At 65.4% G+C, this 224156-nt stretch carries 215 protein-coding genes and 7 pseudogenes (1 of these 222 running past the window's edge); 118 read left to right on the top strand and 104 right to left on the bottom strand.

Translation table 11 applies throughout. From position 1 onward, the window contains the following. Positions 1 to 107 carry the final stretch of an MBL fold metallo-hydrolase gene (locus tag AC3FKH_RS10395; protein ID WP_488675238.1) on the top strand. It extends 1585 nt beyond the left edge of the window, so only the last 107 of its 1692 coding nucleotides appear in the window; the start codon falls outside the window, past its left edge; it ends in the stop codon at positions 105 to 107. Between the two features lie 36 nt (positions 108 to 143). Here the strand turns inward: AC3FKH_RS10395 and AC3FKH_RS10390 are convergent, their stop codons facing one another. Continuing rightward, entirely contained in the window at positions 144 to 941 is a 798-nt protein-coding gene (locus AC3FKH_RS10390) for an anti-sigma factor family protein (protein ID WP_488675237.1), read from the bottom strand. Continuing rightward, positions 928 to 1551 (bottom strand): RNA polymerase sigma factor, encoded by a 624-nt coding sequence (locus AC3FKH_RS10385; RefSeq protein WP_488675236.1) that lies wholly within the window; start codon positions 1549 to 1551, stop codon positions 928 to 930. The genes AC3FKH_RS10390 and AC3FKH_RS10385 overlap by 14 nt, the downstream gene beginning before the upstream one ends. Positions 1552 to 1740: 189 nt before the next feature. Between AC3FKH_RS10385 and AC3FKH_RS10380 the strand changes: the two genes are divergently transcribed. The 5 genes from AC3FKH_RS10380 to AC3FKH_RS10360 all read left to right on the top strand — a co-directional run bounded on the left by AC3FKH_RS10380 (position 1741) and on the right by AC3FKH_RS10360 (position 5502). After that, complete coding sequence (locus AC3FKH_RS10380) at positions 1741 to 2628, top strand: metallophosphoesterase family protein (RefSeq protein WP_488675234.1); 888 nt, start codon at positions 1741 to 1743, stop codon at positions 2626 to 2628. Positions 2629 to 2652: 24 nt separating this feature from the next. Continuing rightward, a complete protein-coding gene (locus tag AC3FKH_RS10375; protein WP_488675232.1) occupies positions 2653 to 3027 on the top strand; it encodes a cupredoxin domain-containing protein in 375 nt (124 codons plus the stop codon). 97 nt (positions 3028 to 3124) lie between these two features. Then, positions 3125 to 3940 carry a class I SAM-dependent methyltransferase gene (locus AC3FKH_RS10370; RefSeq protein WP_488675230.1) on the top strand — a complete coding sequence of 272 codons (816 nt, stop codon included), beginning with the start codon at positions 3125 to 3127 and terminating at the stop codon, positions 3938 to 3940. A gap of 128 nt (positions 3941 to 4068) precedes the next feature. Next, entirely contained in the window at positions 4069 to 4221 is a 153-nt protein-coding gene (locus AC3FKH_RS10365; RefSeq protein ID WP_483734308.1) for a hypothetical protein, read from the top strand. Between the two features lie 72 nt (positions 4222 to 4293). Further along, a complete protein-coding gene (locus AC3FKH_RS10360) occupies positions 4294 to 5502 on the top strand; it encodes a GGDEF domain-containing protein (protein WP_488675228.1) in 1209 nt (402 codons plus the stop codon). A gap of 22 nt (positions 5503 to 5524) precedes the next feature. Here the strand turns inward: AC3FKH_RS10360 and AC3FKH_RS10355 are convergent, their stop codons facing one another. Then, complete coding sequence (locus AC3FKH_RS10355) at positions 5525 to 6541, bottom strand: AraC family transcriptional regulator (RefSeq protein ID WP_488675629.1); 1017 nt, start codon at positions 6539 to 6541, stop codon at positions 5525 to 5527. Positions 6542 to 6708: 167 nt separating this feature from the next. Between AC3FKH_RS10355 and AC3FKH_RS10350 the strand changes: the two genes are divergently transcribed. From AC3FKH_RS10350 to AC3FKH_RS10330, 5 genes are all read left to right on the top strand, one after another. Continuing rightward, positions 6709 to 7842 (top strand): acyl-CoA dehydrogenase family protein, encoded by a 1134-nt coding sequence (locus AC3FKH_RS10350; protein ID WP_488675226.1) that lies wholly within the window; start codon positions 6709 to 6711, stop codon positions 7840 to 7842. A gap of 63 nt (positions 7843 to 7905) precedes the next feature. After that, positions 7906 to 9429: a CoA-acylating methylmalonate-semialdehyde dehydrogenase gene (locus tag AC3FKH_RS10345; RefSeq protein WP_488675224.1), complete on the top strand. Its 1524-nt coding sequence runs from the start codon at positions 7906 to 7908 to the stop codon at positions 9427 to 9429. A gap of 45 nt (positions 9430 to 9474) precedes the next feature. Then, the gene (gene mmsB / locus AC3FKH_RS10340; RefSeq protein WP_488675223.1) at positions 9475 to 10368 is read left to right on the top strand and encodes a 3-hydroxyisobutyrate dehydrogenase; all 894 of its coding nucleotides are present in this window, start codon (positions 9475 to 9477) and stop codon (positions 10366 to 10368) included. A gap of 12 nt (positions 10369 to 10380) precedes the next feature. Beyond that, entirely contained in the window at positions 10381 to 11151 is a 771-nt protein-coding gene (locus tag AC3FKH_RS10335) for an enoyl-CoA hydratase (RefSeq protein ID WP_488675221.1), read from the top strand. A 9-nt stretch (positions 11152 to 11160) separates the two neighbouring features. Beyond that, positions 11161 to 12291: an enoyl-CoA hydratase/isomerase family protein gene (locus AC3FKH_RS10330; RefSeq protein WP_488675219.1), complete on the top strand. Its 1131-nt coding sequence runs from the start codon at positions 11161 to 11163 to the stop codon at positions 12289 to 12291. 57 nt (positions 12292 to 12348) lie between these two features. Here AC3FKH_RS10330 and alaC read toward each other — a convergent pair whose 3' ends face one another. The 14 genes from alaC to AC3FKH_RS10260 all read right to left on the bottom strand — a co-directional run bounded on the left by alaC (position 12349) and on the right by AC3FKH_RS10260 (position 25516). Next, positions 12349 to 13599, bottom strand: coding sequence for an alanine transaminase (alaC, locus tag AC3FKH_RS10325; protein WP_488675217.1), 1251 nt, complete (start codon positions 13597 to 13599; stop codon positions 12349 to 12351). A gap of 131 nt (positions 13600 to 13730) precedes the next feature. Continuing rightward, on the bottom strand, positions 13731 to 14396 hold the full coding sequence (locus AC3FKH_RS10320) for a nucleotidyl transferase AbiEii/AbiGii toxin family protein (protein WP_488675215.1): 666 nt from the start codon (positions 14394 to 14396) through the stop codon (positions 13731 to 13733). Next, on the bottom strand, positions 14387 to 14890 hold the full coding sequence (locus AC3FKH_RS10315) for a helix-turn-helix transcriptional regulator (RefSeq protein WP_488675213.1): 504 nt from the start codon (positions 14888 to 14890) through the stop codon (positions 14387 to 14389). Before AC3FKH_RS10315 ends, AC3FKH_RS10320 begins: the two co-directional genes overlap by 10 nt. A 101-nt stretch (positions 14891 to 14991) precedes the next feature. After that, positions 14992 to 15387 carry a type II toxin-antitoxin system VapC family toxin gene (locus AC3FKH_RS10310; protein WP_488675211.1) on the bottom strand — a complete coding sequence of 132 codons (396 nt, stop codon included), beginning with the start codon at positions 15385 to 15387 and terminating at the stop codon, positions 14992 to 14994. Continuing rightward, the gene (locus tag AC3FKH_RS10305) at positions 15384 to 15617 is read right to left on the bottom strand and encodes a type II toxin-antitoxin system Phd/YefM family antitoxin (protein ID WP_488675209.1); all 234 of its coding nucleotides are present in this window, start codon (positions 15615 to 15617) and stop codon (positions 15384 to 15386) included. The genes AC3FKH_RS10310 and AC3FKH_RS10305 overlap by 4 nt, the downstream gene beginning before the upstream one ends. 154 nt (positions 15618 to 15771) lie before the next feature. Further along, the gene (locus AC3FKH_RS10300) at positions 15772 to 16176 is read right to left on the bottom strand and encodes a hypothetical protein (protein ID WP_488675207.1); all 405 of its coding nucleotides are present in this window, start codon (positions 16174 to 16176) and stop codon (positions 15772 to 15774) included. A gap of 53 nt (positions 16177 to 16229) precedes the next feature. Next, positions 16230 to 17063, bottom strand: coding sequence for a siderophore-interacting protein (locus AC3FKH_RS10295; protein WP_488675628.1), 834 nt, complete (start codon positions 17061 to 17063; stop codon positions 16230 to 16232). A gap of 63 nt (positions 17064 to 17126) precedes the next feature. Beyond that, on the bottom strand, positions 17127 to 17816 hold the full coding sequence (locus tag AC3FKH_RS10290; protein WP_488675205.1) for a PadR family transcriptional regulator: 690 nt from the start codon (positions 17814 to 17816) through the stop codon (positions 17127 to 17129). Positions 17817 to 17918: 102 nt separating this feature from the next. Next, positions 17919 to 18992, bottom strand: coding sequence for an MBL fold metallo-hydrolase (locus AC3FKH_RS10285; RefSeq protein WP_488675203.1), 1074 nt, complete (start codon positions 18990 to 18992; stop codon positions 17919 to 17921). Between the two features lie 129 nt (positions 18993 to 19121). Next, positions 19122 to 20525: an FAD-binding oxidoreductase gene (locus AC3FKH_RS10280; RefSeq protein WP_488675626.1), complete on the bottom strand. Its 1404-nt coding sequence runs from the start codon at positions 20523 to 20525 to the stop codon at positions 19122 to 19124. Between the two features lie 82 nt (positions 20526 to 20607). After that, the gene (gene hpaI, locus AC3FKH_RS10275; protein WP_488675201.1) at positions 20608 to 21414 is read right to left on the bottom strand and encodes a 4-hydroxy-2-oxoheptanedioate aldolase; all 807 of its coding nucleotides are present in this window, start codon (positions 21412 to 21414) and stop codon (positions 20608 to 20610) included. A gap of 36 nt (positions 21415 to 21450) precedes the next feature. Continuing rightward, on the bottom strand, positions 21451 to 22926 hold the full coding sequence (locus AC3FKH_RS10270; protein ID WP_488675199.1) for an NAD-dependent succinate-semialdehyde dehydrogenase: 1476 nt from the start codon (positions 22924 to 22926) through the stop codon (positions 21451 to 21453). 42 nt (positions 22927 to 22968) lie between these two features. Continuing rightward, positions 22969 to 24492: a UxaA family hydrolase gene (locus tag AC3FKH_RS10265; protein WP_488675197.1), complete on the bottom strand. Its 1524-nt coding sequence runs from the start codon at positions 24490 to 24492 to the stop codon at positions 22969 to 22971. A 7-nt stretch (positions 24493 to 24499) separates the two neighbouring features. Beyond that, positions 24500 to 25516 (bottom strand): tripartite tricarboxylate transporter substrate binding protein, encoded by a 1017-nt coding sequence (locus AC3FKH_RS10260; RefSeq protein WP_488675195.1) that lies wholly within the window; start codon positions 25514 to 25516, stop codon positions 24500 to 24502. Positions 25517 to 25647: 131 nt separating this feature from the next. Here AC3FKH_RS10260 and AC3FKH_RS10255 point away from each other — a divergent pair, with 131 nt between their 5' ends. From AC3FKH_RS10255 to AC3FKH_RS10220, 8 genes and pseudogenes are all read left to right on the top strand, one after another. Continuing rightward, a complete protein-coding gene (locus AC3FKH_RS10255) occupies positions 25648 to 26601 on the top strand; it encodes a LysR substrate-binding domain-containing protein (protein WP_488675193.1) in 954 nt (317 codons plus the stop codon). Positions 26602 to 26678: 77 nt separating this feature from the next. Continuing rightward, positions 26679 to 26912 (top strand): annotated as a pseudogene (locus tag AC3FKH_RS10250) (DUF2249 domain-containing protein); the annotation flags it as partial. Positions 26913 to 27084: 172 nt separating this feature from the next. Then, positions 27085 to 28224, top strand: a complete 1140-nt coding sequence (locus tag AC3FKH_RS10245) for a 3-deoxy-7-phosphoheptulonate synthase (protein WP_488675191.1) — start codon at positions 27085 to 27087, stop codon at positions 28222 to 28224. Between the two features lie 213 nt (positions 28225 to 28437). Continuing rightward, complete coding sequence (locus AC3FKH_RS10240) at positions 28438 to 29532, top strand: branched-chain amino acid aminotransferase (protein WP_488675189.1); 1095 nt, start codon at positions 28438 to 28440, stop codon at positions 29530 to 29532. 493 nt (positions 29533 to 30025) lie between these two features. After that, positions 30026 to 32312: pseudogene (locus AC3FKH_RS10235) on the top strand (type VI secretion system Vgr family protein); the annotation flags it as partial. 1343 nt (positions 32313 to 33655) lie between these two features. Then, on the top strand, positions 33656 to 35200 hold the full coding sequence (locus tag AC3FKH_RS10230) for a glycoside hydrolase family 19 protein (RefSeq protein WP_488675654.1): 1545 nt from the start codon (positions 33656 to 33658) through the stop codon (positions 35198 to 35200). Positions 35201 to 35232: 32 nt separating this feature from the next. Further along, complete coding sequence (locus AC3FKH_RS10225) at positions 35233 to 35742, top strand: hypothetical protein (protein WP_488675187.1); 510 nt, start codon at positions 35233 to 35235, stop codon at positions 35740 to 35742. A 50-nt stretch (positions 35743 to 35792) separates the two neighbouring features. Next, positions 35793 to 36083 carry a PAAR domain-containing protein gene (locus AC3FKH_RS10220; protein ID WP_488675185.1) on the top strand — a complete coding sequence of 97 codons (291 nt, stop codon included), beginning with the start codon at positions 35793 to 35795 and terminating at the stop codon, positions 36081 to 36083. Between the two features lie 52 nt (positions 36084 to 36135). On the opposite strand, the gene AC3FKH_RS10215 is transcribed toward AC3FKH_RS10220, so the two are convergent. Then, on the bottom strand, positions 36136 to 36888 hold the full coding sequence (locus AC3FKH_RS10215; RefSeq protein ID WP_488675183.1) for a sulfite exporter TauE/SafE family protein: 753 nt from the start codon (positions 36886 to 36888) through the stop codon (positions 36136 to 36138). Between the two features lie 350 nt (positions 36889 to 37238). Here AC3FKH_RS10215 and AC3FKH_RS10210 point away from each other — a divergent pair, with 350 nt between their 5' ends. The 9 genes from AC3FKH_RS10210 (at position 37239) to AC3FKH_RS10170 (ending at position 47338) form a co-directional block, all read left to right on the top strand. Further along, a complete protein-coding gene (locus AC3FKH_RS10210) occupies positions 37239 to 38678 on the top strand; it encodes a cytochrome ubiquinol oxidase subunit I (RefSeq protein WP_488675181.1) in 1440 nt (479 codons plus the stop codon). Positions 38679 to 38682: 4 nt separating this feature from the next. After that, the gene (gene cydB, locus AC3FKH_RS10205; RefSeq protein WP_488675179.1) at positions 38683 to 39690 is read left to right on the top strand and encodes a cytochrome d ubiquinol oxidase subunit II; all 1008 of its coding nucleotides are present in this window, start codon (positions 38683 to 38685) and stop codon (positions 39688 to 39690) included. Continuing rightward, entirely contained in the window at positions 39690 to 39833 is a 144-nt protein-coding gene (locus tag AC3FKH_RS10200; protein ID WP_488675178.1) for a DUF2474 family protein, read from the top strand. Before cydB ends, AC3FKH_RS10200 begins: the two co-directional genes overlap by 1 nt. A 185-nt stretch (positions 39834 to 40018) precedes the next feature. Beyond that, entirely contained in the window at positions 40019 to 42055 is a 2037-nt protein-coding gene (locus AC3FKH_RS10195; RefSeq protein ID WP_488675176.1) for an alkaline phosphatase family protein, read from the top strand. Between the two features lie 41 nt (positions 42056 to 42096). Next, a complete protein-coding gene (locus tag AC3FKH_RS10190) occupies positions 42097 to 42303 on the top strand; it encodes a hypothetical protein (RefSeq protein WP_488675175.1) in 207 nt (68 codons plus the stop codon). 50 nt (positions 42304 to 42353) lie between these two features. Continuing rightward, positions 42354 to 44501: a phosphocholine-specific phospholipase C gene (locus AC3FKH_RS10185; protein ID WP_488675173.1), complete on the top strand. Its 2148-nt coding sequence runs from the start codon at positions 42354 to 42356 to the stop codon at positions 44499 to 44501. 109 nt (positions 44502 to 44610) lie between these two features. Then, positions 44611 to 45498 carry a LysR substrate-binding domain-containing protein gene (locus tag AC3FKH_RS10180; RefSeq protein WP_488675171.1) on the top strand — a complete coding sequence of 296 codons (888 nt, stop codon included), beginning with the start codon at positions 44611 to 44613 and terminating at the stop codon, positions 45496 to 45498. A 68-nt stretch (positions 45499 to 45566) separates the two neighbouring features. Then, the gene (locus tag AC3FKH_RS10175; protein WP_488675625.1) at positions 45567 to 46589 is read left to right on the top strand and encodes a M14 family zinc carboxypeptidase; all 1023 of its coding nucleotides are present in this window, start codon (positions 45567 to 45569) and stop codon (positions 46587 to 46589) included. Then, positions 46586 to 47338: an alpha/beta fold hydrolase gene (locus AC3FKH_RS10170; protein ID WP_488675169.1), complete on the top strand. Its 753-nt coding sequence runs from the start codon at positions 46586 to 46588 to the stop codon at positions 47336 to 47338. Before AC3FKH_RS10175 ends, AC3FKH_RS10170 begins: the two co-directional genes overlap by 4 nt. Here AC3FKH_RS10170 and AC3FKH_RS10165 read toward each other — a convergent pair. From AC3FKH_RS10165 to AC3FKH_RS10150, 4 genes are all read right to left on the bottom strand, one after another. Continuing rightward, a complete protein-coding gene (locus AC3FKH_RS10165; RefSeq protein ID WP_483714203.1) occupies positions 47328 to 47891 on the bottom strand; it encodes a TetR/AcrR family transcriptional regulator in 564 nt (187 codons plus the stop codon). The genes AC3FKH_RS10170 and AC3FKH_RS10165 overlap by 11 nt on opposite strands. A 209-nt stretch (positions 47892 to 48100) precedes the next feature. Next, entirely contained in the window at positions 48101 to 48724 is a 624-nt protein-coding gene (locus AC3FKH_RS10160; protein WP_488675167.1) for a copper resistance protein CopQ, read from the bottom strand. Positions 48725 to 49135: 411 nt separating this feature from the next. After that, complete coding sequence (locus tag AC3FKH_RS10155; RefSeq protein ID WP_488675165.1) at positions 49136 to 49702, bottom strand: TetR/AcrR family transcriptional regulator; 567 nt, start codon at positions 49700 to 49702, stop codon at positions 49136 to 49138. A 365-nt stretch (positions 49703 to 50067) separates the two neighbouring features. Next, the gene (locus AC3FKH_RS10150) at positions 50068 to 50541 is read right to left on the bottom strand and encodes a copper resistance protein CopQ (protein ID WP_488675163.1); all 474 of its coding nucleotides are present in this window, start codon (positions 50539 to 50541) and stop codon (positions 50068 to 50070) included. Positions 50542 to 50907: 366 nt separating this feature from the next. On the opposite strand from AC3FKH_RS10150, the gene AC3FKH_RS10145 reads away from it, so the two are divergent. The 4 genes from AC3FKH_RS10145 to AC3FKH_RS10130 all read left to right on the top strand — a co-directional run bounded on the left by AC3FKH_RS10145 (position 50908) and on the right by AC3FKH_RS10130 (position 53484). Continuing rightward, a complete protein-coding gene (locus tag AC3FKH_RS10145; protein ID WP_488675162.1) occupies positions 50908 to 51783 on the top strand; it encodes an alpha/beta hydrolase in 876 nt (291 codons plus the stop codon). 147 nt (positions 51784 to 51930) lie between these two features. Beyond that, the gene (locus AC3FKH_RS10140; RefSeq protein WP_488675161.1) at positions 51931 to 52224 is read left to right on the top strand and encodes a hypothetical protein; all 294 of its coding nucleotides are present in this window, start codon (positions 51931 to 51933) and stop codon (positions 52222 to 52224) included. 166 nt (positions 52225 to 52390) lie between these two features. Next, positions 52391 to 53089 carry an alpha/beta hydrolase gene (locus AC3FKH_RS10135; protein WP_488675159.1) on the top strand — a complete coding sequence of 233 codons (699 nt, stop codon included), beginning with the start codon at positions 52391 to 52393 and terminating at the stop codon, positions 53087 to 53089. A 26-nt stretch (positions 53090 to 53115) separates the two neighbouring features. Further along, the gene (locus AC3FKH_RS10130; RefSeq protein ID WP_488675623.1) at positions 53116 to 53484 is read left to right on the top strand and encodes a hypothetical protein; all 369 of its coding nucleotides are present in this window, start codon (positions 53116 to 53118) and stop codon (positions 53482 to 53484) included. Positions 53485 to 53499: 15 nt separating this feature from the next. Here AC3FKH_RS10130 and AC3FKH_RS10125 read toward each other — a convergent pair whose 3' ends face one another. Beyond that, the gene (locus tag AC3FKH_RS10125; RefSeq protein ID WP_488675158.1) at positions 53500 to 54408 is read right to left on the bottom strand and encodes a LysR family transcriptional regulator; all 909 of its coding nucleotides are present in this window, start codon (positions 54406 to 54408) and stop codon (positions 53500 to 53502) included. A gap of 120 nt (positions 54409 to 54528) precedes the next feature. Between AC3FKH_RS10125 and AC3FKH_RS10120 the strand changes: the two genes are divergently transcribed. Further along, the gene (locus tag AC3FKH_RS10120) at positions 54529 to 55710 is read left to right on the top strand and encodes a M20 aminoacylase family protein (protein ID WP_488675157.1); all 1182 of its coding nucleotides are present in this window, start codon (positions 54529 to 54531) and stop codon (positions 55708 to 55710) included. A 42-nt stretch (positions 55711 to 55752) separates the two neighbouring features. Then, positions 55753 to 56763, top strand: a complete 1011-nt coding sequence (locus AC3FKH_RS10115; RefSeq protein ID WP_488675156.1) for a Bug family tripartite tricarboxylate transporter substrate binding protein — start codon at positions 55753 to 55755, stop codon at positions 56761 to 56763. Between the two features lie 11 nt (positions 56764 to 56774). On the opposite strand, the gene mdtD is transcribed toward AC3FKH_RS10115, so the two are convergent. Then, positions 56775 to 58175, bottom strand: a complete 1401-nt coding sequence (gene mdtD / locus AC3FKH_RS10110; RefSeq protein WP_488675155.1) for a multidrug transporter subunit MdtD — start codon at positions 58173 to 58175, stop codon at positions 56775 to 56777. 158 nt (positions 58176 to 58333) lie between these two features. Between mdtD and AC3FKH_RS10105 the strand changes: the two genes are divergently transcribed. Then, positions 58334 to 59200 (top strand): LysR family transcriptional regulator, encoded by an 867-nt coding sequence (locus AC3FKH_RS10105; protein ID WP_483734266.1) that lies wholly within the window; start codon positions 58334 to 58336, stop codon positions 59198 to 59200. Here AC3FKH_RS10105 and AC3FKH_RS10100 read toward each other — a convergent pair. After that, a complete protein-coding gene (locus AC3FKH_RS10100) occupies positions 59197 to 60303 on the bottom strand; it encodes an AGE family epimerase/isomerase (RefSeq protein WP_488675154.1) in 1107 nt (368 codons plus the stop codon). The two genes, AC3FKH_RS10105 and AC3FKH_RS10100, sit on opposite strands and share 4 nt — an antisense overlap. A 173-nt stretch (positions 60304 to 60476) precedes the next feature. On the opposite strand from AC3FKH_RS10100, the gene AC3FKH_RS10095 reads away from it, so the two are divergent. The 3 genes from AC3FKH_RS10095 (at position 60477) to AC3FKH_RS10085 (ending at position 61502) form a co-directional block, all read left to right on the top strand. Further along, positions 60477 to 60725, top strand: a complete 249-nt coding sequence (locus AC3FKH_RS10095; protein ID WP_211948492.1) for a hypothetical protein — start codon at positions 60477 to 60479, stop codon at positions 60723 to 60725. Positions 60726 to 60941: 216 nt separating this feature from the next. Continuing rightward, on the top strand, positions 60942 to 61217 hold the full coding sequence (locus AC3FKH_RS10090; protein WP_483734263.1) for a hypothetical protein: 276 nt from the start codon (positions 60942 to 60944) through the stop codon (positions 61215 to 61217). A gap of 12 nt (positions 61218 to 61229) precedes the next feature. Then, positions 61230 to 61502, top strand: a complete 273-nt coding sequence (locus tag AC3FKH_RS10085; protein WP_488675151.1) for a hypothetical protein — start codon at positions 61230 to 61232, stop codon at positions 61500 to 61502. Positions 61503 to 61510: 8 nt separating this feature from the next. Here the strand turns inward: AC3FKH_RS10085 and AC3FKH_RS10080 are convergent, their stop codons facing one another. Then, a complete protein-coding gene (locus tag AC3FKH_RS10080) occupies positions 61511 to 63145 on the bottom strand; it encodes an acyl-CoA synthetase (RefSeq protein WP_488675149.1) in 1635 nt (544 codons plus the stop codon). Between the two features lie 202 nt (positions 63146 to 63347). Here AC3FKH_RS10080 and AC3FKH_RS10075 point away from each other — a divergent pair, with 202 nt between their 5' ends. Together AC3FKH_RS10075 and AC3FKH_RS10070 are read left to right on the top strand one after the other, a co-directional pair. After that, on the top strand, positions 63348 to 64046 hold the full coding sequence (locus AC3FKH_RS10075) for a Crp/Fnr family transcriptional regulator (protein ID WP_488675147.1): 699 nt from the start codon (positions 63348 to 63350) through the stop codon (positions 64044 to 64046). Between the two features lie 86 nt (positions 64047 to 64132). Then, the gene (locus AC3FKH_RS10070; protein ID WP_488675145.1) at positions 64133 to 64804 is read left to right on the top strand and encodes an AraC family transcriptional regulator; all 672 of its coding nucleotides are present in this window, start codon (positions 64133 to 64135) and stop codon (positions 64802 to 64804) included. Between the two features lie 27 nt (positions 64805 to 64831). Here the strand turns inward: AC3FKH_RS10070 and AC3FKH_RS10065 are convergent, their stop codons facing one another. The 6 genes from AC3FKH_RS10065 to AC3FKH_RS10040 form a co-directional block, all read right to left on the bottom strand. Beyond that, the gene (locus AC3FKH_RS10065; RefSeq protein WP_488675143.1) at positions 64832 to 65269 is read right to left on the bottom strand and encodes an EamA family transporter; all 438 of its coding nucleotides are present in this window, start codon (positions 65267 to 65269) and stop codon (positions 64832 to 64834) included. A 122-nt stretch (positions 65270 to 65391) separates the two neighbouring features. Beyond that, positions 65392 to 66687, bottom strand: coding sequence for an MFS transporter (locus AC3FKH_RS10060; protein WP_488675141.1), 1296 nt, complete (start codon positions 66685 to 66687; stop codon positions 65392 to 65394). A gap of 824 nt (positions 66688 to 67511) precedes the next feature. Next, on the bottom strand, positions 67512 to 67991 hold the full coding sequence (locus AC3FKH_RS10055; RefSeq protein ID WP_488675140.1) for a DUF2501 domain-containing protein: 480 nt from the start codon (positions 67989 to 67991) through the stop codon (positions 67512 to 67514). A gap of 94 nt (positions 67992 to 68085) precedes the next feature. Beyond that, positions 68086 to 68508 carry a VOC family protein gene (locus tag AC3FKH_RS10050; RefSeq protein ID WP_488675138.1) on the bottom strand — a complete coding sequence of 141 codons (423 nt, stop codon included), beginning with the start codon at positions 68506 to 68508 and terminating at the stop codon, positions 68086 to 68088. Between the two features lie 40 nt (positions 68509 to 68548). Beyond that, on the bottom strand, positions 68549 to 69664 hold the full coding sequence (locus tag AC3FKH_RS10045) for an NADH:flavin oxidoreductase/NADH oxidase (protein ID WP_488675137.1): 1116 nt from the start codon (positions 69662 to 69664) through the stop codon (positions 68549 to 68551). 140 nt (positions 69665 to 69804) lie between these two features. Next, a complete protein-coding gene (locus tag AC3FKH_RS10040; RefSeq protein WP_488675135.1) occupies positions 69805 to 71145 on the bottom strand; it encodes an MFS transporter in 1341 nt (446 codons plus the stop codon). 272 nt (positions 71146 to 71417) lie between these two features. Here AC3FKH_RS10040 and AC3FKH_RS10035 point away from each other — a divergent pair, with 272 nt between their 5' ends. Together AC3FKH_RS10035 and AC3FKH_RS10030 are read left to right on the top strand one after the other, a co-directional pair. Further along, entirely contained in the window at positions 71418 to 72008 is a 591-nt protein-coding gene (locus AC3FKH_RS10035) for a TetR/AcrR family transcriptional regulator (protein WP_488675133.1), read from the top strand. Positions 72009 to 72120: 112 nt separating this feature from the next. Beyond that, on the top strand, positions 72121 to 73431 hold the full coding sequence (locus AC3FKH_RS10030; RefSeq protein ID WP_488675132.1) for an MFS transporter: 1311 nt from the start codon (positions 72121 to 72123) through the stop codon (positions 73429 to 73431). An 18-nt stretch (positions 73432 to 73449) separates the two neighbouring features. Here AC3FKH_RS10030 and AC3FKH_RS10025 read toward each other — a convergent pair whose 3' ends face one another. Together AC3FKH_RS10025 and AC3FKH_RS10020 are read right to left on the bottom strand one after the other, a co-directional pair. Further along, positions 73450 to 74082 carry a CDP-alcohol phosphatidyltransferase family protein gene (locus AC3FKH_RS10025; protein ID WP_488675130.1) on the bottom strand — a complete coding sequence of 211 codons (633 nt, stop codon included), beginning with the start codon at positions 74080 to 74082 and terminating at the stop codon, positions 73450 to 73452. An 11-nt stretch (positions 74083 to 74093) separates the two neighbouring features. Beyond that, complete coding sequence (locus AC3FKH_RS10020; RefSeq protein ID WP_483734249.1) at positions 74094 to 74384, bottom strand: antibiotic biosynthesis monooxygenase family protein; 291 nt, start codon at positions 74382 to 74384, stop codon at positions 74094 to 74096. 150 nt (positions 74385 to 74534) lie between these two features. Here AC3FKH_RS10020 and AC3FKH_RS10015 point away from each other — a divergent pair, with 150 nt between their 5' ends. Both AC3FKH_RS10015 and oxlT read left to right on the top strand, forming a co-directional pair. Further along, entirely contained in the window at positions 74535 to 76499 is a 1965-nt protein-coding gene (locus tag AC3FKH_RS10015; RefSeq protein ID WP_488675128.1) for an ExeM/NucH family extracellular endonuclease, read from the top strand. Positions 76500 to 77147: 648 nt separating this feature from the next. Further along, positions 77148 to 78467: an oxalate/formate MFS antiporter gene (gene oxlT, locus AC3FKH_RS10010; RefSeq protein WP_488675126.1), complete on the top strand. Its 1320-nt coding sequence runs from the start codon at positions 77148 to 77150 to the stop codon at positions 78465 to 78467. 93 nt (positions 78468 to 78560) lie between these two features. On the opposite strand, the gene AC3FKH_RS10005 is transcribed toward oxlT, so the two are convergent. The 7 genes from AC3FKH_RS10005 to AC3FKH_RS09975 form a co-directional block, all read right to left on the bottom strand. Next, the gene (locus AC3FKH_RS10005; RefSeq protein ID WP_488675124.1) at positions 78561 to 79022 is read right to left on the bottom strand and encodes a DUF2127 domain-containing protein; all 462 of its coding nucleotides are present in this window, start codon (positions 79020 to 79022) and stop codon (positions 78561 to 78563) included. Between the two features lie 89 nt (positions 79023 to 79111). After that, positions 79112 to 79543, bottom strand: a complete 432-nt coding sequence (locus AC3FKH_RS10000; RefSeq protein WP_488675122.1) for a hypothetical protein — start codon at positions 79541 to 79543, stop codon at positions 79112 to 79114. 174 nt (positions 79544 to 79717) lie between these two features. Then, positions 79718 to 80275 (bottom strand): SRPBCC family protein, encoded by a 558-nt coding sequence (locus AC3FKH_RS09995; RefSeq protein WP_488675121.1) that lies wholly within the window; start codon positions 80273 to 80275, stop codon positions 79718 to 79720. A 104-nt stretch (positions 80276 to 80379) separates the two neighbouring features. Further along, the gene (locus AC3FKH_RS09990) at positions 80380 to 81870 is read right to left on the bottom strand and encodes an efflux transporter outer membrane subunit (protein WP_488675119.1); all 1491 of its coding nucleotides are present in this window, start codon (positions 81868 to 81870) and stop codon (positions 80380 to 80382) included. Between the two features lie 11 nt (positions 81871 to 81881). After that, positions 81882 to 85076, bottom strand: coding sequence for an efflux RND transporter permease subunit (locus tag AC3FKH_RS09985; protein ID WP_488675117.1), 3195 nt, complete (start codon positions 85074 to 85076; stop codon positions 81882 to 81884). A gap of 120 nt (positions 85077 to 85196) precedes the next feature. Continuing rightward, entirely contained in the window at positions 85197 to 86429 is a 1233-nt protein-coding gene (locus AC3FKH_RS09980; RefSeq protein ID WP_488675115.1) for an efflux RND transporter periplasmic adaptor subunit, read from the bottom strand. 180 nt (positions 86430 to 86609) lie between these two features. Then, positions 86610 to 87533, bottom strand: coding sequence for an alpha/beta hydrolase (locus AC3FKH_RS09975; protein WP_488675622.1), 924 nt, complete (start codon positions 87531 to 87533; stop codon positions 86610 to 86612). Between the two features lie 357 nt (positions 87534 to 87890). Between AC3FKH_RS09975 and AC3FKH_RS09970 the strand changes: the two genes are divergently transcribed. The 3 genes from AC3FKH_RS09970 (at position 87891) to AC3FKH_RS09960 (ending at position 89903) form a co-directional block, all read left to right on the top strand. Continuing rightward, positions 87891 to 88832: a LysR family transcriptional regulator gene (locus AC3FKH_RS09970; RefSeq protein WP_488675113.1), complete on the top strand. Its 942-nt coding sequence runs from the start codon at positions 87891 to 87893 to the stop codon at positions 88830 to 88832. 91 nt (positions 88833 to 88923) lie between these two features. Continuing rightward, a complete protein-coding gene (locus tag AC3FKH_RS09965; RefSeq protein ID WP_488675111.1) occupies positions 88924 to 89466 on the top strand; it encodes a superoxide dismutase family protein in 543 nt (180 codons plus the stop codon). A gap of 101 nt (positions 89467 to 89567) precedes the next feature. Further along, complete coding sequence (locus AC3FKH_RS09960) at positions 89568 to 89903, top strand: hypothetical protein (protein ID WP_488675109.1); 336 nt, start codon at positions 89568 to 89570, stop codon at positions 89901 to 89903. Positions 89904 to 89910: 7 nt separating this feature from the next. On the opposite strand, the gene AC3FKH_RS09955 is transcribed toward AC3FKH_RS09960, so the two are convergent. Together AC3FKH_RS09955 and AC3FKH_RS09950 are read right to left on the bottom strand one after the other, a co-directional pair. Next, a complete protein-coding gene (locus AC3FKH_RS09955) occupies positions 89911 to 90996 on the bottom strand; it encodes a mechanosensitive ion channel family protein (protein ID WP_488675107.1) in 1086 nt (361 codons plus the stop codon). A 106-nt stretch (positions 90997 to 91102) separates the two neighbouring features. Beyond that, on the bottom strand, positions 91103 to 91708 hold the full coding sequence (locus AC3FKH_RS09950; RefSeq protein WP_488675105.1) for a J domain-containing protein: 606 nt from the start codon (positions 91706 to 91708) through the stop codon (positions 91103 to 91105). A 264-nt stretch (positions 91709 to 91972) separates the two neighbouring features. Between AC3FKH_RS09950 and AC3FKH_RS09945 the strand changes: the two genes are divergently transcribed. Further along, positions 91973 to 92941: a threo-3-hydroxy-L-aspartate ammonia-lyase gene (locus AC3FKH_RS09945; protein ID WP_488675103.1), complete on the top strand. Its 969-nt coding sequence runs from the start codon at positions 91973 to 91975 to the stop codon at positions 92939 to 92941. A 67-nt stretch (positions 92942 to 93008) separates the two neighbouring features. On the opposite strand, the gene phaP is transcribed toward AC3FKH_RS09945, so the two are convergent. Beyond that, complete coding sequence (phaP, locus tag AC3FKH_RS09940; protein WP_488675101.1) at positions 93009 to 93539, bottom strand: TIGR01841 family phasin; 531 nt, start codon at positions 93537 to 93539, stop codon at positions 93009 to 93011. 406 nt (positions 93540 to 93945) lie between these two features. Next, complete coding sequence (locus AC3FKH_RS09935; RefSeq protein WP_488675099.1) at positions 93946 to 94209, bottom strand: hypothetical protein; 264 nt, start codon at positions 94207 to 94209, stop codon at positions 93946 to 93948. A gap of 179 nt (positions 94210 to 94388) precedes the next feature. Here AC3FKH_RS09935 and AC3FKH_RS09930 point away from each other — a divergent pair, with 179 nt between their 5' ends. The 4 genes from AC3FKH_RS09930 to AC3FKH_RS09915 are packed head-to-tail and all read left to right on the top strand — an operon-like array spanning position 94389 to position 99195. Continuing rightward, positions 94389 to 94652 (top strand): YtcA family lipoprotein, encoded by a 264-nt coding sequence (locus tag AC3FKH_RS09930; protein ID WP_483714150.1) that lies wholly within the window; start codon positions 94389 to 94391, stop codon positions 94650 to 94652. After that, positions 94649 to 95698, top strand: a complete 1050-nt coding sequence (gene mdtN, locus AC3FKH_RS09925) for a multidrug transporter subunit MdtN (RefSeq protein ID WP_488675097.1) — start codon at positions 94649 to 94651, stop codon at positions 95696 to 95698. Before AC3FKH_RS09930 ends, mdtN begins: the two co-directional genes overlap by 4 nt. Next, complete coding sequence (locus AC3FKH_RS09920) at positions 95679 to 97655, top strand: FUSC family protein (RefSeq protein ID WP_488675095.1); 1977 nt, start codon at positions 95679 to 95681, stop codon at positions 97653 to 97655. Before mdtN ends, AC3FKH_RS09920 begins: the two co-directional genes overlap by 20 nt. Beyond that, a complete protein-coding gene (locus AC3FKH_RS09915; RefSeq protein WP_488675093.1) occupies positions 97642 to 99195 on the top strand; it encodes a TolC family protein in 1554 nt (517 codons plus the stop codon). The genes AC3FKH_RS09920 and AC3FKH_RS09915 overlap by 14 nt, the downstream gene beginning before the upstream one ends. Positions 99196 to 99227: 32 nt before the next feature. On the opposite strand, the gene AC3FKH_RS09910 is transcribed toward AC3FKH_RS09915, so the two are convergent. The 7 genes from AC3FKH_RS09910 to AC3FKH_RS09880 form a co-directional block, all read right to left on the bottom strand. Continuing rightward, positions 99228 to 100733, bottom strand: a complete 1506-nt coding sequence (locus AC3FKH_RS09910) for a DASS family sodium-coupled anion symporter (protein WP_488675091.1) — start codon at positions 100731 to 100733, stop codon at positions 99228 to 99230. Positions 100734 to 100967: 234 nt separating this feature from the next. Beyond that, the gene (locus tag AC3FKH_RS09905; protein ID WP_488675090.1) at positions 100968 to 101690 is read right to left on the bottom strand and encodes a GntR family transcriptional regulator; all 723 of its coding nucleotides are present in this window, start codon (positions 101688 to 101690) and stop codon (positions 100968 to 100970) included. A 375-nt stretch (positions 101691 to 102065) separates the two neighbouring features. Continuing rightward, the gene (locus AC3FKH_RS09900; protein ID WP_488675088.1) at positions 102066 to 102983 is read right to left on the bottom strand and encodes a LysR family transcriptional regulator; all 918 of its coding nucleotides are present in this window, start codon (positions 102981 to 102983) and stop codon (positions 102066 to 102068) included. Positions 102984 to 103066: 83 nt separating this feature from the next. Next, positions 103067 to 103849 (bottom strand): enoyl-CoA hydratase, encoded by a 783-nt coding sequence (locus tag AC3FKH_RS09895; RefSeq protein WP_488675087.1) that lies wholly within the window; start codon positions 103847 to 103849, stop codon positions 103067 to 103069. A gap of 1 nt (position 103850) precedes the next feature. Further along, positions 103851 to 105014, bottom strand: coding sequence for a CaiB/BaiF CoA transferase family protein (locus tag AC3FKH_RS09890; protein ID WP_488675085.1), 1164 nt, complete (start codon positions 105012 to 105014; stop codon positions 103851 to 103853). Next, positions 105011 to 105964, bottom strand: a complete 954-nt coding sequence (locus AC3FKH_RS09885; RefSeq protein WP_488675083.1) for a Bug family tripartite tricarboxylate transporter substrate binding protein — start codon at positions 105962 to 105964, stop codon at positions 105011 to 105013. The genes AC3FKH_RS09890 and AC3FKH_RS09885 overlap by 4 nt, the downstream gene beginning before the upstream one ends. A gap of 107 nt (positions 105965 to 106071) precedes the next feature. Further along, complete coding sequence (locus tag AC3FKH_RS09880) at positions 106072 to 107001, bottom strand: LysR family transcriptional regulator (RefSeq protein ID WP_488675081.1); 930 nt, start codon at positions 106999 to 107001, stop codon at positions 106072 to 106074. Between the two features lie 126 nt (positions 107002 to 107127). Here AC3FKH_RS09880 and AC3FKH_RS09875 point away from each other — a divergent pair, with 126 nt between their 5' ends. From AC3FKH_RS09875 to AC3FKH_RS09830, 10 genes are all read left to right on the top strand, one after another. Continuing rightward, positions 107128 to 108099: a Bug family tripartite tricarboxylate transporter substrate binding protein gene (locus tag AC3FKH_RS09875; protein ID WP_488675079.1), complete on the top strand. Its 972-nt coding sequence runs from the start codon at positions 107128 to 107130 to the stop codon at positions 108097 to 108099. A 62-nt stretch (positions 108100 to 108161) separates the two neighbouring features. Next, positions 108162 to 109121 (top strand): tripartite tricarboxylate transporter substrate binding protein, encoded by a 960-nt coding sequence (locus AC3FKH_RS09870; protein WP_488675077.1) that lies wholly within the window; start codon positions 108162 to 108164, stop codon positions 109119 to 109121. Then, positions 109114 to 109515: a Zn-ribbon domain-containing OB-fold protein gene (locus AC3FKH_RS09865; RefSeq protein ID WP_488675075.1), complete on the top strand. Its 402-nt coding sequence runs from the start codon at positions 109114 to 109116 to the stop codon at positions 109513 to 109515. The genes AC3FKH_RS09870 and AC3FKH_RS09865 overlap by 8 nt, the downstream gene beginning before the upstream one ends. Then, complete coding sequence (locus AC3FKH_RS09860) at positions 109512 to 110681, top strand: thiolase (RefSeq protein ID WP_488675073.1); 1170 nt, start codon at positions 109512 to 109514, stop codon at positions 110679 to 110681. The genes AC3FKH_RS09865 and AC3FKH_RS09860 overlap by 4 nt, the downstream gene beginning before the upstream one ends. Before the next feature lie 4 nt (positions 110682 to 110685). Beyond that, positions 110686 to 111591, top strand: coding sequence for an SDR family NAD(P)-dependent oxidoreductase (locus tag AC3FKH_RS09855; RefSeq protein WP_488675071.1), 906 nt, complete (start codon positions 110686 to 110688; stop codon positions 111589 to 111591). A 9-nt stretch (positions 111592 to 111600) separates the two neighbouring features. Beyond that, positions 111601 to 112503 (top strand): MaoC/PaaZ C-terminal domain-containing protein, encoded by a 903-nt coding sequence (locus tag AC3FKH_RS09850; protein WP_488675069.1) that lies wholly within the window; start codon positions 111601 to 111603, stop codon positions 112501 to 112503. Further along, the gene (locus tag AC3FKH_RS09845; RefSeq protein WP_488675068.1) at positions 112493 to 113170 is read left to right on the top strand and encodes a 3-oxoacid CoA-transferase subunit A; all 678 of its coding nucleotides are present in this window, start codon (positions 112493 to 112495) and stop codon (positions 113168 to 113170) included. Before AC3FKH_RS09850 ends, AC3FKH_RS09845 begins: the two co-directional genes overlap by 11 nt. Then, positions 113158 to 113832 carry a CoA-transferase gene (locus AC3FKH_RS09840; protein ID WP_488675066.1) on the top strand — a complete coding sequence of 225 codons (675 nt, stop codon included), beginning with the start codon at positions 113158 to 113160 and terminating at the stop codon, positions 113830 to 113832. Before AC3FKH_RS09845 ends, AC3FKH_RS09840 begins: the two co-directional genes overlap by 13 nt. 39 nt (positions 113833 to 113871) lie before the next feature. After that, positions 113872 to 115068 (top strand): acyl-CoA dehydrogenase family protein, encoded by a 1197-nt coding sequence (locus tag AC3FKH_RS09835; RefSeq protein ID WP_488675065.1) that lies wholly within the window; start codon positions 113872 to 113874, stop codon positions 115066 to 115068. Then, complete coding sequence (locus tag AC3FKH_RS09830; RefSeq protein WP_488675063.1) at positions 115058 to 116077, top strand: acyl-CoA dehydrogenase family protein; 1020 nt, start codon at positions 115058 to 115060, stop codon at positions 116075 to 116077. Before AC3FKH_RS09835 ends, AC3FKH_RS09830 begins: the two co-directional genes overlap by 11 nt. Here the strand turns inward: AC3FKH_RS09830 and AC3FKH_RS09825 are convergent. Continuing rightward, positions 116074 to 117045 (bottom strand): Bug family tripartite tricarboxylate transporter substrate binding protein, encoded by a 972-nt coding sequence (locus AC3FKH_RS09825; protein WP_488675061.1) that lies wholly within the window; start codon positions 117043 to 117045, stop codon positions 116074 to 116076. The two genes, AC3FKH_RS09830 and AC3FKH_RS09825, sit on opposite strands and share 4 nt — an antisense overlap. Positions 117046 to 117419: 374 nt before the next feature. On the opposite strand from AC3FKH_RS09825, the gene AC3FKH_RS09820 reads away from it, so the two are divergent. Both AC3FKH_RS09820 and AC3FKH_RS09815 read left to right on the top strand, forming a co-directional pair. After that, entirely contained in the window at positions 117420 to 117680 is a 261-nt protein-coding gene (locus AC3FKH_RS09820) for a hypothetical protein (RefSeq protein WP_488675060.1), read from the top strand. Between the two features lie 49 nt (positions 117681 to 117729). Further along, complete coding sequence (locus tag AC3FKH_RS09815) at positions 117730 to 117990, top strand: hypothetical protein (protein ID WP_488675058.1); 261 nt, start codon at positions 117730 to 117732, stop codon at positions 117988 to 117990. Positions 117991 to 118334: 344 nt separating this feature from the next. Here the strand turns inward: AC3FKH_RS09815 and AC3FKH_RS09810 are convergent, their stop codons facing one another. Further along, entirely contained in the window at positions 118335 to 118628 is a 294-nt protein-coding gene (locus AC3FKH_RS09810) for a hypothetical protein (protein ID WP_488675057.1), read from the bottom strand. A 366-nt stretch (positions 118629 to 118994) separates the two neighbouring features. On the opposite strand from AC3FKH_RS09810, the pseudogene AC3FKH_RS09805 reads away from it, so the two are divergent. The 6 genes and pseudogenes from AC3FKH_RS09805 to AC3FKH_RS09780 all read left to right on the top strand — a co-directional run. Beyond that, positions 118995 to 119179: pseudogene (locus AC3FKH_RS09805) on the top strand (methylated-DNA--[protein]-cysteine S-methyltransferase); the annotation flags it as partial. A gap of 26 nt (positions 119180 to 119205) precedes the next feature. After that, entirely contained in the window at positions 119206 to 119898 is a 693-nt protein-coding gene (locus AC3FKH_RS09800) for a 2OG-Fe(II) oxygenase (RefSeq protein ID WP_488675055.1), read from the top strand. Positions 119899 to 119900: 2 nt separating this feature from the next. Further along, positions 119901 to 120500, top strand: a pseudogene (locus AC3FKH_RS09795) (alpha-ketoglutarate-dependent dioxygenase AlkB); the annotation flags it as partial. A 244-nt stretch (positions 120501 to 120744) separates the two neighbouring features. Then, on the top strand, positions 120745 to 121809 hold the full coding sequence (gene ada, locus AC3FKH_RS09790) for a bifunctional DNA-binding transcriptional regulator/O6-methylguanine-DNA methyltransferase Ada (RefSeq protein WP_488675053.1): 1065 nt from the start codon (positions 120745 to 120747) through the stop codon (positions 121807 to 121809). Between the two features lie 14 nt (positions 121810 to 121823). Then, positions 121824 to 122528 (top strand): 2OG-Fe(II) oxygenase, encoded by a 705-nt coding sequence (locus AC3FKH_RS09785; RefSeq protein WP_488675051.1) that lies wholly within the window; start codon positions 121824 to 121826, stop codon positions 122526 to 122528. Positions 122529 to 122548: 20 nt separating this feature from the next. After that, complete coding sequence (locus AC3FKH_RS09780) at positions 122549 to 122857, top strand: Ada metal-binding domain-containing protein (RefSeq protein ID WP_488675049.1); 309 nt, start codon at positions 122549 to 122551, stop codon at positions 122855 to 122857. A gap of 232 nt (positions 122858 to 123089) precedes the next feature. Here the strand turns inward: AC3FKH_RS09780 and AC3FKH_RS09775 are convergent, their stop codons facing one another. Continuing rightward, positions 123090 to 124514 carry a short-chain fatty acid transporter gene (locus AC3FKH_RS09775; protein WP_488675047.1) on the bottom strand — a complete coding sequence of 475 codons (1425 nt, stop codon included), beginning with the start codon at positions 124512 to 124514 and terminating at the stop codon, positions 123090 to 123092. Between the two features lie 85 nt (positions 124515 to 124599). Next, a complete protein-coding gene (locus AC3FKH_RS09770) occupies positions 124600 to 126081 on the bottom strand; it encodes an amidase (protein ID WP_488675046.1) in 1482 nt (493 codons plus the stop codon). Positions 126082 to 126245: 164 nt separating this feature from the next. Here AC3FKH_RS09770 and AC3FKH_RS09765 point away from each other — a divergent pair, with 164 nt between their 5' ends. The 4 genes from AC3FKH_RS09765 to AC3FKH_RS09750 all read left to right on the top strand — a co-directional run bounded on the left by AC3FKH_RS09765 (position 126246) and on the right by AC3FKH_RS09750 (position 129622). Next, positions 126246 to 127118, top strand: coding sequence for a LysR family transcriptional regulator (locus tag AC3FKH_RS09765; RefSeq protein WP_488675044.1), 873 nt, complete (start codon positions 126246 to 126248; stop codon positions 127116 to 127118). Between the two features lie 421 nt (positions 127119 to 127539). After that, the gene (locus AC3FKH_RS09760) at positions 127540 to 128142 is read left to right on the top strand and encodes a DUF1326 domain-containing protein (RefSeq protein ID WP_488675042.1); all 603 of its coding nucleotides are present in this window, start codon (positions 127540 to 127542) and stop codon (positions 128140 to 128142) included. Beyond that, the gene (locus AC3FKH_RS09755; RefSeq protein WP_488675041.1) at positions 128139 to 128954 is read left to right on the top strand and encodes a DUF2182 domain-containing protein; all 816 of its coding nucleotides are present in this window, start codon (positions 128139 to 128141) and stop codon (positions 128952 to 128954) included. The genes AC3FKH_RS09760 and AC3FKH_RS09755 overlap by 4 nt, the downstream gene beginning before the upstream one ends. A 179-nt stretch (positions 128955 to 129133) precedes the next feature. Beyond that, on the top strand, positions 129134 to 129622 hold the full coding sequence (locus AC3FKH_RS09750) for an SRPBCC family protein (RefSeq protein ID WP_488675039.1): 489 nt from the start codon (positions 129134 to 129136) through the stop codon (positions 129620 to 129622). A 76-nt stretch (positions 129623 to 129698) separates the two neighbouring features. Here AC3FKH_RS09750 and AC3FKH_RS09745 read toward each other — a convergent pair whose 3' ends face one another. The 4 genes from AC3FKH_RS09745 to AC3FKH_RS09730 all read right to left on the bottom strand — a co-directional run bounded on the left by AC3FKH_RS09745 (position 129699) and on the right by AC3FKH_RS09730 (position 131934). After that, on the bottom strand, positions 129699 to 129923 hold the full coding sequence (locus AC3FKH_RS09745) for a hypothetical protein (protein ID WP_488675037.1): 225 nt from the start codon (positions 129921 to 129923) through the stop codon (positions 129699 to 129701). A gap of 159 nt (positions 129924 to 130082) precedes the next feature. Then, positions 130083 to 130733: an anti-sigma factor family protein gene (locus tag AC3FKH_RS09740; RefSeq protein ID WP_488675620.1), complete on the bottom strand. Its 651-nt coding sequence runs from the start codon at positions 130731 to 130733 to the stop codon at positions 130083 to 130085. A gap of 7 nt (positions 130734 to 130740) precedes the next feature. Beyond that, positions 130741 to 131355: an RNA polymerase sigma factor gene (locus AC3FKH_RS09735; RefSeq protein ID WP_488675035.1), complete on the bottom strand. Its 615-nt coding sequence runs from the start codon at positions 131353 to 131355 to the stop codon at positions 130741 to 130743. A 57-nt stretch (positions 131356 to 131412) separates the two neighbouring features. After that, on the bottom strand, positions 131413 to 131934 hold the full coding sequence (locus tag AC3FKH_RS09730; RefSeq protein ID WP_488675033.1) for a dethiobiotin synthetase: 522 nt from the start codon (positions 131932 to 131934) through the stop codon (positions 131413 to 131415). A 238-nt stretch (positions 131935 to 132172) separates the two neighbouring features. On the opposite strand from AC3FKH_RS09730, the gene AC3FKH_RS09725 reads away from it, so the two are divergent. From AC3FKH_RS09725 to AC3FKH_RS09705, 5 genes and pseudogenes are all read left to right on the top strand, one after another. Then, positions 132173 to 133117 (top strand): metallophosphoesterase family protein, encoded by a 945-nt coding sequence (locus tag AC3FKH_RS09725; RefSeq protein ID WP_488675618.1) that lies wholly within the window; start codon positions 132173 to 132175, stop codon positions 133115 to 133117. 32 nt (positions 133118 to 133149) lie between these two features. After that, positions 133150 to 133500 carry a cupredoxin domain-containing protein gene (locus tag AC3FKH_RS09720; protein ID WP_488675031.1) on the top strand — a complete coding sequence of 117 codons (351 nt, stop codon included), beginning with the start codon at positions 133150 to 133152 and terminating at the stop codon, positions 133498 to 133500. Positions 133501 to 133639: 139 nt separating this feature from the next. Beyond that, a complete protein-coding gene (locus tag AC3FKH_RS09715) occupies positions 133640 to 135343 on the top strand; it encodes an adenylate/guanylate cyclase domain-containing protein (protein WP_488675029.1) in 1704 nt (567 codons plus the stop codon). Positions 135344 to 135732: 389 nt separating this feature from the next. Continuing rightward, a pseudogene (locus AC3FKH_RS09710) lies at positions 135733 to 135870 on the top strand (NAD(P)/FAD-dependent oxidoreductase); the annotation flags it as partial. 322 nt (positions 135871 to 136192) lie between these two features. Further along, positions 136193 to 136351 (top strand): annotated as a pseudogene (locus AC3FKH_RS09705) (NAD(P)/FAD-dependent oxidoreductase); the annotation flags it as partial. Between the two features lie 351 nt (positions 136352 to 136702). On the opposite strand, the gene AC3FKH_RS09700 reads toward AC3FKH_RS09705, so the two are convergent. The 6 genes from AC3FKH_RS09700 to AC3FKH_RS09675 form a co-directional block, all read right to left on the bottom strand. Beyond that, positions 136703 to 137857: a lactonase family protein gene (locus AC3FKH_RS09700; RefSeq protein ID WP_488675027.1), complete on the bottom strand. Its 1155-nt coding sequence runs from the start codon at positions 137855 to 137857 to the stop codon at positions 136703 to 136705. 31 nt (positions 137858 to 137888) lie between these two features. Beyond that, positions 137889 to 139280 (bottom strand): aldehyde dehydrogenase family protein, encoded by a 1392-nt coding sequence (locus tag AC3FKH_RS09695; RefSeq protein WP_488675025.1) that lies wholly within the window; start codon positions 139278 to 139280, stop codon positions 137889 to 137891. Positions 139281 to 139304: 24 nt separating this feature from the next. Beyond that, positions 139305 to 139607 carry a putative quinol monooxygenase gene (locus AC3FKH_RS09690; RefSeq protein ID WP_488675023.1) on the bottom strand — a complete coding sequence of 101 codons (303 nt, stop codon included), beginning with the start codon at positions 139605 to 139607 and terminating at the stop codon, positions 139305 to 139307. Positions 139608 to 139619: 12 nt separating this feature from the next. After that, positions 139620 to 140672: an Ldh family oxidoreductase gene (locus AC3FKH_RS09685; RefSeq protein ID WP_488675022.1), complete on the bottom strand. Its 1053-nt coding sequence runs from the start codon at positions 140670 to 140672 to the stop codon at positions 139620 to 139622. A gap of 51 nt (positions 140673 to 140723) precedes the next feature. Next, positions 140724 to 142187 (bottom strand): CitMHS family transporter, encoded by a 1464-nt coding sequence (locus AC3FKH_RS09680; protein WP_488675020.1) that lies wholly within the window; start codon positions 142185 to 142187, stop codon positions 140724 to 140726. A 207-nt stretch (positions 142188 to 142394) separates the two neighbouring features. Then, positions 142395 to 142814 carry a cupin domain-containing protein gene (locus tag AC3FKH_RS09675; RefSeq protein WP_488675019.1) on the bottom strand — a complete coding sequence of 140 codons (420 nt, stop codon included), beginning with the start codon at positions 142812 to 142814 and terminating at the stop codon, positions 142395 to 142397. 63 nt (positions 142815 to 142877) lie between these two features. Here AC3FKH_RS09675 and AC3FKH_RS09670 point away from each other — a divergent pair, with 63 nt between their 5' ends. Further along, a complete protein-coding gene (locus AC3FKH_RS09670) occupies positions 142878 to 143195 on the top strand; it encodes a hypothetical protein (protein ID WP_488675018.1) in 318 nt (105 codons plus the stop codon). A 121-nt stretch (positions 143196 to 143316) separates the two neighbouring features. On the opposite strand, the gene AC3FKH_RS09665 is transcribed toward AC3FKH_RS09670, so the two are convergent. Next, positions 143317 to 144288 carry a GntR family transcriptional regulator gene (locus AC3FKH_RS09665; protein WP_488675017.1) on the bottom strand — a complete coding sequence of 324 codons (972 nt, stop codon included), beginning with the start codon at positions 144286 to 144288 and terminating at the stop codon, positions 143317 to 143319. 40 nt (positions 144289 to 144328) lie between these two features. Next, on the bottom strand, positions 144329 to 145330 hold the full coding sequence (locus AC3FKH_RS09660) for a Bug family tripartite tricarboxylate transporter substrate binding protein (RefSeq protein WP_488675016.1): 1002 nt from the start codon (positions 145328 to 145330) through the stop codon (positions 144329 to 144331). Between the two features lie 1424 nt (positions 145331 to 146754). Between AC3FKH_RS09660 and AC3FKH_RS09655 the strand changes: the two genes are divergently transcribed. From AC3FKH_RS09655 to AC3FKH_RS09615, 9 genes and pseudogenes are all read left to right on the top strand, one after another. Then, positions 146755 to 148218: a hypothetical protein gene (locus AC3FKH_RS09655; protein WP_488675015.1), complete on the top strand. Its 1464-nt coding sequence runs from the start codon at positions 146755 to 146757 to the stop codon at positions 148216 to 148218. 368 nt (positions 148219 to 148586) lie between these two features. Next, a pseudogene (locus tag AC3FKH_RS09650) lies at positions 148587 to 148921 on the top strand (IS5 family transposase); the annotation flags it as partial. Between the two features lie 317 nt (positions 148922 to 149238). After that, positions 149239 to 150000, top strand: coding sequence for a bestrophin-like domain (locus AC3FKH_RS09645; RefSeq protein WP_488675014.1), 762 nt, complete (start codon positions 149239 to 149241; stop codon positions 149998 to 150000). A 50-nt stretch (positions 150001 to 150050) separates the two neighbouring features. Further along, the gene (locus AC3FKH_RS09640; protein WP_488675616.1) at positions 150051 to 150728 is read left to right on the top strand and encodes a carbonic anhydrase; all 678 of its coding nucleotides are present in this window, start codon (positions 150051 to 150053) and stop codon (positions 150726 to 150728) included. A gap of 339 nt (positions 150729 to 151067) precedes the next feature. Further along, the gene (gene bcsZ, locus AC3FKH_RS09635) at positions 151068 to 152258 is read left to right on the top strand and encodes a cellulose synthase complex periplasmic endoglucanase BcsZ (protein WP_488675013.1); all 1191 of its coding nucleotides are present in this window, start codon (positions 151068 to 151070) and stop codon (positions 152256 to 152258) included. Between the two features lie 323 nt (positions 152259 to 152581). After that, positions 152582 to 154726 carry a glycosyltransferase gene (locus tag AC3FKH_RS09630; RefSeq protein ID WP_488675011.1) on the top strand — a complete coding sequence of 715 codons (2145 nt, stop codon included), beginning with the start codon at positions 152582 to 152584 and terminating at the stop codon, positions 154724 to 154726. Between the two features lie 14 nt (positions 154727 to 154740). After that, positions 154741 to 155457, top strand: a complete 717-nt coding sequence (gene bcsS, locus AC3FKH_RS09625) for a cellulose biosynthesis protein BcsS (RefSeq protein ID WP_488675010.1) — start codon at positions 154741 to 154743, stop codon at positions 155455 to 155457. A gap of 468 nt (positions 155458 to 155925) precedes the next feature. Beyond that, on the top strand, positions 155926 to 156186 hold the full coding sequence (locus AC3FKH_RS09620) for a hypothetical protein (RefSeq protein ID WP_488675008.1): 261 nt from the start codon (positions 155926 to 155928) through the stop codon (positions 156184 to 156186). A 38-nt stretch (positions 156187 to 156224) separates the two neighbouring features. After that, positions 156225 to 156485, top strand: coding sequence for a hypothetical protein (locus AC3FKH_RS09615; RefSeq protein WP_483734186.1), 261 nt, complete (start codon positions 156225 to 156227; stop codon positions 156483 to 156485). 189 nt (positions 156486 to 156674) lie between these two features. Here the strand turns inward: AC3FKH_RS09615 and AC3FKH_RS09610 are convergent, their stop codons facing one another. The 7 genes from AC3FKH_RS09610 to AC3FKH_RS09580 all read right to left on the bottom strand — a co-directional run bounded on the left by AC3FKH_RS09610 (position 156675) and on the right by AC3FKH_RS09580 (position 164035). Further along, the gene (locus AC3FKH_RS09610; protein ID WP_488675006.1) at positions 156675 to 156899 is read right to left on the bottom strand and encodes a hypothetical protein; all 225 of its coding nucleotides are present in this window, start codon (positions 156897 to 156899) and stop codon (positions 156675 to 156677) included. 157 nt (positions 156900 to 157056) lie between these two features. After that, positions 157057 to 157860: an IclR family transcriptional regulator gene (locus AC3FKH_RS09605; protein WP_488675005.1), complete on the bottom strand. Its 804-nt coding sequence runs from the start codon at positions 157858 to 157860 to the stop codon at positions 157057 to 157059. A 73-nt stretch (positions 157861 to 157933) separates the two neighbouring features. After that, a complete protein-coding gene (locus AC3FKH_RS09600; protein WP_488675003.1) occupies positions 157934 to 159268 on the bottom strand; it encodes an MmgE/PrpD family protein in 1335 nt (444 codons plus the stop codon). A 2-nt stretch (positions 159269 to 159270) separates the two neighbouring features. Then, positions 159271 to 160146 (bottom strand): alpha/beta fold hydrolase, encoded by an 876-nt coding sequence (locus AC3FKH_RS09595; RefSeq protein WP_488675001.1) that lies wholly within the window; start codon positions 160144 to 160146, stop codon positions 159271 to 159273. Continuing rightward, the gene (locus AC3FKH_RS09590; protein ID WP_488674999.1) at positions 160121 to 162211 is read right to left on the bottom strand and encodes an acetate--CoA ligase family protein; all 2091 of its coding nucleotides are present in this window, start codon (positions 162209 to 162211) and stop codon (positions 160121 to 160123) included. Before AC3FKH_RS09590 ends, AC3FKH_RS09595 begins: the two co-directional genes overlap by 26 nt. Positions 162212 to 162214: 3 nt before the next feature. Beyond that, positions 162215 to 163009, bottom strand: coding sequence for an enoyl-CoA hydratase/isomerase family protein (locus AC3FKH_RS09585; protein WP_488674997.1), 795 nt, complete (start codon positions 163007 to 163009; stop codon positions 162215 to 162217). A gap of 33 nt (positions 163010 to 163042) precedes the next feature. Then, on the bottom strand, positions 163043 to 164035 hold the full coding sequence (locus AC3FKH_RS09580) for a tripartite tricarboxylate transporter substrate binding protein (RefSeq protein ID WP_488674995.1): 993 nt from the start codon (positions 164033 to 164035) through the stop codon (positions 163043 to 163045). Between the two features lie 473 nt (positions 164036 to 164508). Here AC3FKH_RS09580 and AC3FKH_RS09575 point away from each other — a divergent pair, with 473 nt between their 5' ends. The 4 genes from AC3FKH_RS09575 (at position 164509) to AC3FKH_RS09560 (ending at position 167526) form a co-directional block, all read left to right on the top strand. Beyond that, positions 164509 to 165387 carry a c-type cytochrome gene (locus AC3FKH_RS09575; protein ID WP_488674994.1) on the top strand — a complete coding sequence of 293 codons (879 nt, stop codon included), beginning with the start codon at positions 164509 to 164511 and terminating at the stop codon, positions 165385 to 165387. 105 nt (positions 165388 to 165492) lie between these two features. Further along, positions 165493 to 165825 carry a DUF2322 family protein gene (locus AC3FKH_RS09570; protein ID WP_488674992.1) on the top strand — a complete coding sequence of 111 codons (333 nt, stop codon included), beginning with the start codon at positions 165493 to 165495 and terminating at the stop codon, positions 165823 to 165825. A gap of 73 nt (positions 165826 to 165898) precedes the next feature. Next, on the top strand, positions 165899 to 166444 hold the full coding sequence (locus tag AC3FKH_RS09565; RefSeq protein WP_488674991.1) for a hypothetical protein: 546 nt from the start codon (positions 165899 to 165901) through the stop codon (positions 166442 to 166444). A 101-nt stretch (positions 166445 to 166545) separates the two neighbouring features. Next, positions 166546 to 167526, top strand: coding sequence for a bifunctional helix-turn-helix transcriptional regulator/GNAT family N-acetyltransferase (locus tag AC3FKH_RS09560; protein ID WP_488674990.1), 981 nt, complete (start codon positions 166546 to 166548; stop codon positions 167524 to 167526). Positions 167527 to 167590: 64 nt separating this feature from the next. On the opposite strand, the gene AC3FKH_RS09555 is transcribed toward AC3FKH_RS09560, so the two are convergent. Both AC3FKH_RS09555 and AC3FKH_RS09550 read right to left on the bottom strand, forming a co-directional pair. After that, entirely contained in the window at positions 167591 to 168322 is a 732-nt protein-coding gene (locus tag AC3FKH_RS09555; protein ID WP_483734181.1) for a BON domain-containing protein, read from the bottom strand. Between the two features lie 173 nt (positions 168323 to 168495). Continuing rightward, complete coding sequence (locus tag AC3FKH_RS09550; protein ID WP_488674988.1) at positions 168496 to 170160, bottom strand: AMP-binding protein; 1665 nt, start codon at positions 170158 to 170160, stop codon at positions 168496 to 168498. A 725-nt stretch (positions 170161 to 170885) separates the two neighbouring features. Here AC3FKH_RS09550 and AC3FKH_RS09545 point away from each other — a divergent pair. The 10 genes from AC3FKH_RS09545 (at position 170886) to AC3FKH_RS09500 (ending at position 180512) form a co-directional block, all read left to right on the top strand. Continuing rightward, positions 170886 to 171050, top strand: a complete 165-nt coding sequence (locus AC3FKH_RS09545) for a hypothetical protein (RefSeq protein WP_488674986.1) — start codon at positions 170886 to 170888, stop codon at positions 171048 to 171050. A gap of 179 nt (positions 171051 to 171229) precedes the next feature. After that, on the top strand, positions 171230 to 172111 hold the full coding sequence (locus tag AC3FKH_RS09540; protein ID WP_488674984.1) for a pirin family protein: 882 nt from the start codon (positions 171230 to 171232) through the stop codon (positions 172109 to 172111). A 101-nt stretch (positions 172112 to 172212) separates the two neighbouring features. After that, positions 172213 to 172890 (top strand): hydrolase, encoded by a 678-nt coding sequence (locus AC3FKH_RS09535; RefSeq protein ID WP_488674982.1) that lies wholly within the window; start codon positions 172213 to 172215, stop codon positions 172888 to 172890. A 217-nt stretch (positions 172891 to 173107) separates the two neighbouring features. Further along, complete coding sequence (locus AC3FKH_RS09530; RefSeq protein WP_488674981.1) at positions 173108 to 174520, top strand: alginate export family protein; 1413 nt, start codon at positions 173108 to 173110, stop codon at positions 174518 to 174520. Between the two features lie 298 nt (positions 174521 to 174818). After that, positions 174819 to 175166, top strand: coding sequence for a YciI family protein (locus tag AC3FKH_RS09525; protein WP_488674980.1), 348 nt, complete (start codon positions 174819 to 174821; stop codon positions 175164 to 175166). 24 nt (positions 175167 to 175190) lie between these two features. Then, entirely contained in the window at positions 175191 to 175493 is a 303-nt protein-coding gene (locus AC3FKH_RS09520) for a YciI family protein (protein WP_488674978.1), read from the top strand. A 55-nt stretch (positions 175494 to 175548) separates the two neighbouring features. Then, complete coding sequence (locus tag AC3FKH_RS09515) at positions 175549 to 176454, top strand: NAD(P)-dependent oxidoreductase (protein WP_488674977.1); 906 nt, start codon at positions 175549 to 175551, stop codon at positions 176452 to 176454. Further along, the gene (locus AC3FKH_RS09510) at positions 176451 to 178142 is read left to right on the top strand and encodes a GMC family oxidoreductase (protein WP_488674975.1); all 1692 of its coding nucleotides are present in this window, start codon (positions 176451 to 176453) and stop codon (positions 178140 to 178142) included. Before AC3FKH_RS09515 ends, AC3FKH_RS09510 begins: the two co-directional genes overlap by 4 nt. Positions 178143 to 178234: 92 nt before the next feature. Then, entirely contained in the window at positions 178235 to 179608 is a 1374-nt protein-coding gene (locus AC3FKH_RS09505) for an amidohydrolase family protein (RefSeq protein WP_488674974.1), read from the top strand. Positions 179609 to 179621: 13 nt separating this feature from the next. Continuing rightward, positions 179622 to 180512 (top strand): intradiol ring-cleavage dioxygenase, encoded by an 891-nt coding sequence (locus AC3FKH_RS09500; RefSeq protein WP_488674972.1) that lies wholly within the window; start codon positions 179622 to 179624, stop codon positions 180510 to 180512. A gap of 58 nt (positions 180513 to 180570) precedes the next feature. Here the strand turns inward: AC3FKH_RS09500 and AC3FKH_RS09495 are convergent, their stop codons facing one another. The 11 genes from AC3FKH_RS09495 to AC3FKH_RS09445 form a co-directional block, all read right to left on the bottom strand. After that, entirely contained in the window at positions 180571 to 181011 is a 441-nt protein-coding gene (locus AC3FKH_RS09495) for a nuclear transport factor 2 family protein (protein ID WP_488674970.1), read from the bottom strand. An 861-nt stretch (positions 181012 to 181872) separates the two neighbouring features. Next, on the bottom strand, positions 181873 to 183132 hold the full coding sequence (locus tag AC3FKH_RS09490; RefSeq protein WP_488674968.1) for a DUF1329 domain-containing protein: 1260 nt from the start codon (positions 183130 to 183132) through the stop codon (positions 181873 to 181875). Positions 183133 to 183146: 14 nt separating this feature from the next. Then, entirely contained in the window at positions 183147 to 184730 is a 1584-nt protein-coding gene (locus AC3FKH_RS09485; RefSeq protein WP_488674966.1) for a DUF1302 family protein, read from the bottom strand. 77 nt (positions 184731 to 184807) lie between these two features. Continuing rightward, positions 184808 to 187189 carry an efflux RND transporter permease subunit gene (locus AC3FKH_RS09480; protein WP_488674964.1) on the bottom strand — a complete coding sequence of 794 codons (2382 nt, stop codon included), beginning with the start codon at positions 187187 to 187189 and terminating at the stop codon, positions 184808 to 184810. Positions 187190 to 187218: 29 nt separating this feature from the next. Further along, complete coding sequence (locus AC3FKH_RS09475) at positions 187219 to 188202, bottom strand: WD40/YVTN/BNR-like repeat-containing protein (RefSeq protein ID WP_488674962.1); 984 nt, start codon at positions 188200 to 188202, stop codon at positions 187219 to 187221. Positions 188203 to 188574: 372 nt separating this feature from the next. Then, positions 188575 to 188922 (bottom strand): YciI family protein, encoded by a 348-nt coding sequence (locus AC3FKH_RS09470; protein ID WP_488674960.1) that lies wholly within the window; start codon positions 188920 to 188922, stop codon positions 188575 to 188577. A gap of 10 nt (positions 188923 to 188932) precedes the next feature. Then, positions 188933 to 190009 (bottom strand): maleylacetate reductase, encoded by a 1077-nt coding sequence (locus tag AC3FKH_RS09465; RefSeq protein WP_488674958.1) that lies wholly within the window; start codon positions 190007 to 190009, stop codon positions 188933 to 188935. A gap of 16 nt (positions 190010 to 190025) precedes the next feature. Next, positions 190026 to 190685 (bottom strand): alpha/beta hydrolase, encoded by a 660-nt coding sequence (locus tag AC3FKH_RS09460; protein ID WP_488674956.1) that lies wholly within the window; start codon positions 190683 to 190685, stop codon positions 190026 to 190028. 86 nt (positions 190686 to 190771) lie between these two features. Next, positions 190772 to 191731, bottom strand: coding sequence for a VOC family protein (locus AC3FKH_RS09455; RefSeq protein ID WP_488674954.1), 960 nt, complete (start codon positions 191729 to 191731; stop codon positions 190772 to 190774). A 73-nt stretch (positions 191732 to 191804) separates the two neighbouring features. Then, positions 191805 to 192584: a citryl-CoA lyase gene (locus AC3FKH_RS09450; RefSeq protein ID WP_488675614.1), complete on the bottom strand. Its 780-nt coding sequence runs from the start codon at positions 192582 to 192584 to the stop codon at positions 191805 to 191807. Then, the gene (locus tag AC3FKH_RS09445; protein WP_488674952.1) at positions 192584 to 194080 is read right to left on the bottom strand and encodes a class I adenylate-forming enzyme family protein; all 1497 of its coding nucleotides are present in this window, start codon (positions 194078 to 194080) and stop codon (positions 192584 to 192586) included. The genes AC3FKH_RS09450 and AC3FKH_RS09445 overlap by 1 nt, the downstream gene beginning before the upstream one ends. Positions 194081 to 194263: 183 nt before the next feature. Between AC3FKH_RS09445 and AC3FKH_RS09440 the strand changes: the two genes are divergently transcribed. The 5 genes from AC3FKH_RS09440 (at position 194264) to AC3FKH_RS09420 (ending at position 197561) form a co-directional block, all read left to right on the top strand. After that, entirely contained in the window at positions 194264 to 195034 is a 771-nt protein-coding gene (locus AC3FKH_RS09440; RefSeq protein WP_488674950.1) for a GntR family transcriptional regulator, read from the top strand. 225 nt (positions 195035 to 195259) lie between these two features. Further along, entirely contained in the window at positions 195260 to 196291 is a 1032-nt protein-coding gene (locus tag AC3FKH_RS09435; protein WP_488675612.1) for a DNA topoisomerase IB, read from the top strand. 171 nt (positions 196292 to 196462) lie between these two features. Then, positions 196463 to 196666: a hypothetical protein gene (locus AC3FKH_RS09430; RefSeq protein ID WP_488674948.1), complete on the top strand. Its 204-nt coding sequence runs from the start codon at positions 196463 to 196465 to the stop codon at positions 196664 to 196666. 375 nt (positions 196667 to 197041) lie between these two features. Then, positions 197042 to 197287, top strand: coding sequence for a type II toxin-antitoxin system Phd/YefM family antitoxin (locus AC3FKH_RS09425; protein ID WP_488674947.1), 246 nt, complete (start codon positions 197042 to 197044; stop codon positions 197285 to 197287). Next, complete coding sequence (locus AC3FKH_RS09420) at positions 197277 to 197561, top strand: type II toxin-antitoxin system RelE family toxin (protein ID WP_488674946.1); 285 nt, start codon at positions 197277 to 197279, stop codon at positions 197559 to 197561. The genes AC3FKH_RS09425 and AC3FKH_RS09420 overlap by 11 nt, the downstream gene beginning before the upstream one ends. 68 nt (positions 197562 to 197629) lie before the next feature. Here the strand turns inward: AC3FKH_RS09420 and AC3FKH_RS09415 are convergent, their stop codons facing one another. Together AC3FKH_RS09415 and AC3FKH_RS09410 are read right to left on the bottom strand one after the other, a co-directional pair. After that, positions 197630 to 198259 carry a ParB-like protein gene (locus AC3FKH_RS09415; protein ID WP_488674945.1) on the bottom strand — a complete coding sequence of 210 codons (630 nt, stop codon included), beginning with the start codon at positions 198257 to 198259 and terminating at the stop codon, positions 197630 to 197632. Positions 198260 to 198310: 51 nt separating this feature from the next. Further along, entirely contained in the window at positions 198311 to 199345 is a 1035-nt protein-coding gene (locus tag AC3FKH_RS09410; RefSeq protein ID WP_488674943.1) for a BON domain-containing protein, read from the bottom strand. A gap of 277 nt (positions 199346 to 199622) precedes the next feature. Between AC3FKH_RS09410 and AC3FKH_RS09405 the strand changes: the two genes are divergently transcribed. The 4 genes from AC3FKH_RS09405 (at position 199623) to AC3FKH_RS09390 (ending at position 202012) form a co-directional block, all read left to right on the top strand. Next, positions 199623 to 200480 (top strand): SDR family oxidoreductase, encoded by an 858-nt coding sequence (locus tag AC3FKH_RS09405; RefSeq protein WP_488674941.1) that lies wholly within the window; start codon positions 199623 to 199625, stop codon positions 200478 to 200480. Between the two features lie 64 nt (positions 200481 to 200544). Next, entirely contained in the window at positions 200545 to 200958 is a 414-nt protein-coding gene (locus AC3FKH_RS09400) for a hypothetical protein (RefSeq protein WP_488674939.1), read from the top strand. Then, the gene (locus tag AC3FKH_RS09395; protein ID WP_488674937.1) at positions 200951 to 201577 is read left to right on the top strand and encodes a ParB-like protein; all 627 of its coding nucleotides are present in this window, start codon (positions 200951 to 200953) and stop codon (positions 201575 to 201577) included. The genes AC3FKH_RS09400 and AC3FKH_RS09395 overlap by 8 nt, the downstream gene beginning before the upstream one ends. Positions 201578 to 201766: 189 nt before the next feature. Further along, the gene (locus AC3FKH_RS09390; protein WP_488674935.1) at positions 201767 to 202012 is read left to right on the top strand and encodes a DUF2188 domain-containing protein; all 246 of its coding nucleotides are present in this window, start codon (positions 201767 to 201769) and stop codon (positions 202010 to 202012) included. Between the two features lie 23 nt (positions 202013 to 202035). On the opposite strand, the gene AC3FKH_RS09385 is transcribed toward AC3FKH_RS09390, so the two are convergent. The 10 genes from AC3FKH_RS09385 to AC3FKH_RS09340 all read right to left on the bottom strand — a co-directional run bounded on the left by AC3FKH_RS09385 (position 202036) and on the right by AC3FKH_RS09340 (position 212039). Next, complete coding sequence (locus tag AC3FKH_RS09385; protein WP_488675610.1) at positions 202036 to 203139, bottom strand: flavodoxin family protein; 1104 nt, start codon at positions 203137 to 203139, stop codon at positions 202036 to 202038. A 41-nt stretch (positions 203140 to 203180) separates the two neighbouring features. Continuing rightward, positions 203181 to 203933, bottom strand: a complete 753-nt coding sequence (locus AC3FKH_RS09380; protein ID WP_488674934.1) for a BON domain-containing protein — start codon at positions 203931 to 203933, stop codon at positions 203181 to 203183. A gap of 195 nt (positions 203934 to 204128) precedes the next feature. Next, on the bottom strand, positions 204129 to 205076 hold the full coding sequence (locus tag AC3FKH_RS09375; protein WP_483714101.1) for a glycosyltransferase family 4 protein: 948 nt from the start codon (positions 205074 to 205076) through the stop codon (positions 204129 to 204131). Beyond that, positions 205069 to 206220, bottom strand: coding sequence for a glycosyltransferase family 9 protein (locus AC3FKH_RS09370; protein WP_488674931.1), 1152 nt, complete (start codon positions 206218 to 206220; stop codon positions 205069 to 205071). The genes AC3FKH_RS09375 and AC3FKH_RS09370 overlap by 8 nt, the downstream gene beginning before the upstream one ends. Continuing rightward, entirely contained in the window at positions 206217 to 207203 is a 987-nt protein-coding gene (locus AC3FKH_RS09365) for a glycosyltransferase family 2 protein (RefSeq protein WP_488674929.1), read from the bottom strand. The genes AC3FKH_RS09370 and AC3FKH_RS09365 overlap by 4 nt, the downstream gene beginning before the upstream one ends. Continuing rightward, entirely contained in the window at positions 207190 to 208980 is a 1791-nt protein-coding gene (locus tag AC3FKH_RS09360) for a carbamoyltransferase family protein (RefSeq protein WP_488674927.1), read from the bottom strand. The genes AC3FKH_RS09365 and AC3FKH_RS09360 overlap by 14 nt, the downstream gene beginning before the upstream one ends. After that, positions 208961 to 210130 carry a lipopolysaccharide heptosyltransferase II gene (gene waaF, locus AC3FKH_RS09355; protein WP_488674925.1) on the bottom strand — a complete coding sequence of 390 codons (1170 nt, stop codon included), beginning with the start codon at positions 210128 to 210130 and terminating at the stop codon, positions 208961 to 208963. Before waaF ends, AC3FKH_RS09360 begins: the two co-directional genes overlap by 20 nt. Further along, positions 210127 to 210735, bottom strand: a complete 609-nt coding sequence (locus AC3FKH_RS09350; RefSeq protein WP_488674923.1) for a D-glycero-alpha-D-manno-heptose-1,7-bisphosphate 7-phosphatase — start codon at positions 210733 to 210735, stop codon at positions 210127 to 210129. Before AC3FKH_RS09350 ends, waaF begins: the two co-directional genes overlap by 4 nt. Next, a complete protein-coding gene (locus AC3FKH_RS09345; RefSeq protein WP_488674921.1) occupies positions 210726 to 211475 on the bottom strand; it encodes an SDR family oxidoreductase in 750 nt (249 codons plus the stop codon). The genes AC3FKH_RS09350 and AC3FKH_RS09345 overlap by 10 nt, the downstream gene beginning before the upstream one ends. Positions 211476 to 211571: 96 nt before the next feature. Beyond that, positions 211572 to 212039 (bottom strand): hypothetical protein, encoded by a 468-nt coding sequence (locus AC3FKH_RS09340; protein WP_488674919.1) that lies wholly within the window; start codon positions 212037 to 212039, stop codon positions 211572 to 211574. Between the two features lie 1115 nt (positions 212040 to 213154). On the opposite strand from AC3FKH_RS09340, the gene AC3FKH_RS09335 reads away from it, so the two are divergent. From AC3FKH_RS09335 to AC3FKH_RS09320, 4 genes are read left to right on the top strand one after another with little or no spacing between them, the layout of a single operon-like run. Beyond that, positions 213155 to 214414 carry a glycosyltransferase family 4 protein gene (locus tag AC3FKH_RS09335; RefSeq protein ID WP_488674918.1) on the top strand — a complete coding sequence of 420 codons (1260 nt, stop codon included), beginning with the start codon at positions 213155 to 213157 and terminating at the stop codon, positions 214412 to 214414. Between the two features lie 12 nt (positions 214415 to 214426). Then, positions 214427 to 215467 carry a UDP-glucuronic acid decarboxylase family protein gene (locus tag AC3FKH_RS09330; protein WP_488674916.1) on the top strand — a complete coding sequence of 347 codons (1041 nt, stop codon included), beginning with the start codon at positions 214427 to 214429 and terminating at the stop codon, positions 215465 to 215467. Positions 215468 to 215498: 31 nt separating this feature from the next. Further along, a complete protein-coding gene (locus AC3FKH_RS09325; RefSeq protein WP_488674914.1) occupies positions 215499 to 216206 on the top strand; it encodes a PIG-L deacetylase family protein in 708 nt (235 codons plus the stop codon). Continuing rightward, complete coding sequence (locus AC3FKH_RS09320; RefSeq protein ID WP_488674912.1) at positions 216203 to 217066, top strand: glycosyltransferase family 2 protein; 864 nt, start codon at positions 216203 to 216205, stop codon at positions 217064 to 217066. The genes AC3FKH_RS09325 and AC3FKH_RS09320 overlap by 4 nt, the downstream gene beginning before the upstream one ends. A gap of 16 nt (positions 217067 to 217082) precedes the next feature. Here the strand turns inward: AC3FKH_RS09320 and AC3FKH_RS09315 are convergent, their stop codons facing one another. The 3 genes from AC3FKH_RS09315 to AC3FKH_RS09305 form a co-directional block, all read right to left on the bottom strand. Next, positions 217083 to 219803: an ATP-binding cassette domain-containing protein gene (locus tag AC3FKH_RS09315; protein WP_488674911.1), complete on the bottom strand. Its 2721-nt coding sequence runs from the start codon at positions 219801 to 219803 to the stop codon at positions 217083 to 217085. A 31-nt stretch (positions 219804 to 219834) separates the two neighbouring features. Beyond that, positions 219835 to 220323, bottom strand: coding sequence for a CBS domain-containing protein (locus tag AC3FKH_RS09310; protein WP_488674909.1), 489 nt, complete (start codon positions 220321 to 220323; stop codon positions 219835 to 219837). A gap of 163 nt (positions 220324 to 220486) precedes the next feature. Then, positions 220487 to 221131 carry a UdgX family uracil-DNA binding protein gene (locus tag AC3FKH_RS09305; RefSeq protein ID WP_488674908.1) on the bottom strand — a complete coding sequence of 215 codons (645 nt, stop codon included), beginning with the start codon at positions 221129 to 221131 and terminating at the stop codon, positions 220487 to 220489. 100 nt (positions 221132 to 221231) lie between these two features. Here AC3FKH_RS09305 and AC3FKH_RS09300 point away from each other — a divergent pair, with 100 nt between their 5' ends. Beyond that, positions 221232 to 221747, top strand: coding sequence for an NUDIX hydrolase (locus AC3FKH_RS09300; RefSeq protein WP_488675609.1), 516 nt, complete (start codon positions 221232 to 221234; stop codon positions 221745 to 221747). A 1100-nt stretch (positions 221748 to 222847) separates the two neighbouring features. After that, on the top strand, positions 222848 to 223933 hold the full coding sequence (locus tag AC3FKH_RS09295) for a calcium:cation antiporter (protein ID WP_488674906.1): 1086 nt from the start codon (positions 222848 to 222850) through the stop codon (positions 223931 to 223933). An 8-nt stretch (positions 223934 to 223941) separates the two neighbouring features. Here AC3FKH_RS09295 and AC3FKH_RS09290 read toward each other — a convergent pair. Then, positions 223942 to 224156: enolase C-terminal domain-like protein (locus AC3FKH_RS09290; protein ID WP_488674905.1), on the bottom strand; the 215-nt coding region annotated here is incomplete at its 5' end.

Genomic DNA, 224156 nt, shown 5'->3' with positions numbered 1-224156 from the left:
CGGAGCGCATGCACCCGGTGGCCCAGCGTTCGCTGCTGGCGCACCTGCTCAAGCTGGCGGCGGACGGCAAGGCCATCGAAACTGCGGGCCACTGGCAAACCGCCTGATCCGCGCCTGCGCCCCCGGGCCGGACCACCGCGCCGCTATCGCAGCGGCGCGGCGGGCGCGCCCGCCTGCCAGGCCCGCCGCAGCGCACGCAGGTCCTCGGCGGAGGCATCGGTAATGGCCAGGAACCGCATGCCGTCGGCGTCCCAGCTCTCGAGCTGGTAGCCCTGCCGCGATCCCGATACCTTCGGCGGCAGGCTTGCCGCGCCCTCCGGGAAGACGAACACATCGACGGGATGCTGGTTGCGCCGGTAGACCACCACGGCCACCGGACGGCCATCCAGGTAATCGAGCCTTCCGCCGGCCAGCACGAACCCTTGCGCCGAGAGGTCCCGCACGACTGGCGCATAGTCCAGCCGGCCGTTGAACCACGGCTTGACCGTATGCTGGTCCAGCGACGCCACGTCGAGCGGCCGGCCCGAGAGCAGCGCCCTAACGTGGCTGGACACCATCTCGCGCGCGACCGCGTCCCCTTCGTACCGGTAGCGGGCCAGTTGCCCCGCGCCGAGCGCCACCGCCAGCACCATGGCCAGCGCCAGGCCGAGGCGTGCCGGATTGCCCCAGGGAATCCACTTGCCCAGCTTGCCCCAGGTCGTACCGGAACGTTCCCGCGGCGGCGCCGGCAGGCTTGCCATCAGCCGCGCCCGCAGTGCGCTGTCGGCGCGATGATAGGTGGCGCCTTCGCGCACAACGTCGCGCAGGGCACGGATACGGGCCATCTCGCCGGCGCAGGCGGGACACGACGCCAGATGCGGATCCAGCCGCGCCAGGTCGGCCGGGCTGAGTTCCCCGTCCGCGCCGGCATGCAGCAACCACCGAGCCTCATTGCAGTCCATTGCCCACCTCCCCGGCCGTTCCTGCCAGGCCATCCGGCCGTGCCGCTTCCGTCGGCGGCACGCCGGCCCGCTCCACGCGCAGTGCCGATATCGCGGCGGCCAGCGCATGCCGTGCCCGGGCCAGCCGCGACATGACCGTGCCAATCGGGATCGCGGCAACCTGCGCGATATCGCGGTAGCACAGGTCCTCCAGTTCGCGCAGGATGATCACCTCCCGCAGCGGCGCCGGCAGGCGCGCCAGCGCCTCGTGCACCAGGCGGATATCCTCGGCGCGCAGCAGGCAGCCCAGGGGCTCGCGCTCGCCGGCGTCCTGCCAGCCAGGCCACGCCTGGGCGACATCGATGCCGTCTTCATACGGCGCGGCATCGCGGGCGGCCCGGTCGCGGTTCCAGGCGGAGAACCAGGTATTGCGCACGATCGCCAGCAGCCACGGCCGCGGCCGGTCGCCGTGATAGCTGCCGAAATAGGTGTAGGCGCGCAGCAGCGCCTCCTGCACCACGTCTTCCGCCTCGGCCGCGCCACCGCTCAGCCATCGCGCAAGGTTGTAGGCCGCATCCAGGTGCGGCAGGACCAGCTCGGCAAACCGGCGGCGCTCGTCAGCGGCGTTCACGGCACTCCTTAGTCCAGGCCTGGCGGAGTCCGCGCGAATGGCCTCCGTCCGCCGTGTTTACCGGCGTCGGTAGCAGTTTATTCCGTTGCCCCGCTTTGTTGGCTCGCCGACGAGCCAGCGGGAATAGAAGCGGGCCCGGCGCGGTATGACAGGCATGCGGCCTTGTGCCGGACTCCCGAGGAGAACACCATGCCTGCCAACCCCGTTCCGAACCGGCGCGATTTCCTGCGCCTTGCCGCCGCCGCGGGCGGCGCCGTCCTGGCGTCCGCCTTGCCGGGCTGGGCGGCAGCGCCGGGCAAGGACTTCTACTTCGTGCAGCTTTCCGACCTGCACTGGGGCTTCCAGGGGCCGCCGAACCCCGACGCGCGCGGCACACTGCCCAAGGCCATCGCGGCCGTCAATGCACTGCCCGCCCCGCCCGATTTCATTGTCTTTACGGGCGACCTGACCCATACCACCGACGACCCCGACGAACGGCGCCGGCGCATGCGTGAAGTCAAGGCGCAGATCGACACGCTCCAGGTCAAGACCCGCTACCTGATGCCCGGCGAGCACGATGCCAGCCTGGACCGCGGCGAGGCCTTCCAGGAGTTCTTTGGCCCTACGCACTACACCTTCGACCACCAGGGCGTCCACTTCATCGTGCTCGACAATGTCTCCGATCCGGCCGGGCGCGTCGGCGCGGCCCAGCTCGACTGGCTGGCCTCGGACCTGTCCCGCCAGCAGCGCGACGCCCCGATCGTCGTATTCACGCACCGGCCGCTGTTCGACCTGTATCCGCAATGGGACTGGGCGACGCGCGACGGCGCCGACGTCCTGCAGCGCCTGGATCCGTACCGCAACGTCACGGTCTTCTACGGCCACATCCACCAGGAACACCACCACCAGACCGGCCACATTGCCCACCACGCCGCACGTTCGCTGATGTTCCCGCTGCCGCCGCCGGCCTCGCAGCCGATGCGCCAGCCCGTGCCGTGGGATGCCGAACACCCATACCGGGGATTGGGATGGCGCCAGGTCACCACGCAACAGCCACCGTGGCGCCTGGCGCTGGAAGAACGGCCCATCGCCACCTGACCGCGGCCCCAAAGGAGCATAACGATGATCGAGCAAACGCCCTTCCGCCCCGCGCGACGCCGCAGCCTGGCCTGGCTCGCGGCGCTGGCCGCATCGGTACCGTTCTGGACCGCGTCGGCCGCCGTGCCGCGGCGTATCCCCGTCACCGCGCGGCGCTTTGTATTTACACCGAACCAGATTGCCCTGCGCAACAATGAATCCGTGATCCTCGAGCTGACCGCGCTCGACGTCATCATGGGCTTCAGCGTGCCGGACCTTGGCATCCGCGTGGACCTGCCGCCCGGCAAGAAGGTGGAGGTTCCGATCCATGCCACGGCAGCCGGGTCCCACGTGTTCCTGTGCGACATCTTCTGCGGCTCGGGGCATGAATCGATGAACGGGCAAATCGAGATCAGTTGACCGTCGCGCCATGGCGGCGCCCGTTGTGGCTGTCAGCCGCCTAGCATGGAAGCAATCGGCCGGGCCAGCGCGGTCCGGCCCCAGCTGGGAGACAACCATGCCGCAGCGCGACAGCGACAAGTTCACGGGTGCCGTTCCCGAACTGTACGAGCGGTACCTCGTGCCGATGATTTTCGCCCCGTACGCCGCGGACCTCGCCCGCCGGGCGGCCGCCCTGCAACCGGCCAGGGTGCTGGAAATGGCGGCCGGCACGGGCGCACTGACGCGCGAGCTGGCCCGGCAGCTGTCGCCACAGGCGTCCATCGTGGCAACGGACCTCAACCCGCCCATGCTGGAACGCGCGCGGGCCGCCGGCACCAGCCGCCCGGTCGAGTGGCAGGTGGCCAATGCCATGCAGTTGCCGTTCGATGACGGGAGTTTCGATCTGGTTGCGTGCCAGTTCGGCGTCATGTTCTTTCCCGACAAGCCCGCCGCATTCGCCGAAGCGCGACGCGTGCTGGCCCCCGGCGGCACGCTCTTGTTCAACGTGTGGGACCGCATCGAGGACAACCACTTCACCGATATCGTCTGCCAGGCACTCGCCACGCTGTTTCCGGACGATCCCCCGCTATTCATGACGCGCACGCCCCACGGCTATCACCGGCTGGCCGAGATCGCCGGGCACCTGCGGCAAGGCGGCTTTCTCGCGGCGCCTGCCATGGAAACGCTGCCACAGACCAGCGTGGCCGAATCGGCGCGTATCGCGGCGGTGGCCCTGTGCCAGGGGACGCCGCTGCGCCCGGACCTGGAGTCGCGCGGGCCGGACGCATTGCAGCGCGCCACCGACCGTTGCGAGCAGGCGCTGGCGCAGGCCTTCGGTACGGGCGTCATCGAAGGCCGCATGCAGGCGCATGTGGTCGCCGTCGTCGCCTGAGGGCGAGGCCGGCACGCCTTGCCCCCACCTTGGCAGGGGATCCCCCAAACAGGTGATGTGGCCGTAGACACTGTTTCCCATAATCCCTGCACGACCGGCCATAGAGCCGGCGCCTAAAGGGGTCAGTCATGGAAACCATCACCTTGCTGGGCGGCTATATGGTCGCCGTCCTTGTCGCATTGCTGGTCGCTGCGCGCTGGAGGCTCAAGCATGACCCGGCGCTGCGCATGGATCCGCCGCCGGATTCCCCTGGCCAGCCCTCGTCTCCACCTGGCGACTGACACGGCGAGGGCCGCGCTCCGTATCATTGCGGTTTTGCCCCGCGGGACCATCCCGCCCCTGGATTTCGCCTGATGTCCGTTCCTACCGCGCTGCTGGTCATCACCGCGGCTCTCAGCGCCATGATGCTCGCGATCGTCTGGTCCCTGCGCCGTTGCGGCGTGCCGGGCGTCGCGGACTGGTGCCATGCCAACCTGATCGTCACCCTCGCCCTGGCGCTGTTCGCGCTGCGTGGCCAGATCAGCGACCTGCTGTCCATCGTGCTCGCCAATGCCGCGCTTTGCTGGGCACTGGCGATGTTCTATGCGGGCTGCGTGCGCTTTACCGGCGGCCAGCCGCGTTGGGGCCGGCTGGCCGCGGGCACGCTGGCCACCATGGCCGTGGTGGTGGCCTGGCGCTATGTCTTCGACGTATTCACCACGCGCGTGGTCGCGGTCTCGGCCTTTCATGCGGCGCTGTGCGCGCTGACCGGCATCACGCTGATCCGCAGGCGGCCGCGCGGCGGTGCCGGCAACTATCACCTGACCACCGCCGCCTTCGCGCTCTTCTTCGCAACCGGACATGCGGCGCGCGGCCTGCTGTCGGCGTTTTCGCTGATGGGCGACCCGTACAGCCTGCAATCGCCGGGACTGAACACGCTGTTCCTGACGCTCGGCGCGCTGGTGATGCCGGCACTGACCATGGGCGCGGTGCTGATGATCCACGACACCATGGTGCGCAAGCTCGAAGCCATCGCCAACACCGACGGGCTCACCGGCGTCATGTCGCGCAAGGCCTGGGAGGAAATGGCCGGCCGCGCGATCGCCAAAGCCGGCCACGGCAACGCCACGCTTGCCCTCGTCATTGTCGACATCGACCGCTTCAAGACCGTCAACGATACCTACGGCCATGCCGCCGGCGATGCCGTGCTGCGCGGATTCGCCGGGCTGGCCGCGGCACAGGTGCGCGCCGCCGACCGCGTGGGCCGGCTGGGCGGCGAGGAGTTCGCCGTGCTGCTGGCCGCCACGCGCCTCGCCGATGCACTGCCCATTGCGGAGCGCATCCGCACTGGCGCGGAACAGCATGCTGTACAGATCGGGGATCACGGCGCCATGGTGCGCTACACGATCAGCGGCGGTGTCGCCGCCCTGCGCCCTGGCGAGTCGCTGGCGCAGCTGTGCGCGCGCGCGGATGCGGCGCTGTATCGGGCCAAGCTGGAAGGCCGCAACCGCATCGTGGCGCATGACGATCGGCAGACAGGCTCAGGGATGGCTACCCCGGTGCGCGAAGCACTGCCAGCCTGAGCGGGATAGCAACGGACGGGACTCAGCCCTCGCCTGCCGTGCCGCGATACGCACCGGGCCGCGAGCCGGTCCAGCGCCGGAACGCGCGATGAAAGGCGCCGGGCTCGGCAAAACCCAGTTCCGCGGCAATATCGGCCACAGGCTTGCTGGTACGGCTGAGCGCGTCGATCGCCAGGTCGCGCCGGAGCTGGTCCTTGAGTTCCTGGTAGCTCGCGCCTTCGTCCATCAGGCGCCGGCGCAGCGATGACGCCGAGAGATTCAGGCTCAGTGCCAGCGCCTCGAAGGTCGGCCACTGCTCCGGGCGCTGGTTGCGCAACTGGCGCCGCACGCGCGCGGCCACGCTGCTGCGGTCCGAATATTTCACGACCACGTTATGCGGCGCGTCGCGCAGGAATGACTTCAGGCTGCGCTCGTCCTGACGCACAGGCTGGTCGAGCAGTCCTGCGTCGAATACCAATGCCGTCGCGGGCTGGTCGAATGCCGTCTGGCGCGAGTACATGACCCGGTATTCCGCGCCATACGGCGGCTCCGGATAGGAAAAGGACGCCAGCAGGATCGGCACGCGACGGTGCAGCAGCCAGCTCATCAGGCCCTGCAGCATGATCAGCATGGTTTCCTGCGCGAACACGCCGGGCAGCCGGCCCTGCGCCGCCGACGGCGCGGTGAGTACCAGCGCCGCGCGGTCTTCGTGCCGGTCCAGCCGCACGCCCAGGTCATCGAGCAGCAGGCCAAAATAGCGCGCCACGCGCTCCAGGGCCTGGGCAAAGGTGCGGCTGCCCGCCACCGCGTGGCACAGCATGGCAAAGCTGCCGCACTTCATGCTGCGCGAATCCTGGCCGAAGAATTCATCGTCGAGCGCGGCGGCCACGGCCATCCACAGGTCGCTGTAGCTCGCCGTGGAGACCCGCGCCTGCGGCACCGCCAGCAGCGCAGGGGCGATGCCGGCGCTGCGCAGCACCGGCTCGGGATCCAGCCCGCGGGCCTGCAGCCCCGAGATGGCGTGGTGGACAAAGCAAATCGCGACGCTGCCTTTTTCCATGGTGCGGCCACGCTCCGGATAGCCGCTGGGCACCGGGCGGATGGCTTTCGAGTTCACAAAGAATGGCGGATTTTGGCATAGGAGCGCCGGCTTGCGGTTTCTACACTGCGCCTGTTCGATACGAAGACCGCCAAAGACCCCTCAATCGCGCCAGCCGCGCCCCAGCCATGCACAGCGACTACACCGAAGAGCAAACCATGATCCGCGACAGCGCGCGCACCTTTGCCAGCGAGCGGCTCGCCGCGGGCGCCGCCGAGTGGGACCGCGCAGGAAAGCTGCCCGCAGACGTGGTCGCCGACATGGGCGCGCTCGGCCTGCTCGGCATGATCGTGCCGGAGGAATGGGGCGGCACCTATACCGACTACGTGGCCTATGCGCTGGCCATCGAGGAAATCGCCGCCGGCTGCGCCGCGTGCGCCACGCTGATGAGCGTGCACAACTCGGTCGGCTGCGGTCCGGTGCTGCACTACGGCACTGACGCGCAGAAACAGCGCTACCTGCCGCGCCTGGCCAGCGGCGAAATCATCGGCGCCTTCTGCCTGACCGAGCCGCAGGCGGGCTCCGAGGCCCACAACCTGCGCACGCGCGCCCAACCCACGGAGCGCGGCTGGGTGCTGAACGGCAGCAAGCAGTTCGTCACCAACGGCCAGCGCGCCGGCGTGGCGGTGGTGTTCGCCTCCACCGAGCCGGAACGCGGCAAGAAGGGCATCTCGGCCTTCCTGGTGCCGACGGACACGCCAGGCTTTATCGTCCACGCACCCGAGAAGAAGCTGGGCATCCGAGCCTCGGATACCTGCGCCATCACGCTGGAAGATTGCGAAGTGCCGCACGACGCGCTGCTCGGCGAGCCCGGCGAGGGCTTGCGCATCGCCCTGTCCAACCTCGAAGGCGGCCGCATCGGCATTGCCGCGCAGGCCATCGGCATCGCCCGTTCGGCGTTCGAGGCCGCGTGCCGCTATGCGTCGGAGCGCGTGCAGTTCGGACGGCCGCTGCGCGAACACCCGCCCATCGCCAACATGCTGGCCGACATGGCCACCGAACTCAACGCCGCGCGCCTGCTCGTGCATCGCGCCGCGCGCATGCGCACGCAAGGGCTGCCGTGCCTGTCGGAAGCGTCGCAGGCCAAGCTCTATGCCTCCGAACTGGCCGAACGCGTGTGCTCCAAGGCGCTGCAGATCCACGGCGGCTACGGCTACCTGGAGGACTACCCCGTCGAGCGCCACTACCGCGACGCGCGCATCACGCAGATCTACGAAGGCACCAGCGAGATCCAGCGCATGCTGATCGCGCGCAGCCTGTAGCACCGGCTTGACCTATCAAATCCGCCTGACTTGCATCCCCATCCAGAACCGACCGGAGACATCATGAGTGCACTGCCCCAGACCGCCAACGCCGTTCCGACCGTCCCGCTGCTGATCAACGGCGAGTGGGTGGAGTCATCCGCCACGGATTTCCGCAATGTGGTCAACCCCGCCACGCAGGAGGTCCTGGCCCGCGTGCCGCTGGCCACGGCCAGCGAAGTCGCCGCGGCGGTGGATTCGGCCCACCGCGCGTTTGCCACCTGGCGCCATACGCCGATCGGCGCGCGGCTGCGCATCATGCTGCGCTACCAGGCACTCATCCGCGAACACAGCAAGCGCATCGCCGCCATCCTCACGGCCGAACAGGGCAAGACACTGGCCGATGCGGAAGGCGACATCTTCCGCGGCCTGGAAGTGGTGGAGCACGCGTGTTCGATCGGCACGCTGCAGCAAGGCGGCTTTGCCGAGAACGTGGCGGCCACGGTCGATACCTATACGTTGCAGCAGCCAATCGGCGTGTGCGCCGGCATCACGCCGTTCAACTTCCCGGCCATGATCCCGCTGTGGATGTTCCCGATGGCCATCGTCTGCGGCAATACCTTCGTGCTCAAGCCGTCGGAGCAGGACCCGCTGTCGACCATGGAACTGGTCAAGCTGGCCGTGGAAGCCGGCGTACCGCCGGGTGTGCTGAACGTGGTGCAAGGTGCCAAGGAGGTCGTCGACGCGCTGTGCACGCACCCCGATATCAAGGCCGTTTCGTTCGTCGGCTCGACCGCGGTCGGCACCCATGTCTACAACCTGGCTGGTGCGCATGGCAAGCGCGTGCAATCGATGATGGGCGCCAAGAACCATGCCGTGGTGCTGCCTGACGCGCACAAGGAGCAAACCTTGAACGCCCTGGCGGGCGCGGGCTTTGGCGCTGCCGGCCAGCGCTGCATGGCGACCTCGGTCATCGTGCTGGTGGGCGCCGCGCGCGAATGGGTGCCCGAACTCGTGGCCAAGGCAAAGACGCTCAAGGTCGGCGCTGGCGCGGAAGCGGGTACCGATGTCGGTCCGGTGGTTTCGGTCGCGGCCAAGGAGCGCATCCTCGGCCTGATCGCCTCCGGCGAGAAGGAAGGCGCCACGCTGGCGCTGGACGGCCGCAACGTCGACGTGCCGGGCTACCCGCAAGGCAATTTCATCGGCCCGACGATCTTCACGGATGTCACGACCGACATGTCGGTCTACACCAATGAGATCTTCGGCCCGGTGCTGGTGGTCATTGGCGTGGAGACGCTGGACGAGGCCATTGCACTGGTCAACCGCAACCCGTTTGGCAATGGCACCGGCGTGTTCACGCAGAGCGGCGCGGCGGCGCGCAAGTTCCAGAGCGAGATCGATGTCGGCCAGGTTGGCATCAACATTCCCATTCCGGTGCCTGTCCCCTACTTCAGTTTCACCGGCTCGCGCGGCTCCAAGCTCGGCGATCTGGGCCCGTATGGCAAGCAGGTGGTGCAGTTCTACACCCAGACCAAGACCGTGACGGCGCGCTGGTTCGACGATGCCACGGTCAATGACGGCGTGAACACGACCATCAGCCTGAAATAAGCGCGCTACGCACCGACCCGCCCGACACTATCCAGGAGACCCGACATGCATATCGCCTTCATCGGCCTCGGCAACATGGGCGCCCCCATGGCGCGCAACCTGCTCAAGGCCGGCCACGCGCTGACCGTGTTCGACCTGAACGCAGCTACCGTGGCATCGCTGCGCGCCGATGGCGCGGCAGCGGCCGACTCCGCCCGCAAGGCGGTGGCGGAGGCCGACTTCGTCATCACCATGCTGCCCGCGGCCGCACATGTCCGCACGGCCTATCTTGGTGAGGAAGGCGTGCTGGCGGGCGTGCGCCGCGGCGTGCCGCTGGTCGATTCCAGCACCATCGACCCGGCCACTGTGCGCGAACTGGCCGCTGCAGCCGCCGCGCATGGCAATGCGCTGGCCGATGCGCCGGTGTCTGGCGGCACCGGTGGCGCGCAGGCCGGCACGCTGACCTTCATGGTCGGCGCGACGCCGGCGCTGTTCGAGCAGGTCAAGCCTGTGCTCGCCAATATGGGCCGCAACCTGGTTCATTGCGGCGACACCGGCACAGGACAGGTCGCGAAGATCTGCAACAACCTGATCCTCGGGATCTCGATGATCGGCGTGTCGGAGGCCATGGCGCTCGGCGTGCGGCTGGGCATCGACGCCAACGTGCTGGCGGGTATCGTCAATACCTCGACGGGCCGTTGCTGGTCGTCGGACACCTATAACCCGTATCCCGGCGTGATCGAGACCGCCCCGTCGTCGCGCGGCTACACGGGCGGCTTTGGCGCGGAGTTGATGCTCAAGGACCTGGGCCTGGCGGCCGATGCAGCGCGCAGCGTCAAGCAGCCACTGTTCCTCGGCACACTCGCGCAGCAGCTCTATCAGGCCATGAGCCAGGCCGGCGACGGCCAGCTCGATTTCTCCGGGGTGATCCGGCAATACCAGCCCAAAACCGGGACCTGACCGAGACAACTCATGATCGAATTCTCCCTGGACGGGCACATCGCCCGACTCACGCTCAGCCGCCCACCGGCCAATGCCTTCACTGCCGAGGGACTACTGCAGCTGCAGGATGTTGTCGCGAAGATTGACGCCGATCCGGAGGTCCGCGCCGTCGTCATCACCGGCAGCGGCGACCGCTTCTTCAGTGCCGGTGCGGACCTCAATGGCTTCGCCGAAGGCGACCGCGCTCATGCACGCGTGATGGCGCAGCGCTTCGGCGCGGCGTTCGAAGCACTGCAGAATGCGCGGCCGCTCGTGATCGGCGCGATCAATGGCTACGCCATGGGCGGCGGGCTCGAATGCGCGCTCGCCTGCGATGTGCGCATTGCCGAAGAGCAGGCGCAGATGGCCTTGCCCGAGGCAGCCGTGGGCCTGTTGCCCTGCGGCTGCGGCACGCAAACCCTGACCTGGCTGGTCGGCGAAGGCTGGGCCAAGCGCATGATCCTCACCAATGAGCGCGTGGATGCTCCAACGGCGCTGCGCATCGGGCTGGTGGAAGAAGTGGTGCCACGCGGCAAGTCGCTGGACGCCGCGCTGGCCATGGCCGAACGCGCATGCGCCGTGAGCCCGCGCGCGGCGGCCTACAGCAAGCAGCTCGTACATCTCGCGCGCCAGGGCGTGCCGCGCCAGGCCGCACTCGCGCTGGAACGCGAGCGCTTTGTCGACCTGTTCGACGGCGAAGACCAGCGTGAAGGCGTCAATGCCTTCCTGCAGAAACGCACGCCGCAATGGCGCAATGGCTAGGAGGCGATCATGCGATTGACACCAGAAAGCACCGCTGCCAACTCCGCCATCGACGCTGAGCCCGAAGTCCTGTTCGAGCTCATCAACCGCGTCGGCCTGGTCACGCTGAACCGGCCACGCCAGCTCAATGCGCTGTCCTATCCGATGGTCACGATGCTGGCCGCGCAGCTCGATGCGTGGGCCGCACAAGACGAGATCGAAGCCGTGGTACTGCGCGGCGCCGGGCCCAAGGCGTTTTGCGCGGGCGGCGATATCCGCGCGCTGTATGACAGCCATCGCGACGGCACGCCGCTGCAGCGCCAGTTCTTCATCGACGAGTACCAGCTCGACTACCGCCTGCACCGCTATCCCAAGCCGGTGGTGGCGCTGATGGATGGCATCGTCATGGGCGGCGGCATGGGCCTGTCGCAGGCGGCGCACCTGCGCATCGTCACCGAACGCTCGCGCGTGGCCATGCCGGAAACTGGCATCGGGCTCGTGCCGGATGTCGGCGCAAGCCATTTCCTGTCGAAGATGCCGGTCCAGCTGGCGCTCTATCTCGGGCTGACGGGTGTAACCATAGGCGCCGAAGATGCCTTGCTGTGCGGGCTCGCGGACGCCGCTATCAATAGCGTGACGCTGGCCGGCCTCGAAGAAACGCTGCGAACTGTTCGCTGGAGTGGCCAGCCACTGGACGACCTGCGCCGCACGCTGGTACGCGAGCCGATCTGCAGCGCGGCGGACGCGCCGCTGCTTGACGTGCTGCCGGCCCTGATGCGGCATTTCCCGGCTGATGCAGCGCTCCCCGAGATCATCGCCGGCCTGGCCTGCCAGGAAGATCCACGCTACGCCGAGTGGGCCGCGCGCACGGCGGACATCTTGCGCAAGCGCTCCCCCCTAGCCGCGTGCGCCACGCGAGAACTACTGCTGCGCGGCCGCCGGCTCGACCTGGCCGACTGCTTCCGCATGGAACTGGCGGTGGTGGTGCAGTCGTTCACCCGTGGAGATTTCATCGAGGGCGTGCGAGCGCTGATCGTAGACAAGGACAACGCGCCCAACTGGCGTGTGAGCAGCTACGACGCCGTCGACCGGAGTGCGGTGGAGGTGCTGTTCGCGCGCTGGTGGCAACCGGGTGATGATCCGCTGCACAAGCTGCGCTGAGGCCCGTGCCCGATCCGGAAGGCCTGCGCCGTTACCACGCAGGCCAGCTTCCTGCCCTCAGGCCTTGTGCTTGCCGTGCCCGTCCGCGGGCTCGGCGACTGGCACCTTGATCAGCCCATCCGCACGGAACATCGCCTTGATGCCGCGCACGGCCTGCCGGATGCGGGCTTCGTTCTCGATCAGCGCGAAGCGCACGTATTCATCGCCATAGTCGCCGAAGCCAATGCCCGGCGAGACCGAGACTTTCGCCTTGGCCAGCAGCTGCTTGGCGAACTCCAGCGAACCCAGCGAACGGTATGGCTCCGGGATGCGCGCCCAGATATACATCGACGCCTTCGGGATATCCACCGGCCAGCCCGATTCGATCAGCCCTTTCGCCAGCACGTCGCGACGCGACTGGTAGTGCGCGGCAATTTCCTTCACGCATTCCTGGTCGCCCTCCAGCGCGGCAATCGCCGCCACCTGCACCGGCGTGAAGGTGCCGTAGTCGTGATAACTCTTGATGCGCGTGAGCGCGGCCACCAGGTCAGGGTTGCCGACCATGAAGCCAATGCGCCAGCCCGCCATGTTGTAGCTCTTGGACAGCGTGAAGAACTCCACGGCAATATCCTTCGCGCCCGGCACCTGCATGATCGACGGCGCCTTCCAGCCGTCGAAGACAATGTCGGCATAGGCCAGGTCGTGGACAACGAAGATATCGTGCTTGCGCGCGAGTGCGATCACGCGCTCGAAGAAATCCAGCTCCACGCACTGCGCGGTCGGGTTCGAAGGGAAGCCAAGCACGATCATCTTCGGCTTCGGATAGCTGCCGCGGATGGTGCGCTCCAGCTCCGCGAAGAAATCGACGCCCGGCACCAGCGGCACGGAACGGATATCGGCGCCGGCAATCACCGCGCCATAGATATGGATCGGGTAGCTCGGGTCGGGCACCAGCACGGAGTCGCCGCGATCGAGGGTGGCCAGCATCAGGTGCGCCAGGCCTTCCTTGGAGCCGATGGTGACGATGGCTTCGGTATCCGGATCGATCTCCACGTCATAGCGTTCGCGGTACCAGTGCGAAATCGCGCGGCGCAGGCGCGGAATGCCCTTCGACGTGGAATAGCCATGCGTGTCCGGCCGTTGCGCGGCCTCTACCAGCTTGGCGACGATATGCGGCGGCGTGGCCCCGTCCGGGTTGCCCATGCTCATGTCGATGATGTCCTCGCCACGGCGGCGGGCGGCCATCTTCAACTCGGCGGTGATATTGAAAACGTACGGGGGAAGGCGATCGATGCGCGCAAAGCGGCGCTTGCCAGAGCTGGCAGTCATGAAGGTGTCCTTTACGTAAGCGCCCGGAACCGTCCGAGCGACGTCGGCAACCGCTGTCTCGGCTGCCGGGGGACCATGTTAGCGGGGATGCGGGGATTGCACAACGGGGGAACGGCGCCGATGCACGTCCGCTAGCACTTCGCGTTTAGACCATTGAGGAAATCGCTGGCCACCCGTACGCATTCATCAAAACTCCGGCTGAAGCCGGTCCTCTGGATGCTGGCGAACTGCTCTCTCATGATCGGCACACCCGCCGAGACTTGCGCGAGGAATGCCTCTGCATGGCGCAGCAGATACGGCGCGGCATGTGAAAGCGCCTGCAGATCACGCTCAACCACAACGGCCAGATCGAAGAGATCGCGCGCGGTGGCCCGGTCACCGCGATGGTAGAGCTTCTTGGCAACGATTTCCGCGGCGGTCTCCACCCTCACGGGCTGTCCCATGATTTCCCAGACTTCGAAAGGACTCGCGGTCAGATTCGGCGATGCCACGATATCAATCTCGCCGGCATCGAGCACGAGTTTGACGAAGTTGCCTTGCTCGACATAGTCCGCCGTGATCGTCTCCGCAGCCTCGCTCAAACGAGGGGTGACATAGCCCAAGTACTGCGGGTCAGGAACAAAGAGATCGATATCGCGCGAAAAGCGGTGGCCGTACCGAAGCATCAGCACGGTGCCGCCGCCAAACGTCCAGAACGGCTCGATGCCGCCATGCCGGCGCACTTCGTCCATCAAGGTGAACGCGTGCGGAAACAGCGTTTCCCAGACGTCGCCACGCAAGGCAACCTTTACGCCCACAAGCCACCCCGCGTTGCCGTCAGGCCTTGTGCCAGCGTCCGAAGATTCTTCCAGATCTCCGCCGGTTTGCGATGCTGCCGGGCAGCCACTTCCGCTACCACTTTGGTGACCAGCTGCAGCGGCGCTTCATCGAGTACCTGCGCAAGCTGGGGCCGATGCTCGGCTGGAATCTCGCCCGTTGCCAAGGCGCGCTCCAGTTCATCGGGGGTGAGTTCGCCCGCGTAACTGACATTGGCGCTCTTCGCCGCCATCCAGAGTGCGCGCGTCGGCGCGCCCCTGGCTTTGCGGAGTTGCTCGGGATCCGAAATGTCCAGCGACAGGCCCAGCACATCCAGAAGCCGACCTAGCGTGTCCAGCGTCGCATTGACCGTGCCGTGCTCGATGCCATTGAGCGACTGGCGCGACAGCTGCGCCATGTCGGCCAGCTGCTGCTGGGTCAAGCCGAGTTCCGAGCGCTTGCGCTGGATGGTGGTTCCAAATGTTGCAGGATTCATGGTTCGGGTCCGACAGTCTTGCCTGTCAAGTATAGACGACAAAAAGACCCATAACTCTCTCAAGCCGTCCCCGCAAGGCCGAATGATGCAGTTTTGCGCCGCTACCAAATAGTCCTGACATGTTTGTAGGCGCGGATCTTCTCATCTCGAGTGACAAGAGGGGCCGCCAACTTGCGCGCTGTAGCGACGATCATGCGGTCCGCCGGATCCTTGTGGAACGCTCCCGGCAACTGGACCGACTTGATCGAGATATCGACGTCCACCGGAAAGAAGCAGACCGCGTCAATATCCGCCACCGTGTCCAGCCAGATCTCCACGTCCATGGACAGCACGAGCTTCTCGCGTTCCACCAGCATCGCGATCTCCCATGCCGAAATCGCCGAAACGACGATTTGCCCTTCCCGACATTCGCGGTCGATCGCCGCCTTCGCCTTGGCACTCAGCTCTGCGCTTCCACTCGCCCACCAGACCAGGGCATGCGTGTCCAGCACGATCACTGGCCCGCCTCCCATTCCACGTCGATCGGGTCCGTCGGGTTGTCATAGCGGACGACCGTGCCGGACAGGATTTCCAGTGGGTCCCGGTCAAGGCCGCGAAAGGGACTTATTACCAGCGCAGGCTTGCCGTGGTCCGTCACGACCACGTGCTCACCAGACTGCTCGATTTGCCGAAAGTATTCCAGCGCCTTGGCCTTGAACTCCGTTTTGGAAACCTGGATGCCTTGCATGGTAAGCCCTCGAGTCTTCTTCGAACGCATCATCGCACCCTAAATGACTATATTGAATAGTCATTTTACGACATGAGGCTGAGATCAGTCTTGCAATCGGAAAGACCCCTGCAAATCGGCCCGTGTGTGAGATGCCGGGCGGCTTACCGCCTTGTTACAGCAACTTGCCACCCGGCGGACTGCTCGGCCGATCCGCCGGCAAGTGCTGGATGATGCAGTCCAGCGCCCGCGTGTCCGCCTTGCCAGCACCCAGCGTCCCGCCGACCGAAGTGCGGTACTGCGCCGGACTGATCCGCCTGTAGTACAGGCGCGAGGTCTGGTCCAGCCAGTAGACGTAGTCGTCGTCCCCTGTGCTGCCGCTGTTGCGCAGCCACTCGCTGATGTTGTTGGTGCCGATGACCATATTGGGACAGGCCGTCTTCAGCGAATCCAGGTAGGCATTGAAACCCTTGGCCTCGATGTTGCGGACAGAGTCCGGTGCGCAGGCGGCCAGCGTCAGGGCGACGCCTGCCGCCGCGGCAGCTTGAATCCTTTTCCAGCCCGAGGGGATGTTCGGCACAGCAGCCTCCTTGCAAGTTGCGTTGCCGTCATCTTAGGCCATCCGGGCGCAGGTCAGTCTTCGAGGGTCTCATGCACGGCCGCCGCGCCGCGCTTCCAGTAGCTCGAAGCGCGGATGCGCGTTTTCGCGATGCCACGCTCGGCCACAAGATGCTGGCGAACTGCCTTGATTGCGGCAGACTCCCCGGCCGCCCAGACATAACCTTCGCCATGCGGCAGCCCGATCTTGCGCAGCGCCGGTTCCAGCAAGCTGCCCTCGGGCCCGTTGCCCCGGTGCAGCCAGTGGACCTCCACCTTGGCGGCGCTCGGAAGGGGAATTTCGGCCGCTGCGTCGGGCACTTCCACGACCACCAGCGCGCGGGTATTCGCTCCCAGTTCCTCCAGCCGGCGCCCGATGGCTGGCAAAGCGGTTTCATCGCCAACCAGCAGGTGCCAGTCGAACTCCGTGGGGACCACGAAGGAGCCGCGCGGACCGCCTACGCCAAGGTACTGTCCCGGCTGCGCCTCGGCGGCCCAAGTCGAGGCGGGCCCATCGCCATGCAAAACGAATTCGATATCCAGTTCCTGCGCAGCCGGATCGTAGCGGCGCGGCGTGTAGTCGCGCGCGGGCGGCCGTGGCTTGCCTTCGGCAAAAACCGGACCATTGGGCCCGACCTCCGGCATTGCCGGCTTGTCGGCGCCGCCTTGGGGGAAGAAGACCTTCACATGATCGTCAAACGAGGCCGAGACAAAGTCGGCAAGATCGGGGCCGTGCAGGGTCACGCGCAGCAATTGCGGGGAAACAAGTCGCGTACGCACGACCTGGAGCATCCGCATCTTCAGCGGATGGCGCACCCGCTGCACGGTGAGGTCGCGGGTGGAATGAGTGGCTTCTGTCGGTGTCGTCATGGAATTCCTCGGGTGACGGGCGCTCGCAGCGCCCACGGCGGACGCGAAGGTCAACGCCACGGTTCAGCGCTTGGGGCCAGCTTCGATGTCCGCCGTGGCCTGCGCGAGGATGGCCGCGATGCGCCGTTGCTCGTCGGGCGAGGCATCGCTGCGCAGCGCCAGCGCGCGCTTGAGCGCTACACGAGCCTGGACAAACTCGGGAGCCCAGCCGCCCTGCTCCGGCTCCACTTGCGGCTCGCCGGCCATGGCGCGACGAATCCAGTCCATTTTGCGCGCGGCATGGCGCAGGCGGCCCAGCATCAGGTCGAGCCGGACCTTGTTGGCGGCAAGGTAAGTCCGGCCGGCATCGGAAAGGTGGTAGCGCTTCTTGTTGCCCTCGGTGTCCACCGTGGCGTAGCTGACTTCTTCCAGATAGGTCAGCGCCGGATAAACCATGCCGGGGCTTGGCTTGTAGAAGCCGCTGGTGCGCGTTTCCAGCGCCTTGATCAGCTCATAGCCGTGGCTGGGCTTTTCCTCCAGCAAGGAGAGCAGCAGCAACTGCAGGTCTTCGGCGCTGAATTTGCGGCCACGCCGCCAGCCCTCGCCGTCAAAGTCACCGGGACCTTCAAACCCGTCGCCGTTACCTTGCCCGCCCCAAGATCCGCCGCCATGTGAATGCCGGCCGATCGCATGGCGCAGGAAATGATGAGAAAGACGCATGCCGAGGCGATGACCCAAGCCGGGATGGTCGAATGAAGCAAATGAATGTCGCACGAACGCCTCCGATATATCTTAAAACATATCTTAAGATATATAGCGGAGACGACGAAGTCAACTTCCGCAGCCCGCCGGATGCGGCGGAGACTTGCGGTACAGCTACTTCATCCGGTACCAGTGGAACCCGTCTTGCCCGGTCTCCCGGATCGCCTCGCCCCGGTGCATCAGATAGTTCAGGTGCGCGATGCTCTCGCCCGTCGCCATGCTGAGCAGGCCCGGGCTGTCGATGGGGCGGGAGAACAGCTGACCGAATACGTCGATGGCACGCCGCGGCGTCGACAGTGCATCACGCAGACGGTCCAGCGCCTGATGCTGGCTGCGCGACAGGTAGTCCAGGCGGGCGTGCAGGCCACGGAACGGCTCGTTGTGCGCGGGCAGGACCAGCACGTCGTCCGGCACCTCGCGCCGGACCTTGTCGAGCGAGTCCAGCCAGTCACCCATCGGGTCGGCTTCGGGTTCGGTCGGAAACACCGAGACATTGGACGAAATGCGCGGCAGAACCTGGTCGCCGGAGATCAGCAACTTCAGCACCGGGCAGTACAGGCAGGCATGTTCGGGGGAATGCCCCTTGCCGACGACCACGCGCCATTCGTGCTCGCCGATGCGCAGCACGTCGCCATCCGTCAGGCGCTGGAAGCTCTCGGGCAGCGCGTGCACATACTTGCCGAAGCCGCCAAACCGGGCCCGGTAGACTTCGATGTCGTCCTCGGTCCACCCGGCCTGCCGGTAGAATTCGACGCCCTCCTGCGGCGCGGCGCGGCCGGTATCCGCGGCCAGTACGCGGCACATCAGGTATTCCATCGACGTCATCCAGAGCCGGCAGCCAAACTTGCGCGTGAGCCAGCCGGCCATGCCAATGTGGTCCGGATGCATGTGTGTGACGAACAGTCGCGACAGGCCGCCGCCGGCCAGCGCGCCGCCATCGGCGAACAGCGTCCGCCACGCTGCCGCGGTCTCGGGCGTCTGCAGGCCGGAATCCACGGCCGCCCAGCCCGCGCCGTCGCGGATGGCCCAGAGGTTGATGTGGTTCAGGCCCAGCGGCATCGGCATGCGCAGCCAGCGTACGCCGGGCGCGACTTCATGCGCGTGGCCCGGCGCGGGCGCGTCGCCGCAGGGATAGTCGAGGGTGGGTTTTTCGAGAGGAGACTGCGTGGTAGGGGCGTGCTGGCTCATGCTTTCTCGGCCTTGTCAGTGTCGGGCTGTGCGCCCGGGTGACAGCCGCTGCGGCCAGCCCCCGGGTCTCTTGTCCAGCAGACACCTTAGCCGAGTTGGACCATTCGTGTCACGCCCCGATTCAGGGGGTTACTGACGTTGCGCCGGCAGTACCTTGCCCGGATTGAGCAGGTTGCGCGGGTCCAGTGCCTGCTTCACCTGCCACATCAGTTCGATCTCCACGGTGGACTTGAACTGCGTGAGGTCATCGCGCTTGACCACGCCGATGCCGTGCTCGGCCGAGATCGAGCCGTTCTCGGCATGCGCCATGGCGTCGACCAGGCCGGAGATGCGCGCATACCACTGGGCCAGAAATTCCTTCGCCGGCTGATCCTTCGGACGCAGCGGATTGAAGTGGACGTTGCCGTCGCCCATATGCCCGTAGATCACCATGCGGGCCGACGGCTCCAGCGCCAGCACCTGCGCGGACGCCTCTTCGACAAAGGCCGCGATACGCGACAGCGGCACCGAGACATCGCACTTGATACTGCCGCCCGTACGGGTCTGCGCGTCCGAAATCTCTTCGCGGATGCGCCAGAAGTTCTGCGCATCGGACAGGCTGGCCGCGACGGCGGCGTCCAGCACCAGCCCTTGCTCGAAGCCCGACTCCAGGACCTCCATCAACGTAGCACTCAGGCTTTCCGCATCGGTGCCTGACGTCAGTTCGATCAGCACCATCCAGTCGTGCATCGCGGGCAGCGGCGAGGGGACGTTGCCCAGGTACTCGAGCACCAGTTCCAGCGCCGGGCGCGAGATCAGCTCGAACGCGGTCACGGCTTGCCCGGACAAGCGCTTGGCCTCGCCAAGCAATTGCACGGCCGCCGCTGGGCTCTGTACCGCAACAAATGCCACCGCCGCACTGCGCGGCTGCGGCATCAGCTTGAGCACCGCGCCGGTGATGATGCCGAGCGTACCTTCCGCACCGATGAACAGGTGCTTGAGGTCATAGCCGGTGTTGTCCTTGCGCAAGCCGCGCAGCTGCGAGTAGATGCGTCCGTCCGGCAGCACGGCCTCGATGCCGAGCACCAGGTCGCGCATGTTGCCGTAGCGCAGCACCGCGGTGCCGCCGGCATTGGTGGACAGGTTGCCGCCGATCTGGCACGAGCCTTCCGAACCGATTCGCAGCGGGAACAGGCGTTGCTCCGCTTGCGCCGCGCTGCGCGCCCCGCTCAACGTGACACCAGCCTGCACGGTCATTGTGTCGTTGATCGTGTCGATCGCCAGCACGCGGTTCATGCGCCGCAGGTTGATGACCACGGCCGCGCCCGTGCCGTCTGGGACCGCGCCGCCCATCAGCGACGTATTGCCGCCTTGCGGCACAACCGGCACGTGGTTGGCATAGCACCACTGCATGACCTGGCTGACTTCTTCCGTCGACGCAGGCAGCACCACCACCTGCGCCTTGCCATGGTAGATACCGCGGTAGTCGGTGACGAAGGGCTGCATGTCGGCGTCGCCGCTCAGGCAGGCGCTCTCGCCGACTATGGCCTGCATTGCGCGCAGGGTGGTTTCCGGATTCGCGGCTTGGGCTTGGGCTTCGACTGGCATGTTGCGATGGGAATTCGAGGGTCGTTTTTCAATACGCGGCGGAAGGTGCGGCAACCGTGCTGCCGGCCTGCTGCGGCTTGAATTCTGCCGCCAGGCGCCGCGCCGCGTTGGCGTACATGGTCACGTCGACGCCGGTTGCCACGAAGGTGCAGCCGAGCTCCAGGTAGCGGCGCGCCAGCGCCGGGTCGGAAGTCAGCGTGCCGGCGGCCTTGCCGCTGGCAATGATGGTCCGCATCGCGCCTTCGATCGCGGCCTGCACTTCGGGATGTCCCGGCTTGCCACGATAGCCCATCGACGCCGCCAGATCCGCCGGGCCGATGAACACACCGTCCACGCCGTCCACGGTGCAGATTTCCTCAAGGTTCTTCAGCGCCGTCACGGTTTCCGCCTGCACTAGCAGGCAGACCTCGTCATCGGCCACGTCCAGGTAGTCAGTGCGGCTGCTCCACCGCGATGCGCGCCCCACCGCACTGCCCACGCCGCGGATGCCTTGTGGCGGGTAGCGCGTTGCACTGACCATCATGCGCGCCTGCTCGGCCGTATCGACCATCGGCACCAGCAGGGTCTTCGCGCCGATATCGAGCAGCTGCTTGATCAGCGCGACCTCGCCCGCCACCGCGCGTACCACCGGCTGCGACGCATACGGTGCAACGACCTGGAGCGCCTGCAGGGTCGAGCGCAGGTCGTTCGGCGCGTGTTCGCCATCGATCAGCAGCCAGTCGAAACCGGCGGTGGCCGACACCTCGGCCAGGTAGGGCGTAGCCATCGAAAGCCAGAGGCCGATCTGCGCCTGGCGGGCCGCCAGCGCGGCCTTGAACGGGTTGTGTGCGGGCATGGTTGTTCTGTATCCGGGGTACTTGGGGGTTGCCGCTCAGCCGAGTTGGCCCTGGCAAAGGTACTTGGTATGCAGGTAGTCGTCCAGCCCGTGGCGGGAGCCTTCGCGCCCGTAGCCGGACTCTTTGACACCGCCAAACGGCGCGGCCTCTGCGGCGATTGCGCCTTCGTTGATGCCGACCATGCCGGTCTCCAGCGCCTGTGCAACGCGCCAGATGCGGCGCACATCGTTCGAGTAGAAGTACGCGGCCAGCCCGAACGGCGTGTCGTTCGCGTCACGGATCACCTCGGCTTCGTCGTGGAACCGGAAGACCGGCGCCACCGGGCCGAAGGTTTCTTCGCGGGACAGCTCCATCTCGGGCGTGGCGTCGACCAGCACGGTCGGCGCATAGTAGTGCGGGCCGTCAGCCGTGCGCACACGGCGTCCGCCCGTCACCACGCGCGCCCCCTTGGCCACCGCGTCTTCAACGTGCCGCGCGATCTTGTCGACCGCGCGCGCATTGATCATCGGCCCGATCTGCGCGTTCTCATCCGTGGCCGGCCCGACGTGCAACGCGCCCACGCGGCGTGCGAGCCGTTCGACAAAGTCGTCATGCACCGTGTCGTGCACGTAGACACGGTTCGGGCATACGCAGGTCTGCCCGCCATTGCGGAACTTGGAGGCCATCAGGCCATCGACCGCGGCGTCGAGGTCGGCATCCTCGAACACAATGAACGGCGCATTGCCGCCGAGTTCCAGCGACAGCTTCTTGAGGGTGCCGGCCGATTCGCGGGCGAGATGCTTGCCCACCGGCGTGGAGCCCGTGAACGTGATCTTGCGCACGCGGCTGTCGGCCAGCCACGCATCGACCACGGCCGGCGTGCTGTCGCGCGACGCCGTGACGATATTGAGCACGCCCGCCGGCAGGCCGGCCTGTTCCGCCAGCCAGACCAGCGCGAGCGCGGTCAGCGGCGTGTCCTCGGCGGGCTTGGCCACCACCGTGCAGCCGGCGGCCAGCGCCGGCGCGATCTTGCGGGCGATCATCGCCAGCGGGAAATTCCACGGCGTGATGGCCGCCACTACGCCCACCGGTTCCTTGAGCACCAGCAGCTTGCGGCCCGGCACGGCCTCCGCGACGATATCGCCGCAGATGCGCGTGGCCTCTTCGGCAAACCACTCGACGTAGGACGCGCCGTACAGCACCTCGCCAAGCGCTTCCTTCAACGGCTTGCCCTGCTCGGTCGAGATGATGCGCGCGAGGTCTTCCTGGTTCGCCAGGATCAGCGCGTGCCAGCGCTTGATCAGTTGCGCGCGCTCGCGCGCCGGGCGGCCGCTCCAGGCGGGGAACGCTTCGGCGGCAGCAGCCGCTGCACGGCCCGCGTCGTCATCGTCGCTGTCAGGCACATGGGCAAACACCTCGCCCGTGGCCGGATTGGTGACTGCAAAGCGGGCGCCCTGCCCGGCATCGCGCCATTGCTGGTTGATGAAGTTCTGGCTGCGCAGCAGCGCGGTATTGGCAAGCGTCAGGGACATGGAAGATGCGTAAAAGGTGCAAAACAACGGCGGATACAGCGGTCAGCTGACGATGCCCATGTGCCAGGGCACGAACTCGTTGTCGCCCAGCCCAAGCAGCTCGCTTTTGGTCGGCTGCCCGGACGCGGCCTGCAGGATATGTTCGAAAATGCGCTGCCCCATTTGCTCGATCGTCAGCACGCCGTCGACCACAAGCCCGCAGTTGATATCCATGTCCTCCTGCAGGCGGGTGTACATGGGCGAGTTCGACGCGAGCTTAATGGTTGGCGCCGGCTTGGAGCCGAACATCGAGCCTCGGCCCGTTGTGAAGCAGATCAGGTTGGCACCGCTCGCAATCTGGCCTGTCACGGCCACCGGATCGTAGCCGGGCGAGTCCATGAAAACGAAGCCAGCCTGGTCGATCGGCTCGGCATATTCATACACCGCCTGCAAAGGCGTGGTGCCGCCCTTCATGGCCGACCCGAGCGACTTCTCGAAGATGTTCGCCAGGCCGCCCTGCTGGTTGCCGTGGCCGACCACGCCGTTGAACTGCGCGTTGTGCCCGGCGGTGTAGCGCTCCCACCATGCAAGGCGGTCGAGCAGCTTCTGGCCGACTTCCGGCGTCACCGCGCGGCGCGTCAGCATGAATTCGACACCGTGGATCTCCGGCGTCTCCGACAGGATCGCGGTGCCGCCGTGGCGCACCAGGATATCCATGGCCGCGCCCAGCGCGGGATTCGCGCTGATGCCGGAAAAACCATCCGAGCCGCCGCATTCCAGCCCGATCTTCAGGTGGCTGGCAGGCACGCGCTGGCGCACCGCCTGGTTCGCGGCCGGCAGCATCGATTCCACGGCGCGGATGCCGGCCTGGATGGTCTCGCGCGTGCCGCCGGTGTCCTGCATGACCAGCGTCTGCATTGCGGCGCCCGGTTCCAGCCCTTGCGATTCCACCAGCCCGGCCACCTGGTTGCGCTCGCAGCCCAGCCCCACGATCAGCACGCCAGCCAGGTTCGGATGCCGCGCATAGCCGGCCAGCGTCCGGCGCAGCACGTCGAAATGCTCGCTTGGCGACGACATGCCGCAGCCGCTGGTCTGCGCAAAGGCCACCACACCATCGACGTTTGGATAGGCCGCCAGCCGCTCCGGCGTGAAATGCGCGGCGATCTGCCGGATCACCGTCGACGAGCAGTTCACCGACGACAGGATGCCGATGAAGTTGCGCGTGCCGACACGGCCATCCCGGCGCACGAAGCCCATGAACGTGGCCCGCTCCGCTTCGGGCACGTAGTCGATTGCACGGACGTCCTGGCAAAAGCCAGGATCGCGGTAGAAGTCCACCAGCTTCAGGTTGTGCGAATGCACGTGGTCGCCGGCCGCAATGTCGCGCGCCGCAACGCCGATCACGGTGTCGTACTTGCGCACCGGCGTGCCGGCGGCAATGGCGCGCGCAGCGATCTTGTGGCCAGCCGGGACTTGCGCGCGCACGCGCAGTGCCGGGTCGGACAACTGCTGCCCCAGCGCCAGTTCGCCTCGGGCAATCAGGACGTTGTCGTTCGCGTGCAGCCGGATGACGGGATTCGTTTTCACTTGGCAATCAACCTTGCTGCAGCAGTTCCTTGAGCCTCAGCTTCTGGATGAGCTGGGTTTCCTGGGCGTAGACGGTTGCCACGTACTTCTTGTAGTCGGGGCCATCGAGATACATCACGGGCGCGTCCAGGCGCGCCGCCACGTTGTGGAACTCGGTGCTCGCCACCGCGGCACGGAAGGCGTCGCGCAGCTTCTTCTCTACGGCAGGCGGCAGCCCCTTCGGTGCGCCGATACCGTTTGGTGCCTCCACCACCACGTCGTAGCCCAGCTCCTTCAGCGTCGGCGTGTCCTTGAAGCGCGTGGCGCGCTGTTCGCCCCAGGTGGACAGCAGGCGCAGCTTGCCGGCCTCGACATGCGGGGCCCACGAACTGGAATCGGCCAGCAGGTCGACCTGTCCGGCCAGCACATCCTGCAACGCTGCGGCACCGCCCTTGTAGGCAATGGCGTTGAACTTCACGCCCGCCGCCAGCGCGAACTGCTCCATGCCCACATGCGTGGCGCCGCCGATGCCTGCATGGGCATAGGTGATCCGGCCCGGATTGGCCTTGGCCGCCGCCACCACGTCCTGCATGGTCTTGAAGCGCGAGTTGACCGGCACGGCAACGCCGAAGGTCTGCCCGGAAGTCCGCGCCAGGTAGGTCAGCTCGGTGCGCGGATCGAGCTGCAGCATGCCGAGCTGCGAGAAGCGCGTGACCGAGATCGGGATCTGGCCGATGGTGTAGCCGTCAGGATTGGCCCGCGCCAGCGCCTTGGTGCCAATCATGCCGGACGCGCCCGCGCGGTTCTCGACCACGATCGACTGTTTCATGATGCCGGATGCCACCTGGCACAGGGCACGCATCGACTGGTCCGCGGTCCCGCCAACGGGCCACGGGCAGATGAACGTGATCGGACGCTCGGGATACTCCGCCGCGGCAGCCTGCGCTGCGCCGGGCAGCAGCATGCCGGCCGTACCCGCGGCAGCGGCCGCCGCACCGCCGATGAGCAGTTGACGACGCTTCGGATTGAGGAGTCCTGGGGTCATGTGGGGTGTCTCGGTTGTTATGCGGCGGAGGGTCCGACCGCGCTATGCCGTGCATTGTGTTCCCGCCCAACATAACAATCCAATCAAAAACTGGCATTGCTTCATAACATCATCGTTATGTAGACTCGGGCATGGCCAACATCGATCGCGCGCTGCGCTCCAACATCAAGTTACGCCACCTGCAACTGCTGGTGGCGCTCGACGAATTCCGGCACCTGGGCCGCACGGCGGAATTCCTGTCCGTCAGCCAGCCGGCCGTTTCGCGGGTGCTGACCGAGGTCGAGAAGATGCTAGGCATGGCACTGTTCACGCGCTCCACGCGGGGTACCGAACCAACCGCGGCCGGCGAATCGCTGGTGCGGTTTGCGCGCTCGGTGCTGGCGCAATACGAGCAGACGCGCGACGAAATCGCGGCCGTGGAAAGCGGTGCGTCGGGGCGCATCCGCATCGGCTCGATGGGGGCGGCGCTGCCGGCCTTGCTGGCGCGCGCGGTCAGCATGCTCAAGGAGCGCTCGCCGCGCGCCACCGTGCTGATCGAGGAAGGCGACCTGCCCCACCTGCTGCCCAAACTGCGCCTGAGCGAACTGGACCTGATCGTGGGCCGGCTGGAACCTGGCTACGCCGCCCCCGACCTGCTGGCCGAAGCCTTGTATGCCGATCCCATGGTGGCCGTGGTCAGGCGCGGGCACCGGCTCACCCGCAAGGCCAACCCGGGCTGGCGCGACCTGGCGGAGGTGCCATGCGTGCTGCCGCCGCCGTGGGCCTCGCTGCGGGTCAAGATCGAGCAGGCTTTCCACCAGCACGGTCTGCATCCGCCGCAGGACGTGATCGAATCGTCGTCCTACCTCGCGCTGGCCACCTTTGCCGTCGAACGCGATGCCGCGGGCTTCATGGCGCGTTCCGCCGCGCTGGCGATGGAGGCCGAGGGCCGCGTGCGGATCCTCGCCATGGAGGTGCCGGTCGAACTGCCGCCGGTTGGCGTCATGACCTTGCGCGAACGCCCGCTGACCAGCAGCGCGGTGCAGATGATCGACTACCTGCGGCGCGCAGCGGCGGCATTGAAGCCATCCGGCGGCGTGTCGTGAATCGTTGCGCTAGGTCAAATGCAGCTGGCAGCGCCCCGGTAAGCTGCTACGCCTTAGCCAATCAGCGAGGAATGACCATGAGCACGGCCCACACGCCCTTCCTGTTCGACGCCAGGGGCATTTCGAAGCGCTTCCGCCATGCCGCCATCTTCGGCGCGCTGGAATCCCTGGGCGACGGGGAAACGATGCGCTTCGTCAACGACCACGACCCGCAGCCACTGCTGGAACAACTGCGCCAGCGCTACCGCAACCAGATTCAGATCGAGTACGTCCAGCGCGACCAGGAGGCTGTGGTGATCGATTTTGTCGTCCACCCCTTCAAGGCCGAACAGGCAGCCGGCGGCTCCTGTGGCGGTGGCGGGGGCGGCTGTGGCTGCAGCGGCGGCTGACACCAGCCGATTGACGCTTGCATGGCCCATACCTTCCGGCAGACCGGCCACTAGGGCTACCATACCGCTTTGCCCCGATCATCGAGCACACGCCATGCAAGATCCGCAGACCTCTAATCACAGCACGGCCGAGGGCTGGCCAAGGCCCTCGGACCGCACCAGCGTATCGGACGACGCCCGCGTCGACGATATCATCCCGTTGCCGCCGCCTGAACACCTGATCCGGTTCTTTCCCATCAACGGTACGCCGGTTGAATCGCTGGTCACGACCACGCGGCAACGCATTTCCCGCATCCTGCACGGCGAAGATGACCGCCTGCTCGTCATCATGGGGCCTTGCTCCATCCACGACCCGCACGCCGCGCTCGACTACGCGCAGCGGTTGATGGCGCAGCGCGTTCGCCACGCCGCGACGCTGGAAATCGTCATGCGGGTGTACTTTGAAAAGCCCCGTACCACGGTCGGCTGGAAAGGCCTGATCAACGACCCGTATCTTGACGAAAGCTATCGCATCGACGAGGGACTCCGCATGGCACGCCATCTCCTGGTCGACATCAATCGACTCGGCCTGCCGGCTGCGGGTGAGTTCCTGGACGTGATCTCGCCTCAATACATCGGTGACCTGATCAGCTGGGGCGCCATCGGCGCGCGCACCACGGAAAGCCAGATCCACCGTGAACTGGCATCGGGCACCTCGGCGCCGATCGGCTTCAAGAATGGTACCGACGGCAATATCAAGATCGCGATCGACGCAATCCAGGCCGGCTCGCGTCCGCACCATTTCCTTGGGGTGCACAAGAACGGGCAGGTCGCGACGGTACACACGCGCGGCAATCCGGACTGCCACGTCATTCTGCGCGGCGGGAAAACCCCGAACTATGACGCCGACTCGGTGGAAGCGGCCTGCAGGGAACTCGAAGCGGCCGGCCTTGACCGGCGCCTGATGGTCGATTGCAGCCACGCCAACAGCAGCAAGCAGCACCAGCGCCAGGTCGACGTCGCGCGCGACGTGGCGCAACAGGTCAGCGGCGGCAGCCGCTCGGTCTTTGGCGTGATGGTCGAGAGCCACCTGGTCCCTGGGGCGCAAAAGTTCACGCCGGGTCAGCACAACCCGAGCGAACTGACCTACGGCCAGAGCATTACCGACGCCTGCATCGGATGGGAAGACTCCGTCGCAGTCCTCGACATGCTGGCCGATGCAGTCACGGCGCGGCAACAGAGGACAAAGTCCTGATCCTTGCCGCTCCGATGCGCGCAAGACCACGCGCATCAGGCCCAATCGACTCGATGCTGCACCGCAACATCGAGTTACACTTCTTCCTGTTCCCGGACGAGAGGTCGGTTATGCGTCGTTATCGCCGCTTTTTGGCCTGAACCCGGGACTCTATCTTGCACGCATTGCATCGGAAATCCGGATTCCCCTCCGAAGACGAAGAGACACAGAAACATGAGCGCTGACAACCAATTGCAGTTCACCGTGGAACGTCACCCCAATCCCACGCCGGCCGACAAGATCGCGGCCGCGCTGGTCGACCCCGCCTTCGGACGCGTATTCACCGACCACATGGTCACGATCCGCTGGACCGAAGGCCGTGGCTGGCATGACGCCAAGGTGGAAGCTCGCCGCCCGTTCCAGATCGACCCGGCCTGCGCCGTCCTGCACTACGCGCAGGAAATCTTCGAAGGCATGAAGGCTTACCGCGGCGCGGACGGCAAGATCTCGCTGTTCCGCCCGCAGGAAAACGCCAAGCGCTTTCGCGCCTCGGCCGCCCGCATGTCGATGGCCGACTTGCCGGAAGCTGATTTCCTGCGCGCCGTGGAGGCGCTCGTGGACATCGACCGCGACTGGATTCCCGGCGGCGACGGCAGCCTGTACCTGCGTCCGTTCATGTTCGCCAACGAGACCTTCCTGGGCGTGCGTGCCGCGGCCGAGTATGTGTTCTGCGTGATCGCGTGCCCGGTCGGCCCGTACTTCAAGGGCGGCAAGTCGGCCGTCACGGTGTGGGTATCGGACCAGTACACGCGTGCGGCGCCCGGCGGCACCGGCGCGGCGAAGTGCGGCGGCAACTATGCCGCCAGCCTGATCGCGCAGACCGAAGCCTCGCAGAAGGGCTGCGACCAGGTGGTCTTCCTAGACGCCGCGGAACACCGCTGGATCGAGGAACTCGGCGGCATGAACGTGTTCTTCGTCATGGACGACGGCTCGCTGCAGACCCCGCCGCTGTCCGGCACGATCCTGCCCGGCATCACGCGGGCGTCGATCATCGAACTGGCTCGCCGCGAAGGCCTCAAGGTTTCCGAAACCCCGTACGCGTTCGAAGCATGGCAGGCTGATGCCAAGAGCGGCCGCGTCAAGGAGACCTTCGCATGCGGCACCGCGGCCGTGGTCACCGCCATCGGCACCGTGCGCCATGCCGGTGGCGAATTTCCGATCGGCGACGGCGGCGAAGGCGAAGTTACGCGCCGCATCCGTTCGCTGCTGACCGGCATCCAGCGTGGCAAGGAAGCCGACACCTTCGGGTGGGTCCACCACATCGCCTGACCCCCTTGCTCTGCCCCGCGCCTTGACCCAGGCTGACTGGGTCACGGGCAGCGGGGACGCCAGCCGGAACATCGGCAGCATGTCGCGCGTGACAGCCCCTGCCGACATAGGTAGTACACCACAGCGCGGGAATGACGACGGAAAATCGGCTGATCCCGCCGCCCACCACACCGCCGGCAGCCCCGGCCACGCCATCCGCCCCCTCCCGCCATGTGCCATGGCACACAGCCGCTGCGTCCTGATATCACGGCCGTCGGGTGGGTGGCACTCGCCCCTCGTCCCGACTCCGACTATCACTGAAGCAATGCCGCAGATATAGGGCTTTACGTATTTGCGCGTAGACGTTGACGCAAGTCGAAAAGGCACACCGTCCCGTGCTGCAGTGCTCCCCGGCGTTACGGAAAGCGGCTAATTTGCAGCACATCAAACCATGGGTCCGACGATGCGTGGTGCCTGCAAGAAGTTCGACAACGTTGACGACGGAGCGCAAGCCATGGCGGACCAGGTTGAACGACTGAAGACGTATGGAGATGCCCAGCGCAAGGGACTGACTGGGCGGCAGACTTACTTTCTGGAAGTACCCGGCGCGGCAAGCGCTGCCGCGCTGTCAGTGGTGTCATTCAAAGCCGTGGAACGGCTGGGTGAGCCCTATACCGTCACCATCCGGCTGACGCATCCGCTGGCGCTGGAACGGGCGCACTATCTTGGCAAGGAAGCCGCCTTCCTGATCGAGCCCGCGGACGGCAGCGAGCCTCGCAAGTTTGCAGGCTGCATTACACACTTCAGCCAGACCAGCCAGACCCGGGACTTCTGTGGCTACGAGATCGTGGTGGAGCCGCTGCTCGCGCGACTGAGGCTCACGCGCGCCAGCCGCATTTACCAGCAGCAAACTGCCCCGCAGATCATCGAGGCGATCCTGCGTCGCCACGGCCTCCAGGGCCATCAGTTCGATTTCAAACTGCGCCGCAAGTATTTGCAGCACGCGTTCCGGATGCAGTACGAGTTGTCGGACCTGGCATACATCCGACTGCTATGCGAACAGGAGGGAATCTATTTCTATTTCACCCCCGGCAAATTCGGCGAGATGGCGGTCTTCGGCGACGACATCGACCACTACATCTACCAGCCGGAACTGCGGGTGCCCTATCGCGAGACGGCCGGACTGGAATCCGGCCTGGAAGCGGTGTTCTCGATCAAGACCCACGCGAAGACCATACCGGAATCGTTCCGGGTCGCGGACTACAATCCGGACAAGGCCTGGGAGCGACCCACCGGCGAGGCCAACGTCGCGCCCAAGGAAAAAACGACCTACGGCCAGTCTTACGTTTTCGGCACGCATCACCTGGACTTCGAAGACGCCAGGTGGCAAGCGCAATTGCGCCATGAGGCGGCGTTTTCCTGGCAGTTGCGCTATGCAGGCGAAAGCAATGTGCTGGCGCTGTGCCCGGCACGCATCCTGCGCATGGACCTGGCGCTGCCCGATGCGCCCAACGGCCAGGTCATCACGGAGGTCGTCCACAGCGGCGGGCGCGAGGCGGCCTACCGCAATACCTTCCAGGCTATCCCCTCGGACCGGCGCTTCCGCCTGCCGATGGACGAGGCGAACTGGCCGCGCATCGCCGGAACCCTGAGCGCGCGGGTCACGTCGCCCGACCGGTACAAGTACGCCTACCTTACGCAGGACGGCCGTTACATCGTCCGCTTCGATTTTGACTTCGAGACCTGGCCCAACGGCGGCGAGAGCGTGCCGCTAGCGCTCGCCAAGCCGTTCGCGGGGGCGTTGCAGACGGGATTCCACTTCCCGCTGACCGACGGCACGTACGTGGACGTGGCCTTCCGCGATGGCAACCCCAACAAGCCGTATATCGCGCATGTGCAGCACAACAGCCAGCACACGGACTTGATCACCAATCGGGACCGATGGCTCTCGCGCAACGTCATCCGAACACAGGGCGACACCAAGTTCGAGATTGAGGACTGGGAGGGCGAGGAACACGCCAAGCTGTCGACCGAGCATTCCGGTAAAAGCCAGCTCACCCTCGGCCATATCGTTGATGGCAAACACAAAAAGCGCGGCGAGGGATTCGAGTTGCGCACCGACAGGCAAGGCGCGGTACGCGCAGGGGGCGGGCTGCTGCTGTCAGCGGATATCCAGCAGCGGGCGAACGGCAATCAAAACGACACCAGCGCGGCTCTAAAGCAGTTGGAGATGGTGCAAGCGCAGGCCCAGGTGTTGGAGCGACGCAGCCAAGTCCGCCAAGGCCGAGATCGCTGACCTGAAGGCCGAGAATGCGTGGCTCAAGGCAAGCGTAAGCGAGTTGAAGGACGCCGTCCTGCTGCTGTCGGCCCCCAAGGGTGTTGCGGTCTCGACGCCGGATCGCGTCTGCATTGGCGCGGACAAGGACGTGAATGTGGCAACGGGCGCAGGCTTTGCTGTCAGCGCGCTGAAGAACATCGTGATGGCCGCAGGCGATGCGCTCTCCCTGTTCGCCCATGGCTTGGGCATCAAGCTGTTTGCTGCACGCGGCAAGGTCCAGATTCAGGCGCAAAGCGATGCGCTTTCCATGACTGCCTTGAAGGACCTCGCTATTTCCAGCACCGACGGCAAGCTGATCCTGACGGCGGACAAGGAAGTCTGGATCGGCGCGGGTGGCTCCTATATCCGTATTGACGCCTGCTGCATCGAACAGGTGACACCGGGCGACATGAAGGAGAAGGCATTGTCCTGGCTGCGGCAGGAACCAGGCTCGGCAGTACGGAAAGCCTCCTTGCCAACCAGCACGGACCTGCCCGATACGGGGGCACACGGTTCCCGCCACTCCGGCTCATGGCGGCAACCACGCCGCGCCGCTCCCCAAATCTCCCCTCTCGACACACCGCAAGACATGCCCGCTCGACCGCTTCCCGCATCCACGCCGTCACCGGCGCCCGCCTCTACGCCCACTGCGCCTGCAACGCCGACGTGGACGTACCCGTTTGCCGATGCAAAAAAGAAGGAAGTCACCGATCCACAAAGGTTCTATGACGCCTTGTCGTCGATGGACGATGTCTTCTTTCCGCTTGGCGTGAATGGCTTCCCGCATGGCGGAGCGCATTTCGGTGGCGGCACCGCGCCCAATATGGACCAGGCCGGCGGCGTGCGCTGCATCGCGGACGGCGAGATCATCGCGTACCGGATCAATGATCGCTACCCGCACCTGCAATTCGCCGATGGCAAATGGGCGGCGTACTCGACGGGTTTTGTACTGGTGCGCCACCGCATGACCATGCCGCCGGCGCCCAACAGCACCGGCGCACGGCCAGTTGACGAAACGCATGGCCTCTACAGCCTGTACCTGCATATGGCTGACTGGTCTACTTACTTGGCTGACGAAAAGCTACGCCGCCCTTTCTGGTGGGATGTCGACGCCTTCCGGATTCTCGGCAAGGACCACCAGCATCCCTCGCCCGGCGGCGATGCGCCTGCCGCGGCCGGCGCCTTCATCTGGACCGAGCCGAGGGCCGGCAGGAGGCGAGGCCAGTTCACAGCGGGCGAGCAAGTTGGCTTCCTGCCCGAAGGCAGCGAGGTCATCGTCCGTGAAAGGCGCGGTGAGTGGGGACATCTCCAGTCAATCACCAAGGGCGCGATGATCAGCCCGACTGCCGGCAGCACCTTTGGCTCGGAAGACCTGAATGTGCCGTGGGAAATGCCCGGCGGTGCGGAGGAGGCTCCCGTCACGCCCAAGGGCGACTGGGGCTGGGTCAACCTGCGCGGCCACCAGCCCACCAAGGAGCCCAGGCAACTGGATCAGGTCGTCATTCCAGGCAAGCCAATACCGGTGAAGGCGGGCACACCGCTGGGACAGCTTGGCGAATACCACGACTACGAGCGTGCGACACCCCTGCCGCCCATCGCCCGGCGTCAGATACTGCATCTGGAAGTCTTTACCGACGATGGCTTCAGTGCGTTCCTTGCCAAGAGCCGCGCAAGGGCTGCGCAATTGCCAGCGGACCAGCGCAGCCTGCTGGTTCTCAATAGCGGTGCAAAGCTGGTAGGGGCCATTCCAACGGCGGACCGCAAGCTGAGGCTTTACCATGCGGTGCAGAAGGTGGAGCCGACTGCGGACAGCCCGACCGGCGGCCCGTGGATCAAGGTTCAGCCCATGTATCTGGGAATAATGGGGATCGCCTACGAGTTCGACGGTCCGCCGGTCTGGATCGAGCGGACGAACCTGGCGAACGCCAGGACGACACGCCGGCCTGGAGCCGGTTCCCGCTGAGCCTGCAAGGCAGTGCAGACCCCGCCAATGGCTTTCTTCTCGTCTTCCCGCGCCGACAACTGGAAGCCTTGGAGACCCGGGACAAGGCCGCTGACGACCAGAAGGTCAAATGGTGGCAAGTGCGGTTCACCACCGCCGATGGCAAGAATGCCAGGGGGTGGTTATGCGAGAAGAACCATCCTGGCACGAAATGGGAAAGCCCGTGGGCGTGGCCCGGCTTCGAAACCGTAGATGCCACCGGCATCCAGATCGCCGATGCCTTCCGGCGCAATCTGGTCATCACCGGCGCCGCCAGTTGGAAAGAACAGAAGGAGTTCGAGCCGTCGCTGGCGGCGGTGAACAACAGCCCGTTGTTGCTCAAGCTGGAGCAGACGCTCGCGAAACTGGGCGCTGGCGACGGCAAGAACAAGGGCGGCCGAGTGACGGCCCGGGCCATCCAGTCGGCCATGCGCGTGCCGGCGTTCGCCCAGGCACTGTCTCGGGTAATCCTTCGCTATGAAAGCGAATGGGGCGGGGATATGAGCCGGTGGAATGCCATTACGCCCCTGATGCGCAATGCCAAGGCCAACTGGCTGTGCGAACTGGAGCGGATCAAGAAGCTGCAATGGTGGGATGAAGTAAAGGGCAAGGTGGCCGGATTTCCGGTCAGCGCGACCGTGCTGCATATTCACCCGGTTGCGCTGGTTGCGAATTTCTGCGCAAGACGCCCCTTAGTCACTTTGGCGATGCTACGAGTGATATGGCCATCGACATCCGTGCCCGATGCCAGATTGGCAGGAATTGCCGCGGAGATAAGCGCGAATATCGAGCAATATCATTTGGATTCCGAAATTCGCTTGAGCCATTTTTTCGCGCAGGTTCGGCAAGAAGCAGGCCCAAACTGCATCCTTGACGAGGATCTCAGATACTACACGCCTAGTCGTCTCGCAATTTTCAGTTATTTCAAGCGACACCCCGCTGAGGCGGAGCTGTATGGATACAAGCCACCTACACCAGGCAATGCCGAGGCGATCGCCAATAGGGCATATGAACATAAGAATGGAAATGGTGCAATTTCAAGTGGAGACGGATGGAAATACCGAGGGAGAGGTCTGAAGCAGACCACGGGAAGGGCAAATTATAGCGATTTTACGCGCGGATATTCACGATATTGGACATCAGACGCTCAAGACTTCGAAACCAATCCAGATTTGCTATCCACAACACAGTATGGAACGCGCTCCGGTGTATATTATTGGCTTGCACATCAGCTTTACAATATTGCGGACAAAACCAACAGCGACAATGCTAACGCAAAGGTGGACTCAATAACCGCATTGATCAACAAGAACACTGACAGCTACGGCGAGCGCAGGAATCATTTTCACAAGATTTTCGAGGCAGGAATATTCAAAGGCATTGGAAAATGATAACCATATCTCCATTCATACGAATAATCACCTTGCTTGTGCTGTTCCTGTCGCCTGCTCTCGCGCAGGAGGGATCGTCACCTTTTTCGACTCCGCAGACTGAACGGTACCGCATCAATCTCATCTCAAGCAGAGATTGGATCGAAGTAAACCAAGTTCACAACGAACTTGAGAGTTTATCGATAAGTTTCATTAACGAACGAGAAAATCATTTCCACATCGCGACATTTACCCAAAATGGGCCATCCCCACCAGAACTGATGAGCATCTTCAAAGTCAGGATGAATTCTCGCCAGCCAATAATCGCAATAGTCAAATGGCACTACTACCTGCCTGGTACCAACACAGAAGGGGATTACTACGAAGTACACGCGTATGACTTCAAGAAATTCGGCGATGCCCTCTTATTCTCAGAAAATAAGGATATTTCTGATTTATTCGGATCTGGATTCGACGGGAAGAAAGAGGGGAAAATTTCTCACTTTCTCTTCAAAAATGCAACTACCGTCCGACGGGCCATATCCAAACTTTCTCACCCATAGTCGGGGCCATCTATCGCTATATGTTACGACATGATTCCAAGGAATGGATCATGAACCAACGTCACGACATTCTCGACGGCGACACCACTACGACCAGCGGCAAAGTCATTGCGACTTCCCGGACCGAAATGCTGAACGGTCGCGCGTTGGCGTATGAAGGCGACCCCGTCTGGTGCCCAAAATGCAAGACAACGGGCAAGATAGCGTGCGTAGGCGAACGGCTGCCCAATCGGGGGCCGGATGGCCGTGAGCAGGCGTTGAGCTATGACTGGTGCCTGTGCAAGTGTGATCCGAAGCCGCGCCTGATTGCGTCGCAGAGCGACTCCGTCAGCATTGCATAGCCCTTCCCAGCCGTTCAACGGGGGCCCGCGTCCCGCCCCCGGACTGACCGGGTCACGGCCGTCCCAGCAGGCCGGGCAGCGAGGACACCAGCAGAACCACGCCTGACGCCGTCAATAGTGTCAGCACAATCTTGCGGAATGCGGCCTCGCTGATGCCCAGGTACACCCGGGCGCCGAGCAGCGACGGAATCAGCATCGCGGGCGCCACCACCAGGAACATCGGCAGCATGTCGCGCGTGACAATGCCCTTGCCGACGTAGGTGGCCATGGTCACCGCCAGCGTGGCCAGGTTGAAGTTCTGGATCACCGCGCGCTGCTCGTCCTTGTCGAACCCCCGCAGCGTGCACCACAGCGTGGGAATCACGCCGGTAAATCCGCCGATCCCGCCCATCACACCGCCGGCAGCCCCGGCCACGCTATCTGCCAGACGCCCGCCATGCGTAACCGCAGGCAAGCGCGGCGCCATCAGCATCACCGGACACCACAGCGTCAGGAAGGCACCGAACACTGCCTTGAACAGCTGGGCATTCAATGCCGGCAAGATCGCCACGCCGATAGGAATGCCGACCAGCCCACCCGCCACGAACGGCCACAAGCGGCGCAGCGACAGGCCGCGCCGTACCGAAAACGCTGACAGAAGCTGCCCGGTCAGCGCGCCGAATACCGTCATGGCCGACGCCATGTGTGGCTCGATGGTCCAGGCCCAGAAGGACATGGCGACCATGCCGAAGGCGAACCCTGAGAGGCCCTGCACGAAGCCGGCAACGGCTGCGCCGAGGATGACAATGATCAGGGTGAAGTCCATGCGGGGAGCAATCGGCCGAAAGCGAAAAGTTGACGAATATGCCCTTTTTGTCGCGCGTTGTCACGGCCTGCATCTGATACGGTCTTTTTCGCATCCATTGCTTCTGTTTTCCAGGCGCGCGAACGCTTAGCATCGAACCGTGCGACAAAGGCCCGAGCCGTCATGCGACGATATGTCGCCCGGCGTCCGGCGCCCTTGCCGGCACATGGCGGCGCATGCGGCGTACACTACGCTCACCGCACGCGCCAACGGCCCGCGCCCCTGGCGCGCTGTCGGCCAACCTCCACGCCTTACGGGCATGACGGTGTAGCCGACGACGTGCAAAGGGCCAGCGCCACGGAGAACAAGACATGTTTGGCTTCACCGCGCTCGAACTCGCCCGTATCCAGTTCGGCTTCACCATTTCCTTCCACATCATCTTTCCGGCCATCACCATCGGCCTGGCCGCGTATCTCGCGGTGCTCGAGGGCTGCTGGCTGCGCACGCAGCGACCGGTCTACCGCGACCTGTACCACTTCTGGTCGAAGATCTTTGCAGTCAATTTCGGCATGGGCGTGGTGTCGGGACTCGTCATGGCGTACCAGTTCGGCACCAACTGGAGCTTTTTCTCCGAGTTCGCGGGCAGCATCACCGGCCCGTTGCTGACCTATGAAGTGCTGACCGCGTTCTTCCTCGAGGCAGGCTTCCTTGGCGTCATGCTTTTCGGCTGGAACCGCGTCGGACCCGGGCTGCATTTCTTCGCGACCGTCATGGTCGCGCTGGGCACGCTGATCTCGGCGACCTGGATCCTGGCCTCCAACAGCTGGATGCAAACCCCGCAGGGCTACGAAATCATCAATGGCCGTGTCGTGCCGACCGACTGGTTCCAGGTCATCTTCAACCCGTCGTTCCCCTACCGCCTGGTGCATATGAGCGTGGCAGCCTTCCTCGCCACGGCACTGTTCGTCGGCGCATCAGGGGCGTGGCATCTGCTGCGTGGCCGCGACAACCCGGCCATCCGCAAGATGCTGTCGATGGCGATGTGGATGCTGCTGATCGTTGCGCCGATCCAGGCCGTGATCGGCGACATGCATGGCATCAACACGCTCAAGCACCAGCCGGCCAAGATTGCCGCGATGGAAGGCCATTGGGAAAGCCACGGCGAGCAAGGCGTCCCGCTGCTGCTGTTCGGCTGGCCCGACATGGAGCGTGAAGAAACCCGCTTTGCCGTGGGCATTCCGCGCCTGGGCAGCCTGATCCTCACGCACAGTCTCGACGGACAGATCAAGGGCCTGAAGGAATTCGCGCCGCAGGACCGGCCAAACTCCACCATCCTGTTCTGGTCATTCCGCGTGATGGTCGGGCTGGGCGTGCTGATGATCCTGCTGGGCCTGTGGAGCCTGTGGCTGAGACGCGGCAAGCGGCTGTTCCAGTCAAGGCCGTTCCTGCACGTGGCGCTGTGGATGGGGCCGGCGGGACTGGTCGCGATCCTGGCGGGCTGGTTCACCACCGAGATCGGGCGCCAGCCGTGGGTCGTCTACGGACTGCAGCGCACCGCCGATGCCGTCACGCCGCACAACGTGCCCGAACTCGCGCTGACGCTCGGCCTGTTCGTGGTGTCCTACTTCTTCGTGTTCGGCGTAGGCATTGCCTACATGCTGCGACTGGTGCGCAAGGGCCCGGTGATCGACGAGGGCTCGCAGGAACGCCACGGCGGCCCGGGCCGCGAACATACCCCCGCACGCCCGCTTTCGGCCATCGAGGACGACGATGTGATGGCGCCCAACCAACCCGCTCGCAGCAGGAGCTGACACCATGGGCATCGACCTTTCCCTTCTCTGGATCCTCATCATCTTCTTCGGCGTGATGATGTATGTCGTCATGGATGGCTTCGACCTGGGCATCGGCATGCTGTTTCCGTTCATGCCGGATCGCCATGACCGCGATGTCATGATGAACACCGTCGCCCCGGTCTGGGACGGCAACGAGACCTGGCTGGTCCTCGGTGGCGCGGGCCTGCTGGCGGCGTTCCCGCTGGCCTATGCCGTGGTGCTGAGCGCGCTCTACCTGCCGCTCATGCTGATGCTGCTGGGCCTGATCTTCCGCGGCGTGGCGTTCGAGTTCCGCTTCAAGGCCAATGACCGCGAGCGGCCGGTGTGGGACGCGGCCTTCATCGGCGGCTCGCTCACGGCATCGTTCTTCCAGGGCGTGGCGCTGGGCGCGTATATCGACGGCATCCGCATGGAAGGCCACCGCTTTGCCGGCGGGCCGCTGGACTGGCTCGCGCCCTTCCCGCTGTTCTGTGGCGTGGGCGTGGTCGTGGCCTACACGGTGCTGGGCAGCACCTGGCTGATCATGAAGACCGAAGGCGGCCTGCAGCAGCGCATGGTGCGGCTGGCCGGCACGCTGGGCTGGGTGCTGCTCGCCGTCATCGCGATCATCAGCGTGTGGACCCCGATTACGCACCCTAGCATTGCCGAGCGCTGGTTCCGCCTGCCGAACCTGGTATGGTTCTCGCCAGTGCCGCTGCTGGTGGTGCTGTGCGTGCTCGGGCTGATGCGTTCGCTGCGCCAGTCGCACCATATCGCACCGTTCCTGTACGCGCTGGGCCTGGTGTTCCTGGGCTATACGGGCCTTGCGATCAGTGTCTGGCCGAACATCATCCCGCCCGGCATCTCGATCTGGGACGCCGCCGGGCCGCCGCAAAGCCAGGGCTTTGCGCTGGTGGGCGCGCTGTTCATCATCCCGTTCATCCTGATGTACACGGTGTGGGCCTACTACGTGTTCCGCGGCAAGGTCCGCCACGGCGAGGGGTACCACTGATGGCCCCCCAATCCGTCCGGATGCCGCTCTGGCTCAGGCGCGTCGGCTGGCTGGTGCTGATCTGGGTCGCCAGCGTGGCCGCGCTCGGCGCCGCGGCCTGGCTGCTGCGGCTGCTTATGGCCGGGGCCGGGTTCCACCGCTGACCTTCGGCGCCAGTGCGGCCGGCGCCTTTGCGCCGGCCTTGTCTGCAATGCCTGCAAGAATCCGAATGCCGCCATCAGGATTCTTTGCCTGCCTGTCACTACGGTGACAACCCCAGCTTTTACTCTGCCTGCATCCCGCGGGGCATGCCCTGCGCACAACAAGCAATCAGACAGGGGAGTAGAGCATGGCATGGATTCTTGCTCGGCCGGGGCGTCGCAGGCACGCCCTCAGCCTGGCCATGGCAGGCGTGGCGGCCGCCACGCTGGCCGCATGCGGAGGAGATGGTGCGCAGGCGCCGGCCGGCGAACCCGCCGATTCGGGCAGCACGCCCAAGCCGGTGGCCCCGGCAGCCAGCAAGGTGCTGCTGATTGGCGTTGACGGCGCCACGTATGAACAGGTGCAAGGCGCTATCCTGCGCCGCGAGCTGCCCAATCTTGCGCAGCTGAATCTGGTGCCAGCCGCCACCGGCGGCATGCCGGGCACCATCACCGCACAGCCGACGCTGGATGCGCCCAGCTGGGCCACTGTACTCACCGGCGCCTGGGCCAACCGTCACGGCGTGACGGACGACACCGGCACGGTTGCTCCCCAGGCGCCGAGCGTTTTTCGCTACTTCCGCACCGGCGCCAAGGCCGGCACGCAGCTTGGCGGCGCGATCAGCTCGGCCGTGGTGTCGCCCTTGCTGACTGGCGAACGCGATGCCGGCGCCGTCGATACGCTGGTTGACTGCGCCGGCGCCGACAGCTGCGTGACGCAGAACAGCGTGAAGCTGGTGCAGTCCGGCTACGGGCTGGTGTTCGCACAGTACAGCGCACCGGCACTCGCGGCCGAGTCCGACGGCTTCGGCGCCGGCAGCTATACCACGGCGCTGGCCGGCTTCGACCAGGCACTGGGTGAGTTGCTCGCAGCCGTGGCAGATCGCCGCAAGACGCAGCCGAACGAGGACTGGCTCGTGATGGTCACCACCAGCCACGGGCTCGACGCCAACGGCGCCACCACGTCGGTTCCGACCGTCGAGAACCGCACCGCCTTCATCGCCATGAACAAGCCGCTGAACCCGGCCCTGGCCAGTTCCGGAAGCGCGGCACCCGTCACGCCCGCCGACCTGTCGGCACTGCCGACCGAGGCCGACATTGCCCCGACGTTGCTTGGGCACGCCGGCATTGCGATCGATGCCAGCGCCAACCGCTTCGACGGCATGCCGCTGAACGGCACCGGCGCAGGCGTACGCGGTATCCGCATGGCGGTGGGCCGCTACAACGATTCGATCGAGCTGACCTGGCAGAACGCCCCGGCCTCCGCCGGTGAAACGCTCGTGCTGCGCGACGGCGTGCAGGTCGCCCGCCTGCCGGCCGGCGCCACGCAGTACGTCGACAACGCCTTCGACCTGCCCACCGGCCTGTACCGCTTCAACTACACACTGGTGCGCAACGGCGTGCCGGTGTCCTACCTGGCCCAGATCAATTACGTGAAGCCGGTACCGCTGGCCACCACGCTGCGCAACAACCTGGCCACCTACTTCAGCCTGGACAGCAAGCCTGCCGTCGACGCCAAGGCCAGCGCCACGCTCGGTCCGTGGGTACCAGGCACGGACGGCGGCTCGCTTGTCGACGACAACTTCGGCGCCAAGGGATTGCGTGTCGATTCCAACGTCGATGCCTACCAGTTCGTGCAGAACGGTGCAGACATCGCGCTCAGCCCGCAGTTCACCATCGGCTTCTGGTTCCGCACCGATTGCACGCAGGGCAACGGCACCGGCGAGCCCATCCTCTCCAACAAGAACTACACCTCGGGCGCGAATGCCGGCATCGCCTTCGGCCTGTTCGGCAGTTGCGAGGTCCGCTTCAACATCGGCAGCGGCGGCAAGCGCGACGACATCAACGGCATGAAGGTGTCCGCCAACCAGTGGGCGTACCTCGCCCTGTCCGTCGATACAGTGGCCAAGACGTTCAGCGGCTACATCATCGACCCCGTGCTGGGCCTGCAGAAGGTCGAGAACAAGGCCATCGCGTCGACCGACGTGACCAAGCTCAACGGCCTGGCCACCAAGGCCTGGGGGCTCAATGACGATGCCACCCATAACTATGTGGCAAACAACGCCGGATCGCTCAAGGGCGTGATGGCCTTCAACGACCTCGCCATGTGGACGCGGGTGCTGACGCTGGACGAACTGAAGTCCATCACTGCATCGCGCCAGCCGCTGTCCAGCCTCAACCCATGACCCGCTCCATCCACGGCCCAAGCATTCAGGAGAACCTCACCATGAACCGAATCCTGCGCGCAGCCACGCGTCCGCACTGGATGGCCACCCTGCTGATGTGCGCGGCGCTGTCCGCCTGCGGCGGCAGCGATGACAACGCCGCAAACGGCACGCAAACACCGACCGGTGGCTCGCAGACTCCGAGCGGCGGCGACAACGCCGTCAACCAGCCGCCTGCCGTCAAGCCTGCCATCCGCTGCGCGCCTTGAGCGAACGCAAGCCCGCCGACCATCCTGAACCTATCCGGCTACAGAACGACATGACCGCCAACAGCAGAAGCAGAAGCAGACGCAGTTTCCTCAAGCTTGCCGGCACCAGCGCCGCGGCCACCGCCGCACTGGCTGCCTTCCCGCCGGCCATCCGCCGTGCGCTCGCCATCCCGGCCAACAATGCCACGGGCACCATCCGCGACGTCGAGCACGTCGTGATCCTGATGCAGGAAAACCGCTCGTTCGACAACTACTTCGGCACGCTGCGCGGCGTGCGCGGCTTCGGTGACCGCTTCCCGATCCCGCTCGCGGGCGGGCTCAATGTCTGGCAGCAGACCTATGTCGGCAGCACCACGCGCACGGTCCTGCCTTATCACCTGGACAGCACGGCCGGCAACGCCCAGCGCGTCAGCGGCACCCCGCATACCTACCCCGATGCGCAGAACGCGTGGGACCTGGGCCGCATGAACAAGTGGCCGACCTACAAGAACACGCAGTCAATGGGCTATTACACCGAAGCCGAACTGGACTTCCAGTTCGCGCTGGCCAATGCCTTCACTATCTGCGACGCCTACCACTGCGGCTTCCATGGCGGCACCAACCCCAACCGCCTGTTCCACTGGACCGGCACCAACGACCCGAGCGCCACGCACGGCGGGCCGGTCATCGACAACAGCGGCGACTCGTTCACAGGCTCCAATACACCCTACACCTGGACAACCTATCCGGAACGGCTGGAAGCTGCCGGCGTGAGCTGGAAGGTCTACCAGAACATGCCGGACAACTTCACCGACAACCCGCTGGCAGGCTTCAAGCAGTATCGCGATGCCAACCTCGCGCGCGGCAATGCGGCCAACGGCAGCCCCTACCCCGCCTACGCCAGCAGTGACGACGCCATCAACCCGCTGATCAAGGGCATCTCCAACACGATGCCCGACGGCGGCTTCCTGCAGGCCCTGCGCGACGATGTCGCGGCCGGCAAGCTGCCGCAGGTGACGTGGATCGTCGCGCCCGCCAACTACTCCGAACATCCGGGGCCTTCCAGCCCGGTGCAAGGGGCCTGGTACACGCAGGAAGTCCTGAACGCGCTGACGGCAAACCCCGAGATCTGGAGCAAGACGGTCCTGCTGATCAACTTCGACGAGAACGACGGCTTCTTCGACCATGTGCCGCCGCCATGCGCGCCGGCCTATGAGAACGGCGTGCTTGCCGGTGCCTCGACGGTTGCCACGGATGGCGAGTACCACGTCGACAAGAAGCCCTACGGCCCCGGGCCGCGCGTGCCGATGTACGTGGTCTCGCCGTGGAGCCGCGGCGGCTGGGTCAACTCGCAGGTGTTCGACCATACGTCGGTGCTGCACTTCCTGGAAGCCCGCTTTGGCGTCAGGGAGGCCAACGTCACAGCCTACCGGCGTGCCGTGGTCGGCGACCTGACCTCCGCGTTCAACTTCGTCAGCCCCAACTCTGCCGCACTGCCGTCCTTGCCGAGCCGCGACAAGGCCGGCGCCGACGCCATCCGCAACGCGCAGGGCGCCCTGGCGCAGGTGCCGCTGCCCTCGGCGGCAGCGCAGCAGATGGCCGCGCAGGCCAAAGGCACGCGCCCCTCGCGCGCCTTGCCGTACGAACTGCACGTCAGCGCCCGTGAGGATGCCGCCGGTCGGCTGGTGTGGCTGCTGTTCAGCAACACCGGCAAGCAGGCCGCGGTCTTTCATGTGTATGACCGCCTGCACCTGGACCGCGTGCCGCGCCGCTACCTGGTCGAGCCCGGCAAGGAGCTGGACGGCAGCTGGGATGCCTTTGCCACCGACAGCGGCAAGTACGACCTGTGGGTGCTCGGGCCTAACGGCTTCCATCGCGCCTTCAGCGGCGACGTGAGCACCGTCACGGCTCCGTATGCCAGCGCGCCCGAGATCCGCGTCTGCTACGACATCGCCAACGCGGCGGTCTACCTGACGCTGATCAACACCGGCAGCGGCCCCTGCACCTTCACCGTCCAGCCCAACGCCTACCGCATGGACGGCCCGTGGACTTACGAGATCCCGGCAGGCAAGCAGCTTGAGCAGCACTGGCCCGTGGGATTGCAGGGTAACTGGTACGACTTCACCGTGAGCACGGCCCAGGGCGGGTTCACGCGGCGCTTCGCCGGACGCCTGGAAACCGGTGCCGACAGCGTGTCCGACCCGGCCATGGGGACCTGAACCCAGCCCGTCACCAGGGAAAGCGTAGCGGTACTGTCACATTGCACCGCTAGACTGCGCGGTCGACTGGTGCCTGCGCGCCCGCTACCTTTCCCTGCCCCCTTATCCCATGCTCGGCGACCTTCTCACGACCTTCTTCGAAGTGGCACGCCAGGGCAGCATTACCACGGCTGCCAGGCAACTTGGCGTGAGCCAGCCCACGGTCACGGCGCGCATCCGCCAGCTGGAGGATGCCTATGGCGTGGAGCTGTTCTATCGCCGTGCGAGCCGGATCGACCTGAGCGACGTCGGTGTCGCGCTGATGCCGGTGGTGGAGCAGTTGATGCAACAGGAAAGCAATGCCGACTATCTGCTGCGCAACGCCGGGAACCTGCGTTTCGGCAACCTGCGCATCGGCGCGACCGGCCCCTACTACATCCTGCGCAGCGTGGCCGCGTTCCGGCAACGCTTCCCGGCGGTCGAGGTCAGCATCGAGATCGGCAATTCGCAGCAGATGATCGAGGCGCTGCTGGAGTACCGCATCGATGCCGCGGTCTCCTCGCACGCCGTGGAAGATGGCAGGCTGGCCCGTACCCGCCTGGCTTCCGATCCGATGGTGCTCGTGGTCCATGCGGACCACCCGTTCGCGCGGCTGCCGCATGTCGATATCGCCCGGCTCGCCGAATGCCACCTGCTCGTGCGCGAGCATGGTTCGATGACCCGCCAGGCCACCGAGGCGGCGCTGTCCGCCTGCGGCCAGGAGCTGCCGCGCCATATGGTCATCGGCAGCCGGGAGGCCATCTACGAGGCCATCCGGCAGAATCTCGGGGCGAGCGTCGTGCCCGCCGGCGAGGTGCCGCGCGACCCGACGCTGCGCATCGTGACGTTTGCGCAACGCCCGCCCGTCCTGCACGAATACCTGTACTGCCTGGAAAGCCGGCGCCATACGCGCCTGGTGGGCGCCTTCCTGGAATGCGTGAAAGCCCTGGCGCCTGACCCGCAGGCACAGGCCGCCTGAGCGATGCGGGGCGCGCCCTGCCCGGCGGCCACGTGGCCGCCATGCCGCCCAGCGCCTATATTGGTGCCATGAGCGAGCACGCCGCTTTTGCCGAATACGAACAGTTGCTGGGCCTGCTGGATGCGGGCAGCCGCGTGCTGGACGCGCGCGCGGTTTGCGAAACCTCGGTGCGCGGCCATCGTTTCTCGGTCTACGCGGCCACCGTCGGCGCCACGGCGCCCGATGCGCCGGCAATCGGCATCTTCGGCGGCATTCACGGGCTGGAGCGCATCGGCACGCAACTCGTGCTGGACTACCTGCGCTCGCTGCTCTGGCGCCTGGAGTGGGATGAACTGCTGCACGAGGAGCTGCAGTCGGTGCGGCTGGTCTTCATGCCCATCGTCAACCCGGGCGGCATGTGGGCCGCCACCCGCGCCAACCCCAACGGCGTCGACCTGATGCGCAATGCACCGCAGGATGCCGACGCGCGCGTGCCATTCCTGGCCGGCGGCCAGCGCATCGGCGCCTGGCTGCCATGGTTTCGCGGCCGCGCGGGTCGCCCGATGGAAATCGAAAGCCAGGCCTTGCTGAGGGTGGTGCAAAGCGAGCTGCTGTCGCGGCCGCTCAGCTTCGCGGTGGATTGCCACTCGGGCTACGGCTGGCGCGACAGCATCTGGTTCCCGTATGCGCGCACGCACCGCCCCATGCCGCATCTGCCGGAGATGTACCTGCTCAAGACCATGTTCGAGCAGGCCCATCCGCACCATGGCTATGCATTCGAGCCACAGAGCCACCAGTACCTGCTGCACGGCGACCTGTGGGACTACGCGTATGACCTGGCGCCGCCGGAGAACCTGTTCCTGCCGATGACGCTGGAGTTGGGCTCGTGGCTGTGGATCAAGAAGAATCCGCGGCAACTGTTCTCGCGCGATGGCATGTTCAACCCGATCAAGGCACACCGCACCGCGCGGGTACTGCGCCGCCATGTGAGCCTGTTCGATTTCCTTGGCCGCATCGCCTTTGCGCCACAGCGCTGGCTGCCGACCGGCGAGCGCCGCGCGCAGTTGCAGGAGCAGGCGCGTGCGCACTGGAACCAGCGCTCCGGGACATGACGGACTGGGTATTCCTACGCGGCCTTACGCGCGAAAGCCGGCACTGGGGCACGCTGCCCCAGCGATGGCAGGCTGTCGGACTGGGCACGCCGCTGGCGCTGGACCTGCCCGGCAATGGCACGCTCTGCCACGAAGTATCACCAGCAAGCGTGCCGGGACTCGTCGCGTCGGTCCGGGACAGCTTGAGACAGGCAGGACAGCTGCGACACTGCCGGGTGCTGGCGATGTCGCTGGGTGCGATGGTGGCGGCGGAATGGGCGCGCCGGTTTCCCGACGAGGTGGCCGCGCTGGTCCTGATCAACACCAGCATGCGGCCCTTCAGCACCATGGCGCAGCGGCTGCGTCCGGCCAACTGGCCTGACCTGCTGCGCATCGCTGCCGCCTGGGAGAACCGGGACTATTGCGAGCCCACCATCCACCGGCTGACCTGCGCACGCAGCGATGCAAAACAGGCCGACATCGAGGCGTGGAGGCAAATCGCGACCAGCGCGCCAGTCAGCCGGAGTTCGGCGCTACGGCAACTGCTGGCGGCTGCGCGTTACCGTGCGGATCGCCAGCCGCCCTGCCCGTCCACCCTGCTGATCGCTTCGGATGCCGATCGTCTGGTCGACCCGGTCTGCTCCGACCATCTGGCGCGCATGTGGAAGGTGCCGCTGCTACGCCACCCATGGGCAGGCCATGACCTGCCGCATGATGATCCCGACTGGCTGTGCGACACGGTAGCGCGCCAGCTCGCGCTTACGGCATGACCCCGGCCAGCACGGCCGCGGCAGCCTCGAGACGCTCATGCGTGCCGAACAGCCGTGCGGCCATGAGCCCGTTCTGCAGCGAGCCGTAGACCACTTGCGCCAACTGCGCGGGCGGCACCGGATACGGCTTGTCGCGCAGTGGCTGGGCGCGTTCGAACAAGCCGGTCAGCCACGTCTCATGCATGTGAACGTACTCGCGCATCGTCGCGCGCACCGGCTCGGAGAGCGACAGCACATCGGCCGACAGCATGCCCACCAGGCAGGCCTGATCGGTGCCGAAGGCCGTGCGGACCGGCTCCAGGTATTGCCGCGCCTGTTCCGCCGGAGGCAGCCTGGTGTCGATCGCGCGGATGCGCTCCTGGACGCGGGCGCTGTATTCACGCACCGCCTCGAGCACGAGATCGTCCTTGGATGGGAAATAGTAGTGGATGCTCGAGGTCTTGACGCCCACCAGTTCGGCGAGGTCGCGATAGCTGAAGCCGTTGAAACCCTTGCGACGGATCAGCACCAGCGTGTGCTCGATCAGTTGTTCGCGAACGGATAGTGTTTTCATGGCTTCAGACCCCTTGCAATGGACTGCCGGTCAGGCCGGCAGCGTTTGCGCGAGCAGCGTGATGAGTGAACCGCTGAAGAGGCAGAGCCCCACCCATCCAACCAGTATCAGCGCGCTGTCACGCAAATTCATGATGTTCCCCTTTGGGAGCGGGCGACGTACCGCCCGCTGTGAATGTCAGTTGGCCGGCCACAGGCCGGCCGCTCTGGTCAGGCGAGTGCGCCGTCGGTGTACGGGTCGGTCTTGCCAACCTTGGCGCCGTCCAGGTACGGATCAACGCTGCGTGCCGGCGTAGCCGAGACACTACGCGTATCCAGGCCGGCTACCGTACGGGCACCGTCCGTGTACGGGTCGGTCTTGCCAACCTTGGCACCGTCCAGGTACGGATCAACGCTGCGTGCCGGCGTAGCCGAGACACCACGCGTATCCAGGCCGGCTACCGTACGGGCGCCGTCCGTGTACGGGTCGGTCTTGCCAACCTTGGCACCGTCCAGGTACGGATCAACGCTGCGTGCCGGCGTAGCCGAGACACCACGCGTATCCAGGCCGGCTACCGTACGGGCGCCGTCCGTGTACGGATCAGGCTTGCCGACGCGTGCGCCATCGGTGTAGGGATCAGCCTTCCCAACGCGCGCGCCATCGGTGTACGGGTCGAACTTGCCAACCTTGGCGCCGTCGGTGAAGGCATCGACCTTGCCGACGCGGTAGTTGTAGCCATAGGTGTCCCCGGCTGAACCGCTGCCGCTCGGGGCAGCGGCCTGCGCGAGGCCAGTGGCGAGTGCGGCGGCAAGGGTGGCGGCGGTGATAACGGTCTTGGCGAACTTGGCATTCATGATGGGCTCCTGGGCTGGCGACCTCCCGGTAGGCGTCGCCTGGGTTCGGTTCAATCTTCGGGTCTCTTTTTGATCCCGCATCTACTAGTAGATAGATAACCGGATTCAAAAAAAGACCGTCTTCACGGTATTGCGATGGTCCCGTTGCAGAACCGGTTTCTTTTTCCTTGCCGGTGCAGCAGCGCTTCCATGAGTCAAATACTATCTACTACTAGGTAGATAGTCAAGGAAAAAGATTTCTATCGCACCGATAGACATCCCGCGATGGCTTTAACCCCTTGATAAATAACGATATGCACGCCCCAAAGCGCAGCTGGGCGGCCTTGCATCGAGCCCATTCCCGCAAACAAAAAAGCTGCCGTGCAGCATTCGCCACATGGCAGCTTTGCGCCGGGCTATCTGACGTAGGCGTTAGCCGGCTACGGCAGCCAGCAGGGTATCCGCGGCAGATTCCACCCGGTCAGACGTACCGAACAGGCGCGCCGAAATCAATCCGCTTTGCAGCGAGCCGAACACGACCTGTGCCAGGCGCGCGGGCGGCACCGGGAACGGCGTCGTCCGTTGCGGCTGGGCACGTTCCAGCAAGCCAGTCAGCCAGCGCTCGTTCATCAGGAAAAAGCTCTGCAGCAACTCGTGAACCGATTCGGGCAAGCACAAGGTCTCGGCCGACAGCATGCCGCACAGGCAGATCTGATCCGAACCGCAGCTGGCGCGGAACGGGGCCAGGTAGATGGCGGCCTGCTCGGTCACGGGCAGCGCGGTATCGATCGACCGCAGGCGTTCGGACATGGCCGCGCTATATGTCTTGACGGCCTCCAGGACGAGATCGTCCTTGGTCGGAAAGTAATAGTGGATGCTCGACGTCTTGACGCCGACCAGTTCGGCTAGGTCCCGGTAGCTGAAGCCATTGAAGCCCCGGCGCCGGATCAGGACGAGCGTGTGCTCGAGCAGTTGCTCTCGTACGGATTGCGTTTTCATGAGGCCAGTTTATCTACATGAAGATAGACGCTCAAGGAGAACGCCTGAAGGCACGGGTAATCCCTTAGGACTGATGCCGGACAGAGACCCGCGCACCTGAATTTGCCGGTGCCCCGACGGACACAGCCCCGGCTTAACCGGGGCGTGCCATGGTGAATCGGTTCAATCAGGCGGTTTAACCTGGCAGGACCTGCGCGGCGAAGGTGATCATCGAGCCACTCGTCACGCAGACCAGCAACCATCCGCCGAGCAGAAGGAAACTGTCACGCAAATTCATGATGGACTCCATTGCGGCCAGCCAGGCCCTGCATGGACCTGGCTGCCGTGGCGAAAGAAAACCGCCGGCCTGCCAGGCCGGCAGACGGTCAGGCGAGCGCGCCGTCGGTGTACGGGTCGAACTTGCCGACCTTGGCACCGTCCAGGTACGGGTCAGCGCTGCGTGCCGGCGTGGCCGAGACACCGCGCGTATCCAGGCCGGCGACCGTACGGGCACCATCGGTGTACGGGTCGAACTTGCCAACCTTGGCGCCGTCCAGGTACGGATCAACGCTGCGTGCCGGCGTGGCGGACACACCACGCGTATCCAGACCCGCTACAGTGCGGGCACCGTCCGTGTACGGGTCGGTCTTGCCGACCTTGGCACCATCGGTGTACGGGTCGAACTTGCCAACCTTGGCGCCGTCGGTGAACGGATCGGTCTTGCCGACGCGGAAGCTGTACCCGTACTTGTCCCCGGCAAAGTTGCTGTCGCGCGGGCCCGAAGCCTGGGCGACGCCGCTGGCGAGCGCGGCGGCAAGGGTTGCGGCAGTGATGACGGTCTTGGCGAACTTGGCATTCATGATGGGCTCCTTGGCTGGCGACCTTCCCTGGGGCGTCGCGGAATCGGTTCTCTGCTGGGGTCTCTCTTCGATCTCGCATCTACTAGTAGATAGATGACCTGACCTAAAAAAAGACCGCTTTCACGGTATTGCGATGGTCCCGTTGCAGAACCGGCCCTTCTTTTCTTTGCCGGTGGAGCAGCGCTTCCATGACCCAAATACTATCTACTACTAGGTAGATAGTCAAGGAAAAACTTTTCTATCGGCCTGATAGCTGATGTTCGGATGATGGACAGGGCTGGGCGGCGTCGCTCGCCTCACTCTTCTGGCTGTGCCAATTGCACGACACCTGTTAGCCTTGACGGGCGTCTCCGCACACTGGCAACCATGCAGCCACCTCGCGACTCTCCGCTTCCCCGCTGGCTGGCCAGTACGGCCGGCATTGCCGTCGTGGCCGGCCTTGCACGCCACCTGTTGTTCCGTGCGGTCGAACGCGAGGCTTTCGTCACGCCGACCAGTGCGCCCCCGGGGCCCGATCAGCCTGAAGCCTCGCTGCAGCACAGCACGTTCCACAGCGGCACTCGCCTGCTCCATGCTGCTTACGCGCCTGCGGGAAACGGGCAGGCACCGGCGCTGATGGTGTGCCACGGCGACGACGAATGCCTGTCCGACTGGGCGCCCGTGCAAGCCATGCTGTCGCGTTCCGGCATCGGCAGCTTCGTATTCGATTACAGCGGCTACGGCGCGAGCAGCGGACGCCCCAGCGTCAGGCACTTGCGTGAAGACGCACGCGCGGCCTATCGGATGTTCCGGGCGGCAACGCCCGACGCAACGCGGCACTACGTCCTCGGACACTCGCTAGGGTCGGGAGTGTTGCTGGATGTCGCGCGCGGGTTCACGCCAGCCCCTGACGGGATGATCATCGCCTCGGGTTTCAGTTCCGCGCGTGCCGCCGCCGTCCAGACCGGCCGCGTCCCCGCGCGGCTGGCGTGGCTGCTGCCGGATCCATGGAACAACGCGGCGCGCCTGCGCCGGATCGGATTGCCGCTGATGCTCGTGCACAGCCGCGCCGACCAGGTCCTTCCACTGGCCCATGCCGAACGTCTTGCGCAGGCGGCTGCGAATCTTCAGGAACTGGTCTTGTTTGATGGCATGCCGCATGACGCGGCCATCCTGGCCGACCACATGGATGCGTTCTGGGCGCCCGTGATCGCGTTCATGCTTGGCCGCGGGCACGGCCTCGATCGGGGCCCGACAATCTAACCGAGTCTGCGCGCCGCGACAATCATCCTTGTGGGCGAGGCGCGACGAATGGGCAGGCTGAGATTCTTTTCCCGATTTCTTGTCTATATTTGTTCTCATGGCAAAAGCATCGGTTAATCGCTGTTGAACAGCATTGGAGGGAATGCCATGCGCCGGCTTGCAAACTTGTTCAGTCCGCCGACCCCGGAAAAGATTGCCGAAAGGGAACTGCAAGACATGAGGCTGACGTTGTTCCAGGCCGAACGGCGCCTGCTCGAGGCGCAAATGCAAGTTGCCTACTATCGCGACATGGTCGCGTTCCTGGAAGACGTGGCGACCAAGGGCGTCGAGGACGTGGTGGACAAGCGCCGCGCCGCCGCGCCGGCTGCCATCGAGACCTTCTCGGCACCGCGTGTCGCGCCGGGACTGACCACCGTCCCGATCGTGCCCTCGGCCGCCTAGCGCGGCAGTATGCGGCGGCAAATTGCCTGACCCACGGCGGAGTCCCTCGTACTCCGCCGGTCATTGATAGCGCCGCACGGCTCGCGGGAACGCGTGCCGACCTGTGCGATACTCGCGCTGCCCGCCGCGCAAGCCGGCTGGCGGACCGTCACACAGGAGCCCCCCCATGAACGAACTGCTGCCCGCGATCGAGATCGAGACCGCGCCCAATCCCGCTTTCACCGTGATCTGGATGCACGGCCTGGGCGCGGATGGCAATGACTTCGTGCCGGTGGTTCCCGAGCTTGGCCTGGGAGACACGCCGGGCGTGCGCTTTATCTTTCCTCATGCACCGGCCATTCCCGTCACCTGCAACGGCGGTTATGTCATGCCGGCCTGGTATGACATCTACTCGTTCGACGAAGCCGGACGGCGTGCCGATGAAATGGGCATCCGGGTGTCGTGCGAGCGCATCCGGGCGCTGATCGCGCGCGAGAATGCCCGCGGTATCGCGACGGACCACATCGTGCTGGCCGGCTTTTCGCAGGGCGGCGCAATCGCCTATACCACTGCCATCACCCATCCGGACGCGCTCGCAGGCATCGTCGCCCTGTCCACGTATATCCCCGCTCCGGACACGCTGGCAGCGCAGGCGACTGCCGCCAACGCCGCCATCCCCGTCTTCGCCGCCCACGGCACGCAGGATGATGTCGTGCCGCTGCAGCTTGGCGAACAGGCCCGCGACTTCCTGCAGGCACGCCGGATTCCGGTGGCATGGCACACCTATGCCATGCCGCACTCCGTCTGCATGGAAGAAATCGCCGCCATCGGCGCGTGGCTCCAGGCCACGTTCGCCCGCATCACGCAGCAATCGGCGCAACGCTGAGCCGCGCCACCGTCATCCCCATGAACATGAAAGCAGCACCGCTTCTGAAGATCGATTTCAACACGCGCAAGGCACTCGTGTTTGCGTTGACGGCCGAGCGGCTGTCCGCCTACTACGAACACGGCAAGTGGCTCACCGATGCGCAGGGCGCCACGCTGGCGGGAGAATGGCTGTCACGCTCGAAGCTGCAACTCGCCCTGTCGGAGCGCCGCCTGCTCTCGGAACTGAGCGACCAGTTCGCGCGCCAGCTGGCGCAGACGCTGTCGCGCGAAGCGGGGCTCTATGCCTCGCACGAAATGATGGAAGCGCTCGACCCGAACTACCAGTCCGCGTTCGCGCACGACATGCTCGACGAATGCGAGCGCCTGTTGCGCGAGAACGGCGTCAACGCGTAGCAACGAACCATCGCCTCAAACCAGCGGAAAGGCCTTCACCACATGACGCAGCAAGCGGTCCGCCACCGGTGACAGCGGCCGGCCGGTCCGGGTGATCACATGGATGCGGCTGTTGTTCAGGATAGGGTTGGCAAGCGGACGCGACACCAGGTCCTCGAACTGCGCGCCCTTCAACGGCACCGAGCGCGGCGTCATGATGTAGCCCAGTCCCAGCGCGGCGAATTCCCACAGCACCTTGAACGAGTTGGTGGTGAGCATATGGTTCAGCGTGATGTGCTCTTCGACCTCGGCTGCCTGGATATGCTTGCGCACGCCGAACGATTCCGTCAGCGACGCGCCCTGGTGCGGCGCCAGGTCGGCCAGCGTCAGCGCGCCCCGCTTGCGTGCCAGCGGATGGTCCTTGCGCACATGCACGCGGATCGGCGCCAGCCGTGAATAGTGCGAGCGCAGCCGCACGTCGTCCGGCGGCTGGAACACCAGGCCGATATGCGCCAGGTCTTCCAGGATGCAACGCACGGTTTCTTCCGTCCCCGCCACGCGGATGTTGTACGTGACATCCGGGTACTTGTGCTGGAACCCCCGCAGCACCGGCTCCAGCACCAGATCGATAAAGCCCTCGCCAAAAACGACTTCCACATGGCCGCGCTGGGCGTTCTTGAGGTGATTGACCTCCGCCAGGAACGTGTCGCTCAGATCCTGCTGACGCCTGGCGAACAGCGCCAGCAGCCGCCCCGCATCCGTCGCCACCACGCCCCGGCCACGCCGTTCCAGCAGCGCCAGGCCGGTGTCCTGCTCCAGCTTCGCCACGGCGCGGCTTACCACCGACGGGTCCAGTTCCAGCACATCGGCCGCGCCGCGCACCGAGCCGGTTTCGATGATCTGCAGCAGGCACAGGGCCCGCTTGCGGTCCAGGACATCGTCCATCCTTCTCCCCTCCTCGTCTCGCAATCGTTGCAATATACACAACGTTTTACCGTAATCGTTGTCATGGATGCCGCGGGCCGGCGCAGCGAGAATACGAACACGATCCCATTCGCCGAACCCATGAACGCATCCAGCCTTGCAGACCTGCGGCAGTCCATCCAGACCCTTTCGCCGGAATTTGTCGATATCCGCCGCAAGATCCACGCACATCCCGAACTGGCCTTCGAGGAGCGCCGGACCAGCGACCTCGTCGCCGAATGCCTCACGGCATGGGGCTACGAGGTTCATCGCGGCCTGGGCACCACCGGCCTTGTCGGCAAGCTGAAGAAGGGATCCGGGACGAAGGCGCTCGGCATCCGCGCCGACATGGACGCGCTGCCGATCCAGGAGAAGACCGGCCTGGACTATGCGAGCACCCTCCCCGGCAAGATGCATGCATGCGGGCACGATGGCCATACGGCCATCCTGCTCTGCGCGGCCCGCTACCTGGCGGAGTCCGTCGATTTCAATGGCACGCTGAACCTGATCTTCCAGCCCGCGGAAGAAAACGAAGGCGGTGCGCTGCGCATGCTGGAGGACGGCCTGTTCGAGCGCTTTCCCTGCGACGAGATCTACGCGCTGCACAACGCCCCGGGATTGCCTGTGGGACAGATCGGCATCAGCACCGGGCCCGCCATGGCCTCGTTCGACCGCGCCACGGTGACGCTGCGCGGTCGTGGCGCGCATGGCGCCATGCCACATCACGGTATCGACCCCATGCAGTGCGCCGCCAGCATCGTGCTGGGGCTGCAATCCATCGTCAGCCGCGAAATCGATGCGCTCAAGTCCGCCGTGATCACAGTCGGCTCGATCCAGGCCGGCGCCACTTACAACGTCGTGCCGGAAAGCGCGCTGATCAAGATCGGCGTGCGCACGCTCGATCCGCGGGTACGCACGCTCGTCGAAACGCGTATCCAGCAATTCGTGAGCGCGCAGGCCGAGAGCTTCGGCCTGCAGTCGGAGGTCGTCTACGAACGCAAGTATCCGGTGCTGGTTAACCATGCCGCACAGACCGATCGCGCGCGCGAGGCCGCCATCCGGCTGGTTGGCGAAGCCAACGTCGTGGCGCGGCAGCCGGTCATGGGCAGCGAGGACTTCGCCTACATGCTCGAACACCGTCCCGGCGCTTACGTCCGGCTCGGCAACGGCCTGGGCGAGGATGGGGGCTGCATGGTCCACAACCCGCTCTATGACTTCAACGACAAGGCCTTGCCCATGGGCGCCGCATTCTGGGCGCACCTGGCGCAGAGCTACCTGGCCTGAACCAACCACCAGCCTGAAAACAAACCAAGAACGGGGACAACCATGCATTCACTCAACCGCCGCCGCTTTCTCCAATACGCAGGATTCGCCGCGGGCAGCACCGCGCTCGGCAGCCTGCCTGCGTTCGCGGCCGACGCTTTTCCGACCAAGCCGCTCTCGCTCGTGGTGCCCTACCCGGCCGGTGGCGCCAGCGACACGTCCGCACGCATCTTCGGGGAATCGATCAGCAAGAGCGTCAAGCAGCAGGTGCTGGTCGAGAACTACGGCGGCGGCACCGGACTGATCGGCGCCAACAAGGTACTGGCCGCGCCGGCCGATGGCTACACCTTCTTCCATGGCTCGATCAACGAGGTCTTCCTGGCGCCGCTGCTCAACCCGGCCGCACGCTACAAGCCGCAGGACTTCATGCTGGCCGCGCCGATCAGCGACGCCAACATCGTGCTGATGGTCCGCAACGGCATTCCCGCGGATACGCTCGACAAGTTCATCGACTACGCCAAGCAGAACAAGGGCAAGCCGCTGACCTACGCGACTGTCGGCATCGACTCCATCTATCACCTGATGGGCGACGCGCTGGGCGCACGCCTCGGCCTGAACTTCCTGCACGTGCCGTACAAGGGTGCCGCGCCGGCACTGCAAGGACTGGCAGGCGGCGAAGTGGACTTTGCGATCCTGCCTTACCAGTCGAGCTTCGACGCCATGCAGCAGCAAGGCCGGTTGAAGGTGCTGACCAGCTTCTCCAAGACGCTCCCCGCATCGCTGAAGCACATTGCGCTGATTTCCCAAAGCCGGACGGTGCCTGACTTCGAATACATGATCAGCGGCGGCTACTTCGTCAAGCAAGGCACGCCCGCGGATCGCGTGACGGTACTGCGCAAGGCCATCGACGAAGCCCTGCGCAAGCCCGAACTACGCGCCAAGCTGGAAGCGGAGGGACGCACCGTGGTCCAGCCCGTCGACAGCCAGCAGCAGGCGAACCAGTTCTTCGACCAGTACCAGGCGCGTGTCACGCAGCTGATCCGCAGCGTGGGACGCAAGACCAACGCTGCCTGATTGCGGCGCGTTCAGGGCGTGCGCGCCGCAGCGCGTGCTGCACGCCTTCCCTTGCCGCGTTCCGCGACATCCAGCCGCCGGAACACCAGCGCCGAGAGAAGCGTGATCGTTCCTACCACGGCAAAGGCCAACCGGAAGGCCGGACCGGCCTCACCGAACTGCGCGCTGAACAGCGTCACCAGTCCGCCGCCCACGGTCACGCCCAGGCCGATGGCCAGCATCTGCACCATCGAAAACAGGCTGTTGCCGCTCCCTGCATCCTCTACGCTCAGGCCCTTGAGCGTGACACTGTTCATCGCCGCGAACTGCATCGAGTTGGTCGCGCCGAACAGCGCGAGCTGCGCGATGGACAGCGCCAGCGGCCAGCCCGGCGACATCGCCCCGAACGATGCGATCGACGCCCCCACCAGCGCCGTGTTCACCAGCAAGAACTTCTCATAGCCGAAGCGCGTCACCAGCGGCACGATCCAGCGCTTGGACAGCGTCCCCGCCAGCGCGGCCGGCAGCAGCATCAGGCCAGCGTGGAACGGCGAGTAGCCAAGCTGCATTTGCATCAGCAGCGGCAGCAGGAACGGCACCGCGCCGGAACCGATGCGGCAGACGAGATTGCCAGCAAGTCCCACGCTGAAATTCGGCTCCCGGAACAGCGCCAGCCGGAACAGTGGCGCGCGGCTGCGCCGCGCATGGGGGATATACAGCAGCGCGGCGGCCACGCTGAGCGCGGCAAGCCCCGCGTTCCAGCCGGCGTGACTCGCCTGCGCATCCAGTGCGAGCGAGAACGCCACCATGCACAGGGACAGCAGTCCGCAGCCAATCCAGTCGAACCGCGGCGCGCCGGCCGTGTCGCCCGCGGGCAGGTAGCGGCGCACGGCCAGCAGGCCGGCCACGCCGACCGGCACATTGATCAGGAAGATCCAGTGCCAGGAGACGTGCTGTACCAGCCAGCCGCCCAGCACGGGCCCGAAGATCGGGCCCACCTGTCCGGCGATCGAGACGAAGGCCAGCGCGGCGATGTACTGCTCGCCCGATACATTGCGCAGCACGGCGAGCCGGCCGATCGGCAGCAGCATGGAGCCGCCAATGCCCTGCACCACGCGCGCGATCACCAGTTGCGGCAATGTCTGCGCGCCGGCGCAGAACAACGACCCCAGCACGAAGATCAGGATGGCGCTGAAGTAGACCCGTCGCGTGCCGAAGCGGTCCGCCAGCCAGCCGGACGCCGGCGTGAGCATGGCCATGGTAAGCGTGTAGGCCACCACCACCGGTTGCAGGTCCAGCGGCTTGCGTCCGAGGCTGTACGCCATCGACGGCAATGCGGTATTGACGATGGTGGTATCGAGCGTCTGCATGAAGAAACCCGCAGCGACGATCCACAACATGGCCTTGAGAGAGGGAGTGGAAGCTTGGCTCATGGGGGGCGAGGCATGTGCTTGGCACGGCGTGCAGGCTGGAGACAATCCGCAAAGCCTTGGCAGCCGTGTCATGGAATCGATCATAGCTGCCGTGAGCCAATCGGGAACCCTGCCGGATATACTGACTGCCATCGGATTTGCCGATGACAAGATTCCCCATGCTCAACCCTGTCTGGATCCAAACCTTCGCCACGGTGGCGGCCGCACGCAGTTTCTCCGAGGCCGGCCGGCAGCTGGACCTGTCGCAGTCGAGCGTCAGCGACCATATCCGGCGGCTGGAGCAAAGCGTCGGGCGTCGCCTGTTTATCCGCGATACGCACTCGCTGTCGATGACGCCCGACGGCGAAGCGCTGCTCGTGCATGCGCGGCTGATCCTGGAGGCGATTGCCCGCGCGGAGTCGCAGTTCACCGCACCCCGGTTGCGTGGCCGTGTCAGGCTCGGGACTTCGGAGGACCTGGCGCAGGGGCCGCTGTCGGGCGTGCTGTCGGCATTCCGCAATACGCATCCCGACGTGGAGATGGAAATCACCATCGCCATGACCAGCAAGCTGTACGAGCTGATGGATGCCGGCGCGCTCGACCTGATGCTCGGCAAGCGCCGCCAGGGCGACCGCCGCGGCGTACCGCTGTTTCGCGGCTCGCTGGAGTGGCTCGCGCGCCCCGGGACCCTGGTGGACCTGTCCCAGCCGTTGCCGCTGATCCTGGTGCACGAACCGAGCGTGACGCGCTCGGTCGTGCTCGATACCCTGGCCAAGGCGGGCTGCCAGTGGCAGGTGGTCTGCAGTAGCAGCAGCCATTCCGGTTGCCTTGCCGCTGCCCGCGGCGGCCTTGGGCTGACGGTACGCTCGCGCTATCTCTACGGCGAAGGCGTGGCGCCGCCGCTCAACTGGGAACGCCTGCCGACGCTGCCAGAGGTGGAGTTCATTTCGTTGTCGGCACGCCGGCTGAGCCAGCCGGCCGAGACCTTGCTGCGGCTGCTGCAGAAGAGCGATTTGCGCGCCGCAAGCAACCGCATCGCTGGCTAGCGCTGCGCCAGTTCGTCCAGCGCCTCGTATGCGGTAGCTAGGTGGTACGGCGACGTGGACGGCATTTCGGCCCGCACCACTTCGCCGGACGGGGCCAGGCATTCGTGCCAGCCGCCCGCGTGCAGGAAACGGCTACGGTATTGGCGCAACTGGGCCTCCAGCGTCGCCAGGGACTCTGGTGTCCCATCCACGGCCAGTGCGCGAGCGAACTCCGTCTGCGCCCAGATGCGTTCGGTGCCATCGAGCAGGCTGCCATCGGCATTCAGCGCGGCGCTGACGCCCAGTGTGCCGGGGACTACGCCATGCGCCTGCGCGAAAACAAAGGCGCGCTGCAGCGAAGCGCCAAGCGGCGCGCCCTCGAACAGCGCAGGGTTGCCCGCGACTAGTGAAAACCACTCGAACTGATGGCCGGGCTCGATGCGATTGCCCGCCGTCTCCTGCGGCAGCTCGGCGATGCAACCGCTGGCCGGATCGACGAACCGGCCCTGCACGGCTGCGGCGATCTCGCGCAGACGCACGGCATACCACTCGTCGCCGGTCGCCTCCAGCGCGGCGAGGTAGGCCTCGGTCAAATGCATGATGGGGTTCTGCTGCACGCCCGCGCCCTTGTCCTTGAAAAACTCCGATAGCGCCGCGTGGTACAGCCCGAAACCGTCGGCAAAGCGTTGTTCGACCAGCTCGCGCGTTTCCTGCAGGATGGTCAACGCGTCCTCGTTGCCGCCGCAGGCGTAGTAGTGCGCGCACGCGAAGATCACGAAGGCATGCGTATAAAGGTCGCGTGTCGAGTCCAGCGGCATGCCTGCCGCATCGACGCTGTAGATCCAGCTGCCGTCGCCGGTGCTGAAGTAGGCCTGCAGCGAGCCGAACAGCGTATCGGCGTGGTCGAGCTGGCCCGCGACCGAAAACACATAGATCTGGCGCGCGCAGGCCATGGCCCGGTAACGAACCGGCGGCAGGGCATCGCCGCTGGCGCCATCCAGCGCTTCATAGGGCAGCAGCAGGTCGGCGTTCCAGCCTTTGCCGGTCCAGTGCGGCAGGATGGCGGTGTCATAGTGTGCGCGCAGCGACGCAACCAGTTCGGCAAGTTGAGGCGAGATGGGCATGCGAATCCGGAGAAGCGGGCGCCACCCGGCGCCCCGGAGCAGACGATACTGGAAACCGCGCGGCGGCGGAAGATGCACGGCGCTGCACGGCGCCGCCAGCGACGGGGCTGCTGCGCTGGAATTGGGTGCGCGCAATTGCTAGCATCTAGGGGTCGCCGTCATCGGAGACCGTCATGTCGACCCAGCCTCTCACCCTCGCCGACAGCCACCGCACCCTCGTGCTTCATGTCCTCGAAGATCCGCCTGGCCTTTACACCTGGCGCATCGTGATGGAAGAGCACTGCGGCGCGGCTGATGCCGACTGCACCATCGAAGCCACTTCGGCTTACCGCTCCGAAGCCGAAGCGGAAGCCGCCTGCTGGGCAGCAGGCAATTACATGCTCGACGGGCCACGCGCCGCCGGAGAAGTGCGGCCATCGTGACCTGTGGCGTCCGGCAACTTTGCTCCGCCGGGCGCATCGCCTAATCTGAAATCGTTGGCAGTGGCAACGTGGAGGCATTTTTTCTCCACGTTCCTCCGGCCACCCCGATCCTACGGGGCTCATGCCATTGCCCGAAATATTCCTGGCCTTTACTACCGCGTATGCCGGCCCCGCGCACCTACGAAGCGCCCGACGGCAGCGCCGCAGGAGTCCGCTATGGAAAAGCCGGTCGTCAGTCCGCAGCGCTTTGTCGAGTTGATGAACGAGCGCCTGTCCAGGCACCCTCTGTTCCAGGAGGGCATGCACGTGTACGCCATCCCGCAGCACACCGACCATCCGCGCAGCCTGGTCTGCGTGGGGCCGCGCGGCACCGCGGGAGTATGCGCCACGATCGAAAATATCGTGCGCGGCGAATGCGAAGTGTTTCCCGATATCTCGCAGGAGTGGCACAGGCCTGGCGCCGTGCCGCAGCAGGCAGCGAGCTTGCGCTGAATTCCAGCAGCCATGCCGAGCGGATCACACGAGCATAGCGACAGCTATCGTGGCTACCGCATCCATATCGTAGCGTTGCGCTACGGCGGCCAGCACGACGGCTGGTGGACGCTGCGCGCGCGCATCTGGCAGCACGGCAACGCCCTGCCCTTCGTGGACCCGGACGCTGGCGTGCGCTTTGCCTGCGCCGCCGACGCCAGCCGCGCGGGGCTGGCGTGGGGCCGCGAGGTCGTCGACCGGCTGATTGCCGGCCGGCAGGCCGCTGAAGAGGCCGCCTTCTCCTGACCACCGCGTCAGACGTCGATCGCGGCATCCGACTTGACCTTGCGGCGCAATTCGAACTTCTGGATCTTGCCCGTCGAGGTCTTGGGCAGCGGACCGAAGTACACCGCCTTGGGCACCTTGAAGCCCGCCAGCAGCGTGCGGCAGTGCGCCATCAGTTCCTCGGCGGTCGCGCTGGCGCCCTCTTTCAGTTCCACGAACGCGCAAGGCGTCTCGCCCCACTTCGCATCGGGCTGCGCGACCACGGCGGCGGCCAGCACGGCCGGATGACGATAGAGCGCGTCCTCCACCTCGACGCTGGAAATGTTTTCTCCGCCCGAGATGATGATGTCCTTGCTGCGATCCTTGATCTTGATGTAGCCGTCCGGCATGCACACGCCAAGATCGCCGGTGTGGAACCAGCCGCCCGAGAAGGCCTCGCGCGTGCCCTTCTCGTTCTTGAGGTAGCCCTTCATGCAGATGTTGCCGCGGAACATGATCTCGCCGATGGTCTCGCCATCGGCCGGCACCGGCTGCATCGAATCCGGATCGAGCACCGTCACGCCCGACTGCAGGTGGTAGCGCACGCCCTGCCGGGCCTTCTTCACGGCACGCTCTTCCTGCGACAGGCTGCTCCAGTCGTCCTGCTCCGCGCATACCGCGGCCGGGCCGTACACCTCGGTCAGGCCATACACATGGGTCAGCGCGAAGCCCATCGCTTCCATCTGCGCCAGCACCGCGGCAGGCGGCGGTGCGCCGGCCACCATGCCGCGCACGGGACCGCGCAGGCCTTCGCGCCACGACGGCGGCGCATTGACCAGTGCGGTGTGCACGATCGGCGCCGCGCAGTAGTGCGTCACGCCTTCGTCGCGCATCAGGTCGAATACCAGGCGCGGCTCGAACTTGCGCAGGCAGACGTTGACGCCCGCGCGCGCGGCCACGGTCCACGGGAAGCACCAGCCGTTGCAGTGGAACATCGGCAGCGTCCACAGGTAGACCGGATGCTTGGGCAGGTCCCACTCGAGGATGTTCGAGATCGCGTTCATGGCCGCGCCGCGGTGGTGGTACACCACGCCCTTGGGGTCGCCGGTCGTGCCCGAGGTGTAGTTCAGCGCAATGGCGTCCCACTCGTCGGCAGGCATCTTCCACGCGTAGTCCGGATCGCCAGAGGCGAGGAAGGACTCGTAATCGGTATCGTCAAAGCGCTCGGCCCGTGGCCCCAGCGCGTCTTCCACGGCGATGACCTTCAAACCCGGGATTTCCAGCGACACCTGCCGGGCCAGGTCGGCGAACTCCGTATCGGCCAGCAGGACGCGCGCCTCGCCATGGCGCAGCATGAACACCAGGTTGGCGGCGTCGAGGCGGATATTCAGGGCGTTCAGCACGGCACCCGCCATCGGTACGCCAAAGTGCGCTTCGACCATGGCCGGCGTATTGGGCAGCAGCGCCGCAACGGTATCGCCCTTGCCGATACCGGCGCGCGCCAGCGCACTCGCCAGGCGCCGCGCGCGTGCATAGGTGTCGCGCCAGTTCTGGCGTACCGGGCCGTGCACGATGGCCAGCCTGTCGCCATACACCTCGGCCGCACGGACCAGGAAATCGATCGGGGTAATCGGCACGAAATTGGCCGCGTTGCGGCCCAGGCCGCTGTCGAAATCTGTGGGCATTGCTTGTGTCTCCGCTGAACTCTTCTGTACCGGGGCGCTGTTACTTTTTCGTGCACAAGGCTATCATCGCACACGCCCGGGCTCTGTCATCCGGATGACAAATCGCCCGGAAACCCGCGCCAGGCAAGGCTTACAGGATTCTTACACGGCCCGGGCCATGGTCACGCAAGGCCGCCTTTGCTGACCGCCCAACCCGCCTTCGATGACCGCGTCCGACTGTTCCCCGCCCACCTCGCCACTGGCAGGCCATGCCTGGTTCCATGCCCTTGCACCGGAGCATCAGGCGCTGGCCACGCGCACCACGATATTGCAGGAGTTCGCCGCCGGCGCCCTGATCGCCCGGCGCGGGGAACCGTCGCGCGACTGGATCGGCGTCGACAGCGGGTTGATCAAGCTCGCCGTCTACACCCCGGACGGCCGAGGCTGCACGTTTTCGGGCGTGCCGGCAGGGGGCTGGTGCGGCGAAGGCAGTGTGATCAAGCGCGAGCTGCGCCGCTATGACGTGATCGCCATCCGCGATTCGCGCGTGCTGCTGGTACCGGAGCCGGTGTTCAACACCTTGCTTGCCCAGAGCCTGCCATTCTCGAGTTTCGTGGTCACGCAGCTCAACGAGCGCATGGGGCAGTTCATTGCCACCGTGCAGAACGACCGCCTGCTCAGCGCCGATGCGCGCGTGGCCCAGGCCATCGCGCAGCTTTTCCATCCGTCGCTGTATCCGCGCACCAGTCCCGTGCTGGAACTGTCGCAGGAGGAAATCGGGCTGCTGACCGGGCTGTCGCGCCAGCGGGTCAACCAGGCGTTGCGGCGGCTGTCCAACGAGGGTCTCGTGCACCTGGCGTACCAGACCATTCGCGTGACCGACCTGCCACGGCTGCGTCACTTCGGGCTGTCCGAACTGTAAGCGGGCGATCCCGCGGCATGCGCCGACAGTTGCGCGGCCCGTCGAATGCTGCGACAGTAACCGGCTGCGCTCCAGCCACCGCCCGCATGCCCATTGTCAGCCGCAACCCCGTCCGCATCAGCCGCCTGCGCTTTCCGTTCGCCGTGCGCGTGGAAACCCAGCAGGGCGCGGCGCGGCTGCGCGACGCCAATGCACGGCGCGACGTGCGGCCCGGCGATCCCTTCGTGGTACCGGCGTTCGCATACTTCGACTGCGAGATGCAGTCCGCCCCGGGCCAGACGTGCGCCATGACGTTCGAGGCCGTGCCCGATGCGGTCTGCCCGCGCATGAATGCGATCCATCATGACAAGCACTGGTCCCGCGCGCTTGCGCGGCTGGTGTTCGAACAGCCGGCCGTCAACTGGAATGCCGCGCGGCTCGGCGAAGACTGGCAGGTCGCCCAGCGGCTGGTCCGTGCGCGCCTGTTCGCCGAAGGGGAAGCGCTGCATCCGCTGGTGCGCGAGCAACGCGCGGCGCGGGCACTCTACCTGCTGGCGCTGCCCGAGGCGGGTACTGACCCGACGCCCGCCCGGCTGGATTTGCTTGCCACCCAGTCGGGCCTGCGCTCCGCCGCGGCATTCGCGAGCGCGTGCGCCAATCTGTTTGGCGTGGAGCTTGCGCAATTACTGCCCGGCAAGTCCGACCACCGCCGTCCCGACGCCTCAGCCTGGCCCGGCTGGCCGGTTCCCGCTGTGGCCTGGCTTCGCACAAACGGTTGAAGGGCCTTCGCCGTTTCTCAGGCGCGGTTATCGCCGCAGGCTGAGCACGATCACGCCGGCGGCGACCAGGCCGATGCCCAGCCATTCACGCGGGGCAGGCCGTTCGCCCAGGAACAGCACCGCGAACAGTGCCACCAGCACCAGGCTGAACTTGTCGACGGGGGCCACCTTGGAGGCATCGCCAATCTTCAGCGCACGGAAGTAGCAGACCCAGGAGGCGCCGGTCGCCAGGCCCGACAGCGTGAGGAAGATCCAGTTCCGGGCCGAGAACGTCGACGGGTCCATCCACTTGCCGGTGGCCACCACGAACGCGGCCAGTACCCCGAAGATGATGACCACGCGCACCAGCGTGGCCATGTCGGAATCGATGCCGGACAAGCCGACCTTGGCAAAGATCGCGGTCAGGGCCGCGAACACCGCGGACAGCGCGGCCCAGGCGAACCAGCTCGATGCGGCAGGCATCATCGTGAATGCTCCGGAGATTGGCGGGCGCCACGGCCCGGCGGAGCCTGAAGTATATCGGCGCGGCGTCGGCGCCCGCGAGCCCTGGCATAGGGGCCGCCGTCCGCGCGGCGCCTCTTCCAACACTATGCGTGCGCCGGATGCGCGGCCGGTGCCGCGGTCGCATGCTGCTGCAAGCCGGCCATCCGCAGCTTCGAGCGCTCGGGGTTGATCATGGCCGCACCGGCAAAGCCGCCCACGATCATCAGTACGCCGCACACCGCGAAGCCCGTCTCGTAGCCATGCGCGCCGGTGGCGTTCTGCACCAGGTAGCCCGTCACCAGCGGCGCCAGGATGCCGGCAATCGATGAGATCGAAGCGTCGATCGACAGCAGCGCGCCGCGCTGTGCCGGCGGGCAGACCTCGGCCAGCATCGCCGGACCCAGCGAATAGATCGACGGCGCCAGCGCGCAGCTTGCCGCCAGCAGCGCCACGCGCTGCCAGGTGAGCAGGCCGGGCGACAACAGCGCGGCCAGGCAGAGCCCCGCGCCCACGAGCATCAGCGCGGCCAGGCGGCCTCGGGCGATGCGCGATGGTATGCCTCGGCGCAGCATGCGCTGCGACCACCATGCCACGCCGAGCGTCACCGGCATGTTCGCCGCGATGATCACCGCGAACAACCGGCCCGAGGTGGCATGATCGAAGCCAAGTCCGCGCTGCAGGTAAGCGGCGAACCACGTCAGCGACAGCGCCAGGCTCCAGTACGCGACAAAGCGCAGCAGGAAGCAACCCAGCACCGTGGCGTCGCCGAGCAAGGCGCGGTAAGGCACGCGCGGCTGGCCCGCGGTGTCGGCCGAAGGCTGGTCGACCTTGCCCTCGCCGCCGAACAACAGCCACAGCACGGTCCAGGCGGCGCCCAGCGCGGCCAGCACGTAGAAGTTGGCGCGCCAGCCCCAATGCGCCGTGATGTAGGGAATGGTGATGCCGGCCAGGATCAGGCCGGTGGCGCCGCCTTGCGTAAAGAAGGCGACGGGCAGCGTGCGGCGATCATCGGGAAACCACTTGTAGGCCGCGTGAATGGCAATGGCCGTGGACGGTCCCTCGGCAATGCCCAGCAGCACGCGCGCGGCGATCAGCACCGCCAGGCTCGACGACCACGCCAGCGGCAGCTGGAACACCGACCAGGCGATGGCCATCAGCAACAGCAGCAGCGTGCACGACACGCGGTTGGCCACAAAGCCGCCCGCCACGCCGGCCACGGCGAACAGCCAGAAGAAGCTGCTGCCGACCAGCCCGAACTGGGCCGGCGTCAGGCCCAGTTCGTCCATCATCGGGCCGGCAAGCAGGCCGACGCTGATCTTGTCCAGGAAATTGACCACGACGAACAGGAACAGCAGCACGGTAACCACCCATGCCCGGCCCCGTTGATAGGTTGCACTCATTCGCTCTTGTCTCCGATTTCTTGTCCATGGACCCGGCCAAAGCGCGGGTGTCGGAAAAATTCTGGACAGGGTCCGGTGAGGGTTACTCGTCGTATCCGACGATTTGCCGGGCGGATCGGGGAATGCCTGAGGGCGCGGAGAGCGAATTTGCTAGCGGGGGCGCGGTGGTTTTGGGTGAGGCAAGTGAATTGTTGCGAAGCGTGCATGGGCGCGGGATTACGCGCTAATGGCGATTGTTCTGTGGGGTTCCAGGGAAGCAGGCGATGAGACTGGCAGCGCCGCAGCTTATGAAGTCAGCAGACGGGCACGTCGCATGGCAGATGGCCATCGACGAGGCGCTTCCTGGTTCTGGCGGCTTTGGTTTCGCGAGGCCGGACTATGGCTCAGGCCTGCTCGCGTGCGGTGAGCCCGTGATCGTGCCTGACGCAGCGATTCATGCCGCGAGCCCACTGCGCGAACTTATCCCGCGGCGTGCATCGGCGATATGGAATATGCGAATACGAGCACAGCAACAATAGCCGGAGACCCCAGCCTTATCGCATTGCTTCGCGTGAGTACGCCAAGATAGACGTACAAGCACACCAGCACCATCGCAGTCAGGTACAAGAGGCCGTCATAGACTTGCATGGATGTCTCCCGTGGGGTCTTGCCCCGGATGTTTTTATTGGTCTACATCGTGCTGCCGCCGGGCTGCTTCTTTGGGGGGGACGCCCTGGCGCAATGCCTTTGCTGTCTGTTGCGATCCATGATTGCCACTTCAAAGCCGAGTGGCAATCATGGAAATCCCTGCGAAATAAGGTAAATCGTTGGTGCGATGCGCAAAATCACAGGAACGACTTGCCCTGCGAAAGTATCTTCTCGCATACCTGTTCGGTGGCCTTCGCCTTCAGGCCGCTGCCGCTGATGTCCAGTGTCTTGCCGTGGCCGTCCTGGAGAATGCCTCTCGTGCCGTTGCCATAGCCGCTATCGGTCGAGGCCTTGGACGGTCCGCCAAGCTTGTCCATCAGCTTGTCCTTGACCGAATCCGCCCCGCCCGCGCCCAGGTAGTTGTTCTTGATGCAGAAGTCGAGCAGCCCAGCCACATTGCCCAGGCTGCCCGAGGAAAGCGACTGCAGCGAAAGACCGCTACCCAGTCCGCCCAGCGCACTGCCCGCGCTTTCCGCCCCGCCACCACCCATGGGGTTCTTGAGCACGTCACCCAACTGCGCGTGCGAAGCCGGGGCCAGACCGGTCAACAGCGCCGCCGCCAGTGCCATCGCGGCAGTGCGCCGCGCCCGCCCGAGCGTTGTCTTGCCTGCCTTCATGGTGCCTTCCCTCCGTCTATAACGCCGCGTAGGATCCGCTACCACTATAGTGCGCGCACCAGCCTTGCGGCCTGCGCCGCACATTCGCCTGCGGTCAGTCGACTGGCAGCATCTGCGGGTTCCACGCGACTTCCCAGAGATGGCCGTCCGGGTCCGCGAAATAGCCGGCGTAGCCGCCCCAGAAGGTCGTCTGCGCGGGCTTGACGATGGTGGCGCCGGCAGCGGCCGCCTGTTGCATCACCGCGTCCGCCTCGCCCTGGCTGCCAACGTTGTGCGCCAGGGAAGCGCCCGCCGCCGCTCGGACGGACAGCGGCAGGCCGGTGTCGTGGGCGAGGCTCGCGCGTGGCCAGACGGCCAGCTTGAGGCCGGGCTGCAGGTCGAAGAAGGCCACCGCACCATGCTCGAACTGCGTGCCGATAATGCCCTGGGTCGGCAGGCCCAGCCCGTCGCGGTAGAAGCGCAGCGAGCGCTCCAGGTCATCGACGCCGAGCGTAATCAGAGTGACACGGGGTTTCATGCGGCCTCCTCTTCGTCTTTCGGCTTCGGCTGAAGATGGCTCAGCGCTGGCCGAAGCTAGCGTCCGAAAACAGGTCTTTCAGTTCGTGTGGCTGCGAGCGCCAGTATTGCTTCGGCGCTACCACGCTCGCGCCCAGCCTGGCGGCGGCATGCCACGGCCAGCGGGGGTCGTACAGCATCGCGCGGGCCAGCGACACCGCATCGGCCTCGTTGCCGGTGATGATCGCCTCGGCTTGCTCGGGTTCCGTGATCAGGCCCACGGCGATGGTGGGCAGGCCCACCTCGGCCTTCACGCGTTGGGCGTAAGGTACCTGGTAACCCGGCCCCAGCTTGATGGCCTGCGCTGGCGAAACGCCGCCGGTGGTGACATGGATGGCCGCACAGCCGCGCGCCTTGAGCGCCTTCGACAGCGCCACCGTGCCGTCGATATCCCAGCCGCCCGGCACCCAGTCCGTCGCGGAAATGCGCATCCACACCGGAACGTCCGCGGGCACGGCCGCACGCACGGCGTCAAAGACCTCGATCGGAAAACGCATGCGGTTTTCCAGGCTGCCGCCGTACGCGTCATCGCGATGATTGGCCAGCGGCGACAGGAACTGGTGCAGGAGATAGCCGTGCGCCCCGTGGATCTCGATGCCCTGGATGCCCAGCCGCACCGCGCGCACCGCCGCCGCGACGAAATCATCGCGCACCTTGTCCATGCCCGCGCGGTCCAGCGCGGTCGGCGGCACTTCGTCCTGCGCATGCGGCACGGACGACGGCGCCACGGTTTGCCACCCCTCGGGCGCGTCGGGCCGGACCTGCTTGCCGCCCTCCCACGGCCGCTGGCTCGACGCCTTGCGCCCGGCGTGCGCGAGCTGGATCGCCACGGCAATGGGCGAGTGCGCGCGCATGGCTCCCAGTACGCGGCCCAGTGCAGCCTCGTTGTCATCATCGTAGAGGCCCAGGTCCCCCGCGGTGATACGGCCTTCCGGCGATACCGCCGTGGCCTCGAGGATCAGCATCCCCGCGCCGGAAAGCGCCAGCGAGCCGAGGTGGATCATGTGCCAGTCGCCGGCATTGCCGTCCTGCGCCGAGTACTGGCACATCGGCGCAATGATGATGCGGTTGGACAGGCTCAGCTTGCCGATATCGAGAGGATCGAACAGATGGCTCATGGGGATACCTTGTCTTGCGGATCTGCGCACGACGCGCGGTCGCGCCGCGTGAAGAGGATGCCTGCAGTGGAATGGGTGATTCTAGGCCGACGGCGACTTTGCCGCTTGCCGCCGCCGTACAGGGCTTGCAGCTCAGCCAGTCAATGCTTGACCGCGGGCATCGCCAGCCGCAGGCCGCTGGCAATGGCCGCGACGCCTGCAAACCCGGCGCCCAGCGTTAGCGCCAGGCCCGGCCCATGGTCGCCCGCAAGGCCGAAGCTGAGCGCCACAAGCGCAGCGCCCGTGGACTGGCCCAGCAGCCGTGCGGTCGCGATCACGCCGCTGGCGCCGCCGCTGCGCTCACGCGGGGCGCTGGCCATCAGTGCCTTGAGGTTCGGCGACTGGAAGAAGCCGAAGCCCGCGCCGCAGATGCACATGCGGAGGCCGATCTCCAGCGAACTCGGGTTGGCCGGCATCAAGGCCAGCGACGCCATGCCCGCGCTCATCACGGCAAGCCCGACGGCGCCCAGCAGACCCGGCGGATAGCGATCGGAAAGCCGGCCGGCGATCGGAGCCATCAGCGCCACCACCACGGACCACGGCGTCAGCAAGAATCCGGTTTCCACCTGGCCGCGCCCGAGCACGTGCTGGAAATAGAACGGCAGCGAGACAAAGGCCAGCCCCTGCGCCGCAAACGAACAGATCGCGGTCAGCGTCGACAGCGCGAACATCGGCCTGCGGAACAGGTCGACCGGCAGCATCGGTGCGGGGTGGCCGCGCTCGCGCCACAGCAGCAGGCCGAACGCCACGACAAAGATCGCCGCCGCGGCCAGCGACTCCGCCAGCGGCGCGCGCTGGGCGCCCTCGCCCAGCGCGAAGATCAGCGCGGCGAATGCCACCACGTTCAGCAGCGCGGCCACGCGGTCGAACCCGTGCTGGCTGCGCGGCGTCTGCGGGAGCGCGCCACGCGCGATACCAAGCGCCAGCAGGCCGATCGGAAGGTTGACGGCAAACAGCCACGGCCACGTGCCGAAGGACAGGATCACCGAAGCCACGGTCGGCCCGAGCGCGAACGACACGCCCACCACGAGCGCATTCAGCCCAACCCCTCGGCCCAGCCGCTGGATCGGGAAGATCGCGCTGATCAGCGCGGTATTGACGCTCATGATCGCGCTGGCCCCGATGCCCTGCAGCACGCGCGCCGCCGCCAGCGATGGCAGCGACCACGCCAGTGCGCAGACCACGGAGGCCGCAATGAACAGCGTCACGCCGCCGATATAGACGCGCCGGTGCCCGAGAATGCCGCCCAGCGCCGCGAACGGCAGCAGCGTGGCCACCATCGCGAGCTGATAGGCGTTGATGACCCAGACCGACGCCGCGGGCGTCGCATTCAGGTCCGCGGCAATGGAAGGCAGCGCGGTATTGGCGATCGCCGTGTCCAGCGTGGCCAGCGCCACGGCAATCATGATGGCCGCCATGCCGCGGCGCTCGCGAGCAGTCATGGCAGGCGAGCCCATGGCGGCTGGCGCCGGGGTTGAGGCAGTTTGGAGCGGAGCGGGACTGGACACGGCGCGGGTCGGGTTGCGGCCGGAGTGCTGCCCGGCACGGATCAACCGAGACAATACGGGAAATCCCTTCACGGCGCTGAAGACGGCTTCATATGTATGCACATTTCAAGCCACTCTCATCGACTTAAATTACCACCAACATTTATTGAAAAAATTATGACCATCATCTAAACTGCGTCAAACATCCATTTTCGAGGGGCCTTCAGATGGCGCGCGCATCACGGGAACAGGTCGACAAGAATCGGGAAGCCATCGAACAGGCGTCGGCGCGGCTGTTCCGGGAACGTGGGCTCAATGGGGTCAGCGTGGCCGAACTGATGGCGGGCGCGGGCCTGACGCATGGTGGTTTCTATGGGCATTTCGCATCGAAAGACGCCCTCGCGGCGCAAGCCTGCAAACGTGCTTTCGAGGAATCGGCCGCGCGCTGGGAACGCCGGATCGAGCGTGCCGCCGGCGACCCGCAAGCCATCCTGGCCAGCCTGATCGAGCCATACCTGACGCAGGCCCATTGCGCCGATCCTGGCCACGGCTGCGCGGCCGTGGCACTCGCCAGCGACGTGGCAAGGGAGCCGGCGGACAAGCCGGTACGGCTGGCTTACCTGGAGGGGCTCCGGTCCCTGGTCAAGGACATGGAATCGACGGTGGCCAGCGACAACGCGGACTCGCGTCGGCAGGAAGCGCTGATCCGCATGGCCATGCTGGTCGGTGCGGTCACGCTGGCGCGCGCCGTGGAAGGCGACACCTTGTCGGACAACATCCTGGATGCCGTCCGTCAACGGCTGCTCGCCTCCAGCTAACCGCCAGCCCTTCCGGAACGACCCGAATCACCGTTCTCCGCGCCCCCGCCAGAACGCGGATGGCCGAGGCACCCCGGGGCGCCAGCAAGCGCCCCTGACAGAGAGAAACCCCATGTTCGCCCAGGCAATTTCCAGCCGGCTCGACCGGCGCGGCATCCACTATGCGTGGCTCATCGCCGCCGTCACCTTCCTTGTCATGCTCACCACATCGGCCGCGCTCGGCCTGCCCGGTGCCTTCCTCAAACCGCTGACGCGCGAAATGGGATGGAACACGGACCAGATTTCATCGATCCTGGCCTTCCGTTTCGCGCTGTTCGGATTGATGGCCCCGTTCTCGGCGATCCTGATGGAGCGCTTTGGCGTGCGTAACGTAGTCTGCGCAGCGCTGGCGCTGATTGCCGGCGGCATGGCGCTGGCCACCGTCGTCACGCAACTGTGGCAGTTGTTCCTGGCATGGGGCGTGATGCTCGGCATCGGCTCCGGCATGACCGCGCTGGTTCTGGCCGCCGTCGTGGCCAATCGCTGGTTCAGCGCGCGGCGCGGGCTGGTGATCGGCCTGCTCACGGCCAGCTCGGCAACCGGCCAGCTGGCGTTTCTGCCGGCCGCCGCCTGGCTGATCGAACACATGGGCTGGCGCGTGGCCGTGCTGCCGGTGCTGGTTGGCTGCGCCGTACTGGCCGTGCTGGTGTTCGCGCTCATGCGCAACCGCCCCGCCGACATCGGGCTGGCCGCATTCGGGGAGGTGCCCGCCGCGGCCGCCGTTGCCCCTGCCGCACCGCCCGCCCCGCTCACGCTGCGCGGCCCCTTCGTCGTGCTGCGCGATGCCATGCGCAACCAGACGTTCTGGGTGCTGGCCGGCACCTTCTTCATCTGCGGCCTGTCCACCAACGGGCTGATCCAGACCCACTTCATCGCGCTCTGCGGAGACTTCGGCATGGGCCCCGTGCCGGCCGCCTCGGCGCTGGCCATGATGGGCGCGTTCGACTTTGTCGGCACCATCCTGTCCGGCTGGCTGTCGGACCGCTATGACAGCCGCAAGCTGCTGTTCTGGTACTACGGGCTGCGCGGCCTGTCATTGCTGTGGCTGCCGCATTCGACCTTCACGCTGTACGGCCTGTCGATCTTCGCGATGTTCTACGGCCTGGACTGGATCGCCACCGTACCGCCCACGGTCAAGCTGGCCGCCACCGCTTTCGGCCGCGACCGTGCGCCGATGGTTTTCGGCTGGATCTTTGCCGCCCACCAGATCGGCGCGGCCACCGCAGCGTTCGGCGCGGGCCTGAGCCGTACCCTGCTGCTGACCTATACGCCGGCGCTGTATGCCGCGGGCGCGGCGTGCTTCGTCGCGGCGCTGCTGGCACTGTTCGCCAGGCGTGCCGCGACGTCAGGCAATGCGGCCGCGCCGCAAGCCGCTAACGGCTGAGCGCGGCGCGCCACAGCGTCAGAACTTGGGGATCCTCAGGGTCTTGCTGACCATCAGCGACCCCGACAGCGCGAACAGCAGCACCAGCGGGTGCAAGTCCGCCGGGCCGATGGTCCATGAACCGCCGGGCAGCGCCACGTCGAGGCGTTGCTGCGCGGCGCACCAGGCCAGCACGCCGGTCAGCAGCACACTGGTGGGAATCGGCGTGCCTTCGAAGTACTTCACCTTGTCGCTACCGGCCGACAGCGTTTCCGCTGTGACGTTGAAACGCGCGAGCCGGCTGACGCCGCAGCAGACGAAGAAGATCAGCACCGCCAGGTCCCAGCCGCCGCGCATGCCGGCGGCAAACGCCAGCGTGGCCGGGCCGACGCCGAAGGAGATGATGTCGGCCAGCGAATCCAGCTCGCGCCCGAGCGCCGAATGCTGGTGCCGCCAGCGCGCGATGCGCCCGTCCAGCACGTCGAAGATGAAGGCCAGCGGCGCCAGCGCGGCCGCCGTGAAGAAATGCGACGGCGTCGGCGTGGCCACGTAGAACATGGCGAAGAACACCGATGCCATCCCGCAGGCCGCATTGCCCAGCGTGAACACGTCCGCAAGCTGCAGCTCGCGCAGCATGGAGAAATGGCGGGGCCGCTCCTGAGGCGCGGGCATCGGGGGCCGGCTCAGAGAACCTTGGATACGTGGCCGACTTGCGGCGGCGCCGCGAAGCAGTCGCTGACGAGAGCGCGCCACTCCTGGAATTCAGGCGCTTCGCGGAAATGCACCATGTGGTTCTCGACCGTTTCCCATTCGACCACGAGCGTGTATTGCTGCGGCTGCTCGATCGAGCGGAACAACTGCACGCCATGGCAGCCGCGCGAACGCAGGAACAGCGGCTTGGCCTTGCCCACGCCTTCCTCGAACTGGCTTTCGCTGCCAGGCTTGACGGTGATTTGCGCGATTTCCTTGATCATGATGTCCCTGTGTGTGGTTGGGGGCTGCCGGCGCGTGCCGGCGGGATGACACTACCTTAGCACGATCAAGCGCGCGGGTCGTGGCCGCAATCCTTTCGTTACTCGCGCACCGTAGCATCGCGGCTTCCGTTGAATCCGTGAGGAACCGCCATGTCGATGAAACCGCTGAATGCCATGAAAGCCGGACTGTTTTTCGCCGGCCACGCCACCTTTGCCCTTGCTGCTGCCGCGCCATGCGGTGCGCCGTCCACCTTCATTGCCGACGTGCGGGCGGCATCGGCCACTTCCCCGCTGGCGGGCAATCTGGTGGAGATCGAGGCGGTGGTCACGGCCGACTACAGCGGTCCCGATGGGTTCATGGGCTTCTTTGTCCAGCAGGCCGACGCGCAGCGACAGCATCGGGCGGGCGTATCCGAAGGCCTGTTCGTCTACGCGCCGCGCTACGCCGCGCGCGCCGGCGACCTGTTGCGGCTGGCCGGCACCGTGGAGGAGCGCTACGGACAGACCCAGCTGGCCTTGTCGGGCATGCCATCGGTCTGCGCTTCCGGGCGCTCGGTCACGCCGGCCAGTCTCGCGCTGCCCTTCCCCAACGACATGTCACCGAGGGCACTCGAGGGGATGCTGGTCACCGTGCCGCAAACGCTGACCGTCAACGACACGCACGAACTCGGGCGCTACGGCAGCCTGCTGCTCGGACACGGGCGCCTGCACATTCCCACCGCAGTCGCCGCGCCGCGCGAAGGTGCCGCGCAGGCTGCGGCAGACAATGCCTTGAACCGGCTGGTGCTCGACGATGGGTCCAGCCAGCAGAACCCCGCGACCGTTCCGTACCCCGCGCCGGCACTGAGCGCCGCAAACCCGGTGCGTGCCGGCGACACCGTCACCGGCCTGCGCGGCGTGCTGGAAAAACGCTACGGCAACTGGCGCGTGCAGCCTGTGCCCGGTGCGGCGCCGATCCAGTTCACTCCCGCCAATCCACGCCAGCCCGCCCCCACACGCGCCGCCGGCACCGACGTGCGCGTGGCCGCCTTCAACGTGCTCAACTACTTCAACGGCAATGGCCAGGGCGGCGGCTTCGATGCGCCCGACAACCGTGGCGCACGCAACGCCGCCGACTTCGCGCGACAGGAAGCCAAGCTGCTTGCGGCACTGCGCGCGCTCGACGCAGACGTGATCGGCCTGATGGAGGTGGAGAACAACGGCTTTGGTCCGCGCAGCGCCGTGCAGCGCCTTGCGTCCCAACTAGGCCCGGACTGGCGCGCCGTCGAACCCGGCACGCCAAGGCTTGGCCTGGATGCCATCTCGGTCGCGCTGCTCTATGACCAGCGCACCGTGATGCCGCTTGGCACACCGGCGACCACAGTGCTGGAAGCACGCAGCCGGCAACCGCTCGCGCAGACATTCGCGCCAGTCGGCAATCGCTCGCAGTCGTTCACCGTCGCGGTCAACCACCTCAAGTCCAAGAGCTGCGCGGATGCCGAGGGACCCGAGCGCGACCAGGCCGACGGCCAGGGCTGCTGGAACGCGGCCCGCTCGCGTGCGGCCCGGACGCTGGCCGGCTGGCTCAAGACCGCGCCGACCGGCGTCGCTGCCGAGGGCACGCTGGTGATCGGCGACCTCAACAGCTATGCCCGGGAAGAGCCGATCCGACTGCTGGCAAAAGAGGGATACGAAGACATGGTGGCAAGCCTGGCCGGACGCGACGCCTACACCTATGTATTCGAGGGCCAGGCGGGCTACCTCGACTACGCGCTGGCCGACGCTGCCCTTGCCAGGCGCATCCGGAGCGTCAGCATCTGGCATGTCAATGCCGACGAACCCGCTGCCTTTGCCTATGCGCAGGCGTATCGCAGCGCTGCCCAGCAGCAGCGCTACTACGCGCCGGATGCCTGGCGCGCTTCGGATCACGACCCCGTGCTGGTAGACCTGTCCTGGCGCGAGTCCGCGCCCGACGCCGCACCCGCCCAGGGCGGAGGCGCCAATGCCGTGGCCGAACCCGAAGGCGGCGGCGGCAGCGTCGGCGCAGCCGCGCTGCTGGCCATCGTGCTCGCCGCCAGTACGGCGCTCGTCATACCGGCGCTGCGCCACCGGTCCATGCGAGAGCCGATCGCCTAAATACCAAGAGAAAACCCCAATACAACTTCACAAAAATATAATCCAATAATCAATCGAACCGCATCACAGTTTTTATATTTCCATCCGCGCAATACGTGTCGCCGATTCGTGGTGGAGTCGGACACGCGCCTCGGCCCGCACGCCCAGCCTGCGGGCTTTTTTTTCAGCGGTTCATTCCGAACACGCGTCAATCGCCCTTTCCACAACGTCTCAGCATAAATACATTCATATAAACACATGGATGTCTCTTTTCCCTTGACTTACATGATATATCACATACTGTGTATCCCAATGCCGGGCATCAGGCGCTCTGGCACAACGGAAACATGACAATTCTGTCATCTGGCGATAAGCACGCAATTTTTTGGAGGTACGACCAGACATTGATCCAGCCACTTGTCCGAAACCAGATCGGTCGATCTGAGAAATCCATTTTTATCCATTTTCGGCAGCCGGAACATATACCGGAGAGCCAGGGTATTTTCACGTCCTGAAAATGCAGAGATACCCGAACCAATAAGCCGATGGAACAGGAGACATGAAAATGACAGCGACCCACGCCAGACCCCGGAATTCTGCCTGCCAATGCAGCCCCGCGCCATTGAACCGTCTGAATCAACTTGAATCAACCGATGCAAGGAGCGCGCAATGAATAATCCCTCGGCAGCAGCCCTGCGCCCGCAGCAGGGTTCCGAACGCACGCGCTGGATGCAGCTGTTGGTCGGCGTCGTCTGCATGATCGCCACGGCGAACATCCAGTACGCATGGACGCTGTTTGTCCCGGAGATCCAGGAGACCTATGGCTGGTCCCGCGCCAGCATCCAGATCGCCTTTACGGTGTTCGTGCTGGTCCAGACCTGGCTCGCGCCGATCGAGGGCTACTTCATCGACAAGTTCGGCCCGCGCATGATGGTCGCGTTCGGCGCGATCTTCATCGGCACGGCGTGGGTCATCAATTCACAGGCCACCACGCTGATGGGGTTCTACGTCGGCGCGGCCGTCGGCGGCCTTGGCGTGGGTTCGATCTACGCGACCTGCATCAACAATGCGCTCAAGTGGTTCCCGGATCGTCGCGGCCTCGCCGTGGGCCTGACGGCAGGCGGCTATGGCGCGGGCTCCGCGGCCACGATTCTCCCGATCGCGGCGATGATCGAGTCGTCCGGCTTCCAGCCCACCTTCCTGTTCTTCGGCATCCTGCAAGGATCGCTCGCCTTTGTCGCGGCATGGTTCCTGCGCTCGCCCAAGGCCAATGAAGTCAGGGCGTCGCAGAAGCTGGTCCAGGCCACGCGCGACTACACGCTCAAGGAAGCCATGAGCACGAAGCTGTTCTGGCTGATGCTGGTGATGTTCGTGCTGGTTGTCACCGGCGGCATGATGGCCGTCGCGCAGCTCGGCGTCATCGCGAAGGACCTCGGCGTGAAGGAGTTCAAGGTCGACCTGCATTTCTTCGTGATGGCCGCACTGCCGCTCGCGCTGATGCTGGACCGCATCATGAACGGCATTTCGCGTCCGCTGTTCGGCTGGGTCTCCGACAATATCGGCCGCGAGAAGACCATGGTCATCGCGTTCACGCTGGAGGGCCTGGGCATCATCGCGCTCGGGTACTTCGGCAGCAATCCGTATGCGTTCCTGATCCTGTCCGGCGTGGTGTTCCTGGCCTGGGGCGAGGTGTATTCGCTGTTCTCGGCGCTGGCCGGCGATGCGTTCGGCACCAAGCACATCGGCAAGATCTACGGCGTGCTCTACACGGCCAAGGGCATCGGCGCGCTGTTCGTCCCGATCGGCAACCTGCTGATGGAGGCCACCGGCACGTGGTCAACCGTGCTTTACACGGTCGCCGCCATGGACCTCACCGCCGCGTTCCTAGCCATGATGGTCCTGCGCCCGGTACTGGCGGCGCACGTGGCCACCGCAAGGGGCCTCCATTCGAAGGAGACCGCCGCAACGGGTACGCAGGTTCCGGCCTGACACGCGCGGCATCTCGGCGTCGCAATGAAAGAGCGGGCTTCTTCGGAAGCCCGCTCTTTGGTCTGGACCGGCTTGTTCCCCGGCCTTCGGCTGTCAGGATCTGACTTCGTGGCGCGCCAGTCCCTTGACGAGGTACAGCACAACCAGCAGGTTCGCCACGGTCAGGCCTGCATGTATCCAGGTCGGATGCACGAGCGCTTCGTAGAGTTCCAGGGGCAGGTAGATGCCGCCGGAAAACACGCCCAGCCAGTTTCCCCAGGCCAGCCGGTGCCACAGTCCCCACGCTTCGGCAAAGCGCATCAGCGCGTACACCGCAGCCGAGCCGCCGATGGCCCACAGGCGCGCATCGCTCGGGTGCGACAGCAAGGCCAGGAAAATCGTCGGGTAGCGGCTGGCCGGGTTGACGTGCAGCCGCATGATGATCGATTCGGCCAGCGCCTGCGCATCACGGTGGAGAAACGCTACCAGCCCCAGGCCAGCCACGATCACCAGCGCGCCTTTGGCCGCTTCGAACAGCGCAATGGTCCTGAGGCCGAATATGTCCTGCTTCGCCATGACGTGGCTCCGGGGTGGGTTGTGATCCGAGGCCCATATTGTGCAATACGGGCCGCCCCGGACACCACCGCCGTGGCCATGCGCGCGCGTCAGCGTGCGTACTCGCGCTCCTGCATCGGGCCATCCGCTTCAATGCCGCCGTTCGCTTCCAGCGGGCCATCGACGGAGATGGGCCCGTCGACATTGAGGTCGCCCTTGATCACGAGGTTGCCATGCACGGTCAGCGGCCCGTTGAAGACCTTGAGATAGCCCGCCGCATAGGGCAGCCCCCGGGCCGTGGCGGGGCCGGAGAAAAAGGCGGCGGACAGCGGGCCGCGCGCATGCACCCGTCCCGCGACGATCAGCGTGCCGTGCACAGTCACCGGCCCGCGCACATGCGCCGATCCGCCCACGGTGATCGATCCGGTTTCCTGCGGCTGGGCCCGCAACGCCGTGGCTGCACACAAGGCCAGCGCCGCCGCAAGTGCCAGACTCACAGCGCGTACCTGTGCGGCATGCATCGGAAGATGGAGGGTTTTCATTTGGCCTTTTCGGGTCACCACGTCATCACGTCACGCCGCACCGCAGACCACCAGCCAGCCCCGCAACGGAGCCGGCAATGTGATCCCTGCGGACTGCGGCCAGCCGCGGCCGACAAGGAGGGTAATTTCAACTTAGTGCGGATCCTGGCGCGGCGCAAGGCGCGTGGCGCCCGGTCAACGCGAGGCTTCCAGCTTTGCCTTGAGCCGCCTCACGGCTTCCGCCGATTCCGCCTCGATGCGCGGGCGCAGCATCAGGCGGTTGAGCAGGACAAACAGCAAGGTGGGCGACTGGTAGCTGAATTCCCGCTCGAAGCGCGTGCTTTCCTCGCTCGGCGTGAGCGAAGGCGTCAGGGCCGGGGTCAGCGTATAGGCAACCGTGCCGGCCTTGCGTCCAGCGATCTCGCCTTCGATCCGCCAGACCCGGGGCGGATCGCTCTTCGTCACGGTCCACACCACCACGCCGCTGCGTCCCGCCACCACGAAGGTCTCGGTCACGCGCTCGCCGGGGCGCAGCGAGTGATCGGTGGCACCCGCCACGCCCAGCGAAGACGGGTGCCACGCCGGCCAGTTGCCGGGCGTGGACACGTAGTTGAACACCGCCGCAGGCGGCCGCGCAATCACGACCTCATTGCGAATGCGCGTGGTGTCGGCCCATGGCAGTGGCACGAACAATGCCGCAGCGCCCGTGGCGGCTGCAATCAGAATCCAGAACAGCGTCTTGTGTCGTCGCATGGAGGCGTGAGGCCCACGCACATTCGGTTGCGTGGCGCATTGCTTTCAGTGTAGTGAACCGATTGCATCGCGCCACCCCGCCGCCTCCGGGACGACCGCCGCTGTCAGCGCGCGGAAGCCACCGCTTCGGATGCCGGAACGGGCCCCCATCCTCCGCCAAGGCTGCGCACCAGCGCCACCGTGGCCGCGGCCCGCAATCCAGCCACGGCGTTGGCGTCGCGTTGCGATTGCAGCACCGTCCGGTCGGCGTCGATGACGGTCAGGTAGTCCACCGCACCCGCGTCATAACGGCTGCGCGAAATACGCTGGGCCCGCCTCGCGCCAGCCAGTGCGCCGTCGAGCGCGGTGGATTGCTGGCTGAGCCAGCGGACATCGGCCAGGCTGTCCTCGACTTCACGGAAGGCCACCAGCACGGTCTGCCGGTAGCGCGCGACGCTTTCCTCATGCCCGGCACGCGCGCCGGCCAGGTTCGCGCTGTTGCGGCCACCGTCAAACACCGTTTGCGCGATCGTCGAGCCCACGAGCGGTCCGAGTGCCCACGTGCGCGACGACCACTTGAACAGGTTCGACAGGTCCGCCGATTCGAAGCCGAACAGCGCCGTCAGCGAAATGCGCGGGAAGAACGCCGCCTTCGCGATGCCGATGCGGGCATTGGCCGCCGACATCTGCCGTTCCGCCGCCGCGATATCGGGACGGCGTTCGAGCAGTTCCGACGGCAGGCCCGCGGGCACCGCCACCGGTGCGGTGTCGAACGGCTTCGCGGCCAGGCCGAACTGCGACGGCGACACGCCGGTCAGCACGGCCAGCGCATGCTCCTGGTTGGCGCGGCGGCGCTCGATGCCGGCCAGATCGGCGCGCGCCGTGCCGAGTTCGGCTTCGGCGCGGGCCGGGTCCAGGTCCGTCGTCTCGCCCGCCTGGTAGCGTTTGCGCAGCAACGACAGCGCATCTTCACGCAACTGGATCGTAGCGTTGAGCAGTTCGCGTTCGCTGTCGAGCGTACGCAGCGCGAAATACGCCTGCGCCGTATCGGCCTGCAGCGCGAGCTGCACCGAGCGATACAGGTCCTCGGCGCCCTGCTCTTCGGCGCGCGCCGCGTTGACGCTGCTGGCCACGCGGCCAAACAGGTCCAGCTCGTAGCTGGCAAATGCACGGGCCTTGAGCACGGTCTGCGGTGCGACGCGGGTGCCGTCCGGCAGCCCCTGCGATGCCGCCGACGGCTGCGCGCGGGTCGGGTCCAGGCCGACGCTCAGTTGCGGATACAAGTCCGCTTCCGTGGCGCCGGTGAACGCGCGTGCCTGCTTGAGCCGCGCCGCCGCGGCGGCGAGATCCTGGTTATAGGTGTTGGCCGCTTCAATCAGCCGGTCCAGTTCGGCATCGCCGAAGATCTTCCACCAGTCGCCGCGATGCTGGCCTTCGGCCGGCGCCGCGGTCTTCCATTGCGCGCCTTCGGCGGCCGCGGCATCGGCCTCCTTGAAGGTCGCGGCGGTGGGCGTCTCCGGCACCTTGTAGGTCGGGGCCAGCGAGCAGCCCGCCAGCACCAGCGCTGCGGCCAGTGTTGCCAACCTTGGCAGGTATTGCGTCATCACGTTGTTCATATCGATCCCCATCACTCTGCGGACGGCACGGCGTGCGAGGCCGATCCATGGTTGGCCAGGGCTGCCTCGCGGCGCTGCTTGCGCGTCGCCAGCAGGCGCAGCGCCACATAGAACACCGGCGTCAGGAACAGACCGAAGAAGGTCACGCCGAGCATGCCGGCGAACACCGCCACGCCCATCGCATGGCGCATCTCCGCCCCGGCGCCGGTCGATACCACCAACGGCACCACACCCATGATGAACGCGAACGAGGTCATCAGGATCGGGCGCAGGCGCAGGCGGCTGGCTTCGATCGCGGCCTGCACCACGGTGCGGCCGTGGTGCTCCAGCTCGCGGGCGAACTCCACGATCAGGATCGCGTTTTTCGCCGACAACCCGACCAGCACGATGAAGCCGATCTGCGTGAAGATGTTGTTGTCCCCCCGCGTCAGCCACACGCCCGTCATGGCGGCCAGCAGGCTCATCGGCACAATCAGGATCACCGCCAGCGGCAGCGTCAGGCTTTCATACTGGGCGGCCAGCACCAGGAACACCAGCAGCACGCACAGCGGGAAGATCCACACGCCCGCGTTGCCGGCCAGGATGTCCTGGTAGGTCAGCTCGGTCCACTCGAAGCCGATGCCCTTCGGCAGCGTCTCGGCGGCAATCCGCTCCGCCGCGGCCTGCGCCTGGCCCGACGAGAAGCCCGGGGCCGGGCCACCGTTCATGTCGGCGGCGGTAAAGCCGTTGTAGCGGCTCACGCTGTCCGGGCCGAAGCCCTGCTTCACCTTGACCAGCGACGACAGCGGCACCATCTCGCCACTCGTGCTGCGCGCCTTGAGCTGCAGGATGTCCTCGGCATGCTGGCGGAACTGCGCGTCCGCCTGCACCTTGACCTGGTAGGTGCGGCCGAACTTGTTGAAGTCGTTCACGTAGGCCGAGCCGAGATAGGTCTGCAGCGTCTCGAACACGTCGGTGACCGGCACGCCAAGCTGCTTGGCCTTGGTGCGGTCGAGCTGGACGTCGAGCTGCGGCACATTGACCTGGTAGTTGCTGAAGATGCCGGCCAGCTCGGGCGTGGCGCGTGCCTTGCCCATGAAGGCATTGGTGGCCTCGAACAAGGCGTCATAGCCCAGTGCGGCACGGTCCTCGATCATCATCTTGAAGCCGCCGATCGTGCCCAGCCCCTGCACCGGCGGCGGCGGGAACACGGCGATAAACGCGTCCTGGATCGAGCCGTACTGCTTGTTCAGGTCGGCGGCAATCGCACCGCCGGACAGCTCCTTGCCCTTGCGCTTCTCGAACGGGTCCAGCGTGACAAAGACGATGCCGGCGCTGGGGCTGTTGGTGAAGCCATTGATCGACAGGCCCGGGAACGCCACCGCCGATTCCACGCCCGGATGCTTGAGCGCGATGTCCGACATGCGGCGGATCACATCCTCGGTCCGGTCCAGCGTGGCGCCATCCGGCAGCTTGGCGAAGCTGACCAGGTACTGCTTGTCCTGCGCCGGCACGAAGCCCTTCGGCACCATCTGGAACACCCCCCAGGTGGCCACCAGCATCACCGCATACACGCCGAAGACCGAGCCCCTGCGGCGGATCACGCCCTTCACGCCGCGGCCATAGCTGTCGGAGCTGCGGCCGAAGAAGCGGTTGAAGCGCGCGAAGAAGCCACCGAACACCTTGTCCATGCCGCGCGTGAGCCAGTCCTTGGGCGCATCGTGGCCCCGCAGCAGCAGCGCGGACAGTGCCGGCGACAGCGTCAGCGAGTTGAAGGCCGAGATGATCGTCGAGATCGAGATCGTCAGCGCGAACTGCTTGTAGAACTGGCCGGTCAGGCCGGTCATGAAGGCCAGCGGCACGAACACGGCGATCAGCGTCAGCGCGATGGCGATGATCGGGCCGCTGACTTCGCGCATGGCCTTGTACGTTGCCTCTTTCGGCGACAGTCCTTCCTCGATGTTCCGCTCGACGTTCTCCACGACCACGATCGCGTCGTCGACCACGATACCGATCGCCAGCACCAGCCCGAACAGGCTCAGCGCGTTGATCGAGAAGCCGAATGCATGCATCAGGCCGAACGTGCCGACGATCGACACCGGTACCGCCAGCAGCGGGATGATCGATGCGCGCCACGTTTGCAGGAACAGGATCACCACCAGCACCACGAGCAGGATGGCCTCGAACAGCGTATGGACCACTGCCTCGATACTGTGGCGCACGAACTGCGTCGGGTCATAGACGATGCTGTAGTCCACGCCTTCCGGCATGTTTTGCTTCAGCTCTTCCATGGTCTTGCGCACATCGTTCGAGATCTGGATCGCGTTCGAACCGGGGGCCTGGAAGATCGGGATCGCGACCGCGGACTTGTTGTCCAGCAGCGAACGCAGCGCGTACTCCGAGGCGCCGAGTTCGATGCGAGCGATGTCCTTCAGGTACGTCACCACGCCATCGGGCGAAGTCTTGACGATGATGTCGCCAAACTCCTCCACGGTCTGCAGGCGGCCCTGCGCGTTCACCGACAGTTGCAGGTCGGTGCCGGGCAGCGTCGGCGACTGACCGATCACGCCGGCCGCCACCTGCACGTTCTGTTCGCGAATGGCCTTGACCACGTCCGACGCCGACAGGTTGCGCTCGGCGATCTTCTCCGGGTTCAGCCAGACGCGCATCGAGTAGTCGCCCGAGCCGAACATCTGCACCTGGCCCACGCCCTGGATCCGCGCCAGGCGGTCCTTCACGTTGATCAGCGCGTAGTTGCGCAGGTAGGTCATGTCGTAGCGGTCGTTCGGCGAGACCAGGTGGACCACCATGGTCAGGTCCGGCGAACTCTTGACCGTGGTGATGCCCAGGCGGCGCACGTCTTCCGGCAGGCGCGGCTCGGCCTGCGACACGCGGTTCTGCACGAGCTGCTGCGCCTTGTCCGGGTCGGTGCCCAGCTTGAAGGTCACGGTCAGCGTGAGCGAGCCGTCGCTGTTGGCCTGCGAGTTCATATACAGCATGTCCTCGACGCCGTTGATCTGCTCTTCGAGCGGCGTGGCCACCGTTTCGGCGATCACCTTCGGGTTGGCGCCCGGGAACTGCGCGCGCACCACGACCGAGGGCGGCACCACTTCCGGGTACTCCGAAATCGGCAGCTTGAACATCGAGATGGCGCCGATCAGGAAGATCAGCACCGACAACACGCCCGCGAAGATGGGGCGGTCGATAAAGAATTTCGAGAGATTCATCTTGGTTCTCGGCCTGTTTTGGGCAAGAAGCCCCCCTGGCGGCCCGTCGTGGCGGGCGCCATGCACATCAGGGGAAGCGAATGCGAGGGACTGTTTGTAGCGGGGGACTTCCCGGCCTGCTTAGCTCACTGGCTTGCCTTCTGCCTCGGCGGACGCCTGCTTGCGATCAGGCGCGGAAGGACGTGGCTCCAGCTCGCTGCGGAAGGCCATCGACACCGGCTTCGGCGCCACCGTATCGCCCGGGCGCACACGCTGCAGGCCGTTCACGACGACGCTCTCGCCAGGCTTCAGGCCCTTGCGGATCACGCGCAGCCCTTCATAGGTCGGCCCGAGGTCCACCTCGCGATACGTCAGCTTGTTGGCCTGGTCGAGCACCAGCACGAACTTCTTGCCCTGGTCGGTGCCGATGGCGCGGTCGTTGATCAGCACGGCATCGTGCGGGGCGCCGCCACCCAGCTTGACCTTCGCATACAGTCCCGGCAGCAGGCGGCCATCCTCGTTGTCGAACACGGCACGTACGCGGATGGTGCCGCTGCGCGTATCGAGCCGGTTGTCGACCGAATGGATCTTGCCCTCATGCGGATTGCCGTCCTCGTTGGCCAGCCCCAGGAATACCGGCAGGCCATTCTTTCCGCCGCCGGCGCCGGGCGCGGTGTAGCGCAGGTAGCTTTGCTCGTCCACTTCGAAGCTGGCGTAGACCGGCGACACCGATACCACCGTGGTCAGCGGCGGCGACGCGGTGCCGGCCGCCACGAGGTTGCCGACCGTGATTTCCGCGCGCGAGACCTTGCCCGTGACCGGCGCCACGATGCGCGTATAGCTCAGGTTCAGCCTCGCCACTTCCAGCGCCGCCTGCGCGCCGCGCACGTCGGCCGAGGTTTCGCTGGCCGCGTTGATGCGCTCGTCGAACTCGCGCCGCGAGATCGCATTGTCGTCGAGCAGGCGCTGGGCGCGGGCCTTTTCCGTCTGCGCGTGCGACGCGCGCACCTGGGCCGCCGCGACCGCGGCTTCGGCCTTGGCCACTTCGGCGGCATAAGGACGCGGGTCGATGGTGAACAGCGGGTCGCCCTTCTTCACGATCGAGCCTTCGCGGAAATGCACGGTTTCGATCGTGCCCGAGACGCGCGGACGAATCTCCACGCGGTCAACCGCTTCGATGCGGCCGGAGAACTCGTCCCATTCGGTAATGGTCTTGCCGACCACGCTGGCCACTTCGATGGTCGGGGCCGGCGGCGGCGTATTGGCATGCGCCTCGCCGCCATGCCACGGCCGCAGCATGGAGGTGGCGACGCCGGCGCCGAGGACGATCACGATCGCCATCGCGATCCACGTGCGTCGATTCTGGATACTCATTTTTCTTCACTCCTGTTGCGGGTTTTCTTCAACTGGGAAAGCAAAAGCGCGAACGCCGCCCACCGGGCCGCAACATTGCGGTCCGGAGCTTGTCGGACAGATCAGCAAATCTGTTTGCCGGATGCCGCGCAGTTTGTGCTCGCGGCATCGGTACCGGCTGGCGGTGTTACCCGGAAGGCCTCAGCCGGGAGGCTCGTTCCGGGTCCGGCTTTCGCGCCGGGATGAGGTGTCGTCGGCCGCGGCCAGACATCGCCGCAGGAACCGCGCACCTTCGTCGACCCACGACTGACAATCCTCGTGGGACTCTTCTACCCCGTCGCCACAGGCGCCGGGCATGATCATGGCCTCGGCCGGTACGCCGGCCTTGGCAAGGCGCCCCGCGAAGGCTTCGCCTTCGGCGCGCAGCGCATCGACTTCGGCCACCTGCACCAGCGTGCGCGGCAGCCCTGCCAGGCGCGAGGCCAGCGCCGGCGCGGCATACGGATGCACGCTGGCGGCCGGCGTCGGCAGGTATTCGCGATAATTGCAGGCCAGCCGCTGCAGGGTTTCCAGCGGCACCTGCCCGCCAGCCGTGCACGACGCGTGCTGCAGGCACGGGTCCGTCACGGGGCGGATCAACCATTGGCCCCGCGGCTGCGCGGCGCAGCGGTCGCGCAGCATCTGCGACAGCGCGATCGCCAGGTTGCCGCCGGCTTCCTCGCCGACCAGCGCGAAGCGCGTCTTGTCCACCTTCAGCCGGCGCGCGTAGCGCAGTACCCATTCCACGGTGCTGAACGCGTCCTCGGGCGCGGCCGGAAACGGATGATCAGGCGCGAGCGAATACGCCGGCGTCACCACCACCGCGGGCACCGATGCCGCCAGCGACTGCACCAGCTGCCGGGTCTTCTCCAGGCCGCCGTCCACAAACCCGCCGGCGTGCAGGTACACCAGCCACGGCAGCAACGCGCTGCCTTCGGCGGCCAGCCCCGGATAGCCGGGGGGGTAGCAGACGCACACCGAGATCTCGCGCTCGCCACTGGCGATCCTGTGTTCCACGACGCGCGCCGACCCGTTGCCTTGAGCCGGCGGGGCGGCGGGTGAACGTTGGCTGGGCGACTGGGACATGGGCACCTTGGCGGGCGTGCCGAAATCCATTGGCACGCCTATCATGTGTTGCGATGGAACGGATTATGGTGATTGACGCCGATGGGATAAAGCGAGAGATTGCCAACGCACTGTTCCGTGTTTGGAATAATCGGCCCGCCGAGACCCCACGCATGACAAGGTCTTGGAAAATGTGATTCACTCCCGCTCTCGCGGTTGCGCCCCCCTGTCGAGCGCAGCCGGCCAGCGCCCCAGTCGCAGGCGCCGGGCAGCCAGTCACACCGCCTGACGCGCCTATCCCCGGCAGCCAGCCCGCATAGCGTCAGTCAGGTCGCCCCGTTCGGCGAGCCCTCAGGAAACATTGGTCGGAAGCACATCATGGATCGTCTCGTTTCAATGCAGGCCTTCACCCGGGTGGTCGACATGGGCAGCTTCGCGCGTGCCGCTGATTCGCTCGACCTGCCCAAGGCCACCCTCACCCGCCTGATCCAGAACCTGGAAACCCATCTGGGGGTCAAGCTGCTGCACCGGACCACGCGGCGCATCAGCGTGACCAGCGACGGCGCGGCGTACTATGAGCGCTGCGTGCGTATCCTGGCCGATGTGGAAGAGGCCGAGCAGTCGCTGACGCGCCATAACAAATCGCCCAAGGGCACGCTGTCGGTCGACACCACCGCCGCGCTGGCCCGGCTCGCGCTGATCCCGAACCTGCAGGAGTTCTTCACGAGCTATCCGGAACTGAAGCTGGACCTGACCATCAACGGCAAGCCGATCGACCTGCTGCAGGAAGGCGTCGACGTGGTGCTGCGCGTGGGAGCGGTGGACGAATCGATGGTGGCGCGCCGTGTCGGCCAGCTCAAGCTGGCGTTCTACGCATCGCCGATCTACCTGAACCGCTTCGGCACCCCGCACGAACTCGCCGACCTGGCCCAGCACAAGGCCGTGAACCACCTGTCCAACCGCACCGGGCGCGAATGGCCATGGCAGCTCACGCGCGGCGGCGAAAGCACCGAGATCCTGCTGCCCTCCGCGATCTCGACCAATGACGGCGAGATCTATGTCGAGTGCGCGGTGGCCGGCCACGGGCTGGCCTGCCTGTCGCGCGTCATGGCGGAACCCTACGTGGCCAGTGGCCGCCTGGTCGAGGTCATGACCGACTGGCAGACCGAGGAGCTGCCGATCTCCGCGATGTACCCCCAGAACCGCCACCTGTCGGCCAAGGTACGGGTCTTCGTCAACTGGGTCGCGGACATCTTCGCACGGCATCCGCATTTTGGCGCCGCGCCGCAGCAAAGCCCGGTCTCGCAGCTGGCCGCATAAGACCGTCCGATAGGCCGCTCAACGGGCGCCCGTGCGCAGGCGTCGCATCCTATACTGTTTCTTCCGCAATAACGTCAAAGGGAGGGTTCCGATGAAACGCGCACTTTTCGGCCTGGCGGCCACGGCAGCGGTAGCGATGACGCTGGCGGGCTGCGCCGGTACGGGGATGACGGGCAGTGGCGGCGGTGCCAAGGCCACCGCGGCGCTCACGCCGAAGAGCGGCACCAGCACCGGCGGCACGGTCACCTTCACCCAGCAGTCCGGCGGCGTGATGATGGTGGCGTCGGTCACCGGCCTGCCGCCCAACACCACGCATGGCTTCCACGTGCACGAAAAGGGCGACTGCTCGGCGCCCGACGCGATGAGCGCCGGTGGGCATTTCAATCCGGCTGGCAAGCAGCACGGGCAGATGACCATGCCGGACCACCATGCCGGCGACATGAACAACCTGACGGCCGACGCGAACGGCAATGCGCGCGCGAGTTTCCTGCTGCCTGACCTGACCGTGGGCGCTGGCCCGAACAGCGTCATCGGCCGCGCCGTGGTCGTGCACAAGGACCCGGATGACTACAAGACCCAGCCGACCGGAAATGCAGGTGGACGCATTGCTTGTGGGGTAGTGGCGGCGTCCTGAGCCTGGACGACCCACTGCATGGGCCGGCGCATCGCTGATTCCGCCATCGCGCCGGCCGCCCGTTTGGCCTTACCATAGCGGGCCGTTCCCGATTCCCTGTCATGCCCCGCCCGCTCCGCCACCTCCTGCTTTGCCTCGCTGCCTGCGGCCTTGCGCTTGCCGGCAACGCGTACGCCACGGACATCGACTGCGATCCGGCGGCTGCCGCGGCAAGCCAGATGCCGTCGCACCGCCTGATCTGCGAATCCGCGCTGTTTTCCATGGGTTATCAGCGCATCTATGCCGACCAGCAGCGCATGCTCAAGGCGGGGCAAGTGAGCGAAACGGATATCACCGCATTCCGTGCGAAGCGCGATGGCTGCAAGTCGGCCGCGTGCCTGGACACGGTGTTCCGGGAATGGAAGGCAAACGCCGCCAACGCGAGCCGCAAACCCTGACGTATGCTCAGGCCTCACTGAAGGCGCGAGCCGGCATGGCGGCCTGCGCCTCGGCATCGCGCTCGAAGCGCAGCCGCGGCAGGTGCTCGGGGAACTCGCGCTGCATGAAGTCGATCAGCGCTTCGCGGATGCGGCAGCGCAGGTCCCACGCCAGCCCCGACGACGCCGCGGTGCACAGCACGCGTAGCTGCATGGTGCGCTCGGTGGCGTCGGTAACGACCAGGTTGAAGAAGCGCTGGTCCCACTCCGGCGCGGCGTGCACGACGCGCTCCAGTTCCTGGCGCAGCGGTGCCAGCGGCATGCCGTAGTCGACGTGGAAAAAGACCGAGCCCATGATCTGCGCGCTGTTGCGCGTCCAGTTCTGGAATGGCTTCTCGATGAAGTACTGCAGCGGGACGATGAGCCGGCGCTCGTCCCACAGCCGCATGACGACGTATGTCCCCGTGATTTCCTCGACGCGGCCCCACTCGCCTTCGACGATCAGCACGTCATCGAGCCGGATCGGCTGCGTCAGCGCGAGTTGCAGCCCCGCGATCATATTGCTGAACACGGGCTTGGCCGCGAAGCCCGCGATCAGCCCGACCACACCGGCTGAAGCAAGCAGACTGGCCCCGACCTGCCTCGCCCCAGGGAAGGTCATCAGCAGCATGGCCGCACCCATGACGATGGCAAGCGTCATCGCAATGCGCGACAGCACGCGTGTCTGCGTGTGGATGCGCCGCGCGCCCATGTTGTCCACGACATCGACCGGGTGCCGGTCCATCACGCCCTGCGCGAAGCCGGCGATGATGCGGACCACCAGCCATGTCGTCGCCGCGATCATCAACAGGCCATTGAGATGGCGCACGGTGTCGATCCAGCGCAGCTCGTCCGGCGCCGCCTGCCACACGGTCTGCAAGGCCAGCAACGGCAGCACGACGATCGACGGCGCGCGCGCTTTCCTGACGATCGCGTGCAGCACGGGCGCCGGACGGGTCAGGCGCAACAGCAGCAGGCCGCCCAGGCGATGCACGATCAGCGCGACGAACACAGCGGCCACGGCGGCGGCCCATGTGCCAAACCAGGGGTGTGCGAGGAGGAATCCAATATCCATCGGTCATCCTTGAACAGGCTGGGAAATGCGCCGAGAAATGCGCGGAGAAATGCGTGAGAAGCGTCCCGAACGCTGTTCGGGAGGGCTGGCGGCCGCCAGCCCGGCGCTAGGAGCGAATACCGAACAAGCCCTGCCAGAACGACTCGAACGCGCCCGGTTGACGATCGCTTCGCCTGGCGTCTTCAGGCTGTGGCGCCTCGGCGGCCGGTTCCTCCGGAGCCATCTCCGGCTCGTCAGCGTCCGCGGCCTGCGCATGCGCGCGGCGCGACTCCTGCAAGGCCCATACGCTGTCCGCGATACGCGCGGCAAGCTCGGCCTCGCAATCCTGCCCAAGCAGCACGCCGAAGAGGACATCGCGGTTGTGGCCCGCGCCGGCAAAGCGCATGGCCATCGCGACCATCTTCTCGTAATGCTCCTGCGCGATACGCTGGGCTTCGCGCTGCGCCGCCTGCTCCTGCGCTTCCTGCTCCGCGTGCTCGGCCTGCCAGCGGCGCATCTCTTGCGCGAACACATCGTCGTAGACGCGCCGTTGCTCCGCGTCGGAAAGGATGGCGTAGGCGTCGCGGAGTTCCTGGAAGGCCGCATGCGCCTCGGCCTCGCGGCCAGGATTGCGGTCAGGGTGCCACTTCATGGCGCCACGGCGGTAGGCGCGCTTGATCTCGTCCAGGGTAGCGTCCGATTCGACGCCGAGGGTTGCGTACAGGGTGGTCATTGGCCGAGGGGGGCGGCGGCTGCGGAAGGGTTCATCCTAGCATGCGATATCGCGGATACCCGCGCCACAAGGGCGCATCCACACCGATGCAGCGAATAAACTGCCTCAGGCGCTACTTCGGGTCGTGGCAGCGCATCCCAAGTGACGCCAATCCCGCCATTCTTGACGGTTATTCCAATACTAGACATACTGTTTAACTCCAATCTGCGCAGCGCCACACTGCCCACTCGCTCCATCCCCGCTACCCGCTGAACGGACCCTCCCATGACCACACTGGATCTCCCCACCTACGCCGACGTCGAGGCCGCGGCCAAACGGCTGGAAGGCGTCGCGCATCGCACGCCGGTCAATACCTCGCGCACGCTCGATGAGAGGCTTGGCGCCCAGGTATTCATCAAGTGCGAGAACTTCCAGCGCATGGGCGCCTTCAAGTTCCGCGGCGCCTACAACGCCCTGTCGAAATTCGGCCCCGAACAGCGCCGCGCGGGCGTGGTCGCGTTTTCGTCGGGCAACCATGCGCAGGGCATCGCGCTGTCGGCCCGATTGCTGGGCATTCCCGCGACGATCGTGATGCCGCACGATGCGCCCGCGGCCAAGGTGGCGGCCACCAGGGGCTACGGCGCCAACGTCGTGAGCTACGACCGCTACACCGAAGACCGCGAGGCCATCGGGCGCCGCCTGGCCGACGCGCACGGCTTCACGCTGATTCCGCCGTACGACCATCCGGACGTCCTGGCCGGACAAGGCACCGCGGCACGCGAACTGTTCGAGGAAGTCGGCGCGCTGGACGCGCTGTTCTGCCCTCTGGGCGGCGGCGGCCTGCTCTCCGGCACGGCGCTGACGACGCGCGCGCTGGCGCCGCAATGCAAGCTCTATGGCGTGGAGCCCGAAGCGGGCAATGATGGCCAGCAATCGTTCCGCAGTGGTTCGATCGTGCATATCGACACGCCGAAGACGATTGCCGATGGCGCGCAGACCCAGCACCTGGGCGAGTACACCTTCGCCATCATCAAGCGCGATGTGGACGATATCCTGACCGCGACCGATGCCCAACTGGTCGAGGTGATGAAGTTCTATGCGTCGCGCATGAAGATGATCGTCGAGCCCACGGGCTGCCTGGGCCTGGCCGCGGCCTTGCAGCAGACGGATGCGCTCAGGGGCAAGCGGGTAGGCATCCTGATCAGCGGCGGCAATATCGACCTCGAGCGCTTCTGCGAACTGGTGTCCGCGTAAATGCTGCAGGCCGGTGCGATCCGGCCTGGCGTCATGGACTGGCGAGCGCCAGTCCGTTTGCCTGGAGTCAGGCCTTGCTGGAGGCGCCCCGGGTTGCCGCGGCCGCAAGATTGTTGCGTGCCACGTCGGTCATCTGCTTCGAGATGGCCTGGGCCGAACGATAGGTGTTGCCGGCGGCGTCAACCGTCGACTGCAGCAGCGCGGAGATCGCTTCCGATCCGGCCGGTGCGTTCTTCACGAAGGTGTCGACGAAGGCCTGCAGGTTGCGGTGATTCTGTTCGTATTGCTCTTCCACCGCGCGGGCCAGTTCGGCCTGCGCCTGCGTGGCGATCTCGCAAACCTGGCGCGCATAGGTGATAGCCTTCTCGGCCGCCGGCTGGGCCACGCCGCTCTGCACGGCAAGCACGTCCCTCAGGTCTTTGCCGGCCAGCACGGCCTTCAGGTTCTCCTGGCCTTCGGTCAGCGCCGTTCTGGCGGTCTGCAGGTTCAGTTCAGTGAGTTTCTGGAAGCCGTCGATGGTCGACTTGGACATCATGGCCAGATTGGCCAGGTTGGTCTTGTGGAGTGCCGCAAACTGATCGGGCGTGAAGGCGGACATGCGTGGTTCTCCTTGAGAGCGACCGGCCAGAAAGGCGCCATGTGCCGCCATGGCGTTCTGACCGAAGTTGGATTTCCTCGACCACGGCGCGTCGGTCAGAGGCGCGCCGCATCGAGGAGGGAGAGATTAGAGGAATCTCTCTAAGTTGATCCCTAGGTAGTTACCCAGTACCGGTCGATTTTGAAGACGTTTTGTGCCGCGTACGTCATGTATCAAACATTTTCTTACGAAAATTTGTGCGATGCGAGACGCCAGCGTCGCTCGGTCACCACAGGGAAAACCCTCTGATCCTGCATTGACCTGCTGCAACTGCGTAACGGCGGCTCAACACGGCCGCCCCGGCCGCGGAAGAGGACGCCGGTGGCTGGCAGAACGGCAGAGAGCCGTCGCGCTGCTGCGCCGGACTTCAGATCTGGTCGAGCAGGCTGCGCACGACATCGGCGAGCCGGCCGGCCCGCTGACGCCCGTTGGCGTCAAGGTCCATCGCGCAACCACCGGCCAGCGCCTTGAGTCCGAACAGCGCATCGCCGACGTCGCGCCAGCCCGGATAGTCGGCATGCACGCGCTCCAGCGCGGCGGCGCCGGCAGCGACCCTGGCCGGCACCGGTTGCCTCCCCGCGGCGAGTTCGTCGAGGGAGTCGGCGGCATCCTGCAAGCCCTTGCGGTTCATCTGCGTCCCCAGAAAATGGTGTGTCGTAGCCGCTGCGGTGGCGGCTGCCGCGGTCGTGGCCGCAGCAGCGACTGTAGCAGGCCACGCGTGGCCGCGAGCATCTGTACTGCGAGCCCTGCGACTTGGACAACCCGCAATCGGCGCTGCTATATTACGGCGACGATTTCGACCCTGATTCCATGGCACGCTCGCTTGCGCTTCTGGCGCTGGCCGCATCGCTTTATGGTTGCGCCGGTGCACCGTCATTCGGCTTGTTCGGCGCCTACTTCCCGCTCTGGCTGCTGAGCGCGCTGGCCGGCATCGCGGGCGCGGTCGTGTCCTACCGGATCTTCGTCGCGACAGGCTGGGCAGAGATCGTCCGCGCCCAGCTCCTGGTCAATACCGCGATCGGCCTCATCCTTGCGGAACTCGTCTGGTTACTGGGCACGGGACACTTGCTATGAAAATGGCCGGCGTACAGGGCAGTCCGAAGCGCGGCAAGCTGATTGCGCTGGCCATTGTCCTGGTGGCCGTCCTGCTCTCCGTCTACGCGTACCAGCGCACCAGCCGCTATCCGTCTTCCGACGATGCTTCGCTCGATGCCGACATGGTGCATGTGGCATCGCCGGTCGGAGGCCGAATCGCCAGGATCCACGTCACCGAGAACCAGCTCGTGGCCAAGGGCGACGTGCTGTTCGAAATCGATCCCGTGCCCTATCGACTGGTGGTGGCGCAGGCGCGCGCGGACCTTGAGCTCGCACAGGCCGCGCTGGGTACGCGCCGCCGCACGCTTTCCACCGAACGCGCCACGGCGTCGATCGCTTCGGAGCAGACGCGGCGTGCCGAGCAGAACTACGCGCTGACCGCACGCACTGTCGAACGGCTGCGGCCGCTGGTGGCTGACGGCTATGTGCCCGCGCAGCAGCTCGACCAGGCCCAGGTGGCGCAGCGCGACGCCAGCGTGTCGCTGCGGCAGGCCAATACGCAGCGCGCCGCCACGGCGCAGGCCATCGGCAATGAGGACGACGCCACGGCCACCGTGCATGCGCGCGAGGCCGCACTGGCGATCGCGCAGCGCGCGCTCGACGACACCATCGTCCGCGCCCCGCATGCCGGGCGCGTCAGCGGCCTGACCGTGCTGTCGGGCGAAGTCGTGCTGCCCAACCAGTCCCTGTTCCTGCTGGTGCATACGGGCGAATGGTTCGCGGTAGGCAATTTCCGCGAGACCTCGCTGGCCGGCATCCACGTCGGCGACTGCGCTACGGTCTACTCGATGATCGATCGCGGCCACGCCCTGCGCGGCACGGTGGAAGGCATCGGCATCGGCATTACCGACACCGACCGCCTGAACCTGCCGCGCTCGCTACCCTACGTCCAGCCGTCGGTGAACTGGGTGCGCGTGGCCAGGCGCTTCCCGGTCCGGATCCGCCTGGAAGACCCGCCCGAGACGCTGGCCCGGGTAGGCGCGAGCGCAACCGTCGAGATCCGGCATGGCGCAGCCTGCCGCTGACAAGCTGCGCCTGGGCCTTGCCGATATCGGCGCCCTGCTGGCGCCGTTCCCGGGCCGCACCGCGGCCACGACGCGCATCACCGTCGGTTGCACGCTGACCGTGCTCGTCACCAGCCTGTACGGCACGCCCGAAGCCGCCATCTCGGCCTACGTCATCTTCTTCATCAACCGGGCCGACCGCACCACGAGCATCCTCATGAGCGCGGCGGCGCTGGTCCTGGTCAGCCTGATCATCGCGCTGGTAATGGGGCTCGCCGATTTCAGCATCGACGATCCGATGCGCCGCGTGGCGTGCATGGCCGTGTTGTCCGCGGTCCTGCTGTTCCTGACATCGGCCAGCAAATTGCGGCCGGTCGGCGCCATCGTCGCCATGATCATCGGCTTCGCACTCGATGAACTGGGGCTCGTGCCCGGCGGGGAGATCGCCACGCGCGCGCTGCTCTATGCCTGGCTGATGGTAGCGATCCCGATTGGCGTGAACATCGTCGTCAATTTGCTGATGGGCCCGTCGCCGCGCCGGCTGGCTACCGAACGGCTCGGCCATTGCCTGCGCGTGGCGGCAAGCGCCCTGCGCGGCAACGCGGACGCCTTGCATGCGGCCCTCCATGACGGCGTCCAGCCCGTCGCCGGATGGCTCGGGCTGGCAAAGGCCGAGGGCACGGTGAACGCGCAGGACCTGCGCGCGCTGCAACAAGCCATGGCGTCGACCATGGCGATCCTGCTGGCCGTGGACGTGGCGCGTCGGCAGCCCGGCGCGCATTTGCCGGCGGCCACCGCCGCGCCTATCGCCGACACCCTCGATGAGATGGCCCGTATGCTCGACGCCGGCGGCTATCCCGTTGACATCGGCCTGCCGCCAACGCCGCTGGACAACCTGTCGCCGGTGCAGCAGGCCGTCGTGCAAGAGCTGGTCGCCGCGACCGAAGGCTATGCCGAAACCGGTGCGGCAGCGCCGCCGGCACCGGCCGCAGAAGCCGCGCACAGCGGCTTCCTGAGCGCCGACGCCTTCACCAACCCCGACCATGTCCGCTACGCGCTCAAGACCACCGGGGCCGCGATGTTCTGCTACCTGCTCTACCAGCAGCTCAACTGGCCCGGCATCCATACGTGCTTCATCACCTGCTACCTCGTATCGCTCGGAACCATGGCGGAGACCGTGGAAAGGCTCACGCTGCGGCTGGCCGGCTGCGTGATCGGCGCGGTGATCGGCACGGCGGCGATCGTGTATGTCGTTCCCGGCCTGTCATCGGTCGGCGGCCTGCTGCTGCTCGTGTTCGCCGGGACATGGATCTCCGCATGGGTGGCGCAAGGCTCGCCGCGCATCGCCTACGCGGGCTTCCAGATCGCCTTCGCGTTCTACCTGTGCGTGGTGCAGGGCGCCGCGCCCGGCTTCGACCTGACCATCGCGCGCGACCGCGTGATCGGCGTAGTGCTGGGCAATCTCGCAGTCTATCTTGTCTTCACGCACGTCTGGCCAGTCAGCATAGCCGGCCGCATCGAAGCCGCGCTGGCGGCACTGGTAGCGCAATGGCATGCGCTCATCCATGCGCCGCAGCCCACGGCAAGGCGGCAGCACGCCGCGGCCGCGCTGGCCTTGCATGATGCGATCACGCAAGACCTGATCCTCGCCCATTACGAACCGGCATCCATCGGGCAAGCCCCGGAGTGGGCAGAGATCCATCGTGACCGGCTGGCCACGCTCGACGCGATCGCGGGTCCCGTGTTCCTGCTTGCCGAACGATTCCCCGGCGACCCGGCGCTTGCGCAACGCCTGAACCGGCTGCAGCCAGGCGGCCCGCCTTTGGCAGCCGCTCAGCCCGGCGCAGCCCTGCCAGCCGATTCGCACGATGACTCCGCCCGCCAGGCGCTGCTCGCCATCATCGACCAGCAACTCGAAGCGTCCCATGGCGACGCGCCAGCCGCGGCTGCCCCGAAATCGATCCATGCGCAATTCTGATTCCCTGCCCGCGCTGACCCTGTGCACGCTGGCGCTGGCGGGATGCGCCACCGCCTCGCTCGACCTGGCGCCGCCGCAGCCGGATCGTCCCTGGCAGCCGCTCACCACGGCATCTGGCGAGATCGTGCCGGGCGCCGCCGGCCAGACGGCAGCCATGGCATCGGACTACACGCTGCCGGCAAACCCCGCGCTCTCTGCGGTTTCCCCACCCGCAGCGCTGGATCCGGCCCATGCCTACACGCTGCCCGAACTGATCGACCTGGCCGAGTCCACCAACCCGCTGACCCGCATCGCCTGGAACGACGCGCGCAACGCGGCACTGGCGGCCGGCATCGCCAAGGCCAGCTACCTGCCCTACATCTCGGCCGCTGCCATGGGCGGCTACCAGAACGGGCACAGCTCCACCTCGACGGCGCTGGGGCCGCTTGGCGCGAATGCGTCCAGTCACGGCGCCATCTCGGTGCTGTCGCTGCAATGGCTGCTGTTCGATTTCGGCGAGCGCTCCGGCATGGTCGATGCCGCGGAGCAGCTTTCGGTGGCGGCCAACATCGCGTTCACGGCCGTGCACCAGAAGATCATCCACGACGTCAGCGTGGCGTTCTATCGCTACCAGGCCGCGCGCACGCGTGCCGGCACGGTGCAGCAGGCCATGGACAATGCCGACGCGGTGCAGGCCGCGGCCAGGGCGCGATTCCAGCGTGGCATCGGCACCGTGGTCGAGGTCGCCCAGGCCACGCAGAACCGGGCGCAGACCAACCTGGCCATGGTGCAAGCAAAGGGCGCCGAAACCGACGCCTACCTGGCACTGGTCAATGCCGTCGGCATTTCCCCGTTGTCGCGACCGCGCATTGCCGGGATGCCGCTGCGCCCGCTGTCGCCGGCGCTGCGCAGTTCGGTCGGGCAGATCGTCGACACCGCGATCGCGCGGCGCCCCGACGTGCTGGGCGCCTATGCGGCGCAACGCGCGAGCCAGGCCAGGGTGCAGGCGGCGGAGGCCGGCTTCATGCCGAAGGTCTTTCTGTCGGCATTTACGTCTTATGCCTCGGGCGGCTCGGCGATTACGGCGATACCGCCGATCGGCCAGCAACCGCCCACGGTCAACCTGAACGGCTACCGCTATGGCGCGAGCGTGTTTCTTGGCGTCACGGTCCCGATCTACGACGGCGGACTGCGCTCCGCCGTCCTGGCGCAGGCACGCAACGATGCCGACAGCGCCTCGGCCAGGCTGAGCCGCGCGAAGGATGAATCCGTGCGGCAGGTAGTGGTCAGCCAGAGCGCGCTGGAATCGAGCCTGGCCGCCTATGACGCGGCCTCGGCACTGGCCGATGCGGCCCGGGTCACGTACGACGCGGCGTTCGCGGCTTACCGCAAGGGCGTGGGTTCGGTGACGGAGGCAAACCTGGCGCAGAACCAGCTGCTGCTTGCCCAGAACGCGTCGGCCGACGCCTACAGTGGTGCGCTCGCCGCCGCGGCGGCGCTGGCGCTGGCTACGGGCTCGATCGGCTCGATTCGCGATGGAGGCGCGTGGTCAGCGCGGTAGGCACGTTAAGCGCCGACCCACCGTCGTCCCGCTTACCAATACCCCAGGATCTTCCACCAGACGCCACCCACCACGGCAAAGATGATCAGTTCGAGCACGCACATCACCGCGCCGACCCGCCACCACTGCCCCAATGTCGCATAACCGCTGCCGAAGATGATCGGCGAGGTGCCAGTGGCGTAGTGGGTCAACGTCATCATGATCGCGGAGCCCGCGGCCATCATCAGCATGAACGGCGGGACATACGGCGGTGGGATCAGGTGCGCACCGACGGTAAGGAAGGCCAGCATCATTGCGCTGATGTGTGCGGTCGTACTCGCGAACAGGTAGTGCGAGAACACGAACGCCAGCACCAGCACCGCGGCAGTCGGCAGCCAGCCCACGCCACTGGCGACGATGGCGTCGCGCATATTGTTCGAGAACCAGGTAATGACGCCAAGCTTGTTGAGCTGCTCGGCGAGCATCACCAGGGCGCCAAACCAGATCAGGGTGTCCCAGGCGCTCTTTTCCGACAGCACGTCGTCCCAGTCGAGCGTGCCGGTGATGATCAACGCGAACAGGCCGAGAAACGCGACCACGGTCGGGTCGAGCGTGAAGGCCGGGCCAAAGATCATCGCCGGCACGTTGGCCCACAGCACCAGCATCACGGCGAAGACCCCCATCATGACCCGCTCTTTGCCGCTTAGCGGCCCCATGCGGGCGAGTTCGCCCCTGGCATAGGCAATTGCATTGGGCGTTGCCTTCAGCTCCGGCGGGCAGAGCAGGAAGATGACCAGCGGCATCAGGAGCAGGCAGAGCAGGCCGGGCACCAGCATGCACAGCGCCCAGGTGGTCCAGCTCAGGTGCAGCGACTGGCCGGTGGCCTTGGCCACGTAGTCGACGACGAGCGGGTTCGGCGCGGTGGCGGTCACGAACATGGCCGAAGTGATCGGGTTGGCGTGGTAGTTGACCAGTGCCAGATAGGTGCCGACCTTGCCCTGCGTCCCCTTGGCGGGATCGGAGTCGAACGCCCCGGCAATCGAGCGCATGATCGGGTGCACAATGCCGCCGCCGCGCGCCGTGTTGCTCGGCGTGAAGGGCGCCAGCACCAGCTCGCAGATCGCCAGGCCATAGCCGATGCCAATGGTGCGCTTGCCTAGCAGCTCGATGAACATCAGGCCGATGCGGTTGCCCAGGCCGGTTTTCTTCAGCCCGCGCGAGATCAATATCGCCACGACGATCAGCCAGATCAGCGGATTCGAGAAACTGCTGAGCGCATCGGCGATGGCCCCCTTGGACGAGCCCGAGGTCACCTGCGCCAGCGACACGATCACGATGGCCATCATCGCCATGACGCCGATCGGCATCACTTTGAGAATGATGGCGACAATGGTGGTCAGGAAGATGGCCACGAGATCCCAGGCGTTGGCCTTCAGGCCCGCGGGTGGCGGTATCAGCAGCAGCGTGATCAGCACGACCGTACTGATGATGGCCGGCGTCAGCCGGAATGGCACCACCGACATGAAGTAGCGGTACGTCGCCACGATCTTTGCGAGCATCTGAATTTCCTCGAACAGGGCGCGCGGAATCCATTCAGCCGAAGTCCCGCGCCAATCGACGCGCATCGCGCGCGCCCCCGCGGCATTGCATGGTGCCCAGGCAGGGGAATCGTGACCGATGGGATTTGTCAGCAGAAGTGAATCTTTTCGATCGGACGATGAAAAGTTTGCGAGCGGCATTCGCTGGTGACCGCCTGCGTCAGGCCGGTGCCCGAGCTTCAGTGCGAGTACGCCCTACCGCAGGCCAAGCGTGAATGGCAACAGCAGGGCATTCACCAGAAGCAGGCCATACGTGATCTTCATGACCGGGGGCATCCGCCCGCGCGTCGCTTCGCTGCCCGCCCGAGGCGCGCCCCGTCTGCGCTTCCATACCAGGCCGGCTCCCAGGCCAAGGACGGCAAGACCGGAGAGCAGGCTTTCCACCAGCAGGAGCGCCGGCCGTCGCGAGGTGCGCGGCTGGGGTGTCGCCAGGGAAATCGGCACTGCGGAGACATTGGCGTCGGGGAAGATCTCCAGTGTGGTGATCGAGGAGGCCTTGTGCGCTGTCGATACGGGATGGGTGCCAGGCGCCCTGCGTGCCACATGCGCATCGGGAGCGATGGAGGCCTCGGCAACGGAGGGCTCCACGACAGCCGCGGCCGCCGCAGCGGTCGCGCTGGCCGATGTATCGGGCGATGCCGCCTTCGCTCGCGCGGGGAGCGGCCGCGAAGCCGGCTCATGTCTTGCACTGCCCTGCGTTTCCGCAGCACCCTGCCGGGCCATGGCCGGCTTGCCCGCCGACTTCGGCATGGCATCGCGCTGGCGCCAGAACTGATGGAAGACTCCATCCAGGCATCGCACCGAATCGCACGCATCGCGCCGCGCGCGCCATGCCGCAAGGTCGGCGGCCTGGATCGTGCCCTTCTGCAGCATCCTCTGCTGTTCCGCATAGATGCGCTCGTAGCGCTGCGACAGCATGGTGTACTCGCAGATCAGGTGGCCCTTGCGAACGCGCTGGGCGGGATGCGTTTCGCATCCGACGCCCGCGCCGTAGGGTTCCTCGCAACGCGCCCCCGGACCGCCTACCGGGGCGTTGCACGGGATATCGGACGCACGCGCGCCTTGCACTGCCAACAAGCCCAGCAGCGCTGCGAGAATCTGAACCAGGCGCCCATTGCGTCTCACCATCGTCAGCCCTCAAAGCAGCGATGCGGACTTTTAACCGTAGTCGATGGTTGGCGGGCGCTCCAAGCTCACATTGCCGCTTGCGTGCGGTAGGCCACTTGTCGTGACATGCCTAAGACAGATGTGGATCATCTGCCTCGTGCAGCGACGTCCGGGGAGAAAAAACAGCTAGCGGACCGGCACACCCTGGCGCATGCGCGGCGCCAGCAAGGCCTTGACCCCATCGATCAGGGTCTCGGCCGGGTTGGACAGCCGGGCGTTCCAGCGCCGGATCAACGCGATCGGGTGTGCGCCAGGCGCCGTCGGCAGCGGCCGCCACGCGAGCCCGAGATCGGCGACGAAGTCACCGACATAGCCGGGCAGGATCCCCACGCCAATGCCCGACTTCACCAGCCCGATCACCGACAGCACCGTGCCGACCTCGATCGCGGAGCGGTACGCCAGGCCCTTTTCCGCATAGATGCGGTCCACCGTGCGGCGCGTGCTGAAGGACGGATGCATCGAGATATGCGGGAACGGCGCCACTTGCTCCCAGCTCAGCTTGCGCTTGCGCGCGAGCGCATGGCCGGCGGCGCAGACCACGTACATGGTTTCGTCGTAGAGGGGCTCGATCGCCAGCTTGGGGTGATCGGCCTCCATCGAGACCAGGCCGAAATCGGCCTTGCCGTTGACCACGTAGTCGATCGTGTCGTCGGTCGACAGTTCGTGCAGGCCGGTGCGGATGCCCGGATGGGCCTGCTGGAACTCCGCCACGGGCTGGCGCAGCAGGCCGTAGGTCATCATCGGCGAGGCCGCCACGCGCACCTCGCCCTGCTCCAGGTTGAGCAGGCTCAGCAGGCTGCGCTGCGCGGCATCCATGGTCCCGAGCACCTCGCAGACGTAGCCATAGAGCTGGTCCGCCAGCTGCGTCGGCACGACCTTGCGCGTGGAACGCTCGAACAGTCGCTGGCCGACCTTGGCCTCCATCTCCTGGCAAACCTTGCTGACGGCCGATTGCGTCATGTGCACCGCCAGCGATGCCGCGCTGAAACTGCGCAGTTCGTAGACGACGCGAAAGACGCGGAATTCTCTGAGGGTCAGGTTCATGGCAAGGCGGCGGGGAAACGTCGGGCAATGTTACCCGGCCTGCCGCGCTTCGGTGACCCGAAGGACCCTCGCCCTCTCCGCAGTCAGCCCTTCTTTTTCCGCTCCAGGAAGCGCGCCATGTACTGGTCCGGCTCCGTGCCCTCATAGACCTGGCCAAACAGGGCAATGCTGTGCTTGAGGCCGCGCTCGATCGACGGGTCTTCCCAGGCGCGTAGCAGCGCCTTCTGCGCCCTGACGGCATCGGGGCCGCATTCCAGGATCTCGCCGACGGTATGGGCCACGGTGTCGTCGAGCGCTGCATTGGGCACGACCTCATGCAGGAAGCCCCAGTCGTGCGCGCGCGTCGCGTTGATCGCCGCGCCGGTCAGCAGCATCCAGCGCGTATTGCCTTCGCCGATCAGGCGCGGCAGCAGGTTGGCGTGGATCACCGACGGAATGCCGATCCGCACTTCGGGCATGGCGAAGTTGGCCTCGGTATCCGCGATGCGGATATCGCACGCCGCCGCGAACTCCATGCCGCCGCCCATGCACCAGCCCGACAGGCGGGCGATGGTCGGCACCGGGAAATCGCGCACGGCTTCGCACAGGTCGTGCAGCCGCGTGATGAAGGCGACCGCAGTGTCCGGCGCCAGCTTCGCCAGCTCCTTGATATTGGCGCCACCGATGAACGCCTTGTCGCCGGTGCCGCGCAGGACCAGCACACGCACGTCGCGGTGGCGCGCCAGCGCGCGCAGCGCACCGGTGAATTCGACGATCGTGTCCGAGTCGAGGATGTTGAGCGAGGTGCCATTGGCGATCTGCATGGTTGCCACGCCCTGTTCGCTGAGTTCGAGCCTGATGTGCTGGAGTGGTTGGAGGTCTTGCATCTCAATTTCCATTCGGGAGTTTGTGTTGACCGAGCGCCGGCGCGGGCGCGGCGGCGCTTGCCGATGCTGCCGGGGCGCGGAAGCGCGGCGCGATCCTGCGCTGGCCCGCATCGCCACCATCGCGTTCATCGAAGAAGCCCACGGCGCGCAGCTGCGCGTCATCGAGCAAGTCCTCCACGCGGTTGACGCGCGCGCAAGGAATATCCGCGCGCTCCAGCAGCGCGATCCACGCAGCGGTGGTGCGCGTCGCCATGACTTCGGCGAGGTAACCGTAGATCGCGTCGTAGTTGTCGGCGCGCGCCGCCGCGGTCTGGAACCTTGCGTCGGCGTCGAACCTGGCCAGGTCGCCGACCGCGTCGAAAAACGCGCGCCAATGCTTGTCGTTGTAGACCACGGCTGCGATGAAGCCGTCCGCGGTGCGATACGGCTTGCGGTGCGGCGTGAGCAGTCGACTGTAGCCCATGGCCCCGGCCGCGGGCTCGAACGATGCGCCGCCCAGGTGGTCAGCCAGCACGAAGGCGGCCATGGTCTCGAACATCGACACGCGCAGCGTATCGCCGCGCCCGCTCTGCCGGCGCGCATAAAGTGCCGCGATGATGGCGTGCGCGGCCGTCAGGCCCGTGACGCGGTCGGCAATCAGCGTCGGCACGTACATGGGCGCGCCGCCGCTCTGGCGCGCGAACAGCTCAGCCAGCCCGGTCTGCGCCTGGATCACGTCGTCATAGGCCGCGCGTCCGTGCAGCGGGCCGCCTTCGGCATAGCCGGTCAGCTCGGCATAGACGATGCACGGGTTGAGCCCGTGCACCGATTCGTGGTCCAGCCCGAGGCGCCGCATGGCCTGCGGGCGGACATTGTGGACCAGCACGTCGATGTCCGGCAGCAGCGCGCGCAGCGCCGCCTGGTCCGCTTCACGCTTGAGGTCCAGCACCACCGATTGCTTGCCCTGGTTGGCGTGCAGGAACATCGCGCCCATGCCCGCCGCGCGCTTGCTGCCCGCGTGCCGCATCACGTCGCCATCCGGCGGCTCGACCTTGATCACCGTGGCGCCGTAGTCGGCCAGCACCTGGGTGCAGACCGGGCCCATGATGACCGAGGTCAGGTCCAGCACGCGCACGCCGGCCAGCGGACCGGCAGCCGTGCCCGCTTGTTCATGCGCGCCCGTCATTGCTGCTCCACCCCTGCTTTCGCCGCGCGCGAGGTCCAGGTCTCGCGCTGCGCGACGGCGAAGGCCGCGTGTTCGCGCACGCTAGATGCACTGGCCACCATGCCGAGGTGGGCCAGCTTCTCCACCACGGCCGGACGCGCCACCGCGGCACTGACGGCCTTGTTCCAGCGGTCGACCACGGCGGCCGGCGTGCCCGCCGGGGCGGCCAGGCCGACCCAGACCACGAGGTCGAAATTCTTGTAGCCGGCCTCGGCCATGGTTGGCATGCCGGGCAGTTCCGGCAGGCGCTTCGGGCCGGTGACGGCCAGCCCATTGAGCTTGCCGCCGCGCAGGAAGCTCATGACGACCGAGGTATCGGCCACCATGAAGTCGATCTGCCCGCCGAGCAGGTCCGTCACCGCGGGCGGCTGGCTCTTGTAGGGAATGGCGTCGGCCGGCGCGTCAGCCATCTGCGAGAACGTTGCCGCGGCGATCTGGGCCGAGCCACTGCCGTAGCCATAGCGCACGTGGTTCTTGCGAGCGTAAGCGGAGAGCTCCCGCGCCGTCTTGTACGGGGCATCCGGGCGCGCCACCAGCACCATCGGAATGGTGGCGATGCGCGAGATATGCAAGAAATCCTTGATCGGCTCATAGCCTGGACGCTTGTACAGCGCCTCGATGCCCGAATGCGTGGCACTGCTGGTCAGCAGCAGGGTGTAACCGTCGGCCGGAGACCTGGCCACATAGCTGGCCCCGATGATGCCATTCGCGCCCGGCCGGTTGTCGATGACGACGGTGCCGATCGCGCTGCGCACTTCCTCGGCAATGATGCGCGCGGCGGTGTCCGACGCGCTGCCGGCCGTAAAGGGCACGACCAGCTTGACGGGTCGATTGGGATAGCTGTCAGTCTGCGACCACGCAGGCTGGGCCAATGCTGCGGAGACGGCGATTGCCGCGATCAGGGCCTTCATGAAGGAGTTCCATTAGTGTGTTCCGTGCCGCCATGTTGGAACCGCACACTAATTCCCACAAGCGAATTGCTTTCATAGTTTCATCGCCATCTGGAATATATCGAGCTTTAGCGCCCTGCTCGCCCGACTGCATTGCCGCCCGCACCCTGGTCCAGCCGCGGCACCAGTTCCTGCAGGAACTGCCGCGCCGCCAGCGTCGGACGCGCCAGCCGCCGCTGGATCATCGAGATCTGATGGACATCGCGCGGCAGGTCGGCGATCGGCAGGGTGCGCATGCCCCATTCCTGCGCAATTGCCGCGACATAGCCGGGCGCAATCAGCAGGCCGGCGCCGCGGCGCACCAGGCCGAGCGCCGAGGTCAGAGTGCCAACTTCGATGCCGCTGGGCAGGCTGACGCCCTTGCCCGCGACCAGCTGGTCCAGCGTGCGGCGCACGCTGTAGAAGCGCCGCAGGCTGATGTGCTCGCTGTCGGCCAGTTCGGCCAGCGACACTGAAGCGCGCTGTGCCAGCGCGTTCTGGTCGTTCACCACGACACGCATGCTGTCCCGGTAGACCACCGTCGTGGCCACGCCGGGCAGCTCGGCGTCCACGGCGGCCAGGCCGAAATCCACCGTGCCGGCCCGCACGCAATCGACCGCTTCGTCGGTCGATAGCTCGTGCAGTTCGAAGCGCACGCCGGGAAAGCGCTCGCGGTAGTCGGCGATCGGGCCGGACAGCAAGCCGTAGATCATCAGCGGCGAGGCCGCAATGCTGACCTTGCCGCGCTTCATCGCGATCAGCTCCTCGACGCTGCGTGTGGCGGCCTGCATGGTCGCGACCACGTCGACCGCAAACGCATGGAACTCGCGCGCGGCGTCGTTCGGCTCCACGCGCCGCGTGGTGCGGTCGAACAGGTCGAAGCCGAGCTGCGCCTCCAGTTCCGCGATCACCTTGCTGGCCGCCGATTGCGTGATGTGCTGGCGGCCAGCGGCCGCCGTGATGCTGCGGGTCTCGAACACCTCAAGAAAGAGACGCAACTGGCGGTAGGTGATATTCATTCCAATATGGACTTCAATCATGAACAGAAGTCGATTGTGTCATAAATCGATCCATCTCTACCATTGGCCCGCGTTCAAAAAACATCACCAGAACAACAAGCGGACAACGCTGGAGGAGATCAAGAGATGAAACGCTTTTCGCTGTTCGGCCCGCGCTTGCTTTGCGCGGGCCTGGTGCTGCTGGCCAGCCTCGCGCAGGCCGCCGACTACCCGGCGCAGCCGGTTTCCCTGGTGGTCCCGTTCGCCGCCGGCGGCATGACGGACGTGCTGGCCCGCCAGCTCGCCAGGACCATGCAGAAGGCCCTGGGCCAGCCCGTGGTGGTGGAAAACCGCGTCGGCGCCGGCGGCATCATCGGCGCCGAGCGGGTGGCGCGGGCCCGGCCCGACGGCTACACGCTGATGGTCACCACCACGGCGCACGTGGTGAACCCATCGATCACCCGGCAACTGCCGTACGACACCGAGCGCGACTTCGCGCCTGTCGCGCTGCTGGCCAGCACGCCGAACGTGCTCGTGGTGAACCCGGCGGTGCCGGCGCATAACCTGCAGGAATTCCTGGCCTATGCCAGGCGCACCGGCAGTGTCAGCTACGGATCGGCCGGCACTGGCGGCACCACCCACCTTTCCGGCGTGTTGCTGGCCAGCCGTACCGACGCCCCGCTTCTGCATGTGCCGTACAAGGGCACCGCGGCGGCCGTCAATGACCTGCTCGGCGGCCAGATCCAGGCGTCCTTCGTCGATGCGCTGACCGCCATCAAATACATCCAGGCCGGCAAGCTCAATGCCATCGCCGTGAGCACGCGTGCGCGCAACGCCATGCTGCCGAACGTGCCGACCATCGCCGAACAAGGCGTGCCGGGCTACGAGACCGAGATCTGGATCGGCTTCTACGCGCCGGCCGGGACCCCGCCCGCGATCGTGGACCGCCTCAAACAGGTGGCCGTGACTTCGATGAACGAGCCGGCCTTCAGGAACACGCTGATGCAGCAAGGCACCACGCCCGGGCACATGGGCGTGCCCGAGTTCCGGACCTTCGTCGGCAGCGAAATCCGCAAGTGGAGCGGCATCGTCAGGGATGCCCGCATCGAGCCGCAGTAGGCGGTCGCCCTGCGGGGCTGCATGAAGACGCTTCAACCAACAGAGAAAGACAAGGAGACCCTATGAAACGCATGGCGATCGCCATTCCGCTTGCGCTGCTGGCCGCCGCTGCAGCACAGGCAGCGGACAACTACCCCTCCAAGCCGGTCACGCTCGTGGTCGCCTATGCCGCCGGCGGCATGACGGACATCCTCACGCGCAAGCTCGCGGCGGACCTGCAGGCCGAGACCGGGCAGACCTTCATCGTCGACAACAAACCCGGCGCGACGGGACAGATCGCCACCGAGTACGTCGCGCGACGGCCCGCCGATGGCTATACGATCCTGGTGGGCGCCACCAGCCACGTGATCAATCCCGCGCTCAAGCGGTCGCTGCCGTACGACGCGCGCAAGGCGTTCGACCCGGTCGCGCTGCTGGCGATCAGCCCGAATTTCGTGCTCGTCAACACCGGCCTGAACATCAAGACCTTCGCCGATCTCAAGCGGTACGGGCAGACCCATTCGAGCATCCCGTTCGGCACGGCCGGCATCGGCGGCGCGCCGCATATCGTGGGCGAACTGCTGCGCGCGCAGAGCGGGCTGCCGCTGGTGCACGTCGCCTACAAGGGCGCCGGCCCGGCCATGGCCGACCTGGTGTCCGGGCAGGTGCCGTTCGGCATCGCCGAGTCGGTCACGGCCACCGCGTACCTGAAGTCCGGCAAGATCGTGCCGCTGGCAATCGCGTCGGCGCAGCGCAGCAAGCTCTATCCGGCGGTTCCCACGCTCAACGAGCTTGGCTACAAGGGCTTCGACCTGACCACCTGGGTCGGCGTCTATGCGCCGGCCGGAACGCCGCCGCAAGTGCTGGACGTGCTCAACAAGGGCATCCGCAAGGCCATCGCCAAGCCGGCTACGGCCGACTACATCCGCTCCACGGGCTCGGAGCCCGGCGACATGGACCTGCCCACGTACCGCAGCTTCGTGGCGGCCGAGATGGACAAGTGGAAAGGCGTGGTGCAGCAGGCCGGAGTCAAAGATGAATGACGCCACGGCAAGCCACGCGGGGCAGCCGGAGTCGCCCGAGCACGCCTTCCTGCAGGGGCTGCGCCAGGGCACGCCCAAGGTGCAATGCTGCGGCGCTTGCGGCAAGCGCTTCTTCTTCCCGCGCACGCATTGCCCGGGCTGCCGCAGCGCCGACTACAGCTGGGTGCCGATGGGACTCGCCGGCACGGTCTATTCGTACTCGGAAATCCCCGCTCAAGGCGACCGGCCGGGACGCAACGTGGTGCTGGTCGACATGGAAGACGGCTTCCGCATGATGTCCACGTGTCCCGCCACGGGTCCGGGCGAACTGCGGATCGGGATGGCGGTGCGCGCCCGCGTGGACGACCGCGCCGAGCCGCCGCGAATCGTATTTTTCGAGGGGGCCAGCCAATGATCGAGTGGGACCAGGCCATGCGCGCCGGCATCGCCATCGCAGGCAGCGCCACCGCGGGTATCGGCGATGCCGGTGGTCAGACCGACCTTGAGATCTCTTCACGCGCTATTCATGCGGCCGTGGCGGACGCCGGGCTCGACATGGCGGATATCGACGGGCTGATGAGCGCGAGCCTGTCGTCGTCGATGTGGATCGTCAAGCTGGCCGAATACCTCGGCATCCGCCCGGCCTTTTCGGACAGCATGCAGATCGGCGGCGCCTCGTTCGTCGGGCACCTGCTGGTCGCGGCGGCCGCCGTCCGCGCCGGGCTCTGCCGCAATGTCGTGATCGCCTATGGAGCGACGCCGCGCGGCGGCAACAGCGTGTCGGCCACCTCGCCGGGGCGGGCGAAGCTGGACCCGCATCCGTATGAAGACCCGTTCGCGCCGTTCAATCCGCCCACCAGCTACGCGCTGGCAGCGATGCGCCATATGCACCAGTACGGCACCACGCGCGAACAGCTTGCGGAGGTCGCGGTATCGGCGCGCCAGTGGGCCCAGCGCAATCCCGAGGCATTCCGCCGCGAGCCGCTGTCGATCGATGACGTGGTCAACGCCAGGGTGGTGTCTTCGCCCTTCACCGTGCGCGACTGCTGCCTGGTCACCGACGGCGCGGGGGCCATCGTCGTCACCAGCGCGGAACGCGCGGCCGACCTGCGCCGGCCGCCGGTCTATGTGCTCGGCACCGCCGTGGCGCACCACCACCGGCAGATCTCGTGCATGGAGGACCTGACCGTGACCGCCGCACGCGAATCGGGCGCACTGGCCTTCCGCCGCGCCGGCACCGACGCGTCGCAGATGGACGTGGTCCAGCTCTACGACGCGTTCACGATCAATCCGATCTTGTTCCTCGAAGACCTTGGCTTCTGCCCCAAGGGCGAAGGCGGACGCTTCGTGCAGGACGGCCGCATTGCGCCCGGCGGTGCGCTGCCCGTCAACACCAACGGCGGCGGCCTGTCCTGCGTGCATCCGGGCATGTACAGCATGTTCGCGCTGGTAGAAGCGGTCAGGCAGCTGCGCGGCGAATGCGGCGAGCGCCAGGTGCCGCGCGCCACCACCGCGCTGGTCCATGGCAACGGCGGCGTGCTCAGCGCGCAGGCCACCACGATACTTTCAAGAGAGAGGTAGAGCGATGTTGAATGGAAAAGTAGTAGTCGTCACGGGCGCCGCCAACGGCATCGGGCGCGCGGCGGCAATCGAGCTGGCGCGCCAGGGCGCCAGCGTGGTGGTCAACGATCTCAGCGTATCGCTCGATGGCCGCGAAGCCGGCGGCGACGGCGCCGCGGCGGTGGTGGAAGAGATCCGCCGCGCCGGCGGGCAGGCCGTGGCGAGCGGCGATTCGGTGGCCGAGGCCAGCGGCGCCGGCCGCATCATCGAAGCCGCGCTGGACAACTTCGGCCGCATCGACGCGGTCATCAACAATGCCGGCATCGTGCGCGACAAGATGTTCTACAAGCTGACGCCGGAGGACTTCGACGCCGTTGTCCGCGTGCACCTGTACGGCACCTTCCATGTCAGCCGGGCGGCGGCCGAACACTTCCGCGCCCAGGGCAGCGGCAGCATGGTCCACATGACGTCCAACTCCGCCGTCATCGGCAACCGGGGCCAAGCCAACTACTGCGCGGCGAAGCTGGGGATCGTCGGCATGTCGAAGGCCATCGCGCTGGACATGGAGCGCTTCAACGTGCGCTCGAACTGCATCGCGCCGCTCGCATGGAGCCGCATGACCGAAACCATTCCGGCCAAGACTGCCGCACAGGCCGTGCATATCGAGAAGATCCGTCGCATGGGCCCGGAGACCATCGCCCCGTTGATCGCCTACCTGGTGTCGGATGCATCGGCCCAGGTGTCCGGGCAGGTGTTTGCCGTCCGCCTCAACGAGATCTTCCTGATGAGCCAGGCGCGGCCGGCCAAGTCGGTGCACCGCTCCGAAGGCTGGAGCGCGCAGACCATCGCCACGCACGGCATGCCGGCGCTGCGGCAATCGTTCATGCCGCTCGACACCTCGGCCGAAGTGTTCGCGTGGGACCCGGTGTAAGGAGCGCGCATGGCCCTGGATTATCACCAGCTCAAGGCGACGGCGTTCGCGCCCCTGCCGCACCGCTACGACGCAGATGACTGCATCCTCTACGCACTGGGCGTGGGCGCCGGACTGAGCGACGACGCGGCGTTGGGCGACGAGGTCGGCTATCTCTACGAAGAGACGCTCACCGCCCTGCCCTCGATGGTATCCGTCATCGCCTACCCCGGCTTCTGGATGCGCGATGCCGTCCACGGCATCGACTGGCGCAAGGTCGTGCACGGCGAGCAGCGCATCACGCTGCACCGTCCGCTCGCGACGTCCGCGGCGGTCTACAGCCGCAGCCGCGTCGCGCGGATCATCGACAAGGGCGCGCAAAGCGGTGCCGTGGTCGTGACCGAACGGACCCTCTTCGAACAGGCCACGGACCAGCCGCTTGCCCGGATCGAACAGGTCAATGTCTGCCGCGGCGACGGCGGATACTCCGGCGGCGACAGCACGCGTTCCGATGCGCCGTTGCCCGCGATTCCACGACCACCCGAACGTGGCCCCGACCATAGCGTGGTGGTGCCGACCAGCCGCAACCAGGCGGCGATCTACCGGCTGACCGGCGACCGCAACCCGCTCCATATCGATCCGCATAGCGCGCGGCTTGCCGGCCTGCCGGCGCCGATCCTGCATGGCGCCGCGCTGGCGGGGCTGGTGTCGCGCGTCCTGCTGATGCCGCCGCAGCCGCCCGATGCCTTTCTGTCGCGGCTGGACATTCGCTTTTCCGGCGTGGCCTACCCCGGCCGCGCGGTGATCGTCGAACGCTGGCATGACCACGACAACAACGATGTCGCGTTCCGCTGCCGCGAGGCGGACACCGCGCGTGAACTGGCTTACGGGCGCACGGCCTGGCAACCGTTGGAGCAAAACCATGCAGGATAAGCTCATGGACAGCGCCGCGCAGGCCGTGGCCGACGTGCGCTCGGGCGCCAGCATCCTGGTCGGCGGCTTCGGCGGTGCCGGCATTCCTTCGCACCTGCTTGCCGCGCTGCTCGCGCGCACCGCCGTGCGCGATCTCACACTCGTCAACAACAACGCCGGCGCTGGCGATGCCAGCTTCCTGGCGCTGGTGACGTCTGGACGCGTGCGCAGGATCGTCTGCTCGTACCCGCGCATGCCGGGCTCCGACGCCATCCGCGAGCAGGTCGTGGCCGGGCGCCTGGAGGTCGAGGTGATGCCGCAGGGAACACTGGTCGAGCGCATGCGCGCCGCGGGCGCGGGACTGGGACCGTTCTTTACGCCGACCGGCTATGGCACGCCGTTCGCGGAGGGCAAGGAGACGCGCGTCATCGACGGGCGCGGCTACGTGCTGGAGCCACCGCTGCATGCCGACTACGCCTTCATCCGCGCGGCGCGGGTCGACCGCATCGGCAACCTGGTCTACCGCTACGCGCAGCGCAACTTCGCCCCGGTCATGTGCACCGCCGCGGCCACCACCATCGTGGAAGCCGATGCCGTCGTCGACACGGGTTCGCTCGATCCGTGCCACGTCATGACCCCGAGCGTCTTTGTCGATCGCATTATCCGGAGGCCCGCATGCAACGCCTGAACCGACACCAGATTGCGCAACGGGTGGCGCAGGACTTGCCGCGCTTTGCCGTGGTCAACCTCGGCATCGGCATGCCGACGCTGGTTACCGAACACATTCCGGCGGAGCTTGGCCTCCACCTGCACAGCGAGAACGGCATCCTGGGCATGGGACGGCTCGGCCCGGACGCCGTCCCGGACCCTGACCTGATCAACGCCAGCAAGGAGTTCGTGCACCTGAATCCCGGCGCGTCGATCTGCGACCACGCCTTGTCGTTCGCGATGATGCGCGGCGGGCATCTCGACATCACCGTACTCGGGGCTTTCGAGGTGGCCGCCAACGGCGACCTGGCCAACTGGTCGCTCGGCGATGCCGATCCGCTACCGTCCGTCGGCGGCGCCATGGATCTCGCAGTGGGCACCCCCACGGTGTGGGTCATGATGGACACCCTGACCCGCGCCGGCACGTCGCGGCTGGTCGGCCAATGCCAACTCCCGCTCACCGCGCAGGGCGTGGTGCGTCGCGTCTACACGGATATCGGCATCTTCGACGTTGTCGACGGACGCTTCGTGCCGAGGGCGCTGGTAGCGGGACTTTCTCCGGAAAGCCTGGCGGAGTGGATCGCCGGCCCGCTGGCCTGGAGCGCGCCGCCGGCCGTCCTCACGCCACCGGCCGCCACCTGAACGCTGCGCCCGTCACCATCGCAGATTGCAAATACTGATATGAACGATCCCACCCCAACGACCGCCTTCCGGTCGGAAGCGAGCGCGTGGCTGATGCCCGCGCTGGCGGCCTTGCGCCAGGCCTACCCGGCGCATGCCAACCCGGGCCAGGCCTGCCGCATGCGCTGGAACACGCTGCTGTGCGATGCGAACCTGGTCTCGCTCACCTGGCCGCACGAGTACGGCGGCCGCGCCCTGCCGACCGCGGAACTGATCGCGTTTCACGAACTGTGCGCACGCCATGGCGCGCCGCAGCCGATCAACAGCATCGCGCACGCGATCCTGGCGCCCACGCTGCTGCAGTTCGGCACCGCCGCGCAGAAGGCGCGCTTCCTGCCCGGCATCCGGCTCGGCACCGAGATCTGGTGCCAGGGCTACTCCGAGCCCGGCTCCGGCTCGGACCTGGCCTCGGTGCGCACGCGCGGCACGCCTACCGACGATGGCTGGCTCGTCAATGGCCACAAGATCTGGACCACGCAAGGGCATCTGGCGCGATGGTGCTTTGCGCTGGTACGCACCGATCCCGGCAGCACCGGCCACCGCGGCCTCAGTTTCATGCTGATCGACATGCAGGCGCCCGGCGTGCGGGTCTCGCAGATCCGGCAGATGACCGGTGAGTCGGACTACAACGAAGTCTTCTTCGAGAACGTCGCCGTGCCCGTCGCGAACATCGTCGGCGAGGCGGGCGACGGCTGGCGCATTGCCATGGCCGCCGCCGAGTATGAGCGCGGCACCTACTTCCTGCCGCGCGTGGTGCAGCTCGAGCATGAGCTGCACCACGCCGAGGCGTTGTTTGCCCGCGCCAGCCTTGCCGCCGACGAGCGCGGCAGTTGCGCGCACCGCCTGCAGGACGCGCGCGACCGCTGCCAGGTCATCCGCTGGCGCGTGGAACAGGTGATCCGCCGTGTGGCCGCAGGCAGCACGCCCGGCATCGACGGCGCCATCCTCAAGCTGCTGTGGAGCGAGACGCGCCAGGCCGTGATCGAGCTTCAGCTCGAACTGTCGGGCGAAGGCGCCGTGGTCGGCCCCGAAGCCGGCGGCGCGTACGCCGAATACGCCGAAGATGCCGCGACGGTGCGCGAATTCCTCTGGTCGCGCGCCGAAACCATCGTGGCCGGCACCTCCGAGATCCAGAGAAACATCATTGCAGAGCGCCTGCTGGGCCTGCCTAAGGACAAGAGCACCCATGCAAACTGAATCCGACGATATGCTGGTTTCCATGTTCGCGCGCATGCTGTGCGAGCAGCACCCGATCAGCTATGCGCGCGCGCGCCACACGCTGGACGAGCCGGCGCATGCGGCCATGTGGACCGGGCTTGCCGAAGGCGGCTGGCTGGACGTCGGCAACGCGGGGGCCGACGAAGGCGACAGTGCCCAGGCGCTTGGCATCGGCGAGACGCTGGGCCGCACGCTGCTAACCCTGCCGCTGGGCTTCTGCGCCTATGTGCTGGGACCGCTCGGCGAAGCCGTGCCGGAGCTGATGGCGTCCGGCACCGTGCTGCCGCTGGACCAATTTCCCGCAAGCGGACGCATCGACACCGGGACGGATGATGGCCGCTTCGTCGACTACCACGGTCGGCGCGTCCAGTACTACCGCGTGGCGCCGTGCGATGCGGATCGCGCACGCTGGGTGATCCAGCGCTACGACGGCGCGGACGTGGCCGTTGTCGATGGCCTCGACGCCTGCGTCGCCCTCGGCCGCCTGCCGGATGCCGCGCCCGCTGCGCAGTGCGTGTTTTCCGTGCCGCCAGCGCGGATGAGCGCCGTGCTGCGCCGCGCGCTCGCGCTCGGCCTGGCGGAAATGGTTGGCGCGGCCTCGGCGTCGCTGGACATGGCCATTGCCTACGCGCAGGAACGCCGGCAGTTCGGCCGCCTGATCGGCCAGTACCAGGCCATCAAGCATCCGCTTGCCAACGCCTGGGTGGCGCTCGACAACGGCCGGTATGCGATTCGCCAGTTGCTGGCCGAGGCGGCGGCCGACGGCGCGATTGCCAGCGGTATCGAACAGACCGCGAACCGGCTGGTCACCTCGGCGGCGACGCAAGCCACCCGGCTGACCATCCAGGTCCACGGCGGCATCGGCTTCGCATGGGAGCACGACGCCCACCTGTTCCTGAAGCGCGTCTACCGCATCGCCATGCGCACACGCACGCTTGCGGCGATACTGGGCGGCGCGGGCGCCAGGTGTTACGAACCCGCCAGTTAAGAGCCCGCCTTGTAGTTCGTCTCCTTCACGATCTTCTTCCACCGCGCGGTATCGTCGGCAATGGTCCTGGCGAACTGTTCCGGCGTGCTGCCAACGGCTTCGTAGTCGATGGCAGCCAGCTTTTCCCGGATGTCGGGTTGCGCCACGATCCGGGTCACTTCCTTGCCCAGCCGCGCGACGATGTCCTTCGGCGTCCCTGCCGGGGCAAGCAGGCCGGCCCATGAACCGAATGCCATGCCGCTATAGCCGGCCTCCTGCATCGTCGGCACATCAGGCAGCGCGGGCGAACGCTTGTCCGACAGCACGGCCAGCGGGCGCAGCTTGCCGGCCTTGATCATGGCCATCGAATTGAACGGATCGATGGTCATGTCCACTTCTCCGGCGACCACGGCCTGCATCTGCGGGCCGGTGCCGCGATAAGACACGCTCACCACATCCGGCGTGCCGGCGCTCGCCTTGAAGCTCGCACCGATCAGCTCGATCATGCTGCTGCCCGCCGATAGGCTCAGCGGCCGGGTCTTGGACTTGGCCAGCGCGACGAATTCCTGCACGGACTTGGCCGGCACCGATGGATGCACCACCATCACGAAGCCGATATTGGAGATCAGCGAAATCGGCTCGAAGCTCTTCATCGGGTCATAGCTGGCCTTGTAGATCAGCGGGCTGAGCGTCTGCGCGCCAGCCGTGTTGAGCAGCAAGGTATAGCCGTCCGGCGCGGCGCGCGCGACGACGTCGGTGCCAATAATGCCGTTGGCCCCCGGCCGGTTCTCCACCACCACCGATTGCTTGAGCGCCTCGCCGAGCTTCTGTGAGATCAGGCGCGCCACCACGTCGGTGGCACCGCCCGGGGCGAACGGCACCACCAGCCGGATCGGCTTGCTCGGGTACGTATCGCTCCAGGCCAGTGCGGGCATTGCGCCCAGCACGGCAGCGCAAAGCATCAGGCGGCGACGGAAATTCGGCTTCATAAAGGTTGTCTCCAGTGCGGCGTTGACCTGGTCCGGCCACCTTGGCCAATACAGGCGATATTCATATTTATGAATTTATTTTTACGCAGATGAAGTTCACCGTCAATGTGGGTATCCACGGACGCCCGCCGACCGATATGTCGTCGCGGCGCAAACAGAGAGGGGAGATGTGTTGGGGATTGGCGTACGGACACTGGCGTGGACATCGGCATGGCTACGCGGCACTCAGCGCAATTTCTTTTTTAATTTCAAATGGTTAGCGACTGATTGAGCCGCTGGGACAGCAGCTGGCACACCCCATGCGTATATGACCTCGAGCGCAACACCAGATGCTCTCTAACCCAAGCCAGACCAGCCTACCCAAGGAGTTAATCATGTCCCTCACCATCCAGAACCTGCCCCTCGAACAAGACCTTGACCACGCCAAGATGGGCGCCGTGCGCGGCGGCAGCCTGTTCCTGAACAATGGCGTCAACGCGATCCTCGGCGGCGCCGGCGTGTCCTTCGCCAGCCCCAACATCATCGTGGCGCCGGTCACGCAGGTCGATGCCTCGACCCGCACCAACATCGACCTCACGAGCATCAGCAACCTGCTCAACAACGTTGGTGGCATCGTGCAGGCCGCGCAGCACTAAATCCAGTCCCTCTCATCTCGTTGATTCCAGCCTACCCCAGGAGACCATCATGTCCTTGACCATCCAGAACCTCTCGCTCGAACAAGACCTCGACCACGCCAAGATGGGCGCCGTGCGCGGCGGCAGCATCTTCGTGAATTCCGGCGTGAACGCCATTACCGGTGGCAGCGGCGTTTCGTTCGCCAGCCCGAACACGATCTTCGCACCTGTTACGCAGGTCGATGCATCGAACCGCACCAATGTCGACATGAAGAGTGTGACGAACACCATCAACAACCTGGGCGGCATGGTCGCGGCCCTGCAGCATTGAGCAGCGACAAGAGGCAGAGCGAGCGGGGTCGCCCCATCCGCTCTGCCGCCACTACCTGCGCTGTCCGCGTGGATTCAGTTGCTGCAAAGATCGCCCTTTGATGGGCGATTCATTTTGTCCATCACCGATTTCCGGAGAAAACCGATTAGCCGATGGCCGGGTTCGGGCTGGAACGGCCAGTCTCTGTCGCTCAAGACAGTCCATTCGAAGGGCTGAAATTGGCTCTACTTCAGCCTTCCATCCTTCGAGGCGTTCCGAGCCGGTGAATGGGCAAGAATTCGCTTGCAATGGCCACCATTGCCAGTTCGTGCAGGTTCGATTCCAACAGCGATCTCGCATAACGCTCAGTGCGCGATGGTGATTGCGGCAGCATAATCATCCAGTCGTGAACAGTGTTCGATGGCTTGAATCGTCGCCTGCCGAATTCGGTTACCAGTCGAAATCTTTGAAGCAACGGGCGCTGCTGCCGCCTCTGCCTCTCTGGAAGTGCTTGCCAATCGTGCCAGCAGCGCATCGGCGTCGACCCGGTAGCGCCTCCCGAACTGCGCATGCCTTTGCGCGAGGCGGGCCAACTGGTCACGCAGCCAAACGTCGCCGCAGTCTACGAATGCACCTGGCTGGATCAAACGAATAGACATAACGGCCTCCCCTTGCGCTTAACCAAGGCCGGCGACGCGCCGGACTCGTGGAAGCGAGAGGTGCTATGTCTCGCTTGGAATGAAGAGTAGTGACCCGTCTTCGATGGCGCTCTCTGTTTCTTGCGATCGAAGTATTCAATCCCTCCAGCGCATTTTCAACTTCAACAGGAACACCAACGTCAGATCAAGGGGCGGCAGTCGCCACGCACGCCGGACTATAAAGAACACCGCGAATCGCGCGGCGTGTGCCGTAAAAAACATCCGAACTTCGTTGCGCAAGAATCGGAGTTGCCAGACGAGACCTCATCGGCAAAGTGCCATCAAGCGTGGAGGGCAACCCAAGCGCATGACCACAAAATGCCAACTCTCGGTGTACCAGAAGCAGTTCGTGCCGTGGCGGCGCGTGTGCAGCCAATGTGCTGGCGATAGCGATTCCTTGTCATCGAGTGGTGCGCAGCGACGGTTCGATCTCCGGCTATCGCTGGGGTGTAGAGCGAAAGCATGCACTGCTGGCCGATGAAGCAACCGGAGCTGTGGAGTTGGCAATATGAGATCCGTGGCGAGTCGCGACATTGCCATGACGCCCGAGGTCTACGACTGGATGAGCATCGGGAGTTCGCTCGATGCTTGCGGAAACGCCGTGCTGCCCGGCCTTCTGACGGAGGGGCAATGCGATGCGCTCGCGGCGCTCTACCCCCATGAGAAAGGCTACCGCACACGGGTCGTCATGGCTCGTCATGGATTCGGGCGCGGCGAATACAAGTACTTCGATTATCCGTTGCCGCCGCTGCTCGAACAGCTACGTCACGCGCTGTACCGCCGGCTAGCGCCGATTGCCAATCGCTGGAATCTGCAGTTGGGAATCGACGTGCAATACCCGGATGATCTGGTCGCATTCCTGCAGCGGTGCCACCAAGCGGGCCAGACCCGACCGACACCGCTGATCCTTCAGTACGGTGAGGGCGACTACAACTGTCTTCACCAGGACCTATACGGCGAGCACGTCTTCCCGCTGCAGGTGGCCATCCTGCTGTCAGCGCCCGGCAAGGATTTCGCTGGCGGTGAGTTCGTCATGACAGAGCGTTCCACAAAAGGCCAGCGCGCGGATGTGGTTTCGCTGCGCAAGGGTGACGCGGTGGTATTCGCCGTTAATCAACGGCCTGCGATGGGACGGGGTGGCACTCGCAAAGTCTCCATGCGACATGGCGTCAGCCGCATTCTCAGCGGCAAACGCCACACTGTGGGCCTGATCTTTCACGATGCGAGGTGAGCATGGAAACGCTCGAACTCTTTGAGGAAACTGCGGAGCACCACCGCATCGGTCCTGCCGCAGTCGTGCTGCGCAGATTCGCGCTACCTTATGCGCCCGATCTGATTCCCGCCATTGCGGACATCGAGGCGACTTCACCCTTTCGGCATATGGTCACGCCGGGCGGCTTCACCATGTCGGTCGCGCTAACGAATTGCGGCGCGCTGGGCTGGACGACCGACCGGCGCGGCTATCGCTACACAACCGTCGACCCAGATACGGGGAAGCCTTGGCCGGCCATGCCGGCGATATTTGCCCGGCTGGCAAATGAGGCTGCCGCTGAGGCGGGCTTTGACGACTTCGAGCCCGATGCCTGCCTGGTCAATCGCTACCTGCCTGGCAGCAGGCTTTCGCTGCACCAGGATAAGAACGAGCAAGCCTATGAGGCACCGATCGTTTCGGTATCTCTGGGCATGCGGGCTACGTTCCTCTTTGGCGAATTCGGCGTGACGCCTGCACCGCAAGCGCTGGCTGCTGGAGCGCGAGAAGGCGATCGCGGTGAAGGAGAGGAAGCTCGCGTCGCAGACTGCCATGCTGGCGGGGTTCTGATCTTGAGCGGGATCCATGCAAAGGCTATTGCTGCCGACCTGTCACCGCGTGCCTACCGGCGGGCCGTCAGATTCCTGTCTGAACTGGATGAGGACTGGGGTCGCCACATTGCCGCCATCGGACCATGTCGCCATGAGGCCAAGCCGGCACGCGAGCCCTATGAGGCGCTCGTGAGATATCGGCCGCAAGAATCGGAGTGCTTGCGATAGAAAGCCCGCGTATTCTGGCTGTGTGATTGATGATAACGAGACTTCCGCCATGAAGACGACCATTGCCTACGAAACGGAAGACGATCGCTGGACGGCCGTACAGGCGCGCGATGCTGGCGCCGACGGCCATTTCGTCTACGCCGTGCGCACCACGGGCGTGTACTGCCAGCCGAGTTCGTCGGCACGGCTGCCCAAGCGCGAGAACGTGGAGTTCTTCGACTCGGCCGAAACCGCCGAGGCTGCGGGCTACCGCTGCAGCCGCCGAGCGCATGGTGACCAGACCAGTGCAGCAGCCGAGCGCGCTGCATTGGTGGCCCGTGCCTGCCGCATGATTGAAGCATCAGAGACGCCCCCTCAGCTCGATGACTTGGCGACTGAAATCGGCATGAGTCCGTTTCACTTTCATCGTCTCTTCAAGGCTGAAACGGGCTTGACACCCAAGGCATACAGCTCGGCCTATCGCGCCCGCAAGCTGCGCGAAGAACTGAGCAGCCCGGATGCGTCCATTACGAACGCTATCTACGACAGCGGATTCAACTCAAACAGCCGCTTCTACGAAGCCTCCGAGCAGTTGCTGGGCATGCGTGCACGGGAGTATCGCTCCGGTGGTGTCGGTGCCGTCATCCGCTTCGCCGTGGGCCAGTGCTCCCTGGGGGCCATTTTGGTTGCGCAGAGCCAGCGCGGCATCTGTGCCATCCTGCTAGGCGACGATCCCGACCGGCTGGTGCGCGACCTCCAAGACCAATTCCGCAAGGCCGAGATCGTCGGCTGCGACGGTGAATTCGAGCAATTGATTGCCCAGGTGGTGGGCTTTATCGAAGCGCCTGCGATGGGATTGCACCTGCCGTTGGACGTGCGGGGCACTGCTTTCCAGGAGCGCGTCTGGCGCGCGCTGCGCGAGATCCCGCCGGGTACGACCGTGAGCTATGCCGAGATCGCTGAGCGCATCGGTTCACCCAAGGCGGTACGCGCCGTGGCCCAAGCATGTGCCACGAATCACATCGCCGTGGCTATTCCTTGCCACCGCGTCGTGCGGCGTGATGGCGATCTGGCCGGCTACCGCTGGGGCGTGGATCGCAAGCGCGAGCTGCTGCGCCGCGAGGCCCAAGTTTGATGTAAAGGCATCCCGTGACTGCGTTCGACACAACCCTCGATCGTCTGAACTGGGTGGACATCGGCCTGCAGCTCGATGCCGAAGGCTATGCCGTGCTGCCCGGCCTCTTAGGTGCCAATGCGGCGTGTGATCTGGCGCGACAGACCTCTGCGTCCGGTGCCGTTAGAGTGGCTTTGGCATCCGGTGGCCTCGGGCGCGGTGAATTGCTGGTCTTCAGCACGGGCCTGCCGGTGCCGCTGGAGCAGTGGCGCGCAGCCCTCTATCGTCGTCTGGTCATCGTTGCCAACCGATGGAACGAAACCCTGGGCGTCGAGCATCGCTATCCGGCCGAACTGGAAGACTTCTTGCGGCGTAATCGGAAGGCAGGCCAGACGCGGGCGCAATCCCATCTAAGTCGGCTCAGCGTCGAAGATTACGTAGCGCTGCATCAGCGCAATGACGGCGAGCAGGTGTTTCCCATGCAGATTGTCGCCGTGCTGTCCGAGCCGGGTGTCGACTTCCAAGGGGGCGAGTTCGTGATGACTGAGCAGCGCCCGCGCATGCAGTCGCGTCCGGCGGTGTTGCCACTCAGGATCGGCGATGTGGCTGTCATCGCCACGGCGGAACGCCCCTTCAAGGGTACCAAGGGCTACTATCGGGTCAATCTCAAGCACGCCATCAGCCGCGTCCGCAAGGGCGAGCGCATCGGACTGGAACTGTCGTTCCACGATGCACCGTGATGCAGAAGGGGGCACCGCACATGCCGACACCGGACAAGACATTCATGCTGATGGGGCCAGATGGCAAGCCGTACTCCAGCGCCATGCCCGGCATCTTCGGAGGCCATCGGGGCGGCAAGTTATACGGCCGCATGGATTGCCGCGCCGCGCTACAGGCGATTGCCCGTGGCGGCTATGTGAAGCACCGCGTATTCTTTGCCGACGAGGCCACGGCCATCGCCGCCGGCTACAGACCATGCGCCGTTTGCATGTCCCAGGAACACGCGGCCTGGAGAAAGAACCAGCCTACCAAGCCCTCGGGCAGCACCCGAAAGGAAGCACGCTCATGAGCGCACTACTGCCCATCTCCGCAAGTACGTCGGAGCCGAATCGGAACATCAACGCGCTCCCAACGCTTCGATCATCGGTCAAACTCGGCTTCCATCATGATTGCGTCCGCAAATAGTGGTTGCGGACGCAAGCCTGAGCAAGCCTGACTCACGGATTGGCCCCGTGATTGCGGAAGCGATGCCTTGCCGGCCGGCCCCGTGCGCTTCGTGCTGCTGCGCACGGGCCTTTGCACTACGGCAGCACAGGCGGCGAATACTGCAGGGTGCCGGCCAGGGCCCACAGCAAGAGCGGTACCAGCGGCGTGTGAGTAAGAAATTGCGCGAACGTGAAGCCCACGAGGTCGCGAGCCTTCAGGCCGAGGATGCCGAGCAGCGGCAGCATCCAGAATGGATTGATGAGGTTGGGCAGCGCCTCCGCGGCGTTGTAGATCTGCACGGCCCAGCCAAGGTGGACATGGAGGTCATTGGCAGCCTGCATGACGTACGGCGCCTCGATGATCCATTTTCCCCCACCGGACGGCACGAAGAAGCCGAGCACGGACGAATAGATGCCCATCATCAACGGATAGGTCTCGGCTGACGAAATGCCGACAAACAGCGTCGAAAGATGGTGCGACAACGATGCGCCGTCCGGCCCCTGCGCCGTGGTCATCATGCTGGCGATTGCGCCGTAAAGCGGGAACTGGATGAGGACCCCGGCAGTAGCCGGTACCGCCCTCGCCACGGCATCAAGGAAACTGCGCGGTCGCCAGTGCAGCAGCATTCCGACCAGCAAGAAGATCAGGTTGTAGGTATTCAGACCCGAGATCGCCACCAGCAGCGGCTTGCCGGACAACTCATGCCACACCCATCCCGTCCCCAGTGCCACGAGCGCGATCGTCAGTATCGGGCTGTGTTCCAGCCACTCTCCTGGACGCCTGCTGACCAGCGCGGAACATTTGGCTGGCTCTATGACGACACCGAGCTCGGAGGCAGTCTTTGCGCGCGACGGCCCCGGCGCGGTCCAGTACGCGACTAGCGTCGATACCACGAGCAGTACCGCAGTCACGACCAGGCTTTGCCACAGGAAGATGGTCTTGCTGAACGGAATCACCCCGGTAATCTGTAGCAAGCTCGGCGGAATGCTTGCCGGGTTCGCCTGCAATTGAGCCGCCGATGAGCTGAGCCCCATCGCCCAGGTCGCGCCAATACCGAGATACGCCGCCGCTCCGGCCGCGCGATAGTCCATGCGCAGATCGGTGCGTCGCGCCAGTGCCCTTGCCAGCAACCCGGCGAAGATCAGGCTGATAGCCCAGTGGAGCAGCGACGCAACCACGCTGATGAACGCTACATAGGCGACGGCCGAGCGCCCGTTTCGCGGCACCTGCGCCGCTCGCTCGACAAGCCGCGCTACCGGCGGGGAGCTGGCGATGACATAGCCAGTAATGGCAACCATCGCCATCTGCATCGTGAAAGGGATCAGGCTCCAGAAGCCGTTCCCGAACGCGACCGACACCGCGCCCGGCGTGGCGCCGATAGCCATCGCACCCAACGCAACCGCCACCACGGTCAGTGCGACGAACACGTAGGCGTCCGGATACCACTTTTCGCACCAGCGGGTCACACGTAGCGCCAGCCGTTCGAGTGCCGGCGTATTGGGCGCGGCGCTGCCGATCATGCCGCCACCCGCCTGTGAATCCCGCGGCACAGGGTTGGCCGCGGCAATTTCCTCTTGTCGTGACATGGCTGCATCTCCTTCCGGTCTATGCATGCTGGCCCACCGCCATCCCGGCGCGCCGAGTCGGCAAGCCCATGCCGAGCGACTGCTCCAGCAGGTAGGCCGCACCGAGCAGATCGAAGTCGCCACGAGGACGGCCCATAAGCTGAAGCCCGACCGGTCGGCCGTCTGCTGTCAGGCCGACCGGGATCGAAATCACCGGACAGCCGGTCAGGGTTAGCACGAAGGTCAAGTACATCCAATCGATGTACGACTGCAGCGGCTCTCCATCGATCTCCGTCGGGAATCGCTGCGCCACCGGGAACGGCGCCACGGCGACCGTCGGGCACGCGAGGACGTCGTAATCTCGAAAAAACGCGGCCACGCGCTGGAACAGCTCACCGCGCAGACGTTCGGCGCGGGCGACGTCGGCACCGGCCTGATTCAGGCCCTTCTCGATGTTCCAGATGATCTCGTCGCAGATCTGCGGGCGGTATGCATCGAGCAGCGGCCCGCGCACCGCGGCCACGAGATTGGCACGCAAGGACTGGAAGGACTCAAATGCTCCAGTAAAGTCCGGATGCGCGGCATCCACGTCCGCGCCGAAGTCGGCGAACCGCATTGCCGCGTTCCGGCACAGCGAGGCAACCTCGGCCTCCACCTTTCCGACGCCCAGGTTCGTGGAAAACGCCACACGCGCCGGCGCGCGGGGCTCGGCAATCGCCCGTACAAATGGAGTCGTCGGCGCTGGCCACGACAGCGGATCACGCATGTCGAAATGGGCCTGGGCGTCGAGCATCAGTGCGACGTCCGCCACGCTGCGTGCCATCGGGCCCTCGACCCAGAGCGGATCGTACGGCATCACGGAAGATGGACGCGGCACCCGGCCGACGCTCGGCCGCATGCCCACGATCCCGCAAAAGCTGGCCGGAATTCTGAGGCTACCGCCGAGGTCATTGCCTGTGGCGAGCCAGACCATGCCCGCGGCAAGGGCCGCGGCGGAGCCCCCGGAGGAGCCACCCGCCGAGAGGTTCGGGTCCCAGGGATTGCGCGTGGCGCCGAAGACGGTGTTGAAGGTATTGGCGCCGGCGAATTCGGGCACATTGGACTTGGCGACGGGGATGGCGCCCCGGCCTTCGAGGTTGGATACCGTGAGGTCGGAGCGCGCGGCCAAGTTGTCGACGTAGATCGGCGAGCCGTAGGTGGTGGGCGCGCCCGCCAGGTCGTTGTAGTCCTTGACGGCGATTGGCAGGCCGGCAAGCCACCCTGGCGCCTCGGAGGTCGCTGCGTCCGGCTTCGGGAAGTCGCGTGCGGCCGCGCGCGCCGACTCGAAGCGTCGGATAGGCAAGGCATTGATAACAGGATCGACCGCCTCGATGCGAGCGATGGCGGCGTCAACCAGATCCAGCGGTGACAGCTCGCGCCGCCTGAGCAGCCGGACCGCGTCCGTGGCGCTGAGGTCGCAGAGGGAATCGCTTCGCTCGCGCGGGGTGTCCGCGATGTCGTTGATGCTGGGGGTGCTGGTCATGCATGTCTCCTGTCTGTTGTGATAGGCCCGGCTGCCGCGCGTCACTGAATTGTCGTTCCGGGTCGAATGCAGGATAATTGCCGCACCCTCCGGGCGGAAATCACATCTCCTGATGACTTCCATAAGCCGCGCTTCACTTGGGGGCTGGCGCGCCAAACAAGTTCATGGACATCCGGCAACTTCGCACCTTCATCACAGTCGCGCGATTCGGCAACGTCACCCGGGCGGCCGAGGCACTGCACGTCACGCAACCTGCCGTCAGTGGGCAACTGCGTCAGATGGAAGAGGAATTGGGCCTGCAACTGTTCGACCGGACGAAATCCTCCGTCGTGCTGACTCAATCCGGGCACGAGTTATTGGTGCGCGCCGAGAAGGCGCTGGAAGCGTTTGGCGACTTCCTGCATGCAGCGAAGGCGCTCCACGGGCAAATCGAAGGGAACCTGCGCATCGGCGTCGTGATGCTCGACCCAGCAATGCTTCGCATCGGGCCGCTGCTGGCGCTGCTGGTCCGGCAATGTCCGGCGCTGAGAATCGACTTGCAGGTCGGACGTACACCCTGGTTGCGGACGGCGCTGCAGGCATCGGAAATCGACGCAGCGATCATGGTCGCGCGCACGGCGCCAAAGGGCACCGGCATGCTCGTGCTGACGCCGCTGAAGTTCCGCGTCGTTGCGCCGGCGGCTTGGGAGGCGCGCACCGACTCGACGGCGGAGCTGACGCGATTGCCTTGGATTCGCATGACGCCGCACAGCGCGCATGAGGAACTACTGAACGAGATCCTCACACGTGCCGGCATCGCGCCGGTCGAGTCGGTGCTGGCCGACCACGAGCTGATGATCCGCGAGTTGGTCACCGCCGGCGTCGGCCTCGGGCTGTTGCGCGAAGACCTTGCGTTGGCCGCCCAGGGTGCCGGCGAACTCGTCTTCGTGGGGAACTACAGCGCCGATTCGAACCTCGCCCTGATCTATCCGGAAGAGCGTGAGAACGAGCCGGCAATCCGTACGGTGCGTGAGGCGCTGCGCACCCTTTGGCGGTAGGGGCTGGCCGGCGAAGCACCGATAGCAGGGGCCGGCTACCCCCGGCACCAGACGAAGCCCTTATTCCCTGAACGGTCCGACGCTCAGGGTCGTTCGATTCGCTGCGACGCAGCAATCGCCACATCGTGGCGACACCCCTCGCCTCTGCCGACGACCGGTGCGGCTACGTGTTTGCGATGAGCCGGAACTTCGATCCGAAGGCGCAGCCGAGCTCGCCGAGCGGGAGGCTGTGCCCGCCTTTCGTCACCACGCGAACGGAATTTCGCCGCCGCAACGGAGGACATATGCCGAATGTTCTCCTTCCTCAGTTCCCAACTAATTCCTGCCGCACAGAAGGCCTATATTGGTTCCAGAAGAATGATTCCCTCTTGTCGCCGCTTGCCGCGGCGACAAGCATCGTGTGCCTTCAATGGAGGTCGTCATGAGTTATCACCTGGAGGGTCGCCTTCTCGAGGTTTGCAACTGCAAGGTTCTGTGCCCGTGCTGGATTGGCGAGGATCCCGACAACGGCACCTGCGACACCATCGTCGCGTGGCACATGGACAAGGGGACGATCGATGGCGTCGACGTGAGCGGCAATACCATCGCGGCCGTCGCGCATGTGCCCGGGAATATCCTGGAAGGCAATTGGACTGCTGCGATCTACATCGACGACAAGGCCTCCAGGGAGCAGGAAGAGGCACTCCTGAAGGTCTACACTGGAAAGGCTGGTGGACCGATCGCCGATCTCGTCAAGCTGATCGGCCAGGTGGTCTCGGTGGAGCGGGCGCCGATCCGCTTCACCGTGGTTCAGGGCAAGGGCGAACTCGAGATCGGCAAGGACTACTACGCCGAACTCGACCCCTACATGGGCGCAACCGGTGGCCAGACCACGCTCTCCGACACCATCTTCTCGACAGTGCCTGGAGCCCCCGTGTTTGTCGGCAAGGCCCCGACCTATCGGTCGCGCAATGCCGCTCTCGGCATCGACCTCGACATCAAAGACCATAACGCGCTGCAGAGCACCTTCGTTTTCGACGCATGAGCCGGACGGCAGACCTGGCGTCGCGCGGCGCCCCGCGCCACTATCAGGTGTTCTTTCCCCTACTGGCTGCGCTGATTGCGTGCGCGTGGGTAGCGCTCTGGGCGTGGGCGCGCAGCCCCTACGGGCGCTATCTCGAGCACAGCGACTGGACCGCTTCGGGGCCAGCGGCGCTACTGTGCCGAGCCGTTCCCGCCGGCGACGTCGTCGTGCCGCTGGTACTCTACGCCGCCGCGTGGATACTCATGACGGCGGCCATGATGTTGCCGACCACATTGCCGCTGATCATCGCCTTCGACCGCTTGACGGCACAGCGCCCCGACCACGGGCGCCTGGTCACACTGCTTCTGCTCGGCTACATGACGGCGTGGGGAGCCTTCGGGTTGCTGGCCCACGCGCTTCACAGCGCGGTGCTGTCCCTGCTAGCCGGCGTTCCCGCTCTGGCGTGGCATGGCTGGCTGATCGGCGTGGGAATCATCGCATTGGCCGGCGCGTTCCAGTTCAGCAGGCTCAAGTATCAGTGCCTGGAAAAGTGCCGAACGCCGTTGAGTTTCATCATGGCGCGCTGGCGCGGCCAGGCGCACGGGTGGCACGCCTTCGTGCTTGGCACCCAGCACGGCCTGTTCTGCGTCGGGTGCTGCTGGGCGCTGATGCTGCTGATGTTCGGGCTTGGCACCGGCAGCCTCGGCTGGATGCTCTTGTTGGCGGCGGCGATGGCGATTGAAAAGAACGTTCGCTGGGGTCGGCACCTGGGCAGGCCGCTTGGCGTTGCGCTTCTCTCGTGGGCAGTCGTCCTGGTCGCGACCCATGCCTGAGCCGCGCGCCGGCTTGCTCGCGCTGCCGCAATGATCGCCTTCGCGGGCAATTCTCTGATGTGCCGGCTGGCCCTGTCGGCCAGGCTTGACTGGGTGAAGCTCTCGGCCGTCGGCTCTAGATGGCAAGGGCAATGAACATCTGACCAAACCTCTGGAAGGATACTAAGAATGGAGGCAGCTTGCGGACAGTCGAATACCGCTTTTCCACCATCTGGCGCATCGACGCGCCAGTGCAGGAAGTGTGGGCGGCAATCCAGGATTCGGCGCGCTGGCCCGAGTGGTGGAATAACGTCGAGCGCGTGGACCAGCTAGAGGCGGGTTCCAATCAGGGCATGGGCGCCGTACAACGCTATACCTGGAAAGGCTGGTTGCCCTATCGCCTCGTGTTCGATATGCGGGTGACGCGCGTCGATCCGTTGGTCGCGCTGGAGGGGGAAGCCAGCGGCGACGTCGAAGGCGCCGGTCGATGGAGTTTTTCGACCGACGGACGCAACCTTACCGTGGTCCGCTATGACTGGTGCGTGCGTACGAACCGCGCATGGATGAATGCATTGGCGCCGTTGTTGCGACCGATTTTCCAGTGGAACCACGATGCAGTGATGCGCGAAGGCGGCGCGGCGCTAGCGCGGCGGCTGGACGCGCGCCTGCTCGGCATCGAGCATGGATGAGTGCCGCACGGATCTTGTGCCGTACTGGTGAGGCGGGCCTCGGCCCGCCACTCTCTTGCTGTGCCGCGATAGCGGTTTAGCTGTGCCCGCCGTCGGTGAAAGGATCACGCCGATCCGTGGCGCTCCTCGCGCCATCCGAGTAGACGTCAAACTTGTCTGCCTTGGCCCCATCGGTGTATGGATCGCGCGGCCCGTTGATATGCGTCTTGGCGTCGGTGGACTCGACAGGCAGGATGCTTGCATGTGTCAGGGCCGCGAACGACGTCAAGGCGGCGAGAACAACAGTGGACAGGATTTTCACGACAGTCTCCTAATGAAACAGGGATGGCTTCCATTGCGTTGCCGTCAGGGCTTCGCACTGTATCTGCATGGCGGGCCCGCTTCCAGGAGGCTGGTGCCCCATGCCTTCGGGTTCGTCATACACTTGTCCAACTGCACGGGCACCCTGTTTATTCCCTGTTCAGTTGCCCAGTTCAGTCCGAATGGCCTGCGCGAACGCATTCACGTGAACCGGTTCCGCGTCGCTGATCGCCCAGAAGTCCATGCCCTTCTGGTGCCAATGGACGATCGAGTAGCCATCGGATGAATCGGCCACCAGGGTTGAAACGCCGCTCGCCGCCGGAAAGACATAGAGATCGATCGGGTGCTGCTGGTAGCGGTAGATCAGGACCGCGACCCTGCGATGGTCCACGTAGTCAACTCGACCGCCAGCCAGCGGAAAGTCCTCTGCCGGCAACCGGATGACCGGCGGCGCATAGTCGAGCCGCCCGTTGAACCAGGGCTTTACCGTGTGCTGATCGGTCGACAGGATGTCCATCGAGTGTTGCGACAGCAGCGCGCGAACGTGGCTCGTCGCGAGTTCCTGCCCCATCCTGCTGGTTTGCCGCGGGGGCACCAGCGAGATCATGGCAAACACCACGGCGGAAGCGGCGACCCCCGCTAGACCGCCGCCTGCCAACGCCCACACAGGATTCAAGGAGTGCATGCGCCATGCCAGCCACGAAAAACGGTGCGATTTGCGCGGCAGGCCGGCCTCCACGCGTGCGCGCAGGTGCGGCGGCGCACGGTAGTGAAGCGAGCCATCGCGCAGCAGATCGGTCAACGAAGTCATCGCCTTGTCATCGTCCATGATTGGCTCCCATCGAACGGCCCGCCACGGGCATTGGCGCAAGCGGGATGCGGCCGCCCTGGCCTTGCATCTGCGCGGCCCGAACTGCGGTACAGAGAAGCTGGCGGCCGCGCGCCAGCCGCGACATTACGGTGCCGATCGGAATGCCTGCGACACTGGCGATATCCCGGTAGCTCAAGTCTTCCAGTTCGCGTAGCACAAGTACCTCGCGGTACTCGACTGGGAGTTGCTCCAGCGCGCGGTGTACCAACCGCGCATCGTCGCGGCGTACCGCCAGTGTTTCGGGATCGCTGCCGATATCGTCCGTCCATCCGGGCAACCGCTCGTCGCCGTGGAAGACTTCGTCGAAGGGCGTGCCGTCGGCAGCGTCACACCGCCTGCGCCATTCGCTGAACCACGTGTTCCTGACGATGGCAAGCAGCCACGCACGCGCGTTGCCACCATGAAAGGTGTTGAAGAAGCGGAACGCGCGCAAGTAGGCTTCCTGCACGATATCGTCCGCGTCGTTTGCGCTGCCGCTCAGCCAACGTGCCAGGTTGTAGGCAGCGTCGAGATGCGGCAGCGTTACCTCCGCGAAACGGCTGGACTCGTCGGTAACGTTCACGGTGCCCTCCTCTGTCTTGCACCTGTCCTACCGTCGGCCGCGGCGATTTATTCCGGACTACGAATCGTTCAAGAAATCCGGAAAGACCTGCGTGAGGACCAGCAGGCCCTCGGGACTGAAGTAGAAGTGCATGGTCGAGTACTGCATGCCGTCCGCTGCGAAGCGATAGCTCCAGACCTTGCGCCGCATGAGCGGGAAATAGGCGCTTTCCGCGGGTTTTCCGAAATGGACCAGCACGTCCTCCATGGTCCACTCGCCGACCCTGGCCATACTGAACTCTTCGGCGGTCAGCACCTGCCTGACGCTGACAACGCGCCCATCCGGGTCGATCTGGGCTGCCCATCTGGCTTCGCCCGGCGCGGGATAGAGCCAGCGGCGGGAACCATCCGCAAGCCGATAGACCTCGCGCGGCGCGCCCAGCGTGGCCTGCACCTGCGCCTCGCTGGCGCCCGGCGGCACTGATTGCCACGCGGGACTGGCGCAGGCGACCGCCAGGGACGAGGTCGCCAGCGTCGGCAGCAGCCGCGCCTGCCGGACAAGGAGCGCCAGGGCGCGTCTGCTTGAGAGTGTTGGAATCATGGTTGAACTCCGACTGTCATGATCAGACAGGCGATCACCGGATCCATGGGAAGGCTTGGACAGAAGGTCGCACCGTCACCTGCATAACTGCCGCACGAGGAAAGTTATTCCATGAATGGGGACGTGCGGGCGATTGGGGAATAAAGCGTGCGCCTCGACGGTTTAGCGAATGCCCCCCAACGGAGGCCCGCCGGCTAATCCGACGGTCTACCCCATGAACCCGAGTCAAGAGGACACCATGTCATCAGATCTTCCTTCCGATCCGTCGCGGCGCGACGCATTAAAATGCCTCGCATTCGGCAGTGCTGGCACCTTGTTCGTTCTGGCTGGCGGCATCTTCACGCCAATGGAGTTGTCCCTCGCCACCAGTGCGAATGCTAAACCCCCGCAAACTGGCTTTCCCCTGTTCCTTCAGATCAGCGATACGCATATTGGATTCAACAAGGACGCCAATCCGGATGTGTCAGGCACGCTCAAGCAGACGATTGAGCTCGTCAACGCCATGCCAGTCAAGCCGGCCCTGACGATCCACACCGGCGACATTACCCACCTTTCGAGGCCCGCAGAGTTCGATCTCGCGAACCAATTGCTGTCGGGATTGCAGATTGCGGAGTTGCACACCGTGCCCGGCGAGCATGATGTGACAGACGGACCCGGTACCGAATACTTCAATCGCTTTGGCCGAGCCTCGGACAACCGGGGCTACTACAGCTTTGACCACAGTGGCGTGCATTTCATCGGGCTCGTCAATGTCATGCATTTCAAGGCGAATGGCCTCGGCAGCCTGGGCAACGATCAGCTTGCATGGCTGGAAAGCGACCTGAAGGGGCGCTCGGCCAGCACTCCGATTGTCATCTTTGCCCATATGCCGATGTGGACGATCTATGAACCCTGGGGTTGGGGCACCAGCGACGCTGCACAGGCGTTGAATTACCTGAAGCGTTTTGGCTCCGTCACGGTCCTGAACGGACATATCCATCAGATCGTTTCCAAGGTGGAGGGAACCATCACTTTCCATACGGCACGTTCAACAGCCTATCCGCAACCAACGGCCGGAAATGGTCCCGGCCCCTTGCCGCTAAAGGTGCCGAACGACCAGCTCCCCAGAATGCTTGGCGTAACCAACATCAGGTTCTCGCAATATCCGCTGAAGGCGACGCTCGCGGATGCAACGCTTGCCTGAATTCGGCCCAGTACTCACCAAGGACCCATATCATGCTATCCACCATCATTCAAAGAGCATTCGCCGCCTCCATTGGACGGGCGATGCTCATGGCGGCACTTGCCTCAGTGTTCGCGGTTGCGCAGGCGGCGCAGGACGCCAACGTAATCATGATCAAGAATTTCATGTTTTCGCCGATGTCCCTCAACGTCAGGGCCGGCTCGACGGTGACCTGGAAGAATCAGGACGACGAACCCCATACGGTCGTCAGCGAAGCCGGCCTGTTCCATTCCAGCGCACTCGATCAAGGCGATACGTATCAGTTCAGGTTCGAGAAACCCGGCGTCTACAATATATTTTGCGGTATACACCCACATATGAAAGCTACCATCACCGTGAAGTAGGCAAGATCCCGTGAGGAGCAGGGCCGCCTCCTGTTTGAGGGCGGTCCTGGATGGCGGACTTTTACCTGGAGCGTGTGGGCAAGTGGGGCCGTGTTACACCGCCCACAAGATCCGATTCGGGATACGTGGAGGGCCGTGCATGTCTGGTTACCTCTCTTTTCGGCGGTTATTGCCAACGAGCGTGCGATCCGTTCGCCTGGCAACCGGCCTGGTGCTGTTCAGCTACGTAGGCACGCACCTGCTCAACCACGCTCTCGGGAATATTTCGCTCGCATGGCTGGAGCACGATCTGCTGGTACAGAAATTCATCTGGCAGGGATGGGCCGGCACGATTCTCCTTTACGGCTCACTGGTCACGCATTTCTTCCTGGGGCTGTGGGCCCTGTACGAACGGCGCGCGTTGTACTGGACCCCGGGTGAAGTCGCGCAACTGTTGCTCGGCTTGTGCATACCTCCGCTGCTGGCCAACCATGTCGTAAATACGCGCATCGCCTTTGCCGAGTTCGGCCTGGACAAGGGTTATGCACAGGTCCTGTACGCGTTCCGGATCGATTCCCCGTTCTTTGCCCGGGTGCAGCTCGCGCTGCTGGTAGTCGCCTGGCTGCACGGGTGCTACGGCATCTGGTTCTGGCTGCGACTGAAGCCATGGTTCGGCGCATGGCGGAGTGCGCTGACGAGCGCCGCCGTCCTGCTCCCGGTGCTCGCATTGCTGGGCTTCCTGCAGGGCGGACGGGAGGTGGTCACCCTTGCGCAGGACCCGGCCTGGCGCGCCGCCGCGATCCGGCCGGCGACCACCGGCACACGACTTCAAAATCTGTGGCTCGCCGGGCTACGCAATGATTTCCTGCTCTTCGATGGCGGTGCGCTACTGCTGCTACTGGCCGCGCGACTGGCGCGCACGGTCCGTGAGCGCAGGGGTGGGCGCTTCGCCATCCTGTACCCCAACGGGCGCAAGGTACTCGCGCCGCGCGGATTCTCGGTGCTCGAGGCCAGCCGCCTGGCCGGGATTCCCCATGCCAGCACCTGTGGTGGTCGTGCCCGGTGCACGCTGTGCCGGGTGCGTGTGCTCAGCGACGTGCCGCTGCCCGCGCCTGCCGGGGCGGAGCGGCGTGTGCTGGAGCGGCTGGGCGCAGATCCGCAGATCTTGCGCCTTGCCTGCCAGTTGCGGCCGACCCACGATCTCTCGGTATGGCCACTCGTGCCACCGGCAGCATCGGCGGCCTTCCTGCAGCGTCGCCAGCAGGATGTCATGCCACAGGAGCGATTTGCTGCGTTTATGTTCGTGGACATGCGGGATTCGACAAGGCTCGCCGCGGCACAACTGCCGTTTGACAGCATTTTCGTGGTCAGTCGCTTTGTGGGAGCGGTCTGCTCCGCGGTAGTCCAGGCTGGCGGCCAGCCGAACCAGTTTCCGGGAGACGCGGTGCTCGCCATCTTTGGTTTGAGCAGCGACCCGTCAACCGCCTGTCGGCAGGCGCTACGCGCCGTACCGCTGGTGGCCGCCAGGATTGACGAACTCAACGCTGTGCTCCAGCCGCAACTGCAGACAGGGGTCCGGTTTGGCATTGGATTGCATTGCGGCCGTGCTGTCATGGGACAGATCGGGTTCAGCGAACACGTCACCTTCACCGCAATTGGCGATCCGCTGAATGTGGCCTCGAGACTTGAACAGTTGACTAAGGAGATGGCGTGCGAGGCAATCGTTTCGGATCAGGTATTCCACCACGCCGGCGTTTCGGCGTCGAACCTGCCCCACGTCGCTGCGCGCCTGCGGGGCCGTGACGAGCCAGTGCCCGTCCGCGTGCTGACCTTGGCGGCACAAATGCCATTGCCTCCGGCCTGACCATTGATCGGGCGGTCCTGGCCCCGCCCTCCTGCCTGCAGGACGACACCGCTGTAAGGGTTAGCTTGCGCGCCGTCGGAATACGGGTCGCGCTTATCCTTGATCTTCGAGCCCTCCGAATGGACATCAAATTCTCCTGCTCGGAGAGCGCGCCAAAACGGGGGCTGACTAAGCGGCAAGACCTTCTTCTCGGGAGATCGACGAATACCATCGCTCAACGTAAGACCGGAGCTGGTTAATGAGCATCGCGGTCCGGATTTACAGTAGGTTGTGCGCGTGCCGAGGTCGCCAAGAAGCCGCTTGCTGACCACTTGATTGACGGCTGACTCGCCGGGCCGCCGTGCCGATAATGGTCACCGTAGTTCATGATGAAGAGCCGGTTGTTGGGAGGCGTGATGGCCCGCTTCATGTACAGCTCCCTATATCGCATGCTCGTTCTCGCGCTGCATGGGTGGATCGGGATGGGCATGGACACCATCACACACTGGCTGCGAAACAAGACGCGTCCACGAGTGAAGCTTCACTAGTTGGTCACTGACGGACAAGGTATGGGCTCGCTTTGTGCAATTGGCAAGGCGGTCACCGCAAGGTAGCACCTCTATCTTCTGCATCGAGGTGACCCGGGCGGACCTGGCCAGATCTGTCGGTGGTTCCCGCTATCGCGGGGTCTCGAATTGAACCGGCTCGAGGCGGCCAGAGGAGTTATTGCGCTGTCGCGTGCGCAAATCAAGATCATGCGCGATCATATTGATCGCCGTCTGGGGAAAGTTTCGTAGTTCCTATGCCGTGCGACTAGCCCCAACTTTTTCCGAGCACGAAGGGCCGTTGGTGAAGCGGGACCGGTCCCTTTCATTCGGCGACTGCGCAAGTTGCCCATGGCCGGACAAACAAGCCACCGTTCCCCCTCGCGCGCAAGCAGCGCACCAGCAAGCCAGCTACCTGTACCGTGCTCTGTGCGCGCGGATTGCAGGCAAGCCGCTACCGCAGTTCCAGTTCAAGGTAGCCGGGTTGTTTCTTCGGACACGCGCTCCGACAACGCAGGCAGGATGCGAGGTCCGGCCTCCATCAGGTGGATGCGTACGTCCCGACGCGGGTCCAACTGGTGCAGGCCGTACGCGTTCAACACTTGGGCCGGACGCCATCCTGCGGTTGGTCAAAAGCGGTGCTGGATGCGGCCAGGCAGTACTGAGCAGGAGAAAGTCGGGAGGGCCGTCAGACTCCGCTGTCGGCACTCCCGATTAAAAGTCGCAGCCGCTTGGGCTGCGAAGGAGACCACTCTGTTGGCGACAATCCCCTGTTAGGGAAGCTGGGCTCGTATGCGTTTTGGCTTTGTTGACGAAAGATTGGTGTAGATAGAGTTCAGGCGCGCCTGAAAATAATGCAAACCGGGCTGCCGGTCTCAATCATCCAGGGCAGCGCGGTAAGTTTGCCGTCTTCTGGTGCGATATCGAAGGGAACGATCGTGTCCGAAAGCTCGTTTGCCGCATACAATCGTCGACCATTAGGATCGACCGCAAAGAAGCGAGGCCCTTTGCCTTGGCTTCCCACCCACGCCACGGGGGTGAGAAGCCCGGTATTTTCGTCGATGCCCATCGTCACGATAGAGTCATGGCCTCGGTTTGAAGCGAAGAGGAACTTCCCTGAACTCGCGATGGCGATTTCCGCCCCCGTATTCTCTCCACCATAGCTTGGCGGGATGGTGGAAACGGTTTGCAGGGGCGACAGCGTTCCTGTCCCCGAATCATATCGATAGGTCGTAATCGTCGAATTCAGTTCGTTGATGACATAGGCGAGCGGCCGTGCTGGATGAAATGTGACATGCCTCGGGCCCGCACCAGCCGGTGTCTCGACAAAGGGCGTTGGGGCGGGGGCCAGCTTTCCCGTCGTGGAATCGACGCTGAATGCAAACACGCGATCGACGCCCTTGTCCGGTACGATAAAGTGCCGGCCTGCAAGATCGAACGGCACATCGTGCGGGTGGGATCCGCCTTGTTGCTCGCGGTGTGGGCCGGGCTTACCCGGTAGCCTGGCAAGGTCGGCTACGCGCCCCAGACTGCCGTCCGTTTGGATAGGCAGTGACGCCAACGACCCGGTCGCGTAGTTGGCCACCACGATGAAGCGGTTCTTGGGCTCGACCGCCAGATGCACCGGATTTCTCCCCTCAGTGCTCTGACGATTGAGGAGCGTGAGCCGGCCGGTTGCCGGATCGATCGCGAACGCACTGATGTCGCTCAAGTCCCCGTGAACGGCATATAGATAGCGTCGGGTATGGTCCATGGCAAGAAATGAAGGGTTGTCGAGACCCTCCACCAATTGCACGTGTTCCCATCCATCGGCGTGTACGCGATAGACATTGATACCCTTACCGCGCGCATTCCGAACCTTGGTGGTCCTGCATCCAACGTACGCGTACATTGCTCTTTGCTCCGCTCCATGCGCTTGAATTGCCGGCATGCCGTAGAGGGCCGCGATCGCGCCAAGTCCGCGCAATGCCCTGCGTCTTCCTGCGTTCAACGATGTCTCCTGGCGGTTATCTGGTATGCGGTCAGGCTTCGGAAACGGCCCAGTATGTCCTGGCATTGGTGAATTCACGAATGCCGGCAGTCGCAAGTTCGCGGCCGTAGCCGGACTTTCGTGTTCCGCCAAACGGCACGCGGGCGTCCGATGCCGTGATGGCGTTGATGAACGCCGCGCCACTGGTGACGCCCTTAGCGACCTTGAGCGCTCGCTCAGTGGAGGCCGACCACACGCTCAAGGAGAGACCAAACGGGGTCGCATTCGCCAGACGCACTGCGTCCTTGTCATCCTCGGCGACGGCAATGGCCGCCAGTGGGCCGAACGTTTCTTCATCGAACGCAGCCATACCGGGACGCAGATTCGCCATTACGGTAGGTTCGTAGAAATTGCCGGGGCCTTCGACCGGCTTGCCGCCTGTCAGCAGCACTGCCCCGGCTTCTACCGACCGGCGTACCTGGCCGTCCAGTGCGTCACGCAGGTCCGGCCGCGCCAGGGGGCCCATATGCGTCGCGGGGTCGCTCGGATTCCCGACGACGAGTGCCTCGGTCCCTGCGACGAATCGGGCAGTGAACTCTTCGGCGATCGACTTCGAGACAATAAAGCGCTTGGCACAGACGCAGCTCTGCCCTGCATTGTGGAAGCGGGCCTTCACGGCTGCGGCGACCGCCTTATCGAGGTCGGCATCGTCGAGCACAACGAAGGCATCGGAGCCGCCCAACTCCAGAACCGACTTCTTCGATGCCCGTCCAGCGGCCCCGCCCACAGCCGCGCCGGCCCGATTTGAACCGGTCAGCGTCACGGCGGCAATGCGATCATCCTCAATCAGACCATCGATTACTGCCGGCACTTGTGGCTCCGCGACCACCAGCGTAGTGATCAAATGCTTGGGCAGGCCAGCACCGACGAAAAGCTGCTCAAGCGCCAGCGCGCAACCAGTCACATTGGGCGAGTGCTTCAGGAGTACGCCGTTGCCCGCAGTGACGGCCGGAATGGCAAACCGCATGACCTGCCACACCGGGAAGTTCCACGGCATCACCGCCAGCACCAATCCGATCGGCTCGTAGCTCACCCAAGCGTTCACACCGTCGATGTGGACCGCTTCGTCAGCCAGGATACGATCCGCGTTGTCGGCATAGTACAGCGCCGTCACGGCTGATTTTTCCATTTCGCCCGCAGCCTCGGCTTCAATCTTGCCCATCTCGGCCGTAACGAGCTTCGCAAACGACGCGCTCTGGCGGCGCAGTTCTCCTGCCAGCCGGCGAACCGCAGCGACACGCGCCGCCAACGGCTCCTTGCCCCAGGCCAGCGCGGCCTCATGGCCAGCCTGGACGGCCTGATCAATCTGTGCCGTCGTCCAGCTATCGTAGGTCTGCAGCGGCTTTCCGGTGCAGGGGCTATACGTGGTGATGAAGTCAGTCATGTTTCTGAGTCCTGTTCGCCCTGCTCAGGCGTGGTGAAAGAGCTGGGTGCAAAGCGTATTGACTTGGCTTCCCTTGACAACGCAGCGGTCAGCCGCCTGGCGCCAGTTCGCAAAATGCGGCGCAGCGCGATGCGCGTCGATAGCGGCTTCGTCGTCATACAGCTCGTAGAACATGAAGTGATGCGGATCCTTTGTGTCCTGCGTCACATCAAAGTACTTGCACCCGCCTTCATCGTTGAACGTGCGGGTGGCGTTTTCCTTGATCGCAGCAAGAAACTCTTCGAGGCGTTCCGGATAGACGTCGAGGGATACAATCAGGGCAATCATCGCAAGATCCTTTTAGGTGTTGGCGGTCGGCAACGTCGTACCAGTCTCGGTTGCAAGCTTGACCATGCTTTGCCAAGTGGTATCGGCAAGCGAGATGCCCGCCTCCTGAAGTTGAGCGGTATTGCGGTCTTCAAGCTCGCCCGGGAAGAAGATCTCTTCGATGCCGTGGGCCTTCGGTACCGCCTTGACTTCGCCGATCAGGGCTTCCATGCGCTGCTCGAAGACGGCGAGCGGCATCGTCGACTTGATATCGATGGTGATCAGGAGATGGCCGCAGCCACTCGGGCGATTGGCTTCATAGGGGCCCGCGACGTCGGTCCCGAAGTGGCTCCCGGTCAGGACGCCAGCAAGGACGTCCATCATGAAGGAAATGACGTAGCCCTTGTGCCCTGCCATCGGAAGAATCAGGCCGTGAATAGCTTCTTGGGCATTGGTTGTTGGCACACCGTTTTCATCCGCAGCCCAAGTGTCCGGGATTTCGACCCCACGCTCTGCTGCAAGGTAGATCTTGCCGCGAGCGACTGCAGTGTTGGCAATGTCCATGACCGCGACGCCTCGGCTCCCAGCCGGTGCGGCGATAGACCATGGGTTGGTACCGATGCTTTTTACCTTCCCCCCCCAAGGGGCCATGGCGGGGCTAGCGTTTGTGGCAAGAATCGCCACACATCCCTCTTTCGCCGCCATGCGCGTGAAGTAAGCCGCTGTACCGAAGTGGTTGGAATTGCGGACTCCGACCGCACTGATTCCGTGTTTGCGAGCGCGATCGATGCCTATCTCCACGGCCCTTGCCGAAAGCACCTGGCCAATCCCGTGGTGCCCATCCATGACGGTCACCGCACCACCATCCATGACTACCTCGGGCTTGGTTACTGCGGTCATCACTCCGCTACGCAGCCGCTCGACATACCAAGGCAGGCGAAGCATACCGTGCGAGGAGTGCCCCCACAGTTCCGCAACGACTAAGCTGTCCGCCAAAAGGTGCGCGTCTTCACGGGGAACGCCGAACGATTCGAGAACCGTTGTCCCGAAACGAGTAAGAGCTTCTGCGTGAACGGTGGTTGGCATGTCAATCTCCAGATAATGCGATGTTCGTTTGTTTGCTTGTGACCTAGCCGGTTATATCGGGTAGGCGCCCGTCAATCCGCCCACGATGAGCATGACGAGACCAACGGCAACGGCGCGCCAGATCGTCTTTCTGGCATGCTCGCCAAGTTCGACTTTGGCCAGACCTGCAAGCAGAAGAAAGGAAGGGACCAGTGGACTAGATTGGTGCAGCGGCTGACCAACGATCGCCGCTCGAGCCATCTCCACGGCCGAGATGCCATAGTGTGAAGCGGTCTCGGCTAGGATTGGCAGCACGCCAAAGTAAAACGCATCGTTACTCGTGAAGAACGTCATCGGAATACTGATGACCCCGGTGACGAGCGCAAGATGGGGACCCCAGGACGCCGGGATGATCGCCACGAGCCACTTGGCCATCGCTTCGACCATCCCACTTCCACTCAGGACACCGGTGAGGACTGTGGCGGCAAAGACCATTCCCACGACACCGACAATGCTGGAAGCGTGAGACTTGATCTGCTCTGACTGATCTGCAACGCGCGGAAAGTTGATCACCACCGCAATCGCAACGCCGAGCAGAAAGACCACCGGCGAAGGAATAACTTCGACAACAAGCAGTGTCATCACGGCCAGTGTCAGCAGCGCATTGATCCATACAAGTTGTGGACGCGCATGGGGACGCCGAATGAGGTGCCCGTCGCTCGAAAACGGCGCCGAGAAATCCTCCTGACCATCGCGTGACGACACGGCGGACGCCTCCTCGACACGCATCGACGCGATGGCTCCAGGATGAGGCAACGTCATTGCCGCGCCGGCGACACCCGCGAAACCTGTAGCGGCTGCAGCCGCGACGGATCGCTTACCGCCAGAGCCAAGCAAGCCGGAATCCGGCTGGATAGCCAGGCATCCGATCCGGGCACGTTCAGAACGACCCAGCAGGTATGCGAGAAAAAGCAGTGCGCAAACAGACACGAAGATTGCAGGTGCCATCGGCACAAAGATGTCAACCGGGTTCAGCTTGAGCGCGGCTGCTGCGCGCGCAGTGGATCCGCCCCATGGCACCGTGTTGAAAATCCCATTGGCCGTTGCCGCAATGCACGTCAATACCCACGGATTCATCCCCAAACGAAGGTAGATCGGAAGGAAGGCCGACGTTACGATGATGAACGTCGTAGAGCCGTCACCATCGAGCGACACGATTGCGGTAAGCAGTGCGGTACCAATTGCCAGGCGGACCGGATCGTTGTGGACGAATCGCAGGATGAGCTTGATGAGCGGATCGAACATGCCGACATCGATCATCATGCCGAAATAGATGATGGCAAAGAACAGCAGGCAAGCGGTGGGCGCTACGGTTTTGATGGACTTGATGATCGACTGCCCAAGGTCGAGGCCCCCGCCTGCGATCAGGCCAAAGACGACCGGTACTAAGATGAGCGCTGCCACCGGCGTCAGCCGCTTGGCCATGATCAGGGTCATGAATGTGGCAATCATGCCGAAACCGAGAAATACCAACATCGTTGTCTCGCGTCATGGTTCTGGACCAGCAGGCCGGTGATCACTTGTGCTGATTGGCCTGTGGGGACTGTCGAGACATATGCTCGGCGGCCGGTCACGTTTTTGAGGGCGCAGAAGAGCGTCGCCCCGGCGTCATCCGGGTCGATTCCTCGCGCTACAAGATCTGCGGCTTTGGCCGCAGGCCTGATGGAGCTACAGGTATTGCGCTTAGCGCTTGCCGTGTTCCGCTGCCACGGGGTTCGTTGCGCCCGTTTCAGTCAGGGTGCGCGTTGCGTCGACCGTCGCGTAGATCCACATGATCTTCATGGGCTCGGTCTTCGACAGGTTGCGGAAGCGATGGTTGACGTTCGGCGGAATGAAGGTGACGTCGTGCGGCTTGAGCAGATACTCGAGGCCATCGATGTCCAGGATTGCCTCGCCCTCCATGAGGACCACACTCTCCTGGCAGTTATGGCTATGGAAGGGAATCTCCACGCCCCCATCAAACGATGTGTAGCCCGTGATGAAGCTCGTCGTGCCAAGTTCGCGCGACACCAGCGGGGTCGTACGTGCGCCACCACCACGCTCATGCGTCGGCAGGGTTTCGGGCTTCAGAAGGACGGCGCCGGAAGGGGTCTTGCTGGTCATGCTTTGTCTCCGATCTGGATTTGCGGTCGGCTGCGGAAGAGCTGGCTGCGTGAGGGAATGGTGATGCAGAGCCTGCCGGACCGCATCGCGCTGTCGCAATCCGGACTGCGACGTTGCTTGGTTGATCGAAGTATAGCGTTTTGTGATTATAGAATGCAAAGAAGAAAACTTGGCGTTTACCCTAAATCATTGATATGCAAAGCATTCAACGAGATTGCAGCAGCCCCAGGATCGTCGTTCAATGCACTTCATTCTGCGGAAGTTGAGAAAGGGGCAGCAATCCCCACCGACGAGCGCGATCAAGGGCCGCCTCAAAGCGCGCAAAGCACGACGCAGGCGTCGTTGTTCTCCGAACCGACGGACGCCGTCAGGCTTTGTTGATTACTAGAAGGAAGCGCGTGGATGCCTGGCCCCGGAAGGCGCCGACAGGCGGGGGAAGGACGGACTGGCGCCCGCTTACTGCGCTATGAAGAAAGGAACAGCAATATGGAGGAGCCCGATCTCAGGCCGCACTCTTGAATACGGACTTGCTGCGTACCTTTCTCTGGCGAGCCCCCTCCAGGTGCTCGCGCATCAATCCCGCTGCCTTTAGCATGTCTTGCGCTGCGATTGCCTCAAGGATGGCAAGGTGCTCGACGGCCTGCTCCTGGCGCGGTTTGCGGTCCTTTGCTTGCCCGTATTCGACCAGCCGCCGCAGCGAGTCCATTCGCTTGATGGATTGCAAGAGAAAGCGATTGCCAGACCATTTGGCTATGGTCTCGTGAAACCGGCTGTTTGACTCAAATAGCTCGACTGGGGTCATGGTTTTGTACCCACCATCGACTATTGCGCGCTGTTGGCGGCGCAGCGAGCCCAACTCCACCGGATCGGCACGGAACCATGGGCTCAGCAGTCCAGTTGGTTCCAAGGCCGTGCGGTAGAGATAGCTTTCCTCGTAAGCCTGCGCGGAGTCGATCATGGGGAGGAACGTCCAGCCATGGCCAATGGACCGCTCGACCCATCCTTCCTCCTGGATCTTGGAAAGTGCCTTTCGTAAGGTGCTACGTGCGACGTTGTATTGCCGCATCATGTCGGCCTCGGTCACAAAGTCCGGCAGCGCACCGCTCAACCGATCCTCCGCGATTTTCAGATGCAGAGGATCGTCCGGCTCCTGTGATAGCTCCTGAGCAATCGCCGACAGATCCTGGGCGTCCTTGTCCAGAAAGAAGCCGCGATTGTGGTCATGAACGACCACCCCGACCTCTACGAGATACCGCAGCGCAACATTTACCGGCGACCGCGACACCCCAATCCGGTCGGCCAGCACGCTCTCCGCCAGGTGATCACCGGCGCGAAGCGCATCCAGGCGCGCCAAGGCTACGATTTCTCGCGCCACCCGAGTTTGCAGTTGAGAGAGATTCATGGTTCGACCGGCGGTGATGGGTAAGGCCACCGAGTCGTTCTGGGCGCCCGGCGTCATGGTTTCAAATGGCATTTTGCCATGACAGCCGTCAATCGCCCACGGTCTCGCCGGATCAATCTATGCGCATCCCCAACTGTTGGATGAGCTTGGACCATTTGTCGTTCTCCCTGCGAATCAGCGATGCGAATTCGGCCCCGCTTGCAGCCGTGGGCTCGTAAAGCTGGCTTCGCAGCTTTTTCGCGTTCTCGGGGTCCTTCAGCCCAACGAGGAGCGCCTGGCTCAACTTCTGACTCGCCGCCGCTGGCGTGCCCTTCGGTACAACAGCCCCCGCCCACGAGGTCGCCTCATAACCCGGCACGACTTCTGCCATTGCGGGCACATTAGGCAACGCGCTAGCGCGCCTTACCGAAGTGACGGCCAAAGCCCGTAGCTTACCGGCCTTGATGTGCGGCAGTGCCGCGAGAGGATCGGCGATACAGGCATCCACTTCCCCGCCCAAAACCGCTACGACCGCCGGTGCGCCCCCTTTGTACGGTACGTGGACAAGGTCAATCTTCGCCAACGACTTGAGCATTTCCCCACCGAGGTGATTGCCGCTGCCGTTGCCTGCGGAACTGTACGCGAGCTTGCCAGGCTTGGACTTTGCCAATGCAATGAATTCCTGGAGATTCTTTGCTGCCACGTTTGGGTTGACGACAAGGATGTTAGCCACCGATGCCATCCAGACCAGAGGATCAAAGTCGCTTACCGAGTACCCGGGGCGCGAGTAGAGATGGGGGTTGAGTGCCATCGTCGACAAGTTGACGAAGGTCATCGTGTAGCCGTCCGCCGCGGCCCGAGCGCCCGCCACTGTGCCAATGTTGCCCGCGGCGCCCGGGCGGTTGTCGATCACGATGGACTGGCCCAGTACTTCTTGCGCTTTCCCTTGGACGGTACGGCAGAGTAGATCCGCGCCGCCACCAGCGGCCTGCGGCACGATGAACGTGATGGGCTTTGATGGGAAAGCGCTATCAGCCATCGCAATACGAGGCGCCATCGATGCGACGCCCGCTAGAGGCGCTGCCAGGATGCCTTGCACGAGAGCCCGACGGCGTGAATTGGGCACGGATATCATGGTTTGTCTCCTATCAGATTCTGTTCTGTATAGCGTTTTGTGATCATATAATGCATCGTGGAAGGTTACAACTGATATCTAGCTGACACGAACGGAATTTGTGATTTGTAGTGCTCGGTACGGCAGAACCCCAAGGACTTAAGTACGAACGCGACAGTCAAAACTTTTCCTTACCGGGGAGATTCCTGCGTCGCCATCGGATGAACAATCAGAGTCACATTGCCGTTTCAAGTTTTTAAATGCATACCGCATACCATTGATGCGCAAACTAGACCAGGAGAAATCGCCTGCACTGGTTGCGGAACGAGGGCTCCGCGGAACGTCAGAGGGCACTTCCCTCCCCTCAAGAAAAAACGACCGCAAGCGGTTGCGGTCGTATAAATTCTTCACGAAGTGTCGCCGTCCACCCGGACGGCCGAGGGCTCCTAGAACCGATGCTGGATGCCCACCTTCACGCCAAGTCTGCGTGTTTGAAACGGGCGTACGATCTCCAGCACGCACTCGTGGGCGCCCGCCTGGCTTTCTTGCTTCTGCTCGGCCTTGACTTCATCGCACTGGGCTACCCCCCTTTGTCGATTTGGTAAAGGGGTACCTTCCGATCTGATGCCGGAGGATGCGCGGTTGGACACCCGTGCTCTTTCGCCGATCAACTTGATGGGGCGAACGGCGGCTGCACTTCGAAAGCGGTCGTCGCCGGGGCGTGAGGTCGAACGACAGCTCAGGGTCGGCAAGATACGATCGGGCAGCAGCCTGCAACACGCTCCCTTACTGATGGCGAGGACCCCGCAGGTTGCCCCCTAGTCGGCGAAGCGCGTAGCGAGCCTCGCAAGGGCGCGGTGCAGGCGGGTCAGTTCTGTTGTGGCGGTTTTTAGATGTCGTAGGGCTGGCCAAATAGAAATGTCAGTGCGAGCGTGCTTTTTGTGCGGTGTCATGTTCTTTCCGGCCGTCAACCTCGCCTTGCCTCACCGTTCCATACCTCCTAAGTGGGGTTCGAATGTCTTCGCATTAGGGCAAATTTTTCCGCTGCGCGGCAACGTGATTTATTTTGCACTCTGCTGAAGTTTCAATCCAGTAAAGTACTCATTAGATCGCATTAATCCGGTGCTAAGCGACACACACGCCGCCAAACGGTTAGTCAGAAGTGTGTCTGAATGTAGCAACATGTATCTGAATGTTTCACACGAAGGAGCATTGAGCCCTTAGGATCGCGCTTGCGGAAACTTTGAGCTGGCGAACAAACCGTCTGTAAGCGTTCCGATAAAACAAGGGGGAATCTGATGAAATTTAAGCTTTTCATGTCTGTCCTCGCGGCGGCGGCGCTTGGCGCCTGTGGCGGCAGCGAATCCAGCGATCAGGCGGCAGCGCCATCCACGCCTTCCACGCCATCGACCAAGATTGCGGGCACGGCCGCAGTCGGTGCCGCGTTGGCCAATGCCACCGTTCAGGCCAAGTGTGCCTCGGGTAGCGGTACTGCCACCACGGCCGCTGATGGCACGTTCACCATTGACATCCCCAACGCGACACGCCCGTGCGTGCTCAGCGTCACGACGCCGGACGGCACTACGCTCCATTCGGTGGTCGAGGCGGGCACCGGCACGAGCGCCGTGGCTAACATCACGCCGCTGACCGAGCTGATCACGGCATCGCTGGCCGGCGGCAGCACCAAGGATTTCTTCAACAGTTTCGATGCCACGGCACAATCGAAGCTGAACGCCGATGGCCTTAACGGCGCGATTGAATCGGTCAAGCTGATTCTGAGCGGCACGGTCGATCTGGCAGGCGTGGACCCGCTTAAGGATCCCCTCGTCGCGGCGCACGGCGATAAGCCGGGCAATGCGCTTGACCAGCGGCTCGATACCCTGGGCACCGCGCTGGCCTCCTCGAAGACCTCGATCTCGGACTTGTCCGAAGCCGTAGCCAGCAACAAGGGTTCGACGGACGGCGTCAAGACCATCCTGAATCCCGCATCGGCCACCTGTGCCGCTTACCGCAGCGGCAAGTACCAGAAGGTTGACCTGACGGCGAACACGATCCAGCGGTTTACCGTGGACGCAGTTGCGCTCACACGCACCAATGACGCCACAAACGCATCGGAGCAGTACACGGCGAATTCCAGCGAAGCCTGCCGCTTTGGCAATACCGACGCCAGGCTGCTGGTTTCGAAATCCGGGATTGGATTTGAGCGGCGCGCCGGCGCGGCGAGCCTCCTGATTCCGGAACAGACCATTCCGCTGTCCGAACTGGCGGGAGACTGGGTTGCGATGAGCTTTGAGCGCGAGACCAATCCAGGCAATTACGGCTCTGGCCTGATCAAGTTCAGTGTGGATGGTTCTGGCAAGTTCACTACGGCCACGGATTGCGGCAAGAGCGGCTGTGGTCAACCCTGGCCTGCCGGCGACCTGCCGACGTTCGCGGTCAATTCCAATGGTGGCTTTGATCTCACCGACACTAGCGGTTCTGCCCGCTCCTTCGGTTTCAAAGGCGTTGATGGGCAACTCGCCATCGTCATCGTCCATGCGAACGGCTTCATGATCGCAAGGCATCCCGTGGCACGCGTTCTGCCCCAGGTGGGCTCCACCAACACCTACTGGGATACAAGCTTGAACGCTATGGGTGTCACCGACATCACCACGTTCTCGAACACGGTGACTGCCGTCGACACGAATGCCCACAGCTACACACGTCAGCGCAACGATGGCCGCATCGACACCTGGTTTGACAACCAGCCGTTCGCGGGGCTTCGTTACCGGCCTGCCGTCGCTCCGGTCAATGGCATTCCGGGCGCCGCAGAGGCCATCAGCATGAATCTGTCCAACACGGGCCTGACCATTTCGATCAACGCAACCTCGAGCAACACGTTCTACTCAATCTCGATCGACCGGCCGTAAGCCTGTCTGGTTGACGTGATCCGGGCCCTGCGGGTTTAGTCCCGCAGGGCCCTTTCTTTTACGTAGCCGTCAGACTCATCTCAAAGCCCAGACCGGGCGAGCCAGTGCCTTGTCGGAGTAGGTCGGGCAAGATTTGGAAATAAAACTGTCGGGCAAGCACGCGCTGCGCGGATAGGTTCTGCGCAGCGAGGCCGAGTCCTCACTCATTTGAGTTGGGTGAAAAACCTTGTCCCTTCTGCGGCCCACCAGAGGAAAAATTTGTCCCCCCGCGACTTTTGTCGCGAGTCGACGCCTGTGGTAGCCAGCAGGCTGGTAACCGTCATACTTGTTTCATGATTCCAGCCGGCTCTGCGCGGGGTTCAGCGCTTCGGATCGACTCAACCATCGTGAGAGCACACCAGCATTCGGCTGGCGCGTTAAAAGAAGTGGCCCGCAAGCACTCGGGCGATCGCGCGGCGGACCGAGTACCAAATTGCATTTGGCAGTGGACGCGCAAGGTCGACCATTGCGGCTGATCATCACTGAAGGACAGGTTGCCGACATCACGTGCGCCAAGGAGCTGATCGAGGATCTGCCGGCAAAGGCCGTCATCGCGGACAAGGGCTACGACTCCGATGCCTTTGTGCTGGCGATTCGCGCCGCTGGCGCCAAAGTCGTTATTCCCCCGCGCTCGAACCGGATCAAGGGGCGCCGCTACAGCCGCGCCTGAGCGCGCAAAGCGCCAGGAAAGGTGCGAAACGAGAGAAAAACGGCTTGAATCGGCCCAACTCTCCCGCGTTGCAAAAACCGACGACCTTGGCTTGTGCAACATAAAGCGCAAACCTGATTGATCAGCGATTCCCTAGATACGCGCGCCATACTCATTAACGCCATGCACCCGGCCGGAGACCGACAATATCGTCCACCGTATAGGCGCGACCGAACGGAAAGTGAGATCTCGATAATGGAAATTCGGCTAGGATCGCAAGTGCAGACTCATCGAGATGGCTGGACCAGTGCCAGATGAAACAGGGGAACTTGATGCAAGTGATCGATCGTCCTGCTGTCCTGTTCGTACTGTTTTTAATTGTATTCACTGGGGTGGCATACTTTGGCGCGCTCGTGCTCCGACGCTTTCAACCAATGGCCGATGAGTCGCGCGATGACTTTAGCGTTGTGCAGACCGCGACCTTGACTCTTTTCGCATTGTTGATTGGTTTTACTTTGTCGATGGCAGTGGGCAGGTACGATCAGCGCAAGAACCTGGAAGAAGAGGAAGCGAATGCCATTGGTACCGAATATCTTCGCGCCGATCTCCTGGATGACGCCCGAGCCGTCGAGCTCAAGGCATTGGTTCGTGAATATCTCGCGCTAAGAATTCGCGCCTATCAATCGAGAGACGCGGCAATGCTGGCGCAAATAGACGTCCGCACCGGCGAACTCGAAAGTCGAATGTGGAATAGCGTCAGGGGGGCCGCGCGCGTGACGCCAGATCCCGTTACCGCCCTCACAGTGGCGGGCATGAACGACGTTATTAATTCACGCGGGTACACGACTGCTGCTTGGCGAAACAGGGTGCCAAGCGGCGCCTGGTCATTGATGATTGCAATTGCCATCTTCAGCAACCTGCTCCAGGGCTACGGCGTGCGCGGCAAGGGCGCCAAAGTCGGGCTCCTGATTGTCCTTCCCCTGACGGCGTCGGTCTCGCTGTCCCTCATTGCAGACGTAGACAGTCCGCGCTGGGGGGTTATCCGTGTTTCGCCGCAGAACTTGCTGGACCTGCAGCAATCGATCGCTCGATAGGCGTAAGCGGATCGATGGACATCAGGATCAACTTTGCCGGAGGCTATGCCATGCGCAAGCTCATAATGGGCATTGTCGAATTTCGCGAGAAGATGCTACCGCAATATGCGGAACAGTTCAGTAGGCTCGCTCTCGCCCAGACACCCGATGCACTCTTTATCACGTGCTCGGATAGTCGCGTTGTACCGGACCTGCTTGCTTCTACGCATCCCGGCGATCTCTTTACGATGCGAAATGTCGGCAATTTGATTCCGCCGGCGACCGCCGAAGGAACCTCGACCGGCGACCTCTCCGAGGCAAGCGCGATTGAGTACGCGGTGTTGGTGCTGAAAGTCGCGAATATCGTCGTGTGCGGGCACTCCGAATGTGGCGCCATGAAAGCTGTCTATGCACGCAACCCGAAGCTGAGAGCTCCGAATCTCGACAAATGGCTTTACCACGCCAACAACGCGGCGTTTCGCCTCGAACACGAAGGCCCGCTCGACGGCACGCTAAAGCCGCATGACCAATTGTCGCAACTCAATGTCCTGGTGCAGCTCGAGCATTTGATGACCTACCCGATCGTTCGCCAGCAAGTCTCTGCCGGGGCGCTGGTGTTGAGCGGCTGGTGGTTCGACATAGCGACCGGTGACATGTATGCCTATGAGCGGTCGAGCCGCTCGTTCGAAGTCATTGACCGCGCACTGGCTGAGAGGCTCGCTTCGCGGCTAGCTTCGCGCGCGCGTTGAACAGGTCTTCACTTGATTCAACTTCGGTCATTGGGTGGATGGGGCATGAGTGGCCGAGAGGGGGCGTCTGCGGCCCCTTGTGGAGAGGTCCGGGGCGAGCATCTGATGGTGTCAGTGTCGGGCCGCATGCGGCCAGGAACGGACCCTCACCCGATATGCCTTCGAGACATTCTCATGTCAGCTCCACTCTGCAAGCCGCCGCTTGCTGAGCCGCGCCAGCAGGTTGGCTCGTAATACAATCAAAACGTGGCGTGCTTATCTGCTCCACTTAGCTGAGCCACAGAAGATATAGAGCAAAGACCCAATACTGCTGCACTACCAGTTCGCGCGCCCTTCGCAATGACAAATCAGACACGTCGTCGCGTCCTGGCTCGTGCCGGCGCGTTAGGCACCCTCGCCATAGTTGGTTCCAAGCCTTCAGCAAGCTGGGGAGGTTCGCCAACTTCGACACCGCGCGCATCGCCTTGGCCACTCTATCAGCAGTTCCTGGAGCGCTTCGTGCAAGCGGATGGCCGTGTCATCGATTTTTCTACGCCTGCCCACCAAAGCACGTCGGAGGGACAGTCGTACGGCATGGTGTTTGCCTTGATCGCCGGCGACCGCAATACGTTTGACCGACTGTGGCAATGGAGCGTGACCAACCTTGGAGATGGCAGGTTGGACGACAAGCTTCCCGCGTGGCAGTGGGGAAACCGCGACGACGGCACGTGGGGAGTAATGGATCGCAATCCGGCTGCGGATGCCGACTTGTGGTTCGCGTTTGCGCTTGTTGAAGCGGCGCGTGTATGGAATGTTCCTGCCTATGCCTGCGCAGCGCGCGCTTTGCTGCGCCTGGTGGCAGCGCAGGAAATCGTCTCCCTGCCCGGCTTCGGACCCATGCTGCTCCCTGGCCCACAAGGATTTATCACGAACGGCCCAGGTCTATGCCGTCAATGGCGGGTCAATCCGAGCTATCTGCCCGTGCCGCTTCTGCGGCGACTGGCCATATTCGACCCGGAAGGCCCGTGGGGTGCGTTGGCGGGACAGGCGGCTAAGCTGGTCCGCGCGTTGTCCCGCGCAGGCATCGTTCCGGATTGGGCCGCCTACCGCGCCGGGGACTGTGGACACGGATTCCTACGCGATCCAGTAAAGGGGGACATCAGCAGCTACGACGCTGTGCGAGTTTATTTGTGGGCTGGGATGACACCAGAGAAGGACGACACGCGTCGCACGCTGCTCCAGGCATTGCTGCCCAATGCTGCGCGCATGAAAGGCCGTCCCGCGCCGCCCGAGAGAATGCACACGGAGACCGGGAAGGTTGAAGGTGTTGGACCCCCAGGCTTCTCCGCAGCGCTGCTGCCATTCCTGAAGGCCGTGGAGTCGGCAGCTCTGACGACTCAATGGGTACGTGCGCAGCAAATCGTGGGAGCGCCGTCAGGGGCTAGCGGCCCTTCCTACTACGACACGGTATTGGGCCTGTTCGGCCTGGGCTTTGTCGAGCGGCGTTACCGGTTCTCTATCTCGGGCCAACTCGACTTGCTCCAGCACTGAGAGGCGCTCGATTTCCGTCACCTCGGCACTCGGCAAGTCGCTTACGCCACATGCAAAATCGCACGGCAATCAGGTGATTAAGCTGAAGGAAGTCTAGGGTTAGGCACTCATTTGCGGGAAACCGACACTCGGGTTTCCTGCATGCGCATCGCGCGGCACAATGGAGCAGATGGCGACGCCATCCTGGCGGTTTGCGGATATCATGCGGACCGCTTCCAAAGGCGTAACAGAATGTATCAGTGGAAGACTCACGTGGGCAAGGGCTCTCTCGCGTCCTCGTCCGTTTCTCCCCCGACAATGCAAGCCGAAGAACGAGCGTGAGTATGAAAACGGAACAGCCGAACCGCGCCATCAAGCTCCTTGTCGCCGTTTATGTTTTGGTGGGACTGGTGTACATGGGGTGGCGCCTGGGCACAGTCAATCTGTCAGCCCCCCTCTTCTCGATCCCGCTTTACGCGGCCGAGGTCTACGGCTACGTCAGCGGCCTGCTCTTCATCCTCATGACGTACCGGCTCACTGTCCGGGAAGCGCCACAGCCGGAGCCAGGGCTGACTGTCGATGTCTACGTACCCACCTATAACGAGTCGGTCGAACTGATACGGCGGACGCTGCTGGCTGTCATGCGTATGGACTATCCGCATGTCACATGGCTGCTTGACGACGGTCGCCGGGAATCGATGCGCGCGTTGGCCGAGGAACTCGGCTGCCGTTATCTGGCGCGCGACGACAATGCGCATGCCAAAGCCGGGAACCTCAATAATGCGCTAAAGCACAGCACTGGCGACTTCATCGCGATCTTCGATGCCGACCACGCACCGCGCAAGGATTTCCTGATGAAGACTCTGGGGTACTTCCGCGATGAGCGCGTTGCATTCGTTCAGACGCCGCAAGACTTCTTCAACATCGATTCCTTCAACCATCGCCAGGGCAAGAAGCGCGTCTGGGATGAACAAGCACTGTTTTTCAAGGTGATCCAGCGCGGCAAGGACGCGCTCAACGCGGCGTTCTTCTGTGGCAGTTGCGCCGCGATCCGCCGGTCGGCCGTCGTGCGAATCGGCGGCTTTGCCACTGAAACCGTCACCGAAGACGTGCACACCGCTATTCGGATGCACAAGCTTGGCTATCAGTCGGTCTACCATGCGGAGTCATTGGCGTTCGGACTGGCACCGCACAGCATCGATACGTACCTGAAGCAACGGATGCGTTGGGGAATGGGAGCCATGCAGGTCTTCCGCCGCGAGAAAATCCTGTTTGGACGAGGACTGACGCTGGGCCAGCGCCTGAACTACCTCGCGTCGGCACTGTTCTTCTTCGAAGGCTGGCAGAAGCTGGTCTTCTTTCTGATGCCTCCTGCCGTGTTCCTGACTGGTTCACTGCCGATCATCGCCCCGTTGAACACGTTCCTCCTTCTGTTCTGCCTTTACTACCTGCTTTCAATACTGGTCCACCTGGAACTTGGACGAGGATACAACTCTCTGTTCCTGAGCGAGCAGTACGCCATGGCACGGTTCTTTGCGTTCATGTCCACCAGCGTCGGATTGTTTCGCAAGAACATCCCTTTCGCTGTCACTGACAAACAGATGTCGCAAACAGGAAAGATGTGGCTATGGCTTTCGCCACTTCTCGTCATCTGCGGCGTGGCGGCTGCCAGTGTTCCTGTCGGCATCTACCGAATCTACAACGGTACGATTCCGCTCGGCGCAGGCTTGGTAACGATGTTCTGGACGCTGATGACGCTGGGCTCGGCTGTGGCGGTTGCCATGTACGCGCGCAAGCATTCGCTCAATCGCCGGACAGAGTATCGATTTCCGTTGCATGTTCCGATTACGGTGACGCACAACAACAAGACCTATCTTGGCCTTACCTCGGACCTGTCTCCGAATGGCGCTTTGTATGTCGGTGAAACGTTGCCCAATCTTTCGCTAGGCGACGATGTGGCCGTCGCAGTGCACCTGCCCAATCTCATGGTTCGTGATACGGCAACCGCAAGCTTCGTCAAAACGACGCAGACTGGATCGGTCAGCGAAATATCGATCGGATTGCGCTTCAAATGGTCGACACATGGCAATACCGGCGCGCTTGAAACGTTTCTGTTCGGCAGCCGGCTCCAACTCGAGATGGGCGGCCTGCGTGAAACAGAGACGCCTCCGCTAACCCGTCTGGCCGAAATCATCAGGCGGGGCGAGAGTCAGTCTTCCGTCCCGGCCAATTGGGCTGCGGGGTTGATAATGCAGCCGCTGCGCACAGGTATGCTGCCGGTGGCAATCGCCACCATTGAAGGCGGAGCACCGTTGCTATTCAGCAGCATCGAGTTGGACCACAGTGCGAGCGCAACGTTGCGCCAGCGCTATACCGGGCAGAAGGGACACCAGCGCGACCAGGCCATCCGTCTCACCCCCACGGGTCGTGTAACATCCCCCACCGGTGACTTCCATCTCTATAACATTGCCGTGCGCAGCGCGGCCTAACACAGAGTGACTTTATGACGCAGTTCACGCGCCATGGCGCCGCACGCCGGCTGCTCGCCGCAACGCTTCTCGGCGGAGCCTCGCTGCTGGCTTCGATGCCGGCTGCAGCTGGTCCATTCGTGTTCGGAGGCGCAAGCTTTGCAGGTGGCGGCGAGCGCGGCGAGTACGTAGGTGTTAGCGACAATCTCCTGCCGGTTTCATTCCTGACCCAGAAGTTCGTGGTCAGCGATTACCACTACAAGTACGATTCCAACGGGACCACCGTCTCCGTGAACGGACAGTCCGCGGAAGCGGCGATCGGCGTGAAGAACGGCTGGCAAACCGGGTGGGCAGAGGCAACGGTCGGGGCGCGGTATCGCTACAACCGGGTATCTCCCGAGGGCGCCGACAATCGTAATGACGGCGGCGAATGGGGACTGGCGCTGACCGTGTTGGGTCAGCAGGAGTTCGCGCAAAACTGGGCCGTCAACGGCATTGGGAGCTACAACTTCGGACCGAAGGCTTACTGGGCGCGAGGGCGCCTGCTCTATAAGGTTTTCGGCAAGGCCTGGGCCGGCGTGGAGTTGATCAAGCACGGCGATCCTTTTTACCATGCCACGCAGGGCGGACTTGTGCTGACGGGCATCTCCGTCGGCAAGGATCTGAATCTCGGTTTTTTTGGCGGCGCGAAGAAAACAGCAGGAATCCCGCGTGCCTTTTATGGTGGGCTTGAGCTGTCCAAGGCGTTTTAATACGAAAAGGCGGACAACCCGGAAGCATGGTCGCGGCCCTGCAGCATTGAGCGGCGACGGGAGGCAGAGCGAGCGGGGTCGCCCCACCGCTCTGCCAGCACTACCCGCGCTCTCCGCGTGGCTTCAGTTGCTGCAAAGATCGCCCTTGATGGGCGATTTTTTTTGTCCATCACCGATTACCGAAGGGCAAATCGTTCCGCGAATCGGCTCGCGATTCGGCGGACGCCACGCAGGTGTCGGCCTGCCGCGAACACGCTCGCATGCAGTGTCGGCGCCGGGCAAACAGAGGGACCGGCCATGCCGTCGCCTTCGCGCACGCAAATTCACGGCTTTTCCTTTTATTTCAATGGCTTGAAGGCGCGATGCCGCTCCGCGACACGGCCTGGCACACCCCATGCGTATATCCCTCCGAGCGCAACATCTGATGCTCACCACCGAAAGCCAAACCAGTACATCAAGGAGCTAATCATGTCCCTCACCATCCAGAACCTGCCCCTCGAACAAGATCTTGACCACGCCAAGATGGGCGCCGTACGCGGCGGCAGCGTCTTCGTCAATTCCGCCATCAATGCCATCACCGGCGGCTCGGGTGTCTCGTTCGCCAGCCCGAACACGATCGTGGCGCCGGTCACGCAAGTCGATGCGTCGACCCGCACCAGCGTCGACATGAAGACCGTCAGCAACATGCTCAATAACGTCGGCGGCATCGTCCAGGCGCTGCAGCACTGATCCCGCACCCATTCACACCACCTTCCCAGGAGACCATCATGTCCTTGACCATCCAGAACCTGCCGCTCGAACAAGACCTTGACCACGCCAAGATGGGCGCCGTACGCGGCGGCAGCGTCTTCGTGAACTCCGGCATCAACGCCATCACCAACGGCGCGGGCGTCTCGTTCGCCAGCCCGAACACGATCTTCGCGCCGGTCACGCAGGCTGACGCCTCGACCCGCACCAGCGTCGACATGAAGACCGTGACCAACACGATCAACAACGTGGGGGGCGTGGTCGCGGCCTTGCAGCACTGAGCCGCGCCGCAGGGACGGAGCCGCCGGCGCCAGTCCGCGCGCTCCGTTTCAGGCTGGCCGGGCGCCTGGCGCCGGGCCCGTCTTGAAGGACCGTCCTGTCATGGACGGTCTTTGTCTGGGTTCTTCGCAGGATTCCCGGGAATTCCAGCCACCACCGCCCCTGCCCCGATATCCCGGCCCTCAGGCCGATCACTCCAGCGATACGCCCAGCTTGCGGATCAGCTCGCCCCAGCGCTTGCTGCCCGCAGCCAGCCACTGCGCGGCCTGGGCGCCGTCCGAACCGTAGAACGGCAGCGACATGTCGAACTCCGCATCGCGCCGGGCCGGCGGCCACTCCTGGTCGAAGCGGCCTGCCTCCGGCCGGCGCGCCTCGCCTTCGGTGCACGGATCCTGTGGCCGCACGGTGGAAGACATGTTGCCCGCGCTGCGAGAGGGGCGTCTGGATTTCGTGATAGGGCGCACCGGTGGTGGATTCGGGGCTTAGCAGTCCTCTCCAGCGACCGCGCGACGGCCCGCATAGGTCACAAGCGAGCAAGGAAAGCAGGAGACCATTTGACGCCCCTCCTACACATCAATCGATACGACTGACCTCGTCTTGAATCGCCGCAGCGAGCGCAAGTAGCGGCTTGGCAAGAGCGGCTGCGACCTCTGCAATCTCCTGCTGTGTCGATACGCTGGCGTTGAGGATATACGTACCGTAGCCCTCAAGTTGCATTGGTGTCGCAACCGCAACCACCTGAGGCTGCCAGGACGCTATGCAGTAGCCCTTCTCCCGCACCGACTGGATCGCCAGTTTGATTTCCTTGCGAATGGCCAACCATGCACGTCCAGGATGCCGGCTAGCCATCTCACTCATCGTACGGTCAAGGCATTCTGCTGGCAGTGTTGCCAGGTAGGCTCGCCCCAACGACGTCAGCGCCATCGGAATACGGAGACCGCGAACGATGGTCCGCAAAGATTGTCGACGGCTGTAGCGAAAAGACTCCAGGTACACCATGTCGCCCTCGTCCGCCACGGCCAGGCCGACGTTGATCTTGTAGCGCATAGCGACTTCCGCCATCAGCGGAGTCGCGATCTTCAGAACGCTGGACCCTTCACTCATGGCATGCGCCATGCTCAAGACAGGAACGCCCAGCCGATAGGCTCGAAACCGAGGTACGTACTCCAGCATCCCCGCATGAACTAGCGTCTGCGTCAGTCGGCTCACGGTCGACCGCGAAAGTCCGGTTCGGTCCGCGATTTCACTATTACCCAGCATGGACGATCCCGCGCGGAAGGCGCGCAGGACCGCAATGCCCCGCTCCAACGACCGGTTAGGCGTAGCCATGCCCTTCCCTGGCTTCAGACGATCCGGATTCTTGATGGTACTGAGCATGGTGGTTCGAGGCTCATCGAGACTTTTCAAACTGGACCCGTCCCTTGTCTCCCCTTATGTGCAACTTTATCGTTTAGCTGGAGAAATCAACAGTCAGATCATGGTCGACACGCCAAAGTCTCGCCGCAAGCCTTTCGGCTGCTGGCCGCCCCAGCACAGGAGAGGCGAGCTCAAGCAACTTCGCATCGAGGTCCTTGTCGGTGAGGGGGTCCTCGGGATCGCCTTTTCGATTCGGCTGAAAGTGCTCGACAACCTGTCCGTCGACAGTCTCAATTCGAATGATTGCAGCGCGTTTCCCCGGGAAGGCTGCGTCGATCTCTGGATCGACCTCGACGGTCATGCAGGCCATCAGTCTGCGGGTTTCCTCATCAGTCAACCGGTCTGGCTTGTAAGCCGCGAGCCTCACACTGCCAAAGGCCAGTGCCGTGGCAACAATGTACTTCAGGCTGAATTTCGCTTCGTTCTCTGTTTTTGGATCGAGATTGCAAGCAATATCGAGCGCCGGCCGGTATGTCGCGACGTGGATGCGCTTGATCTTGTCGGTCTCAATCCCGGCGCCGGCCTTCAACGCCAGTGCACCGTCTATGGCTGCGAACGTGTGGCCACAACCAATATGGTTCTTGAAAGTCAACCGGCAGATATGGAAATCACTACCGAGCGTTGAGGCTACTGCGCTCCAGTCCGCGTTGTCGGACATCGCGCGTCCCAGCCCAGCCGCACCATCTAGAACGTCCAACGACCCTGTTGCTCCTGCGACAGCTGACTTCGCGGCAAGCAGCCCACCCTCCGCCGCGCGACCTACATGCAGCGGCTTCGACATCGAATCCATCCTGAAGGCTTGCTGAAGACCTGCGGAGAACGTTGCGGCCGTCGCAAGGGCATGTGCCAGCTGGGCAGCCGTCGCACCGTAAATAAAGGCGGACGCGGCAGCAGCGCCAAACACGCCAACGGTCGCTGTGTTGTGCCAATATTTGTAGTGACCGCGCCCAAGTGCCACACCTATACGCGTAGAAATCTCGTAGCCAACGACGATACCCTTGAGTAACGTCTCGCCGCTTGCGCCGACGTCCTGGGCTGCCGCAATGGCCGCGGCAATCGTTGGTGCGCCAGGGTGATACATCGCGTCCTTGAAGCTATCGTCGATTTCGGCGGCATGTGCGGCAGCGCCATTGATGAGCGCCGCGGCCCTGGCCGTCGCAGGTCTCCCTGATGCCAGCCTGGCCCTTCCCGACGTCAGTTCCTCTTCAAGCACGCGCTCCAGGATTGCAACGGCTTCATGGTGAATTCCCGGATACACCGAAGCATGCCAATCCACAAGGGCTCGCTTTGCATGGTGGATAGGTTCTGGGGGAAGCGGAGCGGACTGGACCGTGAAATAGAACTGGCCGAAGGCCTCTGTTGCGTACACGTTTAGACTCCTTGCCTGGCAACGGCCGGGCGACGTTCTGTGTCCTGCCAGAACTGCAGCAAGAGTTCGTTCACGATTTGGTGGGCCTCATACTGGACCCAATGCCCTGCGTCGGGGACAACACAGACTCGGGGGTGACTGTAGGAGCCCCGGGTATCGGCGCTGGTTCGAGAGGCGCTGACAATCTCCGGGATCTCCGCCGGAGTAACAGTCACATCGGCCTCTCCCCAAGCCATGAGAAGCGGCCCGTCAAAGCTTGATATGACCGTCTGAAGGCCCCCCGCACGGGAGATGGCCTTGCTCCGGAATCGGGTGGATTGGCACGCCGTTGTGTGGATGTCGAGCGCGTCGTCGTCAATCTTGTCTTGGTCAGCGATCATGAATGCAGCAAGGTTGTGCCGCATTGCATCAGCGAGTGCTTCGGGCCCTTCGGCACGCCTCCAGTCAATCAGTTCGCTCGCCAGCCGGCGAGCACCACCGTGTCCAGCGGGGCCCAGTAACGCCAGGCTTCTGACTTCCAGGGCTGGGATTTCGCTGCTTGCTAGATAGGCCGCTGCAAGGCCTCCAAAGGAAAAGCCCACCAAGTCGACGCCATCGTCGCCAGTGGGAAGTTGGCGGATCGATTTCGCCAGCAGGCCAACGAATCCGACCATGTCCTTGAAAGATGACGTATCGGATTCACCGAAACCCGGCATATCGGGAACCAGTAGCCGACGCACCTTAGACAATGACTCAACGTTGCGAGCCCAGTGCCGCCACGATCCATGTCCGCCGTGCAGAAGGATCGCGGGCGGGCCTTCACCGAAGGTCCGCCATACGACCTTGCAACCGTCCACCGAGGTAGCGAAGACCTCAGGAACCAAGGACTGCGACCGCATCGCCTGCCACCACGCCGCGACCTTCGGGCAGTACGAAGACCGGATTGATCTCAGCTTCAAGCAAGTTATCCCCAAGCAAGGCCACCATACCCGAGAACGCTACGATTGCGGCCGCCAGTGCGTCGACATCCGCCTTCGGACGGCCACGATATCCCTCCAGCAAGGGCGCCGTCTTCAAGGAGCGAATCATCTCAAACGCGGCCGCCTTCGACAAACCGCGACCCGGCGGCAGCAGACGCAGTGTCGTGTCCTCGAACAGTTCGGCCGTCACCCCGCCCATACCAAGGAGAATCCCCGTACCAAGGGGATCCCGATGCATGCCTAGAATGACTTCGACACCCCCGCTCATCATTTCCTGGACGAGAAAGCGAGTGGGCCGCTTGCCGACTGCCCTCTCTACCTGGTCGCCCATTTGAGTCAAACGCTCCCCTATCCGGGAGGGCTCCACATTCACCGCAACGCCCCCCACATCGCTCTTGTGGGTGATCTCGCTAGAAAGGATCTTGAGAACCACCCCGCCTTCGAACTGCTTTGCGGCCACCACAGCTTCCTTCGGTGTCATCACGACAGTTTCCCGTGTCACGGGCACTCCGAACGTGCTGAACAGGGTCTTGGCGGCGGCTTCGTCGAGCGATCCAGAGCCGAAGTCTTTCAGATTCGGAACGGACGCGGCGGCCACATCCGAATCCTCTGCAACTTGAAACGATCCTGCGCGCAGCATCGCCCGGAAAGCCACCGTGCATGCCTCCGGGGCGAAAAACGCCGGCACTGCGCAACGATTCAGCAGCGACGCCACCTCGGGCGCGTGCGGGCTGACATAGGCGATCACTGGCTTGGCGCTGGTCGGGAGGCAATCGCGAATGGCGCTGGCCATCAGATCGGGCATGGCCAGACTCGACGAGCCAACGATCACAGTTACTGCGTCATAGCTGGGGCTGTCCAGCAGAATGCGAATCGCTGCGCGAAGGAGGTCGGGCTGCAGGCCGGCCAGCGTCACGTCAATCGGATTACGGTCCAACGCCGCATGGTCACCCTTTTGCAGCGCGCGCAGCTTTGCCGCGGTTTCCTCATCCGGAGCCGGCGTTTCGAATCCCGCCACGCCCAGGCTGTCTGAGACCAGCGTACCGGCCCCGCCCGTAGAGGTGAGAATTGCGATCCGCTTACCCGCCAGTTTCCGGCCGGAGGAAAGCGCCGCCGGAATATCCAGCAGATCGGCAAAGGTCTGGGCGCGAATCACGCCGACCTGGTCAAACAGGGCATCGTACATTCGATCTGCGCCCGCAAGCGCGCCGGTGTGCGACACAGCCGCGCGCGCCCCGCTCTCCGACCGTCCGATTTTGAACGCCACCACAGGCTTTCCCGCGCGAGCGGCCTTTAGCGCAGCGCGCCTGAATGCGTCCGGATTTCGGATGCTCTCGACGTAAAGCGCGATGACCTTGGTGGCTTCGTCATCCGCGAGGTAATCGATGAAATCTGCCAGCTCGAGGTCCACCTCATTGCTCGTGGAAACAAGCTTGGACATACCAATACCGCGGGCTGCAGCGCGCGACAGCAGAGCGCCCAGGATGCCGCCGCTCTGGGACACGACGCCGATTTTTCCGGCCGGGAACTTGTCCATCTCCAAGGCACCACTCGCCGAAAGCGGAATGCCGTCGGTCAGGTTGACCAGGCCGATTGTGTTCGGGCCCAGCAAACGCATATCGCCCGCCGCTTCGATCAACTCCGCTTGACGTCGCGCCCCCTCTGGGCCCGTTTCGGTATACCCGCTTGCCAGCACGATGGCTGCACGCGCCCCCTTGGCAGCAAGGTCACGAACCGCGAGGTGTGCCCGCTCGGCACCGAGCAGCACGATACCGACGTCCGGCACATCCGGCAGCGACGCCACATCGGGGTAACAGCGCAAACCGTCAATCTCGGCGACCTTTGGGTTGACCGGATAGATGGCGCCAGCGAAGCCATGCTTGCGCAGGTACTGCACGGGACGGCCAGCGGTTTTTCCGGGGTCAGCGGAAGCACCGATTACCGCTACGCTACGCGGCGTCACAAGGCGTTGAATTGCATCCATGGCTCAGCCCTTGTCAGCGAGTTTGTTCAGGAAAGCGAGCACGGACTCGCGGTGTTCGGCGCTGGTGTAGCAGATGCCTTGAGCCTGGCTGCCCTGCGCGAAGATTTGGTCCGCCGGCAACTCGTATGACTGATTCATGATGGTCTTGCCCAGGGCAATCGCAGTCGGGGAACCTTCGCTCAGTTCCTTCGCCCAGGCGACCGCGTCCGCGACCAGACGGTCGGCCTGGCTTACACGATCCACAATTCCAATTTCCCTGGCCTCTTCAAGCGCGACCTTTCGACCTGTGAACACCAGTTCCTTTGCTTTCGCCAAGCCAACTCGACGCGGGAGAAAGTACATACCGCCGCCGTCCGGAATCAGGCCGCGATTGATGTACGACCAGGAGAATGACGCATGCTCCGATGCAATGACGAAGTCGCAGCAAAGAGCGGTGTCAGCGCCAAGCCCGGCAGCAGCCCCATTGACGGCAGCGATAGTCGGCTTCGGCATGGTGTGCAACAGCTTCTGGGTGTAATGCACACGCTGCTGACGGCTCCAGCCGTTGAAGGCAACCTCACCTTGCGGCGCTTCCATACGGCGCTTCATGCCGGATACGTCGCCGCCGGCACAGAATCCCTTTCCGTTTCCGGTTATCACCAGTGCGCGGATGGTTTTGTCTGCCGTGATGCGTTCGAGCGCATCAATGAATTCGGTGCGCATGTCATCGCTCATCGCATTGCGCTTCTCGGGACGGTTCAAGGCAATCACCGCGACGCCAGACTCGCACTTCAGTTCGATAAGGGAATAGTTTTCCATGATTCAATCCTGTCCTCGTTACAGCGCCGCAGCTTAGTCAGCGGTGATGTTTGCTTCCTTGAAGATCTTGATCCAACGCTGACTTTCGCCTGCAACGTATCGACCGAGTTCTTCGGGGGTGCCTGCACTGACGGTCAGCCCCTCCTGCTCTGCGCGCTTGCGAAAGGCTTCGGTACGCACGGCCTTCCTGGCGGCAGCGTTCAGACGAGCGATAACATCCTTTGGGGTGCCAGCGGGCACGAAGAGCCCATACCAGCTGTCGGCCGAGTACCCGGGGACACCGCTTTCCGCGATGGTCGGAATCTTGCCGAGGCCGCCCGCTTGCGAGCGCTGCGCCGTGGTCACGGCAATCGCCCGAAGCTTACCGCTCTCAAGGTGCGGCGCCACGGCTGCTGCGGTTGCGAACATGACGTCCACCTGGCCGCCAAGGAGATCGGTAATTGCCGGACCTGCGCCGCGGTACGGGATATGGTTCATATCGACCTTGGCCAGCGACTTGAAGAGTTCACCAGCCAGGTGTGCTGACGTGCCTGCGCCTTGCGATGCGTAGTTGATCTTCCCGGGCTTTGCCTTGGCCGCCGCGATGAGATCCTGTACGGACTTGATAGCGCTATCGGGGCGAACCACCAGCACGTTGGGCGAGCGACCGACAAGCATCACTGGAGCAAATGCCTTTTCCGTGTCAAAAGGCAGCTTCTTGTGAAGGCTTGGATTGACAGCATGCGCCATCGTGGCTATCACCATGGTGTAACCGTCCGGCGCGCTTTTCGCGACGGCATCGGTACCGATGATCGTGCTGCCGCCCGGCTTGTTATCAACGATCACCGGTTGACCAAGTTCCTCCCCCATGGTGATGCCCATGGCTCGGGCAACCAGATCGGTACCTCCGCCCGGAGCAAAGGGAACGACCAGGCGAATCGGCTTGTCGGGGTATGCGGCCGACGCGGCCGATGGCGCAGCTGCGACGGCGAGCGGAATCAATGCAAGTGCTATGCGTCGTACGAAAGCCGCACGGATCCGGTTCATTCTTGTCTCCTGTTGACGAATGCTTGAGCGCGTCGGACCTGGTACTTCTCTCATCCAATCGCGTTCGCTGGTTAGAAACAGGTTAGCGACAAGCGGGACATCGGACACCCCCGTAATTCCATAGCATGGAATTGTGCAGAGCAGCATTGAAGCTGAATCGACCAGCGGGCGCCGCAAGGGCAAAGAACAGCCGGTGGGAGTTCTCGGCGGACGCCACGCAGGTGTCGGCGTGCCGCGAGCACGCTCGCACTGCAGTGTCGGTGCCAGGCAGACAGCGGCCATGGACGGTCTTTGTTTTCTGCCATGCCCTGCCGCGTCGGATTCCGGCGCCCCTCGACCAATTGAGCCTGCGCGCGCGGCGGGTTACAGTCTGATCCGCCCCAGGGTCCACCGACCCCGGGAGATTTAGTCCGGGCAGGACCGCACCAGGCCAGGGGGCCGGCGGCATGATCCCGGGAGCGGGAGAACAAGGCATGAACGCGTGGATAGCAAGGACGTTGGGCAAGATTGGCTTCGCGGCCGCCATGGCAGTCGGCATGACAACGCTGGCGGTCGCGGCCGGCGCCGGTACGCTGACCATTACGTCAGGCACACAGCAACGAAGCTGGACGGTCGAGCAACTGTTGAATGATCGCCGCCTCGCCGACATCAGCGTCGACGACGAGAACCTGAAGCAGCGCGTGACCCTCAAGGCGATCCCGTTCGCCGCCCTGCTCGCCGGCCTGCCGGTAACGGCCGATGGCAGCGCCACCACGGCAGCCTCTGACGGCTACGTGTCGCACCTGCCGATGGCCATGCTGCTGGCCGAGGGCAAGGCGCAGCCGCGTGCGTGGCTGGCGGTCGAGAATCCCGCTGCGCCGTGGCCAAAGCTCAAGGGCCAGGGCATCGGACCGTTCCGGCTGGTCTGGACCGGTCCGGCCGGACGCGCCGGAAAGGTCACCGAGAGCTACTGGACCTACAACATCGAGCGCATCGACATTGCCGCTTCACCCGCCGCGCGCTATCCGGCCATCCGTCCGGCCGCGGGGCTGCCCGCCGATGGCCCGGTCATGCGCGGCTTTGCGGCGTTCCAGCGCGTCTGCCTGTCCTGCCATTCGCTGAACCGCGAGGGAGATTCCCACCTCGGCCCGGACCTGAACCTGCCATACAGCCCGGTCGAATATCTCGGCGACGACAAGCTCGCGGGGCTGATCCGCAATCCGCAGTCGCTGCGCTGGTGGCCCGAGGCCCGCATGCCGTCGATCGACCCGCAGACGCTGCCCGATGCCGAACTCCAGGACCTGCTCGCTTATTTCCATCACATGGCGACCCACCGCAAACCCGAAGCCACCGCTGCCGGGCCCCGGCAGTAATGCTCCTGGCCCCCCCTTGCGCGGTCCGCGGGCCGCGCAAGGGACCGGGGCTCGCCCGGGATCGGATAAGATACGCCCCGTTTTACCAACCAACGGAGTGCTTCAGTGATCCAGCCCACCCCTGTATTCAAGGACAACCTCGCCCAGATGCCCGCGATCGACGCCGTCGCGCGCATCGACCTGATCGACGGCAGCGGCGCGGTGGTGGCCAGCATCGAAAACCAGCCGGGCAAGCAGGGCTCGCTGGCCGTGTATCACTACCTGCAACAGGCCTTCGGCACGCTCGATGCCAAGGCTGCGGAATATGGCCTGGGGCTGTTCGCCGAACATACCCTCGACGCCCGCAATCGCCCCGGCGCCCATCCGAACGTCGACCGCCTGCTGGCGATCGTCGCAGGCGCGCAGGCGCTGCGCATCGACGTGGTAGCCAAGGCCTGAAGCCGTCCGGCTATCAAGTGACCGCATCAAAGCGCCGTAAGACTCTCCAGATTCCGCCCGGAGGATTGCCCGAATGAAGAAGGTTTTCCTGTTCGCCGCCGCGTTTTCGGCGTCCATCGCCTGTGCCGAAACGCCGGGCAACCTGGCCGCACCGCTCGGCCTGGAACTCGGCAAGACGCACTGCGCCCGGCTGACACCCGGCCCGAACCGCGTGACGACCGGCAAGGCGCCATGGGCCGGCGGAGACGCCATCGAACTCCGCAATCTCGACCGGTTCAACCTGCCGGGCCTGAGCCGCGCGATCGTCAACTGCGATGCCCAGGACACCGTGGCCCTGATCAGCCTGACCTTCGAGCGCTCGGCGCTGCAAGAGGTGACCGGCAAGCTCGACGCGCGCTACGATTCCAAACGCAAGACCGAAGCCAATGCCGAGAACGCCTATGCCGAATGGGCGGCGGCCAACGGCAGCCTTGAGCTGCTGTCCGCGCGCGACGGCAAGCATTTCACCGTCGCGTACTGGGCCAAGGGCGCCAAGGCAAAGTACTTCGCGTACAGCGGGACCAGTGAGAAGAAGCCGGCCGCGCCGGCAGCCCCCGCGACGACGCCTGCACCGTTGTAACGGCACCCTGCCCGCTCCGATCATCTCGGTAAGGCCGGACTTGATTGAGTTGCGATCCGCAACTATATTGATTGCGGATCGCAACTCATTGGAACCAGTCCATGGATCTCATCGACATGCCGGCCAAATCCCGTGAAGCGACAATTCTGGAGCTTCGCGAATTCTCCCGAAGGCTCGTTCGCGAACTGGGTTTCATGCGGACCACCCTCGCCGACAGTGACCTTGCGCCGTCCGCGGTTCACGCGGTCATAGAAATCGGGGCGACCCCGGGCATCAGCGCAAAGGCGCTGGGCAATATCCTGCGCCTGGATAAATCAAACACGAGCCGACAGGTCGCGAGGCTGGAGAGTAGCGGGCTGGTCAGGCGCAAGACCGCAAGCGATGATGCCCGGTCGTCCGAGCTCTATCTGACCGGCGCAGGACAGACGCTCCGCAAGAAAATCGACCGCTTCGCAACCGACCAGGTTTCCAGCGCGCTGCGACGGATGGTTCCCGCAGACCAGCAGGCCCTGGTTCGTTCTCTCGCGCTGTACGCCGACGCCCTCACGCAAGACAATGCGGTCAAGACTGCCGGCGGAGACGCCGACATCGCACCAGTTCTGGAGGGCTACCGCCCCGGCTGCATTGGCGATATCGCAAGCTTGCACGCACGGTTTTATTCGGCGCATTGGGGCTTCGGCGCGTTCTTCGAGCAGAAGGTGGCGACAGAGCTTGCGGAGTTTGCCGGCACGCTGCCCGCGGCTGGCAAGGCTTTGTGGCTGTACGCCGAACATGGCCGCTCTCTCGCCTCGGTTGCCATCGACGGGGACAACGAAACGGGCATCGCCCATTTGCGCTGGTTCATCGTCGACGATTCATTGCGTGGCACGGGTATCGGACGGCGGTTGATGTCGCACGCGATGAAGTTTGCCGACGAGCGCTTCCGCGAGACATACCTCTGGACGTTCAAAGGGCTGGATGCGGCCCGCCATCTTTACGAGTCATTCGGCTTTCAATTGACGGACGAATTCGAGGGATCGCAATGGGGGACCCAGGTCATCGAGCAACGGTTCAGGCGCTGGCAGCCTCAACCTCTCGCATAAAAACAGAACGGACCGCGGGGCAATGCCGGTCCTGGCGCTGCCCCACGAACACCGCGATGGCCGCTCAGTTCCGCAGCGCGATATGGTTCACGACGTTCTCCACGCCGTGCACGTACCAGGCGTCGCGCTCGATCTGCTTGCGCGCATAGTCGGTCGCCGCATAGCCTTCGAGCGTCACGACATGGTTCTCGGTGCGAGCGGTGATGCGGCCCGCATCGACGAACGGATCGGTCTCCAGCACGAGCATCAGCGCTTCGGTGATCTCGTCATCGCGGTCGGTCTCGGCCGGTGCCACCACCAGTTCATTGACGACGCAGCGGCAACCGCGCGACCACCACGCCAGCACGCCGGCCAGGCGCATATGCGACAGGCTGATGACTTGCCCGCTGAGCGTGACCACGCCGTTGCTGGCGGCCACCTCGATCCAGCCGCTGCGCTCGCCCACGGCCTCGCGCATGGGCTCGAGCTGTCCCTTCACCTTCGCGCAGATCTTGCAATTGCGGAAATCGATGGCGTTCAGCAGGCGCTCGCAGACCGCATCGCGCAGCTCGCCGTCCCCTACCGGTGTGGTGCCGTCGGCCACGCGCAGGTGGTCGATTACGCTGGTCACCCCATCCACGCGCCGCACCAGGGCGGCCGCACGCGTCTTGTCGACAATGTCCGCCACCTCGCCTTCCAGGATCAGCGCGCCGTCGGACAGCCGCAAATGGATCTCGGGATGGAGGTGGTGACCCTGATAAGGCACATGTGCCAATGCTGCGCGCGCCTGCGTCAGCACCGCTTCGCTACTCTGCATGATGTCTGCCTCGCCTGATGGTCTGGAGCTGGGAAGGAGCGCGCCCCTGCCTGCCGGCACGCCTGGCGCGGCGCCGGCCTGCTGCCGATGACCCGTAGCAGGCCGGCGCCGCTTCCCCATTATAGGAAGCAGTATGGCGGCCTTCCTGACGCGTTGGCGGGCCGTTGGCGGCGTCAGGCCGCCGGGGCGCCGCCCTGCGCGTCGCGCGCCCTGGCCACCTCCTGGTTGCGCAGGATAAAGCGCTGCACCTTGCCGCTCGGCGTCTTGGGCAGTTCGGCCAGGAACTCGATCTCGCGCGGGTAGGCGTGGGCCGCCAGGCGATTGCGCACATGCAGGCGCAATTCCTCGGCCAGTTCCGGCGTCGGCCGGTATTGCGGATCGAGCACGACGAAGGCCTTGATCAGTTCCGTGCGCTCCGGATCAGGCTTGCCGATCACGGCGGTTTCGACCACGGCCGGATGCTCGATCAGCGCGCTCTCCACGTCGAACGGCCCGACCCGGTAACCCGAGGTGGTGATGACGTCGTCGGCACGGCCGATGAAGCTGATGCTGCCATCGTCGTTGAGTTCGGCCGAATCGCCGGTCAGGTAGTAGTTGCCGACAAAGGCGCGCGTGGCCGTGCCGTGGTAGCCGGGGAACCAGCACATCGGCGACTGCGTGAGATCCAGCGCCAGCGTGCCGGGCTGGCCCGCGGGGAGTTCGTGGTACTCGTCGTCCAGCACCACCACGCGGTGGCCCGGGCTGGCAAAGCCGGCCGCGCCCATGCGTACCGTGTGCGCCAGCGCGTGGTGATTGCACAGCACCATGCCGGTTTCGGTCTGGCCATAGTGGTCATGGATGGTCACGCCCAGCTCGTTGGCGAACCAGCGGATGACTTCCGGGTTGAGCGGCTCGCCGGCGCTGCTGACCGCGCGCAACTGGCCGCGCAGCGGTCCCGACACCGCCTTGCCTGCCGCGATCAACAAACGATAGGCGGTCGGCGACCCGGCCAGGTTGGTGATGCCGTATTTCCGGATCACGCGGCATGTGCTTTCGATCGTGAACGGGCCGTCGTAGAACGTGGTCGGATGGCCCAGCGCGAGCGGCCCGGTCACCGCGTAATACAGCCCATAGGCCCAGCCGGGATCGGCCAGGTTCCAGAAGGCGTCCTGCTCGCGCAGGTCGACCGCGTCGCGCATATAACCCGCGAACGCCACGATAGCCTTCAGCGGCACCTGCAGCGGCTTCGCCGGGCCGGTGGTGCCCGAGGTGAACATCATCAGGAACGGATCGTCGCCGCGCCGCATGACGGGCTCGAACTGCGCGGGCTGCCGCTCCACTTCGGCCCAGAAACTGAAATCGCCGCGCACGAGGCCGCGGCCCTTCTCGCCGGCCACGGTGACGATGGGCGGACAGTCGGCGACATCGTCGAGCTTGCCGCGGTTGGCGCCGTCGGTCACCACCAGCTTCGCGCCCGACGTGTTCAGCCGGTGCTCGATGGCCTTGGGCCCGAACGCGGTGAACAGTGGCTGGTAGACCGCACCGGCTCGCCACACGCCGAGGATGGTGGCGAGCAGTTCCGGCGTGCGCGGCAGCAGGCCGGCCACGCGATCGCCAGGTTGCACGCCCTGCGCCTTGAGGAACCCAGCCACCTGCGCGGAGAGCGCCTGCAGTTGCGTGAACGTCCAGGTCTCGGAGGTCCCGTCGCGCCCCTCCCAGAACAGGGCGATGCGGCCCGGCAGCGCATGCCGGTCGCAACACTCCACGCAGGCATTGATGGCGTCGAGGTTGCCGTGCAGCTGGCGGCTGACGGTGTCCGGGTATGAGAATCCGGCAAAGGCTTCGGTGTAGTTGCGCATGGTGTCTCCAACCTTGTCATAGCTGTTCTGCGGCGCGGTGCAGCGAGGCACACGCCTGTGCCGCACGAGTGTGTGCCAGCGGCCTGCACGCGGCAATAGCCGATTGCACCAGCACCGCTGACGGTTTTTGCCATGTGCGCGGCGTCCGGCACTTTCACCGGGCCGCGAAGGTTGACGCTTCCTGCCTGCAGGGCTAGACTGCGCGCTGTTTAAAGCCTTGGGGTTCCAATTGGACTCAGCCAGTTGTCCTGACGGACATCACCGGTAACCCTCGCCAGACCCGCATCCCTCCGCACTGCTGACGCTTGCGCCAGCACGGCATCACAGGGCCACCGTCTGGCAGGAATTGCCTGACGGTGCGCATCGATCGCGGCATTTGCCGTGGACGTTTTCCCGCATCACTCGAATTTGCATGGCATGTCCGGCACGCTCGCGTCGCGAGCCGCCGCGCATGTCCGCTTGGCCCGACCTGGCCTGTCGCCGGCACGCGTACGCATGCCGTCCCTGGCCACAGCCGTGCGCCTTGCGCGAGCCCTGCCGGCACGCGCGTCGCCCATGCCGATCCACCCGAACCGGAGCCTTCCATGCCCGACGACCCTTGTAGTCCCTTACCGAAGCCGGCGCGCACCGGGGCCTGCCCGCGCGCCGTTCCCGCAAGCTCCCGCTTCCGGCCGCCGCAATACTGAGCGTTGGCGCCGGATCGGGAATCCCATCGGAGACCTGCCATGAAGTTCTCGATCCTGCTGCCTGACTTCCGCCACCCCGACGTCGCCGCGCACGACGCCGACCGCCTGCGCGCCATGCGCGACCTGTCCCGCCCGGGACGCCTGCGCCGCGCGCTGAAGCGTCTCGGCGCGATGCTGCGCGGCTGGCGCCTGCTGCCGCGCTGACACCCCAGAGTGCCGGCGTCGCCACGGCGGATCGCCTCGAAGGCGCTGGCACCCCTCTTCATCGTTCCGCTGGCAGAACTCTGATAACGGTTTCAGGGGTCTACAACTCGCTTCGTCCCAGTTCTATGCTGTCTCCATCGACCCGGCACCGCCGGTCAGCGAAACAGAAGGAGATGGCAATGAAGAGAATCCTCGGCGTCTACAGCGCTCCGCGTCCCCACTGGGTAGGCGATGGCTTCCCGGTCCGTTCGATGTTTTCCTACCAGAGCCACGGCAAGCAGCTCAGCCCGTTCCTGCTGCTGGACTACGCCGGCCCGGCCGACTTCACGCCGACCAGCCAGCCGCGTGGCGTGGGCGTGCATCCGCACCGCGGCTTCGAGACCGTGACCATCGTCTACAAGGGCGAAGTGGCGCACCGCGACTCGACCGGCCAGGGCGGCGTGATCGGCCCGGGCGACGTGCAGTGGATGACGGCTGGCGCGGGCATCCTGCATGAAGAGTTCCATTCGAAGGCGTTCTCCGAATCCGGCGGCCCGCTCGAGATGGTGCAGTTGTGGGTCAACCTGCCGGCGCGCGACAAGATGGCGACGCCGGGTTACCAGGCCATCACCAGCGACGACATTCCCGCCGTGGCGCTGCCGGCCGGAGCGGGCACCGTGCGCGTGATCGCCGGTGGCTTCGACGGCCACGCCGGACCCGCGCACACCTTCACGCCGCTGCAGGTGTGGGACATGCGCCTGAACCAGGGCGGCATCAGCGAGCTGCCGGTGCCCGATGGCTGGAACGCCGCGCTGATCGTGCTGCGCGGCACCGTGCGCGTCAATGGCGACACCGTTGCCGGCGAAGCGCAGATGGTCCTGCTGGACCGTGCCGGTGAGGGCACCTGTGTCGAAGCCAGCACCGACGCCACGGTGATCCTGCTGGCGGGCGAGCCGATCGATGAACCGATCGTCGGCTATGGCCCGTTCGTGATGAACACCGAGCAGGAAATCCAGCAGGCGCTGGGCGACCTCAACAGCGGCCGCTTCGCCAGCATGGCGCGCCAGCCCGCCAACACCTAGTGTCCGGTGGGCCTCGCCCACGTCCTATCGCCCGCCGCCGACCGGTGGCGGGCTTCAACGACAGCCTGTGCCCAGGCACCCGACGTTCAAGGAGATTCACCATGAGCAGCCCTGCCAACTTCAACGGCAAGCGCCCCGTCATTGACCCGGCCGATACCGCCATGCTGCTGATCGACCACCAGAGCGGCCTGTTCCAGACCGTGGGCGACATGCCGATGCCCGAACTGCGCCAGCGCGCCGCCGCGCTGGCCAAGATGGCGACGCTGAGCAAACTGCCGGTTATCACTACCGCCTCGGTGCCGCAAGGCCCGAACGGTCCGCTGATTCCCGAGATCCACGAAAACGCCCCGCACGCGAAATACGTCGCACGCAAGGGCGAGATCAACGCCTGGGACAACCCCGAATTCGTCGCCGCCGTCGAAGCCACCGGCAAGAAGACGCTGATCATCGCCGGCACCATCACCAGCGTATGCATGGCATTCCCGGCCATCAGCGCGGTGGCCGACGGCTACAGGGTCTTTGCGGTGGTCGACGCCTCGGGCACGTACTCGAAGATGGCGCAGGAAATCACGCTGGCGCGCGTGGTGCAGGCCGGCGTCGTACCGATGGACACGGCAGCCGTCGCCTCGGAACTGCAGCACACCTGGCATCGTGATGACGCGCAGCAATGGGCCGAGGTCTACACGAAGATCTTCCCGGCCTACCAGTTGCTGATCGAAAGCTATATGAAGGCGCAAGCCGTGCAGAAGGACGGCGAAGTCCTCGACTCGGCACGCTGAGTCCGGGCCGCGGCACGGCCTGCACCACCGTGCCGCGGCCGCCTGGCGCCGCCGACGGTATTGGCACCCGTCCTTTCTGGCCTCCGATCGGCGGAGCTTCTATATTTCCCCAACTGCCTGATTGCGAGTTCGAGACGAGACCCGGGAAACACTCTCTGTGCGCTCGGCACAATCGTCTCCAACATGGTGTGTCAAATCACGTTGAACCCTGCGACACATGACAAGCGCTTTCGTGGTCAGGCCACTTGCCCTTACCCTCGCCCTGGCCATGCTGCCGTTGAACGCGGTCGCGCAGGAATCCCCACCGGCGCTTGCCCCGCCCTACAAATTCCTGCGCTATGAGGAAGACTACCGGTACCTGCGTGACACGCAGGCGCGTAGTGACTGGTGGGATCCGGTCAAGTACATTCCGCTCGGCTCGGATGGCGCCTACCTGAGCCTTGGCGGCGAAATCCGCGAGCGGTTCGAGCGCTACACGGCACCGAACTTCGGCGTGCCGGGCCCCAGGGCAGACAGCTACCTGCTGCACCGCATCCTGGTCCACGCCGACCTGCATGCAGGCGACTACCTGCGCGGATTCGTGCAGTTGGGCAATCATCTCGCGCCCGGCAAGGACATCGCCACGCCGCCCTATGAAGACCGGCTGGACCTGCAGCAGGCCTTTGTCGATGTGCACGTGCCCGTGACCGGCAACGCGGCGTCCGATCCCGTCCTGCGAGCGGGACGCCAGGAGATGGCGTTCGGATCCCAGCGGCTGATTTCAGTGCGCGACGCACCCAACGTGCGGCGCGCGTTTGACGGTGTGCGCCTTGGCGGAGCCTTCGACAACGTGCGGGTGGACGCCTTTGCCACGCGCCCCGTCCTGCTGAAAGCAGGCAATTTCGATGACCAGCCCAACCACGCGCAAGGCTTCTGGGGACTCTACGCGACCATTCCCAGGTCCTTCGTTCCCGCCTCCGGCGTGGACCTGTACTACCTCGGATTCGAGAATAGCCACGCGCTATACGGCATCGGCACCGGTGTCGAACGGCGGCATTCGGCAGGCGGCCGCATTTTCGGCAGTCATGCGCAGTGGGACTGGGACTGGGAGGCGCTCGCGCAGTTCGGCAGCTTCGGCCAGCAGGATGTGCGCGCGTGGGGCTTCTCCACCGATACCGGCTATACCTTCGTCCCGGCCAGCTGGCCGTTGCGCGCCGGCATCAAGGCCACCGCCGGCAGCGGCGATCGCAATCCGCACGACGGCAAGCTTGGCACTTATAACGGCCTCTTTCCCAAGCTCGCGTACTTCAACCAGGCGGGACTGCTGGGCGCCTCGAACGTGCTCGACCTGCAACCCTCGCTCACGCTGAAGCCCACACCGCGGCTGCGGCTTACGGTTTCGTGGGACTTCATCTGGAGGCAGACGACCAACGACGCCGTCTACACGGCAGCAGCCATTCCGATTGCCGGCACGGCCGGGCAATCGGGGCGCTATACCGGCAGCCAGCTTGCTTTTGACCTGTTCTGGCAGGCCAACCGCCATGTCGCCGTGAATGCCGGCGTGGTTCACGTGGATATCGCCAACGTGCTGAGCGCGGTCGGTGGCCACAATACCAACTTTGTCTACGTGTCCGCGGGCTACTCATTCTGATCGCGGCCGCCGAGACGCCGAAGTCTCGCACCGCAGCCTCGTCCTCGCCCGCTCAAGCCCACGCCCTGGGCATCCGAGGCCATTCACCTGTCTACCGCCCGGCGCACGCTGCAGCGGCCCCCTGTAGCGCCGACCCCGGGCCGCGGACGCGTCATTCGAATGTTGACATCGTCCATGACGCCGCTATACTCGTCGTAATGTTCGAACGTTCGCACGTTCGTACGATAAATAAAACGACAGAGACAAGCAGGAACTCCATGTATCCCTTCAACTTGCCAGACCGGCATGAGGACGCGGCATGAGCGGCGCCAGCCTGCCGGCACCGCTGTACTTCATGGTGATCGGCACCGACAAGCCCGGCGCCCTGCCTCTGCGCGTGGCAACACGCGCGCGCCACCGCGACTGGCTGCGTGGCCGGCACGAGCGCGTGACGGTGGTGCTCAGCGGCGCCTCGCTTGAACGCGACAGCACCACCATGAACGGCTCGCTGCTGGTGGTGGCCGCCGCATGCTACGAGGACGTGCTTGCCTTCAGCCAGGCCGACCCGTATGCACACGCCGGTCTCTTCGCCAGCGTGGAAATCCGGCGCTGGGACTGGACCTTCGGCAACCCGAACGGCCCCACCGCTTCCGTCAATCCCATCTGAACCTACTGGAAAGGCCAGACCGCCATGCACTGGATCATCTACGCCGTCGACAAGCCCGGCATGCTAGCCACGCGCACTGCGAACGTGGACAAGCACCGGCAATACCTGAGCAGCCATCCGATCCGCACGCTGGTCTCGGGACCGCTGGTCGACGATTCCGGCACCGACATGATCGGCAGCTTCTTCCTGGTCGAAGCCGATACCCGCGCCGAAGTGGAGGCCTTCAACCGCAACGACCCGTTCTGGGCGCTCGGCATCTGGGAAGCCGTGCATATCCACGCGTTCTACAAGCGCGTGGACGACCGCGCCGCTGGAGCCGCGCAATGAACGGCGCAGTAGCCGCCGGACGCATCCCCAACCACCTCGACCACCGGAGCGAAGCATGAAACTAGGCTGGATCGGAGCGGGCAAAATGGGCCTGCCCATGCTGGCGAGCGTGCTGGCCGCCGGGCACGCCGTCAGCGTGGTCGAACCGCAGGCCGAGGCGCGCGAACGCGCCCGGGAACTGGGGGCTACGCCGGTGCCGAACCCTGCGGACGCGGCAGCGGGCGCACAGGCGGTGGTGACGTCCTTGCCGGACGATGCCGCGTTGCTGGCCGTCGCCGCCCAGGTCATCGAGAGCGCGCCCGCGGGAATGATCTATGTCGATACCAGTACGGTCTCGCCCCAGGCATCGGCCACCGTGGCACGGGCCGCGCGGTCGGCGGGCGTGCAGTACTTGCGCGCACCGGTATCCGGCACGCCGGTGCAGGCGCAGGCGCGCGCACTGACCACCATCGTCTCGGGCCCGGCCGATGCCTTCGAAGCGGCACGCCCGCTGCTGGCGCAATGGGGCGAGCGCATCCACTACGTCGGCACGGCCGAGCAGGCGCGCAGCATGAAGCTCGTGCTGAACCTGATGGTCGCCGCCACCGCGGCCATGATGGGCGAGGCGCTGGCGCTCGGCAGCAAGGGCGGCATTGCGTGGGAAGACATGCTCGACGTCATGGAGAGCAGCGCGCTTGCCTCTGCGCTGCTCAAGGTCAAGGCCGCGTCGCTGCGCGAACGCGACTTCCGGCCGCTGTTCTCGTGCGAGCAGATGGCAAAGGACCTGCGCCTGATCCTGGCAGCCGGCAGCGACGCCAGCGTGCCGTTGCCGCTGGCCGCGCTGGCCAGCCAGCTCAACACGGCGACCATCGCGCAGGGCCGCGGCGCGCTCGACTACATTGCCGGCGTGCTGACTGCCGAAGCCATGGCAGGCACCGGCCCCGTGCCGCGCGGGGCGCCTTCCGGAGAGTCGGCGCCATGACGGAATGGGACTACCTGATCGTTGGCGCCGGCGCCGCCGGCTCCGTGCTGGCCAACCGCCTGTCGGCGCATCCCGCCAACCGCGTGTTGCTGCTGGAAGCCGGCAACGACATCCGGCCCGGCGAAGAGCCGGAGGACATCCGCAGCATCTTCCCGTTGTCGACCTTCAACCCGGCCTATACGTGGCCTGACACGCGCGTGCATTGGGGCAGCGCGTCGGCGGGCGCCCCGTCGTTCTTCCCGCAGGGCCGCGTGCTCGGCGGCACGTCGCAGATCATGGGCATGTTCGCGCTGCGCGGCCGGCCCGATGACTACGACGACTGGGCGCGCCAGGGCGCCACCGGTTGGGGCTGGGACGACGTCCTGCCCTACTTCCGCAAGCTGGAAGCCGACCAGGACTTCCAGGGCCCGCTGCATGGCCATGATGGCCCGGTGCCGATCCGGCGCGAGCCGCCGCAGCACTGGTCGCCGCTGGCCACGCGGCTGCAGGCCGTGGTCCAGGCACGGAACCTTGGCCATGTCGCCGACATGAACGCCGATTTCGGCGATGGCCACGGCACGCTGCCCATCAGCCGCTTCGACGACAAGCGCGGCTCGGCAGGCATCTGCTACCTGGATGCGGCGGCGCGCGCGCGCGACAATCTGTCGGTGCAGGCCGGCACCACCGTCACGCGGCTGCTGACCGCGCGGCACGACGGCATGCTGCGCTGCGTTGGCGTCGTCGCCACCGATGCGCAGGGCACCACGCGCGAGATCCGCGCGCGCCGCGTCCTGCTGGCCGCGGGCGCGCTGCGCAGCCCGGCACTGCTGCTGCGCTCCGGCATCGGACCCGCACAGGACCTGGCGCAGGCCGGGATCGCGCCCGTGCTGGACCGCCCAGGCGTGGGCCGCAACCTGCAGAACCACGCCATCCTCTATGTGGTGTCGTTCCTGCGGCCGGGTGGACGCGAACGGCCCGGCGTGCGCCCCGCCTGCGCCACCACGCTGCGATGGAGCTCCGGCACGGATGGCGGTACACCCGGCGACATGGGCATGTTTGTCCGCAGCTGGCTGTCGTGGCATGCGCTGGGCCACCGCATGGCCTCGCTCGCGCCGGTCCTGAACAAGCCGTGGTCACGCGGCACGGTGACGCTGTGCCCGAAAAGCCCGCAGGCCGCGAGCGTGGTCGCCTTCAACCTGCTCTCCGATGCGCGCGACCTGGCGCGCATGACGGACGCGTTCCGCTTTACCGCATCGCTGTTTCCGGAACTCGGCACGGTGTGCGGCACGCCCTATGTGCTCGGCGATGCCGGCAACCTGAGCCGGCTCATGCGCTTCAATGAACCCACCCGCGCCAACGCCATGCGCGCGGCGGTGGCGGCCGGGCTCATCGACGCGCTGCCGCGGCTCGGACAACGCACCATCACACGCCTGTCGAAGATGACGCCGGCCGCCGACATGCTGCGCAGCGAGGACCGGCTGGCCGACTATGCGCGCAGCAGCATCAGCGGCACCGGGCACGTCAGCGGCACCTGCCGCATGGGCGCCGCGCGCGATCCGTTCGCCGTGGTCGATCCACACGGGCAACTGCACGGCATGCACGGGCTCTATGTGGCGGACGCGTCCGTCATGCCGTCCGTGCCGAGCGCCAACACCCACCTGCCGACCATCATGGTGGCCGAGAAAATCGCCCACCACCTGCTCGCCTGATTCGATGCGCGGCACCCGGGCTTAACCTTCATTTGCAAACACCGATCGCCTGAACATTCGCCAAACCCCATAAAAAAACAAGGGAGACACCCATGCTGAAACGCACCCTCATCCGCAATGCCACGGTCATTACCGTCGACCCGAAGCTCGGCGACCTCGACCACGGCGACATCCTGATCGAAGGCAGCAAGATTGCCGCCATCGGCACCGGCCTGGAGGCGGGCGGCGCCGAGATCATCGACGGCACCGGCACCATCGTCATGCCCGGCATGGTCGATACCCACCGCCATGTCTGGCAGACCACGCTGCGCAATATCGCCGCCGACTGGACGCTGGACCAGTATTTCGCCGGCGTGCGCGGCCAGCTCGGCGAGCATTTCTGCGCCGAAGACATGTACACGTCCAACCTGGCGGGCGCGTGCGAAGCGCTCAATGCCGGCATTACCACCGTGCTGGACTGGTCGCACAACATGAACACGCCGGCCCACACCGACGGCGCCGTCAATGGCCTGCGCGATTCGGGCGGCCGCTTCGTCATGTGCTATGGCAATGCCAATGCCGAATGGCTGCCGGTCAGCAACCTGCCGACCTCGCGCGACGCGTACCGCGTCAAGCAGGAATACTTTTCCGATGCCGACGGCTTGGTGCAGATGGGCATGGCGCTGCGCGGGCCGCAGTACGCCACGGAATCCGTGACGATCGACGACTGGGCGCTGGCGCGCGACATCGACGCGCTGATCTCCGTGCACGTCGGCGACGGCGCGTGGGGCAAGAACCGTCCGGTGGCGTGGCTCGCGCAGCAGGGCCTGCTCGAAGGCGTGGTCTGCGTGCACTGCAACTCGCTCGCGGACGACGAGTTCCGCATCATGGCGGACCACGGCGCGTGGGCGTCGATGACGCCCGATATCGAACTGCAGATGGGTCACGGCTGGCCCGCCACCGGCCGCCTGATCAAGGCAGGCCTGGCCCCCACGCTCGGCGTCGATATCGTGACTTCCAACAGCGGCCACCTGTTCCAGGTCATGCGCACGGTGCTGCTGCTCGAACGTGCCTGGGCCCACCACCATGCCGACCAGGCCGGCACCACGGTGCAGCGCCTGCCCATCGATACCAGCGACGTACTGGCCTTTGCCACCATCAACGGCGCGCGGGCGCTCGGCATGGAAGACCGCATCGGCTCGCTCACGCCCGGCAAGCAAGCCGACCTTTGCATGCTGCGCGCTGACAACCTCGAAATGGCGCCGCTGAACAACCCGGTCGGCGCAGTGGTGCTGGCCGGCCACCCGGGCCTGGTCGATTCCGTCTGGGTCGCCGGCAAGGCGGTCAAGCGCCACGGCAAGCTGGTCAACGTGGACGTGGCCCGACTGATCGCCGAGCTGGAGCGTTCGCGCGACCGCGTGCTGGCGCTGGCTGGCGTTGCGCCCGGCGGGCGCTTTATCCCCGCGCCCTACCAGGCCGCTCACTGAACAGGAGAACACCATGCGAAACATGACAGAAGCCGAGCTGACCGAAGTTGTCGTGCAGCGCTACCAGAACACGCCCGACCCGCGCCTGCGCGAAATCCTGCAGTCGCTGGTGCGGCACCTGCACGCCTTTGTACGCGACGTGAGGCTGACCGAGGAAGAATGGATGGGCGGCATCCAGTTCCTGACAGCGGTCGGGCAGATCTGCGACGACAAGCGCCAGGAGATGATCCTGCTGTCCGATAACCTGGGCGTGTCCATGCTGGTCAATATGGTCAGCGCCGGCGTCGCGCCGGCCGCCACCGAGTCGACCGTGGTCGGCCCGTTCTACGTGCCCGGCACGCCGGCGCGCGAATGGGGCCAGTCGATCCAGCAACTGCCGTCCGACGAGATGCCGCTGTTCGTGCGCGGCCGTGTGCTGGACCTGTCGGGCGCGCCGGTGCCCGGCGCGCAGATCGAAGTCTGGCAGACCAACTCGAACGGCATGTACGACATCCAGGACCCGGAGCAGCCCGTCAATAACCTGCGCGGCTGGTATCGCACCAACGATGCCGGCGAGTTCCTGGTGCGTACGGTGCGTCCGGTGCGCTACCCGATTCCGACCGACGGGCCGATCGGCGAGCTGCTGCGCGCGACTGACCGGCACCCGTGGCGCCCGGCCCACCTGCACGCGAGGGTTACCGCACCAGGCTGCAAGCCGCTGGTCACCCATATCTTCGATGCCGAGGATCCGTACCTGGACTCTGACGTGGTGTTCGCGGTAAAGCAGTCGCTGGTCTGCAGGTTCGAGTCTGTGCCCGCCGGCGCGCGCGAGCGCGAGTATGGCTATGCCGGTCCTTGCCTGGAGCTTGGCTACGACTTCGTGCTGGAGCGCGGTACGGACACGGGCGTCATGTCGGCCTCCTGAGGCTCGCGGCCGCCGGGCATCGCCCGGCGGCGCTGCGGCAGCGGTTTTATGGTTTTATCTATGCCGACGCACGCGGCAGCCACGGATAGCGCCCGGTGTCGTTGTCACCATAGTCCGGATCGAGATACACATAGCACCGCTGGATACGGAAATCGCGGATCTCGAAAACATCGCACCAGTGGCCCGCATGGGTGACACCCGCACGCCACGCCTGCCCAGATTTCATGGTGCCGCTGGAGGTACCCTCCACCACAACCATGTCGCCCTGCTGGATGACATTGGCATGCGCGATATCGTGGCTCACCGATTCCAGGATACCCATCAGGTCCCGGAACAGCGATTCGATCTGCGCGCGTCCGCGCGCGATGCCCCATTTCGGGAAATAGAACGCAGCATGCTCGTCGAATAGATCCACTACGCTGTCGCCACGATCCATACGGCGGAAGTACTCCAGGGCAATGGACTTGCGCTGGTCGTCGGTCATTGGTCTGGTTTCCATGGTGTCTTGTCTTTCCTTGTCTCTTTTTAAAAGTTCTTCGCCGAATTGCGGGGGGGCGTGCTTGGCAGGCGCGGCTGTTTCGCCGGCGTAGCCGGCGACCTACTTTCTTGTCCAAGCGACAAGAAAGTAGGCAAAGAAACGCGTTTACTTGTCCTAACGGACGAATATTGATCGTAGTGTGCGACGAATTTCGTACGGGTATTCGCTTCAGAGTCTGTCCCGCTGCCTGCCGCATGGTGCGCGTCCACCCGAAGGCTCTCACACATTGATTGAACGAGCCCCGAACCTGTCCGTGGCCCGGGCTCTCCAGCTATATCGCATCATCGCCTTCGGCTGCGCTACGCGCGGCTCAGCAGTCTGACCGCGCAGGCCGGAGCTGAGACCAAGACAATGGTCCGTGTCCGTGTCCGTGTCCGTGTCCGTGTCCGTGTCCGTGTCCGTGTGCGGCAGCGATGGTGATGCGCCAGCTAACAGACTAGTGAGCCGCGTAGCAGCCGTAGGCGATGATGCGACAGCGTTCGCGGTGTCGGGCCACGGACAGGTTCGGGGCTCGTTCAATCATTGCCTGAGAGCCTGCATACGGGTGCGCACCACGCGGCAGGCAGCCGGGCAGCCTCTGAAGTTCATACCCGTACAACACCCTTGGCACACTACGATCAATATTCGTCCGTTAGGACAAGTAAACGCGTTTTTTGGTTACTTTTTGTCGCTCGGACAAAAAGTGACTCGCCGGCTCCGCCGGCGAAACAGCGGCGCCTGCCAAGCACGCCGCCCCAGCTCGTCCCCGAGCCCCAGCGTCGCTCGAAGAACAAAAAAAGCACGCCAGCGATGTTGCCGACGCGCCCCAAGTGCCCCAGTGCCTTACTTAGCAATAGTCTCCAACGCGCTATAACTCATATCAGTCTCCTTAATCTTCGCCTCATTAAGCTTGTAGCTGCGGAAGAGATAAATCGAAGCATGTCGGGCCTTGAAATCGATGATATCCCCCTGCACGGACGACGAGTACTTCGTACCATCCTCCCCCACCGACGGCGCCATATGGAAGTTGATGAACTTCCAGAACTCCCCCTTCTTGTCATAGGCTTCGCCCATGTAAATGCGCGGATAGTTCACGTCCATGTAGACGATCTTCTTGCCGTAAGGATGCTCCGAAGGCGGCGTGCCCTCGATCACCCAAACCTCGCGCGGCTGCCACGTCTGCACTGGATTCCAGTGCGGCGCGTTGCCCAGGTCTACCGTCTTCCATTCCTCCGGCGTCCCCTTCTTCGACGCGTTGTAGCCAAGCTTCGCGTCCGAAATCGCCAGGATCCAGCGGCGGCCCACCAGCTTGACCTTCGGATACCACGATGGGCGTGCATTCCACACATAGATGTCATCGTTCAGCACATCCAGGCCGCCCACCGGATCCATCCATGCGCCACCAGACAGACGGCGAGTCCGGCGGGCCGACTTGATGTACGCCCAGCTGTCCTCAAGCTTCGGGCTGTCGTAGCGTACGGTGAAGGTACCGACCCCCTTGATGTCCTCCGGCGCCGTCGCCACAAACAGTGTCTTGCTCAAGACGCCGCCATCGCCCACCACCGGCTTGTCGCCGCTGATCCGGCCCTTCATGTAGTAACGGATGAACAGCCAGTCCTGGGTCGACTCAAGGCCTTTGTCGCCGTTGACCATCAGGAACGTCGCCTTGTTGTCGATGACGTCGCCCTCCGGCGAGGCGTAATAGAAGTTCCAGATCAGCTTGTCGCCGGCAAAGGGATCGTTCTGGCTGACTTCAGGGAAGGGGATGCCGGCCACCCAGCCGGTCACTTCGCGGGTCTTCTCGTCGAACTGGGCCTTGCCCGCATTCTTCTTCGTCGCCTCTATGTACTTCGGGTCGAGCTGCACGGGCTTGGCATGGCCAAGGGGAATCTTCAGGCCTGTATTGCGGATCTGCCATTCGAGCTTGTCGGTCAGAAGGCTCGCGATCGTGTGGCCGTCGAACGTGTCGTTCTTGACCTTGTCGATATTGCCCTTGTCGATCACGGTGCCGGCCGGCAATTCCGCCGCGCCGGCCATGGCCGCGGCGGCGCTCAGCGCGGCGATGGCGCACAGCGCAAAGGCTTTCTTCCTGATGGATTGCATGGTTTGTCTCCTGCTTAGAACTGTCGCGTCAGGCGAGCGACGAATTGGTCATTGTTGGCAAACGATCCGAACAGGCCGGTCGAGTTTTCGATCTGGCCTGGCTGGCGCTTGTGCTTCGAGAAAAAGAGATCGGCCTCCAGCACCAGTCTCCAATGGTCCCCATAGGCGAACTCCACGCTCGGGATCAGGAAGCCGCCGCCGCCCTGCAGCGATGCGCCGGCTGCCAGCTGGGGATTGATCTTGTCGTTCTTGTAGTTCAGGCCAAGGATGACGGTGGCGATGGTCGAGTGCTGGCTCGCCGCCCTGCCATAGCCAACCATGTTGACGATGTCATCCGAGCGCTTGTAGTTCTGGATCCACTTGTCGAACACCTGGACCGAGAAGAACGACGGCCGGCTGGTGCCGAGGAACTTCATGAGGTTCAGGTTCTTGTCCATGCGCACCATGGTCGTGACCAGGTCCTTCTTGATGATCCCGCCGAACCCGGGCAGTGCGCCGCCGAAGAAATTGGTGCCGATGTTGTAGGGCGCATTGCGCGTATAGACCAGTTCCGTGCTCAGCACGGAATCGATCGCCGGCACATAGCCGCTGGCCGTGGCGCCGATCAGGTCGATCTTGGGAAAGATGAAATCGCCAAGCGCGCCGGTCGGGGTGGATCCCGAGGGCGCGAACGCCGAATTGACGACGGGATCGTTGTTGAAGGTCTTCAGATAGGCCAGCGAGTAGTTCACGGGGCCGGCCATCCCCTCCCATCGGACCCCGCCGGTCATGTCGGAGACCTTGGCACCAGGCGCGCGATAGTTGTAGTTCAGCGCGCCAGGCGCCAGGAAGTCCACGCCCTTGTAGGGTTGCCCCGCCCAGCGGCCGCCATAGAGGTCGTAGTTGTTGCCAACGTCGCGCAGGCGGTCGATGCCGGGCCGGAACAGCAACTGCAGGCTGCCGTCGGCCTCATGCACATCGACCTTGGCCTTGATCAGGAAGAGCGGCTTGCGCAACTCATCGCCTTCGCGCTCCAGGAACGAGCGCCAGCGATAGTCGAAGCCATTGACCAGGTCGAGCGCGCGAAAGAAGTCCGTCTCGCCCCACACGACCTGCTGCTTGCCGATGCGCAGGCTCACACGGTCTACCGGCGAGAAGTCCGCGTAGTATTCGCGCAGTTCGGCCTGGTTGTACTGGTCCATGAGCTGACTGCCAGGCCCGCCCGGCGAGTTCTGCCGGTTGAGGGTCTCCAGGTCGCGCAGATAGGTGGTCTTGTACTCCTGGTCCGCGCGCCCGACCACCTTCCAGGCAATCGGTCCGGTTTTCGCGTCCGCATCGAGCAGCAGCGAGCCGCGCACCATGGATGGCGAGAACCTGTCGTTGCGGCTGGTCTCCGGGTGGTCCTGCAGATTGAAAGACGTCCAGGCGCGGGCGTACCCGCCCAGGTGGAAGCTGTAGTTCTCCGCGTCCGCTTCGCCGTTGCCGCGCGTTTCGGCGCCCGCGACAGCAGGCTCGTCCGTCAGTGCCGCCCGGACACTGCCTGATCCAGCAAGGCAGGCAAATAACAGGCCCGCCGCGCCGGATTTCCGGCCTATCTCGTACCATTGATTCAGTTTCATCGTCTCCTCCAGCCAATATCGGTTTTCTTCTGTGTATCGATCCCGGGACTACTCTTGCGGTGACTACGCTTGCGGTATCACGCGGATATGGCGACCTCCCCGACACCGCCTGCCTCGTGCTTGCGCTCCGTCCTGACGATGAACGCCGGCCGGAACACCAGCACCATCGCCGGCATGATGAACAGCGCGCTGATCGCCGACACGAACAGCCAGATGGCCATCAGCACGCCCATGTCTGCCTGGAACCTCAGCGAAGACGCGCACCACAGCACGACGCTGGTGGTCAGCGTCAGGGCCGTCACCATCACGCCGCGTCCGGCACCATGCAGCGAGGCAATCGTCGCCGCCGTCAGGTCCTTGCCTTCGGCCAGCTTTTCCTTGATGCCATCGACGATGTAGAAGGCGTAGTCAACGCCCAGGCCGATACCCAGCGCGGCCACCGGCAGCGTGCTGAGGTTCATGCCAATGCCTTTCCACGCCATGTAGCTGAAGGTGATGGTGTTCGAGAGAATCACCGGCACCATGAAGAACATGCCCGCGGTCATCGAGCGGTAGGCCACTGCACAGCAAACCACCAGCACCAGCAGGGCGAGCGCGATGCTTTCGATCTGCCCGGCCAGGATCACTTCGTTGACCGCCGCCAGCACGCCGACCAGGCCGCCTGCCAGGCGGTAGGTGCCTTCGGCCAGCGGATGGGCTTCGACGTAGGCCTTGAGCCGCGACATGGCCGTGCGGATGCTGTCGCCGCGGTGATCGCGGAAGAAGAACGTCACCGACGCATCCTTCGCTTGAATGTCCGTGAAGCGAGCCATGTCGCCCGGATCGGAGCCGGACACGAACATGTACATCAGCTCCCCGTTCTCTTCCGCAGTACGGCCGGGCTCGAGGTAGCGCGGGTTGTTCTCGTTCAGCACGCGCCGCACCATCGGAATGACGTCGCCAATCGACATGCTTCCGCCGATTTCGGGCTGCGCCGCCATGTAGCGCTGCAGTCCGGCCATGCTCTCGAGTACGTGCGGCGCCTTCACCGCGTTCGGCTTGTTCCCGGAAAACACCGCGTAGAGCCGGTCGGCGCCCTGGAACTGGCGGTTGATCGCGGCCGCGTCGCGGTTATAGGAGGAGTCCGGCCACAGGATCGGTGAACCCGGCTGGGCATCGCCGACCTGAATGCGCGCGGCATACCAGGCGGATACGCCGAACACGGCGACCGTCGCGCTCAGCACGGCGTAGCGCCACCGCGTCGTGGCCGTGCGCACGCACAGGTCCAGCACGCGGTCCAGGTAAGGCCCCAGATCCAGCCGGTGGGCGTAGCCGCGCGGGTAGCGCACCCATGACAGCAGGACCGGCGTCATGACGCAGGCGCTGATCGCGATGGTCATGACCCATACCGTGCCGATGATCGACACCTTGTGCATCAGCGGGATCGGCGTCAGCACCACCACGATCATGCAGCCGGCGTCGGCAATCACCCCCAGCATGCCCGGCTTGAACAGCTGCAGCATGCTGGCCTTCGCGGCCGCCCGGGTCGTCGGCGCGCCCGCGGCGAGTTCCTCGTCGAAGCGCGACACCAGCTGCACCGCGTGAGAGATCGCGCGTGCGGTGATCAGGAATGCGATGACGATCACCAGGGGGTCCAGGTTGAAGCCGAGCAGGCGCGCCGTGCCCAACGCCCACGCAGCACTGCTGACGCCTGCCAGCAATGGCAGCAGCGTGCCGCGCCAGGTGCGGGCAATGATGAACAGCAGCAGCACCAGGCAGCCAATGGTGAACAGGAAGATCTGCAGCGTCTCCGGCAGGAAGTGCTTGACCCAGCCGTAGAGGATCGGCTCGCCGGTCACGCGCACGCGCACGCCGTCGCCACGCACCGAATCGGCGATCGACATCACTTGCGGGAAGATTTTGTTGTAGTCGGCCGCGTTCTCGTAGAAATCGACCGTCACCAGTGCCGACTTGAGGTCGCGCGAAACATAGGCGCCATAGACCAGCGGATTGTTCAGGACGGCCTGTTTCAGCTTGTCGATCCCCGCCTGGTCTTGCGGCACATCCGGCCACATCAGCGGATTGGAGTCGATCGCATCGGTGGAGCCGCGGATCTCCTTGAGCTTGCGCGAGGCCAGCGAGACGATCTGGAACTGGTTGGCGCCATCGACCTGCTGCAAGGCAGTCGTCACCTGCTTGACCTTGTTCAGGAACGGCGTGCTGAAGATGTCCCCGCTCTCGGCTTCCAGCACGACGCTGACCACGTTCGAACCGCCGAACGCGTGCTTGTACTGTTCGTGCACCTGGATGTAGGGGTGGCTGCGCGGCAGCAGGTCTTCAAAAACGGTCCTGACCTCGACCTTCGTCGCAATCCCCAGCATCGCGGCGGTCGCCAGGAAGAAGATCCCCGCGACCCACGCACGTCGGTTGATGCAGAACTCGACAAAGCGTTCGAGCCTGCTTTCCAGCATTCTTTTCATGTCTTCCTCCAGATACTCTGTTTGGCGCCTTACAGGGCGTTTTCCTCTTTGGCGCCCAGCCGCGATCCGGCCACGTAGTACTTGCCGTTCTGCACCCGCACCCGGGTGTACCAGCCGCGATCGTCCGGGGCGAGGCGCGTCAGCCGCCATTTGCCCGCGTCGCTTCCCGCCTGGCCTCCCGCTTCGCCGATCAGCACCGCACCCTTGTCGCCGACGGCGATCCAGCGCTTGCCGTCCCAGGCCACATCGAAGAGGTCCTCGTCCGTGGCCTTGCCGGCCGGCTTCCATGTCGAACCGCCGTCGTCGCTGACCAGCACGATTCCACTGAGCCCGACCGCCACGGCCTGGCCTGCATCGTTGAAGCGCACGGACATCAGGCTTTGCTTGACGGGACTCGCGACGCTGGTCCAGCTTTCACCGCCGTCCGCGGTAACGCTGATGCGTCCGAATTCGCCCACGACGCAGCCGCGCCGGCCCTGGAGCGCGATGCCGTTCCACGCGGCATCCTCGCCCTGCACCGGCGCGTCCCAGTGTTTGCCGTAGTCGCGCGAGCGCATCAGCACGCCCCCGCTGCCGACCGCCCAGGCGCTGCCGTCCTGGTTCGTCTGCACCCGCATCAGCTTGTTGCCCGCGGCCGCTTTCGGCGTTTGCGCCGCGGTCCAGCTTTGCCCCGCGTCATCGGTCGTGAGGACGACGCCTTCGTTGCCGACCGCGACCGCGCGGCGGCTGTCCCACGCGGCGATGTCCTGGAGGGTTTCCTGGCCAGGGGCGGCTTGCCGGCGCCAGCTGGTGCCGGCATCCGTGCTGTAGAGAATCTTGCCGTTGGAGCCGGCGGCCCACAGGGCGCCGTCGGGCAACGTGGCAATGCCGTAGAAGGCGTCGCCCCGCTCGACGAGCGGCTGTTCCACCGCGTTACCCACCGGCTTCGGCTTGACGAACAGACCGGCATACAGCAGCCCGCCGATGATGACCACCGGCATGCCGGACAACATGATGCGTTTGATGCGTTTCATGATTCACTGCTTCATCGTGAAAACTTCGACGGAAAAAGTCCGTTGCGAACGGCATGCGAACCGATCTCGGGGCGAACGACGCCCTGCCGGCCAGCAGCACATTGGCTTCGGGCGCAGGTCACCCTGCAGGGTGGTTCTGCGTCGTTTCAGCTTGATTGGGCGATGGCCTGCATGCATTGCCGCGCGCGGGCACGGCATGCCCACGTGGGCGAGCGCCAGGCGGGGTCAGGCACCGGTACGGCTACCGGCCGTTGGATGGCATGGTCATGATGTCTCCTGCGGATGCGCGATGCGGGCAAGGCACCGGTATCTCGATTTTTTTAATGGATGGGTGGCCCTTGCCGGACCTGCCGTGCCGGTGTGGCGCGCGCCTCAGCCAGTCGCCGCGCGGCTCGCCGCTGCCAGGGCCTTCTCCAGCTCCTCATGCAGGACGCGCGGGTTCGGATGCGGGGCAAACTGGAGCACGCGTTCGACCTCCACGTGTTCCAGCAGGTCGGCGCGGTAATAGGGTTCGTTGAAGATGAATGCTTCCGCCTGCGCACGTTCCTCGCAGTCGAGCACCAGGAACAGGCCACGGGGCAGCCGGTCTTCACCGCACAAGGCGCCCGCGCAGACAATGCCCGGCAACGCCGAGATGACATAGCGGATATGGTGCGGCCTGACCTTCAGCCGCGCTTCTCCTGCGCCTGCGCGGAAATTACCGCGAACGATGTATGACATGGTGGCTCCTTCAAGCTGTTCGCGGCGAACAAACCGGCATCAGGCCGTCGTACGCACGTTGCAGCAGTGCGCGGATCGGCGCCCGTTCGAACGGGCGTGGATTGGGATAGGGGGCGGCCATCACCAGGTCCGCCGCCCGGTCCAGGCCGTCGGCCGGCATGCCGATCTCGCGCAGCGAGCGCGGCACCCCCAGTGCGGAACCCAGCTCCCACATTCCCGCCGGCGCGGCATCGCGCCCGAGCGCGCGCGCGATGCGCGCCATGGCTTGCGGCGCCCACTCCGCGTTGTAGGCCAGCGCATAAGGCAGGATGACGGTGTGGACTTCCGCATGAGGCAAATTGAAACTGCCGCCCAGCGTATGGCACAGCTTGTGGTGCAAGCCCATCTGCAGATTGCCCAGCACGGTGCCGCACAGCCATGCGCCATACAGCGCATCGCCGCGGGCGTCGAGGTCCTGCGCCGCTCCGCGCAGGCGCGGCAGTGCCGTGGCCAGGGCGCGGATGCCCTCTTCCGCCATCAGGCTGTAGACCGGGTTGCCGTCCGGCGCGTACAACGCCTCAGCGGCATGCGCCATGGCGTTCATGCCGCTGGTCATGCTGAGCGCGGCCGGCAGGGTGAGTGTCAGCTCGGGGTCGTAGACCACTGCCCGCGGCGCGACGCGCCAGTCCCGCCCGGCCTTCTTGATCCCCGATTCCGTGATGCCATACAACGGCGTCATCTCGGAACCGGCATAGGTCGTCGGCACGGCGATGATCGGCAGGTCGGACGCCAGCGCAATGGCCTTCGCCAGGCCGATGGTGGAGCCGCCACCCACCGCGAGACAGCCGTCCGCGCCGAGCTCGGCAGCGGCGGCTACCGCTGCCCGCGCGACCTCGGCGGGCACATGCATCACGGCCTTGCTGTACACGCCGACGGAGCGGTCGCCCAGCAACCCGGCGATCTGGCCGCCGAGCGCGGCCTGTTCGGGGGTGGTCAGGACCAGCACGCGCCGGATCCCCAGATGTTCGAGTTCACGCGGCAATGACCGACGTGTTCCGGGACCAAAGACTACGCGGGACGTGCGCGTTTCGTGGACAAACGGCTCCATGCTGACAACTCCGGTTTCAATCTGCTTGCGGCGCGCAACGCGCCAATGCAATGTTTGCGAACGTAAGCTCGGTGTCGCGGATCGCGTGCTCGCATCCCGGCTCGACCACCAGCCTGACGTCGGCGCCCGCGCTACGGAACAGCCCGGCCGATTCCTGCACGCTGTCCAGCGGCACATGCGGATCCTGCGCGCAGGTAGAAAGCAGCACCGGCATCTCTCGCAGATGCGTCGGCACGACCTGCCTGGGCATCTGCGGCGGCCCGATCAGCCCGCCCGTGAAGGCGATCAGGGCGCCATAGCGGCGGTCCTGGCGCCAGACGAATTCGCTGCAAAGGCAGGCGCCCTGCGAGAAGCCGATCAGGACTTGTGACGCGTACGGAAAACCGAGCGCCACCAGCTCGCGGGACAGGAGATCCAGGCGCTCCAGCGCTTGCGAAAGCCGCGGTTCGTTGCGCGACACCGGTTCGATGAAGCGCTCCGGATACCAGGTGCTGTCCGCCGCCGCCGGGGCGAACCAGGCGATGTCGGACCGCCCGCTGCGATCCACCACCATCTCCTTCATCAGCGCCGGCGACTGGCCGCGGCCATGCACCAGGATTGCTGCCATGGCGGCATCCCGAGGCGGCGCGCCAAAGGCACTCACCGGCATGCGCAGGTGTGGGTTGAGTTCTGACATACGATTCGAGCCGTGTCGGGATGCGCGCGGGCGGCGGTGCAGTGCGGCCGCTGCCCGCTCGCGCTGTTAGGGTTAAGGGTTGCGGGTCAGTACTTCAGCGATTCCAGCGACCGCAGGATGCTCTCGCGCTGGCTTTCGAACTGCGGCGCGATCTGCACCACGGCGCCGAGGGTCTCGTACGGTTCGTCGACCAGGAAAGCCTGCGGCTTCGACACCGTGGCCTCGAACAGGGCCCCGCTCGGGGTGCGCACGTAGATCGATTCGAAATACCCGCGATCCTTGCGTTCCGACGTGTCGGTGAAGCCAAGGCCTTCGAGCCTGCGCTTGAAGTGGTCCTGCGCAGCGTGGTCCTCGACCTGGAACGCGCAGTGGTGGACCGTACCCGAGCCATAGGTCCAGCTGGCCTGCGGCATGGCCGTTTCGAGCGCATAGTCGACGAACTTGCCGGAGCCGCCTTCGCCGAATGCATAGCGCGCGTACTTGCCGTCGCGCGCCACTTCGCGGCCAGACCAGCCGGCATCCATGAATTCCTGCGTCGGCTCCATCTCGCGCACATTCACCGCAATGGTGTGCAACCCGCGGATCGCCAGCTCGGCCGGTACTTCGCCGTTGGAATACGGCTTGCGCGCATCGTCGGCAATGCCGATCAGCTCGTACTCGATGCCGCACGGATGCGCAAATGCCAGCACGTGCTCGCCAAAGCGCTCGGAGCGGCGGACCTCGAAGCCGTGGTCGCGCAGGCGCTTCTCCCAGAACGGGATGGCGGACACCGGCACCGACAGCGCCAGGCTGCCGATCTGGCCCGTGCCGCGCGTGCCCTTGCGGCCGAAATGCGCCACGGGGAAGCAGGTGATCAGCGTGCTTTCCTCGCCGATATCGTTGCCGTAGTACAGGTGGTAGAAAGGCGTGCCGCCGTCGTAGATCAGCGTCTTCTTGACGCTCTTGAGCGAAAGCACCTTGGTATGGAAGTCATAGTCTTCCTGGGCGGTGCCGACGTTCAGCGTGATGTGGTGGTGGCGCTGGATGGATGGGGTGGCTTGGGTCATGGCTGTGTCTCCAAAGTTTGTTGTGCGGCGGTGGTGCCCGGGCCCGTCGCGGGCCAGGCACGGTCGTTCCCGCTCAGGCCGTCGAACGCGCGCCGGCCATGGCGTCGTCAACCAGGTTCCAGATAAATCGGCCGGATGGGTCGCGCTGTTCTTCGGCGATATGCGCAATCAGTCCCGCCGCCCGGCTCAGTACGGCAAAGCCGCGCATCAGCGCCGCGGGAATGCCGATATCGCCGAGGATCGCGGCAATCGCGCCGGTGGCGTTGATGGTGATGTGGCGTCCCGCGGCCGCGTCCACTTCGGTGGCCAGCAATGCCAGCGCGGCGCACCGTTGGCCGTACGTCCCGAGTTCGCGCGCCAGGTCCAGCAGCCTGATCGCGCGCGGATCGTCCGGCCGGTGCAGGTGATGGCCGAAGCCCGGCATCGCGCGGCGGCTGGCGCGGTATTCGCCCGCAATGCGCCTGGCTTGCGCCGCGCCGTCGTCGCCCGCGGCCACGATCTGGTCGAGCACTTCGGCGGCGGGCTCCATGGTGCCCACGAACTGGCTGGCCACCGCGAGCAAGCCCGCCGCCACGCCCGCCTGCAGGTTCTCCGGCGAGCTGGCGTAGATCATCCGTGAAGCGATCGCGCTGGGCGTCATGCCGTGTTCCATCAGCGTCACCAGCACGGCTTCGACAATCTGCCGCTCGGCCGGCGATGGTGTCCGGCCAAAGGTTTGCTTCATGAAGACATCGACAAAGCTGGCGCGGCCGAGCAGGTCTGCCACCAGGTTGTCTTCGCCGTAGTAGACCGCCTGCTCCGTGTAGTGGCACAGCTTCGTGGCGGGCGCGGGTGTCGCGTCGGTATGGGCCATCATTTGCTCCCGTTATTCACGATGATTTCCCGGACGGCCGGCTTCAGCACCTTGCCGACCGCACTGCGCGGCAGCGCCTCGAACAGGTGGACCTGCTTGGGGGTCTTGACCGAACCGAGTTCGCGCTTGACCAGCGCGATCAGGTCATCGGTATCGACGTTCATCCCGGGACGCAACTGCACCGCCGCATGGACGGCCTCGCCCCATTTGGCATCGGGCACACCGACCACCGAACAATCGGCCACTGCCGGATGGGCTGACAGCACCACCTCGACATCGCTCGGATAGACGTTGAACCCGCCGGTAATGATCACGTCGCGGATGCGGTCCCGCAGGAAGAGATAACCGCGCTCGTCCAGCACGCCTGCATCGCCCGTGCGCAGCCAGCCATTGACGAGGGTCTTGCGGGTCTCCGCTTCCGCGTTCAGGTAGCCGCTCATCACCAGGTCGCCGCGCACGGCGATTTCACCCTCCTCTCCGGCTGGCAGCGGTCGGCCTTCCTTGTCGACGATGGCGACGCAGGTCAGCAGTGACGGACGCCCCACCGAGGCCAGGTTTTCTCCGGTCATTTCGTGCGGAGGAAGGAAGGTGATGATCTGTGGCGCTTCGGTCTGTCCAAACGAGGTGCACACCACCGGCCCGAATGCCGACTGGGCATCGCGGATCTGCTCGGGGCGCATGGGCGCACCGCCATAGACCAGGTATCGCAAGGCGCGCAGCGCACGGGGCGAGCGGCGCTGCTCTTCCACCAGCGCCATGACCAGCGTGGGCGGCGCAAAGAACAGCGTGGCGTCGTGCGCGTTCGCGGCATCGAGCAATGCCGGCGCCTTGACGTACTCGGGGAAGATCAGCGCGCCGCCTGCACCGAGCAACGGCAGCATATAGGTCGAGGTGCCATGGGTAAGCGGCGCGGCGACGAGGTAGCGGTCGTCCGGCGTCAGTCCCAGCTCGTGGATCTGGGTGGCAATGTTCGTGTTCCAGGCTCGCAGCGGCTGGATCACGCCCTTCGGGAACCCCGTGGTGCCCCCGGTGAACTTGATCGCCTGGGCTTCGGCCAGGTCGATGCCGGCGTGCGAGCGCGGCCCCATCATGACCGCGGCAATGTCGCCCGACCGGCCGGCAAGATCCTCCAGCGCACGCAGGCTGGCCGGGATGCCCGCCAGGCGCTGTGCCATCTCGCCGTCGGCCAGGACCAGCGACGGCTCGACGAACTCGACGATGCGGCGCAACTCGGGATCGCCGTTGCGCGGATTGAGCGGTACCCATACTTTCCCGGCGGCCAGGATGGCCAGGATGGCCACCAGGTGATCGACGGAATTTGCCGCCCCCACGCAAACCCTGCTGCGCGGTTGCGGATCCATGGCCGTGAGTGCCGCGGCCCGTTCCAGTACGAGGCCGGCCAGGTCGCGGAAGGACAGATCGCCTGTGGGGCTGATGACGGCCACCCGGTTGGGGTGTCGGGCGGCGGCGCGCCACAGAAAGTCGATGGGATACATGCTCGGGAAATCTCCGTAAGGCCAGGACTAGGTGCCTTGAATCTCCAACTCAATCGCCACAGGCACCGCATCGATGGCCGAACTATAGGACTTTGTTCGAACAATCGAATATTAGGAGAAACCCTGCCGACTGCGATATCATGTGGCTCTCCCGGCAACGAAGCCGCCGCAACAGCGATCGCCATGGAAATCGAAAACGACACCTATCCCGCCGCTTTGGCGGCCACGTCGCCGCGTCACCTGGACCTGGCGCGGACCCTGATGCAAGCCATTGCGAAGGGCCAGCCTCCCGTCGGCGAACTGCTGCCGACCGAGGTCGAACTGTGCGAGAAGTGGAACCTGAGCCGCTACGCCGTGCGGCAGGCGATACAGAAGCTAAGCAGCCTTGGCATGGTGACCAAGCAGGCCGGCATCGGCACCCGGGTCGTCTCGGACCGGCCGCGGGAACGCTACCTGCAGGTCATGGACACGCCCGCCGACCTGGTTGGCTACGCACAGGGCACAACGCTGCGAACCTCTGTATGCGAACGGATCAAGGCCGACGCCACGCAGGCCGCACTGCTCAGGTGCGAGCCGGGCGCATCGTGGCTGCACATCGCCGGTATCCGATCTGGCGGCGATGCCGCGCAAGAGCCCATTGCGCTGGTCGACATCTATGTCGACCACGCCTATAGCAAGCTGCCGGAACTGGGCGAGGTGCTGAGCGCCCCCGTGTACACGATGATCGAAAAGGCGTACGGGATCAAAGTGACGCGTGTCGAGCAGGAACTGCAGGGCTACCTTGTGACTGGCACGCAGGCCGAGTGCCTGCGGGTGGAAGACCGCTCCGCCGGACTGCGCATCATCCGCACGTATTTCCTGCGCGACAAGGTGATCGCCGTGACCACGGGCATCCATCCGGCAAGCCGGTTCAGCTATTCGATGAGCTACCAGCTGACCCAGGAACTCAGGTAAGCGTCGAAGCAGCGGAAGGCCGCCCCCCCTGTCACGCCGCGCGCCGCTTCGATCCGTCCCCGCGTTGTCCGCGCCCCTGTAGGACAGCACCCACTGAACATTCGCCACCCGCTCCATACAATGAAATGGTCCGGCGCACCGCCCGGTGCGCCGCTGGCCTGCACAAGGAGCGGAGCAATGCGAGCATCGGAAGGCTGCTGCGCCGAGGCCACCCTGGTGGGTGGCATGGACGAAGACGCCCAGGCCGCATTGCGCGAAGCAGGCCTGCACTACGTGGACGACAGCATGCCGGGCATTACCCGGCGCCGCCGCGGCAGCGGCTTTACCTATGTCGACGCGCATGGCAATCGCGTGCGCGACGCCGCCACGCTCGCCCGCATTGCCGCACTGGCCATTCCACCCGCCTATGAATCCGTCTGGATCTGCGCCGACGCCAACGGGCACCTGCAGGCCACGGGCCGCGATGCGCGCGGCCGCAAGCAGTACGTCTACCACGTCGACTGGGGCGCGCTGCGCGACACCGACAAATATGCGCGCCTGCCCGAGTTTGGCAGGACCCTGCCGCGGCTGCGCGGGCGGGTCGAGCGCGACCTCGGCCGCAACGGCATGCCACGCGAGAAGGTCATTGCCGCTGTCGTGCGCCTGCTCGACGCCACGCTGGTGCGCGTCGGCTCGCCGCGCTACGCGCAGCAGAACCGCACCTACGGCCTGACCACGCTGCGGCGGCGACATGTCAGCGTGCATGGCAGCAAGCTGCGGCTGCAGTTCACCGGCAAGAGCGGCATCACGCACGACGTGTCGGTCAACGATCCGCGCGTGGCCCGTGTCGTGCGCAGCTGCGCCGAGTTGCCGGGCCAGTGCCTGTTCAAGTATGTCGACAGCGAAGGCGACGTGCGCGAGATCGGGTCCGCCGACGTCAATGCCTACCTCCGCGACGTCAGCGGCGGCGACTTCACGGCCAAGGATTTTCGTACCTGGGCCGGCAGCGTCCATGCCCTGGCGCTCCTGCGCGAGGCCGCACGCGCACCCGCCGCAACCGAGGCCCAGCGCCGAAAGGCCGTGGCCGACGCCATCAAGACGGTGGCGCAGCGCCTGCGCAATACCGTCGCGGTCTGCCGCAAGTGCTATGTCCATCCCGCGGTCATCGATGCCTTTCTCGCCGACGCTACGGAAGGTGCCGCGGTTCCCGCCCGGACACACCTGCGCGCGGACGAGGCACGGCTGCTCAGGCTGCTGGAGAAGACGGGCACCGCGTGAGTTCCCCTTCCAGGCGGCGACTGCCGTCGCGCCTGACCGACCCCAATAAAAGTGCCGCGCTCGACCGTCATCGCGCCCACTGTACGAAAAGCGCGGAATACGGACAGTTTTCGGACACCCGCTCCGGCGTTTAATTCGCCAATATGACCGGAACATGAAGGGGAGCCCAATATGTCCGACTTCCGAGACGCAGTCGTGCTCAATCGCTACATTGGCGAAACCAGGGCAAAGGTGAAGGCGCAGGAGAGTCGGTTGAAAAAGCTGAAGGAAGCGGGTCAGGACGACCAGGAGGCCGACAGGTTGCTACAGGTGCTGCGAGGCGCCCTTGCCGCCCTGGAAACGCGTGCCGCACAAGCCCTGCAGACGATGAAGTGACCACCCCGGCAGTTCCCGCCGCTGGCTTGCCTCAGTAAACGCCAATGGCGGGGACCGGGAACGGGACGGGCTGACGCTGTGCGCGCGCTTCCCAGCCCAGACAGGGTCGAAGAACAGCTCCTCGAAGGTGACGCGGGCATCGCGCCCGTTCCGGTTCCGCAACGTGGGAGACGATCAGCTTCGTGCCTGGCGGTCATGGTCGCTCCCCATCAGCCGCGCGACAGCCACCACACCGCAAAGCCGGCTGCAGATCCGACTGCAGATATCAATTGCCGGTTAAGTGCCATTAAAAGCACTCCTATCAATCGCGCGTTGACAAGACCGCTTAACAGATCTATTTTCAGGTCATTTAACCAGTCTATTCGGAGAGTCGATATGGAAACGATCCTTGCGAATCAATCTGTCGGGATCTCGGAACTCAAGTCGAACCCGAACTTGGTCATCGCGCACGCCGAAGAAGGCGTCGTGGCTGTGCTTAACCGCAACAAGCCAGTCGCATACTTGCTGACCGCCAGGCAATACGAAGTGCTGACGGAGCGTCTGGAAGACTACGAGCTCGCCGAGTTGGCGCGAGAGCGCATGAACGAGCCTAGTGTCGAGGTGGATCCGGATGCGCTATAAGCTGGAGTTCAAACTCTCAGCGAAGAGGGAATGGGACAAACTTGATGGCGACATACGCACGCAACTTGGAAAGAAGCTGAAGGAGCGCCTGGAACATCCCCGTGTTCCAGCTGCTGCACTTCACGGCTTGCCCGACTGCTACAAAATCAAACTGCGTGCGCGTGGATATCGGCTTGTCTACCAAGTAAGGGACGATGTAGTCGTGGTGGTAGTGCTCGCGGTAGGCAGGCGCGACGATATCTACGACGACATCCAGAGGCATCTTCCACAATAGCCCCGTGTGAAAGCTGCACCGGCTCCATCCCCCGGTTGCAAGGCCGGGGCAATGCTGCAGGACCGCAGTCAGCACAGCCGGCCGATATAGCCCGGCAGTGACCGGGCCTCTTCACTTTGGGCCAGGCGAAACGCGCGCACCAGCGCCGCTGCGAAGGACTGCTGCGAGTCCAGCGGGCCGTCGATGTGGCGCCGGAAGAAGTCCGCCCACCGGAAATCGGGATACGCCTCGCGGACCTTGCGGTAACCGCCCGCCAGCTGCACGAACGCTTCAAGGCTGCGATACGGGTCGTCGCGCATGTCGTGGATGGACGCCGGCAGCTCGGTCAGCGGCCGGCGTTGCCCGTGCTCGTCATAGGGATGCACCATGTGCTCCGCCACCATCCATTGCCAGAACGCGTGCGCGTCGAGCCGGCTCAGGTCCCGGCGGACGATCGCCGGTGCGTGCGTCAGGCCGAGGTCGTGCCACGCGCGCACCCAGTGGTGATGATCGACCACGTAGGGCACCTGCTCCGGGCCGATGATCACATGCACGCGATGCCGGTCCAGGAACGCCGGCCTGCGCGCGGGCGCTATGCGGCGCGTTACGTGAACCTTCTGGGCAACGTGGTAGGCCCCTATCGTGATCTGCGTGGGATGCAAGGCGTCGAGCGGCATCATGAGCTTGCTGTCGTCGCGAAGGACACGGGGTTGGCGCATGCTCGCACGGCGTTGAAATGGCGCGGCGGGCAAGCCGCCGTGCCGTGTGGCTCAACTCTTGTTAAGCGTGCGGTTGGGCGGCGTGTCCGCGCCTTCCAGGTGGCCCGCTACGGGACCCGCGCGTTCCGTCCCCTGGTTGCGCTGCACGCGCAGCCGGTTCTCGACCTCGTTCACGCCGAACACCGCCTCCGCGATTTCCTCGATCACGTATTTTTCGCGCCGGGCCTGTACCGTGCCTTCGAGCATGACGACGCCATCGGAGACTTCCACCGAGACGTCGGAGACGTCGACGTTCGGGTTCATCGCCAGCCGTTCGCACACATCCTCGTGCACGCGTTCATCGGGACGCCGGTAGCCCTTGGGCCCGACCGGCCGCCGCGCGGAACTCGAGGCGCCGCCGCTGCGGCCGCGGTCGCCCGCATCGTCGCGGTACAGGCGCTGGCCGCCGCTGTACGACTGGCCGCCACTGCGCGAATCACCGAAATACCCGCCGCCATAGGCAGGCTGCCCGCCGCGCTGTGCGCGGTCGCGCTCCATGCCTTCGTCCCAGTGCATCGCGCGGCCACCGCGGCCGCCTTGCATGCGGCGTGCATCGTCGCGCTCGCGGCCGCTACTGCCGCCCGCGCCGGAATCGAAGCTGCCCTCATAGTTGCCCGAGTCGAAGCCGCCTTGTCCCCACTGCTCGCGCTGCGAGCCTTGCGAGCGCTGCGAGCCTTGTGAGCCCTGGGAGCCCGGGGAGCGCCGCTCGTGCTGCTGGTACCCGCTGTCTCGCGCAGACGGCTGGTAGCCGCCGTAGGTGTCGCTGTAGGGATTGCCCCGGCCGCCCATGTCGGCGGCGCCGTAGCCCTGTTCACCCCAGCTGCCGCGCGGCTGGCCTGCCGGCGTGTCCTGCTGGTGCCAGGCGCTGCCGCGCGAAGATTCGCCGCGCCAGTCCTCGCCCCACTCCTGGCCCCAGTCTTCGGAGCCGCTGCCCTGGCCTTCATCGCGCCCGGCACCGTGTCTTTGCTCACCCCGTCTTTGCTGCTCCTGCCGCCCGTAGTCGCCGCCTTCGCTGCCGCTGCCGCGGCCCTTGCGGAAGTTGAACATGTCTAGCCTCCTTGCAATCGTGGCCGGGCGGGCTGCCTCCCGCCGGACCGCATCGAGTACCAGCACACCGCAAGAACCGTGCCCCGGAGCATTTGCGGCGGCGTGGCGAGCATCACAACGGTAGTTCCTTCACACCAGCGTCGCGCTGCGGTAAGGATTTCCATGCAGGTGTAAGGCTTACGGCAGCCTGCCTCGCCAGCTGCACCGTGACGCAGTGCCGCGCCGAGGCATGGAACTTGCGCGAGGCCCGTCGAAACGCCGCTTTCAGGAGCACGCCATGTCGACGCCCAAAGACCTTCCGCCGCAACACCAGGACCGGCAGCCCGGCCTGCAGAGCCCCATGCACCCGCAGCCCGACAGCGGTGCCGACGACTATGTCGGCAGCGGCCGGCTCGCCGGCAAGATCGCGCTCGTCACCGGCGGCGACAGCGGCATTGGCCGCGCCATTGCCGTGGCTTTCGCGCGCGAGGGCGCCGATATCGCCATCGCTTACCTGAACGAGCATGCCGACGCGCGCGAGACCGTCAGGCTGGTCGAGGAAGCCGGACGCAAATGCGTGTCGCTGGCCGGCGATCTCGCCGACGGCAGCCATGCCGAGGCCGTCGCCGCGCGCGTGATCGACGCCTACGGCCGCCTCGACATCCTGGTCAACAACGCCGCCGAGCAGCATCCGAAGCCGTCGCTGGAAGACGTCGACGCCGAGCAGGTGGAAGCCACGTTCCGCACCAACGTCTTCGCGATGTTCCAGCTCACGCGGGTGCTGCTGCCGCACCTGAAGAAGGGCTCGTCCATCCTCAACACCACCTCGGTCACCGCGTACCGGGGCAGCGCGCATTTGCTCGACTACTCGGCCACCAAGGGCGCCATCGTGTCGTTCACGCGCTCGCTGGCGCTGCAGGTCGTCGGGCGCGGCATCCGCGTCAATGGCGTGGCGCCCGGCCCGATCTGGACGCCGCTGATCCCGTCCACGTTCAGCGCCGAAGAGGTCGAGGAATTCGGCAAGAAGACGCCCATGGGCCGCCCAGGTCAGCCGTTCGAGGTCGCCGCGGGTTTTGTGTTTCTGGCGTCCGACGCGGCCAGCTATATCACCGGGCAGATCCTGCATATCAACGGCGGCGAGGTGGTGAACGGATAGCAGCATCCGCTCCGCCTGGGCAGCCCTGGCGGCACAGATTTTCGATTGCAGCAGGAGAGCAGCCATGTCACCGATCGTATTCGGACGGTTCGAGACCGTCGCCAGCGCCGAAGATGCCGCGCGCGCCCTGTACGCGCACGGTTTTTCCGTCTGGGATGTCTCGATCCTCTCTGCCGCGCCGGAGGCCCGGCACGCGGGCGTGACGCCGCGCGTGGTGCTCGCGGCGTGCGTGCGCCGGGCCAATCCGTCGGTCGCCGTCGACGTGCTGCGCGAAGCCGGCGCCATGGACCTGGACCGCACGCAAGGCAACTGGGACGGCGGGCGCTGGACCGATTTCGACCCGGCCCTGCACGGGCAGCGCCGCGATGCCGCCCAGCCGGTGGCGCGCGAAGCGGTGGACTCCGAAAGCACCGGCAACGAAGACCCGGGCAGCGAACTGGAGCAATACGTCGACCAGCAGCGCTCTAGCCATGATTAAACGGCGCAAGGCGATCGCCGAACTGGCCCGACTGCGTCCGACCCAGCTCACGCTGGGGTACATCCATGTGCGCGACAAGATGACCGCGACGCGCCGGCACCAGGACCCTGGCGACCGCGCCGCGCTGCGCCGGTTCCTGCGCTGCCACCGCATCAAGACCGTGTTGGGTCCGGGCGGCACGCTGTTCATCGCCGATCATCACCATTGGGCCCGGGCATGGATGGAACTCGGCTATCGCCGGGCGCCCGTGTGCATCCTGCATGACTTGAGCAAGCTTTCCCCATCGGCCTTCTGGAAGCGCATGGATGCGCTCGGCTACGTGCACCCCTACGACGAACTCGGGCAGCGGCTGGGCGTCAAGGCGCTGCCTGCCAGCGTCATGGGCATGCGCGACGACGCGTACCGCAGCCTGGCGGCCTTCGCGCGCCAGGCCGGCGCCTATCGCAAGCCTCCCGATGCGGCCGGCGACTTCCGCTGGGCGGGCTTCCTGCGCGAACGCGTGGCGGAAGACCTGAGTTCGATCGGCGGCTTCGCGCTGGCGTTGTCACAGTCCATCCGCCTGGCACGCAGCACCGCCGCGCGCCGGCTGCCCGGTTACTGCGGCGCCGCTTCGGCATGAGCGTCCCCGCGCCCCGGAATTGCCGTGCCATGTCTCCGGCCGCACACCGGCCAGGCCCGCCAGTGGCATCAATGCCACAAAACGCACCGCATTCCGTTCCGATGACGCAAAAGTAGGAGCCCGGCGGACGGCGAGCGGGGGCCGTGCCATGTAGAACACAGGCATGGGTTCGCGTCGGAGGTGTCTTACATGTCCAGCATGTCCAGCCAGAGTTGTTCCGTTCAGGTGTTCCAGACCGAAGCCGGCCAGTGGTCAGTGCAATCGGATGCCCCCGGCGCCGACCTCGTCGACTACCCCTCGCAGGGCGATGCCATCACCGCGGGTGTGCGCATGGCCATGGCCGAAGGGGCCCTGCTCACGATCCACGGCGCCAACGATGCCGGGAGCAAGAGCGAGATCGACTTCGCCGGTTGCTGCGCACCGCAGGTGGCCTGACGACGGCAGGCTGGACCTTCTGCCTACTTCGGGCGTGGCGCAACCAGGTCGCCGCCCACGGCCGGCAACTTTCCTGCTCGCCGCAACCTGACCGCCTCCGCCACGGCGGCGCCGGCGTTCTCCGCCTCGCGCTGCACGCCCGCGTCCTCGTCCAGCGCGCGGTGCGAGGTCGCATATGGCTTGTAGTAGCCGATGTAGCGGTCGAGTTGCGCCAGCGGCCCGGCATCGATCAGCCCCATCCAGCCGAGCCAGTCGCCCAGCGCGCGGCGCACGCTTTCCACACCGGCCACGTCCCCATGCACGATCAGTCCGAAGACACGGCCGGCCAGGTGCTTCGGGTAATCCCACCCCTTCAGCTCCAGCGCCTTGGCCTCCGCCACGGTCTTGCCATGCGTGCTGCTCGGGTCGGGATTGCCGCCATCCGCGCACACCAGCCGGTCGATCATCAGCTTGAGCGGGCTGGCCGCCTGGTACCAGTAGGTCGGCGTCACGATCAGTACGCCATGCGCCGCGACCCAGCGCGGGTAGAGCTCGTTCATCCAGTCGTTGACCTGGCCGAGCGCATGGTTCGGATAGCAGCTGCACGGCCAGTGGCACAACGGCATGGCGGTGGAAACGCACGCCTTGCAAGGGTGGATATGGCGGTCCGGATCCGACGCCAGCAGGCTCAGGTCGAGGGTATCGACCGTGATCCCCATGGCCTCCATGCGCGCACACGCAAGCCTGGCAAGGCGCCATGACTTGGACACCTCTCCCGGGCAGGTGAAGTCGTTGCGCGAGGCACCGATCACCAGCAGCACACGCGGGTCCCCATTGGGATCGTCATGGCGGCGAGCGGCGTCGTGCACGGCATCGCGGGCCTGGCGCCACTCGACGGACAGGTCATAGTCCGGGTCCGCCGCGCCAGGTCCGGCCTTTTCAGTCACGGGCGCCTTGCGGGCCTGGCGATAGGCCTCCCAGGCGATCGCCTCCAGCCGGTCGATCGATGCGTCTTCCTTGCGGAAGGCCGGATCGAAATAGCGGGCACGAAAGCGCGCGCGGAATGCCTCGCGGGACATGAATTCGACGACCTGTCCCTTGCGGATGTCGTGCGCCGCATCGGCGCTGGCTTTATCTGGCTTGTCCATGGCGGTACAGGCGGCGGGTGTCGCACCCTGGCCCGGTGGGTTCATGCGGCGTCGCGCGTCGAGGCCGACGCGCGCCCCACGCGAATCTGGTTGTCGATGTCCCGGACGCCAAACACCGTATCGACGACTTCCTCGATGCGGTACTTCTGCCCGCGTTCCCTGACCTTGCCGCTCAGTGTCACGATGCCGTCCGCGACGGCCACCTCGACCTCGCTCACATCGAACCAGCTATGGGCCAGCCGTTCGCACACCTCGTCCTGGATGCGCCCGTCCGGGCGGTGATAGCCCTTGGGCCCGGAAGCCTGGCGCTGGCTGGCGGCGGCGTGCTCGGGGCGCCCGAAGTCCATGGGCTCCCATTGCGACGCGCCGGCGAACGGGACGTAGCCGTGTTCGCCCTGCCCTGTGTCCCGGGGCGCACGGCTGGCGCCCCACTCTTCGCGCTGGGTGCGCAACAGCCGTTCCCGGTCGTCGCCGTAGCCGGAACCATTGCCGCCGCCCTGGTGCCAGTCCCGGCGCGAACGCCAGTTCGGATCGCGCGGCGCGGGCGGGGCACTGGCTTCAGGCGCTTCGGTGCGGGCGCCGCGACGCGGCGCGCCTGGCGAACGGGGCGATGTCGACCAGCCATTGGCCGGTTGCCGCGCGCCGGCCTGCCAGCGCGGATCGGCGCCGGCGCTGCGCTGCCGGCTAACCGCCTCATCGTCAAAGTTGTCTGGCGGGTCCTGGTCGGATGCGTCGTAGCGCCGACGGTCACCACGACGGTCACCACGACGGTCACCAAATTCGCCTCGGTTCATCGATAGCTCCGGTTATGCCTGGGATGGGCCCGGTGCCGGTCGCACCGTCCCCTGCGCCCGACGTCACCGCAAGTTCCATACCGCCGCGCCACGCGCGCCGCTGCGCCGCCAGCGCGCGGGCCGTGCCGTGTGATTTACATCGCTACCGGGAAAACTTGCATCCGCCGCGCGGCCACGCAGCAAGGCGCCGCGGCGTCATCCGGCCACGTCGCGGAATGCCGACTGCCAGTCGGCCACGAAGCGACCGATGCCAAAGCGCTCGTGCGCAGTGCGCGCCGCCGCCTGCCCCCAGCGCGCCGCGAGCACGGGCTCCTCGATCAGCGCCCGCATGACTTCCACCAGGCTCTCCGTGCGCGTATCGACATAGCCATTGGAGCCGTTGCGGATCACTGTCGACAACTCGGTGGTCGCCAGCCCGACGACGGGCATGCCGATCATCATCGCCTCCACCACGGCGAGCCCGAGGCTGGTGTAGCGGATCGGGTGGAAGAAGAACCGGTATCGCGCCATGAACCCCGCGAGCTGGTCGTTCGGGACCTCGCCCAGGCCACCGGACGCTTCGGCCTCCATGCCGACCAGGTCGAGTGCGACCATGCGCCGGGCTTCGGCAAACACATCCGCCCCGAGCCGGCGCCCGCGCCGGCCCAGGTGATTGACGACGCTGATGCCGCGCGCGAGCGCGCCCGTGTACCGCACCGACGCGTCGACCACCACGCCATGCTCGATCACGCGCGTGGGCGTCACCCCGCTGTCCCACATCAACGCGTTGAACGGCGTCACATGCACGAGCAGCACATTGGGGTCCTGGACCGGATGAAGCGTGTTGGTGGGGTGCTCCTGCGGGGGATCGTGCTCGAGATAGAGCGTCGGCAGGTTGCGCTGCACGGGCGTGAGCAGCGCTTCCCGGTCGTGCTCATAGTGGCTGCGGTGCTGGTAGAGCACGCAGTCGAACTCCGTGGCGGCCACGCGCTCCCAGGGCACCTCATGCACATTGCGGCCCCACGGCAGCGATCCGCCCACGCCGGCATAGCCGGGCGGATACCCCTCGCGCGTCACCAGGTAGAACTCATGCGGTACCTGCGACAGGTAGTACAGGTAATTGCCGTGGACATGCCACGTGAGGATGCGCAGTCGCCTAGGCATGGTCATAGCCCTGCAACGCCAGCCCCAGCGCGGCGGCCTCGACCGCATCCACCGTGATCGCCGTCGCGCACTCGTGGCGGATCGGGCATTTCTGCCAGCCACAGGGGCGGCACGGCGGGTACGAGGCGAGCACATGGTGCAAGGTGATATCCAGCGGCGCCCAGCGCTGGCCGTCGCCGCCGCACGAGACCACCACGCTCGGCGTATCGAGCGCGGCGGCGAGGTGCGACGGACCGGTGTCATTGCACAGCAGCAGCCGCGCATGCGCGATCAGCGCGGCCAGTTCGCCCAGCGGCGTGACGCCGGTCAGGTTCACCACGTCGCCGCCGACCAGCGAGCACAGCCGGTGCGTCAGCATGATTTCGTCGGGCGCGCCGGTGACCACCACCTTCCAGTGCGCGCGCAGCCGCAGCGCGACTTCGGCAAAGCGCTCGACCGGCCAGCGGCGCGACAGCATCCGCGCGCCCGGATGCACGCAGATGTACTCGCCCCCGGCCAGCCCGTGCTGCTCGGCAAGCCGTTCCCAGCCGGCATGGTCCTGCGGCCGGAGTGGAAACGAAAGGTGCGTGTCGACGTCCGGATATCCCAGTGCGCGCGTCAGGCCCAGCAGGCGTTCGATCTCGTTGCCGTCGGGCCAGGGGATAAGCCGCTCCGTCTCGCCGGCCAGCCCCGCGTCCGCCGCGCTGGCGCAGAACCCGGCCATGGCCCGCGCGCCCAGCTGGCGCACCACATCGTTGCTGAGCGTTCCGCTGCCATGGAGCTGGATGGCCAGGTCGAACCGATGGGCGCGCGCCGCGGCATGGAAGGCCGCCTGTGCTGCGCCGTCGACAGGCTGCTCGGGAAAGCCCGGCGCACCCGGGAACACCAGCACCTCGTCGATCAGGTGCGCGAAGCGGCTGGCAAACTCGCGTGCCCACGGCAGGCCGATCAGCGTGATCTGCGCATCGGGCTCGCCTTCGCGCAACGCGCTCAAGGCCGGCACGGCGCAGAGCATGTCGCCGAGCTGCAGCGCGCGAAACACCGCGATGCGGCGACCGGAGCGCCCTGGCTCCGGGCTGGCGGACGGCAATGGCAGCACCGCGGCCTCTCCCAGCCCCGCGCCATCGCCTCCTTCCATGTTCCTCAACAACAGCGGCGCGTTCATAGGAACCTCGCGTGGAAAGCTACCGCGCCGCGCAGGCGCCAGTACAGTGACAATGGCGGAATCAGGATCGATGTGACGACCATCTCCGCGACATGCGAAGGCGTCAGCGCCGCCCCTTGCAGGCGGCGCCGGCAGAACATGACGGTCAGCACCAGCCAGAGCGCCGCGGCCATCCCTGCAGCGCGCCACGCGCCGGCCGCGGCGGCCACCCCCATCACGGCCATGGCCAGCCCGATCACGTAGTACTGCCACGGCGGGACACGGCGGATCCGCGCCCGGTAAAGCGCGGGATGTTTCTTGTAGAGCAGCGCATCGAAATACACCTTCGCCTGCGCGGCCACGCTGCTGCCCCACGGCGCGGGACGGACCGGATGCACGACGACGGCGGCCGGTGCGCGGCCCACCGGCCCGACCTGCTCTTCGAGCCGGAACTGCAGGTCCGAATCCTCGCGCCAGGCACGCGTAAAGCGCTCGTCGAACCCGCCCACGCGCGCCAGCGCCTGACGCCGCACGAAGCAGTTGGCCGTCACGAACTCGGCCGTGGCCAGGCCGGCGGTGTCGCGCTCATGGTCGGTGGGCCGCGGGGGCGTCGGCACGACGGTGCGCCCGGACGCGGCGCTCCATGCGGGCCGGGATGCCAGCGTGCGGCGGCCTTCGCGCACCCAGGCTGGCGCCGGGATCGTATCGTCGTCGGTGAAGGCAATGATGGCGCCACGCGCGAGCCGGGCGCCCGCGTTGCGCGCGCCCGCGGGGCCCTGCGTGTCCGGCACCGCGACGTAGCGCAGCGCAATGTGCGGATATGCGGCCGCCAGTTCCGCTACCCGCTGCGCGATGCGCGCCTCGCAGCCGTCGTCGCAGACAATGACTTCGAACGCGCCGGCTTCGATGTCCTGCGCGCCCAGCGCGCGCAGGCACCGCTCCAGCAGGTCGGGCCGCCGGTAGGTGGGAATGACGACCGAGACGGCCGGATCAGGCGCCGGCATCGGCCATCTCCGCCGCCGTGGCCGGCGTCGTGGCGGCCGATGCCGCCGGCGCGGCCGGCTTTTCCAGCAGGAACGAGCCGATCACCAGCGCATCGAGCGGCGAGGTCCAGAAGCACTCGACCGCATCGCGCGGCGTACAGACGATCGGCTCGCCGCGCGTGTTGAACGAGGTGTTGACCAGGATCGGCACGCCGGTGCGGCGCTCGAACGCCGCGAGCACGTCGTAGTAGGCGGCATTCTGGTCGCGCCGGATGGTCTGGACACGCGCGGTGCCGTCGACGTGCGTGACCGCGGGAATCCGCGCGGCCATGTCCGGCTTGACGTCATAGACGAACAGCATGAACGGCGCGGTGCCGTCGCCGGGCTTGTCGGCGTGGAACCACTCGGCCATGCGCTCCTGCAGGACCACGGGCGCCACCGGCCGGAAATCCTCGCGGTCCTTGATCTGGTTCAGCCGCTGCTGCATGCCCGCGTCGATCGGCGAGGCCAGGATCGAGCGCGCGCCCAGCGCGCGCGGCCCGAACTCCATGCGGCCCTGGAACCAGCCGATGATCCGGTTCTGCGCGAGCAGCGCGGCGGTGGTCTCGGCCACGTTGTCCAGCCGCGTATACGGCAACTTGGCCCAGTCGAGGAAGGCCGCGATCTCGTCGTCGCCATAGGCGGGTCCGAGGTAGGCGTGGTCCATCTGCCAGTGCCGCCGCGGCCGGCCGCGCTGCTCGAAGTCGACCCACAATGCCGCGCCCAGCGCCGTGCCCGCGTCACCGGCGGCCGGCTGCACCCATACCGCATCGAACGGGCTCTGGTCGCGCACGCGCGCGTTCATCACGCAGTTCAGCGCCACGCCGCCCGCCATCGCCAGGCAACGTTCGCCGGAGGTCTGCGCGAGCCACGTCGCCATGCCGACCACGGTTTCCTCGAGCACCTGCTGCAGTGACCGCGCGATATCGAAGTGCCGGCTCGACATGGCGCTGCCGCGCGCGCGCGCCGGGCCCAGCACGGCATGGAGATCGGCTTCGGCGACGCGGTATCCGCCCGCGCCGTCCGGCGTCACCATCTCGCGGAACGTTTCGAGATAGGCCGGCTTGCCATAGGAAGCAAGCGCCATGACCTTGTACTCGTCGGAAGAGTGCAGGAAGCCGAGATGGCGCGTAATGCGCTCATACAGCAGCCCGAGCGAATCGGGCAGGTCGATCTGCCGGATACGGCGATACGCGCTGCCATCGAACACGCCGTAGCTGGTGGTGGCGCGCTCGCCGCGCCCGTCCATGGTCAGCACCGCGCAGCGCTGGAACGGCGCCGCCAGGAACGCGCTGGCTTCGTGTGCCATATGGTGTTCGACGAAGTGCCAGCGGAACGGGCCGTCATGGCGCACGCCGTGGAACCTGGCCTGCAGGTGATGCGGCGCGCCCGACGCGAGTTGCCGCGGCGCGTTGACGATATAGGACAGGAACAGCGGCTCCCACGGCGCCGCGGCCGCGCCGGCGCGGGACGGCTCCAGCGGAAGCGACAGGGCCTCGTCGTCGCGCCGCTCGCCAAGCAGCAGCGCGGGATCGTAGGAGTAGGCGATGTGGTCCACATCGGCCAGCGAGATGCCTGCCTGCGCCAGGCAGTAGTCGATGGCGTGGTACGGCAGTTCCCAGGTGCTGAACGGCACCGGCCGCTTGCCGTGCTTGATGTGGGTGAAGCGCTCGTCCTCGGCGGCGGCAATCACCTCGCCGTCGCGCACGAGGCAGGCGGCGGAATCGTGGTAGGCGGCGTTAATGCCAAGCGTATACATGCGTCCTCTCCTCGACGGTGGAAACCGGCTGGCTGTCCGGCACCGGGTCTTGCGGCCATGGCATCGGGCTTTCGGCGGGGCTGTCTCCCCCGAGCAGCGCCAGCGCCGCGGCCGCTACCGCTTGCGGGCCGACGCCGCGCAGGCAGCGGTGATGGCCTTGCGGGCACGTGCTCTTGTAGCAGTAGCGGCACGGCACGTCCTGGAACAGCGTGCGGTGCGGCACCTGCCATGGGGTGTGCTGCGGGTTGGTCAGCGCGTACAGGTCCACCACGGGCGTGCCGAGCGCCGCCGCGATATGCACGGGGCCACTGTTGTTCGACACCAGCAGGTCCGCGGATTCGAGCAGCGCCGCGAACTCGCCCAATGGCAGCACGCCGGCCAGCGCCACGACGCCGGATGACCCGGCGTTGCGGCAGACGTCATCGACCACCTCGCGCTCCGCTTCCGAGCCGGTCACGAAGATCGTGGCCCCCGTCTCTCGCGCCAGTTGGCCGGCGACTGCCGCGAAGTGTTCCGCCGGCCATCGGCGCGACGGCGCGGTAGCGCCGGGGTGCACCACAATCCTGGCTTTGCCGGCAGCTTGCAGGCCCCGTGCCGAGAGTGCGGCACGGTCCGCGTCGCGCACGGCAAACCGCAGTCGACTGTCCGACGTGTGCGCACCGACCTGCGCGACCAGGTCGAGCTGGCGCTGGGCTTCGTGTCGTGGCTGCCCACCGGGGTCGGTCTCGGGCGCCCAGTCGCTGAGCAGCGCATAGGGGTTCTCGCGGCAGTGCGCGAGCCGCAGCGGAATCCCCGCCAGCACGCACAGCATGGCGGCGGGCAACGCGCTCTGGCTGTAGACCGTAAAGATCACGGCCCCGTCGAAGCGCCCTGCGGCAAGTTGCGCGGCACACGCGCGCAGTCGCCGCGCCGACTCTTCGGGTCCGGGCGACTCGGCATGCCGCACCCACGGCGCGTCCCAGCCGATCACGTCGCTGACCATCGTCAGGTGCGGCGCGAGCCGGGCCGAGGCCGATGAAGTCAGCAAGGTCAGCCGGCGTCCCGGCACCGCTTCGGCCAGTGCCTGCATGGCGGGCGTCGTCATCAGGACGTCGCCCATATTGTCCAGCCGGACACACAGGAGCCGGCGTGCGCGTGCCCAGGTCGTCATGCCGGCCTCGCCACGAACGGCGCGGCCGGCACGTGCTCGCCGGCAACGATCCGCGCCGCATGCGCCAGCGTCGGCACCACGAAATCGGGCGTGCGCCAGGCCCCGCCGACCCATTCGGTTTCACCGCCGCAGTCGACCAGGATCGTGTTGCAGCCCGCGCGCCGGCCCGCCTCCACGTCGTCGAGGATGTCGCCGATCATCCACGACGCCTCCAGGTCGAAGCCCAGCACCGACGCCGCTGCGCGCAACATGCCCGGCGAGGGCTTGCGGCAACTGCACGCCACGGCATAGTGCGCCACCGCGCCTTCCGGATGGTGCGGACAGTAGAAGAAGCCCGAGAGCCTGGCGCCGTGCAGCCGGAACAACGCCGCAAGTTTCCGGTGGACGGCCTGCAGTGCCGGCTCTTCAAAGCCGCCGAGCGCCACGCCCGGCTGGTTGCTGACCACCACCAGCGGCACGCCCAGGTCGCCAAGCACGCGCAGCGCGTCACCGGCGGTGTCCGCAAGGACCATCTCGTCGGGGTCCACGTTGTACGGCACGTTCCTGAGCAGGGTGCCGTCCTTGTCGAGCAGGACGGCACCCTTGCGCGTGCGGATCAGGGCCATGACGTCTCCTTCATCGGCAGGACCATGAGTTCCGGGATCACGGTCTCTTCCGGCTGCGTCAGCACGAAGCGCACGGCGCGCGCGACATTGGCCGGGTCCTGCAGCGTCGAGGTGTCGATATCGGGAAAGCGGTCGAGCAGGAACGGCGTGCGCATGCCCCCGGCGACGATCGCGCAAACCTTGATGCCGTGCGGGCGTAGTTCGGCGTGCAGCGCATGCGAGAAGCCCAGCACGCCCCACTTGGTGGCGTGGTAGGCCGACGCATTGGGCCATGCCCGCTTGGACGCGGTCGACGCGATATTGACGATGTGCCCGCTGCCCTGCGCCTTCATCAGCGGCACGGCGGCATGCGCCAGCAGATACGGCCCGTAGAGGTTGACCATCAGCACGCGGCGCCACTGCTCGGTGTCCACTTCCTCGACCGGCAGCGTGATGTCGATGGCGGCGTTGTTGATGATGCCGTCGAGGCGCCCCGCCAACCTGCCGCCGGCGCGTCCGATCTCCGCAAACAGCCGGTCGACGGCGTCGGCGTCGGAGACGTCCACGCCGATGGCCTCCACGTCCGCGCCGGATTCGCGCAGCGAAGCCGCGCACGCACTCGCGCGCGACAGGTCGAGGTCGGCGATGATCACGCGCGCCCCGGCTTCGCCCAGTACGCGGCAGATCTCGCCGCCGAGCCCGCGGCCGCCGCCGCTCACGAGGAATCGCTTGCCTTCCAGCAGTGGGTCATTGCCCGCCATGTCATTTCTCCGGTGCGAGGGTCGAAGGTCGATACCAGGTCGCCCAAGGGGGCGGCCGGACTGCGTGAGCCGAGCGAAATGCATGCCAGTGCGCGGCTAGGGCCGGTGCGCCGCGTGCGCGTGCCCGATCGCCGCCGCACGCAGCAGCGCGGCGATGCAGCGCGCGAAGGCCTCGTCATACCAGCCGTTCGCGCCGCTGACCGCCACGACGATGCCGTCGAGCACGATGCCGCCCGCCAGCGCCATGTCGCCGGCGACGAGCAGGTGCGGGGATTGGGTGGCCACCACGCCGGAGTCCGTTTGGGTACGCCACGCGACACGCGCCTTCTCACGCGCGTAATACGCATAGTCGGCATCCCAGCTCTCCGGCGAGGGCAGCGAGTGTTCATAGAGGATCGCCTCCTCGAACGTGCCCGTGCCGAAGGGGAGGCATGGATCCATCACGACGATATGCATGCAGCGGCTCTCGCCGACATCGCGGTCGGCAAGACTGGCAGTGAGCATTGGCAAGGCGAGAGCGACCGCGCGGCGCGCGGTTTCGGCATCGGCGAAGCGGGAGGTCATCGCGCGCTCCAGGCGAGGGTGGGGGGCCGCTATGATGCAACCTCTATGCCTGTGGCACCTCCAAAGGGTTCTGCGCGAATTGCGGGGGCGTTGTGCTTGGCAGGCGCGGCTGTTTCGCCGGCGGAGCCGGCGACCTACTTTCTTGTCCGAGCGACAAGAAAGTAGGCAAAGAAACGCGTTTACTTGTCCTAACGGACGAATATTGATCGTAGTGTGCGAAGAATTTCGTACGGGTATTCGCTTCAGAGTCTGCCCCGCTGCCTGCCGCATGGAGCGCGTCCACCTGCAGGCTCTCACACAATGATTGAACGAGCCCCGAACCTGTCCGTGGCCCGGGCTCTCCAGCTATATCGCATCATCGCCTTCGGCTGCGCTACGCGCGGCTCAGCAGTCTGACCGCGCAGGCCGGAGCTGAGACCAAGACAATGGTCCGTGTCCGTGTCCGTGTCCGTGTCCGTGTCCGTGTCCGTGTCCGTGTCCGTGTCCGTGTCCGTGTCCGTGTCCGTGTGCGGCAGCGATGGTGATGCGCCAGCTAACAGACTAGTGAGCCGCGTAGCAGCCGTAGGCGATGATGCGACAGCGTTCGCGGTGTCGGGCCACGGACAGGTTCGGGGCTCGTTCAATCATTGCCTGAGAGCCTGCATACGGGTGCGCACCACGCGGCAGGCAGCCGGGCAGCCTCTGAAGTTCATACCCGTACAACACCCTTGGCACACTACGATCAATATTCGTCCGTTAGGACAAGTAAACGCGTTTTTTGGTTACTTTTTGTCGCTCGGACAAAAAGTGACTCGCCGGCTCCGCCGGCGAAACAGCGGCGCATGCCAAGAACAACGTCCCCGCAGTTTCATCGAAGAACCCCCAAAAAAAATCCCCCACCCCACGAGAGACGCTTCTACATAAGCCTGGTAGAAAGCGCGACCGGGAACTTCAAACGCCCGGCCCGGGGCATGCCCCGCGGCGCACGCGGTGGGGGTCAGCCCGAGAACCGCTATAACGCTGGTCATTCGGTTCCCTGGCATTGCCGCCTAAAGGGCTTCCGCAGGGCGCACAGCACCTCTGGCATGCATGCTGCAGGGCCGGGCTACCGATCCCCTGCCCGACCGGAGGCCGCCATGCAGCGCATCGCCATGATCAGTGAACATGCCTCGCCACTGGCGAGCATCGGAAGCGTCGACAGCGGCGGACAGAACGTCTATGTCGCGCACCTGGCGCGGCAGCTCGGCAAGAGCGGCTATCTGGTCGATGTGTTCACGCGGCGCGACAAGGCCCTGCTGCCGGACATCGTGGCGTTCGCGCCCAATGTCCGTGTGGTCCATGTGCCGGCCGGCCCCGCGGTGTATGTGCCCAAGGAGCAATTGCTGCCGTACATGCCCGCCTTCGGCGACTTCATGGTGGCGTTCATGCGCGGCGATGCGATCGGCTACGACGTGCTGCACGCCAACTTCTTCATGTCGGGCGTGGCCGCCATGCGCGCGCGCCAGGTGCTCGATATCCCGCTGGTCATGACGTTCCACGCACTCGGCAAGGTGCGCAGGCTGCATCAGGGCAGCGCCGACGGCTTCCCGGACAACCGCTTCGACATCGAGGACGACCTCGTGCGCCATGCCGACCGCGTGGTGGCCGAATGTCCGCAGGACCTGGACGACTTGGTCACCCTGTACCACGGCGATCCCGAGCGCATCGACATCGTCCCCTGCGGGTTCGACGAAGAAGAGTTCGCCCCGATCGAGCGCGATGAAGCACGCCGCACGCTGGCGTGGGATGCCGATGCCTTCACCGTGCTGCAGCTCGGCCGCCTGGTGCCGCGCAAAGGCATCGACAACGTCATCCGCGCGATCGGGCACCTTCGCCATGGGCAAGGCATCGAGGCCCGGCTGTTTGTCGTGGGCGGCAACGCCGACCAGCCGAGCGTGGCGGCGACGCCGGAAATCGGCCGGCTCCAGGCCGTGGCCGAAGACGCCGGCGTGGCGGACTGCGTCACCTTCGTCGGACGGCGCCGCCGCTCGCAGCTGCGCGGCTTCTACAGCGCCGCCGACGTGTTCGTCACCACGCCATGGTACGAGCCCTTCGGCATTACGCCGGTCGAGGCCATGGCCTGTGGCGTACCGGTCATCGGCGCCGACGTCGGCGGCATCCGCTCGACGGTGGTCGACGGCGAAACCGGCTTCCTGGTGCCGCCGCATGCGCCCGAGGCGCTCGCGGAGCGGCTCGCGCGGCTGGCCTGCGACCGCGCGCTGGCGCGCCGCATGGGCATGGCCGGCCGGCAACGCGTGCAGGCGGAGTTCACGTGGATGCACGTGGCCCGCCAGATGGAGCAAGTCTATGCCCGCGTCGCGGGCGCCGAACGTCCAACGCGCCGCGTGGCGGCTTGACGGGAGACGACCATGCGGGAAGCCGATCGCAAGCGCGTCCTCGTCACCGGCGGTGCGGGGTTCCTCGGTTCGCACTTGTGCGAACGCCTGGTGGAACTCGGCCACGATGTACTTTGCGTTGATAACTTCTACACGGGCAGCAAGGAGAATATCGCCCACCTGCTCCCTCTCTACAATTTCGAGCTGCTGCGCCACGATGTGACCTTCCCGCTCTATGTCGAGGTCGACCAGATCTACAACCTAGCCTGCCCCGCGTCGCCGGTCCACTACCAGAGCGATCCCGTGCAGACCACCAAGACCAGCGTGCACGGCGCGATCAACATGCTGGGGCTGGCCAAGCGCGTCAAGGCGCGCATTCTCCAGGCCTCCACCAGCGAGGTCTACGGCGACCCCGACAACCACCCCCAGCAGGAAAGCTACTGGGGGCATGTCAACCCGGTCGGGCGGCGCGCCTGCTACGACGAAGGCAAGCGCTGCGCCGAAACGCTGTTCATGGACTATCACCGCCAGCACGGCGTGGACGTGCGCATCGCGCGCATCTTCAACACCTATGGCCCGCGCATGCATCCGGCCGATGGCCGCGTGGTGTCGAACTTCATTTCGCAGGCACTGAACGGCGAGCCGCTCACGCTGTACGGCGACGGCTCGCAGACGCGCTCGTTCTGCTATGTCGACGACCTCGTCGACGGACTGGTCCGGCTGATGGAATCGGATGCCGCCGCCACGCCCGTGAACCTCGGCAACCCGTGCGAAAGCACGATGCGCGATATCGCCAGCGAGATCCTGCAGGCCACAGGTTCCGGCTCGGCCATCGAGAACCGCCCCTTGCCGGAGGACGATCCGCGGCAACGCTGCCCGGATATCACGCTCGCGCGCACGCTGCTGCAATGGAACCCGGCGACGCCGCTTTCCCAAGGCCTGCGGCTGACCGTTGCCTATTTCGTCTCGCGGCTGGCCGGGCGCGTCCGGCGGCAGAAGCTGGCCGGGCAGCCGTCAGTGCCATCGAAACCCGCCGAGCCGGCGCGGCGCCAATCCGCTTCGGACGTGTCCTGACGCGATGGCGACCTTCCATGCCCCGGAGCGGATGACGATCCTCTCCCCCCACCTGGACGACGCCGTCTTCAGCTGCGGGTGCCTGATCGCTGCCGGCAACAATCCCAGCGTGCTGACCGTGTTCGCCGGGCTGCCGTCCGCGCAGATGCCGCTGCCGGAATGGGACCGCGCGGCCGGCTTCGCCAGTGCGCGCGAAGCCGTGCTGTCGCGCCGCCATGAAGACGCGCGCGCGCTTGGCCAGCTCGGGGGCCACCCGCTCTGGCTGGACCTGCTCGACAGCCAGTACCGGCACGCCTATACGATCGAAGCCATCGCGGCACGCATCGTCGAGTGCCAGGTGCTGCGCGAAAGCCGTACCGTGATCGCGCCGATGGGCCTGTTCCACAGCGACCATATCCTCGCGCATGCCGCCAGCCTGCTGCTGTGCCGGCCGGCCCTGGTGACCGAGGGCGGCGATGAGGAAGACCGCGCCGCCGAGCCCCGGCAATGGCTGTTCTATGAGGACGCGATCTACCGGCGACTGCCCGGCCTGGTGCAGAGCCAGCTTGCCGCGTGGCAGCGCGCGGGACTGCTCGCGACCCCGGTGTCTTTCGCCACGGCGCCGTTCCTGCCGCGCAAGATGGAGGCCGTCAAGGCCTACGCCAGCCAGCTTCCGCTGTTCAGCGAAGCGCAGATCGCCGATATCGGCGCGCCCGAGCGCTACTGGTCGCTGACCCTCGCGGAACGGAGCCCGTCATGACCGCCCCTTGCATCAGCGTGGTCGTGCTGACCCACAACCGCCGCGATACGCTCGCGCACACGCTGCGCCAGCTCACCGCGCTGCCGGAGCGGCCGCGCGTCGCGGTGGTGGACAACGGCTCGACCGACGGGACCTGCGCCATGCTGGCGCGGCAGTTTCCGGAGGTGGCCTGCCTGTCCTGCAGCACCAACCTGGGCGCGGCGGGCCGCAACCTGGGCGCCCGGTGGGCGTCCACGCCGTACGTGGCCTTCTGCGACGACGATTGCTGGTGGCAGCCCGGCGCACTGGCCCGCGCCTGCGCGATCTTCGACAACCACCCCGAAATCGGCGCGCTGACCGCCCGCATCCTGGTCGGCGAGAGCGAGCGCGAAGACCCGACCAGCACGGCCATGTCGCACAGCCCCCTGCCCTCTGTCGGCCTGCCCGGACGCATGATCCTGGGCGTGATGGCCGGGGCCACCGCCTTCCGTACCGGCGCCTTCCTGGAGGCCGGCGGCTACGATTCGCGACTCTTCATCGGCGGCGAGGAAACGCTGCTCTCGCTGCGGCTGGCCGCGCTGGGGTGGGCGCTGGTCTACGCGCCCGAACTGGTGGTGCACCACCATCCCAGCGCCGCGCGCGACGCGCAGCGGCGCCGCGCCATGCTGGCGCGCAATGCGGTGTGGTCCGCCTGGCTGTGCCTGCCCGCGCCAATGGCCGTGGCGGAAACGCTCGGTGTCCTGCCGCAGCTGGCCACGCAGCTGGAGCCCAGCGACTGGGGCGATCTCCTGCGCGGCATGCGCTGGGTACTGCAGGAACGCGAGGTCGTGCCGCGCCATATCGCCGCGGCGCTGCGGCTGGTGCGCGCTGCAGCGCGCTGATCTTCGCGCTCCCGCCCTAGTCATCATTCAGTTCCGACCCTGGCGCCCTGTGCGCCTGGATCGCCGCGATCAACTCGGCCATGCGAACGGGCTTCGGCAGGTGCACCTGGAAGCCGGCCATCATCGCGCGGATGCGATCCTGCGGCTGCGCGTGCCCCGACAGCGCGATGGCGGTCAGCCGGTGCAGCAAGGGCACTTCGCGCCGGCTTTCGAGCCGCCGCACCGCGCGCAGCACCGTATAGCCGTCTTCTTCATCGAGCGCGATATCGCACAGCAGCACATTGGGCCAGTCGGCAGGCGGCGTGCCAGCGAGATCCTGCAGCAGATCCCTTCCGTGCCCGTAGGCCAGCGCGCGCGCCCCGAGATCTTCCAGCGCTTCGACCAGGATCTCGCGCGTGGTCGCATCGTCGTCAAGGACCAGGATGCACAGGTCGCGCAGCGAATGCGGCCCGGGGGCCGGGAACTCGTCGGGCGCCGGCAAGGCGGGCGCGACCGCTTCGCGGACCGGCCGCATCGGCATGCGGAAGCACCAGGTCTGCCGGGCCGCGTCGGCCGTGAGCCGCACGCCCGCGTCGGCAAGCCGCACCTGCAGCCGCTGCACGTCGGCCGGCGGCACACGCCGCCCCTCGGCGGGCTGGGTCGCGGCGAGCGTCAGGCCGGCATCGCCGTCCAGCCGTTCGAGCCGGAGTTCGAGCCGTCCGCCTGGGTCCATGGTATCGATCACGCTTCCGCACAGCTGCCAGATGGCCTGCTGCAGCACGCCGGGGTCGCCGGTCACGCGCAGTTCCGCGTCGTTCACGATCGTAAACAGGTGGATGTTGCGTTCCGAGATAATGTCGCGCAGGCCGTCCACCACCCCGGCCACCAGCGTATCGAGCCGGATCGGCTGCATCGCGAGCCGCTCTTCCGTGCGTTCCAGTTCGCGTTGCTGCTGCTGCAGGCGCCACATCTGCGCATAGACGCCGCCGCGCGCGAGCAGCGCCTCGTGCGTCCCGGCTTCCACGACGCGGCCGTGTTCCATGACGAGGATGTGGTTTGCCTCGGCAATGGTCGACAGCCGGTGGGCAATGATGAACGCGGTGCGGCCCCGGGCCACGGCGGTCAGTTCCTGCTGGATTGCCCGCTCGGTGCGCGTATCGAGCGCCGACGTCGCTTCGTCGAAGACGATGATCGGCGGCTTCTTCAGCATGGCGCGGGCAATCGCCACGCGCTGGCGCTCGCCGCCGGAGAGCCGCACGCCACGCTCGCCGACCATGGTGTCGTAGCCATCGGGCAGGCCGTCGACCAGGGTGTCGAGCTGCGCGGCGCGCGCGGCGTCCACCACGTCGGCGCGGGTCGCGCCTTCCCGGCCGTAGGCAATGTTGTAGGCGATGGTGTCGTTGAACAGGATGGTGTCCTGCGGCACGATGCCGACCACCTCGCGCAGGCTACGCTGCGTGACCAGCCTCAGGTCCTGCCCGTCGATCAGGATGCGGCCCGAATCAGGCTGGTAGAGCCGGAACAGCAGCCGCGCCAGCGTCGACTTGCCTGATCCGCTGCCGCCGACCACGGCCACGGTCTGGCCGGCCCGCACATGAAAGCTGACATCCCACAGCGTATGCCGGCTCGGGTCATAGCTGAAATTGACGTTCTCGAACGCGATCGTGCCCTGGCCGACCTGCAGTGCCGACGCGCCCGGCGCATCGGTGTCCTCGCCGGCGCGGCCCTTTGCGTCGAGCAGCGCGAACAGGCGCTCGACATTGGTCATGGCGTCGTTCGATTCGCGGAAGATGAAGCCAAGCGTATTGAGCGGCAGCACGACCTGGATGATGTACGCGTTGATCAGCACCAGGTCGCCGACGGTCAGCACGCCGTGCAGGACCTTGTCGACGCCCTGCAGCATGACGCCGGCCACGCCGACCGCGATGCACGCGCTCTGCGCGATATGCAGGGTGGACAGCGCATACTGGTTCTCCACGCTGATGTCGACCCAGCGGCGCAGCAGCCGTCCCAGCCGCTCGGACTCGAACGACTCGCGCGCGAAGTACTTGACCGTGTCGTAGTTGAGCAGGCTGTCCACCACCTTGCTGTTGGTCTGCGCCTCGACACTGTTGACATGGCGCTGCACGCGCATGCGGCGGCGCGCGAGCAGCACCGTGCAACCCGCGTACAGCGCGAACACCACGACGATGATCCCGGCGAAGCTCGCCCCATAGCCGGCCACCATGATGATCAGCACCGAGCCGATCTCCAGCAGCGTAGGCACGATGGTGAATACCGACACCCCGAGCAGGAAGCCGATCGCCGCCGTGCCCTTCTCCAGGTCGCGGATCACGCCGCCGGTTTCGCGCCGCGCATGGAACCTGGCGCCGAGCTTGTGCAGGTGCGCGAAGGTGCGGGCCATGAAGCTGGCCACCGTGTTCTGCGCGACATTGGCGAAGACCACGTCGCGCAATTCGTTGAACGCGTTGCCAAGCAGGCGCAGCACGGCGTAGGCCAGCACCAGGTACGCCGGCATCGTCACCACGAGCCGTACCACGGATGATGCAGGCTCCGCGCCCGTGCCCGCGTGCGCAAGCGTGCGCACCGGCGACAGCTCGTCGACGATCAGCTTGAGGACCAGCGGGACCGCGACCGTTGCCGCCTTCGCCAGCAGCAACAGGGCGATGGCCACGACCACGCGCGCGCGGAACTTCCAGATCGCGCGCCACAGCTCGCCCGCGATCCGGCGGCGCGAGACGCGAGGCGTGTTCGGCATTCCCGCCTGCCGGGTAGCGCGCCGGGGCGGCTCAGCGATCGGGTTCGGACGGGTTGGAGACCTCGGTCAACGTGTCGCCGGCCTTGGCGATGTCGCCGGACTTGGTCGCGATATCGCCGAGCGATACGATGCCCACCAGCCGGTCGTCCTTGTCGATCACCGGCACCCGGCGGATCTGCCGTTCCGCCATCTTCGCGCGCGCGTCGTCGACCGTGTCGTCATCGCGGCACCATAGCGGGCCTTCGGACATCGCCTCGGCGATCCGGGTCTGGGGATCCTTGCCCACGGCGATGCAGCGGCACGTGATATCGCGGTCAGTCACCATGCCGCGCAGATGACCGTCGACGCACACGGGCAGCGTGCCGACATTGAGGTCATCCATGATCCGGGCCGCCTCCTGGAGCGTGCAGTCGGGCGTGACGTACTGCGGATCGGCGGTCATCACGTCGCGCAGCCGCAACTGCAGCGGCGAGGCAGGCGTGGAGGCATGCTGCGTTCGGGGGGCCATCAGTTTCTCCATGTGGTCGGTTCGCGTTCTTTTTTCGTGGCGCAGGCAAGGGATCGCAACGACCATGCCCGTCGCGCTGCGCCACGCACGGGCGGCACGGGCGGCGCAAGCCGCGAGGGGATTTGCAGTCCGACATGGAAAGATTTACCGCCGGTGCGCAGCGCGGCAGCCCGGATTACCCCCGTACGCGATGCGCTTTCCCTGACCTGCCTTGGCCAGCGAGGCGCACCGCCTGGCGCAGGCTGGCCACGATGCGCGCGAACGCGGCCTGGCGACCTTCCTCGCTGCGCTGGCGCAGGACGAACGACGGGTGGTATGTGACGACGACCAGGTGGCCGTCCTTCTCGACCGCCGCATCCAGCAGTGCCGACAAGGCCACGCGCTTCTTGCCGAGCACGGCACCGGCGGCGGTCGCGCCCAGCGCCACGATGACGGTGGGGCCCACCGCGTGGATCTCCTGCTCCAGCCACATGCCGCACGCTTCGATCTCGAGCTGTCCCGGGGTCTTGTGCAGACGGCGCTTGCCGCGCAGCTGGAACTTGAAGTGCTTGACGGCGTTGGTCAGGTAGACGTCTTCACGCTGAAGACCGGCCTGCGCGAGCGCCTCGCCCAGCAGGCGGCCCGCTGGCCCCACGAAGGGCTCGCCCTGCAGGTCCTCCTCATTGCCGGGCTGTTCGCCGACGAGCATGAGCCGGGCGCTGACGGGGCCCGCTCCGGGCACGCCCTGCGTGGCATCGTGCCAAAGCGGGCAGCGCCGGCAGGCATTGAGCTGCGGGCGTTCGGGAACGGAGTCGGTGGATTTTTCAGCGCTTCGGGGCATGAGTGCATACACTGGCGGCAGGTAGTCCGGGACGATTCAAGATGCATGCCGGATCGCGGCACGCGCCGCTGGCACGACAGCTGCAGGGTTCTGGGTGCTGATGCCGATTGACAGGCTCCGGTCGATCGCGGGTACTATCCTCGGCTTCACCGTTGCCCACGCCATCAGAACTTGCCAGGGGAAATGCGGCCAGCCGCGCCGCGGTTCATTTCAGGGAGCCGATATGCAAGCACTGAAACCGCTGAAGCCGAAAGTCAGGGCCACCATCGTCTGCATCCGGCACGACTGCGTGCTGCTCGTTTCGAAGGACGGCGTGCGATGGGCACTGCCTGGCGGCCGCCCCGGCAAGCAGGAGTCGCCGGAGCAAACCGCACGGCGCGAGCTGCAGCAGGAAACGGCGCTGAAGACGAAGGCGCTGGTGGGCGTTTTCCAGTTCATCGGCGCGACCACGGTGCATCACGTATTCACCGCCGACATTGACGCATCGGCGCGGCCGAAGCCCGGTCATGAAATCAAGTCGCTGCAATGGCTGCCGCACGAGAAACTTGGCGAAGTCGAAACCAGTGCGACCACGCGGCAGATCGTGTCGCAGTTTTTTCAGGACGAATTGCGGTAGCAATGGGCCGGGGTCGGCCATCCCATCGCGGCGCATGCTTCACTTTGCGCGGCGAAACACCGTCGCAGGCGCGCGACAGTCGCTGGATTGACGCCTGTCCAGCCACGGTTCGCGACTACACTCGTTGCTGGGGCGGGCAACGCGTACGCCCCAACCACTTCTTGCCCTCGACCACCCCGGCCGAGGGCTTTTTTGTGGTTGTCCGGTGAGTTGCGGGGCGTTGTTCTTGGCTGTCGCCGCTGTTTCGCCGGCGTAGCCGGCAGGGGCTTTTGGCGATGACTGGCTCCTCGTTCTTGGCAGACTCGTCGTTCTTGGCAGGCGCGGCTGTTTCGCCGGCGTAGCCGGCGAGTCACTTCTTGTCCAAGCGACAAGAAGTAACCAAGAAACGCGTTTACTTGTCCTAGCGGACGAATATTGATCGTAGCGTGCGAAGAATTTCGTACGGGTATGGGCTTCAGAGAATGCCCGGCTGCCTGCCGCGTGGAGCGCGTCCGCCTGCAGGCTCTCACACAATGATTGAACCAGCCCCGAAACTGTCCGTGGCCCGACACTGCGAGCGTTATCGCATCATCGCCTTCGGCTGCTGCGCGGCTCACTAGTTGGTAAGTGGGACGACATCAACTGCGCAGATGCTGGTGCTTCCGCTTCTTCTCTTCCCTTCCTCGGTTTTTTCTGAGTGCGCGCAGCGCAGCCGTAGGCGTCCTACCGATGGCGGGGTTAGCAGGAGCCACCAAGTAATCCGGGTTCGCTCATCTGAGGTGTCTATCCTGATCATCCTACGGGCAGGCAATGTAGTTATGCCCTGTACCGTCAGTACCCATTGGGCCACGGCTTGTAAGGCAGTCTTTTTTATGGGTCGCGTGTCTCGCCTGCAATTCAATCAATACCCAGCGACGAACTCGCGAAAGCCCAAGTATTAAACACGAAATTCGCCCAATTGAGCCCAATTCCCGGGAACTGATTCACGCTTCGCTTGCCTTATCACTGCCGCCAGGGCGCTCCGTCGTGGCGGCTCACCCTTCTGCTTCGTGCCGGGCCGCGGCTCCGCACGTCTCTTGCCACTGCTCGGTGGCGCCCAGAACAAAAAAGGAAAAACAGGGATGGCACTGACTTCCAACAAGCTGCCGGCGTGGACCGTGTGGGCCCCGCTTGCCGCGGCGGCGATTCTCGCCGCCGGACTTGCCCTGCCCGGACAGGGCTGGCTGATCCTGCTCATGGCACCCGCGCTTGCGGGCGCGGTGTTCGCGGCGGTCCACCACGCGGAGGTGGTTGCACATCGCGTCGGCGAGCCGTTCGGCACGCTTGTCCTGGCCATCGCCGTGACGGTGATCGAAGTGGCGCTGATCGTCTCGGTGATGCTGTCATCGGGCCCCGAGAAAGCCGGTCTCGCGCGCGATACCGTGTTCGCCGCCGTCATGCTGATCTGCAACGGAATCGTCGGTCTTTGCCTGTTCGTTGGCGGCCTGCACCATCGCGAGCAGGCGTTCCAGGCGCCGGGCGCCAATGCCGCCATGGCCGTGCTGGCGGCGCTGCTCGTGCTGACCATGGTGCTGCCCAACTACACCAGCAGTTCGCCGGGCCCGGTGCTGACGCCGGCCCAGCTCGGCTTTGCCGGCGTGATGTCGCTGGTGCTGTACGGCTCGTTCGTGTTCGTGCAGACCGTGCGCCACCGCGACTATTTCCTGGCCGACGACAGTTCGGACGAGGACGTCCACGCCCCGCCGCCGCCGGGCCGCGTCGCCGCCATCAGTGGCCTGCTGCTCGTGGTCTGCCTGGTGCTTGTCGTCGGCCTGGCCAAGCTGCTGTCGCCATCGGTGGAGGCGGCCGTGCTGCACGCGGGCGCACCGGCGGCGGTGGTCGGCATCATCATCGCGGCCACGGTGCTGTTGCCCGAGGGCCTGGCCGCACTGCGCGCGGCGCGCGCCGATCGCATCCAGACCAGCCTGAACCTTGCGCTCGGCTCGGCGCTGGCAAGCATCGGCCTGACCATTCCCTCAGTCGCCGCGGTCTTTATCTGGATCGGACAGCCGCTTGAACTGGGACTGGGCCCGAAGGAAACCGTGCTGCTGATGCTGACGCTGATCGTGTCGTCGCTCACGCTCGGCAGGGGCCGCACCACGATCCTGCAGGGCGTGGTGCACCTCGCCATCCTGGCCGCCTACCTGTTCCTGTCAGTGGTGCCCTGAGCGGGCCCTCAGGCGTGATCGCGCCGGTAGTGCGCGAGCTTGTCTTCATCGAGCGCAAGGCCCAGCCCCGGGCCTTGCGGCAGATGGAGGCTGAAGTCGCGGTAAGTGGGCCGCTCGACCACGATGTCATCCTTGAGCAGCAGCGGGCCAAACAGCTCCGTGCCCCACGCCAGCTGCGGCAACGTGCAGAAGCCATGCGCGGCAGCGATGGTGCCCACGCTGC

It is taken from the genome of Cupriavidus sp. 21MJTG02-4, assembly GCF_057798975.1.
This window is presented reverse-complemented; position numbering and strand designations above follow the sequence as displayed.

What these genes read in the sequence shown, in the direction of transcription:
- AC3FKH_RS09980 (WP_488675115.1), bottom strand. Translation starts at nt 86,429, where the DNA reads ATGAGTATCCAGAATCGACGCACGTGGATCGCGATGGCGATCGTGATC.
- AC3FKH_RS09565 (WP_488674991.1), top strand. Translation starts at nt 165,899, where the DNA reads ATGAAGAAGGTTTTCCTGTTCGCCGCCGCGTTTTCGGCGTCCATCGCC.
- AC3FKH_RS09345 (WP_488674921.1), bottom strand. Translation starts at nt 211,475, where the DNA reads ATGGCGGGCAATGACCCACTGCTGGAAGGCAAGCGATTCCTCGTGAGC.
- AC3FKH_RS09615 (WP_483734186.1), top strand. Translation starts at nt 156,225, where the DNA reads ATGTCCTTGACCATCCAGAACCTGCCGCTCGAACAAGACCTTGACCAC.
- AC3FKH_RS09580 (WP_488674995.1), bottom strand. Translation starts at nt 164,035, where the DNA reads ATGAACCGGATCCGTGCGGCTTTCGTACGACGCATAGCACTTGCATTG.
- AC3FKH_RS09760 (WP_488675042.1), top strand. Translation starts at nt 127,540, where the DNA reads ATGAGTTATCACCTGGAGGGTCGCCTTCTCGAGGTTTGCAACTGCAAG.
- AC3FKH_RS09330 (WP_488674916.1), top strand. Translation starts at nt 214,427, where the DNA reads ATGCGGGAAGCCGATCGCAAGCGCGTCCTCGTCACCGGCGGTGCGGGG.
- AC3FKH_RS10380 (WP_488675234.1), top strand. Translation starts at nt 1,741, where the DNA reads ATGCCTGCCAACCCCGTTCCGAACCGGCGCGATTTCCTGCGCCTTGCC.
- AC3FKH_RS10255 (WP_488675193.1), top strand. Translation starts at nt 25,648, where the DNA reads ATGGCCAACATCGATCGCGCGCTGCGCTCCAACATCAAGTTACGCCAC.
- AC3FKH_RS09475 (WP_488674962.1), bottom strand. Translation starts at nt 188,202, where the DNA reads ATGAAACGCATCAAACGCATCATGTTGTCCGGCATGCCGGTGGTCATC.
- AC3FKH_RS10055 (WP_488675140.1), bottom strand. Translation starts at nt 67,991, where the DNA reads ATGAAGGCAGGCAAGACAACGCTCGGGCGGGCGCGGCGCACTGCCGCG.
- AC3FKH_RS10045 (WP_488675137.1), bottom strand. Translation starts at nt 69,664, where the DNA reads ATGAGCCATCTGTTCGATCCTCTCGATATCGGCAAGCTGAGCCTGTCC.
- AC3FKH_RS09860 (WP_488675073.1), top strand. Translation starts at nt 109,512, where the DNA reads ATGATCGAGTGGGACCAGGCCATGCGCGCCGGCATCGCCATCGCAGGC.
- mdtD (WP_488675155.1), bottom strand. Translation starts at nt 58,175, where the DNA reads ATGAGCCAAGCTTCCACTCCCTCTCTCAAGGCCATGTTGTGGATCGTC.
- AC3FKH_RS09365 (WP_488674929.1), bottom strand. Translation starts at nt 207,203, where the DNA reads ATGCCGGCGCCTGATCCGGCCGTCTCGGTCGTCATTCCCACCTACCGG.
- AC3FKH_RS09955 (WP_488675107.1), bottom strand. Translation starts at nt 90,996, where the DNA reads ATGGATATTGGATTCCTCCTCGCACACCCCTGGTTTGGCACATGGGCC.
- AC3FKH_RS10100 (WP_488675154.1), bottom strand. Translation starts at nt 60,303, where the DNA reads ATGCCCATCTCGCCTCAACTTGCCGAACTGGTTGCGTCGCTGCGCGCA.
- AC3FKH_RS09535 (WP_488674982.1), top strand. Translation starts at nt 172,213, where the DNA reads ATGAGCAGCCCTGCCAACTTCAACGGCAAGCGCCCCGTCATTGACCCG.
- AC3FKH_RS10115 (WP_488675156.1), top strand. Translation starts at nt 55,753, where the DNA reads ATGCATTCACTCAACCGCCGCCGCTTTCTCCAATACGCAGGATTCGCC.
- AC3FKH_RS09685 (WP_488675022.1), bottom strand. Translation starts at nt 140,672, where the DNA reads ATGCCAACCACCGTTCACGCAGAAGCTCTTACTCGTTTCGGGACAACG.
- AC3FKH_RS10165 (WP_483714203.1), bottom strand. Translation starts at nt 47,891, where the DNA reads ATGAAAACACTATCCGTTCGCGAACAACTGATCGAGCACACGCTGGTG.
- AC3FKH_RS09415 (WP_488674945.1), bottom strand. Translation starts at nt 198,259, where the DNA reads ATGCGCCAACCCCGTGTCCTTCGCGACGACAGCAAGCTCATGATGCCG.
- AC3FKH_RS09850 (WP_488675069.1), top strand. Translation starts at nt 111,601, where the DNA reads ATGGCCCTGGATTATCACCAGCTCAAGGCGACGGCGTTCGCGCCCCTG.
- AC3FKH_RS09350 (WP_488674923.1), bottom strand. Translation starts at nt 210,735, where the DNA reads ATGGCCCTGATCCGCACGCGCAAGGGTGCCGTCCTGCTCGACAAGGAC.
- AC3FKH_RS09485 (WP_488674966.1), bottom strand. Translation starts at nt 184,730, where the DNA reads ATGAAACTGAATCAATGGTACGAGATAGGCCGGAAATCCGGCGCGGCG.
- AC3FKH_RS09920 (WP_488675095.1), top strand. Translation starts at nt 95,679, where the DNA reads ATGGCGCAGCCTGCCGCTGACAAGCTGCGCCTGGGCCTTGCCGATATC.
- AC3FKH_RS10195 (WP_488675176.1), top strand. Translation starts at nt 40,019, where the DNA reads ATGGCATGGATTCTTGCTCGGCCGGGGCGTCGCAGGCACGCCCTCAGC.
- AC3FKH_RS09370 (WP_488674931.1), bottom strand. Translation starts at nt 206,220, where the DNA reads ATGAACGCGCCGCTGTTGTTGAGGAACATGGAAGGAGGCGATGGCGCG.
- AC3FKH_RS09525 (WP_488674980.1), top strand. Translation starts at nt 174,819, where the DNA reads ATGAGCGGCGCCAGCCTGCCGGCACCGCTGTACTTCATGGTGATCGGC.
- AC3FKH_RS10015 (WP_488675128.1), top strand. Translation starts at nt 74,535, where the DNA reads ATGTCGATGAAACCGCTGAATGCCATGAAAGCCGGACTGTTTTTCGCC.
- AC3FKH_RS09590 (WP_488674999.1), bottom strand. Translation starts at nt 162,211, where the DNA reads ATGGATGCAATTCAACGCCTTGTGACGCCGCGTAGCGTAGCGGTAATC.
- AC3FKH_RS10180 (WP_488675171.1), top strand. Translation starts at nt 44,611, where the DNA reads ATGCTCGGCGACCTTCTCACGACCTTCTTCGAAGTGGCACGCCAGGGC.
- AC3FKH_RS10260 (WP_488675195.1), bottom strand. Translation starts at nt 25,516, where the DNA reads ATGACCCCAGGACTCCTCAATCCGAAGCGTCGTCAACTGCTCATCGGC.
- AC3FKH_RS09455 (WP_488674954.1), bottom strand. Translation starts at nt 191,731, where the DNA reads ATGACCCAAGCCACCCCATCCATCCAGCGCCACCACCACATCACGCTG.
- AC3FKH_RS10280 (WP_488675626.1), bottom strand. Translation starts at nt 20,525, where the DNA reads ATGCAGGCCATAGTCGGCGAGAGCGCCTGCCTGAGCGGCGACGCCGAC.
- AC3FKH_RS10240 (WP_488675189.1), top strand. Translation starts at nt 28,438, where the DNA reads ATGAGCGCTGACAACCAATTGCAGTTCACCGTGGAACGTCACCCCAAT.
- AC3FKH_RS09665 (WP_488675017.1), bottom strand. Translation starts at nt 144,288, where the DNA reads ATGCCATTTGAAACCATGACGCCGGGCGCCCAGAACGACTCGGTGGCC.
- AC3FKH_RS09295 (WP_488674906.1), top strand. Translation starts at nt 222,848, where the DNA reads ATGGCACTGACTTCCAACAAGCTGCCGGCGTGGACCGTGTGGGCCCCG.
- AC3FKH_RS09435 (WP_488675612.1), top strand. Translation starts at nt 195,260, where the DNA reads ATGGACGAAGACGCCCAGGCCGCATTGCGCGAAGCAGGCCTGCACTAC.
- AC3FKH_RS09875 (WP_488675079.1), top strand. Translation starts at nt 107,128, where the DNA reads ATGAAACGCTTTTCGCTGTTCGGCCCGCGCTTGCTTTGCGCGGGCCTG.
- AC3FKH_RS09765 (WP_488675044.1), top strand. Translation starts at nt 126,246, where the DNA reads ATGGACATCCGGCAACTTCGCACCTTCATCACAGTCGCGCGATTCGGC.
- bcsS (WP_488675010.1), top strand. Translation starts at nt 154,741, where the DNA reads ATGACGCAGTTCACGCGCCATGGCGCCGCACGCCGGCTGCTCGCCGCA.
- AC3FKH_RS10155 (WP_488675165.1), bottom strand. Translation starts at nt 49,702, where the DNA reads ATGAAAACGCAATCCGTACGAGAGCAACTGCTCGAGCACACGCTCGTC.
- AC3FKH_RS10075 (WP_488675147.1), top strand. Translation starts at nt 63,348, where the DNA reads ATGACCGCGTCCGACTGTTCCCCGCCCACCTCGCCACTGGCAGGCCAT.
- AC3FKH_RS10365 (WP_483734308.1), top strand. Translation starts at nt 4,069, where the DNA reads ATGGAAACCATCACCTTGCTGGGCGGCTATATGGTCGCCGTCCTTGTC.
- AC3FKH_RS09865 (WP_488675075.1), top strand. Translation starts at nt 109,114, where the DNA reads ATGAATGACGCCACGGCAAGCCACGCGGGGCAGCCGGAGTCGCCCGAG.
- AC3FKH_RS09815 (WP_488675058.1), top strand. Translation starts at nt 117,730, where the DNA reads ATGTCCTTGACCATCCAGAACCTCTCGCTCGAACAAGACCTCGACCAC.
- bcsZ (WP_488675013.1), top strand. Translation starts at nt 151,068, where the DNA reads ATGACAAATCAGACACGTCGTCGCGTCCTGGCTCGTGCCGGCGCGTTA.
- AC3FKH_RS09400 (WP_488674939.1), top strand. Translation starts at nt 200,545, where the DNA reads ATGTCACCGATCGTATTCGGACGGTTCGAGACCGTCGCCAGCGCCGAA.
- AC3FKH_RS10285 (WP_488675203.1), bottom strand. Translation starts at nt 18,992, where the DNA reads ATGAGCCAGCACGCCCCTACCACGCAGTCTCCTCTCGAAAAACCCACC.
- AC3FKH_RS09640 (WP_488675616.1), top strand. Translation starts at nt 150,051, where the DNA reads ATGCGCAAGCTCATAATGGGCATTGTCGAATTTCGCGAGAAGATGCTA.
- AC3FKH_RS10330 (WP_488675219.1), top strand. Translation starts at nt 11,161, where the DNA reads ATGCGATTGACACCAGAAAGCACCGCTGCCAACTCCGCCATCGACGCT.
- AC3FKH_RS09870 (WP_488675077.1), top strand. Translation starts at nt 108,162, where the DNA reads ATGAAACGCATGGCGATCGCCATTCCGCTTGCGCTGCTGGCCGCCGCT.
- AC3FKH_RS09675 (WP_488675019.1), bottom strand. Translation starts at nt 142,814, where the DNA reads ATGACCAGCAAGACCCCTTCCGGCGCCGTCCTTCTGAAGCCCGAAACC.
- AC3FKH_RS09995 (WP_488675121.1), bottom strand. Translation starts at nt 80,275, where the DNA reads ATGCGACGACACAAGACGCTGTTCTGGATTCTGATTGCAGCCGCCACG.
- mmsB (WP_488675223.1), top strand. Translation starts at nt 9,475, where the DNA reads ATGCATATCGCCTTCATCGGCCTCGGCAACATGGGCGCCCCCATGGCG.
- ada (WP_488675053.1), top strand. Translation starts at nt 120,745, where the DNA reads ATGAAGACGACCATTGCCTACGAAACGGAAGACGATCGCTGGACGGCC.
- AC3FKH_RS09305 (WP_488674908.1), bottom strand. Translation starts at nt 221,131, where the DNA reads ATGCCCCGAAGCGCTGAAAAATCCACCGACTCCGTTCCCGAACGCCCG.
- AC3FKH_RS09465 (WP_488674958.1), bottom strand. Translation starts at nt 190,009, where the DNA reads ATGGAGCCGTTTGTCCACGAAACGCGCACGTCCCGCGTAGTCTTTGGT.
- AC3FKH_RS09510 (WP_488674975.1), top strand. Translation starts at nt 176,451, where the DNA reads ATGACGGAATGGGACTACCTGATCGTTGGCGCCGGCGCCGCCGGCTCC.
- AC3FKH_RS09945 (WP_488675103.1), top strand. Translation starts at nt 91,973, where the DNA reads ATGACCACACTGGATCTCCCCACCTACGCCGACGTCGAGGCCGCGGCC.
- AC3FKH_RS09915 (WP_488675093.1), top strand. Translation starts at nt 97,642, where the DNA reads ATGCGCAATTCTGATTCCCTGCCCGCGCTGACCCTGTGCACGCTGGCG.
- AC3FKH_RS09775 (WP_488675047.1), bottom strand. Translation starts at nt 124,514, where the DNA reads ATGATCGGCAGCGCCGCGCCCAATACGCCGGCACTCGAACGGCTGGCG.
- AC3FKH_RS09715 (WP_488675029.1), top strand. Translation starts at nt 133,640, where the DNA reads ATGTCTGGTTACCTCTCTTTTCGGCGGTTATTGCCAACGAGCGTGCGA.
- AC3FKH_RS09470 (WP_488674960.1), bottom strand. Translation starts at nt 188,922, where the DNA reads ATGTCATACATCGTTCGCGGTAATTTCCGCGCAGGCGCAGGAGAAGCG.
- AC3FKH_RS10120 (WP_488675157.1), top strand. Translation starts at nt 54,529, where the DNA reads ATGAACGCATCCAGCCTTGCAGACCTGCGGCAGTCCATCCAGACCCTT.
- AC3FKH_RS09975 (WP_488675622.1), bottom strand. Translation starts at nt 87,533, where the DNA reads ATGTCCCAGTCGCCCAGCCAACGTTCACCCGCCGCCCCGCCGGCTCAA.
- AC3FKH_RS10090 (WP_483734263.1), top strand. Translation starts at nt 60,942, where the DNA reads ATGGAAAAGCCGGTCGTCAGTCCGCAGCGCTTTGTCGAGTTGATGAAC.
- AC3FKH_RS10000 (WP_488675122.1), bottom strand. Translation starts at nt 79,543, where the DNA reads ATGAAAACCCTCCATCTTCCGATGCATGCCGCACAGGTACGCGCTGTG.
- AC3FKH_RS09360 (WP_488674927.1), bottom strand. Translation starts at nt 208,980, where the DNA reads ATGTATACGCTTGGCATTAACGCCGCCTACCACGATTCCGCCGCCTGC.
- AC3FKH_RS10305 (WP_488675209.1), bottom strand. Translation starts at nt 15,617, where the DNA reads ATGCAAGGCATCCAGGTTTCCAAAACGGAGTTCAAGGCCAAGGCGCTG.
- AC3FKH_RS10025 (WP_488675130.1), bottom strand. Translation starts at nt 74,082, where the DNA reads ATGCCCGCGCCTCAGGAGCGGCCCCGCCATTTCTCCATGCTGCGCGAG.
- AC3FKH_RS09410 (WP_488674943.1), bottom strand. Translation starts at nt 199,345, where the DNA reads ATGTTCAACTTCCGCAAGGGCCGCGGCAGCGGCAGCGAAGGCGGCGAC.
- AC3FKH_RS09300 (WP_488675609.1), top strand. Translation starts at nt 221,232, where the DNA reads ATGCCGATTGACAGGCTCCGGTCGATCGCGGGTACTATCCTCGGCTTC.
- phaP (WP_488675101.1), bottom strand. Translation starts at nt 93,539, where the DNA reads ATGTCCGCCTTCACGCCCGATCAGTTTGCGGCACTCCACAAGACCAAC.
- AC3FKH_RS09910 (WP_488675091.1), bottom strand. Translation starts at nt 100,733, where the DNA reads ATGCTCGCAAAGATCGTGGCGACGTACCGCTACTTCATGTCGGTGGTG.
- AC3FKH_RS10020 (WP_483734249.1), bottom strand. Translation starts at nt 74,384, where the DNA reads ATGATCAAGGAAATCGCGCAAATCACCGTCAAGCCTGGCAGCGAAAGC.
- AC3FKH_RS09695 (WP_488675025.1), bottom strand. Translation starts at nt 139,280, where the DNA reads ATGACTGACTTCATCACCACGTATAGCCCCTGCACCGGAAAGCCGCTG.
- AC3FKH_RS09425 (WP_488674947.1), top strand. Translation starts at nt 197,042, where the DNA reads ATGGAAACGATCCTTGCGAATCAATCTGTCGGGATCTCGGAACTCAAG.
- AC3FKH_RS09320 (WP_488674912.1), top strand. Translation starts at nt 216,203, where the DNA reads ATGACCGCCCCTTGCATCAGCGTGGTCGTGCTGACCCACAACCGCCGC.
- mdtN (WP_488675097.1), top strand. Translation starts at nt 94,649, where the DNA reads ATGAAAATGGCCGGCGTACAGGGCAGTCCGAAGCGCGGCAAGCTGATT.
- AC3FKH_RS09530 (WP_488674981.1), top strand. Translation starts at nt 173,108, where the DNA reads ATGACAAGCGCTTTCGTGGTCAGGCCACTTGCCCTTACCCTCGCCCTG.
- AC3FKH_RS10125 (WP_488675158.1), bottom strand. Translation starts at nt 54,408, where the DNA reads ATGGACGATGTCCTGGACCGCAAGCGGGCCCTGTGCCTGCTGCAGATC.
- AC3FKH_RS09405 (WP_488674941.1), top strand. Translation starts at nt 199,623, where the DNA reads ATGTCGACGCCCAAAGACCTTCCGCCGCAACACCAGGACCGGCAGCCC.
- alaC (WP_488675217.1), bottom strand. Translation starts at nt 13,599, where the DNA reads ATGACTGCCAGCTCTGGCAAGCGCCGCTTTGCGCGCATCGATCGCCTT.
- AC3FKH_RS09855 (WP_488675071.1), top strand. Translation starts at nt 110,686, where the DNA reads ATGTTGAATGGAAAAGTAGTAGTCGTCACGGGCGCCGCCAACGGCATC.
- AC3FKH_RS10315 (WP_488675213.1), bottom strand. Translation starts at nt 14,890, where the DNA reads ATGAATCCTGCAACATTTGGAACCACCATCCAGCGCAAGCGCTCGGAA.
- AC3FKH_RS10060 (WP_488675141.1), bottom strand. Translation starts at nt 66,687, where the DNA reads ATGAGTGCAACCTATCAACGGGGCCGGGCATGGGTGGTTACCGTGCTG.
- AC3FKH_RS10170 (WP_488675169.1), top strand. Translation starts at nt 46,586, where the DNA reads ATGACGGACTGGGTATTCCTACGCGGCCTTACGCGCGAAAGCCGGCAC.
- AC3FKH_RS09680 (WP_488675020.1), bottom strand. Translation starts at nt 142,187, where the DNA reads ATGTTGGTATTTCTCGGTTTCGGCATGATTGCCACATTCATGACCCTG.
- AC3FKH_RS09440 (WP_488674950.1), top strand. Translation starts at nt 194,264, where the DNA reads ATGGAAATCGAAAACGACACCTATCCCGCCGCTTTGGCGGCCACGTCG.
- AC3FKH_RS09620 (WP_488675008.1), top strand. Translation starts at nt 155,926, where the DNA reads ATGTCCCTCACCATCCAGAACCTGCCCCTCGAACAAGATCTTGACCAC.
- AC3FKH_RS09835 (WP_488675065.1), top strand. Translation starts at nt 113,872, where the DNA reads ATGAACGATCCCACCCCAACGACCGCCTTCCGGTCGGAAGCGAGCGCG.
- AC3FKH_RS09660 (WP_488675016.1), bottom strand. Translation starts at nt 145,330, where the DNA reads ATGATATCCGTGCCCAATTCACGCCGTCGGGCTCTCGTGCAAGGCATC.
- AC3FKH_RS09555 (WP_483734181.1), bottom strand. Translation starts at nt 168,322, where the DNA reads ATGCAGAGTAGCGAAGCGGTGCTGACGCAGGCGCGCGCAGCATTGGCA.
- AC3FKH_RS09800 (WP_488675055.1), top strand. Translation starts at nt 119,206, where the DNA reads ATGACGCCCGAGGTCTACGACTGGATGAGCATCGGGAGTTCGCTCGAT.
- AC3FKH_RS09390 (WP_488674935.1), top strand. Translation starts at nt 201,767, where the DNA reads ATGTCCAGCATGTCCAGCCAGAGTTGTTCCGTTCAGGTGTTCCAGACC.
- AC3FKH_RS09325 (WP_488674914.1), top strand. Translation starts at nt 215,499, where the DNA reads ATGACGATCCTCTCCCCCCACCTGGACGACGCCGTCTTCAGCTGCGGG.
- AC3FKH_RS09380 (WP_488674934.1), bottom strand. Translation starts at nt 203,933, where the DNA reads ATGAACCGAGGCGAATTTGGTGACCGTCGTGGTGACCGTCGTGGTGAC.
- AC3FKH_RS10135 (WP_488675159.1), top strand. Translation starts at nt 52,391, where the DNA reads ATGAACGAACTGCTGCCCGCGATCGAGATCGAGACCGCGCCCAATCCC.
- AC3FKH_RS09820 (WP_488675060.1), top strand. Translation starts at nt 117,420, where the DNA reads ATGTCCCTCACCATCCAGAACCTGCCCCTCGAACAAGACCTTGACCAC.
- AC3FKH_RS10335 (WP_488675221.1), top strand. Translation starts at nt 10,381, where the DNA reads ATGATCGAATTCTCCCTGGACGGGCACATCGCCCGACTCACGCTCAGC.
- AC3FKH_RS10130 (WP_488675623.1), top strand. Translation starts at nt 53,116, where the DNA reads ATGAAAGCAGCACCGCTTCTGAAGATCGATTTCAACACGCGCAAGGCA.
- AC3FKH_RS09645 (WP_488675014.1), top strand. Translation starts at nt 149,239, where the DNA reads ATGCAAGTGATCGATCGTCCTGCTGTCCTGTTCGTACTGTTTTTAATT.
- AC3FKH_RS10005 (WP_488675124.1), bottom strand. Translation starts at nt 79,022, where the DNA reads ATGGCGAAGCAGGACATATTCGGCCTCAGGACCATTGCGCTGTTCGAA.
- AC3FKH_RS09970 (WP_488675113.1), top strand. Translation starts at nt 87,891, where the DNA reads ATGGATCGTCTCGTTTCAATGCAGGCCTTCACCCGGGTGGTCGACATG.
- AC3FKH_RS10345 (WP_488675224.1), top strand. Translation starts at nt 7,906, where the DNA reads ATGAGTGCACTGCCCCAGACCGCCAACGCCGTTCCGACCGTCCCGCTG.
- AC3FKH_RS09495 (WP_488674970.1), bottom strand. Translation starts at nt 181,011, where the DNA reads ATGGAAACCAGACCAATGACCGACGACCAGCGCAAGTCCATTGCCCTG.
- AC3FKH_RS09965 (WP_488675111.1), top strand. Translation starts at nt 88,924, where the DNA reads ATGAAACGCGCACTTTTCGGCCTGGCGGCCACGGCAGCGGTAGCGATG.
- AC3FKH_RS09585 (WP_488674997.1), bottom strand. Translation starts at nt 163,009, where the DNA reads ATGGAAAACTATTCCCTTATCGAACTGAAGTGCGAGTCTGGCGTCGCG.
- AC3FKH_RS09515 (WP_488674977.1), top strand. Translation starts at nt 175,549, where the DNA reads ATGAAACTAGGCTGGATCGGAGCGGGCAAAATGGGCCTGCCCATGCTG.
- AC3FKH_RS09385 (WP_488675610.1), bottom strand. Translation starts at nt 203,139, where the DNA reads ATGGACAAGCCAGATAAAGCCAGCGCCGATGCGGCGCACGACATCCGC.
- AC3FKH_RS10370 (WP_488675230.1), top strand. Translation starts at nt 3,125, where the DNA reads ATGCCGCAGCGCGACAGCGACAAGTTCACGGGTGCCGTTCCCGAACTG.
- AC3FKH_RS09725 (WP_488675618.1), top strand. Translation starts at nt 132,173, where the DNA reads ATGTCATCAGATCTTCCTTCCGATCCGTCGCGGCGCGACGCATTAAAA.
- AC3FKH_RS09985 (WP_488675117.1), bottom strand. Translation starts at nt 85,076, where the DNA reads ATGAATCTCTCGAAATTCTTTATCGACCGCCCCATCTTCGCGGGCGTG.
- AC3FKH_RS10035 (WP_488675133.1), top strand. Translation starts at nt 71,418, where the DNA reads ATGGCGCGCGCATCACGGGAACAGGTCGACAAGAATCGGGAAGCCATC.
- AC3FKH_RS09340 (WP_488674919.1), bottom strand. Translation starts at nt 212,039, where the DNA reads ATGACCTCCCGCTTCGCCGATGCCGAAACCGCGCGCCGCGCGGTCGCT.
- AC3FKH_RS09950 (WP_488675105.1), bottom strand. Translation starts at nt 91,708, where the DNA reads ATGACCACCCTGTACGCAACCCTCGGCGTCGAATCGGACGCTACCCTG.
- AC3FKH_RS09450 (WP_488675614.1), bottom strand. Translation starts at nt 192,584, where the DNA reads ATGGCCCATACCGACGCGACACCCGCGCCCGCCACGAAGCTGTGCCAC.
- AC3FKH_RS10175 (WP_488675625.1), top strand. Translation starts at nt 45,567, where the DNA reads ATGAGCGAGCACGCCGCTTTTGCCGAATACGAACAGTTGCTGGGCCTG.
- hpaI (WP_488675201.1), bottom strand. Translation starts at nt 21,414, where the DNA reads ATGCCCGCACACAACCCGTTCAAGGCCGCGCTGGCGGCCCGCCAGGCG.
- AC3FKH_RS10390 (WP_488675237.1), bottom strand. Translation starts at nt 941, where the DNA reads ATGGACTGCAATGAGGCTCGGTGGTTGCTGCATGCCGGCGCGGACGGG.
- AC3FKH_RS09545 (WP_488674986.1), top strand. Translation starts at nt 170,886, where the DNA reads ATGAAGTTCTCGATCCTGCTGCCTGACTTCCGCCACCCCGACGTCGCC.
- AC3FKH_RS09990 (WP_488675119.1), bottom strand. Translation starts at nt 81,870, where the DNA reads ATGAACAACGTGATGACGCAATACCTGCCAAGGTTGGCAACACTGGCC.
- waaF (WP_488674925.1), bottom strand. Translation starts at nt 210,130, where the DNA reads ATGACGACCTGGGCACGCGCACGCCGGCTCCTGTGTGTCCGGCTGGAC.
- cydB (WP_488675179.1), top strand. Translation starts at nt 38,683, where the DNA reads ATGGGCATCGACCTTTCCCTTCTCTGGATCCTCATCATCTTCTTCGGC.
- AC3FKH_RS09460 (WP_488674956.1), bottom strand. Translation starts at nt 190,685, where the DNA reads ATGTCAGAACTCAACCCACACCTGCGCATGCCGGTGAGTGCCTTTGGC.
- AC3FKH_RS10375 (WP_488675232.1), top strand. Translation starts at nt 2,653, where the DNA reads ATGATCGAGCAAACGCCCTTCCGCCCCGCGCGACGCCGCAGCCTGGCC.
- AC3FKH_RS10140 (WP_488675161.1), top strand. Translation starts at nt 51,931, where the DNA reads ATGCGCCGGCTTGCAAACTTGTTCAGTCCGCCGACCCCGGAAAAGATT.
- AC3FKH_RS09630 (WP_488675011.1), top strand. Translation starts at nt 152,582, where the DNA reads ATGAAAACGGAACAGCCGAACCGCGCCATCAAGCTCCTTGTCGCCGTT.
- AC3FKH_RS09895 (WP_488675087.1), bottom strand. Translation starts at nt 103,849, where the DNA reads ATGCAAGACCTCCAACCACTCCAGCACATCAGGCTCGAACTCAGCGAA.
- AC3FKH_RS09310 (WP_488674909.1), bottom strand. Translation starts at nt 220,323, where the DNA reads ATGGAGAAACTGATGGCCCCCCGAACGCAGCATGCCTCCACGCCTGCC.
- AC3FKH_RS09880 (WP_488675081.1), bottom strand. Translation starts at nt 107,001, where the DNA reads ATGAATATCACCTACCGCCAGTTGCGTCTCTTTCTTGAGGTGTTCGAG.
- AC3FKH_RS09670 (WP_488675018.1), top strand. Translation starts at nt 142,878, where the DNA reads ATGCAGAGCCTGCCGGACCGCATCGCGCTGTCGCAATCCGGACTGCGA.
- AC3FKH_RS10065 (WP_488675143.1), bottom strand. Translation starts at nt 65,269, where the DNA reads ATGATGCCTGCCGCATCGAGCTGGTTCGCCTGGGCCGCGCTGTCCGCG.
- AC3FKH_RS09610 (WP_488675006.1), bottom strand. Translation starts at nt 156,899, where the DNA reads ATGTCTTCCACCGTGCGGCCACAGGATCCGTGCACCGAAGGCGAGGCG.
- AC3FKH_RS09315 (WP_488674911.1), bottom strand. Translation starts at nt 219,803, where the DNA reads ATGCCGAACACGCCTCGCGTCTCGCGCCGCCGGATCGCGGGCGAGCTG.
- AC3FKH_RS09375 (WP_483714101.1), bottom strand. Translation starts at nt 205,076, where the DNA reads ATGCCTAGGCGACTGCGCATCCTCACGTGGCATGTCCACGGCAATTAC.
- AC3FKH_RS09480 (WP_488674964.1), bottom strand. Translation starts at nt 187,189, where the DNA reads ATGAAAAGAATGCTGGAAAGCAGGCTCGAACGCTTTGTCGAGTTCTGC.
- AC3FKH_RS10270 (WP_488675199.1), bottom strand. Translation starts at nt 22,926, where the DNA reads ATGTCCCTGACGCTTGCCAATACCGCGCTGCTGCGCAGCCAGAACTTC.
- AC3FKH_RS09420 (WP_488674946.1), top strand. Translation starts at nt 197,277, where the DNA reads ATGCGCTATAAGCTGGAGTTCAAACTCTCAGCGAAGAGGGAATGGGAC.
- AC3FKH_RS09550 (WP_488674988.1), bottom strand. Translation starts at nt 170,160, where the DNA reads ATGCGCAACTACACCGAAGCCTTTGCCGGATTCTCATACCCGGACACC.
- AC3FKH_RS09595 (WP_488675001.1), bottom strand. Translation starts at nt 160,146, where the DNA reads ATGCGGTCGCAGTCCTTGGTTCCTGAGGTCTTCGCTACCTCGGTGGAC.
- AC3FKH_RS09885 (WP_488675083.1), bottom strand. Translation starts at nt 105,964, where the DNA reads ATGAAGGCCCTGATCGCGGCAATCGCCGTCTCCGCAGCATTGGCCCAG.
- AC3FKH_RS09575 (WP_488674994.1), top strand. Translation starts at nt 164,509, where the DNA reads ATGAACGCGTGGATAGCAAGGACGTTGGGCAAGATTGGCTTCGCGGCC.
- AC3FKH_RS10295 (WP_488675628.1), bottom strand. Translation starts at nt 17,063, where the DNA reads ATGACGACACCGACAGAAGCCACTCATTCCACCCGCGACCTCACCGTG.
- AC3FKH_RS10245 (WP_488675191.1), top strand. Translation starts at nt 27,085, where the DNA reads ATGCAAGATCCGCAGACCTCTAATCACAGCACGGCCGAGGGCTGGCCA.
- AC3FKH_RS09930 (WP_483714150.1), top strand. Translation starts at nt 94,389, where the DNA reads ATGGCACGCTCGCTTGCGCTTCTGGCGCTGGCCGCATCGCTTTATGGT.
- AC3FKH_RS09500 (WP_488674972.1), top strand. Translation starts at nt 179,622, where the DNA reads ATGCGAAACATGACAGAAGCCGAGCTGACCGAAGTTGTCGTGCAGCGC.
- AC3FKH_RS09770 (WP_488675046.1), bottom strand. Translation starts at nt 126,081, where the DNA reads ATGACCAGCACCCCCAGCATCAACGACATCGCGGACACCCCGCGCGAG.
- AC3FKH_RS09540 (WP_488674984.1), top strand. Translation starts at nt 171,230, where the DNA reads ATGAAGAGAATCCTCGGCGTCTACAGCGCTCCGCGTCCCCACTGGGTA.
- AC3FKH_RS09395 (WP_488674937.1), top strand. Translation starts at nt 200,951, where the DNA reads ATGATTAAACGGCGCAAGGCGATCGCCGAACTGGCCCGACTGCGTCCG.
- AC3FKH_RS10105 (WP_483734266.1), top strand. Translation starts at nt 58,334, where the DNA reads ATGCTCAACCCTGTCTGGATCCAAACCTTCGCCACGGTGGCGGCCGCA.
- AC3FKH_RS09905 (WP_488675090.1), bottom strand. Translation starts at nt 101,690, where the DNA reads ATGCTGTCGCAGCGCTACGAGCGCATCTATGCGGAACAGCAGAGGATG.
- AC3FKH_RS10095 (WP_211948492.1), top strand. Translation starts at nt 60,477, where the DNA reads ATGTCGACCCAGCCTCTCACCCTCGCCGACAGCCACCGCACCCTCGTG.
- AC3FKH_RS09520 (WP_488674978.1), top strand. Translation starts at nt 175,191, where the DNA reads ATGCACTGGATCATCTACGCCGTCGACAAGCCCGGCATGCTAGCCACG.
- AC3FKH_RS10030 (WP_488675132.1), top strand. Translation starts at nt 72,121, where the DNA reads ATGTTCGCCCAGGCAATTTCCAGCCGGCTCGACCGGCGCGGCATCCAC.
- AC3FKH_RS10050 (WP_488675138.1), bottom strand. Translation starts at nt 68,508, where the DNA reads ATGAAACCCCGTGTCACTCTGATTACGCTCGGCGTCGATGACCTGGAG.
- AC3FKH_RS10150 (WP_488675163.1), bottom strand. Translation starts at nt 50,541, where the DNA reads ATGAATGCCAAGTTCGCCAAGACCGTCATCACTGCCGCAACCCTTGCC.
- AC3FKH_RS09960 (WP_488675109.1), top strand. Translation starts at nt 89,568, where the DNA reads ATGCCCCGCCCGCTCCGCCACCTCCTGCTTTGCCTCGCTGCCTGCGGC.
- AC3FKH_RS09825 (WP_488675061.1), bottom strand. Translation starts at nt 117,045, where the DNA reads ATGAAGCCGAATTTCCGTCGCCGCCTGATGCTTTGCGCTGCCGTGCTG.
- AC3FKH_RS09605 (WP_488675005.1), bottom strand. Translation starts at nt 157,860, where the DNA reads ATGCTCAGTACCATCAAGAATCCGGATCGTCTGAAGCCAGGGAAGGGC.
- AC3FKH_RS09430 (WP_488674948.1), top strand. Translation starts at nt 196,463, where the DNA reads ATGTCCGACTTCCGAGACGCAGTCGTGCTCAATCGCTACATTGGCGAA.
- AC3FKH_RS10350 (WP_488675226.1), top strand. Translation starts at nt 6,709, where the DNA reads ATGCACAGCGACTACACCGAAGAGCAAACCATGATCCGCGACAGCGCG.
- AC3FKH_RS09830 (WP_488675063.1), top strand. Translation starts at nt 115,058, where the DNA reads ATGCAAACTGAATCCGACGATATGCTGGTTTCCATGTTCGCGCGCATG.
- AC3FKH_RS10190 (WP_488675175.1), top strand. Translation starts at nt 42,097, where the DNA reads ATGAACCGAATCCTGCGCGCAGCCACGCGTCCGCACTGGATGGCCACC.
- oxlT (WP_488675126.1), top strand. Translation starts at nt 77,148, where the DNA reads ATGAATAATCCCTCGGCAGCAGCCCTGCGCCCGCAGCAGGGTTCCGAA.
- AC3FKH_RS09810 (WP_488675057.1), bottom strand. Translation starts at nt 118,628, where the DNA reads ATGTCTATTCGTTTGATCCAGCCAGGTGCATTCGTAGACTGCGGCGAC.
- AC3FKH_RS09935 (WP_488675099.1), bottom strand. Translation starts at nt 94,209, where the DNA reads ATGAACCGCAAGGGCTTGCAGGATGCCGCCGACTCCCTCGACGAACTC.
- AC3FKH_RS09445 (WP_488674952.1), bottom strand. Translation starts at nt 194,080, where the DNA reads ATGTATCCCATCGACTTTCTGTGGCGCGCCGCCGCCCGACACCCCAAC.
- AC3FKH_RS10040 (WP_488675135.1), bottom strand. Translation starts at nt 71,145, where the DNA reads ATGACTGCTCGCGAGCGCCGCGGCATGGCGGCCATCATGATTGCCGTG.
- AC3FKH_RS09335 (WP_488674918.1), top strand. Translation starts at nt 213,155, where the DNA reads ATGCAGCGCATCGCCATGATCAGTGAACATGCCTCGCCACTGGCGAGC.
- AC3FKH_RS10145 (WP_488675162.1), top strand. Translation starts at nt 50,908, where the DNA reads ATGCAGCCACCTCGCGACTCTCCGCTTCCCCGCTGGCTGGCCAGTACG.
- AC3FKH_RS10070 (WP_488675145.1), top strand. Translation starts at nt 64,133, where the DNA reads ATGCCCATTGTCAGCCGCAACCCCGTCCGCATCAGCCGCCTGCGCTTT.
- AC3FKH_RS10185 (WP_488675173.1), top strand. Translation starts at nt 42,354, where the DNA reads ATGACCGCCAACAGCAGAAGCAGAAGCAGACGCAGTTTCCTCAAGCTT.
- AC3FKH_RS10355 (WP_488675629.1), bottom strand. Translation starts at nt 6,541, where the DNA reads ATGGAAAAAGGCAGCGTCGCGATTTGCTTTGTCCACCACGCCATCTCG.
- AC3FKH_RS09720 (WP_488675031.1), top strand. Translation starts at nt 133,150, where the DNA reads ATGCTATCCACCATCATTCAAAGAGCATTCGCCGCCTCCATTGGACGG.
- AC3FKH_RS10215 (WP_488675183.1), bottom strand. Translation starts at nt 36,888, where the DNA reads ATGGACTTCACCCTGATCATTGTCATCCTCGGCGCAGCCGTTGCCGGC.
- AC3FKH_RS09845 (WP_488675068.1), top strand. Translation starts at nt 112,493, where the DNA reads ATGCAGGATAAGCTCATGGACAGCGCCGCGCAGGCCGTGGCCGACGTG.
- AC3FKH_RS09490 (WP_488674968.1), bottom strand. Translation starts at nt 183,132, where the DNA reads ATGCAATCCATCAGGAAGAAAGCCTTTGCGCTGTGCGCCATCGCCGCG.
- AC3FKH_RS09780 (WP_488675049.1), top strand. Translation starts at nt 122,549, where the DNA reads ATGCCGACACCGGACAAGACATTCATGCTGATGGGGCCAGATGGCAAG.
- AC3FKH_RS09890 (WP_488675085.1), bottom strand. Translation starts at nt 105,014, where the DNA reads ATGACGGGCGCGCATGAACAAGCGGGCACGGCTGCCGGTCCGCTGGCC.
- AC3FKH_RS09840 (WP_488675066.1), top strand. Translation starts at nt 113,158, where the DNA reads ATGCAACGCCTGAACCGACACCAGATTGCGCAACGGGTGGCGCAGGAC.
- AC3FKH_RS09755 (WP_488675041.1), top strand. Translation starts at nt 128,139, where the DNA reads ATGAGCCGGACGGCAGACCTGGCGTCGCGCGGCGCCCCGCGCCACTAT.
- AC3FKH_RS09690 (WP_488675023.1), bottom strand. Translation starts at nt 139,607, where the DNA reads ATGATTGCCCTGATTGTATCCCTCGACGTCTATCCGGAACGCCTCGAA.
- AC3FKH_RS09560 (WP_488674990.1), top strand. Translation starts at nt 166,546, where the DNA reads ATGGATCTCATCGACATGCCGGCCAAATCCCGTGAAGCGACAATTCTG.
- AC3FKH_RS10210 (WP_488675181.1), top strand. Translation starts at nt 37,239, where the DNA reads ATGTTTGGCTTCACCGCGCTCGAACTCGCCCGTATCCAGTTCGGCTTC.
- AC3FKH_RS10200 (WP_488675178.1), top strand. Translation starts at nt 39,690, where the DNA reads ATGGCCCCCCAATCCGTCCGGATGCCGCTCTGGCTCAGGCGCGTCGGC.
- AC3FKH_RS10220 (WP_488675185.1), top strand. Translation starts at nt 35,793, where the DNA reads ATGAACCAACGTCACGACATTCTCGACGGCGACACCACTACGACCAGC.
- AC3FKH_RS10360 (WP_488675228.1), top strand. Translation starts at nt 4,294, where the DNA reads ATGTCCGTTCCTACCGCGCTGCTGGTCATCACCGCGGCTCTCAGCGCC.
- AC3FKH_RS09505 (WP_488674974.1), top strand. Translation starts at nt 178,235, where the DNA reads ATGCTGAAACGCACCCTCATCCGCAATGCCACGGTCATTACCGTCGAC.
- AC3FKH_RS10085 (WP_488675151.1), top strand. Translation starts at nt 61,230, where the DNA reads ATGCCGAGCGGATCACACGAGCATAGCGACAGCTATCGTGGCTACCGC.
- AC3FKH_RS09740 (WP_488675620.1), bottom strand. Translation starts at nt 130,733, where the DNA reads ATGACTTCGTTGACCGATCTGCTGCGCGATGGCTCGCTTCACTACCGT.
- AC3FKH_RS09730 (WP_488675033.1), bottom strand. Translation starts at nt 131,934, where the DNA reads ATGATTCCAACACTCTCAAGCAGACGCGCCCTGGCGCTCCTTGTCCGG.
- AC3FKH_RS09900 (WP_488675088.1), bottom strand. Translation starts at nt 102,983, where the DNA reads ATGAACCTGACCCTCAGAGAATTCCGCGTCTTTCGCGTCGTCTACGAA.
- AC3FKH_RS10160 (WP_488675167.1), bottom strand. Translation starts at nt 48,724, where the DNA reads ATGAATGCCAAGTTCGCCAAGACCGTTATCACCGCCGCCACCCTTGCC.
- AC3FKH_RS10080 (WP_488675149.1), bottom strand. Translation starts at nt 63,145, where the DNA reads ATGCCCACAGATTTCGACAGCGGCCTGGGCCGCAACGCGGCCAATTTC.